Annotated in this window: 205 protein-coding genes and 2 pseudogenes (2 of these 207 only partly in view); 100 read left to right on the top strand and 107 right to left on the bottom strand. The window is 65.4% G+C overall.

Going from position 1 to position 230686, the window contains the following annotated elements:
- On the bottom strand, positions 1-1111 hold the 5' portion of the coding sequence (locus tag DV707_RS15880) for a cbb3-type cytochrome c oxidase subunit I (protein ID WP_103992544.1). 758 nt of this gene lie to the left of the window's left edge; the window shows 1111 of its 1869 coding nt (coding positions 1-1111); it begins with the start codon at positions 1109-1111; its stop codon lies beyond the left edge, outside the window.
- A gap of 107 nt (positions 1112-1218) precedes the next feature.
- Complete coding sequence (locus DV707_RS18505; protein WP_160113945.1) at positions 1219-1371, bottom strand: hypothetical protein; 153 nt, start codon at positions 1369-1371, stop codon at positions 1219-1221.
- Positions 1372-1512: 141 nt separating this feature from the next.
- Here DV707_RS18505 and DV707_RS15875 point away from each other — a divergent pair, with 141 nt between their 5' ends.
- Together DV707_RS15875 and DV707_RS15870 are read left to right on the top strand one after the other, a co-directional pair.
- Positions 1513-1746, top strand: a complete 234-nt coding sequence (locus DV707_RS15875) for a DUF2249 domain-containing protein (RefSeq protein ID WP_103992391.1) — start codon at positions 1513-1515, stop codon at positions 1744-1746.
- A gap of 9 nt (positions 1747-1755) precedes the next feature.
- Positions 1756-2187 (top strand): hypothetical protein, encoded by a 432-nt coding sequence (locus DV707_RS15870; RefSeq protein WP_103992390.1) that lies wholly within the window; start codon positions 1756-1758, stop codon positions 2185-2187.
- 304 nt (positions 2188-2491) lie between these two features.
- On the opposite strand, the gene DV707_RS15865 is transcribed toward DV707_RS15870, so the two are convergent.
- The 3 genes from DV707_RS15865 to DV707_RS15855 all read right to left on the bottom strand — a co-directional run bounded on the left by DV707_RS15865 (position 2492) and on the right by DV707_RS15855 (position 4791).
- On the bottom strand, positions 2492-3223 hold the full coding sequence (locus tag DV707_RS15865; protein WP_103992389.1) for an IclR family transcriptional regulator: 732 nt from the start codon (positions 3221-3223) through the stop codon (positions 2492-2494).
- 75 nt (positions 3224-3298) lie between these two features.
- On the bottom strand, positions 3299-3676 hold the full coding sequence (locus tag DV707_RS15860) for a Rieske (2Fe-2S) protein (RefSeq protein WP_103992388.1): 378 nt from the start codon (positions 3674-3676) through the stop codon (positions 3299-3301).
- The gene (locus tag DV707_RS15855) at positions 3673-4791 is read right to left on the bottom strand and encodes an amidohydrolase family protein (protein WP_103992387.1); all 1119 of its coding nucleotides are present in this window, start codon (positions 4789-4791) and stop codon (positions 3673-3675) included. The genes DV707_RS15860 and DV707_RS15855 overlap by 4 nt, the downstream gene beginning before the upstream one ends.
- 664 nt (positions 4792-5455) lie before the next feature.
- Here DV707_RS15855 and DV707_RS15850 point away from each other — a divergent pair.
- The 4 genes from DV707_RS15850 to DV707_RS15835 all read left to right on the top strand — a co-directional run bounded on the left by DV707_RS15850 (position 5456) and on the right by DV707_RS15835 (position 8747).
- A complete protein-coding gene (locus tag DV707_RS15850) occupies positions 5456-5797 on the top strand; it encodes a CGCGG family putative rSAM-modified RiPP protein (RefSeq protein WP_103992386.1) in 342 nt (113 codons plus the stop codon).
- A gap of 80 nt (positions 5798-5877) precedes the next feature.
- Positions 5878-6468 (top strand): hypothetical protein, encoded by a 591-nt coding sequence (locus DV707_RS15845; RefSeq protein WP_103992385.1) that lies wholly within the window; start codon positions 5878-5880, stop codon positions 6466-6468.
- A 186-nt stretch (positions 6469-6654) separates the two neighbouring features.
- Entirely contained in the window at positions 6655-7284 is a 630-nt protein-coding gene (locus DV707_RS15840; RefSeq protein WP_103992384.1) for a TetR/AcrR family transcriptional regulator, read from the top strand.
- Complete coding sequence (locus tag DV707_RS15835) at positions 7281-8747, top strand: MATE family efflux transporter (RefSeq protein ID WP_103992383.1); 1467 nt, start codon at positions 7281-7283, stop codon at positions 8745-8747. Before DV707_RS15840 ends, DV707_RS15835 begins: the two co-directional genes overlap by 4 nt.
- A 186-nt stretch (positions 8748-8933) precedes the next feature.
- Here DV707_RS15835 and DV707_RS15830 read toward each other — a convergent pair whose 3' ends face one another.
- Together DV707_RS15830 and DV707_RS15825 are read right to left on the bottom strand one after the other, a co-directional pair.
- A complete protein-coding gene (locus DV707_RS15830) occupies positions 8934-9173 on the bottom strand; it encodes a DUF7120 family protein (RefSeq protein ID WP_103992382.1) in 240 nt (79 codons plus the stop codon).
- A 55-nt stretch (positions 9174-9228) separates the two neighbouring features.
- The gene (locus tag DV707_RS15825; protein ID WP_103992381.1) at positions 9229-10776 is read right to left on the bottom strand and encodes a TrkH family potassium uptake protein; all 1548 of its coding nucleotides are present in this window, start codon (positions 10774-10776) and stop codon (positions 9229-9231) included.
- A gap of 108 nt (positions 10777-10884) precedes the next feature.
- Between DV707_RS15825 and DV707_RS15820 the strand changes: the two genes are divergently transcribed.
- The 7 genes from DV707_RS15820 (at position 10885) to DV707_RS15790 (ending at position 17419) form a co-directional block, all read left to right on the top strand.
- Complete coding sequence (locus tag DV707_RS15820; RefSeq protein ID WP_103992380.1) at positions 10885-11394, top strand: hypothetical protein; 510 nt, start codon at positions 10885-10887, stop codon at positions 11392-11394.
- 237 nt (positions 11395-11631) lie between these two features.
- A complete protein-coding gene (gene rdfA, locus DV707_RS15815; protein ID WP_103992379.1) occupies positions 11632-12261 on the top strand; it encodes a rod-determining factor RdfA in 630 nt (209 codons plus the stop codon).
- Between the two features lie 658 nt (positions 12262-12919).
- Entirely contained in the window at positions 12920-13243 is a 324-nt protein-coding gene (locus DV707_RS15810) for a Rieske (2Fe-2S) protein (RefSeq protein WP_103992378.1), read from the top strand.
- A gap of 58 nt (positions 13244-13301) precedes the next feature.
- The gene (locus tag DV707_RS15805) at positions 13302-14366 is read left to right on the top strand and encodes an amidohydrolase family protein (RefSeq protein WP_103992377.1); all 1065 of its coding nucleotides are present in this window, start codon (positions 13302-13304) and stop codon (positions 14364-14366) included.
- 134 nt (positions 14367-14500) lie between these two features.
- Complete coding sequence (locus tag DV707_RS15800) at positions 14501-15196, top strand: triose-phosphate isomerase (RefSeq protein WP_103992376.1); 696 nt, start codon at positions 14501-14503, stop codon at positions 15194-15196.
- 163 nt (positions 15197-15359) lie between these two features.
- Positions 15360-16838 carry an AMP phosphorylase gene (locus DV707_RS15795; RefSeq protein ID WP_103992375.1) on the top strand — a complete coding sequence of 493 codons (1479 nt, stop codon included), beginning with the start codon at positions 15360-15362 and terminating at the stop codon, positions 16836-16838.
- Positions 16839-17020: 182 nt separating this feature from the next.
- Positions 17021-17419, top strand: coding sequence for a secondary thiamine-phosphate synthase enzyme YjbQ (locus DV707_RS15790; protein WP_103992374.1), 399 nt, complete (start codon positions 17021-17023; stop codon positions 17417-17419).
- A 96-nt stretch (positions 17420-17515) separates the two neighbouring features.
- Here DV707_RS15790 and DV707_RS15785 read toward each other — a convergent pair whose 3' ends face one another.
- From DV707_RS15785 to DV707_RS15770, 4 genes and pseudogenes are all read right to left on the bottom strand, one after another.
- Positions 17516-18058 carry a hypothetical protein gene (locus DV707_RS15785; RefSeq protein WP_200820921.1) on the bottom strand — a complete coding sequence of 181 codons (543 nt, stop codon included), beginning with the start codon at positions 18056-18058 and terminating at the stop codon, positions 17516-17518.
- A gap of 59 nt (positions 18059-18117) precedes the next feature.
- The gene (locus DV707_RS15780) at positions 18118-19380 is read right to left on the bottom strand and encodes a tyrosine-type recombinase/integrase (RefSeq protein ID WP_103992373.1); all 1263 of its coding nucleotides are present in this window, start codon (positions 19378-19380) and stop codon (positions 18118-18120) included.
- Between the two features lie 320 nt (positions 19381-19700).
- Positions 19701-20665, bottom strand: a pseudogene (locus DV707_RS15775) (alpha-ketoacid dehydrogenase subunit beta).
- 6 nt (positions 20666-20671) lie between these two features.
- Complete coding sequence (locus DV707_RS15770; RefSeq protein ID WP_103992371.1) at positions 20672-21820, bottom strand: thiamine pyrophosphate-dependent enzyme; 1149 nt, start codon at positions 21818-21820, stop codon at positions 20672-20674.
- A gap of 284 nt (positions 21821-22104) precedes the next feature.
- On the opposite strand from DV707_RS15770, the gene DV707_RS15765 reads away from it, so the two are divergent.
- Positions 22105-23193, top strand: coding sequence for an amidohydrolase family protein (locus tag DV707_RS15765; RefSeq protein WP_103992370.1), 1089 nt, complete (start codon positions 22105-22107; stop codon positions 23191-23193).
- A gap of 81 nt (positions 23194-23274) precedes the next feature.
- Here DV707_RS15765 and DV707_RS15760 read toward each other — a convergent pair whose 3' ends face one another.
- The 13 genes from DV707_RS15760 to DV707_RS15700 all read right to left on the bottom strand — a co-directional run bounded on the left by DV707_RS15760 (position 23275) and on the right by DV707_RS15700 (position 38070).
- The gene (locus tag DV707_RS15760) at positions 23275-24300 is read right to left on the bottom strand and encodes an ABC transporter substrate-binding protein (RefSeq protein WP_103992369.1); all 1026 of its coding nucleotides are present in this window, start codon (positions 24298-24300) and stop codon (positions 23275-23277) included.
- Positions 24301-24579: 279 nt separating this feature from the next.
- On the bottom strand, positions 24580-25512 hold the full coding sequence (locus tag DV707_RS15755) for a VOC family protein (RefSeq protein WP_103992368.1): 933 nt from the start codon (positions 25510-25512) through the stop codon (positions 24580-24582).
- A gap of 105 nt (positions 25513-25617) precedes the next feature.
- Positions 25618-26403 (bottom strand): HpcH/HpaI aldolase family protein, encoded by a 786-nt coding sequence (locus DV707_RS15750; protein ID WP_103992367.1) that lies wholly within the window; start codon positions 26401-26403, stop codon positions 25618-25620.
- A 182-nt stretch (positions 26404-26585) separates the two neighbouring features.
- Positions 26586-26951: a VOC family protein gene (locus DV707_RS15745; protein ID WP_103992366.1), complete on the bottom strand. Its 366-nt coding sequence runs from the start codon at positions 26949-26951 to the stop codon at positions 26586-26588.
- 143 nt (positions 26952-27094) lie between these two features.
- Positions 27095-28666, bottom strand: coding sequence for a class I adenylate-forming enzyme family protein (locus DV707_RS15740; protein WP_103992365.1), 1572 nt, complete (start codon positions 28664-28666; stop codon positions 27095-27097).
- A gap of 7 nt (positions 28667-28673) precedes the next feature.
- A complete protein-coding gene (locus tag DV707_RS15735) occupies positions 28674-29756 on the bottom strand; it encodes an amidohydrolase family protein (protein WP_103992364.1) in 1083 nt (360 codons plus the stop codon).
- 513 nt (positions 29757-30269) lie between these two features.
- On the bottom strand, positions 30270-31505 hold the full coding sequence (locus tag DV707_RS15730) for an ABC transporter substrate-binding protein (protein WP_160113944.1): 1236 nt from the start codon (positions 31503-31505) through the stop codon (positions 30270-30272).
- A 226-nt stretch (positions 31506-31731) separates the two neighbouring features.
- A complete protein-coding gene (locus DV707_RS15725; protein ID WP_103992362.1) occupies positions 31732-32694 on the bottom strand; it encodes a branched-chain amino acid ABC transporter permease in 963 nt (320 codons plus the stop codon).
- Positions 32691-33578, bottom strand: coding sequence for a branched-chain amino acid ABC transporter permease (locus DV707_RS15720; protein ID WP_103992361.1), 888 nt, complete (start codon positions 33576-33578; stop codon positions 32691-32693). Before DV707_RS15720 ends, DV707_RS15725 begins: the two co-directional genes overlap by 4 nt.
- 265 nt (positions 33579-33843) lie before the next feature.
- Positions 33844-34554 (bottom strand): ABC transporter ATP-binding protein, encoded by a 711-nt coding sequence (locus DV707_RS15715; protein WP_200820920.1) that lies wholly within the window; start codon positions 34552-34554, stop codon positions 33844-33846.
- Positions 34547-35269, bottom strand: coding sequence for an ABC transporter ATP-binding protein (locus tag DV707_RS15710; protein WP_103992359.1), 723 nt, complete (start codon positions 35267-35269; stop codon positions 34547-34549). Before DV707_RS15710 ends, DV707_RS15715 begins: the two co-directional genes overlap by 8 nt.
- A gap of 288 nt (positions 35270-35557) precedes the next feature.
- On the bottom strand, positions 35558-36415 hold the full coding sequence (locus DV707_RS15705) for a methylenetetrahydrofolate reductase (protein ID WP_103992358.1): 858 nt from the start codon (positions 36413-36415) through the stop codon (positions 35558-35560).
- Positions 36416-36723: 308 nt separating this feature from the next.
- Positions 36724-38070 carry an aminomethyltransferase family protein gene (locus DV707_RS15700; RefSeq protein WP_103992357.1) on the bottom strand — a complete coding sequence of 449 codons (1347 nt, stop codon included), beginning with the start codon at positions 38068-38070 and terminating at the stop codon, positions 36724-36726.
- A gap of 123 nt (positions 38071-38193) precedes the next feature.
- On the opposite strand from DV707_RS15700, the gene DV707_RS15695 reads away from it, so the two are divergent.
- Positions 38194-38589, top strand: a complete 396-nt coding sequence (locus DV707_RS15695) for an acyl-CoA thioesterase (protein WP_200820919.1) — start codon at positions 38194-38196, stop codon at positions 38587-38589.
- A 218-nt stretch (positions 38590-38807) separates the two neighbouring features.
- On the opposite strand, the gene DV707_RS15690 is transcribed toward DV707_RS15695, so the two are convergent.
- The 6 genes from DV707_RS15690 to DV707_RS15665 form a co-directional block, all read right to left on the bottom strand.
- Positions 38808-39569 carry an IclR family transcriptional regulator gene (locus DV707_RS15690; RefSeq protein WP_103992355.1) on the bottom strand — a complete coding sequence of 254 codons (762 nt, stop codon included), beginning with the start codon at positions 39567-39569 and terminating at the stop codon, positions 38808-38810.
- A gap of 649 nt (positions 39570-40218) precedes the next feature.
- Complete coding sequence (locus tag DV707_RS15685; protein ID WP_103992354.1) at positions 40219-41178, bottom strand: NAD(P)-dependent oxidoreductase; 960 nt, start codon at positions 41176-41178, stop codon at positions 40219-40221.
- A 111-nt stretch (positions 41179-41289) separates the two neighbouring features.
- Positions 41290-42642, bottom strand: a complete 1353-nt coding sequence (locus DV707_RS15680) for an aminomethyltransferase family protein (protein WP_200820918.1) — start codon at positions 42640-42642, stop codon at positions 41290-41292.
- Between the two features lie 125 nt (positions 42643-42767).
- Positions 42768-44321, bottom strand: a complete 1554-nt coding sequence (locus DV707_RS15675) for a class I adenylate-forming enzyme family protein (RefSeq protein WP_103992352.1) — start codon at positions 44319-44321, stop codon at positions 42768-42770.
- A 412-nt stretch (positions 44322-44733) separates the two neighbouring features.
- Positions 44734-45345 (bottom strand): ArsR/SmtB family transcription factor, encoded by a 612-nt coding sequence (locus DV707_RS15670; protein WP_103992351.1) that lies wholly within the window; start codon positions 45343-45345, stop codon positions 44734-44736.
- Positions 45346-45513: 168 nt separating this feature from the next.
- Positions 45514-46905 (bottom strand): S8 family serine peptidase, encoded by a 1392-nt coding sequence (locus tag DV707_RS15665; RefSeq protein ID WP_103992350.1) that lies wholly within the window; start codon positions 46903-46905, stop codon positions 45514-45516.
- Between the two features lie 348 nt (positions 46906-47253).
- Between DV707_RS15665 and DV707_RS15660 the strand changes: the two genes are divergently transcribed.
- Entirely contained in the window at positions 47254-48282 is a 1029-nt protein-coding gene (locus DV707_RS15660; RefSeq protein ID WP_136361906.1) for a BGTF surface domain-containing protein, read from the top strand.
- A 274-nt stretch (positions 48283-48556) separates the two neighbouring features.
- Here DV707_RS15660 and DV707_RS15655 read toward each other — a convergent pair whose 3' ends face one another.
- Entirely contained in the window at positions 48557-49132 is a 576-nt protein-coding gene (locus tag DV707_RS15655; protein ID WP_103992348.1) for a DUF1684 domain-containing protein, read from the bottom strand.
- A 262-nt stretch (positions 49133-49394) separates the two neighbouring features.
- Here DV707_RS15655 and epsC point away from each other — a divergent pair, with 262 nt between their 5' ends.
- The 3 genes from epsC to yqeC all read left to right on the top strand — a co-directional run bounded on the left by epsC (position 49395) and on the right by yqeC (position 51630).
- A complete protein-coding gene (epsC, locus tag DV707_RS15650; RefSeq protein WP_103992347.1) occupies positions 49395-50258 on the top strand; it encodes a serine O-acetyltransferase EpsC in 864 nt (287 codons plus the stop codon).
- A gap of 114 nt (positions 50259-50372) precedes the next feature.
- Positions 50373-50744, top strand: a complete 372-nt coding sequence (locus tag DV707_RS15645; protein WP_200820917.1) for a CBS domain-containing protein — start codon at positions 50373-50375, stop codon at positions 50742-50744.
- 127 nt (positions 50745-50871) lie between these two features.
- On the top strand, positions 50872-51630 hold the full coding sequence (gene yqeC, locus DV707_RS15640; protein ID WP_103992346.1) for a selenium cofactor biosynthesis protein YqeC: 759 nt from the start codon (positions 50872-50874) through the stop codon (positions 51628-51630).
- A gap of 205 nt (positions 51631-51835) precedes the next feature.
- Here the strand turns inward: yqeC and DV707_RS15635 are convergent, their stop codons facing one another.
- Positions 51836-52459: a molybdenum cofactor guanylyltransferase gene (locus DV707_RS15635; protein ID WP_103992345.1), complete on the bottom strand. Its 624-nt coding sequence runs from the start codon at positions 52457-52459 to the stop codon at positions 51836-51838.
- 117 nt (positions 52460-52576) lie between these two features.
- Here DV707_RS15635 and DV707_RS15630 point away from each other — a divergent pair, with 117 nt between their 5' ends.
- Complete coding sequence (locus tag DV707_RS15630) at positions 52577-53152, top strand: hypothetical protein (RefSeq protein WP_103992344.1); 576 nt, start codon at positions 52577-52579, stop codon at positions 53150-53152.
- A 111-nt stretch (positions 53153-53263) separates the two neighbouring features.
- Here DV707_RS15630 and DV707_RS15625 read toward each other — a convergent pair whose 3' ends face one another.
- From DV707_RS15625 to DV707_RS15615, 3 genes are all read right to left on the bottom strand, one after another.
- The gene (locus DV707_RS15625; protein WP_103992343.1) at positions 53264-54484 is read right to left on the bottom strand and encodes an iron-containing alcohol dehydrogenase family protein; all 1221 of its coding nucleotides are present in this window, start codon (positions 54482-54484) and stop codon (positions 53264-53266) included.
- A 74-nt stretch (positions 54485-54558) separates the two neighbouring features.
- Positions 54559-55284 (bottom strand): hypothetical protein, encoded by a 726-nt coding sequence (locus DV707_RS15620; protein WP_103992342.1) that lies wholly within the window; start codon positions 55282-55284, stop codon positions 54559-54561.
- Positions 55281-55757, bottom strand: coding sequence for a hypothetical protein (locus DV707_RS15615; RefSeq protein ID WP_103992341.1), 477 nt, complete (start codon positions 55755-55757; stop codon positions 55281-55283). Before DV707_RS15615 ends, DV707_RS15620 begins: the two co-directional genes overlap by 4 nt.
- A gap of 108 nt (positions 55758-55865) precedes the next feature.
- Here DV707_RS15615 and DV707_RS15610 point away from each other — a divergent pair, with 108 nt between their 5' ends.
- Positions 55866-56774 (top strand): AEC family transporter, encoded by a 909-nt coding sequence (locus DV707_RS15610; RefSeq protein ID WP_103992340.1) that lies wholly within the window; start codon positions 55866-55868, stop codon positions 56772-56774.
- Positions 56775-56809: 35 nt separating this feature from the next.
- On the opposite strand, the gene DV707_RS15605 is transcribed toward DV707_RS15610, so the two are convergent.
- Both DV707_RS15605 and DV707_RS15600 read right to left on the bottom strand, forming a co-directional pair.
- Entirely contained in the window at positions 56810-57736 is a 927-nt protein-coding gene (locus DV707_RS15605) for a CDP-alcohol phosphatidyltransferase family protein (RefSeq protein WP_235010806.1), read from the bottom strand.
- Entirely contained in the window at positions 57733-59787 is a 2055-nt protein-coding gene (locus tag DV707_RS15600) for an aldo/keto reductase (protein ID WP_103992339.1), read from the bottom strand. Before DV707_RS15600 ends, DV707_RS15605 begins: the two co-directional genes overlap by 4 nt.
- A gap of 227 nt (positions 59788-60014) precedes the next feature.
- Here DV707_RS15600 and DV707_RS15595 point away from each other — a divergent pair, with 227 nt between their 5' ends.
- Positions 60015-61136 carry a glycosyltransferase gene (locus DV707_RS15595; RefSeq protein ID WP_103992338.1) on the top strand — a complete coding sequence of 374 codons (1122 nt, stop codon included), beginning with the start codon at positions 60015-60017 and terminating at the stop codon, positions 61134-61136.
- A 26-nt stretch (positions 61137-61162) separates the two neighbouring features.
- Complete coding sequence (locus DV707_RS15590) at positions 61163-61531, top strand: DUF7475 family protein (protein ID WP_103992337.1); 369 nt, start codon at positions 61163-61165, stop codon at positions 61529-61531.
- 10 nt (positions 61532-61541) lie between these two features.
- Here DV707_RS15590 and eif1A read toward each other — a convergent pair whose 3' ends face one another.
- From eif1A to DV707_RS15535, 13 genes are all read right to left on the bottom strand, one after another.
- The gene (eif1A, locus tag DV707_RS15585) at positions 61542-61826 is read right to left on the bottom strand and encodes a translation initiation factor eIF-1A (protein ID WP_103992336.1); all 285 of its coding nucleotides are present in this window, start codon (positions 61824-61826) and stop codon (positions 61542-61544) included.
- A gap of 95 nt (positions 61827-61921) precedes the next feature.
- Positions 61922-62077 (bottom strand): hypothetical protein, encoded by a 156-nt coding sequence (locus tag DV707_RS18500; RefSeq protein ID WP_160113943.1) that lies wholly within the window; start codon positions 62075-62077, stop codon positions 61922-61924.
- A 3-nt stretch (positions 62078-62080) separates the two neighbouring features.
- Entirely contained in the window at positions 62081-62872 is a 792-nt protein-coding gene (locus DV707_RS15580; RefSeq protein ID WP_103992335.1) for a DUF7260 family protein, read from the bottom strand.
- Between the two features lies 1 nt (position 62873).
- Complete coding sequence (locus DV707_RS15575; RefSeq protein ID WP_103992334.1) at positions 62874-63791, bottom strand: DUF7551 domain-containing protein; 918 nt, start codon at positions 63789-63791, stop codon at positions 62874-62876.
- A gap of 29 nt (positions 63792-63820) precedes the next feature.
- Positions 63821-64558 (bottom strand): NAD(P)/FAD-dependent oxidoreductase, encoded by a 738-nt coding sequence (locus tag DV707_RS15570; RefSeq protein ID WP_103992333.1) that lies wholly within the window; start codon positions 64556-64558, stop codon positions 63821-63823.
- 3 nt (positions 64559-64561) lie between these two features.
- Positions 64562-65785 (bottom strand): ABC transporter substrate-binding protein, encoded by a 1224-nt coding sequence (locus DV707_RS15565; RefSeq protein ID WP_103992332.1) that lies wholly within the window; start codon positions 65783-65785, stop codon positions 64562-64564.
- A gap of 2 nt (positions 65786-65787) precedes the next feature.
- On the bottom strand, positions 65788-67005 hold the full coding sequence (locus DV707_RS15560) for an ABC transporter substrate-binding protein (protein ID WP_103992331.1): 1218 nt from the start codon (positions 67003-67005) through the stop codon (positions 65788-65790).
- Positions 67006-67306: 301 nt separating this feature from the next.
- On the bottom strand, positions 67307-68230 hold the full coding sequence (locus DV707_RS15555) for an ABC transporter ATP-binding protein (RefSeq protein ID WP_103992329.1): 924 nt from the start codon (positions 68228-68230) through the stop codon (positions 67307-67309).
- Positions 68230-69360 (bottom strand): FecCD family ABC transporter permease, encoded by a 1131-nt coding sequence (locus DV707_RS15550; RefSeq protein ID WP_103992328.1) that lies wholly within the window; start codon positions 69358-69360, stop codon positions 68230-68232. The genes DV707_RS15555 and DV707_RS15550 overlap by 1 nt, the downstream gene beginning before the upstream one ends.
- Complete coding sequence (locus tag DV707_RS15545; RefSeq protein ID WP_103992327.1) at positions 69361-70338, bottom strand: NAD(P)/FAD-dependent oxidoreductase; 978 nt, start codon at positions 70336-70338, stop codon at positions 69361-69363.
- 7 nt (positions 70339-70345) lie between these two features.
- The gene (locus DV707_RS19220; RefSeq protein ID WP_268806880.1) at positions 70346-70474 is read right to left on the bottom strand and encodes a hypothetical protein; all 129 of its coding nucleotides are present in this window, start codon (positions 70472-70474) and stop codon (positions 70346-70348) included.
- 60 nt (positions 70475-70534) lie between these two features.
- Positions 70535-71542, bottom strand: a complete 1008-nt coding sequence (locus DV707_RS15540) for a HEAT repeat domain-containing protein (RefSeq protein ID WP_103992326.1) — start codon at positions 71540-71542, stop codon at positions 70535-70537.
- Positions 71543-71855: 313 nt separating this feature from the next.
- Entirely contained in the window at positions 71856-72509 is a 654-nt protein-coding gene (locus DV707_RS15535; protein ID WP_103992325.1) for an AIM24 family protein, read from the bottom strand.
- A gap of 517 nt (positions 72510-73026) precedes the next feature.
- Here DV707_RS15535 and DV707_RS15530 point away from each other — a divergent pair.
- Together DV707_RS15530 and DV707_RS15525 are read left to right on the top strand one after the other, a co-directional pair.
- Complete coding sequence (locus tag DV707_RS15530; RefSeq protein ID WP_103992324.1) at positions 73027-73902, top strand: ParA family protein; 876 nt, start codon at positions 73027-73029, stop codon at positions 73900-73902.
- Positions 73899-74273 (top strand): hypothetical protein, encoded by a 375-nt coding sequence (locus DV707_RS15525; protein ID WP_103992323.1) that lies wholly within the window; start codon positions 73899-73901, stop codon positions 74271-74273. Before DV707_RS15530 ends, DV707_RS15525 begins: the two co-directional genes overlap by 4 nt.
- A 198-nt stretch (positions 74274-74471) precedes the next feature.
- Here the strand turns inward: DV707_RS15525 and DV707_RS15520 are convergent, their stop codons facing one another.
- Together DV707_RS15520 and katG are read right to left on the bottom strand one after the other, a co-directional pair.
- Positions 74472-75488 carry a mechanosensitive ion channel family protein gene (locus tag DV707_RS15520; protein WP_103992322.1) on the bottom strand — a complete coding sequence of 339 codons (1017 nt, stop codon included), beginning with the start codon at positions 75486-75488 and terminating at the stop codon, positions 74472-74474.
- Between the two features lie 310 nt (positions 75489-75798).
- Complete coding sequence (katG, locus tag DV707_RS15515; protein WP_103992321.1) at positions 75799-77946, bottom strand: catalase/peroxidase HPI; 2148 nt, start codon at positions 77944-77946, stop codon at positions 75799-75801.
- 308 nt (positions 77947-78254) lie between these two features.
- On the opposite strand from katG, the gene DV707_RS15510 reads away from it, so the two are divergent.
- The 10 genes from DV707_RS15510 (at position 78255) to DV707_RS15470 (ending at position 87237) form a co-directional block, all read left to right on the top strand.
- The gene (locus DV707_RS15510; RefSeq protein WP_103992320.1) at positions 78255-79064 is read left to right on the top strand and encodes a M55 family metallopeptidase; all 810 of its coding nucleotides are present in this window, start codon (positions 78255-78257) and stop codon (positions 79062-79064) included.
- Positions 79065-79299: 235 nt separating this feature from the next.
- Complete coding sequence (locus DV707_RS15505) at positions 79300-80388, top strand: metal ABC transporter substrate-binding protein (protein WP_103992319.1); 1089 nt, start codon at positions 79300-79302, stop codon at positions 80386-80388.
- Complete coding sequence (locus DV707_RS15500; RefSeq protein WP_103992318.1) at positions 80385-81218, top strand: metal ABC transporter ATP-binding protein; 834 nt, start codon at positions 80385-80387, stop codon at positions 81216-81218. Before DV707_RS15505 ends, DV707_RS15500 begins: the two co-directional genes overlap by 4 nt.
- On the top strand, positions 81215-82240 hold the full coding sequence (locus DV707_RS15495) for a metal ABC transporter permease (protein ID WP_103992317.1): 1026 nt from the start codon (positions 81215-81217) through the stop codon (positions 82238-82240). Before DV707_RS15500 ends, DV707_RS15495 begins: the two co-directional genes overlap by 4 nt.
- A 284-nt stretch (positions 82241-82524) precedes the next feature.
- Complete coding sequence (locus tag DV707_RS15490) at positions 82525-83718, top strand: MBL fold metallo-hydrolase (protein WP_136361905.1); 1194 nt, start codon at positions 82525-82527, stop codon at positions 83716-83718.
- Complete coding sequence (locus DV707_RS15485) at positions 83711-83902, top strand: hypothetical protein (protein WP_103993246.1); 192 nt, start codon at positions 83711-83713, stop codon at positions 83900-83902. The genes DV707_RS15490 and DV707_RS15485 overlap by 8 nt, the downstream gene beginning before the upstream one ends.
- Before the next feature lie 18 nt (positions 83903-83920).
- Positions 83921-85096, top strand: coding sequence for an inorganic phosphate transporter (locus DV707_RS15480; RefSeq protein WP_103993247.1), 1176 nt, complete (start codon positions 83921-83923; stop codon positions 85094-85096).
- A gap of 441 nt (positions 85097-85537) precedes the next feature.
- The gene (locus tag DV707_RS18690) at positions 85538-85711 is read left to right on the top strand and encodes a DUF7512 family protein (protein WP_170216874.1); all 174 of its coding nucleotides are present in this window, start codon (positions 85538-85540) and stop codon (positions 85709-85711) included.
- A complete protein-coding gene (locus tag DV707_RS15475) occupies positions 85708-86745 on the top strand; it encodes a sulfite exporter TauE/SafE family protein (protein WP_200820980.1) in 1038 nt (345 codons plus the stop codon). Before DV707_RS18690 ends, DV707_RS15475 begins: the two co-directional genes overlap by 4 nt.
- Before the next feature lie 90 nt (positions 86746-86835).
- Complete coding sequence (locus DV707_RS15470) at positions 86836-87237, top strand: helix-turn-helix domain-containing protein (protein WP_103993248.1); 402 nt, start codon at positions 86836-86838, stop codon at positions 87235-87237.
- Positions 87238-87289: 52 nt separating this feature from the next.
- On the opposite strand, the gene DV707_RS15465 is transcribed toward DV707_RS15470, so the two are convergent.
- The 6 genes from DV707_RS15465 to DV707_RS15445 form a co-directional block, all read right to left on the bottom strand.
- Positions 87290-89209 carry a beta-CASP ribonuclease aCPSF1 gene (locus tag DV707_RS15465; protein WP_103993249.1) on the bottom strand — a complete coding sequence of 640 codons (1920 nt, stop codon included), beginning with the start codon at positions 89207-89209 and terminating at the stop codon, positions 87290-87292.
- Between the two features lie 249 nt (positions 89210-89458).
- A complete protein-coding gene (locus DV707_RS15460; protein WP_103993250.1) occupies positions 89459-90571 on the bottom strand; it encodes an NAD(P)-dependent alcohol dehydrogenase in 1113 nt (370 codons plus the stop codon).
- 223 nt (positions 90572-90794) lie between these two features.
- A complete protein-coding gene (locus DV707_RS15455; RefSeq protein ID WP_103993251.1) occupies positions 90795-92303 on the bottom strand; it encodes a phosphohexomutase domain-containing protein in 1509 nt (502 codons plus the stop codon).
- Between the two features lie 556 nt (positions 92304-92859).
- On the bottom strand, positions 92860-94119 hold the full coding sequence (locus tag DV707_RS15450) for an orc1/cdc6 family replication initiation protein (RefSeq protein ID WP_103993252.1): 1260 nt from the start codon (positions 94117-94119) through the stop codon (positions 92860-92862).
- Between the two features lie 1122 nt (positions 94120-95241).
- On the bottom strand, positions 95242-95409 hold the full coding sequence (locus tag DV707_RS18835) for a hypothetical protein (RefSeq protein ID WP_205742825.1): 168 nt from the start codon (positions 95407-95409) through the stop codon (positions 95242-95244).
- A 265-nt stretch (positions 95410-95674) separates the two neighbouring features.
- On the bottom strand, positions 95675-96106 hold the full coding sequence (locus DV707_RS15445) for a VOC family protein (protein WP_103993253.1): 432 nt from the start codon (positions 96104-96106) through the stop codon (positions 95675-95677).
- Positions 96107-96492: 386 nt separating this feature from the next.
- Between DV707_RS15445 and DV707_RS15440 the strand changes: the two genes are divergently transcribed.
- Both DV707_RS15440 and DV707_RS15435 read left to right on the top strand, forming a co-directional pair.
- Positions 96493-98124, top strand: a complete 1632-nt coding sequence (locus tag DV707_RS15440) for an anthranilate synthase component I family protein (RefSeq protein ID WP_103993254.1) — start codon at positions 96493-96495, stop codon at positions 98122-98124.
- Complete coding sequence (locus DV707_RS15435; protein WP_103993255.1) at positions 98121-98714, top strand: anthranilate synthase component II; 594 nt, start codon at positions 98121-98123, stop codon at positions 98712-98714. Before DV707_RS15440 ends, DV707_RS15435 begins: the two co-directional genes overlap by 4 nt.
- Positions 98715-98816: 102 nt before the next feature.
- Here the strand turns inward: DV707_RS15435 and DV707_RS15430 are convergent, their stop codons facing one another.
- Both DV707_RS15430 and DV707_RS15425 read right to left on the bottom strand, forming a co-directional pair.
- Entirely contained in the window at positions 98817-100682 is a 1866-nt protein-coding gene (locus DV707_RS15430; protein WP_103993256.1) for a BCCT family transporter, read from the bottom strand.
- Positions 100683-100748: 66 nt separating this feature from the next.
- Positions 100749-101993, bottom strand: a complete 1245-nt coding sequence (locus tag DV707_RS15425; RefSeq protein WP_200820982.1) for an NAD-binding protein — start codon at positions 101991-101993, stop codon at positions 100749-100751.
- 338 nt (positions 101994-102331) lie between these two features.
- Here DV707_RS15425 and DV707_RS15420 point away from each other — a divergent pair, with 338 nt between their 5' ends.
- From DV707_RS15420 to DV707_RS15410, 3 genes are all read left to right on the top strand, one after another.
- Positions 102332-102742 carry a DMT family transporter gene (locus tag DV707_RS15420; protein WP_103993257.1) on the top strand — a complete coding sequence of 137 codons (411 nt, stop codon included), beginning with the start codon at positions 102332-102334 and terminating at the stop codon, positions 102740-102742.
- A 94-nt stretch (positions 102743-102836) separates the two neighbouring features.
- Positions 102837-103217: a Rid family detoxifying hydrolase gene (locus tag DV707_RS15415; RefSeq protein WP_103993258.1), complete on the top strand. Its 381-nt coding sequence runs from the start codon at positions 102837-102839 to the stop codon at positions 103215-103217.
- Positions 103218-103399: 182 nt separating this feature from the next.
- The gene (locus tag DV707_RS15410; RefSeq protein ID WP_103993259.1) at positions 103400-105235 is read left to right on the top strand and encodes an aldehyde ferredoxin oxidoreductase family protein; all 1836 of its coding nucleotides are present in this window, start codon (positions 103400-103402) and stop codon (positions 105233-105235) included.
- An 84-nt stretch (positions 105236-105319) separates the two neighbouring features.
- On the opposite strand, the gene DV707_RS15405 is transcribed toward DV707_RS15410, so the two are convergent.
- The 4 genes from DV707_RS15405 to DV707_RS15390 form a co-directional block, all read right to left on the bottom strand.
- Positions 105320-106120 carry a CBS domain-containing protein gene (locus DV707_RS15405; RefSeq protein WP_103993260.1) on the bottom strand — a complete coding sequence of 267 codons (801 nt, stop codon included), beginning with the start codon at positions 106118-106120 and terminating at the stop codon, positions 105320-105322.
- A 22-nt stretch (positions 106121-106142) separates the two neighbouring features.
- Positions 106143-106322 carry a hypothetical protein gene (locus tag DV707_RS15400; RefSeq protein ID WP_103993261.1) on the bottom strand — a complete coding sequence of 60 codons (180 nt, stop codon included), beginning with the start codon at positions 106320-106322 and terminating at the stop codon, positions 106143-106145.
- A 70-nt stretch (positions 106323-106392) separates the two neighbouring features.
- Positions 106393-108507: a formate dehydrogenase subunit alpha gene (gene fdhF / locus DV707_RS15395; protein WP_103993262.1), complete on the bottom strand. Its 2115-nt coding sequence runs from the start codon at positions 108505-108507 to the stop codon at positions 106393-106395.
- Positions 108508-108844: 337 nt separating this feature from the next.
- Positions 108845-109786, bottom strand: coding sequence for a VOC family protein (locus tag DV707_RS15390; protein WP_103993263.1), 942 nt, complete (start codon positions 109784-109786; stop codon positions 108845-108847).
- A 280-nt stretch (positions 109787-110066) separates the two neighbouring features.
- On the opposite strand from DV707_RS15390, the gene DV707_RS15385 reads away from it, so the two are divergent.
- Positions 110067-110627, top strand: a complete 561-nt coding sequence (locus tag DV707_RS15385) for a hypothetical protein (RefSeq protein WP_103993264.1) — start codon at positions 110067-110069, stop codon at positions 110625-110627.
- Between the two features lie 111 nt (positions 110628-110738).
- Here the strand turns inward: DV707_RS15385 and DV707_RS15380 are convergent, their stop codons facing one another.
- Positions 110739-112460: a formate--tetrahydrofolate ligase gene (locus tag DV707_RS15380; protein ID WP_103993265.1), complete on the bottom strand. Its 1722-nt coding sequence runs from the start codon at positions 112458-112460 to the stop codon at positions 110739-110741.
- A gap of 364 nt (positions 112461-112824) precedes the next feature.
- Between DV707_RS15380 and folP the strand changes: the two genes are divergently transcribed.
- From folP to DV707_RS15365, 3 genes are all read left to right on the top strand, one after another.
- A complete protein-coding gene (gene folP, locus DV707_RS15375; RefSeq protein ID WP_103993266.1) occupies positions 112825-115299 on the top strand; it encodes a dihydropteroate synthase in 2475 nt (824 codons plus the stop codon).
- Between the two features lie 259 nt (positions 115300-115558).
- Positions 115559-116152 carry a hypothetical protein gene (locus DV707_RS15370; protein ID WP_103993267.1) on the top strand — a complete coding sequence of 198 codons (594 nt, stop codon included), beginning with the start codon at positions 115559-115561 and terminating at the stop codon, positions 116150-116152.
- A gap of 161 nt (positions 116153-116313) precedes the next feature.
- Positions 116314-116571, top strand: a complete 258-nt coding sequence (locus DV707_RS15365) for a hypothetical protein (protein WP_103993268.1) — start codon at positions 116314-116316, stop codon at positions 116569-116571.
- A 176-nt stretch (positions 116572-116747) separates the two neighbouring features.
- On the opposite strand, the gene DV707_RS15360 is transcribed toward DV707_RS15365, so the two are convergent.
- Positions 116748-118496, bottom strand: coding sequence for a BCCT family transporter (locus DV707_RS15360; protein ID WP_103993269.1), 1749 nt, complete (start codon positions 118494-118496; stop codon positions 116748-116750).
- 490 nt (positions 118497-118986) lie between these two features.
- Between DV707_RS15360 and DV707_RS15355 the strand changes: the two genes are divergently transcribed.
- Together DV707_RS15355 and DV707_RS18685 are read left to right on the top strand one after the other, a co-directional pair.
- Positions 118987-119382, top strand: coding sequence for a hypothetical protein (locus tag DV707_RS15355; RefSeq protein WP_200820983.1), 396 nt, complete (start codon positions 118987-118989; stop codon positions 119380-119382).
- A 225-nt stretch (positions 119383-119607) separates the two neighbouring features.
- A complete protein-coding gene (locus DV707_RS18685) occupies positions 119608-119769 on the top strand; it encodes a hypothetical protein (protein ID WP_170216872.1) in 162 nt (53 codons plus the stop codon).
- A gap of 50 nt (positions 119770-119819) precedes the next feature.
- Here DV707_RS18685 and DV707_RS15350 read toward each other — a convergent pair whose 3' ends face one another.
- The gene (locus DV707_RS15350; protein WP_103993270.1) at positions 119820-120263 is read right to left on the bottom strand and encodes a universal stress protein; all 444 of its coding nucleotides are present in this window, start codon (positions 120261-120263) and stop codon (positions 119820-119822) included.
- A gap of 242 nt (positions 120264-120505) precedes the next feature.
- Entirely contained in the window at positions 120506-122689 is a 2184-nt protein-coding gene (locus DV707_RS15345) for a heterodisulfide reductase-related iron-sulfur binding cluster (protein WP_103993271.1), read from the bottom strand.
- A gap of 263 nt (positions 122690-122952) precedes the next feature.
- On the opposite strand from DV707_RS15345, the gene DV707_RS19215 reads away from it, so the two are divergent.
- The 5 genes from DV707_RS19215 to DV707_RS15325 all read left to right on the top strand — a co-directional run bounded on the left by DV707_RS19215 (position 122953) and on the right by DV707_RS15325 (position 129397).
- The gene (locus DV707_RS19215) at positions 122953-123087 is read left to right on the top strand and encodes a hypothetical protein (protein WP_268806892.1); all 135 of its coding nucleotides are present in this window, start codon (positions 122953-122955) and stop codon (positions 123085-123087) included.
- A gap of 270 nt (positions 123088-123357) precedes the next feature.
- Positions 123358-125892: a GcvT family protein gene (locus tag DV707_RS15340; RefSeq protein WP_136361904.1), complete on the top strand. Its 2535-nt coding sequence runs from the start codon at positions 123358-123360 to the stop codon at positions 125890-125892.
- Positions 125893-125916: 24 nt separating this feature from the next.
- The gene (locus DV707_RS15335) at positions 125917-126672 is read left to right on the top strand and encodes an electron transfer flavoprotein subunit beta/FixA family protein (RefSeq protein ID WP_136361903.1); all 756 of its coding nucleotides are present in this window, start codon (positions 125917-125919) and stop codon (positions 126670-126672) included.
- A gap of 1 nt (position 126673) precedes the next feature.
- Entirely contained in the window at positions 126674-127639 is a 966-nt protein-coding gene (locus DV707_RS15330; RefSeq protein WP_136361902.1) for an electron transfer flavoprotein subunit alpha/FixB family protein, read from the top strand.
- 303 nt (positions 127640-127942) lie between these two features.
- Positions 127943-129397, top strand: coding sequence for a DUF5518 domain-containing protein (locus DV707_RS15325; RefSeq protein WP_103993242.1), 1455 nt, complete (start codon positions 127943-127945; stop codon positions 129395-129397).
- Positions 129398-129470: 73 nt separating this feature from the next.
- On the opposite strand, the gene DV707_RS15320 is transcribed toward DV707_RS15325, so the two are convergent.
- The 5 genes from DV707_RS15320 to DV707_RS15300 all read right to left on the bottom strand — a co-directional run bounded on the left by DV707_RS15320 (position 129471) and on the right by DV707_RS15300 (position 136556).
- Positions 129471-130799, bottom strand: a complete 1329-nt coding sequence (locus DV707_RS15320) for an MFS transporter (protein ID WP_235010866.1) — start codon at positions 130797-130799, stop codon at positions 129471-129473.
- A 52-nt stretch (positions 130800-130851) separates the two neighbouring features.
- Positions 130852-132120, bottom strand: a complete 1269-nt coding sequence (gene ilvA / locus DV707_RS15315; protein WP_103993240.1) for a threonine ammonia-lyase — start codon at positions 132118-132120, stop codon at positions 130852-130854.
- Between the two features lie 123 nt (positions 132121-132243).
- Positions 132244-134790 carry a GcvT family protein gene (locus tag DV707_RS15310; protein WP_103993239.1) on the bottom strand — a complete coding sequence of 849 codons (2547 nt, stop codon included), beginning with the start codon at positions 134788-134790 and terminating at the stop codon, positions 132244-132246.
- Between the two features lie 242 nt (positions 134791-135032).
- Positions 135033-135764 (bottom strand): creatininase family protein, encoded by a 732-nt coding sequence (locus tag DV707_RS15305; RefSeq protein WP_103993238.1) that lies wholly within the window; start codon positions 135762-135764, stop codon positions 135033-135035.
- A gap of 123 nt (positions 135765-135887) precedes the next feature.
- Positions 135888-136556 (bottom strand): DUF7509 family protein, encoded by a 669-nt coding sequence (locus DV707_RS15300; protein WP_103993237.1) that lies wholly within the window; start codon positions 136554-136556, stop codon positions 135888-135890.
- Between the two features lie 110 nt (positions 136557-136666).
- Between DV707_RS15300 and DV707_RS15295 the strand changes: the two genes are divergently transcribed.
- From DV707_RS15295 to DV707_RS15270, 6 genes are all read left to right on the top strand, one after another.
- A complete protein-coding gene (locus tag DV707_RS15295) occupies positions 136667-137056 on the top strand; it encodes a winged helix-turn-helix domain-containing protein (RefSeq protein WP_103993236.1) in 390 nt (129 codons plus the stop codon).
- A 48-nt stretch (positions 137057-137104) separates the two neighbouring features.
- A complete protein-coding gene (locus DV707_RS15290) occupies positions 137105-138070 on the top strand; it encodes a succinylglutamate desuccinylase/aspartoacylase family protein (RefSeq protein WP_103993235.1) in 966 nt (321 codons plus the stop codon).
- A gap of 175 nt (positions 138071-138245) precedes the next feature.
- Positions 138246-139538: a hypothetical protein gene (locus tag DV707_RS15285; RefSeq protein WP_146063911.1), complete on the top strand. Its 1293-nt coding sequence runs from the start codon at positions 138246-138248 to the stop codon at positions 139536-139538.
- Between the two features lie 116 nt (positions 139539-139654).
- Positions 139655-140512: a methylenetetrahydrofolate reductase gene (locus DV707_RS15280; RefSeq protein WP_103993233.1), complete on the top strand. Its 858-nt coding sequence runs from the start codon at positions 139655-139657 to the stop codon at positions 140510-140512.
- 265 nt (positions 140513-140777) lie between these two features.
- Positions 140778-142025: a serine hydroxymethyltransferase gene (glyA, locus tag DV707_RS15275; protein ID WP_136361901.1), complete on the top strand. Its 1248-nt coding sequence runs from the start codon at positions 140778-140780 to the stop codon at positions 142023-142025.
- 168 nt (positions 142026-142193) lie between these two features.
- On the top strand, positions 142194-143012 hold the full coding sequence (locus tag DV707_RS15270; RefSeq protein WP_103993231.1) for a universal stress protein: 819 nt from the start codon (positions 142194-142196) through the stop codon (positions 143010-143012).
- Positions 143013-143143: 131 nt separating this feature from the next.
- On the opposite strand, the gene DV707_RS15265 is transcribed toward DV707_RS15270, so the two are convergent.
- Positions 143144-144520, bottom strand: a complete 1377-nt coding sequence (locus DV707_RS15265; RefSeq protein ID WP_103993230.1) for an aminomethyltransferase family protein — start codon at positions 144518-144520, stop codon at positions 143144-143146.
- 150 nt (positions 144521-144670) lie between these two features.
- Between DV707_RS15265 and DV707_RS15260 the strand changes: the two genes are divergently transcribed.
- Together DV707_RS15260 and DV707_RS15255 are read left to right on the top strand one after the other, a co-directional pair.
- Complete coding sequence (locus tag DV707_RS15260; RefSeq protein ID WP_103993229.1) at positions 144671-144928, top strand: hypothetical protein; 258 nt, start codon at positions 144671-144673, stop codon at positions 144926-144928.
- Between the two features lie 216 nt (positions 144929-145144).
- Positions 145145-145924 carry an MOSC domain-containing protein gene (locus DV707_RS15255; RefSeq protein WP_103993228.1) on the top strand — a complete coding sequence of 260 codons (780 nt, stop codon included), beginning with the start codon at positions 145145-145147 and terminating at the stop codon, positions 145922-145924.
- Between the two features lie 292 nt (positions 145925-146216).
- Here the strand turns inward: DV707_RS15255 and DV707_RS18495 are convergent, their stop codons facing one another.
- From DV707_RS18495 to DV707_RS15210, 10 genes are all read right to left on the bottom strand, one after another.
- Positions 146217-146360 (bottom strand): hypothetical protein, encoded by a 144-nt coding sequence (locus tag DV707_RS18495; protein ID WP_160113983.1) that lies wholly within the window; start codon positions 146358-146360, stop codon positions 146217-146219.
- Between the two features lie 99 nt (positions 146361-146459).
- Complete coding sequence (locus DV707_RS15245; protein WP_103993227.1) at positions 146460-147116, bottom strand: helix-turn-helix domain-containing protein; 657 nt, start codon at positions 147114-147116, stop codon at positions 146460-146462.
- Between the two features lie 208 nt (positions 147117-147324).
- Positions 147325-150036 carry a TRAP transporter permease gene (locus DV707_RS15240; RefSeq protein ID WP_103993226.1) on the bottom strand — a complete coding sequence of 904 codons (2712 nt, stop codon included), beginning with the start codon at positions 150034-150036 and terminating at the stop codon, positions 147325-147327.
- Complete coding sequence (locus tag DV707_RS15235) at positions 150033-150545, bottom strand: DUF1850 domain-containing protein (RefSeq protein WP_394348350.1); 513 nt, start codon at positions 150543-150545, stop codon at positions 150033-150035. The genes DV707_RS15240 and DV707_RS15235 overlap by 4 nt, the downstream gene beginning before the upstream one ends.
- 78 nt (positions 150546-150623) lie before the next feature.
- Complete coding sequence (locus DV707_RS15230) at positions 150624-151670, bottom strand: TAXI family TRAP transporter solute-binding subunit (protein WP_103993225.1); 1047 nt, start codon at positions 151668-151670, stop codon at positions 150624-150626.
- Positions 151671-152054: 384 nt separating this feature from the next.
- Positions 152055-152177 (bottom strand): hypothetical protein, encoded by a 123-nt coding sequence (locus DV707_RS19210; protein ID WP_268806891.1) that lies wholly within the window; start codon positions 152175-152177, stop codon positions 152055-152057.
- 99 nt (positions 152178-152276) lie between these two features.
- The gene (locus DV707_RS15225; protein WP_103993224.1) at positions 152277-153848 is read right to left on the bottom strand and encodes a pentapeptide repeat-containing protein; all 1572 of its coding nucleotides are present in this window, start codon (positions 153846-153848) and stop codon (positions 152277-152279) included.
- Positions 153849-153928: 80 nt separating this feature from the next.
- Positions 153929-154777, bottom strand: a complete 849-nt coding sequence (locus DV707_RS15220) for an aldo/keto reductase (protein WP_103993223.1) — start codon at positions 154775-154777, stop codon at positions 153929-153931.
- 84 nt (positions 154778-154861) lie between these two features.
- Positions 154862-155143 (bottom strand): hypothetical protein, encoded by a 282-nt coding sequence (locus tag DV707_RS15215; protein ID WP_103993222.1) that lies wholly within the window; start codon positions 155141-155143, stop codon positions 154862-154864.
- Between the two features lie 63 nt (positions 155144-155206).
- Positions 155207-155485, bottom strand: a complete 279-nt coding sequence (locus DV707_RS15210; RefSeq protein WP_103993221.1) for an ArsR/SmtB family transcription factor — start codon at positions 155483-155485, stop codon at positions 155207-155209.
- Between the two features lie 476 nt (positions 155486-155961).
- Here DV707_RS15210 and DV707_RS15205 point away from each other — a divergent pair.
- Positions 155962-156765 (top strand): annotated as a pseudogene (locus DV707_RS15205) (DUF4397 domain-containing protein); the annotation flags it as partial.
- Between the two features lie 438 nt (positions 156766-157203).
- Positions 157204-157671: an arsenate reductase/protein-tyrosine-phosphatase family protein gene (locus DV707_RS15200; protein WP_103993219.1), complete on the top strand. Its 468-nt coding sequence runs from the start codon at positions 157204-157206 to the stop codon at positions 157669-157671.
- Between the two features lie 34 nt (positions 157672-157705).
- Here DV707_RS15200 and DV707_RS15195 read toward each other — a convergent pair whose 3' ends face one another.
- Positions 157706-158833, bottom strand: coding sequence for an aminotransferase class V-fold PLP-dependent enzyme (locus tag DV707_RS15195; protein WP_103993218.1), 1128 nt, complete (start codon positions 158831-158833; stop codon positions 157706-157708).
- Positions 158834-158976: 143 nt separating this feature from the next.
- On the opposite strand from DV707_RS15195, the gene DV707_RS15190 reads away from it, so the two are divergent.
- Entirely contained in the window at positions 158977-159978 is a 1002-nt protein-coding gene (locus tag DV707_RS15190) for a metal-dependent hydrolase (protein WP_103993217.1), read from the top strand.
- Positions 159979-160365: 387 nt separating this feature from the next.
- Here the strand turns inward: DV707_RS15190 and DV707_RS15185 are convergent, their stop codons facing one another.
- The 3 genes from DV707_RS15185 to DV707_RS15175 form a co-directional block, all read right to left on the bottom strand.
- Positions 160366-162873, bottom strand: a complete 2508-nt coding sequence (locus tag DV707_RS15185) for a tubulin-like doman-containing protein (protein ID WP_103993216.1) — start codon at positions 162871-162873, stop codon at positions 160366-160368.
- Positions 162874-163022: 149 nt separating this feature from the next.
- On the bottom strand, positions 163023-163790 hold the full coding sequence (locus tag DV707_RS15180) for a hypothetical protein (RefSeq protein WP_136361900.1): 768 nt from the start codon (positions 163788-163790) through the stop codon (positions 163023-163025).
- Positions 163791-163931: 141 nt separating this feature from the next.
- Positions 163932-164561 carry a hypothetical protein gene (locus DV707_RS15175; RefSeq protein WP_103993214.1) on the bottom strand — a complete coding sequence of 210 codons (630 nt, stop codon included), beginning with the start codon at positions 164559-164561 and terminating at the stop codon, positions 163932-163934.
- 184 nt (positions 164562-164745) lie between these two features.
- On the opposite strand from DV707_RS15175, the gene DV707_RS15170 reads away from it, so the two are divergent.
- Entirely contained in the window at positions 164746-165783 is a 1038-nt protein-coding gene (locus DV707_RS15170) for a P1 family peptidase (RefSeq protein WP_103993213.1), read from the top strand.
- 43 nt (positions 165784-165826) lie between these two features.
- Here the strand turns inward: DV707_RS15170 and DV707_RS15165 are convergent, their stop codons facing one another.
- The 3 genes from DV707_RS15165 to DV707_RS15155 all read right to left on the bottom strand — a co-directional run bounded on the left by DV707_RS15165 (position 165827) and on the right by DV707_RS15155 (position 169650).
- Positions 165827-166783: a carbohydrate kinase family protein gene (locus tag DV707_RS15165; protein ID WP_103993212.1), complete on the bottom strand. Its 957-nt coding sequence runs from the start codon at positions 166781-166783 to the stop codon at positions 165827-165829.
- A gap of 698 nt (positions 166784-167481) precedes the next feature.
- Positions 167482-168249: an IclR family transcriptional regulator gene (locus DV707_RS15160; RefSeq protein ID WP_103993211.1), complete on the bottom strand. Its 768-nt coding sequence runs from the start codon at positions 168247-168249 to the stop codon at positions 167482-167484.
- Between the two features lie 366 nt (positions 168250-168615).
- Entirely contained in the window at positions 168616-169650 is a 1035-nt protein-coding gene (locus DV707_RS15155; RefSeq protein ID WP_103993210.1) for an alcohol dehydrogenase catalytic domain-containing protein, read from the bottom strand.
- 382 nt (positions 169651-170032) lie between these two features.
- Between DV707_RS15155 and DV707_RS15150 the strand changes: the two genes are divergently transcribed.
- The 6 genes from DV707_RS15150 to DV707_RS15125 all read left to right on the top strand — a co-directional run bounded on the left by DV707_RS15150 (position 170033) and on the right by DV707_RS15125 (position 176855).
- Positions 170033-171499 (top strand): ABC transporter substrate-binding protein, encoded by a 1467-nt coding sequence (locus tag DV707_RS15150; RefSeq protein WP_103993209.1) that lies wholly within the window; start codon positions 170033-170035, stop codon positions 171497-171499.
- A 27-nt stretch (positions 171500-171526) separates the two neighbouring features.
- Positions 171527-172462: a carbohydrate ABC transporter permease gene (locus tag DV707_RS15145; protein WP_103993208.1), complete on the top strand. Its 936-nt coding sequence runs from the start codon at positions 171527-171529 to the stop codon at positions 172460-172462.
- Positions 172462-173337 (top strand): carbohydrate ABC transporter permease, encoded by an 876-nt coding sequence (locus DV707_RS15140; RefSeq protein ID WP_103993207.1) that lies wholly within the window; start codon positions 172462-172464, stop codon positions 173335-173337. Before DV707_RS15145 ends, DV707_RS15140 begins: the two co-directional genes overlap by 1 nt.
- An 85-nt stretch (positions 173338-173422) precedes the next feature.
- Entirely contained in the window at positions 173423-174571 is a 1149-nt protein-coding gene (locus tag DV707_RS15135) for an ABC transporter ATP-binding protein (protein ID WP_103993206.1), read from the top strand.
- Between the two features lie 121 nt (positions 174572-174692).
- Positions 174693-175346: a class II aldolase/adducin family protein gene (locus DV707_RS15130; protein WP_103993205.1), complete on the top strand. Its 654-nt coding sequence runs from the start codon at positions 174693-174695 to the stop codon at positions 175344-175346.
- 15 nt (positions 175347-175361) lie between these two features.
- On the top strand, positions 175362-176855 hold the full coding sequence (locus DV707_RS15125; RefSeq protein WP_103993204.1) for a rhamnulokinase: 1494 nt from the start codon (positions 175362-175364) through the stop codon (positions 176853-176855).
- A gap of 30 nt (positions 176856-176885) precedes the next feature.
- On the opposite strand, the gene DV707_RS15120 is transcribed toward DV707_RS15125, so the two are convergent.
- Entirely contained in the window at positions 176886-177659 is a 774-nt protein-coding gene (locus DV707_RS15120) for an SDR family NAD(P)-dependent oxidoreductase (RefSeq protein WP_103993203.1), read from the bottom strand.
- A gap of 130 nt (positions 177660-177789) precedes the next feature.
- Between DV707_RS15120 and dgoD (DV707_RS15115) the strand changes: the two genes are divergently transcribed.
- From dgoD (DV707_RS15115) to DV707_RS15095, 5 genes are all read left to right on the top strand, one after another.
- Entirely contained in the window at positions 177790-178941 is a 1152-nt protein-coding gene (gene dgoD / locus DV707_RS15115) for a galactonate dehydratase (RefSeq protein WP_103993202.1), read from the top strand.
- Between the two features lie 85 nt (positions 178942-179026).
- Positions 179027-180061, top strand: a complete 1035-nt coding sequence (locus DV707_RS15110) for an NAD(P)-dependent alcohol dehydrogenase (protein ID WP_103993201.1) — start codon at positions 179027-179029, stop codon at positions 180059-180061.
- Between the two features lie 102 nt (positions 180062-180163).
- On the top strand, positions 180164-181189 hold the full coding sequence (locus DV707_RS15105; RefSeq protein ID WP_103993200.1) for an alcohol dehydrogenase catalytic domain-containing protein: 1026 nt from the start codon (positions 180164-180166) through the stop codon (positions 181187-181189).
- Positions 181190-181340: 151 nt separating this feature from the next.
- Positions 181341-182477, top strand: coding sequence for a carbohydrate kinase family protein (locus DV707_RS15100; protein ID WP_103993244.1), 1137 nt, complete (start codon positions 181341-181343; stop codon positions 182475-182477).
- A 128-nt stretch (positions 182478-182605) separates the two neighbouring features.
- Complete coding sequence (locus DV707_RS15095) at positions 182606-183409, top strand: class I fructose-bisphosphate aldolase (RefSeq protein WP_103993199.1); 804 nt, start codon at positions 182606-182608, stop codon at positions 183407-183409.
- A gap of 767 nt (positions 183410-184176) precedes the next feature.
- Here the strand turns inward: DV707_RS15095 and DV707_RS15090 are convergent.
- Positions 184177-184794 (bottom strand): helix-turn-helix domain-containing protein, encoded by a 618-nt coding sequence (locus DV707_RS15090; RefSeq protein WP_205742824.1) that lies wholly within the window; start codon positions 184792-184794, stop codon positions 184177-184179.
- Positions 184795-185065: 271 nt separating this feature from the next.
- On the opposite strand from DV707_RS15090, the gene DV707_RS15085 reads away from it, so the two are divergent.
- On the top strand, positions 185066-186352 hold the full coding sequence (locus DV707_RS15085; RefSeq protein ID WP_103993197.1) for a cytosine deaminase: 1287 nt from the start codon (positions 185066-185068) through the stop codon (positions 186350-186352).
- 114 nt (positions 186353-186466) lie between these two features.
- Positions 186467-187210 carry a creatininase gene (locus DV707_RS15080; protein WP_160113981.1) on the top strand — a complete coding sequence of 248 codons (744 nt, stop codon included), beginning with the start codon at positions 186467-186469 and terminating at the stop codon, positions 187208-187210.
- Positions 187211-187568: 358 nt separating this feature from the next.
- Here the strand turns inward: DV707_RS15080 and DV707_RS15075 are convergent, their stop codons facing one another.
- The 4 genes from DV707_RS15075 to DV707_RS15060 all read right to left on the bottom strand — a co-directional run bounded on the left by DV707_RS15075 (position 187569) and on the right by DV707_RS15060 (position 192106).
- Entirely contained in the window at positions 187569-189077 is a 1509-nt protein-coding gene (locus DV707_RS15075; RefSeq protein WP_103993195.1) for a sodium:solute symporter family protein, read from the bottom strand.
- 2 nt (positions 189078-189079) lie between these two features.
- A complete protein-coding gene (locus DV707_RS15070; RefSeq protein WP_103993194.1) occupies positions 189080-189364 on the bottom strand; it encodes a hypothetical protein in 285 nt (94 codons plus the stop codon).
- Between the two features lie 432 nt (positions 189365-189796).
- Positions 189797-191392: a BCCT family transporter gene (locus DV707_RS15065; protein ID WP_103993193.1), complete on the bottom strand. Its 1596-nt coding sequence runs from the start codon at positions 191390-191392 to the stop codon at positions 189797-189799.
- A gap of 285 nt (positions 191393-191677) precedes the next feature.
- Positions 191678-192106: a universal stress protein gene (locus DV707_RS15060; protein WP_103993192.1), complete on the bottom strand. Its 429-nt coding sequence runs from the start codon at positions 192104-192106 to the stop codon at positions 191678-191680.
- 559 nt (positions 192107-192665) lie between these two features.
- Here DV707_RS15060 and DV707_RS15055 point away from each other — a divergent pair.
- Positions 192666-193436, top strand: coding sequence for an IclR family transcriptional regulator (locus tag DV707_RS15055; protein ID WP_394337419.1), 771 nt, complete (start codon positions 192666-192668; stop codon positions 193434-193436).
- 46 nt (positions 193437-193482) lie between these two features.
- Here DV707_RS15055 and DV707_RS15050 read toward each other — a convergent pair whose 3' ends face one another.
- Together DV707_RS15050 and DV707_RS15045 are read right to left on the bottom strand one after the other, a co-directional pair.
- The gene (locus tag DV707_RS15050) at positions 193483-194673 is read right to left on the bottom strand and encodes an ABC transporter ATP-binding protein (RefSeq protein WP_103993190.1); all 1191 of its coding nucleotides are present in this window, start codon (positions 194671-194673) and stop codon (positions 193483-193485) included.
- A complete protein-coding gene (locus tag DV707_RS15045) occupies positions 194670-195812 on the bottom strand; it encodes an ABC transporter ATP-binding protein (protein ID WP_103993189.1) in 1143 nt (380 codons plus the stop codon). Before DV707_RS15045 ends, DV707_RS15050 begins: the two co-directional genes overlap by 4 nt.
- A 201-nt stretch (positions 195813-196013) precedes the next feature.
- On the opposite strand from DV707_RS15045, the gene DV707_RS15040 reads away from it, so the two are divergent.
- Positions 196014-197387 carry an extracellular solute-binding protein gene (locus DV707_RS15040; protein ID WP_103993188.1) on the top strand — a complete coding sequence of 458 codons (1374 nt, stop codon included), beginning with the start codon at positions 196014-196016 and terminating at the stop codon, positions 197385-197387.
- Between the two features lie 34 nt (positions 197388-197421).
- Positions 197422-198294, top strand: coding sequence for an ABC transporter permease (locus tag DV707_RS15035; protein WP_103993187.1), 873 nt, complete (start codon positions 197422-197424; stop codon positions 198292-198294).
- Positions 198295-198345: 51 nt separating this feature from the next.
- Here the strand turns inward: DV707_RS15035 and DV707_RS15030 are convergent, their stop codons facing one another.
- The 5 genes from DV707_RS15030 to DV707_RS15010 form a co-directional block, all read right to left on the bottom strand.
- Entirely contained in the window at positions 198346-200100 is a 1755-nt protein-coding gene (locus tag DV707_RS15030; protein ID WP_160113980.1) for a TCP-1/cpn60 chaperonin family protein, read from the bottom strand.
- 493 nt (positions 200101-200593) lie between these two features.
- Positions 200594-202675: a hydantoinase/oxoprolinase family protein gene (locus tag DV707_RS15025; protein ID WP_103993184.1), complete on the bottom strand. Its 2082-nt coding sequence runs from the start codon at positions 202673-202675 to the stop codon at positions 200594-200596.
- A 126-nt stretch (positions 202676-202801) separates the two neighbouring features.
- Positions 202802-203665: an ABC transporter permease gene (locus DV707_RS15020; protein ID WP_103993183.1), complete on the bottom strand. Its 864-nt coding sequence runs from the start codon at positions 203663-203665 to the stop codon at positions 202802-202804.
- Positions 203666-203843: 178 nt separating this feature from the next.
- Positions 203844-205016, bottom strand: coding sequence for a metal-dependent hydrolase family protein (locus tag DV707_RS15015; protein WP_103993182.1), 1173 nt, complete (start codon positions 205014-205016; stop codon positions 203844-203846).
- A gap of 360 nt (positions 205017-205376) precedes the next feature.
- A complete protein-coding gene (locus DV707_RS15010; protein WP_103993181.1) occupies positions 205377-207158 on the bottom strand; it encodes a hydantoinase B/oxoprolinase family protein in 1782 nt (593 codons plus the stop codon).
- Between the two features lie 854 nt (positions 207159-208012).
- Here DV707_RS15010 and DV707_RS15005 point away from each other — a divergent pair.
- The 15 genes from DV707_RS15005 (at position 208013) to DV707_RS14945 (ending at position 222268) form a co-directional block, all read left to right on the top strand.
- Entirely contained in the window at positions 208013-210550 is a 2538-nt protein-coding gene (locus DV707_RS15005) for a GcvT family protein (RefSeq protein WP_136361899.1), read from the top strand.
- A gap of 24 nt (positions 210551-210574) precedes the next feature.
- Entirely contained in the window at positions 210575-211330 is a 756-nt protein-coding gene (locus DV707_RS15000) for an electron transfer flavoprotein subunit beta/FixA family protein (protein WP_136361898.1), read from the top strand.
- A gap of 1 nt (position 211331) precedes the next feature.
- Entirely contained in the window at positions 211332-212297 is a 966-nt protein-coding gene (locus tag DV707_RS14995; protein WP_136361897.1) for an electron transfer flavoprotein subunit alpha/FixB family protein, read from the top strand.
- A 202-nt stretch (positions 212298-212499) separates the two neighbouring features.
- The gene (locus DV707_RS14990; protein ID WP_136361896.1) at positions 212500-213150 is read left to right on the top strand and encodes a hypothetical protein; all 651 of its coding nucleotides are present in this window, start codon (positions 212500-212502) and stop codon (positions 213148-213150) included.
- A gap of 921 nt (positions 213151-214071) precedes the next feature.
- Positions 214072-215634, top strand: a complete 1563-nt coding sequence (locus DV707_RS14985) for a methyltransferase (protein WP_103992540.1) — start codon at positions 214072-214074, stop codon at positions 215632-215634.
- 2 nt (positions 215635-215636) lie between these two features.
- A complete protein-coding gene (locus tag DV707_RS14980) occupies positions 215637-216188 on the top strand; it encodes a GNAT family N-acetyltransferase (RefSeq protein WP_103992539.1) in 552 nt (183 codons plus the stop codon).
- Positions 216189-216213: 25 nt separating this feature from the next.
- Entirely contained in the window at positions 216214-216981 is a 768-nt protein-coding gene (locus DV707_RS14975; RefSeq protein WP_103992538.1) for a metallophosphoesterase family protein, read from the top strand.
- Between the two features lie 173 nt (positions 216982-217154).
- Positions 217155-218084: a D-2-hydroxyacid dehydrogenase gene (gene ddh / locus DV707_RS14970; protein WP_103992537.1), complete on the top strand. Its 930-nt coding sequence runs from the start codon at positions 217155-217157 to the stop codon at positions 218082-218084.
- Positions 218085-218562: 478 nt separating this feature from the next.
- On the top strand, positions 218563-218754 hold the full coding sequence (locus tag DV707_RS14965; protein WP_103992536.1) for a hypothetical protein: 192 nt from the start codon (positions 218563-218565) through the stop codon (positions 218752-218754).
- A gap of 2 nt (positions 218755-218756) precedes the next feature.
- Positions 218757-218930 (top strand): hypothetical protein, encoded by a 174-nt coding sequence (locus tag DV707_RS18675; protein ID WP_170216871.1) that lies wholly within the window; start codon positions 218757-218759, stop codon positions 218928-218930.
- 9 nt (positions 218931-218939) lie between these two features.
- Positions 218940-220139: an ABC transporter substrate-binding protein gene (locus DV707_RS14960; protein WP_103992535.1), complete on the top strand. Its 1200-nt coding sequence runs from the start codon at positions 218940-218942 to the stop codon at positions 220137-220139.
- A gap of 142 nt (positions 220140-220281) precedes the next feature.
- Positions 220282-221220, top strand: a complete 939-nt coding sequence (locus tag DV707_RS14955; RefSeq protein ID WP_103992534.1) for a DUF7551 domain-containing protein — start codon at positions 220282-220284, stop codon at positions 221218-221220.
- Positions 221221-221238: 18 nt separating this feature from the next.
- Positions 221239-221646, top strand: a complete 408-nt coding sequence (locus tag DV707_RS14950) for a metal-dependent transcriptional regulator (protein WP_103992533.1) — start codon at positions 221239-221241, stop codon at positions 221644-221646.
- A gap of 65 nt (positions 221647-221711) precedes the next feature.
- Positions 221712-221879, top strand: coding sequence for a hypothetical protein (locus tag DV707_RS18670; RefSeq protein WP_170216870.1), 168 nt, complete (start codon positions 221712-221714; stop codon positions 221877-221879).
- A gap of 134 nt (positions 221880-222013) precedes the next feature.
- Positions 222014-222268 carry an amphi-Trp domain-containing protein gene (locus DV707_RS14945; RefSeq protein WP_235010821.1) on the top strand — a complete coding sequence of 85 codons (255 nt, stop codon included), beginning with the start codon at positions 222014-222016 and terminating at the stop codon, positions 222266-222268.
- 27 nt (positions 222269-222295) lie between these two features.
- Here the strand turns inward: DV707_RS14945 and dpsA are convergent, their stop codons facing one another.
- A complete protein-coding gene (dpsA, locus tag DV707_RS14940; protein ID WP_103992531.1) occupies positions 222296-222841 on the bottom strand; it encodes a DNA starvation/stationary phase protection protein DpsA in 546 nt (181 codons plus the stop codon).
- Between the two features lie 249 nt (positions 222842-223090).
- On the opposite strand from dpsA, the gene DV707_RS14935 reads away from it, so the two are divergent.
- A complete protein-coding gene (locus DV707_RS14935) occupies positions 223091-223324 on the top strand; it encodes a hypothetical protein (protein ID WP_136361895.1) in 234 nt (77 codons plus the stop codon).
- 4 nt (positions 223325-223328) lie between these two features.
- Here DV707_RS14935 and DV707_RS14930 read toward each other — a convergent pair whose 3' ends face one another.
- Together DV707_RS14930 and DV707_RS14925 are read right to left on the bottom strand one after the other, a co-directional pair.
- The gene (locus DV707_RS14930; RefSeq protein ID WP_103992529.1) at positions 223329-223982 is read right to left on the bottom strand and encodes a bifunctional 4-hydroxy-2-oxoglutarate aldolase/2-dehydro-3-deoxy-phosphogluconate aldolase; all 654 of its coding nucleotides are present in this window, start codon (positions 223980-223982) and stop codon (positions 223329-223331) included.
- Positions 223983-224113: 131 nt separating this feature from the next.
- Positions 224114-224869: an IclR family transcriptional regulator gene (locus tag DV707_RS14925; RefSeq protein WP_103992528.1), complete on the bottom strand. Its 756-nt coding sequence runs from the start codon at positions 224867-224869 to the stop codon at positions 224114-224116.
- Between the two features lie 311 nt (positions 224870-225180).
- On the opposite strand from DV707_RS14925, the gene DV707_RS14920 reads away from it, so the two are divergent.
- The 5 genes in view from DV707_RS14920 to dgoD (DV707_RS14900) are tightly spaced (at most 9 nt apart) and all read left to right on the top strand, a layout consistent with a single transcriptional unit that may run on beyond the window.
- Complete coding sequence (locus tag DV707_RS14920) at positions 225181-226551, top strand: ABC transporter substrate-binding protein (protein WP_103992527.1); 1371 nt, start codon at positions 225181-225183, stop codon at positions 226549-226551.
- A 9-nt stretch (positions 226552-226560) separates the two neighbouring features.
- Positions 226561-227574 (top strand): carbohydrate ABC transporter permease, encoded by a 1014-nt coding sequence (locus DV707_RS14915; protein WP_103992526.1) that lies wholly within the window; start codon positions 226561-226563, stop codon positions 227572-227574.
- A complete protein-coding gene (locus DV707_RS14910) occupies positions 227567-228490 on the top strand; it encodes a carbohydrate ABC transporter permease (RefSeq protein WP_103992525.1) in 924 nt (307 codons plus the stop codon). Before DV707_RS14915 ends, DV707_RS14910 begins: the two co-directional genes overlap by 8 nt.
- A 3-nt stretch (positions 228491-228493) precedes the next feature.
- Positions 228494-229684: an ABC transporter ATP-binding protein gene (locus DV707_RS14905; protein WP_103992524.1), complete on the top strand. Its 1191-nt coding sequence runs from the start codon at positions 228494-228496 to the stop codon at positions 229682-229684.
- Positions 229684-230686, top strand: partial view of a galactonate dehydratase gene (gene dgoD, locus DV707_RS14900; RefSeq protein WP_103992523.1) — the 5' portion only. Its footprint extends 146 nt past the window's final position; 1003 of the gene's 1149 nt are visible here — the first part of the coding sequence; the start codon lies at positions 229684-229686; its stop codon lies off the right edge, out of view. Before DV707_RS14905 ends, dgoD (DV707_RS14900) begins: the two co-directional genes overlap by 1 nt.

Below are 230686 nucleotides of genomic sequence, written 5' to 3'. Positions count from 1 at the left end.
CGCCCCACATCGTCGTGATCCAGTTGAACGTCTTCACCGCGCTCGGTATCGCGATCGCGATCGAGACGGCCATGAACGAGGCGCGCAGGCGCGGGTCCATCCCCGTCGCGAACATGTGGTGCGCCCAGACGCCGAAGGAGAGCACGCCGAGTGCGAGCGTCGAGTAGACGACGAACTTGAATCCGAAGAGCCGACGCCCCGAGAACCGCGGGATGATGTAGCTGATGAGCCCCATCGGCGGCAACACGAGGATGTACACCTCGGGGTGGCCGAAGAACCAGAAGAGGTGCTGCCACAGCATCGCGCCGCTCTCGCCCGTGAAGAACGTCGTCCCGAAGTTGCGGTCGAAGAGCAGCATCACGATCGCGCTGCCCAGGAGCGGGAACGCGAACAGGATCTGTCCGGACTGGACGAGGACGGTCCACGAGAAGATGTCGAGGTTCGCCCACGAGACGTCCTCGCCGCGTTCTGTGAAGATTGTCGCGACGAAGTTGATCGCCCCCATCGTCGCGGAGACGCCCGTGAGGTGCAGCCCCAGGAGCATCAGGTCGATCCCGGGGTTGGCCTGCTGGATCGAAAGCGGCGCGTACATCGTCCAGGCGGTCTGTGCGCCCTCGACGCCGACGCCGAGCGGTTGGAGGATCACCCCGGCCCAGATCAGAAGCGCCCCGGGCGGGAGCAGCCAGAACGCGATGGCGTTGATCCGCGGGAACGCCATGTCGTCAGCGCCGATGAGAAGCGGGATGAGGTAGTTCGAGAAGGCCGCGAGGACCGGCGTTCCGAACAGGAACAGCATCGTGATTCCGTGGGTGGTCATAAGCGCGTTGTAGGTCGTGGCGCTGACCAGGTCGACCGGCGGCGTCAGGAGTTCGGTCCGCATGATGACGACCGCGATGCCGCCCCACGCGAACGACAGGACGGCGAAGGCCCCGTACATCAGCCCGATGTCCTTGTGGTCGACGGTCGTCAGCCACCTGAGGAGTCCGCCGGGCTTCTCCTCGTGTCCCGTTCCGGTTCCGGTCTCGCCGGCGCCCCCGCCAGCGGGCGCGTACGACCGCCAGGATTCGAGCCGAGCGATCCAGGCGGCGACGACGAGCAAGAACAGTCCCATTACGACAGTCAGCGCGAGTTGACCCGTCCCGATCGGCATATGGGCCATCTACTGCAGAGCGGGGTATCGTCCTTACCGGGAACATATTCGATCCGGTCGGAGTCACGTCACTGCCCGCCCCGATTGCCGCAACGAGCGCGGATCCGGATCGGGAGGTTCGAGAGCCAGGCGACCGGTCGCTCGCTGCGGCTCTCCGGGACGCGCACGACGTCCCAGCCCAGTTCCGAGCGGCCGTGTTCGTCGACCACGTGGCGACTCATCGCGGCCGAGTGGTCCGTCCGCGCTCCGCAGCGGCGACAGCGAAATCGCATCGGCCGAGCTAGCGGGCGTTCGATAGGGAGCGTTCGGGCGAACATATTCGTCCGAAAAGGTTCATCCGGCGGGCGGGGACGAGAGGACGTATGGCAGCCACGAAACTCGATCTCAGAGAGGTACCCCCGGCGGACCGACACCCGAAGATCCACGACGCCTTCGACTCCCTCGACAGCGGCGAGACGCTCGAACTCGTCAACGACCACGAACCGAAGCCGCTCTTCTACGAGCTGCGGGCGGAGGTCCCGGAGTTCGACGCGGAGGCCTACGAGGTCGAACAGCGCGGCCCCGCCGAGTTCGTCGCGCGCCTGCCGAAGAAATAGGACGAACCGATGACGAACATCTCCGTGACGGAGGTCCTCGACGAGGACGCCGAGACGGTCAGAGAGCGGATGCACGACGTCGAGGCCTTCGTGCGCGCCTCGGGGTTCGACGGGGTGCGACGCGACGGCGACGTCGTCGAGGTCGCGAACGAGGTCGGCCCGGTCACCATCGAACTGGTCTTCGAGCTGTACGAGGAACCCGACGCCGAACTGGCGTACCGACAGCGGGAGGGGCTCTTCGAGGAGATGGTGACCACCTACACCGTGCGGGCCGAAAACGGGGAGACGGCCGGCGACGACGCCACGGCCGTCGAGGCGCTGACCGATTTCTCACTCGACGTCGCCGTCGTCGGCTCGTTTCTGGACGCGACGGTGATCACGCGACAGCGGCGCCGGGAGCTGAACGCCCAACTGGCGTACCTCGAATCCGGGGAGGTCTGACACGGGCGGTCGTCGTCGCTTTCGACGGTCGCGGCGTCGGGCTTCCCCAACGACCGCGACGCCGCGGAACCGATCACCGGTACGACGGGCCGATCGATCGAGAAGGCCCCGGGTCGTTCGACGAGGGCCCGAACTTCTGAACGACAGTGAACGCGATCACCGCGGTCGCGCGCACGGGACCAAATATATCGACAGCCGGTTCTACGCTCGTTACCGCGGCGTACAGTATCTCTTATGAAGTGCGAGATGCGGCGCGTGGAACCGCGGGACCCGAGAGAGTACTATAAAATAGATAGGATATATATTAATCTGATAGCTTCGACCGGACGGTGTCGATCGCCCTCGACAGCGCCTCCAGAACCCGCTCGCGGTCGTCGGTGACCAGGTCTTCGGAGGGACTCGCGACGGAGAGCGATCCGAAGACGTCCCCGTCCACGACCACGGGCATCCCGACGGCGTAGATGCCGGAGATGTCCTCGCCCCGGTTGATCGCGTAGCCGCGGGAGCGGACGTACTCCAGTTCCGTCCGCAGGTCGGCGGCGGCGTACCGCTCGTCCGCGTCGTCGGCGTCGAGGATCGCCGCCACGCGCTCTTCGGGGAGGTGAGCGAGGATCGCCTTCCCCGCGGCGGTCTGGGTGATCGACGACCAGTCGCCGACGAGCAAGTCGGGGTTGTGCGTCGGGTTCGCCCCCGCGCCGTCGACGAACATCAACCGGCCGCGTTCCTCGATGGCGCACCAGGCCGTCTTCCCCGTCCGTTCCGCGAGCGTCTTCAGCGCGCCTCTGGACGCCAGGTAGAACGGTCGTCGGGATTTCACCGTCGTCCCGATGTGGAACCACTGATGCGAGAGGCGGTAGCGCCCGTCCTCGTTGATCGCGTAGCCGTGTGCCGCCAGCGTCTGGAGGTGGCGGTGTGCGGTGCTCTTCGTGAGGCCGAGGCGGTCCGCGACTTCGGTGACTCCGACGGGTCCCGTCTCGGCCATCGCCTCGACGATCCGAAAGAGCGTTTCGTCGGCGCCGACGAGATTACCGGTCATACTCCAGAGACGCGAGGGCGGGCGATAAATCTGCGGTCCGAGTCGGAGCGGGAACACACCGCCCCGCGGTTGGGACTACTTCAGACCGCCGACGTACACGACGCCGTCCTCGACGACGACCTCGTACGTCGGCAGCGAGAGGTCCCCGTTGCCGAGGTGGTCGCCGGTCTCGATGTCGTAGGACCACCCGTGCCAGGGGCAGGAGACGACGCACTCCTCGTCCGTGTACGTCCGCTCGACGCGCTTGCCCGGCTCTTTGAACTCCCCGAGAAGCTTCCGGTGGGTCTTGCCCTCACAGACCGGGCCGCCGTCGTGGAGGCAGTAGTTCTGCAGCGCGTAGTACTCGCCTTCGACCTGCAGGACGCCGACCTCCGTGCCGTTCACCTCCACGAACTCGCGGTCCCCGTCCTCGAACGCGTCTGCGGGTTTCACCTCGACGAGTCCGTCGCTCATAGCCCGAACACCTCGGCGGCGTTCTCAGAGAGGATGCCGCGCTTCTCCTCCTCGGAGAGGAACGGCAGGTCGATGACCGTCGTGGGGCGGTCGTAGTCCCAGTGCGGGTAGTCGGAGGCGTACATCAGTTGCTCCGGCCCGACCATATCCACGCACTTCTCTAAGAACTCCGGGTCGGCGGAGACTTCGAGCGGTTGGGTCCCGTAGTAGAAGTCGGTGATGTACTCGCCGGGTTCTTTCTCCAAGAGCGGGGCCTCCTCGGGGCGCTTGAGGTACTCCTCGTCGAGGCGCGTGATGAGCGAGGGGAGGTACGTCACGCCGGACTCCATGAACGCCACGTCGAGGTCGGGGAACTTCTCGGGGACGCCCTGGACGACGAGGCTGACGATCTGGGACATGTTCGATTCCAGGAAGCCGAGAGTGTGCGTCTCCAGCATCTCCTGGTACCCGCCGCGGACGTACTCGTCGAGTCCGGCACCGCCGGTGTGGAACACGGCCGGCAGCCCCATGTCCTCGCAGCGTTCGTAGAGCGGATCGTACTTCCGGTTCCCGAGCGGCGGCGTGGCCCCGGCGGTGACGAAACACGCCCCGGCGTACGCCTCGGATCCCTCGATGTGGTCGAGGATCTCGAGCGACGCGTCGATGTCGGCGTACGGAATCGGGGCCAGCCCGTAGATGCCGTCGTCGGGGTCGAGCACCTCCTCGCTCATGTACTCGACGTAGGCCTTCGCGAAGGCCGACTGCCGGGTGTCGTCCGCCGTCGTGCCGGCACCGGCGAGGATCAGATGCGAGATGAGAAGCGTCTCGTCGACGCCGATGGAGGACATCCCCTCTCGGATCCGCTCGGGCGTCTCCGGTGAGTCGGGGTACGAGGAGTGCTCGCGCGTGATCTTGCCGTGCGCCTGCCGGTCGCCGGTCGAGAAGGGGAAGAACGAGCTGAGGTTCTGTTTGGCCCCCTTCTCGTCGAAGTTGCTCCCCTCGAACTTGGTCTTCCAGGGTTCGTCCATGTACTCCGCGACGTCGGTGAACGACTCCATATAGTGGCAGTCGCAGTCGATGACGTGATACGAGTCGAGATCGTCCGCTCTCCGCGACTCCGTGTCGGGCTGTGACATACGTCGAGGACGGAGTAGTGATACAAAAAGATTTTGTTTTATTTGCCGGCAGAGGATCGGGTGACGGCGAGAGCGATAAGTCCCAATAAGAGTGATGCAAGGGATTCAGACACTCGTTTTGACCGTAGGTACCGTATCGTATTCTTCCAATCGCTGGTGAACTAGATTGTCTCAAATAGCGGGACGTATGTCGCTGTCGTAACTGTCTGTCCGTGTCGAATTTGTGAGGATATTCCGTCGAACGTGAGAGATTCGCGCCCTCGATCGCGAAACTGGGATCCACGGGCGTGGACCGTCGGATGCGGAGATCACACGGAGAGAGTTCGTCCCGCTATTCGGGACAGAGTTCGCGACAGGTGTGCGGCCCTTAAAATAACACACGTACTTTTGTTATTTTGAGAGCGCCTCCGATTCCGAGCAGCGAGAACTGATCAAATTCTAATAGTACGTCGCATATACCAGATTTTTTATTTTTATTGGAGGGCAGAAGGCCGTCGGAGGCTGGAGGTCGTGTTTCGGCGGCGCCCCGGATATGGGCAGGCCGGCGAGCGAGATCGCGGCAGGAGAGGTGGGAGCGATAGATCCGGCGGCAGAGGGAACAGCAGGCGTCGGGGCGAACATATTCGCAGTGTCGGTTACCCGGCGGGGGAACGAATGCCGGCGTATGACGACAGAAACGACAACGGACGCTGTAACGGACATCGACGGGGAGGCACACGACCTCGACGCGGCGCCGGTGACCGACCGCGTCCACGACAACTCGTGGTCTGCGAACCTGGAGGGTCCCGAACACGCCGAGAGCCGGAGCCTCGTCGTCGAACAGGCCGTCTCGGCCGTCGAACACACCGCGTCGGGGAACCACGTGAACCTCGTCACGCACGGCGATCACGGCCACCCGGAGACGTACCTCTACGACGCGCTCGACGACGCGTACGGCGACGACGTCGAGTGGGAGTACGTCGATCGGTGCGGGTGCGGCGGCCACGTCGTTCGCGTGCGGACCTGAGTCGAGACGCCACCGAGATGGCGTTCCACCCGAACGTATTCGGCACGCACGCTACCGACCTCCGGAACCGAACGTGAGGTATGGTCGGCATCCCATCACCGTTCGGCGACGACGAGGGGCTCTTCGACGAGCGCGACGCGTTCGTCCCCGAACACCTGCCCGAGCCGGGACCGTTCCTGGCCGATGCGTCGCTGCTGACCGGCGACGACCACGTCGCCGTGCACGGCGTGGCCCGAGAGGTGTTCGAAGAGCGGGGCGTCTACGACATGACCTTCGGCTACAACCTCGCGCGGTTGAACGCCGACACGCGACACCCGAACGCGGGCTACCGGTACGCCGAGGAACGCGAGGCGAACGCGTTGCGAGCGGAGTTCACGCCGACGACGCCGTTCTGTCCGCAGAGCCACACGCTCACGGTCGGCTCCTTCCGCGCGTGGAACGGCCTCGAGGAGCGACACGGGTACGATCTGGTCCGAGTCCGGGTGCATCCGATGCACCACGAGTCCGAGGCCATCAATCGGCAGCTGGCCGAGTTGGAGGAGACCTATCGAGAGACGGGGTCGGTCCCGGACCGCGACGGAGACGGGGGCTCGCTGTCCGGGCCGGATCGAACCGGGAGCGACGAGGTCGAGCGGAGTGAGAAGGGGTCCGGAATCGACGCCCCGTTCTGACGCGACCCATCGCTACAGTGGTTCTGCGGACCACGGCGAGAGGGCGTCGTCTCCGGGCGATGGACCGTACCGACGTCGGTCCAGCGGGACGCCCGTCGGATATCAGTCGTGTAAAACGTTGTGGCGGCTGTCGATTCGAACTCTTTTTGACTGACCAGCCAGTCAGTTATCGTAACCACGCACTCGATGACTGACGCACCAACCGAAATCCTCCACGCGACGCAGCGCGCGCTCTGCGAACACGGCTACGCGGACCTGACGATGCAGGACATCGCCGACGAGACGGAATTGAGCAAGGCCTCCATCCACTATCACTACGACTGCAAACACGACCTGCTGTTGGCGTTCCTGGATCACCTCTACGAGCGGTTCGAAGAGCGGATCGACGATCCCGACGGCGAGACGCCCGCCGAACGGCTCTGTGCACTCGTCGATTCGCTCGTGACGGGGCGCTCGGACGCGCCGGCGTTCCAGACGGCGCTGCTGGAAATCAAGGCGCAGTCGCCCTACGACGAGGCGTTCCGCGAGCGACTCCAGCGGTTCGACGACGCCTACGTCGAAGCGGTACGAGAGATCGTCGCGGAGGGCGTCGCCGACGGATCGTTCCGTGAAGACGTCGATCCCGGCGTCGTGGCGTCGTTTCTCGCGACGTTCCTCAACGGGGTCCAGACGCGCCACGTCGGCGTCGGACACCCGCTGGACGAATCGGCGGAGGCGGTCCACACGTACATCGACGAGACGCTCTTGACCGAGGCGAGCGAGCGTCCCGCCGGTGGATCGAACGGCGGTATGGAGATCGGAGGAACCTCCGAATGAGCCTCCTCGATCGGATCGGATCGGCGTTCAAGGGACCGGAAGAGCTGAACCTGACGAGCGGCGGGATCGGCAGACCGCTCTTTTATCTCTCGCTGCCCATCGTCATCACGAACCTCCTCCAGACGGCGTACAACCTCGCCGACACGTTCTGGCTCGGGCAGTTCAGCACCGAGGCGCTGGCGGCGATCAGTTTCGCGTTCCCGATGGTCTTCCTGCTGATCTCGCTCGGGATGGGTCTCTCCGTCGCCGGGAGCGTCCTCGTCGCCCAGCACATCGGGGCCGACGAGGAAGAGGAGGCCGAGTACGCCGCCTCCCAGACGGTCGCCTTCTCGATCATCGGCTCGATTCTTCTGGGTGCGTTCGGGTACGTCGCCGTCGGTCCCTTCATCCGATTCCTGGGCGCATCGCCCGCGGTGCACCCGCTCGCGACGGGCTACATGCAGGTGATCTCCGCCGGGATGCCGTTCATGTTCGGCTTCTTCGTCTTCATCGCGCTGATGCGCGGCTACGGCGACACCGTCACGCCGATGCTCGTGATGTTCGGGTCGGTGGTGCTGAACATCGCGATCGACCCGATTCTCATCTTCGGGTTCGACGGCAACCCGCTGTTCGGGATGCTCGGGATGCGCGGCCTCGAAGCGTCGCTGCTGGCGTCGACCGGATACACGGGGTCCGGGATCACCGGCGCGGCCATCGCGACGGTGTTCTCCCGCGCGCTCGCGTTCGTCGTCGGCATCGCGGTGATGCTGGAGGGCGTCCGCGGCGTGATGATCCACCCGAGTCAGATGCGGCCGGACCTCTCGTACCTCCGCAAGTTGCTCGACATCGGCCTGCCCGCGTCGGTGGAGGTGACCGGCCGGTCGCTCTCGGTGAACCTGCTGCTGCTCGTGGTGGGGATGTTTCCGACCACGGTCGTCGCCGCGTTCGGTATCGGCGTTCGGGTCTTCTCCGTCATCTTCCTCCCGGCCATCGCGGTCGCGCGGGGCGTCGAGACGATGACGGGACAGAACATCGGCGCGGAGAAGCCCGACCGCGCGGGGACGGCGGCGGACTTCGCCGCGAAGACGATGTTCGTCGTCCTCACGGTGCTCGGTGGGATCGCCCTGCTCGCCGCGGAGCCGATTGTGGCCGTATTCACGAACGATCCCGAGGTCGTACGCCAGGGGAGCAACTTCCTGCGCTGGGTCGCCCCGAGTTTCGGTTTCATCGGCGTGATGCGCGCCTACACGGGGAGTTTCCGCGGGGCGGGAAAGACGCTCACCGCCGCCGTTATCTCGGTGATCATGCTGGGGCTCATCCGCATCCCCGTCGCCTACTTCGCCTCGCTCAGTTGGGGCTCCGACGGAATCTGGCTGGCGTTTCCCATCTCCAACGTCGCCGGCGCGGTCATCGCGTTCGCGTGGTACCGCCGGGGATCCTGGCGGACCGGGTCGGTTCGGCGACCGACGCCCGCGGACGACTGAGACGGCCCCGTACGTCGGTTTCCTCCCGAGAGGTCACAGCCCACGAAAACGCGTGTCCGCAAAGCGTAGTTCCGGATAGAGAGTGTCGCCACCGCGTTCGCACGTCGCGAGCGACGCGCGCCGATCGACGACGCGGGCCCGGCGTGCGCTCGGCTCGAAAGGGTCGACGGCGTTCGCGTCGAGAGCCTACAGCGTGTCATCGTCGAGTCCGCCCGGATCGGACGCGGTGTCGAAGAGGTTGTTCTCTGCGCCGTCCATAAAGTCGTCCCCGGGTTCGCTGTCGTCGACGACTTCGACGTTATAGGCATCGATACCCATACTCAACAGTTCCTCGACGGCCTGTTCCTCGGTCACGAACTCCTCGTCGACCAGCTGTTCGAACTCGCTCAGCAGTTCGTCCGGGAGCGTCACTTCGACGATTGGCATTGGAACCCCCTTCGTCCTCAGGGTACTTGAGTGGCAGGCTTCCGAGGGGGGCGCGTCACCGCTGCCAGAACGACGGAGAGAGGATGACCAGCACCGAGAGCACCTCCAGGCGCCCGATCCACATCAGGAAGATCATATACAGTTTCGCGGCGTCGGAGAACGGGAGGAAACTGTCCATCGGCCCCACGACGCCGTAGCCGGGCCCGACGTTTCCCAGAGTGGCGATGGCGACGCTCATCGCCTCGAGTCCCGAGAGCGTGACCGCAGGCGTCCGGAAGCTATCGAGATACAGGAGGATCGTCGAGAGCACGAACAGCGTGACGAACAGTCCCACGAACACGAAGACGTCGAGGATCGTGTCCTCTTCGACGATCTCCTGTTTCAGTCGGATCGGCCGGACAGCGTCGGGGTGGACGGACGTGAACAGCGAGCGGCCGATGGCCTTCTGGACGAGCACCCAGCGGATGATCTTGATAGAGCCGGCGGCCGAGCCGGCCGACCCACCGAGGAAGTACGCGAACAGGAGGATCGTCTGCGCGGACGCGTCCCAGGCGTTGACGTCCATACTCGCGTACCCCGTCGTCGTCACGATGGCGATCACCTGAAACAGTCCCTGCCGGAGGGCGTCCTCGAAGTTCCCCGGTATGAGTCCGACGTTCGCCGGCGTCTCGGCCAGTCCGACGCCGGAGAAGAGTACCGCGGAGATGACGGCTCCGAACCCGGCGATCGCGAGCACGTATCCGCGGACCTCGCTGTTGTCTGTGAGCCGCCGGGGGTCCCCCTTGAGAACGTGCCAGAACAGCGCGAAGTTCGTCCCCGCGATCAGCATGAACGGCATCACCGCCCACTGCACGACCGGTTTGAACGCTTCGACGCTTCTGGCCTGCGGGGAGAAACCGCCGGTGGGCAAGGTGGTGAGCGCGTGTGCGACGGCGTTGTAGAGGTCCATGTTCGGCGCCAGATTGGCCAGGTGAAGCCCGTAGTAGACGAGCGCGGCGAGGACGGTGAAGCCAGCGTAGATCCCCCACAAGGCGCGGGCGGTCTCCTGAATGCGCGGCGTCAGCTTCTCGATCGAGAGTCCCGGAGCCTCCTGGTTCATGATCTGTGCGCCGCCGACCGAGAGCTCCGGCAGGATCGCGACCATCAACACGAGGATTCCCATTCCGCCGAGCCACTGGGTGAGCTGCCGCCACATCAGCATCGCGTGGCCGTGGCGTTCGACCGAGATCTCCCCGAGGACCGTCGCTCCGGTCGTCGTGAACCCGCTCATACTCTCGAAGAGCGCGTTTATCGGAGTGGCGACGGTTCCGGTCCCTGCGAAGAGATACGGGACCGTGCCGGCAAGCGGCACGAGGAGCCACGCGAGACTCACCAAGAGAAACGCCTCGCGGTTGCCGAGGTCGTTGCGCTGATCGAGTCGTTCGAGAAGCGCCCCGAAACCGATCATCACGACACTCGTCGCCACGAAAGGGAGCGGGTCCTCGCCGTAGTACAGCGCGAGCACGAGCGGGAACAGCGGCGTCACGCCGAGGTATTTGAGTACCGTCCCGACGTAGGCGATGCTTACCCTGTAATCGACGTACGTTTCCGGCGTTCGAACCATCGAGTGACTGTAAGACTCAGGGGAAGATACATTGACGTTTCGGCATCACACGACAGACCCACTTCCGAGGCCCCAGTGGCTATACGTGCTCGGCTGTTCCCGTCGGGTATGCTCCGTCAGGCCCGGGAGTTCGGCCCCGTGTTTTTGATTCCCCTCGCGTGGATCGTCGTGATCGCCACCCACCTCGACCTGATCGCTGACGCCACCCTCTTTATCGCGCACGTCGCGATGTCGGTCCTGCTGGCGGTGTTCGTCGTGACCGGGCGGGCGGAGATGCGCACCGGGACGCTCCGCGTGTGGTGGCGGATTATCGCTGTCGGGTTCGTCGTGACCCTGCTGGGTGCTGCAGGCTTCCGGACCGGGACCGTCGGGACGCCGCTACAGGCACTCGCGCTCTTCGGCTGGATGGCGCTTCCGGCGGTCGGCTTCGTCGACGTCGCCCGCCGGAAAACGGAGCCGGCCGGGGTGTACGTCGGGTGCGCGGTCACGTCGCTCCTCGGCGCGGTCGTGTACGCCGGTAGCGTTCTCGTCGGTGCGTCGTGGGTACCGGTCGTCGGCCTCGCCCTCGTGGGCCTGGGACAGACGGTGGCGATCGCCGACGCCGCGTTTCGATACTGACCACGCGTCTCAGCTCTCGATGCGACGAAATCGTGTCACGTTCGTTCGCGGCGCCCCCGGTCGGAACCCGGACGGAGCTCCGCGCCGAGCGACCGACAGACACCACAACCATCAGAAATGGAGATATTGTAGTTAGTAAATATGTTCTGCGGTCACGCGGCACTCCCCAGAGAGACACCCGGGGGTCGCTCCCTGACGAATTGATATCTTTAACAGGGCACGCACGAATTGCGACGTATGACCGAGGATTCCGATCCGACCCGTTCGAAGGTCGGACGACTCATCGAGACCAACGGGCTGTCGGACGTGGGGCAGGAGCTCGAAGACCGGTGGCTCGGTAACGGCTACGAGAGCCAGAGCCTCCGCTCTCTCGCGGACTGGTTCAACGAACGGTTGCTCGCCGCGAAACTGCAAGACGCGGGCGAGAACCCGATCGACGGCGAGGTCGCGAACCTCTATCGGTTGCTCACGGACGACGACGTCACGGCCGGGATGCGCGTCGACGCGGAGGCGACGCTCGAACAGCGCGGCGTCGACCTCGAGAACCTCCGGTCGGAGTTCGTCTCCCACCAGGCGGTGTACACGTACCTCACGGAGTTCAGAGACGTCTCGAAAGGCCGCTCGTCGGGCGATCGGATAGAGAGCGTCCGGACCACGATCCAGCGGCTCCAGAGCCGGCTCATCGCGGTGATCGAGAACAACCTGGGACAGTTGCGAGACGGCGGGAAACTCGTACTCGGGGAGTTCAACGTGCTGGTGGACGTCCAGGTGCTCTGTGAGGACTGCGGGGCCAGCTACCCGGTCACGGAACTGCTCGACCGCGGCGGGTGTGACTGCCAGTCGGCGAACGAGGTCGATGGGAGCTGAGGACGGGGTGGACCCCGTGCAGAACGCCTCTCGTCGATAGCTCTGTCCGGTCGCGCGACCGCCCGGGATCGAGAGCGGACGGACGACCGCAATCGAGAGCGGGGACTGACGACCGTGGCCGTGACGGTGCACGCGACCCGAGTGCTCGTCGGCGAGGTGGAATTCACAGACTGATCCGAGAGTATCGAGTCCGTATCGGAAGACGAAGCGCGGGCGAGCCCCCCACTTTGGAATCAGTCTTCCGTCGGGGCCTGATCGAGTCGATCGCTACGTCCGCATCTCATATCCTATTACAAAGCTACTCGCGTCATAGCTCGGTCCGTCGGACGAGGCGCCGTGGCGTTTTGATCCGACAGTCTCGAATCAATTTCGCGGGCTGTTCTCTACCGTCCATTCGGCGGAGGAGGACGAACGAGTCTCCCGATCCACGAAAACGGTCTCAAAACGCGTTTTCACCGGCGCTCGAACGTCGGTGTGAGTCGATTCGCTCCCACGGTCGAAACCGAACCGAAAAAACCACCGTGATCCGTCGGGAGCTGCGTCCGACTTCTTCGGATAGTGATGGCGGCTGCTCCCGGTGTCGCTTCCGTGGAGCAGTCCTCACAAAGCGGTCCTCACAAGAGAAAGCGTAATATAGGTGGATTCCTTCCCCCTGGGTATGACAGACACCAGCGCGGAGGAATCGTCGCTTCACAGGGTCGCTTCCGTCGGAGAGATCGAAGCGGGGGAGTCCTCCGTCGTCGACGTCGACGGCGAGCAGGTCGCCCTGTTTCGCATAGACGACGAGTACTTCGCGCTCAGTAACGTCTGCCCACACCAGGGCGGCCCGCTGGGGCAGGGCCGAGTCGAGGACGAGTGCGTGTACTGCCCCTGGCACGGGTGGCAGTTCGACGTCGAGTCCGGCGAGCACGTCCAGGGTGACGACACCGTACCGACCTACGACGTCGTCGTCGAGGACGGGGAGATCCACGTCCGGGCGTGAGCGGGTTTTGACACGATAAATCGGGATTGTTAAGTCGCGATACTCCGATAGGATCGCTATGGATCACGCGGTGATTGACGGCGAGTGGCACAGTGCGGAGTCCGGAGCCGACATCCGAGAGTACATCTCGGACGACGAGATGCGCGAGAACGAGAAGGCGGGCTACCTCGCGGGCCCCGAGGAGTGGGGTCCGATCCAGTGGGACGGCTGGGACCGAAGCGCCGGCGGTCGGACCGAGATAAACATCCACTCGCCGGACATCACCGACGCGGAGGACGTCGATCCGGTGCGCGAACAGTTGGGCATCGACACGGTCGTGTTCTCTCCCGGACAGTTCCGGATGACGACGATCCCCGCTCAGGACAAACAGGTGATGTACATGCGGGCGTTCAACGACCTCACCGTCGATCGCTTCGCCCGCGGCGACGGGACGTACTACGCGAAGCTCTACGTCTTCGGCGACCATCCCGAGGAGAGCGCCGAAGAGATCGAACGTCACGGGGACAAAGACGGGGTCGTCGGCGCGATGATCACCGACGTCGGCCCCACGTTCCCGATGGGGCACAAGAGCTACGAACCGATCTACGAGGCCGCCGAGAAGCACGACCTCCCGATCATCCTGCACTCGACGACCGGAATCGTCCCCGGGTTCCCAATCGCCGGGATGCAGCCGAAGAACTTCGCGGAGTTCCACACGCTGGGGCACACGATCCCGAAGATGTGGCACGCCAACAGCCTGATCCTCCGCGGGATCGTCGAGAAGTACGACGTCGACTTCGGCTTCTGGGAGGGCGGCCTCTCCTGGATCCCCGCGCTGGGCGAGCGCCTCGATCGCGAGTACCTCGAACGGTCCAGCGAGTTCGCCGACCTCTCGCAACTCCCGAGCGAGTACCTCTCGGAGTTCTACTACGGCACGCAGCCGCTCCCGGAAGAGGCGACGAAGATGGTCGACGTCGTCGACCTCATCGAACGGGCGGACCTCGAGGATCAGGTCCTCTACTGCTCGGACCGTCCGCACCAGGACTTCGACGCTCCGGCGGCGGTCGACAATGTCGAGGGGTTGACCGACGCGCAGAAACGTAAGATATTCGAGGAAAACGCCCGCGAGCTGTTCGGCATCTGAGCGTCGGCGCGGCGTCTGTTTCCGACCGCGACGGCGCTCTCGGATTGCCGGCCGCGACGGCACTCCCGAACAGACGCCACGAGTACGCACCCGAGGCAACGCTGAAACCGATCGGCCCCCAAGCCGCGGCACCAATGGCGCTCGAGTATCCGACCTTCCTGATCAATTTCAAGCGCTACGAGGGAACGGCCGGCGAAGCCGGTCTCGAACTCGCGAAGACGATAGAGGGTGTACAGGACCGGACAGACACGTCGCTCGCCGTCGCTCCGCAAACGCCGGATCTCTACCGGATCGTCTCGGAGACCGATCTAACCGTCGTCGCACAGGCCGTCGACGCGGTGGAACCGGGACGCGGAACCGGCGAAGTCGGCCTGGCGGCCGTCGACGCGGCGGGAGTCGACGGCGTCCTCGTCAATCACCCGGAGGCTCCGACGACGCTCGCGGACGTCGAAGCGGTCGTGGAGGGCTGTCGGGAGCGCGGCCTCGAATCGATCGTTTGCGTCGACAGCGTCGAGACCGGTCGCGCGGCGCTCGCGTTCGACCCGGACTGTCTCCTGTTCGAGAACCCCGCGGACATCGCCTCGGAGCGTGCACTCGCCGAAACGGCCCCAGAGCGCGTGGAAGCGTTCGTCTCGACGGTACGGGAGGAGAACCCGCGGACGCGCGTCCTCCTCGGCGGCGGGATCACAACCGCGGCGGACGTGAGAGCGAGTCTGGATCTCGGTGCCGACGCGGCCGGCGCGGCGTCGGCGTTCGTGGACGCGGCCGACAGGGAGGCGTGGCTCGTTGACATCGCCGAGAGCCTGGCCGGGAGCAGCGTTCGAGACTGATACCGATTACTCTCGTCTCGTACCGCCGAGCGCCACCCCGTCGACGGCGGTCGACGGCGAAAAGTGAGAATAACATTATGAGACAGTGGGTCACGCGTGGTCGGAGGTTGGACGGCAGGCGCAACACGCACGCTTATGCGAGGTGTGAACAAACTGATCGGATATGCGACTCACGGCCCGCGAGATCGATATCGGCACGCGGACGCCGACGGTGTTGCTCAATTCGACCGACGCGAGCGAACTGGGCGCACACCCGCTCGACCGCGTTCGGATTCGACACGGCCCGGACGTGGCGACCGGCATCGTCGAGATAACCGACGAACTCGTGGATCCGGGACTGCTCGGTGTCACCCGGCAGATCAGCCACATCACGGGCGAGGTCGAGATCACGCTCGCCTCGAAACCGGACTCGGCGGCGCACATCACGAAGAAGCTCGACGACGTCGAGCTCGAACGCGAGGAGATCGACGCCGTCGTGCGCGACATCAATCGCGACCTGTTGAGCGACGTCGAACTCGGTGCGTTCGTCTCCGGCGTCTACGCCCACGGGCTCTCGCGTGCGGAGATAATGAGCCTCACCGACAGCATGGTCGAGATCGGCGAGACGATGCAGTGGGACCGGGAGCCGATCGTCGACAAGCACTCTATCGGCGGCGTCGCCGGCAACCGCGTCACGCCGATCGTCGTCTCGATCGTCGCCGCGGCCGGGGTGACGATTCCGAAGTCCTCCTCCCGGGCGGTGACGTCGGCCGCCGGAACAGCGGACACGATGGAGGTGTTCTGTGACGTCTCGTTCTCCGTGAGCGAGGTGCGAGAGATCGTCACGGAGACGAACGGGTGCGTAGTATGGGGCGGCGCGGTCAACCTCTCTCCCGTCGACGACAAGATCATCCGCGCGGAGACGCCGCTCTCTCTGGATCCACCGGGGCAGGTGATCGCGTCGGTCCTCTCGAAGAAGAAGAGCGCCGGTGCGACTCACGTCGTCATCGACCTGCCGTACGGTGAGGGGGCGAAGGTCGAGAGTCTCCACGACGCCCGCGAGATGGCCGAGGACTTCACTCGCGTCGGCACCAACCTGGGGATGGAGATCGACTGTGCGATCACGCGCGGCGAACAGCCGATCGGACGGGGGATCGGGCCGGTGCTGGAGGCGCGAGACGTCCTCGACGCCCTGGACGGAGACGGACCAGCCGACCTCAGATCCAAGAGCGTTCGCCTCGCGCAGATACTCCTCGATGCCGCCGGGGCAGAAGAGACGGCGGCGGAACTCCTCGGGACCGGCGCGGCGGAGGCGAAGTTCCGCGAGATCGTCGGCGCGCAGAACGGGGATCCCGACGTGTCGTCAGAGGACCTCACGCCCGGGCCCTACGAGGAGACGATCCACACCGACCGGGGGGGCGTCGTCACGCACGTCGACAACAAACTCGTGAACGAACTCGCCCGGCGGGCGGGCGCGCCGAAAGATCACGGGGCGGGCGTCTATCTCCACTGTCGCACGAGGGACGAACTGACCGACGGCGATCCGCTGCTCACGCTGTACGCCGAAAAGCGGGACAAACTGGAGCAGGCGCGGACGTTCTGGACGGCGAACTCACCGATCAGAGTCCACGACTCCGAGGCGGTGCTCATCGAGCAGTGGTGAAAGCGACGTCGGGTGACTCACCGGGAGGGTGCGGAGTCGGACGTCGACGCCACCGATCGGCGTTCGGCTCGACGCCGCGGACGACCGCCAGAGACCGACTTCCGAGCGACGGAACCGGCCCGCAGAGCGACCCGACTTTCGCGACAACCAGACTGATCAGCCTCGCTAGCGTACGTTGACGTATGTCCATTCAGGTGAAAACCGAGGAACGCGTGACCGTGTGCGACGTGACGGCCGAAGTTTCGGAGACGGTCCCGGAGGACGTAGTCGACGGTGTCTGCACGGTGTTCGTGCCACACACGACGGCCGGCGTCGTCGTCAACGAGGCGGAGGGGCGGCTCCTCTCGGACGTCGAGGACGCGCTCGAACGGCTCGTCCCGAGAGAGCGAGAGTACGACCACGACTCGATCGACGACAACGCCGCCGCCCACCTTCGGGCGATGCTTCTCGGAGAGAGCGTCTCGGTACCGATCGCATCCGGGGAGCTCGCCCTGGGCACCTGGCAGTCGATCCTGTTCGTCGAGTGCGACGGACCGCGCACCCGCAGCCTCGAAGTGGTCACCGCTCCGGCCGAAGCGTAGTCCACGCAGCGACAGATTGTATCGCTGTTATTGGTTTATCTCGGAACGGAAGTACAGCCACTGCGTCTCCGGAGCGATACGCGAACGAATCTTCGGTCAGAACTTGCCGAGGAAGCCGTCGCTGTCGGTCGATTCCTCGTCGTCTCCGGACCCCTCATCGGCGGTCGGGGAGTCAGTGCTCGGGTCCTCGTCTTCGGCCTCGGCGGCCGACGGCGTCTCCGCTCGACAGGTGATAGAGACGGGTTCGCCGCTTCGAGTGGCTTCTACGGCCCACATCTGCCCGCATCCGAGGACGGTCCGCCACTCGTCTCCCTCCCGTCGAGCGACGGAGACGAGAATCTCGTCGGTTTCAGCGTCGCGGCCGGCGTACTCGATACGGAAGAGGTCGCCGTATATCTTCAATCCCGAGGGAGTGTCGAGCCTGACCGGCGTGGTGTCGGTCGATCCGCCCGGGCTTTCGACGGTCACTTCGACGACCGGAACGTCCTCCTCGGGCGTCGAAAAGTCGATTTCGAGCGTTTCGCCGTCCAGTGTGACGTCCGTCACGTCGACGAACGAGGCCGACCGTCCCGTCGCTTCCGCCACTCGTTGCCGGAGGGGTTCGAGCGGAAGCCGGACGGTGTCGCGTTCCTGAGTCATCTCTCCGGGCCTACAAGGGGGAGACGTATGACTTCTCCGGCGTCGCTGTGACGCGTATTCTACAGTCGCGGCTCGAATACCTCCGCGAGTTCCTCTCGGACGAGTTCCCGCATCGCTTCGGCGCGGGCCTCCCGACGCGTCCGTTCGTCGAGGTAGTTCCGCTCGGAAACGTCGGCATCGCGGCTGCCCTGTGCGGCCGCGACGGCGGCCGTGCCGGCCTCTATCGACGGACGCTGCCGGCGGTAGAGCCGGTACCAGGTTCGCCGGCCCATCTTCGGAAGCGGATGGCTCCCGTCGATTCGGACGCCCGCCCGGGTCCCGACGTCGCGGAGCCACCGCCGGGCGGTCGCTGTCGATATCGGACGATCGATGGACTGTCCGGGCAACAGATAGCCCGTCCAGCCCGCTCGGTCCGCGAGGTCGTCGACGCGCGATCGGACCGCGTCGACGCCGACGAGGAGTTCGACGGTGTTTCGCGTCCGACGGGCGTTCTTCCGTTCCCCGGCGGCGAACTCGACGTACGGGACCGATCCCTCGTCGGGGTCGAGCACCAGCTGATCGACGTGGAGTTCGCAGGCCTCGACCGGCCGGAGCCCCCAGCCGGCGAGCGCGAGGAGGAGGAAGCGCTCGTCGGCGTCCGCGACGTCGAGCATCGCCGCGAGATCGTCCCGAGAGAGTGCCGGATGGTCGTATGTGGGATCTTCGTCCCAGCCGAACCGGTTCAGGAGGTTCTCCGCCGGGTTGTAGAGCCCGCGGCCCATCTCGACGACGAACGTGTACCAGTTCCGCACGGCGGAGACGTACTTCTTCTTCGAGGCGAGCGTCCCGAGGTGGTCGTCGAGGACGCGGAAAGTGTCGCGAACGCGTGCGATTTCGTCGGGTTTCGCGGTCTCGTCGAGAAGCGGCGAGAGCAGATCGCTCGTGTCGTTGACCGCCCGGTACGTACTCGCGTACGTCTTCAGGCGGGACCTGCGTGGGGCGACCGTCGTCTCGGCCCTGCCTCGATCCCGTTCGAGTTCTTCGAGGTAGTCTTCGAGCGCCCGGACGGTGGGCTCGTGATCGAGTCCCCACCCGTCCTCGTCCGGGTCCGATCCGGGCGGCAGGTCGACGGCGTCGTAGAACTGTCCGGGCGAGAGGTCGTACTCCCGGCGCAGTCGTTCGACGAACCCCGAAAAGTTCGACTTGAGCCACGCGTACGTCGGCGTCTCACGGGCGGGGTCGATCTCGGCGTTCGGATCCGCGCGGATCACCGGGACGATCTCCTCGCGATAGAACCGCTCGAAGTCCCCCAGCTCGTCGAACCGGGCGTACGTCGGCGTCATAATTCGACCGCGAGGGATCGGGGAAACGGTCGACCTTCGTCAGCGGGTGATTCGAAGTCCATCGGTTTCGGGTGATAGAGCGTTCTTGTATTTTTACTTAGTTTTTGTGGTGTGTCGTTGTCCCGGGCAGACAACGAGACAACACGCGAACGCGGTCGATCGCCGGCGAAATCTAATAAATCGTATAGCGCGATATAAAATTCCAAAGTGGGCGGTGTTCCCGAGGGTCCGCCCGGAGAAAAATTCGAACACCCCGAGAGCGAGTAGAGCGAAGCGGTTCCACCGGCGACGGTCCGCTGTACTTGGTGAACAGCGGTCCGTCAGTAGTTCGCGACGCGCTCTATCGCTTCGGCGATGCGAGGCGGATGGGGGATGTAGTAGTCCTCCATCGATAGCAACGGTACGGGGATATCGAAGCCGGTGACCCGCTCGATCGGTGCTTCGAGGTACATCAGCACCTCGTCGTTGATCGTGGCGATGATCTCGCTGGCCCAACCGCCCGACCTGGGTGCCTCGTGGACGACGACACAGCGGCCGGTCTTCTCGACCGAGTCGACGACCGTCTCTCGGTCCATCGGCGAGATGGTCCGGAGGTCGATCACCTCCGCGTCGACGTCGAGTTCCGAGACCGCCTCCAGGGTCTGTTGCATCATCGCCCCCACGAGATGACGGTGACGTCCTCGCCCTCCCGGCGGACGGCGGCCTCGCCGATCGGGACCTCGTAGTCGTCCTCGGGGACGTCCTCGCGGATCGACCGGTAGATGTGTTTCGGCTCCATAAACAGCACCGGGTCCGGATCGCGGATCGACGCTTTCAGGAGTCCTTTGGTGTCGTACGGCGTGCTCGGGATCACGACCTTCAGTCCCGGCACGTGGGCGTAGGCACCTTCGAGGCTCTCGGAGTGGTGTTCTAGGGCACGGATGCCGGCACCGTACGGCGTCCGGACCACGAGCGGTGCGCTCCACTCTCCGCGGGTCCGCCACCGCATCCGACTCGCGTGCGTGACGAGTTGGTCGAACGCCGGCGGGAGGAATCCCGAGAACTGGATCTCCGCCACCGGTCGGAGACCGAAGACCGCCAGGCCGACCGCGCCGCCGGCGATGGCGATTTCGGAGAGCGGCGTGTCGACCACGCGAGTGCTACCGAACCGGTCTTTCAGCCCCTCGGTCGCTCTGAAGACGCCGCCGGTCTCGGCGACGTCCTCGCCGAAGACGACGACTCTCTCGTCCCGCTCCATCTCCTCGGACAGCGCCATATTGATCGCGTTGATGATAGTTTCAGGCATAGGTACTCACCCCTTCGGTCGCCGCACGATGTACTCCTCGAGGTCGTCCAGTTCGCGGAGGCTCCGCTCCAGTTCGTGGAGTTGCGATTCGAGTGCTGGCGGCATCTCCTCGTAGAGGTAGGCGAAGAGCTCCTCGACGTCTCGCGGACCGTAGTCGTTCGCGGCTTCGATGGCCGCGTCGAACTCCGCGTCCACCTCCTCGACCATCGCCTGTTTGTCGACTTCCTCCCAGAGGCCCTCCGATTGGAGGAACGACTCGTACCGCTCGATCGGGTCCCGGTTCTTCCACTGGTCGACCTCCTCGCCGTCGCGGTACCGGGTCGGGTCGTCGCTCGTCGAGTGGCCCTCGGTGCGGTAGGTGAGCGACTCGAAGAGCACCGGATTCCCCTGTCGAGCGAGCTCTCGCGCCTCGCTCATCGCGTGGTACACCGCGAGGACGTCGTTGCCGTCCACGCGGATCCCGTGGACGCCGTACCCGACCGCCCGCTGGGCGATCGAATCGGCGTTCGTCTGCTTCTCGAAGGGGGTCGAGATGGCCCACTGGTTGTTCTGACAGTAGAAGATGGCCGGCGCGTCGAGGACGCCCGCGAAGTTGACCGCCTCGTGGAACGCGCCGGTGCTGGTCGCGCCGTCACCGAAGTGCGCCGTCACGACGGCGTCGGTGTCGGTGATGTTCATCCCCCAGCCGATACCGGTGACCACGGGGAGGTAGCCGCCGACGGAGATGCCGATCATACAGTTCTGCTCGGCGAGGTACTTCTGGGCGTCCTCGATGCCGCGCCAGAAGAGCAGGATGTCCCGAAGCGAGACCCCCTTCATCAGCATCGCGCTGGTCTCGCGGCCCATCGCCAGGAGGTAGTCGTCATCGGCGAGGGCGTAGCCGCTGCCGACGATGCTCGCCTCGTGTCCCCGACTCGACCCGACGGTCCCCATCTCGCCCCGCCGCTGGAGGTTGATCATCCGCTCGGCGTAGCGTTTCTCGACGAGCATCCAGCGGTAGAGATCCAGGAACTGCTGCGTGTCGAGATCCGGGACCGCGTCGGCGTCGTACTCGCCGTTCTCATCTATTATTTGATATTTAGTGACGGGGAGATCGCTCTGGGTGATCCACGGAGCGTCCAGTTCGACAGTCCCCTGTGTGGTGTTTTCTGTCATATGTGGTTCGAGCCGTATCCGTTGACTTATCGGGTCGATAATAAATATACCGAACGGGTGAACGCCGTGCGGCGATCAGCGCCGAGAATCCACTCATAAACCGGTTGGCGGAGTCCCGTGATCGATTCACCACTCGCGTGTGGGCGGCCCGATCTCAAAACATAAATACGATGAATGACATTCGTTCGATATATGGAAGAGAGTCACTGCCACAGTCGGTCCCACCGAAAGCCTCGGGAGACGGCGCCGGAGGGGAGAGATCGGTTCACGCCAGTGACCGGCCGATGATCGACGCGGCCGAAGAGCGGATCGTCGACTGCGACTGGCACTACCAGGACTCGTTCGCGGAGATCGCGGAGTACATGCCCGAACCGTGGCGCACGAAGTACAAGGACAGTTTCTGGGAGGACACAGGCGTCACGCAGGCGCTCAGTTCGTTCTTCCCGACGTCGACGGGCGACAGGCAGAACTACGGGAAAGTCCTGCGCGAGCACTCGAACTACCCCGACGAACCCGAGGAACCCGAGCGCGTCCGCGAGGGGATGGACTTCCTCGACGTCGACGTCTCCCTGCAGATCTCGCATCTCATCCTCGCCACCGGCGGGATCAACGCCGACGACGAGCGGATTCAGGCGTTTACGAAAGGGTACATCGAGTATATGCTGGCGGAGGTGCTCGACCCCGACGAGGGCGTCTACGGCCTCGTGCCGATTCCGTACAACGACGTCAAAGCGTCGTTAGACGTCCTCGACCGGGTGGAAGACGAGGAGGCGTTCGTGGGAGCGTGTTTCGTGACGGCGGGGGCGAGTCCGCCGCTGGGGAACAGAAAGTACGATCCGATCTACGAGCGCTGCGAGAAAATGGACTACCCCGTCGTGTATCATACGGGCGGCTCCGGTCTCGACGAGTACGTTCGCGCGGGCTATCAGGAGATGATCGAGACGCACACGCTCGGATTCCTCGAATCAAATATGTCCCAGATCGTCAGCGTCGCCTGTCAGGGCGTCCCCGAGAAGTACCCCGACCTCGACATCGTCTTCATGGAGTCGGGCGTCACCTACATCCCCGGCCTCGTCAGCCGCCTCGACGAGGAGTACCTCAAGCGCCCCGAGGAAGCGCCGCTGCTCGACACCCGCCCCAGCGAGTACATCACGGACTTCTACTTCGGCACCCAACCGCTGGAGATCTCCGCCCGCAACGACCTGCTGGAACTCTGCTTCGATATGATCGGGACCGACCGACTCCTGTACGCCTCCGATTACCCCCACTGGGACTTCGACAGCCCCTCGGTCATCAACGACCTCCCGATGCTCGACGACGACGACAGGAGAGCGATTCTCGCCGGCAACGCGATGGAGGTGTTCGGCGTCTAGGCAGCCGCAGAGGGTTCTCGGAGGTCGTGGGATCGCGGAAAAGGCGACGGCGACGAGACGGCGGTCGATCAGGCGACGGCGTCAGTTCGAGGGGATGTAGTCGTTGGTGGCGTACTCCGTGACGTCGAAGCTCTCCTCGACGAACCCGAGGTTGACCATCTCGTCCATCGTGAACTGCAGGCGGTCCATATCGATCGTGAGGTCCTGTCGGTAGTAGTCGTTGTTCGTGAGGAAGAACCCGTCGACGAGCGGCTCGGGGAGCTCGAAGTACTCCGCGGCGAGCGAGACGACCTCGCTGCGGTTGTCGTAGGCGTAGTTGACCATCTCCCGGAAGTCCTCGCCCCACGCGGCGATGGCGTCGCCCTTCTCGTCGATGGAACTGTTCGCGGCGACCGTGTACGCGAACGGGTACGCCTGCTCCCACGTCTCCTGGGAGGTGTAGACCTCGTTGAACCCCTCGCCGCGGGCGGAGACGGCGAAGATCGCCGGGAAGACGCCGGCATCGATCCGGCCGTCGTTGATCGCGGAGACGAACGTCGGGAACGGCAGTTCGACGATCTCAGCGTCGTTCTCGGGGTCGAGTCCGATCTGCTGGAACTTCTTGACGATCAGCGCGTGGACGCCGGTCCCCTGGGCGTTGACGCCGATGGTCGCCCCTTCGAGGTCTTCGGGCTCGGTGATATCGGAGTCCGCGCCCGAGAAGATGGAGATCCCGTACCAGTCGGGATGGGCGTCCCAGAAGTCGGTCGCGATCATCGAGATGTTCCCCGGGACCGCTTCCTGACGGACGGCCGACGCGTAACTCACCGTCGAGAGCAGCGCCATGTCGGCGTTTCCGGACGCCATCTTGTTCAGCGAGTCGGGCGTGCTCTGATCCCGCGTCACGTTGAGTTCGTACTCCGATCCGAGGTTCGTGAGCTGGTCTTGGATGTCCTCGATCGCGAACAGCGACGCGATGTTCTCGACGGGGACCGTGAACGCGAGTCCGAGTTCGGGAGTCTCGCCGCCCGTGATACTCGAACAGCCGGCGAGGCCGGTGAGACCGACGGTCCCGACCGCGGCACTGTGCTTCAGAAACGATCGGCGATTCGAGTTTTTGAATGACATCGTAACGTGAGAAACATAACCGAACTAAATAAATGTTTGTGAATGTGTGCCAAAAACCGCCGTAGCGCGGCGACAACCGGCGACGGGGCGGGTAGCGCGAGGAATGAGGGCAGCAATCGAGCGCCGGCGGGAGCGACCGACGGTGTGAGCGGCAACGACGATCGGTCGATTCGTCGGCCACAGGCGACTGCGAACTCGGGGGACGGTTAAGAACACGATAACCGCGACGGTTGTGGACGATACGCGGGTCGTCGACGCCGGGATCGGGAGCCGACCGTATCAGTACTCGACGCGCGCCTTCGATTCGATCTGGCCGATCCACTGACGGTCCTCGAGGTCGCCCTCCTGCCACTCGATCGTCTCCCACTCGGGGTCGAAGACGAGGTAGCCGCCGGCGTTGAACTCGATGCGGTGGCCGCTGACGGGATCGCGCACGTAGAGGAACTTCCCGCGGGAGATGGAGTGCTGTCCGATCCCGTCGGTCGGGATGCCGTGCTCGTTCATCGCGTCGTGGGCGTCGAAGAGGTCGTCCGCGGTGTCCACCTTGTAGGCGATGTGGTGGAGCGCGGGCTCGTTCGCGGCGTCCTCGTCTTCGATGACGGCGGCCTCGATCTTGTTGCCGTTGGCGCTGAGGAACGTGCCCCACCGCGAGCCGTCCTTCCGGTTGTATCGCTCCTGCACGCGGAAGTTGAGCGCCTCCTGGAGCCACGCGCGGAAGTCGTTGGCCGCGGGGTCCCACAGCTGGACGTGGTCGATCCGCTTGGGCGCGATCGGGTTCGTCGTCGTCCGCGAGTACGTCTTGTTCTTGAGCTTCGAACGCCGTTCGGCCGGCGGGTCCGGCTTCTCCATCTCGTAGTAGAACTCGAACTCGTGGCCCGTGGGCGTCGTGAACCGAAAGGCCTCGCCCTGGCCGAGTTCCGCCTCGGCATCGACCCAGGTCACGTCGATGCCCTGCTCGTCGAGGACCGCCTCGAACTCCCCGAGGTACTCCGGCTTCCGCGTCTGCCAGCCGACGTGGTCGACGCCGGGCTCGTCGGCCTCCGAGAGGACGATCGAGTGGTGGTCGAACTCGTCGACGGCGCGCAGATACGACGTGTCGCCGTCGCGTTCGACTTCTTCGAACCCGACCGCGTCTCTGAAGAACTCCAGGGAGCCGTCGAGATCGGGCGTTTCCAGCGCGACGTGACCGAGGCGAGCGAGCTCAGGATCCATTGCAGGTGGATGCACGTCGGTCTACGATAATAAATTATTCTTCCGGCGCCCGTTTCGCGCCTCTGAACGCGGATTTCCGAGAAGAGAACGGACGAACCCCCCGAGCTACCGGAGCGACTCGATCGCGTCCAGCCGCTCGGAGAGCGTCGACTTGATCGACGCCAGGTCGCCGCCGACCCGGATGATCTGGTGGCCGTCGTCGACAGCCGCTTCGATTTCGTCCGGATCCGTCTTGATGACGCCCGTGGGAACGTCCGCCTCGTGACACGCCTCGGTGATCTCCTCGATCGTCTCGACCACCTCGGGGTGCGTCTTCTCTCCGGGGTGGCCCATCTGCACCGAGAGGTCGGAGGGGCCGATGAACACGAAGCCGAGGTCCGGAACCGAGAGGATGTCGTCGAGTTCCTCGACCGCGGTCGTCTTCTCGATCATCACGCCGAGGCACACTTCGCGGTCCTCGGTCTCGATGTAGTCGTCGCCGGAGAGCCCCCACGTCCGGGACCGGCCGCTCGCCATCCCCCGCTCGCCGGGTTCGCCGTCGTGGACGAACCGGGTCGCCTTCACGGCCTCGCGGACCTCCTCGGCGGTGTCGACGCGCGGGATGAAGACGTTTCTGACGCCCGCGTCCAGCACCTTTCGGATCAGGGAGGGGTCGCCGCTCGGCAGCCGGACGAACAGTTCCGTGCCGCCGACCTCCGCCGCGCGGGTCAGCTCCTCGAAGACGGTGCTGTCCCACGGGCTGGGCCCCATATGTTCGAAGTCCAGCCAGACGAAGTCGATCCCGAGTTCACCGTAGATCTCGATCACCGTCGGCGAGAACGTCGACGACCGGGCACCGAAGACGACGTCGCCGTTCTCGATGGCTCGACGAAAACTGTTACGTTGCTCCATCGTGGGAGCGACTGTGAGAGCGAGGAGGTTATACGTTCCGGTCGGATCGCTCGACCGCTCACTGAGAGAGACAGCGAGCAGCCAGCGAGGCGTCCCGAGATCGACGACCCGAGAGTCGGGCAGCGGCTCTTGACGTGTGGCTCAAAAAATCCAAAAAGGGGACAGACGCGAAGTCGATCGCGTTACTCGTCGTCCTGAACGACCTGGAACCGGCGGCCGTCGGGGTCGCGGAAGTTGGTGATCGTGCGGCCGGTCTTCTCGACGTGGTAGGGGCCGACGATGGAGTCGACCTCTTTCTCTTCGAGCTCCTCGGTGAGCTCTTCGATGTTGTCGACGCTGAAGGCGATGTGGTTGATACCGGGGACCTCCTCGCCCTCGACGGTGTGGATCTCGAAGAGCGGGCCGTCGCCGTCGCCGGGGACGAGTTCGTAGGACTGCCCGTGGTGCTCGGTCTGACGGTGCTCCTCGTATCCGAGCTTCTTCAGGAAGTCGGCCATCTCGGTCGCGTCGCTCGCCTCGATTTCGATGTGGTCGATCTCGCCGATCATACGTGAAACGAGCCGAGCAACGATAGTAAGTATTCCGATATAGGTACCCGGACCGGAGAGCGGTTCGACGACGTCTCGGTGGGAACGACGACGCTCGCCGAGTCGCGTCGAAGCGTCGGGTCGCTCCCCGCCGGAACGTCGAGTCACTCCGCCTCGGACACCACTCGCGAACGGATCTCGGCGCGGTCGAGCTTCTCCGTGGCGGTCCGCGGGAACGGCTCCTCGACGAAGTGGTACTCGCGGGGGCGCTCGAAGCGGGCGACCTCGTCGCTCTCGAGGCACCACGCTTCGAGTTCGTCGGAGCCGACGTCGTCGTCGGTGCGGCGAATCACCGCCACGACCTTCTCGCCGTACTCGTCGTCGTCGACGCCGACGACCGCCGCCTGTTCGACCGCCGGGTGTTCCAACAGCCGCTCCTCGATGGGCGTCGGGAAGACCTTGATCCCCTTCGATTTGATCATGAAGTCGGTCCGGCCCTCGACGTACAGGTAGCCCTCCTCGTCCTTGTAGCCGAGGTCGCCGGAGTACCACCAGCCGTCCTCGAACACCTCTTCTGTCTTTTGCGTGTCGTTCCAGGCCCACGACGCGCGGTCGGGGCCCTTGATGATGATCTCGCCCGTCTCTCCCGCCGGTTTCACCGCGTCCGGCCGCCCGCCGGGTTCCACGACGCGGACCCGAGTGCCGGGGATGGGCTTGCCGACGCTGCCGGTGCGGTCGTCGGTCAGCTCCGCCGCGCTGATCTCGGTGCCCAGGACCTCGGTGGCGGCGTAGCTGTTGAACACGTCCTCGCAGATCTCCTCGCGGATCGCCGCGAGCGTGCGCTCGTCGAGGTACTCGCCGCTCGTGACCACCCGGTTCAGCGAACCGAGGTCGTACTCCGAGAGCGAGTCTAACCGGAGCACTTCCTGCCACATCGTGGGGATCAGATCCGCGGTCGTCAGGTCCTGTTCGTCGATCAGGCGAACGTACGCCTCGGGATCCCACTCCGAGAGGTAGTAGGTGGCCGCGTTCGACGACAGCGCCGGAAGGAACAGCGCGTACCACGCGGCGAACGAGGGCGTGAACACGTGCGCCTGGGCGGCGGTGCGATCGAGCGCGAGGAGCTTTTCGAGGTGGAGCGCCTTGTGACAGAGCGCCCGGTGGGTGTGACACCAGCCCTTCGGCCGCCCGGTCGTGCCGGAGGTCCACTGGATGGACGCGACGTCGTCCTCCCGGAGGCGGACGTCGGGGGCGACGGCCTCGTGGGATTCGAGCAGCGGTTCGTGTGATTGCTCGTAGTCGGTACGTTCGGTTCCAGTCGTGATGACCGCGCTGAGGTCCGTCGTGATCTCGTCGCGGAGGTCCGATTCGACGAACTCGGAGAACTGCTCGTCGATGACGAGCACGCGGGGGCGAATCGAGTCGAGACAGTACCGCAGCGTCTCTGCGGAGGCGCGCGTGTGGAGGTTGGACACGACGCAGCCGGCCTTCATCGCCCCGTTGAACAGCGTGGTGTGGGCGATCGAGCAGTCGCAGAGGAACGCCACCCGATCGCCCTGCGCGCAGTGCTCACGGAGGGCGTTCGCGGCGCGGCGACTCCGCTCTTCGAACGTCGACCACGTCACCTCTCTCCCGGTGGCCGCCTCGCCGTACGCGACCCGGTCGGGGTTATTGGTCGCTGCGATCTCCGAGAGTTCGTGTATCGGCGGCAGTCCGGGGGTGGATGTCGTGTGCATCGTGCGTTCAGAGGTCGATGTAGTTTCTGAACATCCGGTTGTCCGGCACGTCGAGGTCGAACAGCCGGACGGCGTTACCGCCGAGGATGAGGTTGAGTTCCTCCTGGGGGAGGTCACGGTCCATCGCGAACTTCTGGAGCTGTCGGAGGCTCGGCCCCCAGAAGTCGACCTGGTGGGCCGGGAGCCCGCGGTCTGCGATCTGGTCCCAGTAGTACGGCGGGTCCTCGTTCGGCTGGCTGATCTGCGGCATCGACGCGCCCCAGTCGGTCCCCCAGAGCAACTGCTCGACGCCGATGTTCGGGTCGTTCATCGGCTTCTTCATCAGGTCGGCCCAGTACAGGCCGATCTCGAGGTAGACGTCGTCGAAGGAGGCGGCGACCTGACAGCACTGATCGACGTGGTGCTCACGCCACGTCGCCTGCATCCCGCCGTGGTCGAAGATTATCGGGACCTCCGGATATTCGGCCTTCATCTGGCTCGCGAGCGTCGGATCGCTCCAGTCCGGGTAGTGATCGAAGATGCCGAGACCGGTGGCGTAACCGGAGACGTAGCCGGTGTGCCAGCGGATCGGGACCTCGTGCTTGGCGGCGACGTCGAAGAACTCCCGGAGTTCGTCCTTCCGCTCGGACCACTCCATCGGCTCCTCGGTCGTGGGGTCGTAGGGCATCCCCTCGCCGATCATCCGGAAGCCGTCCTCCTCGAGCCACTCGTCGACCTCCGCGGCGGCGGCCTCGGCGGTCCACTCCTCCTCGCCGCGCTGGGCCGCCTTCATCGTCTGGACCGGATAGGCGGCGGCGACGAACTTCTCGGGGTGTTCGGCCATCATCTCGGCGTGCATCTCGTTCGTGAACCCGAACGTCCCGGGGAGCAGCACGCACATATCGACGCCGTAGGTGTCCATATCGCGGAGGACGCGATCGGAGTTGTCGTAGACGATCACCTCGTCGTCCTCGGTGGCCTCGTCGCCCGGGACCGCGGTCACCATCTTCTTCGCGAGTTCGCCGTAGTCGGCGTCGCCGTCCATCTGGATGCGGGCGGCGTGACGCTGGGCGTGGCAATGCGTCTCGACCAGGAAGCGACCGAGTTTCATACCTCACTATTCCGCTATCTTTTAATAAATGTATGTGTGGATCCGATCGCTGCACTGCGACCGCCGGACGCGTCGCGGATCGACGCCGTGGTTCGATCGAACGGGGACACACGTCGACCGGTCGTACCGGTAAGCGGTTACAGCATTATAGTAGCGTTTGCAAGTCTTCACTCACTCGATCACACGCAGTCGTGCGATCAGATGAGTAATCAGTTGCAAACGCTACTATACGTATGAGTGCGTGCCCGACCCACGAGAGTGGGCGATCCGGTCGGACGTAAGTTCGGAGGGCATTTCGACACCCCGGAGTGCCGAGAATCTTCACATAGGTAGGTCCGACAGTATAAGCCGTACAAACGCTGGGCGGTCAGTAGCGGAGCGTCGCCGTACGTCGCACGTCGTTCACCGCGAGGCTCGCGGATGCGAGCCTCGCGGCCTTTTTTGGTCCAGATTTTTTGCGGGGGTTCGAGGCCGCGCGCAGCGCGGCCGAGGATCCCCGATAAAAAAGGTGGGTTAGAGGCTACAGCGCGCGTCCGGGATGACGTCCGGGTACTCCGCGAGCACTTCCACCTCGGAGCCGTCGCCGTCGGATTCGACGCGTCGGCCGCCGAAGAAGTTCAGCGCCGCCTGGTGGTCCTCCTCGCGGAACTGGATCGGGCCGAAGACCGAGTCCCACTCCAGGCCCTCGAGTTCGGAGATGATGTCGTCCGAGGCCGTCGAGCCGCCGTTTTCGATCGCGGTCGCGAGCGCCCGCATCAGCTCGAAGGACGCGCCCGCCGTCGAGTTCGGCAGGAGCGAGCTGTCGAGTTCGTTGTAGAGGCTCTGGAACTCGTTGTTGACGTCGGTGTCGAGTCCGGGGTTGTAGAAGTGCGTCCCGAACCAGCCGTCGACGGTGACTTCGTTGGGCATCGTCGAGGCGGCGAACTGGCCGATTGGCTTCCCGGAGTTGAACATCATCACCTTCTCTTCGGGCAGTCCGAAGGAGTTGGCCTGCGGGATCAGCTGTGCGGCCGCGCCCCACGTGAGGACGCCGGTGACGACGTCGGCCTCGCTGTTGGCGATCTCGGAGATGTACGACGACCAGTCGGTCTCTCCGAGCGGGACCAGCGTGCTGCCGGTGACTTCGCCGCCGACCTCGTTCATCGACTCCTCGACCAGTTCGAGGCCGTTCTGTCCGAGCGCGTAGTCCTGTGAGACGTAGTGAACCCGCGAGGGGTCGATGTCGCGGTCGATGTGGTTCGGGAGCTCCTGGATGAACTGCGTCCCCGTCGGCGCGAGGTGCCGGTTGCTGGGCCAGATGAAGAACCCGTACTCGTTGCAGTTCTCGGGGTTCTCGCGGGCCTCGACGGACGAGGCCGTGGTCATCAGGTGCGGCACCTGCCCCTCGTCTTTGATGTACTGCATCACGGAGATGGAGTTACCACTGCTCACCGGGCCGATGATGGCGTCGACGTCCTCGTCTTCGACGAGCGTCCGGGCCGCCTGGATCGACGCGTTCGGATCCGACTCGCCGTCCTCGATGATCAACTCGAACTCGCTGTCGAGGATCTCGCCGCCGAGGTACTCCTGACCGACTTCCAGCCCGCGTCGGTTTTCTTCGCCGGTTCGTGCGAACGGACCGCTCAGTGCCATCACGGCACCGATCTTGACCGAGTCGCTTCCGCCACCGCCGCCGCCTCCGAGACAGCCGGCGGCCGAGGTGAGTCCCGCGACGCCCGCAGCTTTGAGGAACGATCTTCGTTGAATCATCGTATGCCTATACTCCTTGTTACCAGTATTCATAATAAAATTTCGGGTTGAATTGCGGCGAATTTAGCGGCCTTCGTGACCGACGGGCCGTCTGCCGGTGAAACGACCGCGGCGTCGCACGTTTGTGAGTCCGCTTTACGGTCCGCGAAACCGGATGTGAACCGACGGCGTGCGAGCGGGCGTAGACCCGAAGACCAGGCGGAGCCGAACGGAAACGGGAGCGGGGTTATTCATCGCCCCGGAGGAGCCCCACAAGCCCGTCCGGGAGGACGAAGACGAACACGACGAAGAGCACCCCGAGGAGCAGTCGGTAGCCGCCCTGCCAGAGGTTCTGCAGGAGTTCCTGGGTGAAGACCAGTCCGATCGCGGCGGCGAACGGTCCCAGAAGCGTCCCCGTGCCGCCGACGATGATCCAGATGATCACGTCGCCGGTCAGGGCGAAAGAGACGAGAGACGGCGAGGCGATCCCGACGAGGCCGACGTACACCGCGCCCGCGAAGGCGGAGACCGCGGCGGAGACGAGCCACGCGATCATCAGTTCGCGGTTCGTGTCGTAGCCGAGATACCGCATCCGGAGTTCGTTCTGTCGCGTCGCGTGGAGAACGTCACCGTAGTCGCTCTTGATCAGGACGTACAGCCCGTACCCGACGGTCGCGACGGCACCGAGCGTGAGGTAGTAGTACGCGGTGCTACCGCCGAGGTCGATCCCCAGAACCTCCGGCGGGCCGAAGAAGCCGAGCCCGTCGGAGCCACCGGTCAGCCACGTCGTGACGAAGAAGAAGTCGTGGACGATCGCCCCGAACGCGAGGGTGAACAGCACGAAGTAGACGTTGCCGATCCGACGCTTGATCGGGACGTAGCCGACGACGAACGCCAGGATGAGCGCGAGAACGATCGCGAGGGGAAATCCGAGCCAGAACGACTGTCCGTAGTCGACGACGAGCTTGGCGACCGTGTACGCGCCCAGCCCGAAGAAGGCCGCCGGCGCGAGCGAGAGCAGTCCGGCGTAGCCGAGCACGATGTCGACCGAGATGGCGAAGAGGCCGAAGATGAGCGCCTCGGTCGCGAGGTCCGACTGCCCGGGGAACAGGAACGGGACGGCGAGCAGCAGTAGCACGCCGACCGCGAGCAGGGGCCGTCGAGGCAGTCCCCGAGCGACGTCCCGAACGTCCGACAGTCTGTCGCTCATTCGTGCACCTCCGCTTTACCGAAGAAGCCACGCGGCTTGTACAGGATGAACACCATCGCCGCCGCGAAGACGAGGATACGGACGTACGTCGGCGAGAGCACCAGCCAGCCGAAGGCGATGACCTGTCCGACGATCATACTGACGACGAACGACCCCTTGAAACTCCCCATCCCGCCGACGATGATGACGAGAAACGCCATCGTGATGTAGTCGAGGCCGATCGTGGGGTACATCGACGTGATCGGTGCGGTGAGGGCGCCGGCGAGCGCCGCGAGCGCGGTCCCGAGGACGAACGTGATCGTGTAGATCCGCGCGGTGTCGACGCCGAGGATCTCGGCCGTCGATTGCATGTTCGCCGTCGCGTGGATCTCCAGCCCCAGACGCGTTTTCACGAGGACCAGGCCGACCCCGAGGGCGACGGCGGCCCCGACGAGAATCACGAACAGGCGATAGGACGGATAGCTCACGCCGAGCACCTCTACCGACTGAGAAAGCGGCGATTGAACCGTGTACGACCGGCTCCCGAAGTACACGGCGAGCGCCTCTTCGATGACCAGCCCGATGCCGAACGTCGAGAGGAACCCGAGCAGCGGCTCGTCGTAGATCCAGTAGAGGACCTTCCGTTCCAGGGCGAGCCCCAGAAGCGAGACGAGCAGGACGGAGACCACGAGTCCGAGCCAGAAGTTCCCCGTCGCCTGGATCACGACGTACGTGCCGTATCCACCCAGCGCTAACATCGCCCCGTGAGCGAAGTTGATGAGGCCGATCAATCCGAAGATCAGCGAGAGTCCGCTGGCCACCAGAAAGATGATCATCCCCCGACTCAGGCCGTTCAGTGCGTAGGTAATGAAGTTCTCAGTGGTTATGAGAGGAATTTCTAACATAGCCGTTACACGAGATGGGCGTCCGGGCGGTAGTAGTTGGGCACTCGACTACTGTGCGAGGTATTGTTCGTCATCGATAACACACTATACGGGATAATCCACATCATAATATAATTTTTGTAAGCCGAACGACGGTACGCGGCCACGCAGCGCCGAAATGGGCCGGTTTTCAGATCGGGAAGGTGTACCGCCGAACGCGGTCCTTCCGGTCGCGTGAGAATCCTTCGGCCCGGTTGGGAGACGCCGTGAGTGCGGGCGGAGACCGTTACACCGTCAGGTACTTGTCGTGGATCTCCTCGTCGCTGAGGTGCTCGGAATCGCCCTCCTCGACGATCCGGCCGGTCTGGATCATATAGCCGCGGTCGATGAGCGGGAGCATCCGATTGATGTTCTGTTCGACGATCAGCACCGCCCGGTCGCCCGTCACCAGCGACTCGAGGATCTCGACGACGTCGTCGATGATCGTCGGTGCCAGCCCCTCCGTCGGCTCGTCGAGGAGGAGCAGGTCCGGATCGGTGACCAGCGCGCGTCCGATCGCGAGCATCTGCTGTTCGCCGCCGCTCAACGTCCCGCCGCGCTGGTTCCGTCGTTCGCCGAGCCGTTCGAACTGCGTGAAGACGTTCTGAATCCGTTCCTCACGGGTGTCGTCGTCGATGTCCGACGTCATCGCCAGTTCGAGGTTCTCGCGAACCGAGAGCGCGGGGTAGATCTCACGCTCTTCGGGCACGTACGCGATGCCCTCTCGGATGATCTCGTGGGGAGACCACGCGGAGACGTCCTGCCCGCGGTACGTGACGGTGCCGGTCTTCCGGTCGATCCGGTTCACGAGGCTGTTCAAGAGCGTCGTCTTGCCCATGCCGTTCCGGCCGAAGATGCCGACGACGTCGTTCGTCCCGAGTCCGATCGAGACGTCGAAGAGGACCTGGCTGTCGCCGTAGAACGCGTTGAGGTCCTCGACGGAGAGCAGTTCACTCACCGAGATACACCTCCTTGACCTGCGGGTTCTCGACGACGTTTTCTGGCGTGTCAGTGGTGAGAACCGCTCCGTTGTGCAGGACGGTGATCCGGTCGGAGATCGAGCGCACGAGGTCGACGTCGTGCTCGACGATCAGGACCGTGTACTCGCCGCGGAGGCTCTCCAGTATCTCTTTGACCTCGTCGGTCTCGGACTGGTTGAGCCCGGCGGCGGGTTCGTCGAAGAGGATGACCCGAGAGTCCATCCCGAGGACCATCGCGATGTCCAGGAAGCGCTTTTTTCCGTGCGCGAGGTTCTTCGCGACCGTGTCGAGGTCGTCTTCGAGGTGGACTCGCTCGGCGACCGCCCGAATCTGTGGCTCGTAGTCCTCCTCTCGGTTGAAGACGCTCCTGACGGTCTCCGTCGAGTCGCGGACGGCGAGACGCAGATGCTCCCTGACGGTCATTTCGGGGAAGTACTGGACGACCTGAAACGACCGGCCGATCCCCTGTCGGGCGATCGCGGAGGGCGAGCGGCCGACGAGGTCGGTCCCGTCGAACTCGATCGTTCCGCTCGTCGGGGTCAACTCGCCCGTGATGAGGTTGACCGTCGTCGTCTTCCCCGCGCCGTTCGGCCCGATGAGCCCGTGGATCTCGCCGGAGCGGAGCTCCATATCTACGTCGTCGACGGCGACGACCGAGTCGAACTTCTTCGTGAGTCCCTCGACCGACAGCATATTACCTCCCTCCCGTCCGACGGGCGTCTGGCTTCCGATCCGAACCCGACCCGTTCGGAAGGTGTGAGATGTTCTCACTCATTCTGGTTCCTTACCGTGACGTCTTCCCCGACCAGTATAACCCTTTTGTCTACTCGGTGACCGCTGTCGATCCGGGCCGGAGACGTCGCCCCGGCCCACGGACCGCATCCAGCGGGTCGGTGCCAGCGTCAGGCCGGTGGATCCGGGCTTCACGGAACGCGAGGTGCCATCCGGAGGAGCGGACCCCCGAAACGGATCCGACGGAGGCTACTGTAGCCGCCCCGTCCGCCACTCCTCGGTGTCGGGGACCTGATTGAACGTGTAGACGTGGAGGCCGCGGATGTTGCAGGTCGGATCGTCGGCGTACGGTGCCAGTCCGTCGACCAGCTCGTCGGGGCGGTACCGACCCCTCGAGCCGATGAACTGCTTGACGAACCCAACGAGTCCGGTCGTCTTCTTCAGGAACCGGACCGAGTCGCCGACGCCGACCTTCTGGGAGATACTCAGGAGCTTCTCGTACTTCATCACGCCCGGGATGCCGACTTCGATGGGGAGGTCGACGCCCCGGTCGCGGACCGTCTCGATCCACTCGAGGATGGTGTCGGGATCGTAGCACAGTTGCGTGGCGATGTACGTCGCGTAGGGGGCCTTCTCTTTCATCGCCTCCGCGAGCGTCTCGTCGTCGATGAACTCGTGTCCCTCGGGGTAGCCCGTGATCCCGATCTCCTCGAACTCGTACTCGAGGTCGTCGAGTGCGACGAGCATGTCGTAGGCGGACGCGAACTCGCCGATCGGCTCCTCGCGGTCGCCTCCCGGCACGAAAAGGTCCTCGATGCCGGCGGCCTTCAGCCGCTCGCAGATCTCCGCGAGGTGCTCCGAATCGCGGACGTACCGCGCCGACACGTGGGGCACGACCTCGTATCCCCGCTCTGCGGCGCGCTCTGCGGCGTCGATCGTCGCCCCGAGTTCCAGCTGCGGCGAGGCGGTGATCGTGATCGTCGCCCCGTCCGGGAGGTGCTCGATCTCGTCGTCGAAGCTGTCGAACGGCATCAGCTCGAACCGCGGCGATTCGAGGAGCGCGGCCGCCGTGCCGGCCGCCGCCGAGGAGCGCTGACTGGTCGTCATCGACGGACCTCCGGGCTAGAGGCCCCGTTCGTCGTCCCGGTGCGATCGATAGTGGTGGTTCCGCCGGACGGACCGTCCGCTGTGAATCCGCTCATTGGTTCTAATAACTGGCGAGTGGGTGATAAAAGTTGTCTTGCGCTTCGGGGTCCGAGGACGAGGCGCACCCTGAACGAAGCTCGTCGGGGCCGGCCGTTCGACGGCATCAGCGGTTGTCTGCCGTGATATCGACTGCTGCTCGTCGTATGTCGACTGGTATCCATGGTGTGTCAACTGGTGTCTAGGACGTGTTAACCGGTATTCAGGGTGTGTTAACGGTTGTCCGTGGTGTAGGGCACGGGTGCGACGGTGGTCGAAATCTCCGTGCGTGAGTGGCGTTCGACGGCGGGGTTCCGACGGCCGTCGGGTTCGCCCCAGACGAGCGTGAGTTCGGTGCCCGGATCGGCGACCGCGCGGTCGACGACCGCGAGCGAGATCACCGTCCGCTCGTTGTAGGTGTAGGCCGCCCACATCGACGTGCCGACGGGGTCGTCGCCGTCGCGGACTGCGTCGTGGTGCGACGTCGAGCGCCACGGGACCGGCAGGTCGAGGAACTTCGCGGGTTCGTCCTCGAAGAGCGACGCGAAGACGTCGACGACGTCCTCGTCGGCCCACTCCAACGTGACGAGCGTTCGGGAGGGCGCTTCGGCCTCGGCCGCCAGCGCCTCCCGCCCGACGAAGTCGTGATCGAAATCGATCAGGCGTTCGTAGCCCAGTTCGATCGGCGTCACGTAGTAGTCTGTGACGTCGTCGGCGTCGAGGCTCCCGGCGATCGAGTAGTGCGCTTCGAGGCTGCGTGCGCTGAGCCACTCGCGGTAGCCGGCCATCGCGTCGCTGTCGTAGACGGCGGGCAGCGGCATCCCGACCCACCCGGAGACGACGGCGGAACTCCCGTAGCTCCTCGCGCCCAGGCGTCGGATACCCCGCTCTTCGCCTGCCTCGAGGATCGTCGAGCGTATCGCCTCCGAGTCCTCCCAGGGGCCCCAGAACTCGAAGCCGGCCTCGCCGGCCATCCCGTGACGCAGGAGCGTCACCTCGCGGCCGTCGATGCTGACGTCGTCGAAGTGGAAGAAGTCGAGGTCCGGGAGGGGGTGGTCGGTCACTTCCGCCATCAGGTCGACGGCGTTCGGACCCTGTAACTGATACCGGTAGTTCGCGGGCGGCCCGTCACGGACGCCCGACGTCTCGTCGCGCTCGGTCCGAACGTCGTAGTCGCCGGTCTCGACGTGGTACTGGACCCAGTTGGACGTCTGCGGCGGGCCGACGAGCGCCAACCGCTCGCGGTCGAGATAAAGCAGGATGCCGTCGCCGATGAAGTAGCCGTCGGGGTTCGCGACGACGAACTGTTTGGCCGTCCCGGGCTCGAAGCCGTCGAAAGCGTTGACCCCGAGGTCGGCGAACAGGTCGATCGCGTCGGGACCCTCGACCCAGTAGTCGACCATGTGGTGGGACTGGTCCGCGAGGGAGCACGTCTCGGCCCAGGCCCGCTGCTCCTCGATCCAGTGGGTGTGCTCGTCAGGGACGTTCGGAAAGCCGGCCCAACCGCCCCCGCGACTCCGGAGCAGGTCCACGGCCGAGCCGCTAGACCGGAGGACGTCAGCGAGAGTTGATTCGCTCATCTCTGAACGTGAGACGCGCTCCCTCGCTGATAACTGTTGTGTCGCGTCCGACGTGTCGTTCGAATCGACTGGTTCGAGACGGGCTAAGTAAAATATTTATACGGGTAATGAGATGCCGAAGTGATGTTCGAGTACGAATGGAAGTGCGCCTGGGGAGACGCCGATCCCCACGGTATCGCCTACTATCCGAACCTCGTCGACGCGATGCACCGCGCCGGCGAGGAGCTCATGGACGACCGCGGCGTGGCCTACTGGGACATCCCCGAGGAGTACGGCGTCCACCTGCCGATCGTGTCGATGGACACCGACTTCGACCGTCCCGTGACCGTCGGCGACGTGGTCACGGTGAGCGTGGAACCGGACCTCGGTACCAAGAGCCTCGGAATGGAGTTGACGGGGCGCGACGCCGACGGCAACGCGCTCTTCACCGGCGACGAACGGCACGTCTGCGTCTCGAAGGCGGACAACGAGCCGCAGGAACTGCCCGAAGCGGTGAGAACGGCCCTCGGCGACGACTGACGAAAGACACCGGGCACACCGAGCGACCGTGGAAACAGCAGCCGGGAACCCACCCGAGTCCGGGAACCAGAATCAGGCACCCCAACGACCGTCGTCGCGGACCCGCGTGACGGCGACGGTCGCCCGGACTCGGATCCGACGCCGCGAAGACGGGCGAGCGCCACCACCGTTGCCGGCGCTCGGCGGGAAGAGACGAGAGTAATCAGTATGAGAGGGCGTCAGTTTCCGTACTGGTAGTTGATCGTGACCTTGTTCGTCATCTCCTGGAGCTTCTGGACGATCTCCTCCTGGTAGGTCGAGTCCCGGATCCGACCGGTCGGGACGACGATCCCGAACGACCCGAGGATCTCCTCGTCGATGATGATCGGGACCGCCGCCATCCCCATTCCGATGACCTGCTCGTCCCAGTCGATGGCGTACCCGTCCTCGCGGATCTGTTCGAGTTCCGCCTTCAGAACCTCGGGGTCGGTGATCGTCTGGTCGGTCCGCTTCTCGAGTCCCCGCTGCTCGATGATCTCGTCGATCCGCGCGTCGGGGAGGTACGCGAGGATGGCTTTCCCGGTGGCCACGGTGTGAAGCGGGGTGGTCGCCCCGGAGTACGTGCCCAGGTTCAGAGCCTGCCGACCCTCCTCCTGGTGATACACCAGGGCACGTCCCTCGCTCTCGATCGTCAGTCCGACGAGTTCGTCGGTCTCGGAGACGACCCGTTTCATCTCCGGCTTCGCGACCTGGTAGAGGCGGTTGCGGTACTTCATCTTCCCGCCGATGGTGATGAAGTACGAACTGAGGTGGTACTCCCCGTCGTCGCGGGAGACGTACGGCGTGTCGTTCAGCGAGCGGAGGTAGTCGTACACGGTGCTGTCCGGGAGGTCCAACCGCGCGGCGACCTCGGAGGGGCCGGCGCCGTCCAGTTCCCAGAGCAGGCTCAGGATCTCGAACGCCCGCGCGACGGTGGTGAGCGGCGTGCGGTCAGTGGGCATACCGACGAGAGGCCACGAGAACAGTTGAACATTCCGGTTTTTCCGGACGGAGATCGGCGTACGACCGGAGAATCGCCCCATCGGATCACCGGTCGGTTCGACGCGTCGGCCGCGCGCTCCGAGCGGGGCGACACGGCTTCACACCGATAAAAGACCCAGAGAGAGCCGGGAATCTGCTCTCGGTGTGTTGCGCGCATATCGGACCGAGTGAAATGATAGATCGTTATCGTCCGCGGGACCGTCGGGAACGGTGTCAAAATATCGAGCGACCGCCGAAAAGGCGGTACAGGAGTATGCCGGGCGAGTCGACGGGACCGGTCGTGGCGGAGCGAGCCGCCCCGCGAGACTAGCCGTTGGTCGAGCGCGTCGCCGGAGTTCGTGGTAACTCGAAATCGCAGCGGCTCAGAATCACAGGCGTACTTGTGTTATTTTATCCGGGTCACCCCGTCTCGCAAGCCAGACCGCGGGCGAGCGCCCCAAGATCTAATCACGGTCATTTCGGATTTGGCACTTTTATTATATTTATGCCGCGGCGCAGTTCATCAGGAACGACCGTTATGTTAGAGCAGTCGATCGACGGATTCGGTCAGAAATTGCGAGTATATCGGATGGTGGAAATCGGATCACAGCGGAATCCGACCGCGTAGGCTCACTCCACTCTGACCGGGACGTACCGATCGAGGACCGAGTCGCCGGCGGACAGGCGAGTCACGTTTTCGGCGAGTTGATCGATGTTGCCGCGGCGGCACTCTCCCGTCATCGCGGCGATGTGTGGCGTCGTCACGACGTTGTCGAAGGCGTGGAGCGGCGAGTCGGCGGGAAGGGGTTCGGTCTCGAAGACGTCGAGGCCCGCGCCGGCGATCTGCTCGGCGCGAAGCGCGTCGACCAGCGCCGCTTCGTCGACGACGGGTCCCCGCGAGACGTTGACGAGTATCGCGTCGTCTCGCATCCGGTCCAGTTCCGACCGACCGACGAGATGTCGCGTCTCGTCGGTCAGTTCCGGCGTGAGGATCACGAAGTCGCTCCGTTCGAGCAGGTCGTCGAGCGAGCGGGCGTCGGCGTCTGCGAGTTCCGCGTCGATGGTCGGCACGTACGGGTCAGAGACCAGCACGTCGACGTCGAATCCGGAGAGGAGTTTGCCGACCCGTTTGCCGACGTTGCCGAAGCCGACGATACCGACGGTCGCTCCGGACACCCGCGTTCCCAGGGGATACTCGTCGCGCCACCGGCCCTCCGAGAGGAGGGCTTCGGCCGTCGGGAGCCGCCGAGCGCACGCGAGCGTGAGACAGAGGGCGTGTTCAGCGACCGACAGCGCGTTGTGGCCGGGCGTGTGCGTGACCGTGACGCCGTACTCCCGCGCGGCGTCGAGGTCGACGGAGTCGATGCCGGTCCCGAGCTTCCCGATCAGTTTCAGTCGGTCGGCCGCCGCGATGACGTCGCGGGTGAGCGGGACGCGGGAAGTCACCAAGAGCGCGTCGTACTCGTCGACGACCTCCAGAAGCGCGTCTTCGTCCCCGTCGATGCCGACGGTCGTCTCCCAGTCGTCGTCGAGACGGTCGAGCAGTCGGTCGGTGGGCGTGATGTCCTGATCGATCAGTACGCGCGTCATACCTCAGTCGACGGGCCTGGGGTACTTTGCAGTTACCAACCGGAGGAGAAAGCGAGAAAGACGTCCGTCGAACCGGACGACGAGGTAAGGAGTGGTCAGTCGGGAGCCGAGTTACCGGCTGTCTTCGGTGTAGGGTGCCGTCGCGACGGTCGCGCGGATCTCGGTCTTCTCGTGGCGTTCGACCCGCTTGTTCGTGTTGTCCTCGGGTTCGCCCCAGACGAGCGAGACCTCGGTGCCGGGTTCGGCGTACTCGCTGTCGACGACGGCCAGCGAGATCAGCTCACGCTGGTTGTAGATGTAGGACTTGTCCGTGGAGACGCCGACCTGTTCGCCGTCGTCGAGGACCGTGTCGTAGTGACACGCCGACGAGCGCGGGTGCGGGAGCCGCATGAACTTCTTCGTCGGGCCGTCGCTGAACAGCGACGCGAAGACGTCGACGACGTCCTCGTCGTTCCAGACGAGCGTGACCTTCTCGCGGTCGGGGTCGCCCGCTTCCGCCGCGAGGGCCTCGCTGCCGCAGTAGTCGCCGTTCGTGTCGATGATGTGGCCGTAGCCGAGTTCGGTGGGCGTGAAGTAGTAGTCGGTGATGTCGTCGGACTCGAAGCTGCCGCCGATCGAGAGCAGGCCGTCGCCGACGTCGAGCCACTCGAGGTAGTCTTCCATCCCCTCGTCGAAGATGGCGGGGACGACGAGCGGGATCCAGCCGAGGATCGCGTTCGGCGTCTGGTAGCTCTCGGCGCCGAGGTGCTTGATGTCGTACTCCTCGCCGGCGTCCATGAAGAGCTCCTTGATCTCCTCGCCCTCCCCGTAGGGGCCCCAGAACTCGTATCCGGCCTCGCCGGCCATTCCGTGGCGGAGGATGTTGACGTCGTGTCCCTGGATGGAGATGGTGGTGTGGTTGAAGAAGCCGAGGTCCGGCAGCGGCTCGTCGGCGACCTCTTCCATCAGGTCGTAGGCGTTGGGGCCCTGTACCTGGAACCGGTAGTAGGTGGGGTCCTCGTCCATCGTGACGGGACGGGGCTGCATCTCGGCCTCGAGGTCGTAGTCGCCGGTCTCGGCCTGGTACTGGAGCCAGTTGTGCGCGGCCGCGCCGCCGACGCTCAGGAACTTGTCCTCCTCGAGGTGGAACCAGATCGCGTCGCCGATGAACTTGCCGTTGGGGTTGGCGACGACGAGCTGTTTGGCCTTGCCGGGCTCGGTGTTGTCGAACTTGTTGACGGCGTAGTCGCGGTAGAAGTCAAGCGCGTCAGGGCCCTCGACGTAGTGATCCGTCATATGGTACGACTGGTCGGCGAAGGCGACCGACTCCCGCCAGGAGCGCTGCTCTTCGATCCAGTTGGTGATCTCGTCGGGGACCTTGGTGAACTTCCCGACGCCGAGATCGCGCATAAGTTCGACCGGACTGCCCGCCTTGTCGGCGGCCTCTGCCATACTGTCGCTGAAAGACCACGATCGTTCGCTCATAGTAGTGCAGCCTAATGGAGAGACGTATTGTACTTAAGGTTTAGGTAAAATAGGCGTGTTATCCGGGAAATGTTTCCGCCAGTTGCGCGTCGCAAGCGCCGTCGGAAAGTGGTATATAAAAGCTTCTACTCGTCTTTCGCGCTCAGCCGGTCCAGTTTGCCCGTCGAGGTGCGCGGGAGCGACTCGTCGACGAAGCGGTACTCCCGGGGACGCTCCATCCGGGCGAGTTCGTCGCTCTCGAGACACCACTCGTCTAACTCCTCGGCCGTCAGATCGGGGTCGGACGGGTAGACGTACGCGACGACCTTCTCGCCGTACTCGTCGTCCTCGACGCCGACGACCGCCGATTCGTTGACGTCGGGGTGCGCGTTGAGCCGCTCCTCGACGGGAGCGGGGTAGACCTTGATCCCCTTCGAGAGGATCATCAGGTCCGTCCGGCCCTCGAGGTAGATGAATCCCTCTTCGTCCTTGTACCCGAGGTCGCCGGAGTACCACCAGCCGTCCTCGAACACCTCCTCGGTCTTTCGGGTGCGCTCCCAGGCCCACACCGGACAGTCCGGAGCTCTGACGGCGAGCTCTCCGACCTCGCCGGTCGGCTTGACGTCCTCGTAGGTGCCGTCCTCGTCGACGATTCGGATCTCGACGCCGGGGACCGGTTTGCCGACGCTCTCGACGCGGTCTTCGGTGAGTTCGGGGTTCTCCATCACCGTGGCGTAGGCCTCGGTCGCCGCGTAGGAGTTCTTCACCACGTCGCAGACGTTCTCGCGAAGCCGTCTGAGCGTCGTCGCGTTCAGGACCTCGCCCGCGGACATCACCCCCGACAGCGAACTCAGGTCGTACTCGTCGAACGAGTCGAGGTTGAGGATCTCCCGCCACATCGTGGGCACCAAGAGCGCGCTGGTCAGGTCGTGCTCGTCGATCATCTCCAGGTACGTCTCGGGGTCCCAGGAACTGAGGAAGTACGTCGTCGCGCCCGAGACGAGCGCCGGGAGCACCACGGAGTACCAGGCGGCGAAGGAGGGCGTGAACACGTGCGGCTGGCGGGCGGGCCGGTTGAGTTCGTAGACGCTCACGAGGGTGTTGGCGCGGAAGTACAGGCCGCGGTTCGTGTGACACCACCCCTTCGGTTCGCCGGTGGTCCCGGAGGTCCACATCACGACGGCCGTGTCCTCCTCTCGGACGCGGACGTCGGGGTCGGCGGTGGACTGTCCCTCCAGAAACGGCTCGAAGGACTCCTCGTAGTCGGTCTGTGCCTCGCCGACGTTGACGATCACGTCGAGGTCGGTGTCGATCTTCTCGCGGAGGCGCTCCTCGAAGAACTCGGAGGTCTCCTCGTCGACGACGAGCGCGCGGGGTCGAAAGGAGTCGATGACACCCTTGAGCGTGTTCGGTGACGCCCGGACGTGCAGGTTCGAGACGGTGCAGCCGGTTTTCAGACCGCCGTTCCAGAGCACGGTGTGTTCGAGGGAGTTCTCACAGAGCAGCGCGATCCGGTCGCCCTGGCCGACGTGCTCTCTGAACGCGTTCGCGGCCTGATTGCTCCGGCGATCGAACTCCGACCAGGTCATCGTCTCCCCGTCGACGCCGTTGCCGAACGCGACCTTGTCCGGGTTGTTCTCCGCGGCGATTCGAGACAGATCTTTGATAGGAGGCACCTCTACCGTCGACGTGTGATGCATACTAACGGGGACGAGATGATCTAACTTATAATTTGAGAAAGACCTGTAGTGGTGGTTCGTCTCCGGACGTTAGCGACGCGGCCGACGAGTTAGATATATCATATTTCGTTGTATATTGATTTATTTATTATATTTTTAGTATACAGATTCGTATCCGAAATTCATCTATAATAGTCGGTTTTTTCTGTTATATTATATTATGTTTCTGGAATATTTTGATAATCAAATAATATTTCTGTCATTAAATTCGGTCGCGAAGGGCAACCGTCATCGAGCGAGACGTACCGACCGGTGAGGGATCGTCGACCGGGTCACTCTCGTAGTGGGGTTGCAAGCCCCTACACGTTCGATCGGACGCAGTCGTGCAACCGGATGCGAGACCAGGTGCGAACGCCGCCATACCCGCGTGGCGTCAGTGATCTGGTTTGCCCGAGAGGCCGACCGCGACGAAGACGAGGAGCCCGCCGAGGAAGAAGAGCAGTCCGGGCTCCGAGAGGAGGAGGACGCCCCGCAGGAGCGAGTTGCCGTCTGCGACGCCGAGGCTCGCCGGTTCGAAGAGCGACGCCGCCGAGCCGCCCAGGAACCGCTCGGCGGTGACCTGAACGGCGAGACTCGACAGCGCGAGGACGGTCACGCCGGTGGCCCAATCGGAGAGGGACCGGCGGAGGGTGTCTCGCTGCGTCGACGAGGACGATCCGACGAGGACGATCGGGTCGGCCGCCGGGCCGTAGACGGTCATCTCGTTGCCCTTCTCGGAGAGGCGCGTGCCCACCGATTCGACGACGCCGGCCGTCCGGAGCTTCGAGAGGTGGTAGTGGACGTTCTGGACCGACGTGTCGAGGTCGCGGGCCAGTTCCGACGGTGGGGCCGGATCGTCGTGGAGCGCGCTGAACAGCTCGCGGGCCGTCTCGGAGCTCAGCGCGTCGACCAGTTCACCGGCGTCGTCGGCGGCGACGTCGACGACCGCCGGTTCGGCGTCCGGCGACCGCGTTCGGTCTCCCAGCCGGGCGATCGGGGAGGACATACTCGCCCCGAGACTACGGATACGGCGGGTATCAATGTGGGTGTAACTTAAGCGATCGTTTGACCGCCCGACAGAGGGCGGTCGGCGGTCGGTCGCGGAGCGACGGCCCGGCCGACAGCGCAGAACGACCAGTAGGTCCCGACGAGCACGGCTCGGGGGTCCCGACAGTCACCTGGCGCGCGCACGCTGCACCGCGGCGACGACGTCGAGTCGCCCCGACCCCGCGGCGAGATCGCGCCCGCGACGACCGGTATCGCCGGCGGACGCACGGAGGATACCGGCCACGTCGCGCGGGGCCAGCCCCGAGGCGGCGTCGAGAACGAGAGCGGCAGCGCCGGCGGTCCGCGACGCGGCGGCCGAGGTGCCGGGGTCGCCGGCACCGACCCACGGGACCGGGGGTGCGACGACGTCGACGCCGACGGCACCGCTCGCGGTCGGTCCGCGGCCGCTGTGTGGCGAGACCTCACCGGTCGTCGGCCCGTCCGAGGCGTCCGCGCGCGGCCCCTCGTCCGTCCCCCCGGGTGCGCTGATACCGCCGACGCCGACGACGCCGGGGACGCTCGCGGGGACGGCGATGCTGCCGAGGGGGCGAGGCGACGAGAGCGTGTGCGTCGGCGTCGTCACCTCGACGCGGCCCGTCGGCTCTACTTCCCGCCCGGCCCCGCCGTTCGTCGGTCCCTCAGTCGGACTCGCCGGCCGGACGACGAGGGCGTACTCACCGTCGGCGAGGTCCGCGGTCAGGCGTTGCCCGATCCGCGACGCCGTCGGTTGCGAGAGGGACACGAGGTTCCAGCGCTCGCCGTCGTCGACCGAGCGCAGGAGCGCGAGCGTGAGGTCGATCTCGATCGTCGGCCCGACGACGAGCCAGGCGACGAAGCGGCCGGCGACGGTGTCGTCGTCCGATCCCGACCGGCCCCGGATCCGGAGCCGCCGGTGGCCTCCGGAGCCGCCGGGTGAGAGCGTCCCGTACGGCCCCTGCCAGTGGCCGAGCGCCGCGTTCCCGGTGGGAGCGACGAACGTGCAGCCGGCCTCGACCGCGCGGCGGGCGGCACGGAACACGTCGGATCGCGGTGTCGCCACCGTTCCGTGCGCCGCGACCGGCGTCAGTATCACGTCCGCCGACCGGCGGCGCGCCCAGTCGATCGCCTCGAGGAACTCGTCGGTGCGGCGAAACGACGCGAGCGAGAGGCTCACCGACGGTGCGAGCCGCGTCACCGACGCCGCCGCGGCGGTCCCGTGGCTGGTTCCGTCGACGATGGCGCGTTCGGGGCCGAACTGCCGGATCTCCTCGACGGTGCCCGTCAGATCCGCGTGGGTCGGATCGAACCCGGTGGGATCGAGGACCGCGACCCCGACGCCGTCGCCCGTGATCCCCGCGTCGTGAATCCGGTCGATCGACTCGGGGTCCCCCTCGCGAGGGGCGGAGTCCGCGCGTCGGCCGATCCCGCCGGGGATCGGCACGCCCCCGGCGAGGACGCTCGCGGCCGCCGCCCCGCCGATCGCGACCGCTCGTCGGCGGCTGACCCGGAATCCGGCCCCGTCGGATCGATCGCTCCTCACGTCGTCGTCTCTCCGTCCCGGTGGGTGTTCATACTGTCGGACGATCGGTGTCGTCTGGAACGACCGCGTCGCCGCGCGGGGTAGCGTAAGTGACTCTTGAAGCAACCGAGCGTTCTTAATCGGACGGCGTCGTTCGTCGAGATATGCCCTCCAGGCACGCACCGACGACGGTTCACGCACCGACGGCGACGCAAACGCAGACAGCCGCACCCGTACCGGCAATAGCTCACGTGCAGGCAGGACTATACGTGCCGGCAGAACCACACGTGTCCGTACTGCACGCGCCGGAGACGAACGGCAGCGTCGGTTCCGGGCGACGGCGGGCGAATCTGCGATCGGAGGGGCGAGATGCGTAGCCGTCACCGCGGCGCGGTGCTGGCGCTCGTCGTCGTGGCGTCCGCGCTCGCACCGGCGGCGCTGGCGGCTCCCGTCGCGGCTGATCCGAGCGTGAGCGTCGACCACGACGGGGACCGCGTGACGGTCGCGAACGGGACCGCACAGGTCGTGAACGGGACGGCCGACGCGCCGGTCGGGACCGAGATCCTCGTCCGCGTCCGCTCTTCGGGCGACACCGAACCGGCGTTCCTCAAGACGGCGACCGGCGTCGTGACCGAGAACGGGACCTGGGCCGTGGCGTTCGACTTCGAGAGACAGCGGGCCGGTGACACGTTCGACCTGACGGCGCGGTTCGAGAACGGCTCCGCCGAGGCGAACGTCGAGGGTGAGATCGTCGCCTGCGGCGGGGGCTGTGCGGAGGCGACGCCCAGCGGTACGCCGACGCCGATCCCCGAACAGACGCGGACGCAGACGCGGACCGCGAGCCCGTCCGCGCCGGTCGCGTTCGGCGAGAACGTCTTCCTCGTCGACGCCGGCGGCGTGGCGGCGATCCCGGTGTCGTTCGACGGGCAGGGCGCGAACGGGGAGACCGACGAGGCGGTCGTCGTCCTCGGAAACGAGAGCGAGTCGAACTACGAACTCGAAGCCGTCGTCAGCGACGACGACGGCGACGGCGGGGCCGTCCTCTACGTCGACACCGCCCTGGCCGGTCGCGGCGACGGGACGCTGAGCACCTCCGGCGGCGACAGCGTCCGGGTCGAGTCGGAGACGTCGCTCGACTCGATGTTGGATCCCGCAGACTACGACGTCTCGCTGTACGCGGGCAGCGAGCGGACGGGCGAACCGGACGACGTCGGCAGCCTCGTGGTGCAGACGGCGACGACCCGGACGGCGACGGGGACGGCGGAACCGGCGACGGCCGGCGGAGGCGAGACCGGGACGAACGGCCTCGGTCTCGGACCGCTCGCGGTCAGCGGCGTCGTCAGCGGCGCCTTCCTCGTCGGCGGCGCGGTCCTGGCGGCGGTGCTCCTCAGGGGGTGACGCCCCTCGGACGTGAGGGATCGATCGGCGTCGCAGTGGCGAACAGTCGGCACACGTGGGGTCGATGTCGGTTCCCGGTTCGCTCGCGACGACGTCCTCGCCACCGTCGTCGGCTGCGGGTTCCCGTGGACCGGCATTTTCCCCGGTGGATCCGCGCCGGCGTGCCGAGCAACCGCGGCCCGACGCGGAGCAGGTGTCACGTCACACCCCCGCTGGCCGCCCGTTCGTATATAAACGTACGTCGTCTCCGGATGCTCGGACCGGGTCGGATCAGTTACTCGGGGTCGTGGACATCGACCGGGAAGTCGCGTTCGCCGGCCTCGACGGGGACGTCCAGCCAGTTCGACGCCGGGACGAGCGGACACTCGTACGCGGGGTTGTACGCGCAGGTCGGGTTGTACGCGCGGTTGAGATCGAGGATCCAGGTCCCGTCCTCGCGGCGGTCCTCGGCGGGTTCGAGGTCGATGTATCGCCCGGCGCCGTACGTCTCGTCGCCGCTGGTCGCGTCGCGGAACGGGACCCACAGCCGATCGCTCCCGTCGGTCGGCTCGAACGCGTCCAGGGTGACCTCGGTACCGTCGACCTCGAACCGGAACTGGCCCACGCGACGGTACGTCTGTTCGCCGTCGGCCGTCGTCTCGACGGTGACCGTCTCGGGGTCGTCGTACCGGTGGAGTTCGAGTTCGAACCGGTAGTCCGGATCGACGTCGTAGTACGCGAGGCCGGGGAAGGCCTCGCCCCGCAGGTCGGGCGGGATCGGCGAGCGCTGGTTCTCGCGGAAGTACCGTTCCTTCCGTTCGCGGTTCCGTTCGATCGCCGTCTGCCAGTCGCCGTCGTCGTGTGTGCTCATGGGTTGGGATCCGGTGGACCGACGCGGTCAGTCGTCCAGACGAGTCGATATTGTGTGCACTGAACAATAACACTTGTGCGGTCGTCGGCCTCGACCGCACGGGCGTGCGCGCCGGTATCGGCGAACGCCGTCCGCCGGAACGACGGGTGCCGAGAGGTCTCGCGTCCCGCCACCGTCGGCGGAGCGTCGCTTCACGTCGACGAGAGGGCGAGAGAATCCCTGCAAACGCTACTCTAATACGGGGTTGGCGCAAACGCGACGTATGGACTATCGATACGCCGGCGACGCCCACGAACGACTGTTCGCCTCGTATCAGGAGGACTCCGACCCGTTTCCGACGAGCGTGACGGCGTGCTTCCCGGATCGGGATCACCGCCGCGAGGAGGTCGCGATCCTCCAGGAGCTGTTCTTCCCGACGTGCTGGAACGCGCCGGAACTCGTCCGCGACGAACTGGCGGTGCTGGATCGCCTCGACGAGCTCGGGAGCCTGTTCAAGGCCGGCATCTGCCCGTACACGGACAGCCGACCGGACGAGACGGTGGCCGCGGTGCTCGACAGCCTGCCCCGAATCCGCGAGCTCCTCAAGCTCGACGTCGAGGCCGCGTATAAGGGCGATCCGGCGGCGAAGACGTACATGGAGATCATCCGGTCGTACCCGGGGTTCCTGGCGATCGCGGTCCAGCGCGTCGCGCACGTGCTCTACGGCCTCGATGCAGCCGAGTACGCGCGGGAGCTCACCGAGTACGCGAAGACCCAGACCGGCATCGACATCCACCCGGGCGCGGAGATCGGCGAGCACTTCTTCATCGACCACGGGACGAGCGTCGTCATCGGCGAGACGGCGACCGTCGGCGAGTGGGTGCGGCTGTACCAGGACGTGACGCTCGGCGCGCTCCACTTCGAGGAGGAGGAGGGCGACGAGCACGCGCTGAAGAAGGGGTACAAGCGCCACCCCGACATCGGCGATCACGTCGTCATCGGCGCCGGCACCAAAGTGCTCGGAGCGGTGACCGTCGGCGACCACGTGAGCATCGGCGCGAACTCCTGGATCACGGAGGACGTCGACGACCACACGAAGGTGTTCATCAAGGACCACCCGACGCAGGAGCGCAAGCGGTACGATTGAGCGGCGTCGCGAAAACCGGGAGCGTCACGAGGGCGGGAAAACGACCGTCGGCCCGCGGACGACGGCGACAGCGATGACGAAAAGCCGAAGCCCCTCGACCGCGTCGGTCGGGGTATGTCAACCACGCAGACGCTGGTGCGAGACGTGATGTCGACGCCGCTCGTGACGATCAGCCCCAAGGCGACGCTCGTGGAGGCGGCGGCGCGGATGCGCGAGGAGAACGTCAGCGCCCTGCTCGTCCCGACGACCGAACTCGCGATCGTCACCAGCACGGACGTGCTCGACGCGGTCGCCGCCGAGCGCGACCCGGCGGCGGTGACGGTCGCCGACGTGATGACCGAATCGGTCGAGACGGTGCCGCCGGACCTCCGACTCACCGAGGCGGCCGCGATGATGGAGAACTTCGGGATCAGTCACCTGCCGGTCGTCGACGACGACCTCGTCGGGATGGTCTCCTCGACCGACATCACCGCACAGCACACCTGAGTGGGAGTTCGGCTGGCCACGGGACGAACCCGATCGAGTCCCGGCGACCGGGACGGAGGCGCTCTCGTGGCGACCCCGGCGCCGTCGGAAGCGCACGATTCAACTGCCCGGGCCGCCTTCGACGTCTATGGATCTCGTTGCTGCGCTGAACGCCGACGCCGGGACGACCTGCGTGGTCGGTGCCGGCGGCAAGAAGACGACCCTCGAAGCGCTCGCCACGCGGCTCGATCGGGCGATCGTCACCGCGACGGTTCGGATTCCGATCTTCGACGAGTGGGTGGACGGAGTCGTCGTCACCGACGAGCCGGTCGACATAGCCCGCGAGCGACTGGCGGCCCCCGCGACCCGGCCGGACGGAACGGCGGCCGGCGGGTGGCCGCTCGGTCTCGTCCCCGAGCGGGAGCGCGAGGATCGGTATCGGGGGTACGAGCCGGACGTCGTCGACGCGCTCGGCGAGTTGGACGTGCCCGTCCTCGTGAAGGCCGACGGCGCCCGGATGCGGCGCTTCAAAGCGCCCGACAAGTGGGAGCCGCGGCTCCCCAGAACAGCGGACACGGTGGTGTCGATCGCGAGCGTCCACGTGGTCGGCGAACCGCTCTCGGAGTCGCTCGTGCACCGGGTCGACGAGGTGTCGAAACTCACGGGGCTGGAGCCCGGCGAAACGATCGGAGCGGCGGACGTCGCCGAGGTGCTCGCGAGCGACCGCGGCGGTCTCAAGGACGTCCCCCGGGACGCGACGCCGATCCCGTTGCTCAACATGGTCGACGACGCCGACCTCGAAGCGACGGCCCGGGAGGTCGCAGGCGAGATCCACGAGCGCGCGGACGTCCCGCGGGTCGTCCTCGCGGAGATGCGCGCGGACGATCCCGTCGTCGACGTCGTCTGAGCGATTCAGAAACCCGTCGTCGACGTCGTCTGAGCGATTCAGAAACCCGTCGTCGACGTCGTCTGAGCGATTCAGAAACCCGTCGTCGACGTCGTCTGAGCGATTCAGAAACCCGTCGTCGACGTCGTCGGAGCGATGCAGAACCCCGTCGTCGACGTCGTCGGAGCGATGCAGAACCCCGTCGTCGACGTCTGACCGTTCCGGCCTACTCGCGGTTCGCCGTCCGAATCCGCTCGACCGCGGCCTCGAACTCCTCCGGCGTGTTGACGTTCTCGAAGGTGTCCAGCGAGCCGACCGATCGGATCTCGTCGGCGTCGACGACGACCTCCTCGAGGTCGTCGAGCGGCGCGACGATGCGGTCGTCCCCCCGGTCGAGCGCCCGCCGACAGGCCGCCGCCATCGCGTCGGTCCGGTAGACCGCCTGCGTCGTCTGGTACCACTCGTCGGGGCGGGGGACCGCGGCGTCGGCGCCCGCCGCGCGCTCGAAGAGGTACTCGACGACGTCGGGGTCGACGAACGGCATGTCGCAGGCGACGACGACGGTGTACTCGGCGGCGACGGCCTCCAGTCCGCGGGCGATGCCCGCCATCGGGCCCGCGTCGGGGTCGCGATCGACCGCGAACGCCGGGTCGAACGGGGCGTCGGAGAACGCGTCGGCGACGGCGTCGACCTGGTCCGCTCGGCAGTTGAGTACCACCTCGTCGACGACGGGCGCGAGGCGGTCGACGACGCGGCGGATCATCGGCGTGCCGTCGAGGTCCGCGACGGCCTTGTCGCGGTCGCCGAAGCGGGTCGAGCGCCCGCCGGCGAGGACGAGTGCTGCGCGCATACCCCGCCTAGGGGAACGGGGACCAAGAACGTGGCGAGGGACGGCCAGGGTCCGGGGGGTGCAGAGCGACCGCGCGGAGCGGAGCACATATATCCCGCCGAGCAGTCACTCGAACCGATGCGGGAGGACGAACTGGCGACGGCCGCGGTCGAGCACTTCGAGGCGGCGTTCGACGACCCCGAGATCGGCCTCGAAGAGCCCTACGACCACTACGGCAACCGGGGGTCCGTCGACCTCTACGTCCGGACGGACCCGCCCGAGCGGGTCGAGTACCTCGTCGAACTGAAGGCGGACCCGGCCGTCCGGATGGCCGGCGGGGCCAACGAGATCCTCAGACAGTACCGACGGATGGAGCGGTACTTCTACGAGGACGACGCCCACGACCTCCGGAAGCGACTCGGGCGGGAGGGTCCGGGCCTGTACCTCCTCCTGCTCTTCGCACCCACGGCACGCTGCGTGGAGCACGTCCACGAGCACCGACGGCTGTACGGCTCGATCGACGAGGGGCTGACGATCGACGGCGTCCCCGCGACCCGGAAGGTCGCGTTCCTCGCCAACCTCGACGACGCCGCGGGCGGGGGACTGGGCTTCCTCTCGGTCAACGGCGGGGTCGAGATCGGATCCGCGGCGTTCGAAGACGCCGTCCCGGACGGCTCGCGGCTGGCGGAGGCGCTCCGCGAGGCGGAGATCTGATCCGACGCATCGAACGCCACGGCCGTCGCCTGCGACCGTTCGCCACGTCCGGTCGTTCCCCTCGCCCTCGACAGTTCGCCACGCCCGATCGTCGCCCTCGCCTGTGACCGTTCACCACGCCCGTTCGAGGATCCCGACGATCTCCTCGACCGAGGGATCGACGCCCTCGGGCGCGACAGAGAGCAGGTCGTCGTCGGCCACGGCCGCCGCGATCTCGGGGAACCGCGCCTGTTCGACCCCCTCGACGTCGCGGAGTCGGTTCGGAAGACCGAGGTCGTCGCGGACGGCCGCGACGGCGTCGATGACGCCCGCCGCGACGGCGTCGGGCGGTCGGTTCGCGGCGTCGACGCCGAGCGCCTCCGCGAGCAGGTCGCGCCTGCCGTCGACGGAGTCGAAGACGTAGCGCAGCACGTACGGGGCGAGGACGCCGTGGATCGTGCCCTGGTGGACGTCGGAGCCGTGCGAGAAGCCGTGGCCGAACGCGTGGATGATCGAGGCGCGGTATCCATCGGCCCCGGCGAGGCCGTACTGGACGTTCACGACGCCGGCCAGGACGTCGCCGAGTCGCTCGGCGTCCATCGGCTCCTCGCGGATCGTCCCGAGTCCCGACTGGAGGAGACGCAGCCCCCGCGCGGCGGTGCCGTCGGTGATCGGCGTCGCGTGCGGCGAGTACAGCATCTCGATCCCCTTGTCGAAGCCGTTCATCGCCGACGCGGCCAGCACCGACGCGGGCGTCGTCCGGTATAGGTCCGGATCGTAGTACAGCGCCTCGGGCATCAGTCGGGGGTCGCCGACGCCCCCGCTCTCGTGGGCCTCCTCGACCAAGGCGTCGCGGTCGAGTGTGAGCGTCACGCCCGCGATGTCAGAGAGGTCCGCCCCGGCGAGCGTCGTCGGCACGGCGACGATCGGGAGCGGGTCTCCCCCGTCGGCGACGGACAGCGCGCCGGTGTCGAGGGCGCGCTCGGCGACCGCCTCCCCGTCGGCGTGCGAGGAGAGCGCGGCGAGGACCTTCGCCGTGTCGAGCGTGCTCCCGCCGCCGACGGCGACGACCGCGTCGACGTCGCGGTCGCGGGCCAGTCGGAGACCCGCGAGCGCGGTGCCGAGCGTCTTCGCCGGCGTCGTCTCCGGGAACTCCGCGACGAGTCGGTCGCCAAGCCCCTCCCGGATCGGATCGACGACCGCCGCCGTCGTTCCCACGGTCCGGCCGCTCACGAGCACCGCGCGCTCCAGCCCGCGTCGGTCGAGTCCGTCGCCGAGCCGGCCGACGCAGCCGGCGCCGACGACGATCGTTCCGGGGTGGAAGTCGAACGTGAAGCCCTGGGTCGGTGTCATACTCGGGGGCAGGACGCGACAGGGGAAAGGTCTACCCCGGCCGGCGGGGCGCCGGCCGACGCGTCCGGCCGTCGCTACGCCGGTCCGTCGCCGTCGACCGCTTCGAGCGTCTCGATCGCGTCGTCGAACGCCCTCCGTGTCGGATCGTCGCCGTCTTCGCCGGGGTGGGACTCGCGGAGCGCCGGCAGGACGTCTGGATCGCCGAGCGCGCCGAGCGTATCGGCGGCCCACGAGGGGAAACCGTTGCCGCGACCGCGGTCCAGCAGGTCGCACAGTTCGGATTTCAGCCAGTCTCTCGGGACCGTTCCGGGGTCGGCCGCCTCCGCGTATCCGAGGACGAACAGGAGCGAGCGAGGGTGGTTCTCCTCGCTCCGGAGCCGCTCGGCCAACGCCTCGGCGTACGGGACGAAGGCGTCCGGCCGGTCCTGGGCGACGCGCGCCAGCGAGTCGGCGGCGTAGACGAGCGTTCTGATCGCGGCAGACCCCATCCACTCGACCGGCCCCGGGATCCCGTCGACGTCGTCGGGGTACGGACCGACGGCGGCGAGCACCTCGTCGACGAACGGCGCGAACAGCTCCGGGCGGTCGTGGAGGTGCTGGAGCGTCTCCGCGGCGGCGACACGGTCGTCTCCGTCGTCGGTGGCCAGGAGCGAGACGACGGTCTTCATCTCCTCGCGGGAGATCGAATCCGGCGTTTCGTCCGCCCGATCGAGCAGTCGCTCCGCGAGCGCTCGCCGTTCGCCCGGGTCGGCGGGGAGCGACGCCGGGCCGGCCGACGGTGTCGGCTCCTCGCCCGTCATCGGCCGAGGTCCAAGTCGAGTTCGAGCGACCCGAGCACGCAGTGGTAGACCGCCCGCTTGTCCATCCCGGTGTCCTCACAGAGCGCGTCGATCTCGTCGGCGGTGAACGAGGGTCCGGCGTCGACGAGGACGTCGTGAAACGACGCCGAGTACCGCGGGAGGTCGTCGTCGGTGCGGGCGATCAGCCCCGCTTCGACGAGTCGATCGAGCGCGATCTCGAAGTCCGGCTCCGTCGCCGGCGCGTCCGGTCTGGACCCGTAGTCGGGGTGGTCCTCGAACCGGTAGAAGTGATCGGCAGCCGTGCGGAGCGACGGTCCGTTCTCCCGGATGAACTCGTACACCCGTTCGCGGGCCCCGTCGAGCGACTCCGGATCGGGGGTCTCGACGTCCGCCCCGTACCGCCACAGCAGCGCCTCGATCAGTTCCGGATCGACGTCGTGGTCGTCGATCAGGTCGTGGGCTCGTTCGGACACAGGCGGCCTTCGGAACGGTCCTAAATAAATCATCACACGGAACGAAAGCGGCGGAGCGCACGACGGCGAGTCGAACGACGTAAGTCGCCATGTCGACTCGGAGCACCCATGGAGGTCCTCGGCCGACTCCTCGGACTGCTCGCGCTCCTCTTCGTGGGGGCCGGCCTCCGGTTCTCGGGCGTGCTCGACGAGGCCAGGACCCAGCGGCTCAACGCGCTCGCGTACTACGTCGCGCTCCCGGCGCTCATCTTCGTCTCGACGTACGACCAGGCCGTCGGCGAACTGCTCACGGCCGACCTGTTCGTCGGGTTGCTGTCGGTGCTCTTCGCGACGGCGGCCATCGCGTGGCTGCTCCACCGGAGACAGGAGCGCCGCGGGAGACAGAGCGTCGCGATCATCCAGTCGTACCACTCGAACCTGGGATATCTCGGGCTCCCGCTCGTGGCGGCAACGTTCGACGACCACGTGACCGCGATCGCGAGCGTCGTCCTCGGCGTGGTCTCGCTGACGCAGGTCCCGCTCACGATCGTCGTCCTCACGGCGATCAACGAGGCGGAGGCGTCGATCCGGGAGGAACTGCGCCGACTCGCCCGAAACCCCGTGCTCGCGACGCTCGTCCTCGGGCTGACCGTCGGTTCGCTCGGCCTGTCGGTGCCCGGACCGCTCACCGCCGGCCTCGACGTCCTCGGAGCGCTGGCGCTGCCGATCGCGCTGCTGTGCGTCGGCGCATCGCTCCAGATCGATCTTCCGAACGTCGACGTCGGCGCGACCGGCGCGGTGGTCGCGACGAAGATCGCGGTCATGCCGGCGCTCGCGTGGGCGACCTTCTCGGTACTCTCGGTCGGCGCCGCGACCTTCACGGCCGTCATCGTGATGCTCGGGATGCCGACGGCGGTGTCGACGTACGTGTTCGCGAACGAACTCGGCGGCGACGAGGAGTTCGCCTCGCTGAACGTGTTCCTCACCACGCTCGCGTCGGTCGGGACGCTGCTCGTGCTCATTCGAGCGGTCGGCTGAGAACAGAGTCGGGCCCGATCGACCGCGGTCACGGATTATGCGCGTTCTGTCTCGCCGTACCAGCCCGCAACGACGGCGTAATCGCGAGCGAAGACGGCGAGGGAGGGCGCGAGCACGATCACGGCGAGCGGACGGGTCGCCAGCGGCGAGAGCAGCGGCGAGAGCGCGGCCGTGATGAACGCCATCTGGACGCCCGCGAGCGGCCGGCGGACGACGCTGTCCGGTATGTCGTAAACGGGCTTGCCGCGACGGCGACGCAGCCCGCGGCCGAGTTTGAACAGGTACCGCGCCGCCGACAGCGACAGGTACCAGACGGGGAGCTGCCCCCAGAGCACCGCGACGATCGGCGCGACGAGGAACCCGGTCGTATCGAACGCGAGGTCCAGTTTCGCCCCGAGGACGGTCCGGCGGTCGGTCCGTCGCGCCAGGAAGCCGTCGACGGCGTCCAGCACACACCCCGTCCCGTAGAGAACGGCGGGTAACCACGCGATTCCGGGGCGGGGCGCGAGCGCGCCGAACCCGGCCAGCGCGGCGAAGAGCGCCCCCCGGGTCAGCGTCACGAGGTTCGGCGCGCCGAGCGATTCGTAGACCGCTGTCTGGCTGTCAGCGCGGTCCACCGCGCGCCCGTCGTCGACGGCGTCCAAGACGTCCCCGCCGCCGGCATCGTCCGCCGCCGCGCCTCCGTCGGCATCGACTCTCTCCCCGTCGTCGTTCTCCGGACGGTTCGCGCCGAGGTACCGGAGGCAGAACCACAACTCGAAGGCCGCGACCGTCGCGGCGGGCAGCAGCCACCGGAGGCCCACTGCAGACACCGCCGACGCGCCGGGGCCGAGGACGGAGTCGGTGCCGGCGACTGCGACCGGGAGCAGCGCCGCGCCGCCGAGCAGGAGGATCGAAACGGTCGTTGCCACGGCGGCCCACTCGCGCCGGAGGGTCGAGGGGACCGCACGGACCACCGTCACCGCTCGAACTCCGCGTCTTCGAGCGTCGCGAGGCGCTCGCGGTCGTCGTCGGTCAGCCGGACGCGCGCGGCCGCGAGGTTCGCCACGACGTGGTCGGAGTCGTTGCTGGCGGGGATGGGGACGACGCCGCGGTCGACGTGGAACGCCAGGGCGACGGTGGCCGGCGCGACGCCGTGCTCCTCGGCGACGTCGCGGAGAACCGGCTCGTCGAGCAGTCCCGGCGCCGACAGCGGCGAGTGCGCGACGACCCGGATCCCGCGCGCGTGACACCACTCGACCAGTTCCGACCGGGGCCGGTACGGGTGCGACTCGACCTGGACGATCGCCGGGGGCACGCGCGCGACCTCGACGATCCGTTCGAGTTGCGGGAGCGAGACGTTGCAGACGCCGAGCGTCCGGGTGAACCCCCGGTCGTGGAGCCGTTCGAGCCGCCGCCAGGTCGCTTCGAGGGAGACGTCGACGGTCTCGGGGTCACCCTCCGAGTCGGTGGGAAACGTCAGCGCCTCCTGCTCGGCCACGGGCTTCGACGCCAGGTCCGAGAGCGGCCCCTGGTAGGCCCACGCCTCGGGCCAGTGCAGCAGATACGAATCGAAGGCGTCGATCCCGAGTTCCGCCAGGCTGCCGCGACACGCCTCCGCGACGTGCTCGTGGTTGGTGTTCCAGACCTTGCCGACGAGAAAGAGCCCCTCCCTGTCGGGCGACCCCGGCGAGTCGAGCAATTCCCCGATCCGCGTCTCGTTGCCGTACAGTTCGGCCGAGTCGAACAGGCGGTAGCCGGCGTCCAGCGCCGTCGCGATAGCGTCGATCCGGTCGACGTACTCGCCGTCGCGGTACCGCGAGCAGCCGAACCCGACCGGCGGCAGGCGTATCGCGGCGTCGCGGACGAGAGGAGCGGTCGAACCCGCACCGCGGTCCGGATCGCGTCGAGCGGTCGAATCCGCATCGGTTTCGGGGTCGTGTCGAGTGGTCGCGCCCCGCGGAGGGGGACGGATCGGCGGCGGTCGGGGGGCGTCCGGGTCGACCCCTTCCGACGCCGCCTCCGGAAGCCGAACGCGCGAGCCTTCCGACGCAGCGCGCTCGATGGCGTTGCAGACGGCGACGACGTGCGCGGCGCGGCGGGCGCCGCGGGTCGGAGCGCGGCCGTCCCGGACCGCGTCGGCGAGTCGCTCCGGACCGCCGAGATACCGCCGCTCCCGGCGGGGCTGCGGGTGCGGCGCCGAGACGTACGGTCGCCCCGCGCCGCCGACGGAGACCGCGTCGCGCTCGGCCGCGAGCGCGCCGCTGTCGGCGAGGTACAGGGACCCGTCGTCGCCGTGGAGTTCGAGGCTGTTGAACTCCCGCGACCGGTGGGGCGCGTAGAGGCTCGCGGTGAGGCGGACGACCGGCCCCGACGCGAACTGGATCGTCGCCTCGACGTGCGGGGGCCGCTCGGGCGTCTGCGCCTCCCGGTCGGGCCAGACGTCGAGCGCGTCCGCGCTCCTGATCGCCTCCGCGGGGCCGAACCAGGAGACCAGAAGCGAAAGCGGGTACACCGCGCCGTCGTAGAGGGGCCCGACGTCGAGGAACGAGTCGGGGCGGTCGTGCCACTCCGTCACACGACCGACGTGGGCGTGGGCGTAACCCAGCCGGATCGGCCCGAGGCGGCCGTCGCCGAGGAGCGAGCGGGCGTGCCGCTGCGCGTCACAGCGGTGGTTGATCGGCGCACAGCCGAGCGCAAGGCCGCGGCGGTCGGCGGTCTCGACGAGACCGAGCGCGCGGTCGGCGTCGAGCGCCAGCGGCTTCTCCCCGAAGACGTGGCGGTCCGCTTCGAGACAGGTCCTCGTGACGTCGGCGTGGGCGGCGTGGCTCGCGAGGTTCACGATCAGCGGTACGGACTCCGCGGCGAGCAGGTCGTCGAGGTCCGCGTACGGCGTCGCGCCGTGGGCCGCCGCCAGGCGCTCTGCGCGGTCGGCGTCGAGGTCGCAGACGGCCGCCAGTTCGAGAGGCGAGTCTCCGAACCCCGAGGCGTACTTTCCGGCGACGGCGCCCGCGCCGACGAACGCGCACTTCATCGGTGGCGGTTCGCCCGCGGGGGTCAAAAACGCGCTGGCAGGACGGGGCTCCGAGGCCGACCGAGGCGAGTAGCGTTTGCGGGTCCTCGCCGAGTCGGTCACGCGATCGCGTGTGGTCGGCTGCGCCACTGTACTGACGGACAGACGCCACTGGAATGTGACGGACAAACATCGCCGTGAGGACGGGCAAACGCTACTATAATGACGAGGCGCTCTGACCGTCGGGTATGGCACGGGTCGCCGTCGTCCACAACACGCTCGACTTCCAGGGCGGCGCCGACATCGTCTGTCTCACCACCTGTGCGGCGCTTCAAGAGGCACACGACGTCACGCTGTACACGCTCTCTGAGACGGCGCCACGAGCCCTCGCCGGGCGGTTCGACATCGACCTCGACGCCGAGGCGCTGACCGTCCGAACGCCGGCCGGGGCGGTCACCGCAGCGCGGGCGCTCTCGTCGGTCGCGCCGATGCTCGGGCCGCAGTTGCCGCTGCGGAGCGTCCTGATCCACCGCATCTTCGAACGCGACGCGGACGCGTTCGACCTCGCGGTGAGCACCGCCAACGAGTTCGCGTTCTCGATCCCGTCGGTCCAGTACGTCCACTACCCGCAGTTTCACACGCGACGGCTCGCCGACGGTTCGTCGGGACCGTTGAACCGTCTCTGGAGTCGACTGGGCGGTCCGAAGCGGGCGACGCTCCAAAGCGATCGGGTCACGGTACTCGCGAACTCGGCGTGGACGGCCGGTGTCGTCGGAGAGATCTACGGGGTCACACCGGCGGTGCTCCACCCGCCGGTCGATCCGATCGACGGGCGAGAACGCTGGGACGAGCGGGAGGAGGGAATCGTCGTCGTGGGGCGGATCGCGCCCGACAAGCGGACGCTCGACGCCGTTCGGGTGGTCGACGGCGTCCGCGAGCGGGGGTACGACGTGCACCTCCACGTAGTCGGCGCGGCGCCGAGAGCGTACCGGCAGTACGTCGAACGCGTCGAGGCGGCCGCCGCCGAGCGGTCGTACGTCACCGTCGAACGCGACGTTCCGCGGTCGCGGATCGAGGCGCTGCTCCGGACGCACAGGTACGGACTGAACCTGAAGCGCGAGGAACACTTCGGGATGTCCGTCGCGGAGTACGTCGCCGCCGGAATGATCGCGTTCGCTCCGGACGGCGGCGGACAACGCGAGATCCTCGACCGGCGCGACGATCGACTGTTCGAGTCGGTCGATGAGGCCGTCGACCTGCTGGCCGCGGCGATCGACGAGGCCGAGCCCCCCGATCTGTCGTCGGAACGGTTCAGCAGCGCGCGGTTTCGCGAGGCGATCCGCCGGGCCGTCGCCCGGACCCTACATTAAAGACGATATACGGCGATTGTCATCGTATGGCAACCCAGACCTCAGACGGGATCGGTCTCCGAACGGAGACGCTGACCGGCCTCCACTGGGCCGGAGTCGCGTTGTCGGCGATAACCGGCGTCATCCACCTGTGGCTCGGGGTGAGCTTCGCGCCGGATCCGCTCGGAATCGCCTTCCTCGTGGCCGCCGTGGGGTTCTTCGGCGGGGTCGCCGCCGTGCTGGTGGACTACCGCCGACGGCTGATGTATCTGCTCGGAATTCCGTTCACGGCCGGACAGATCGTCGTCTGGTACGTCGTCAACGCCCCCGACTTCGGGCCACCCGGGATCGCGGACAAAATCGTTCAGGTGCTCTTGATCGCCGTCCTGATCGCGCTGTATCGGCAGTCGGCGTGACGGATGAGAACTACTCGATGTGGCCTTCTTCGCGCAGCTGCTCGGCGTCCTGCTCGGAGTAGCGCCACTCGATGTTCGCCTTCTCGTCCTGCCAGTCCCACGGCTCGACGAGGACGACGTCGCCCTCGTTGATCCAGGTTCGGTACTTCATCCGGCCGGGGATCCGGCCCATCCGATTCTTGCCGTCTGCGCAGCGAACGCGTACGTGGTTGCCGCCGTTGTGTTCCGTCACAACAGCGAACAGCTCGTCACCGTGGGGCATCCGTAGGTTCCGACGCCCTGATTCTTCAGTCACAACCGGAGTAGGTCGGCAGGGCTCATAAATGGCCGGTTCCCCGAGCGAGGCACCGCGTAGTCAGGCACGCAGTCGTCGGTGCCGGTCTGCGCCGCTCATTTCGTCTCGGGCCCCTCGGAGAGTTCGCGTGTCGTATCGCAACCCGCCCCGGTCGAGTCCGCCTCGGTGTCGGCCTCCTCGCCGGCCCCGAAGAGCGCGAGGTACGCCCACGCCCACGCGTTCGTTCGTCGTCGACGAGGTCCATCGCTCATCGATTACGCCCTCCGGACCAGGGAGTCTCGCACGCTTCGTTGACACGCTCGACAGGTCGCATCGAGCGTGGCGACCGTCGCCAGCACTGGATGGTCGACCGGGAACGTCTGATACAGGTACGGCACGAGCCCCCGGTGGCGAACGCCGGCGTCGACACCGTTGTTCGTCGTCCTCCCGAGGAACGCCTGCCGGTCGCGGACCACGTCCTCACAGCGATCGCGATGATCGGCAAGCCTCCGGTGTCGCCGCTTCAGCGCGTCGAAGCCGAGATCGGTCAACGGCGTCTCGTTCGCGTCGGCGATCCAGTCGGTGACGTCGTCGACTACCCCAGCCGCATCGTCGAGCTGTGATTCTTCGCGACCGAGCGCCTTCTGTACCGCCGCAGCCTCTGACCGCCGGGACCGCGCTTCGGTGAGAACCGTCCGTTTGAGCTCGAGGGTGAACGAGGCCTCCGTCGTCGGCGCGAGCGCCACGGCGAGCGCGTCTCGGAACTCCTCGCGGATCGTATCGAGCAGGGATTCGGTTTCGTCGATGTCTGCGACGCTGTGGGGCCGAACCGTCTCGTCGAAGGCCGTTCGCACAGTCCGGCAGCGATCAGTACCGGACGCGTCGGCGGAGCGGTGCGCAGCCCCGGCGGTCGTCGTGAGGCCAGCGACCGACGAGGGTGTCTGCTCGGTCTGTAGGTCCCGTACCCGGCGGATGAACGCCTCGTAGGCGTCCAGTTTCTCGTCGACGGCCTCCCGTTCGGCTCGAACGCGCGTTCGCGCCTGCTCGGTGTAGGTGTCGACGGGCATTTCACGCCTCCCCGTCGATCGGTGCCCTCACGAGTCCGTTCTGGTCTCTCGCGTCCGCGAGGACGAACGTGAATTGCCACCCCCCGTCGATGGCGGCCGCCCGAACGGACCGTGGCGGCCGCTCGGTGCGGTGCCGGCAGAGTTCGAGGAGCAGCGGCAGCACGGGGAGTCGGCCGTCCCGTGCGGAGAGCGCGTACCCCGAGATCTCCGCCACGACGGCTCCTGCGCCGCCGTCGAGGCCGACCGAGTACGGCGAGCGCGTGTAGCTCTCGATGACTCCGCGCTGTTCGAGCGCGGCAAGCGTCGCATCGAGGGGACTGTCGTCGTCGGTGGGCGAATCCAACCGAGCCGCGGCGTCGGCGAGGAGTTCGGCCTGACTTCCGGGGGACAGGCGATCGTCGAGTTCGCTGGCCATACTCTCGAGCAGGCACAAACAGAGCCTGTCGGTGTCGCCGACGGTCTCTGCGAGTTCGAAGTACGCGTCCATAACGGCGGTTTCGACGCCGTCGTAGCCCGCTTCGGAGAGCGTCTCGAAGACGGCCCCCGCCACACGGTGACAGAACTCGACCAGGTCGCGCCGATCCGCCGTCGTCTCGTCGGTTGCGACGGGGTCAGGGATCCGGCGTTGGGGTGTGTCGGCCTCCGGCTTCCGCGGGTGGGCCACCGTCGGATCTCGAACCGTCTCCTCACAGACGATCAGGTCGTGGTAGGGGACCTGCGGGTCGTAGCGTCGCAGCGCCGAGCGGTACTGCTCGGTGGCGCGGGCGGCGGCTCGCGCGGTCGCTCGATCCGGGAACCGATGGCCCGCCGCGGGCACCGGCCGATCGCCCGTACGACCACAGACGACGTAGTACTGGCCGTCTTCGGTCGCAAGGCCTTCGATGCGTTCCCTGACGTCGATGAGCGTGGGGCCGACCATACTGGACTCGGCTGCACTCTCCGAGGGGGCTACTCCTCCCCGAGACTGGGGTGGGTGACCTGTTCGTCCGGGTGGGGTTCGGCGAAGCGCTCGGCCATCGCGTCGAGCGACCGCGCTTCGCGGTCCGCGCGTTCGGCCTCGTCGATCTCCTCACAGCCGGGAGGGACCTCGCGCCCGCGGTCGGTGAAGTAGCCCTCCGGCGCGGTCCAGTCGTGGTAGAACGGCCGGTCGTCGTCTTCGAGGATCGTCACGCCGACCTCGGCGCCGTGGCCGGCACAGACGGCCGCTTGATGAGGCTTTTCGGCGAGCCGGCCGGCGGCGTACAGCCCGTCGACGCCGGTGCGCCCGCGCTCGTCGGTGTCGACGTACGCCTTCCCGCGGTCGATGACGCCGACGCCGTCGACGTCCTCTAGATAGCCGACCGCGTTCTTCGTCGCCGCGACGACGTACTCCGTGCGGTATCGGTCGCCGGCGTCGGTCTCGACGGCGAACTCGTCCTCGGCCTCCGCGACGGTCGCGACGGTCGCGGTCACCTGCTCGCAGCCCGCTTCGGCCGCCTGCTCTTCCAGCAGGTCGAGCAGCTGACGGGCGTTGACGCCAGCGGGGAAGCCGGGAAAGTTTTCGAGGTGCGCGTTCCGCCGGAGGATCGACTCGTCCGAATCAAGGACGAGCGTGTCCAGCCCGTGGCGAGCCGTGAAGACGGCCGCCGAGAGGCCGGCGACGCCGCCGCCGACGACGACGACTTCCGATCGGCCGGTCGTGCGCATCGGTCAGAGGTCTCCGTCGATGACGTCCGCGACGCGCCGGCGGTCGAACAGCCGTTCGTTCTCGGGGATTTCCGGGTACGGTCCCGCCTCGTAGGTCGGCCACTCGCCGAAGACGTCGGGGTACAGTTGCTTGGCGGTCATCTCCAGCTGGAACAGGTTCAGGATCGGGCCCTGGTACCGAGCGCCCTGCGCGTAGACGCGGTCGTTCTTCACGGCCGAGATCTCCGAGGCGACCGGGTCCTCTTCGAACGCGGTTCGGCGTCTGGCGATGTCCGTGTTCGGTTCCATCCCGCCGAGGTGGAGGATGACGTCGGGGTCTGCCTCTAGGAGGGTCTCGAAGTCGACGACGGAGTTGCTCTCGACGCCTCCCTCGAAGGCGTCTCGCGGGCCGAGCGGGCGAGTGTGCGACGTCAGGAACCCCGGCGTGTTCATCGTGTAGGTGTAGATCTCCTCGATGTCGGCGGCGGCGATCATAACCGCGGTCGGTCGGTCGGACTCGGGTGGGAGGCCGGCTTCGATCGTCGAGAGGAGCGACTCGTGCTCGGCGGCGAGTGCCTCGTAACGGTCCCGCTCGCGGAACATATCGGCGACGAGTGCGAACTGCTCCCACAGGCCGTAGTACTCGTAGTCGTCGGCCCACTCGCCGGTCGGTTCGCGGTGAATGTCGCTGAGCGAGTTCCCGAACCACGGGGAAACGTTCTCGGCGACCTCCTTGATGTCGGCCCGGTCCCAGCTCTCCTGTTGGGTGATCCACGCGGGGTCGGCGAGGTGGACGTCGCTGTCGAGTTCGTACAGCTTCTCCTTCTCTGGCTTCCACGAGGAGTACAGGCCCGTCCAGTCGAGCGAGACGCCTGGGAGCCGTTCGACGTACTGGTTCCACAGCCCGTGGTAGTAGTCCGGGGCGTGCATCGCGGTGACGCCGTCGCCGCGGCCGAGCGCGAACGCCATATCCGCGTGGTGGGTGAGCCGCGTGAACACCGTCTCCGGTGGTGACTCGAACGTGACCGTTCCGACCGGTGACATCGTCACCGAGTACGAGTCGTCCTCGGTGGCGGTCCCCGTGCGTGACGGGGTGTCGCTCGCAGTTTCGTCGGTAGTGGGCGTCGACTCGGGACCGGCGTCGCCGGTACAGCCGGCGAGTAGCGTCCCGCCGATGACCGCGCCGCCGTACTTCATATAGTCACGTCGCGTCGGTCCGTCCGTCTCGTCGGTGTCTTTTCCGTGCATATTTAGAAATCTCCGGTGACGATGTCAGAGACGCGCTGGTAGTCGAACAGGCGGTCGTCCGGGTTCGACAGCGTCTCGATCCCGTTCCACTCCCCGAAGGCGTCCGGGTAGAACTGCTTGGCGGCCGCCTCCGTCTGGAAGAGGTTGATCAGGGGCCCCTGATACGACGTCCCACCGCGGTAGAGGCGGTCGTTCCGAACCGCGGTCAGCTGCTGGCCGACCGGGTCCGAACGCATAGCGTCCATTCGCCGCTCGAACTCCTCGGTCGAGACGTGCGAGAAACCGTACTGGAACAGCAGCGCGTCGGGGTCGACGTCGAGTATCTGCTCGTAGTCCCACCGAGCGTAGCCGCCCTCGATGGCGTCGTCGAACGCTCCGCGCATTTCGACGTCCCTGTACTGTTTGTGGCCGTTTCCGTCGTTGACGGGGTACGCGTAGAACGAGCCGTTCTCGAAGTCCGAGTTGATCGACAGGAGCCCGACGGTCGGCCGGTCCTCCTCATCGGGGAGGTTCGACCGTACGTCCGAGATCAGGCCGTCGTGAACCGCTTTGAGCGCCTCGTATCGCTCGCGTTCGTCGAAGACGTCGGCGATCCGCCCGAAGGCCTCATACAGCGAGTAGTAGGAGTAGTCGTGCCAGTCCTCGCCGCGGCGACGGATGGAGTTGCCGATGACGGGTCCGACGTTGGTCGCGATCTCCTCGTAATCGTCCTCCCCCCAGTTGTCGTCGAGGAGACTGATGAAATTCGGGTCCATCAGGTGCACGTCGGCGTCCAGTTCGTAGAACGACTCCTTGTCGATCCCGCCGTCGCCCATAAGCTGGGCGACGTCCTCGAAGGAGACCTCGACGTCCGGGAGGTGCTCGAAGAACGCGAGCGGCCAGTTCTCGGTGAATATCAGCCCCCGGAGGCCGTCGAGTTGGCCGAGCGCGACGCCTATATCGCCGTACGTGCTGAAATACGCCATCCACTCCTCGGGGACGGACTCGAACTCGACCTCGCCCATCGGTGCCATCGTCACCGAGTAACTGGTGTCCCCGGTCGCGGTCTCCGTCTTCGTCTCGTTTGCCGCCCCCGTCCCTGTCGGGGTGCCTTCGGGCGTCGAACTCCCGTCCGAACTCCCGGTACACCCGGCGAGCAGTCCCCCGCCGACGACTGCCCCGCCGTACTTCAGATAGTCGCGCCGCGTCGGTGCCTCGTGGTCGCTGGAATCGCCCGCCATATTTTTAGGCTAGCCTAAAAATAAATAACCGTTCCGGTTTCCAGAGCCGTCAAAATCGGGGTTCGTTCGAGAGCGACTCGATTTCGGCGGCCTGGCCACCCAGAGGCTCGCGTAGAACCCGTCCGCGGCCAGTGGCTCCTCGTAACTGCCACACTCGACCACCCCGTCGAGCAGCAGTATCTCGGAATCCTGCAACACGGGACGAGCGATGGCGATGCGCTGACGCCGTTCATCCGAGAGCTTCACGCCCCGCGCGCCGACGCGGAGATCGTGCTCCCTCGAAGGGGCGATAAAGAGGCCATCAGCCGTCCCCGCCGTCGGCGCGGGCGACGCGGTCGGTCGGCCGCTGGCAGTCGTCGTCGTGACGGGGGCGGATCGGCTCGATCCGCGGGCCGCGTGGCGTCAACTCCACCTCGGCGTCGATCTCGAACACCTCCGCGAGCAACTCCTCGGTGACGACGTCCTCGGGCGTGCCACGGGCCTGGATCGCGCCGTCCTTGAGCGCGACCATCTCGTCGGCGAGCCGCGCCGCCTGCTGGATGTCGTGCAGGACGACGACCACCGTGATGTCGCTCTCCTCGCGCAGGGTCTCGACGATCTCCATCACCTCCAGCTGGTGGTGCAGATCGAGGAACGTCGTCGGCTCGTCTAAGAGGAGAACGTCGGTGTCCTGCGCGAGCACCATCGCGATCCACGCGAGCTGTTTCTGCCCGCCGCTGAGGCTGCCGACTTCCCGGTCGCGCAGGTGGCCACAGCCGGCCAGCTCGACTGCGCGGTCGACGGCCCGCTCGTCTTCCTCGGTCGTACTCTCGAAGAACCCGCGATGCGGGTAGCGGCCGTGGTAGACGAGGTCCTCGACGGTGATGCTGTCGGGCGAGGTGCTCTCCTGAGAGAGCAGCCCCATCTTTCGGGCGAGTTCCTTCTTATCGAACGACTGGATCGCCCGGCCGTCGACGAGTACCGAGCCGGCGTCGGGTTCCAGCTGGTCGGCGAGCCCCTTCAAGAGCGTACTCTTGCCCGAGCCGTTCGGCCCGACCAGCGCCGTCACCGCGCCGGAGGTGGCCGTGATCGACTCACCGTCGACGACCGGCCCGTCGCTGCCGGGGTACGAGAGGACGAGGTCCTCGCCGTCGAGGGCCCCGTCGGTTTCGCCGGCTGGACGCCCGTCGTCTGCGCGCTGCGGGCTCCCGCCGTTCGTCCGTGGATCGGTCGTTTGCTCCGACATCAGATCTCACCCATCCGTTCCTGCTTGCGCATCAGATAGAGGAAGTACGGGCCGCCGACGAGTCCGGTGACGATGCCGACCGGGATCTGGGCGTCCGAGCCGGCGATCACGGTCATACCGAGGCGCGCGCCAACGTCGGCGACGACCATCAGCGCCGGGCCGGCGAACACGCAGCCGACGACGAGTTTCTTGTAGTCGCTGCCGACGATGTTGCGGACCACGTGCGGGACGATGAGCCCGACGAAGCCGACGATACCGGCGACGGCGATGCTCGCGGCCGCCGCGAGCACCGCGACGCCCGAGAGAGCGAATCGGACCTTCTCGACGTCCATCCCGAGCGAACTGGCCGTCCGTTCGCCGAGCAGCAGGACGTTCAGCTGTCGGGAACCGACGAGGGCGAGAAGCATCGCCACGGCGGTCCACGGCAGCGCCATCCGGACCTGTTCCCAGTCCGTGCCGGTCAGCGAGCCGGTGGTCCACGCGATGGCGGACTGCACGACGCCGATGTCGTCGGCGAAAAAGAAAAGCGCCGTCTGCAGGCTGCTGAAGACCGTCCCGACGATGACGCCTGCCAGCACCAGCCGGACGGGCGAGGTCCCGTTCTTCCACGCGATGGCGTAGACGATCAGGAACGCGATGGCACCACCGACGGAGGCGATGATCGGCAGGAACGCCGACAGCCCCGAGAGCACGACGAGCGTCAGCAGGATCATCAATCCCGCGCCCGAGGAGACGCCGAGGATGAACGGACTGGCGAGCTCGTTCCGGGTGACCGCCTGGAAGATCGACCCCGAGACGGCGAGGTTCATCCCGACGAGCATCCCGACGAACACCCGCGGCAGGCGGATGTTCCAGACGATGAGACTCCGCTTGTTCATCTCGGGGACTTCCCCGCCGAGGAGCCACGCTTCCCACGCCCGGGCGTTGAAAACGACTTCCGGGTTGAAGACGGCCTGCCACGCCTCGATGATGCTCATCGAGAACGCGCCGAAGCTCACCTGGACGAGCCCGCCGCCGACGATGACGGCGAGGCTGCCGACACAGAGGGTGAACAGCGATCCGTCGAACCAGCCGAACCACTGCTCGCGCCGGCCGGTCGGCTCGGTATCGGAGGACGTGCCAGTCGCCATTTATTCGCTCGCCTCCACGGTGTCGAGTTCGCGGGCGCGTTCGCGGATCAACTCGTCTTCGACGTGGTCGAGCAGTGTCTCGGCGTCTACGGCGGCGACGATCCGGTCGACGTCGAGGTGTGCGGCAAGCGCTTCCTGTCCGGCCGCGGCCCGCTCGTCGATCGTCTCGGGCGAGACGTACGACGACAGCGAGTCGTCGACAGCCGCTGCGCGGATTCGCCGGAATCGGTCGGAGTCCGGATCGACCGGCGCGTCGCCGCCGTAGTAGTCGTCGAACCACTCGACCCACCTGTCGCGGTCGGCCCACTCGTCGTCGAGTTCGGCCTCGCGCCGCACCCAGTCCACGCCGTCGGCGACGTCCTCCCACCAGCCGTCGTCGATCCGGGCGTCGGCGACGACGCGGTGGGCGACTCGCGCGCCCCGGCCGGCGACCATAATCGCCTGCGTGTCGGCTTCATCCGACGGCGAAGCGACGTACAGCCCCTCCACCGGCGTCCTCCCGTCGTGGCCGGCGTACTCGCTGTCGAAGCGTTCGCGTTCCTCGCCGTCGCGTTCGCGGGTTTCGAACATCGCCGCGTCGTCGTCGAGACCGCGCATATACTCGCCGTCGTAGCGCGTGGCGGCGACGACTCGCCGGGCAGTGACGGGCTCACCCTCCTGTGGCGTGACGCGGAATCCCTCCTCGTCGTCGGTGCGTTCGACTGATTCGACGAGGTCCGGGAGGACCTCACAGCCCGCGGTCTCGGCGTGCTCGTGCATCAGGTCGTAGAACGTCTCGACGTCGATGCCCGCCGGGAAGCCGAGGTAGTTCTCGAGGTGGGCACACCGCCGGATCGACGAACGTCCGCGGTCGAAGACGACCGTTTCGAGGCCTCCGCGGGCGCAAAATACGCCCGCCGAGCAGCCCGCCGGCCCGCCGCCGACGATGACCACGTCGTGAGTGTGCTCGCGCGTCGGGTCGGGTTCTGTGTCGGTCATAGTCGGCTCACGCAGGTGACTCCGCCGTCCGAGTCGCCCGTACAGACCGCGAGCGTCCGGCGCCCCCGAATGCCCCGCCGTACTTCAGATAGCCGCGCCGCGTCGGCGCCTCGTTCGCGTTGGAATCGTCCGTCATACGAATTAGGCTCGCCTAAATATACAAAACGGTTCCGGACTTTAGGCCAGCCAAAATCCTTCAGCGAGGGACACCACAGCGCGGACACATCGGCGGGCTACTCGCCGGCAATTCGAGCCCGCAGTGGGGACACTCGCCGTCATCCGGCGACGTCATCTCCTCGACTACGGCCTCGATTCCGTCTCGAAGGGACGCAGTCGTGCCGACGCCCGCTGGCTCCGCTCCGGGCTGCGTCCCGTCCAGCCGTCGCCGGAGATACCGCGTGCGGTCGATCAGGAACGAGGGCTGCTCGTCGGTCGTGCCGGTGACGTCGATATCGGGAGCCACATCGATTTCCGCGTCAGACTCCGCGGCCAGTCCGAGCGCCTCCGCCGCCCGGCCGCGGACGTACGGGTTCTCGTCGGTCAATCGTTCCCGGAGCGCGTCCGTCGCGTCGGCCAGCCTCCCGGGGTGGTCACACCCGACGGTCACCAGCGCCGTACAGAGGTGATACCGGACGAGTTCGTTGCCGTCGTCGAGGTGCTCGGCCAGCGAGGTCATCTGATGGCGAAGTCGACTCGGATCTCCGAGCGCGACGCACGCCAGCGCCTTCGCTAGTTTCTCTTTGACTTCGGGTTCGTCGAACTCGAGTCCGACGCGGAGGTCCGCAAGCGTCTCCGGGTCGGTGACTGCCTCGGGGGCTTCGACAGCGACGTATCCGAGTGCCTCCGCACACCGCGCCCGGACGTAGTAGAACTCCTCGTCGTCGGCGAGGCGCTCGGCAAGCACGTCGACGGCGGGCAGGACGGCCGCCGGTTCCGACTCGGCCAGCGTGACGAACAGTTTCGCGGTCGTCAGCCTGACCGCGCGGGCCTCGTCGGTCAGAAACGCCGACAGCGGGGCAGCGAGTTCCCCGAGGGCGCCCGGGCGCTCGGCTGCGACGCTTCGGAGTGCCCGCAAGGCACGCTTGCGGGCGTCGGTGTCGGCCGTGCCGAGTCGGTCCAGACACGCCGCAGTCTCCTCGTGGGCCCCCTTGTCGAGGAGATCGATCAGGTGATCCGGTGACGGCGGCTGGTCGGGGGTGGTCATCGATGCGGTCGACGTGTGATCGGTTCCGCGACTAGTCGCTTCAATCCGGTGGTTCGGTGCCAGCGCGGGGAGCGGAGGCGCAGAGGAATTCGATGCGGCCCTCGATACGACGACACGGCTCTTGGCCAGTTGGTTCCCTGGACCAGCCGGGTCGGTTCGTCACCACTCATAGGGCTCACGTGCCACTCGACCGCCCCGGAATCGAGGTCGCCGTATCTGCGTGGCTGATGGCGGCGGCGTCTCGGCAGCGGCCGTCGGGCCGTCGCCCTCGACGACGGTGACCTCCCCGTCGAAGGCGGGGCGTCGTGACGTGCTACAGTTCCTCGTAGGGTTGCACGACGACGAAGCCCTCCGTTCCCTCGAAGTTCATCTGGTAGCGCTCGCCCGACTCCTGGCCGACCATATCCGAGAGGCTGCGGTTCACGCTGACGTTCGGGCTCGTCCCGCTCCAGGCGACGGTCGCGCTCGGATCGGTCGCGACCGGCGGTTCCAACACGAGCGGGTCGCCGTGGGTCGTGAGCGCCACGTAGCCGGGGCCCTGCAGGAAGACGTTCGTGAACCCGCCCGCGAACGAGCCCGCGAGGCTGTCGATCGTGCTGATCTCGTAGGAGACGTCCGACTCGAAGGCCAGGACGTCCTCGCCGTTGACCGTGATCGAGTCCTCGGGAGCGAGTTCGAGCACCTGGACCTTCTTCTGATGATCGGCGAGGTACACGTGTCCGCTGCCCTCGACCTCCATTACGGGCGTCCCTTCGCCGGTGGCCGCTTCCTTGATGAAGCCGGTGATACCGCCCTCCGCGGAGGATCGCCCGGTGAACGACAGATCGCCGGTGTACGCGATCATCGATCCGGCCTTCGCCGTCACCGACCCGTCGACCGCGACGTCGAGAGTGTAGCTGTTTTCCAGTTGGAACGGTTCGTCGGACGTCGTGGGGACGTGCTCGGATTTGAACTGTTGGACGTTCATCGTGGGACTGAGTCGATTCAGGGCGACTCACCGGGAACGTCGCATCGCGGGAAAAAGAAACTACGGGTCGGCTCCTGCCGACAGAACGACGCGGTGACAGTTGAAACACCGACGCCAACGAGAGCGGATTCGCGGGTGTGAACCAGCGGCGTTCAGCATCATCTGCCGCGGTGTACATTGATTAGTTGTGTTCACTAATTGTGTTCATTAATGAAACTAATCGTGTTCATTCATTAGGCCAAAAGCCGTCGTTCGGCGAGTTCGACCGCTAGTAGTGGAATATCGCCGACCACATCGGACTCCCCCAGCAGCTGCGTCCATTGAGTGTTCTCATCCATTACGATCATCCACTGTCTCTATTCATTACTTGTGTTCATTCACAACATTCATTTACAATGTTCATTCAGATCGTTAATTGACTGTGTTTATTGAGTGATCGGATCGTGATCACTCGTTTCGTGAATCCGAGAACTGAATCGGCGAACATTCAAGATGAGGGGATCCGTTGAACACGGCAATGCTCGCGTACTCCACCTACAGCGAGGCCGGCGGGGTCGGCAAGACCACGACAGCCGCGAACCTCGCGGTCGCACACGCACGAGCGGGACTGAAGCCACTGGTCGTCCCGCTCGACCCCCAGGACGGCGACCTCTCGCGTCTGTTCGGGGTCGACGACCGACGAACCGAATCGGTCGACAACCTCGTCCGCCACATGATTCGACGGCCGAAAGGTGACTTCGAGGACCTGATTCGGACTGTCGAGGGCGTGGACCTCATCCCCGAACACAACATGCTCTCGGATCTCGCGGAGTACCTCCAGCGGGAGAAAGAGCAGGCCGAAGCGATGGGGGAGGCCTTCGGCGTCCACGCACAGCTCCTGCGCGTCCTCCGGGAGGCGGGCGTCCCCGATCGGTACGACGTGTTGATCTGTGACCCGCCGGCGACGGAAGGCCCGCACCTGTACAACGCGATCAACGCGACGCGCTCGCTCGTCATCCCGATCGAACCGAGCGCGAAGGGACAGGCGGCCGTCGAGGGCCTCGAAGAACTGGTCGCGGGGTTCGAAGACCAACTCGACGTCGAGGTCGGCGTCCTCGCCGCGATTCCGATGGGGTTCAAGAACACGCGCGATCAGCGCTCGATCCTCGAAGCGATCGACTATCCGATCCCGGAAGTTATCGGCGAGCGAGCGTCGCTGATGGAGGGCTGTTGGATGCAACAGTGCTCGGCGTTCGAGTACGTGCGCGAACACCGAGAGCGCCGACGCGACTACGAACTGGAGACGCTGGCGCAGTTCGATCGATTGGCCAGACACCTGGAGCGAGAGGTCGGGTTGGAGGCCCCGAATCCCCCCGAACCGGGCGACGTCGACCACGAGGTGATGACCGCATGACGGGGATGAAGCAGGGCGCCGGCGAGAACCCCTTCGCGGACGACGGCGACGAAGCGGACGTCGAAGAAACGCCGGGAGGCGAAGCGGCCTCGGAGCCGACGGACGAAGGGTCGGAATCGGGACAGTCGATGCAGATCCCGTACAAGTTCCGACGCGACGGCGTCCAGGACGGGCGGAATCGGGTTCCGCTCTTCCTCCAACCGGAGACGAAGACCGCGGAGCGAGAGACGCTCCGGGACCTCGAAGACCACTTCGACGACGACGTCTCCCTGACCGACCTTCGGGAGGCGCTCGTGATGGTCGGGCTCGAACACCGCGAGGAAGTTGAAGCGCAGTTGGAGAAGTGGGGATACGGGATGACGTTCGAGTGACCGGGATCAGTGAGGCGTCCGAGAGTAAATCCGATACCGGTATATCAACGTTCGAGGACCGGCCCACAGGTAGAGAGTCGGATAGAGAGCAGTCTCTGCTGATTCGTGGTTCCTGCACTGATCGGACACCGACATCGAACAGTGATCGGAAACTCCTGTCGACGGGTGAACGGGAGGGAATATCCGTCGAACGGGGGGTTATTCGCTCCCGGACGGTTCCTCCTCCGAGGTCGAATCGGTCGGTTCGATAGCAGCACGCGAGGATTCGACCCATCCGTCGATGTTCTCGGCGACGTAGTCCTGTCCGCCGAGGCCGACGGCGAGGCCGATGCCGATCGCCAATGCGATGGCGAGTGCGCCGAAGAAGGCGACGACGAAGGCGGTGAACAGGTTGGTGAGGACGGCGATCTCGAACCCGATCGTCGCGACGGCTATCGTGATCGTGATGTAGTAGATGAGGACCTTGACGACGAGGCTCGTGGCGTGAACCAGCCGTCCCTCGCCGGTCTCGTCGACGATGTCGGCAGCGCGCTCGGCGATCCAGATGCCGACCAGGAGCACCAGCAGTCCGCCCACGAGCGCCGGGAGGTACCCGGCGAAGGTGTCCAGAAGCGACGAGAGCGCGTCGATAGCGAGAATGTCCGCGACAGCCACCAGCGTCAAGAGGTACACGTAGTACGTGACGAGGAGTCCGACGATCCGGCCGAACTCGCCTTCGGTGTCACCGAACTTCTCCAGGGGCGTCCCCGCCAGGTACGGTCCGATACCGAATCCGCCGACGACCCCCGCGACGATGTCGCCGATGATCCGCCCGACGATGAACCCGATGACAAGCACGACGATCGCCCCGAGGACGACGGGGAGGAACGCCCCGAGTTCGGAGAGCAACTGCGTGAGTTGCGGGATGTTTAAGACGTCCGCGGCCGCGAGGATCGCGACGAAGTAGACGTAGTAGGCGACGATCTTCCCCAGCACGCGGGCCAGACTGTCCCCCTCGCCGAGTTCCTCCATCGCGGTTCCTTCCGTGTATCGACCGATGCCGATCCGGCGCACGATCCGTGTGACGATTCCCCCGAGGAGGCGACCGATGACGTACCCGACGAGCAGCACGGCGAGCGCCGCGACGACCGTCGGGAGGTAGCCGATCGCGTCCGCCAGCGCCTGGTCGATCGCACCGCTGATCTGTAACACCGAGGTTGGATGGTATTCGAACATACCAATAAGGGTACCAGGTTCAAATTGTTAGTTATCTGTACAATATCCGGGAGGAAAGCCGTTACTGGAGGCTTATCAGTCCCACCGCGGACTGGTTCGCCCAGCCCGTCTGACGAGGGCGTTCGAGACGACGTCGACGCCCGTTACGCGGTTGATCACGGGGACGGCTAGCGCCGAAGACAGCCCGGAGCCAACACCGAGTAAGAATAGCCCGCGGCCGCGCGTGTCGGCCCCCGGGGCGGAGACCGTGCCCGCGTGTCGCCGGCGGCCGTCCGCGACGAGTCGGCGGTTCGGAACCGCCCGACTCAGATCACTCGAGGTCGAAGCGGTCGAGCTTCATCACTTTGCTCCACGTGTCCACGAAGTCCTCGACGAACTTCTCCTCGCCGTCGTCGGCGCCGTAGACCTCCGCGGTGGTGCGGAGCCGGGAGTTCGAGCCGAAGACGAGGTCGACGCGCGACGCTTCCCACTCGACCTCGCCCGTCTCGCGGTCGCGCAGCTCGAACACGTCTCTGTCCTCTGTGACCGGCTCCCACTCGTAGTCCATGTCGAGCAGGTTCACGAAGAAGTCGTTCGTCAGCGTCCCCGGGCGGTCGGTGAAGACGCCGAGGTCCGATCCGTCGTAGTTCGCGCCCAGCGCCCGCATACCGCCGACCAGGACGGTCATCTCGGGAACCGTCAGGTCCAGCAGTTCGGCCTTGTCTACCAGCAGCTCCTCGGCGGACTGGTCGGCCTCGTCGCCGAGGTAGTTACGGAACCCGTCCGCGTCCGGTTTGAGCGCCTCGAACGACTCGACGTCGGTCTGCTCTTGGGTGGCGTCCGTCCGTCCGGGCTCGAACGGGACCTCCACGTCGTAGCCGGCCTCGGCCGCCGCCTGCTCGACGGCCGCGTTGCCGCCAAGCACGATCAGGTCCGCGAGCGAGACCCGCGTGTCGTCGGATCGGGAGCCGTTGAACTCCTCTTGGATCTCCTCGTAGGTCTCGAGGACGGAACTCAGCTCCGCCGGCTCGTTGACCTCCCAGCTCCGCTGGGGTTCGAGTCGGATGCGGGCGCCGTTCGCGCCGCCGCGCTTGTCGCTGTCGCGATACGTCGACGCCGACGCCCAGGCGGTCTTGACCAGCTGGGCGGTCGACAGGTCCGAGGCGAGGATCTCCTCTTTGAGCTCGTCGATCTCGGCGTCGCCGACGAGGTCGTAGTCGGCGTCGGGGAGGGGGTCCTGCCAGATCAGCGTCTCCTCGGGGACTTCCGGACCGAGGAAGCGGGTCGGCGGGCCCATGTCGCGGTGGATCAGCTTGTACCACGCCTTCGCGAAGGCCTCCTGGAAGGCCCGGGGGTCGTCACGGAACCGTTCGAGCACCTCGCGGTAGTCCGGATCCCGCTTCAGCGCGACGTCCGTCGTCAGCATCATAACGTCCTCTTTGTCCGACGGGTCCGCGACGCCCGGGGCGGCGTCGTCGAGCTCGCCTCCTTCCGTGGTCCACTGCCACGCGCCGCCGGGGCCCTTCTCGGGCTCCCAGTCGTAGGAGAGCAGGTTGTTGACGTAGCTCATGTCCCACTGGGTCGGCGTGGTGTTCCACGGGCCTTCGATACCGCTGGTGATGGTGTCGGGGCCCTTGCCCTCGCCGAAGTCGTTCTCCCAGCCGAAGCCCTGCTCCTCGATGGGAGCGGCCGCGGGTTCGGGACCGATGTGCTCCTCGGGGTCGTCGGCGCCGTGGACCTTCCCGAAGGTGTGGCCGCCGGCGATGAGCGCGACCGTCTCCTCGTCGTTCATCGCCATCCGACCGAACGACTCACGGATGTTCTTCGCGGAGCCCTCGAGGTCCGGTTCGCCGTTCGGACCCTCGGGGTTGACGTAGATGAGGCCCATCACGGTGTTCCCGAGTGGGGCCTTGAGGTTGCCCTCCCCGTCGAAGCGCTCCTCGGACGTCACTTCCCACTCGTCTTCGGGGCCCCAGTCGACGGCCTCGTCGGGCGTGTACTCGTCCTCGCGGCCGCCGGCGAAGCCGAACGTCTCGAATCCCATCGATTCGAGCGCGACGTTGCCGGCGAGGACGATCAGGTCGGCCCACGAGAGTTTCTTGCCGTACTTCTGCTTGACCGGCCAGAGAAGTCGGCGCGCCTTGTCGAGGTTGACGTTGTCCGGCCAGCTGTCGACGGGCGGCAGGCGCTGGTGACCGCCGGAGGCGCCCCCGCGGCCGTCGGTCGTGCGGTACGTGCCGGCGCTGTGCCACGCCATCCGAATGAACAGCGGCCCGTAGTGTCCGTAGTCGGCGGGCCACCAGTCTTTCGAGTCCGTCATCAGCGCTTCGAGGTCGGACTTCACCTCCTCGAAGTCGAGTTTCTCGAACTCCTCGGAGTAATCGAAGTCCTCGCCCATCGGCCCGTCGTCACGGGCGTTCTGGTCGAGGATCTCTAGGTTCAACTGGTTCGGCCACCAATCTCGGTTGGACCTTTTCATCAGTAGCAGGTTGTTGCGTTAGCATATTAATGCTGTCCTATTCGATAAGGAAATCTTCGCTGCACCACAAGCAGTTTATCGGATCCGTGAACTTTTTTCAGTGATCGCCGACCCGGGCGGGGTGGTTACCACGCGGCGTCGGCGGCGTCTTTATAGTAACGTTTGCAACCGATTGCTCAGCCGATCGCACGACAGCGTGCGATCGAGTGAGTGAAGACTTGCAAACGCTACTATAGGTGAGCGAGAGCGTGCCACGGCCGGACTGCCGGGAAGTAGATTTATCGGGTGTCGGGAGAGACCGCCGAACGATGACAGCGCCGACCGTATTCATCTGTGCCGACATCGAGGGCGTCTCGGGATTCGTCGACTGGGCTCAGGAGGACGAGGAGACAGAGCGCGTCCGCCGCGCGATGACCGAGGACGTCAACGCCGCGATCGAGGGCGTGCTGAGCGAACGCGACGCCGACGTGATCGTCAACGACTCCCACGGCGGCAAGCGGAACATCGTCATCGAGGAACTGCACCCCGACGCGAAACTGGTCCGCGGGGGACCGCGCCCGTACGGGATGATCTCCGGCGTCGACGAGGACACCGACGTCGGCTTCCAGATCGGCGCGCACACCCGCCCGGGGTTCGGTGGCGTGCTCGAACACACGTTCTCCTCCTCTTCGATGGCCGACGTCACGCTCGACGGCGACCCCGTCGGCGAGGTCGAACTCAACGCGATGGGGATGGCGGCCTTCGGGACGCCGACCGCGCTGGTGACGGGCGACGACCGCCTCCGTGAGGAACTCGCTTCCGTCCTGCCGGAGACGGAGTACGTCGTCACCAAGGAGGCCCGGAGCATGCGAGCGGCGACCTGTTATCACCCCGAACGGGTGAGAGAGGAGATCGCGGCGGCCGCGGCGAGCGCGGTCTCGGAACCGATCGGTGAGTACCCGCTGGAACTGGACACCGACGGCGCGATCGCGGCGACGGTCCGGTACCACCAAGCGGACACCGCGGAGAAGGCGGCGCTGTGGCCGGGGATCGAACGCGAGACGAGTCGAACGATCCGATACGAGAGCGACGATCCGCTGGAAGTGTACTCGTTCCTGCGCGCCGCGAGCAAGGTGTGAGCGGGTCGGGTAACAGAGTGTAAGCGGTCTGGAGCAACGAAGTGTAAGCGGGTCGGAGTAACGAAGTGTAAGCGGTCTGGAGCAACGGGATGTAAGCAGTCTCGACGACGTTTTCGAGCGTAAAACCGCGATACGATCGATGATCGATCGGCCTCTCGAAATAAGTTAGACTAGTCTAAACTTTGATTTAGAGAAGAAAGAATAATGTATTAGCCGCTCCCATCTACGGGAGAGTATGAACGAAACGGTGCAGGCAGGGACTCGTCGAAACCTCTCTCGGCGACGGGCGATACTCGCGGGAGCGAGCGCCGTCGCCACCGCAGTCGCCGGGTGTGCGGGAAGCGCGACCGGCGGTTCGGGCGGGACCGCGACGGCGGCAGGGGAAGAGAGCGGGTCGGATCACCCGGTCGTCGTCGCGTCGTTCTTCAGTTTCTACGACTTCGCCCGGATCGTCGCCGCGGACACCCCGATCGAGGTGCGCAACCTCGTGCCGACCGGCCTCCACGGCCACGGCTGGGAACCGAACGCCAGGATCACCCAGGAGATCGTCGACGCGGACGCCTTCGTGCACGTCGGGGCGGACTTCCAGCCGTGGGCGGACCGGGCGATCGCGACGCTCGAAGCCGACGGCGTCGACACCGAACTGATCAACGCGCGCGAGGGCATCGAACTGGTCGACCTGGCCGCGAGCCTCGATCCCGAGGAGGAGGGAATCGGCGAGAACCGCGGGAAGGATCCCCACTTCTGGCTCGATCCCCAGCGGGCCAAGCAGTCCGTCGACAACATCGCGGACGGGCTCGTCGCCCTCGCACCCGACCACGAGGAGACGCTCCGGGACAACGCGGCGTCGTACAAGCGGGAGGTCCTAGACCGGATCGACGCCGACTACCGCGACATCTTCGAGTCCGCCGAGCGCGACGTCGTCCAGTTGGCCGCCCACAACGCGTTTCAGTACGTCGGCGTCGCCTACGACGTCGAGATGCGGCCGCTCGTCACGAACCTGGCCGCCAGCGACGACATCAAGCCGTCCGACATCACCGAGGCGAAGGAGACGATCGACGAGTACGGGATCGAGTACGTCGGCGCGGCGGTCTTCGAGACCCGTCGACCGGCGCAGCAGTTGGTCAGAGAGACCGCCGTGAAGGCGTACTTCCCTGTCACGCCCTACGCGGGCGTCCGCGAGGAGTGGGTCGAGGAGGACTGGGGCTACGAGGAGATCGCCTACAACATCAACATGCCCACGTTCGAGGTCGTACTCGGGAACGAGCGCCCCGAGGACGCGGGCCCCGAGGGCTGGGCGGCGGAGTGGAGGAACTTCGAATGACCGCCACGGAGAACGGGTCGCCGCGTCGGTCGGGTGCCGAATCCGGTCCTGCAAAGGCGGAGCCCACGTCCGAATCCGTGGAAGCCGAGCCGGGAGAGCCGGTCGCGGAGTTCCGCGACGTCGAGTTCGGATACGCGGCCACGCCGGTCCTCGAAGACGTCTCGCTCCGGATCGATCCGGGGGAGTACGTCGCCGTCGTCGGCCCGAACGGCTCGGGGAAGTCGACGTTGATGAAGCTGCTCCTCGGACTGCTCCGACCGGACAGGGGCGAAGTCCGGCTGTTCGGCGAGCCCGCACACGGTTTCGACGACGGCTCTCGGATCGGATACGTCGCCCAGCACGCGAGCGCGTCGAAGGAGATGCCGATCACCGTCCGCGAGGTGGTGAAGATGGGGCGGTTCCCGCACGTCGGGTTCCGTCGGCTCTCCGACGACGACTGGGCCGTCGTCGACGACGCGCTCGAAACGGTCGGGATGAGCGCGTTCGCCGACAGGCGCATCACGCAGCTCTCCGGCGGCCAGCGACAGCGCGCGTTCATCGCGCGGGCGCTGGCGGGCGAGGCCGACCTGCTCGTTCTCGACGAGCCGACCGTCGGAGTCGACGCCGAATCGGTCGAGGCGTTCTACGAACTGCTCGAAGCGTTGAACGACGACGGGATCACCGTCCTCCTCATCGAGCACGACCTGAGCGCCGTCACCGATCACGCCGAGCGCGTGATCTGTCTCAACCGGGAGGTCTACTTCGACGGGGCGGTCGGAGAGTTCGTCGCGGGGGACGCCCTCGCCAGGGCGTTCGGCACCGCGGCGACGCCGCCGGGTGAGGAACGATGATCGACGGGCTCGTCGTGCCGTTGCAGACGGGGGTTCTCGAAACCCTGCTCGCGCCGCTGTACTGGGTGCTCGAAGGCTGGTACTGGGTGATGATCCAGGTGTACCACCTGACCGGCCTCGAACTACTCAGCCCCGACTACAGGTTTATGTATCGGGCGATACTGGTCGGTCTCTGCATCGGGATCGTCGCCCCGCTCATCGGGACGTTCCTCGTGCACCGTCAACTCGCGCTCATCGGCGACGCGCTCGCGCACACCGCCTTCGCCGGCGTCGCCGTCGGACTGTTCCTCAACGCGGTTATCGACCTCGGCGTCTCGCCGTACCTGACCGCCGTCGTCGTCGCCGTGATCGCCGCGCTGGCGATCGAACTCATCTCCGAGGTGACCGACGCGTACAACGACGTGTCGATGGCGATCGTCCTCTCGACCGGCTTCGCGCTCGGGTCGACGCTCATCAGCATCAACGCCGGCGGGCTCTCGGTGGGGATCGACCAGTACCTGTTCGGGAACCTGTCGACGGTGTCGCCGACGAACGCGGCCATCCTTCTGGCGCTGTTCGTCGCCATCGTCGCGACGGTCGCCCTCACGCGAAACCAGCTCCTCTACGTGACCTTCGACGAGACGGCCGCCGCCGTCTCGGGGATCTCGGTGAACTGGTACAACCGGATCCTGGTGATGCTCACCGCCCTCGTCGTCGTCGGCGCGATGCAGATCATGGGCGTCATCCTCGTCGCTGCGATGCTCGTCGTTCCCGTCGCCGGGGCGACGCAGCTCTCGCGGAGTTTCACGGAATCGATATTCGTGTCCGTGGTCCTCGCCGAACTCGCGGTGCTCCTCGGGATCGGCATCGCCTTCTACGGGCGGGCGACCGGCGGACCCGTCATCGTCCTCGTCGCCGTCGCCGTCTACGTCGTCGCGGTCGTCCTCGGGAAGATCCAGACCGGCCTGGGCACGCGAGCGACGCCGGAACTCGAAACGATCGAGACGGACGACGCCGGAGCGGTCGGTTCACGCGAGTCGTGAGGTCCGTGCTGAGACCCAGGGACGCATCCCTCTCGATAGTAGTTGCACAGATAGTACAATACAATATCGCGGATTAGCCTCGGTATACAGATCGTTCGTGACGCTTCGGACCCGCTCAAAATCGGTGTTTGGCGCTAAATTCTCGTTTTTTGGCCGTTTAACGTGCACTCAGTATACCGCCGGGAGAGGGGACCGAATCCTCCCGGGGTAGGTTGTATTGTGTGCTAGTTGAATTACTTTGCAAACTTTTTTGTGTTCCCACCCAGTACGAGGGAGTGCACAAGATGAATCCCGAAGACCTGCCGACGCCCGGGGCGGAGGTCGACTCCGTCTCCCCCGAAGCGCTGAAGGAGCAGATCGACGCCGGCGAGGACGTCACCCTCCTCGACACCCGGATGCAGTCCGATTACGAGGAGTGGCACATCGACGGCGACAACGTCACCTCGATCAACCTCCCGTACTTCCACTTCCTCGAAGACGACATCGACGACGACGTCCTCGAGCAAGTGCCCGCCGACCGCGAGGTCACCGTCCTCTGTGCGAAGGGCGGCGCCAGCGAGTTCGTCGCCGGCGCCCTCAAAGCCCGCGGCTACGACGTCGACCACCTCGAAAACGGCATGAACGGCTGGGCCGAGATCTACGAGCGCTACGAGGTCACCGATTACGACGGTACCGGCACGCTCTATCAGTACCAGCGGCCCTCCTCGGGCTGTCTCGGCTACCTGCTCGTCGACGGCGGCGAGGCCGCCGTCGTCGACCCCCTGCGAGCGTTCACCGACCGCTACCTCGACGACGCTGCCGAGTTAGACGCCGAACTCACCTACGCGTTCGACACCCACATCCACGCCGACCACATCTCCGGCGTGCGCAATCTCGACGCCGAAGGCGTCGAGGGCGTCATCCCCGCCGCGGCCGTCGACCGCGGCGTCACCTACGCCGACGAACTCACGACCGCCGAAGACGGCGACACGTTCAGTGTCGGCGACGCGACCGTCGAGACCGTGGCCACGCCCGGACACACGACGGGCATGACGTCGTACCTGCTGGACGAGAGCCTGCTGGCGACGGGCGACGGCCTGTTCGTCGAGAGCGTCGCCCGGCCGGACCTCGAAGAGGGCGACGAGGGCGCCCCCGACGCCGCGCGGATGCTCTACGAGTCCCTCCAGGAGCGCGTGCTCTCACTGCCCGAGGAGACGCTCGTCGGCGGCGCACACTTCAGCGACGCGGCGGAACCCGCCGAAGACGGGACGTACACGGCGCCGATCGGGGAGCTGAAAGCGGACATGGACGCACTGACGATGGAGGAAGAGGAGTTCGTGGAGTTGATCCTCTCGGACATGCCGCCGCGACCGGCGAACTACGAGGAGATCATCGCGACGAACCTCGGACAGAACGCCGTCGACGACGAGGAGGCGTTCACCCTCGAACTCGGCCCGAACAACTGCGCCGCCAGCCAGGAGTCTCTCGCCGGTGACTGAGGCCGTCGGACGTGGGTTCGTGAACGGTATCGACACCGCCGGTGCCGGATACCGACACAGGGTCACGTCTGACAGAGAGAACCGGGATGCGCCCGCCGTGCGATCGGCGGAGGCTCCCCGCGTCGCCGACAGCTCCGGAGGCACCCCGTCGGCGACCGGCTCGAACCACGTCGTCCGTCCCTGATCCCCTCCCCGCATTCAGATGGATACCACAGTCATCGCGTTGTTCGTCGTCGCCAGCCTCGCGAGCCTGTTCATGGCGTGGGTCGTCGGCGCGGGTTCGAGCGGGGCGACCCCGTTCGCACCCGCAGTCGGCGCCAACGCCATCTCGACGATGCGCGCCGCGTTCATCGTCGGAATCTTCGGCTTCCTCGGCGCCGTCCTGCAGGGGGCGAACGTCTCGGAGGCCGTCGGGCGGGGGCTCGTCGAGGGCGTCTCGCTCCCCGCGACGGGAGTGATTTTGGTCCTGCTCATCGGCGCCGGCCTGATGGCGATCGGAATCTACACGGGCTATCCGATCGCGACGGCGTTCACCGTCACCGGGTCCGTCGTCGGCGTGGGTCTCGCGCTCGGTGGCGCGCCCGCGTGGGCGAAGTACCAACAGATCGGCCTCGTGTGGGTCGCGACGCCGTTCGTGGGCGGGGGGATCGCTTATCTCATCGCCAGCGTGCTCCCGCGCGCGGACGTCCCTGAGCGCTTCAGCGTCCCCGTACTCGCCGGACTCGTCGGAGCGGTAGTCACGACCCTCGACTTCCCGAAGCTCGGAGCCGACGGCGGCCCCGGCTCCGTCTCGGGCGCCGCGGCGCGCTGGGTGTCGTTCGAACCGGCCGTCGCGGCGAGCGGGACGACGCTCTTCGTCGGGCTCCTCGTCGCGGCCCTGGTCCACTGGGACGTCGCTCGCGACCGCGAGGGGGGACTCCGGCGGGTACTGCTCGCGCTCGGGTCGCTCGTCGCGTTTTCGGCCGGTGGGAGCCAGGTCGGACTGGCCGTGGGACCGTTGCTCCCGTTGGCGGACCAGATCGACGCCGTCTCGACGTTCGCCGTGCTGTTCGGCGGCGGGCTGGGGATCCTCGTCGGCTCCTGGACCGGTGCACCGCGGATGATCAAATCGCTCTCGCAGGACTACTCGTCGCTCGGGCCGCGTCGCTCGATCGCGACCCTGGTGCCGTCGTTCCTGATCGCACAGACGGCGGTGTTGCTCGGCGTGCCCGTCTCGTTCAACGAGGTGATCGTCAGCGGGATCGTCGGAAGCGGTGCGGCCGTCGGCGGGAGCGACGTCGTCGACACACGGAAGATTCTCCTCACCGTGGGCGCGTGGATCGGCTCGCTCCTCCTCGCGTTCGCCGTGGCGTACGTCACGGCGACGGCGCTGATGTGACCGTTCGACAACACTGATACGGTCGAAAGTCCGTGCAGACGGACGCTACCGGCCCGAAACGGAACTTCTAGCCGGTATCTACGACACTCGCGTGTCGACTCCATCCACAGTCGGCATAGAGCGCGCAGCCGGGTAACGATGCGTAGAGAGCGTCGTCTCTCGATCGGTCCCACGTCGTTCGGTGCGGTATCAACCCGCGTCCAGAACGCGCGTTCGGCGTCGCGGCGTCGAGTTGGGGTGCGATCGGAAGCGGATCGGGCAGCGACGTCCCGATTGCAGCGGTCGTGTCCCGGTCGATTCGTTCTCCGTAACTTATCGATGTGCGCCGAATATAGTATTGTACTATCGTCCCAAAAGCGTTATTACGTACAAGCGGATACCTGGAGTCGAGTAGAATAGTATGGAAAGTACACAACCACACAACTCGAAAGGAGAACACAGATGGCAGATATCGGAGCAGTGTTAGGAGCATCGGGAGCGGGAACGACGCAAGCGCTCAGTCTCGTCGGAGCCGTACTCGTGGAGGCGATACTCCTCTACGTCGGCTACGGCGCGCTCACGAACGCGCTCGAACCGACAGTCCGCCGGCTAATCGGGGTGGAATCCAGCGAATGATGGAGGTCATGGGAGTCGGGATCGGCATCCTGGCCCTGTTCGTCGGGTTCGGCCTCCTCATCGGCATCCTGTTCGGGTTCTTCGGGATGGGTGGTTCGTTCCTCGTCACGCCGGCGCTCTTGGTGATGGGGTACCCGTCCCGCGTCGCCGTCGGGAGCGGCCTGGCGTTCGTCTTCGGGACGTCCGTCATCGCGACGCTGAAACACCGCGATATGGGACAGGTGGACTACAAACTCGGCGTGCTGATGATCGCCGGAACCACGGCGGGCCTCGAGGTCGGGAAGGAGATCGTCCTGCACCTCGAAAGCCTCGGGCTCGCCGGGAGCATCATCAGCGTCACGTACGTGGTTCTGCTCGGCGGGATCGGCCTGTTCGTGACGTACGAGGCGGTGAAGGGCGACGGCGGAGGCGGCGTCGAGCACGAGGCCGACGCCGACGCCGAAATCGATGCCGACGACATCCCGGACATCGCGAAGAAGATCCAGTCGTACAACGTGCCGCCGATGATCAAACTCCGCGGCGGGATCCGCGTCTCGCTGTGGATGATCCTCGGCGTCGCGTTCGCGACCGGCCTCCTGTCGGGGTTCCTGGGCGTGGGCGGCGGGTTCATCCGGATGCCCGCGCTGTTCTACCTGATCGGCGTGCCCGTTCCGATCGCGGTCGGGACCGACCTGTTCGAGATCGTCTTCTCGGGCGGGATCGGGAGCTTCATTTACGCGATGGACGGCGGCGTCGACCTCTCGATCGTCCTGCCGCTCTTAGCCGGGAGCGCGCTCGGCGCCCGTCTCGGATCGGCGGCGACGAGCATCGTCGACGAGAGCGAGATCAAGGTCTACTTCGGGCTGATGCTCCTGGGCGGATCGGTCGCCGTCGCGGTGCGTGAGGTCGGCAGCTACCTGGATATGCCCATCCTCGATACGGTCAGTCTGGTGCTGATCCTCGGATCGGCACTGCTGGTCAGCGGGATGGTCGTCTACAGCAGCCTCGTCGAACTGCGGAGCGACTCCGCACGGCAGTCGCCGACCGCCGACTGACCCGCCTTTCCCCCCGGATCGCGGTGGCGCAAGATTGTACGAACTCCACACAAGCCTTTTAATCGTACGGTTCCTACCGTCGGATAACAGATGCCAGATTCGATGTCCGAACAACTGAAGCAGGATATGGAGTGCGAGGGGCTACTGGAGTGCTTCCACGGCCTCAAGCAACTCGACAAGCAGTGCTTCCAGGTCCTGGTGCGGGCCGGAGAGCCGCTCACCGTCGACGAGGTCGCCGAGATCGTCGAACGGGAACGGTCGACGGCGTACCGTTCGATCCAGCGGCTGCTGCAGTCCGGATTCATCCAGAAAGAGCAGGTCAACTACGAGCAGGGCGGCTACTACCACGTCTACTCGCCGACGGACCCGGAGAAGATCTCCGACAGTATGCAACGGATGCTCAACGACTGGTACGCGAAGATGGGGCAGCTGATCCAAGAGTTCGAGGACAAATACGAGCGACCGGACGCAGAACTGACCGTCGAAGGCTGACGCGCGTATTTTTTTGCGAGAGTGACGACCGGCAGCGACCGCAACGGGCGGGTCAGTCGAACCGGAACGTCTCGAGGTTGCGCGGCGCGTACGTCCGGACGTCGTACTTCTGATAGAGCCCCGAAGAGAGCTGGTCCGTCGAGGCCTCGTCGCCGTGGACGCAGATGATCTCCTCGGGCCGGGGGTTCATCGTCCCGACGAAGTTTTCGAGGCCGTTGCGGTCGGCGTGCCCCGAGAAGCCGCTCACGGACTCGACGTCGAAACGGAGCGTCAGCTGCTCCGAACGGCCGCCGCGGTCGCTGAACGGAATCTCACGTCGACCGCTCTGGATACGTCTCCCCAGCGTCCCCTGGGCCTGGTAGCCGACGAAGATGAGCTGGTTCTCCTCGTCGCTGCCGAGGAGTTCGAGCCACGACATAATCGGCCCGCCGGTGACCATCCCCGAGGTCGAGAGGATGATACAGGGCTCGCCGCCGGCGACCTCCTCGCGCATCTCCTGGCCGCCGTCGACCTGCTGGAACTGCTCGGCGAGGAATGGGTTCTGGTCCTCGTGGAGGATGCGGTCTCTGAGTCCGTCACGGAGGAACTCGGGGTAGGCGGTGTGGATCGCGGTCGCCTCGCGGATCATCCCGTCGAGGTAGATCGGCATCGTCGGGAGCTTGCCCTCCCGCATCGCCTCCTCGAGGACGAGCATCAGCTCCTGGGAGCGGCCGACCGCGAAGGCGGGGATGACGACCTTCCCGTCGCGGTCGTAGGTCTCCTGAATGAGTTCGATCAGCTTCCGCTCGGAGTCCGCCTGGTCGGTCTGGTAGTCGTCGCGACGTCCGTACGTCGATTCCATCACGAGCGATTCGACCCGCGGGAAGTCGTTCGACGCGCCGTTGAACAGGCGCGTGTCGTCGTAGTGGATGTCGCCGGAGAAGACGACGTTGTGGAAGCCGTCGCCGATGTGGAAGTGCGCGACGGCGCTGCCGAGGATGTGCCCGGCGTTGTGGAAGGTGAGCTTGATGTCGGGCGCGATGTCGGTGACGTCGCCGTAGTCCAGCGTGATCGTGTGTTTGAGCTCCTCGCGGACCATCTCGGACTCGTAGGGCGGCGTCCGACCCTCCTTGGCGGCGACGTCGAGGTAGTCGAGTTGGAGCAGCCCCATCAGGTCGCGGGTGGGCTCGGTCGTGTAGACCGGGCCGTCGTAGCCGTACTTGAAGAGCAGCGGCAGGAGCGCGCTGTGGTCCAGGTGCGCGTGCGTCAACACGACGGCGTCGAGGTCGGCGATCGGGTTCGCTTCCGGGACCTGGAGGTACGGGACCTCGCCCTCGGCGCCGGGTTTGTCGCCGCAGTCGATGAGCACCCGCGTCTCGGGCGTGCTGAGAACGAAGCTCGCGCGCCCGACCTCCCGACAGCAACCCAGCGTGGTCACGCGGACCCAGTCGGTCTCGCCGGTCTGTTCGCGGTGGATCCGCTGGCCGACGCGTTCGAGGAAGTCCCGTCGGTCGTCCCGCTCCTGCATCAGGAAGTTCCGCACGTTGTCGACGGTCGAAGATTCCATCGGCGGGGTCCGGAGGACGTCCGGGGTCCACCCCACCTCCTGGGTGATCTCCCGGAGAGTGCTCGCGCGACGGCCGATGACGAGGCCGGGTTTCTCGGCCTCGATGAGGACTTCGCCGGTCGCCGGGTAGAACTGGAGGTTCGTGATGCCGGCCTCCTCGGGGATCAGATCGAGGATTTTCGGCTTCGCCTCGGCGGGGTTCAGTTGGGTGCCCGACGCCGGACGGACCGTGATCCGCTTGCGGAGCGTGCTCGCGAGGCGGCGGATCAGGCCGTCGCGCTCGGCGAACTCCCGCGGCGTCTCGGTGTAGATGACCAGTTCGGGGCCCTCGTAGGCGACCCGGGAGACGACGAGGTCGTCGGGGATCTCGTCTTCGAGTTTCGCTCTGACCGCTTCGATCGGATCCGTCGTGTCGTTAGTGCTCATACATGTGTTGAAAGCCGTTGGGAGGGGCCACAAAATCCGTGACCCGCACCACCGGAGTCGTGGTTGATGGGTCGGCGTCGAAGGAGCGACCCGACCGAACGGACGAAATCGTTCGTCTGTGTCTAACCCGTAGTGTATATAAACGTTTTTCGCTGTCAGAGCGGAGAACGGGTCAGTTCGCCTCCCTCTTCACTGCTCACTGACGCTTTTCACAGCCCGCTGACGCTTTTTACGGTTCACTGACGCTATTCACGGCTCGCTGACGCGCAGAATCGGCTTGATCGCGTCCCCGCTCTCGGAGTCGGCCACGGCCCGTTCGATCTCCTCGAAGTCGTAGTAGGTGACGAACTCGTCGAACGGGAACTTCCCCTGGCGGTACAGCTCGATCAGGTCCGGAATGAACTCCTTCGGGTTGCTGTCTCCCTCGACGACGCCCGTGATCGACCGCCCGTTGAGGATGAGGTCGTTGACGTCGTAACTGGCCCGCGTGCCGAGCGCGGGCGCGCCGACGACGGCGAGCGTGCCCCGCTGGGTGAGCGTCTCGACCGCCTGCTCTGCGACGTCTGCGACACCCGTCGACTCGACCGCGTAGTCGACGCCGCCGCCGGTGGCCTCCCGGACGGCCTCGACCACGTCGTCGACGTCGCCGGGGTTGACGGTCGCCGTCGCGCCGAGTTCGTCGGCTTTCTCCAACCTGTTCTCTTTCAGGTCCACCGAGACGACGTCCGTGCAGCCCTTGACGTCCGCCCCGAGCACGGCCGAGAGCCCGACCGAACCGGCACCGAAGACGGCGATCGACGAACCGGCCTGCGGGTCGAGCGTGTTGATCACCGCGCCCGCGCCGGTCTGGACGCCGCAGCCGAGCGGACCGAGCAGTTCGAGCGGGACGTCGTCGTCGACGGCCACGACGTTTCGTTCGGTGGCGAGGGCGTGCGTCGCGAAGGAGGACTGACCGAAGAAGCGCCCGCTGAGGTCCTCGTCGCCGCGCGAGAGCGGCGACGTGCCGTCCTCGGGGCGGCGCCCGCCGAAGTTGTGCGCGAAGAAGTCCTCGCAGTAGGCCGGGTGTCCGGCGTGGCAGCTGTGACAGTCGTCGTCGTAATCGAAACTGAGGACCACTCTGTCCCCCGGTTCGACGTCGGAGACGTTGTCGCCGACTGATTCGACGACGCCGGAGCCCTCGTGGCCGAGTACCGCCGGGAGCGGGGTCGGGTACAGCTGATCGCGGACGATCATATCGGTGTGGCAGACGCCGGCGCCGACGACGCGGACCAAAACTTCGTTCGCTTGGGGGTCGTCCAGTTCCACGGTCTCGATCGTGAACGGTCCGCCCTCTTCGTCGACGACGGCAGCATCGATCTCCATTACGACGGTGCATACGGCGGGAGCCGTGGTAAAGATTAGTGGCCGATCGTCGTTGCCGTCGCGAACTGGAGTCCCGCCCCGGACACACCACTGTGTCCGCTGTAATACGCAGGAGAGCGGTTCAGAGTGCGGATGTTCGGAGTTGCGTTGGCGTTCACGACAATTCAGGTGCGGTCGGCATTCACAACAATTCAGGTGCGAGTTCGGTTCGGCGTCGGCGACGTCACGAAGCGCCCTCAGCGTTCACGACGTCGAGTGCGGAGTCGAGGAGGTCGTCAGCGTGGGTCTCTTCACGCGCTTCGGCGGTCACCCGAACGAGCGGTTCGGTTCCGCTGGGCCGGACGAGGAACCAGCCGTCGCCGGTGTCGACCCGGAGGCCGTCGATCGTGTCGATGTCGTCGTAGCGCTCGCGGAGGGCCCGCTCGATTGCGGTCATCGCCTCGGATTTGTCCTCGACTTCGACGTTCGCGCGCCGGGTGACGTACGCTCCCGCAGGGACGGAATCGAGGAGTGCTCCGAGCGAGCCGTTTCGCGCCACGAGGGCCGCGAGGTGGAGTGCCGCATACTGCCCGTCGGGGGCGAGCGTCTCCGCCGGCCAGATCCACGCTCCGGAGGGTTCACCACCGAAGACGAACCCCTCCTGTGACGCGGCATCCGCGACGTGGACGTCTCCGACGGGCGTGTACTCCACCGACCCGCCCGCGTCGGAGACCGTATCGGCGACGACCAGACTCGTATCGACCGGAACGGCGATTCGGGGAGACGAGGAGGGGGAACTGGAACCGCCATCGTCCCGGTCATCGAGGGCGTTCGATTCGACCGCGTCGCGAGCGAATACGGCGAGCAGGAGGTCGCCGGGAACGTACTCGCCCGCGCCGGAGACGGCGACCATCCGATCGGCGTCGCCGTCGTGGGCGATCCCGAAGTCGGCGTCGAGTGCGGGAACCGCAGACTGGAGGGCAGTGAGGGTTTCGGCGTTCGGTTCGCTCTTTCGCGCCGGGAACCGTCCGTCGCGCTGGGCGTCGAGCGTGTGCACCGTCGCCCCGAGTTCGTAGAGTGCATCGACGGTGACGCGGCCGGTTCCGTTGCCCAGGTCGACGACGACCGACAGGTCCTCGAACGGTGACGCCCCGCCGTCCGAGAAGGATTCGACGAGACCATCGAGATGTCGAGAGGCGATGGTTTCTTCGACCCGTTCGGTTCCGAACGCGTCCCAGGGGGCGCTCTCGACGCCGTCGGTCGATGCGGCACCGTGGGCGTCGGTAGAGGGTCTGCCGTCGGCGTCGTTGGATCGTCTCCCGTCGGCGCCTCTCGAAGGGTCATCGACGTCGGCGTCTCTCGCGGTATCGTCGACGTCGCCGCCCGAGAGTCGTCGTTCGATCGTATCGGTCTGTGTCGGAGTGAACGCCTGTCCCGACGGGTTCCAGAGTTTGATCCCGTTGTCCGGAGCCGGGTTGTGGGAGGCAGTGATCCCGACGCCGGCGTCGGCCCCGAGCCACTGGACGCTCCTCGCCAGCGTGGGTGTCGAGACGACGCCGAGTCGTATCACGTCGGTCCCGGCCTCGCGCAGACCGACCGAGGCGGCGTCGGCGAGAACGTCGCCAGTGTTCCGAGCGTCGCGCCCGACGACCACCGTCTCGGTGTCCACACCGACTGCCCGTCCGACGTCGAGAGCGAGTCGAGCAGTGACGACGTCTCCGACCGGTCCGCGAATGCCGCTCGTCCCAAACATATGAATAGAACAACCGTGGAGGTATTTCGTTATAAGAGACCTGATCGTGGCCACCGACACACCGAGGTAGTGAGGATAGACGTGAAGTGAGAACGGGCGTGAAGTGAAGACGAATGTGGAAGTGAGGACGGACGTGCGGATACTGTGGACGGACGAACTCCAGCGGACGACGTGGACGGAACACAAAACAGCGGACGTAGTGGTGTCAGGAAGTCTATCGGACACCACTATGTCCGGAGCAATCGTGGGGTTCGACGTCGAACAGCGGACACGGTGGTGTGTCGGGGCAGGATCGTGGCGGCAGAGTGGAAAATAGCGACGAGTGGATGAGAAGAGCACCGTAGAAGGCGACTCCGTGCGGGGAGCAGCGGACACGATGGTGTGGTGCAGGTGAGTGGAGTGAGGCAGGTTGTTGGAGTATTCCAAGTGGGTGGTGTAGTGCAGGTTGTTAGAGGGGTCTAGGTTGTTGTAAGCGTGAACTGGGTAGTTGCGAGGGTATGTCGAGTGGGGATGAATCGAGCGGTCGCGACGACCGTGGTGCGTTCAGTAGTCGCGGTCAGACGTTGGAGAAGTCCTGGAGCGTCGGGGCCGCATCGTCGTCTTCGGCGTCGACGTACGGGGCGATAGAGTCGTGGACACCGACGAGTTCGACCGTTTCGACCATCGCAGAGAGGATGAGTTCGACGTCCATATCGAGCGCGTACTCCCGGTAGGTCCCGCCGCGACGGCCCTCGTTGCGCTCGGTGACGGAGACGATGCCGAGCATCGCGAGTTCGCTCAGGTGATCGCGCATCCGTCGCGGCACGAGCGGATCGCGGTTGGCGAGTTCGGCGAACCGCGTGTAGCGCGGACGGACGTCGCGGGAGCGGACCGGCGCTTCGCCCTCGAGATCGAGAGTCAACAACGCGTACAGGACGAGGTGGCCGTGTTCGGTGAGACCGTTGATTCCCTCCTTGATGCGGCCCCGCTCCAGTGCGCGTCGACCGCGACGGACGTGTTCTTCGGTCACGGTGTCGGTCTCCTCGTCGCGAGCGAGGTCGCCGGCCTTCATCAACAGGTCGATCGACTGTCTCGCGTCGCCGGCGTCCTTCGCACCGTAGGCCGCACAGAGCGGGATCACCTCGTCGCTGAGAACGTCGTCGTGGAACGCGACTTCGCCGCGCTGTTCGAGGATCGCACGGAGATTCTCGGCGTTGTACGCGGGAAAGTGGATCTCCTGTTCACAGAGTGAACTCTTCACCTTCGGCGAGAGGTCGTCTCGGAACGAGAAGTCGTTGGAAATGCCGATCAGGCCGATCTTCGCCTCCTGCAGGTCGTCGTTCGCACGCGCTCGCGGGAGTTGATAGAGGATGCTGTCGTCGTTCACGTGGTCGATCTCGTCGAGGACGACGAGCACGGTCCCCCCACACGCGTCGAGGTCCTCCCACAGCATCTCGTAGACCGAAGCCAGCGGATACCCGGTGGTCGAGATCTGGTTGGCCTCCGAGCGGAGATCGTTGACGAGACGGGTCGCGATCTGGTACGAGCTCGTCAGACCGTCGCAGTTGAGGAAGATCACCGTGAGATCGATGTCGTCGTACTGTGCGGCGTCTTCACGGAGGTGAGCGAGCAGGTACTTCGTCGCGGCCGTCTTTCCCACGCCCGTCTTGCCGTACAGGAAGATGTTGTTCGGCTGCTCTCCGTTTATCACGGGTTGGAGCGCTGCCTGATACGTCTGGAGTTCTTCATCGCGGCCGACGAGCTCCTCGGGCTGGTAGTCCTCCCGCAAGGCGTCGCGATCACGATAGATCTCGTTGTCCCGCTCGAAGAGGACCATACGACTGTCGTATAGAACAGCTGATTAATAAAACCACCGTGTCCGCAGTGTCCGCTGTTCTGGTCTATTATAAGTAGCCCGGATCACACCCCCCCTCCACTATGTCCGCTGTTGTCGGTATATTACGGTGGGGCCTGTGAGTTGGTCGTGGACCTATTGAAACAGAAAAGTTTATATCTAATACAGTTTTATTGGTCCGTAGCACAAACTAAAATTAAAATATGACTGGTTTAAATTAACAAACCAGTCTCGTGTATCGTAGTCTCGTCGGTCATTCGAATCAGTCATTCGAACCAGTCATCTAGCCGAGGGTTTGATCGCTTCCGAAACGAGCTTCAGCGAGTAGTGGGAGGAACGCCGAAACAGCGGACATTGTGGTGACCGTTCCGAGCGTCGTCATTCCCCGGATGTTTTTCCAAAACGGTTCCGAGTGATGCACGAGAAATTAACAGTAGCTCCACTTCCATATTCTCTATTCTGCACTATCAGGCCCTGAAACGGCTACTTTGACCAGGTATTCTTGACTTCTCACTTCGTGCTTTCTAATCATTCGCGGAGATGAGGCCCTCCGTTCTCCCCAGGAACTGCGGACATAGTGGAGGGGGGGAGGGGGAACTGCTCTCCCATCGCTAGTACTGTCCTCTCGTCGCTAGTATTATTCGAATAGTGACTTGCCGACGAGGACGGTAACAGCGGACATCGTGGAGTGATACAGATCCGACTTCACGGAACCGCTAGTGGGAGAGCGGCTACAGAGGCCGTATTCGACGGTTTGTGTGTGAACAGCGGACGAGGTGGTGTGGGAGTCGCGTCCGACGGAGTGCGAGTTCCTTCCGAGGTCGTAACTCGCGATCGAGGTGAGCCGCCACAATTTCGGACTGATCGAATCGGTGGTTCCGGCCACGACGTATCCGCGCAACCACGACGTATCCCGGGTGTGACACCGTGGACCCTAGAACAGCGGACATAGTGGAGGGGGAGGGGTCATCGGTACATCCGTGGACCTCTCGTCGCATACTCTCGCAGCTATTTCGACGAACTTCGACGAAGAACGAAAGTCCCGCCGACGAAAACAGTGATCCCGAGATCGGCGTCCTCGATGCGCCCGTTCGACGGGTGCGCTTATTTGTTGTACGTGTCGGGGATCAGCACGCGTCCGTGTCTTCCGACGGTCCGCCCGACGATCGACCCGATCCGGTCGAGAGTCGCAGAAATGGACGCGGCGGGAAGATAGAAATCGGTCTCTTTGGATTCAGTGCGGTTGAGTTTGCGGTTGTCGACTGTAGCCATCGTAGTTACGTATACGAGAGGGGGTCGTATGAGGGTTTGTTAGTACTCGTCCTGGTATTTTTATTCTATCCTTCTAGCTACTGCCTATATCCTGAAATCAGTTCAGGTAACGGGTGACATCTCGAATTATATTGTGTTCTTTTGTGAACGATGTCTCTCTCGCTTTCGCGGACCGGACGCCACAGATCGGTCTCCACGGCGAAAAACGGGCGTTGGACCGGAGTCCGACGCAAGCAACCCGATCAGGAAAGCACCTCACCCACGATCAGGGTGAAAGCACCTCGACCAGATTCCCTTCGGGATCACGTACGAAAAATATCGTCGTGCCGCTCTCGGTCGTCTGTGGTTCGCTCAGCGTTTCGACGTCGTCGGGGAGCTCGGCGTGGCAGTCTTCGACGTCCTCGACGGCGAGACCGACGTGTGTCGTCCCCGGCGTGTCGAGTCGTGATTCCGATCCGACCTCCGATGCCGACCGTGATGTCGAATCGTACGTGACCAATTCGAGGCGTGTTCCCCCGGCGTCGAGATGGGCGAATTCAGCGTGCGCCTCCGGAAGGTCAACTCCGGTCGAGAACGCCTCACCGCCTACCTCGAACCGAGTCAGGAGATCCAGTCCCAGTTTGTCGCGGTAGAACGAAACGGTTCGATCGAGATCAGAGACCGTTATGCCGACGTGGTGGGCTGTAAACTCGGACACGTCCTGTGGTGGACGTGGCGTTCTCAAAGAGCCATCGAACCCACGAGCCACGAGTACCTCCACTCGTTCAGTCACACGGCCGCACTCGCTCGGCATACGGCCGCTTTCGACCGGGCGGAGAAATCCCCGATCACGATCGGTGGATCCAGTATCGTCACACAGATTTCATATACACTCACCCGTATTATCACACGACTATCACAAATAGTATTACTCACCTCGTGTCGTCTCCGACCGTCACCGAAGATCTGTAATTGGAGTAAAGCTGTCCCCCCTCGAAGCGGCAGCATTCCCCACTTCGCGCAAGGTTTTTGCCCGCTCCCGACCCAGATGCGATCGATAGCGCTGAGCCACAGAGTGGTTTCGGCGGGAGCAAATCGTATCAGATGAGCGAAATAACGGTCATAACCCAGCGAGACGAATTCGTTGAGACTGCGGCGTCGGAACCGGTGGGGGTACGAATCCCCGTCGAGGTTAGAACCGTCGTTCAGGACCCTTTCGAGGCGTATCGACGCGTACGAACGGAAGACGAAGACGGCGTGTATCTCGAAACGACAGGCGGGCAGTCCGGCTGGGGGTACTTCGCCGTCGACCCGGTCGAACACGTATCTGTTCCGAATTCGGCAGTAGATCCGGACGTATCCGCGGGAGACGCGTCGGCAGGGAGATCCGAGAGTGCCACACCGACGCTGGAGGCCATCGACTCGTTGCTCGACCGCGAGCGCCTCGTCCGCGGCGACTGCGACGTTCCGTACCCCTGCGGCGCGTTCGGGTGGCTCTCCTACGACGTCGCGCGCGAACTCGAATCGCTCCCCGATACGACGGAGAACGACGGTCTCCCCCAGCTCCAACTCGGCGTGTTCGACGCCGTGGTCGCGTGGCAGGAACCCCGAGCGGCACGGAACGAGCCCACTTCCGGAACCGACGGTCGTACTCCGAAATCCGACGGAATCGAACTCCGCATTACGGTCTGCCCAGTCGTGGACGAGTCTCCCGAAGAAACCTACCGCACGGCCCTCGACCGCGCAACGTCGCTGGCGGAATCCGCCGCTTCCGGTCCGGTCTCGACGCCGTCCCCAGCGGTCGACGCCGACCGGGCCACGTTCGAGAGCGAGTGTGGCGAAGACGAGTTCGCCGAGCGCGTTCGAACGATCAAGCGGTACATCCGAGACGGCGACACCTTCCAGACGAACGTCTCTCACAGACTCGTCGCCCCGGCGGCCGTCCACCCGATCCAGGCGTTCGACGCGGTTCGACGCGTCAACCCCGCGCCGTACTCCGGACTCTTGGAGTTCCCGGGCATCGACCTGGTGAGCGCGAGCCCGGAACTGCTCTTGGAGGTCGACGGCGACCGCCTGCTCACCGAACCCATCGCGGGGACGCGCCCGCGCGGCGACACGCCCGAGGCCGACGCAGAACTCGAGGCGGACCTGCTCGCAGACGAGAAGGAACGTGCCGAACACGCGATGCTCGTGGACCTCGAACGCAACGATCTGGGGAAAGTCAGCGAGTACGGGACGGTCGACGTCTCGGAGTACCGTCGCGTCGACCGCTACTCGGAGGTGATGCACCTGGTCTCGCTCGTCGAGGGGACTCGACGCGCGGGGACGACGGTCGCCGACGCGGTCGCCGCCGTGTTCCCGGGCGGGACGATCACCGGCGCGCCGAAGCCGCGCACGATGGAAATCATCGACGAAGTCGAGCGGACGCGACGGGGCCCGTACACGGGGAGTATCGGGATCTTCGGCTTCGACGACCGGGCGACGCTCAACATCGTCATCCGGACGCTGGTCCGCCGCGGCGACGAGTACCGACTCCGCGTCGGTGCCGGTATCGTCCACGACTCGGTCCCGTCCGAGGAGTACCAGGAGACGCTCGATAAGGCCCGTGCACTCATCAACGCGGTCGACGAGGCGCTCGGCGAACGGGCGTCGTTCGCGGTCGAAACCGGGACCGAGGTGGGTCCCGACGGCGCTCAGGAGGACCCACGGGCCGTCGAAGCGGAGGACCAGCCTTGATCCTCATCGTCGACAACTACGACTCCTTCGCGTACAACCTCGTCCAGTACGTCGGCGAGTTCGACGACGTGATCGTTCGACGGAACGACGCGGTCGACGTCGACGACGTCCGCGATCTCGACCCCGACGGCATCGTGGTCTCGCCCGGACCGGGAACCCCCCAGGACGCCGGTGTCTCGATGGACATCTTCGCCGAGACCGACCTCCCCGCTCTCGGGGTCTGTCTCGGGCACCAGGCGCTTTGCGCCGCCCACGGCGCGCCCGTGGGTCACGCTCCGGAGGTCGTCCACGGGAAGCCCTCCGTCGTCCGACACGACGGCAGCCGACTGTACGACGGCGTCGAGAACCCCTTCGAGGTCGGCCGGTACCACTCGCTGGCGGTCGAACCGGGGCACATCCCGGACGTGCTCGTCGAGACGGCCGTGACCGACGACGAGCAGGGCGTCGTGATGGGCGTCGAACACGTCGAGAAGCCCCACTACGGCGTCCAGTTCCACCCCGAGAGCATCCTCACCGACGCCGGCAAGCGGATCGTCGAGAACTTCTGCCGATCGATCGCGGATTCGGAAGCGCCCGCTGCGGACGCGTGAGTCTCCGACAGGCGCGACGTCGAACCGCCGGATCAATCGATCCGCGTTGCTGAGGCGCGACAACGGCATTGACTCCCTTCACCGTCACCGCCCGAACGTCCGCTACTTCTCCCGATCCGGCGGTTCGACGTCGTGGTGGGTCTGGATATCGGGCAGTCGATCGAGCACGAGACGGACGAGCGACGTGTGCCCCCGCCCGCGTTCCTCGCGATAGAGCGCCAGCGAGAGGCCGACCATCGCGACGAGGGCCAGCACGGCGAACGGCGCACCGGTGAGCACCGCGAGCGCCTGCAGGGTCTCGCCGCCCCCGACGAGGATCACCGCCAGCGCGACGCTCGCCTGCACGGCCCCCCAGAGCGCGATCGTCCCGCGAGAGGGGGCGATACCGCGCCGGGAGGCGAGGATCGCCGCGATCAGCGTGGACGTGTCTGCCGAGGTGACGATAAACACGACGATGAGCGCCAGAAAGAGGAACAACAGGAGATCACCAAGCGGGAGCGCCGACAGGATCGGAAACCCGGCGACGGCTTCGCTACCGCCGCGGGCCTCGATCGAGGCCAGGACGTCCGCGGCACCGGACCGCTGGATCGAGAGGGAGGTCCCGCCGAATACGAGGAACCAGACGCCCGTCGCGGCGGAGGTCGCCCCGACGCTCGTCAGCACGACCGTCCTGATCCGACGCCCGCGCGAGAGCGCCGCGAGGAAGAGGCCGGCGAACGGTGCCCACGAGAACCACCACGCCCAGTTCCAGACGGTCCACTCGGTCACCCACGATCCCGACGAGAAGAGGCTCATCGGGACGAAGTGTACGAGGTACGCCCCGACGGCGTCTGGCCCTCGTTCCACGACGAACTGCCGCGGACCGACGGCCAAGAGCAGGACCCCGAACAGCGCGAACAGGACGACGTTGAGCCCCGCGATCCGGCGGATCCCCCGGTGTAAGCCCGACACCGCCGAGAGGACGAATACGGCCGTCAGTCCGCCCACGAAGAGGACGGGCCCGGTATCGCCCGGCGGCACGCCCCACTGAAACTCCACGCCGGTCAGGAACTGCTGTGAGACGAGCGCTATCGACGTCGCGACGCCGCCGATGGTCGCGAAGACGGCCAGCGTGTCGACGAGTCGGCTCCACGGGGAGTCCAGTCCGTCGGCGCCCAAGAACGGGGTCAGGATCGAGGAAACGCGGAGCGGTGCTCTCCGTTCGAAGACGAAGTACGCGATGGGGACCCCGAGGACGGCGTAGGCGCTCCACGCCGAGAGCCCCCAGTGAAAGAGCGCGTACACGAGTGCCGCACCGACCGCCGCGTCCGATCGGGCCGGGACGTCGAAGTACGGCGGCGGTTGCCGGTAGTGAAAGAGCGCCTCTGCGGGTCCCCAGAACACGATGCCGGCGGCGATGCCGGCGGTGAAGACGAGCGAGAAGTACGTCGGGTAGGTGTAGGTGGGCTCGACGTCGTCGCCGCCGAGTTTGACGTCGCCCCAGGAACTCAGGAGCAACACTGCGCAGTAGACGACGGCCAGCAACACCGTTCCGAGCAGAAACGGCCCCATCCCGCGCAACACGCCGCCGCTGAGGCGGTTGATCGACCCCGTCGTGGTCGCGGGAAAGAGGAGGTGCAGAAGAAAGTAGACCGCGAACACGAGTACCGGTAGTCCCAGCGTGATCGGATTCTGATGCGAGACGAGGTTCCACAGGTGCGTCCGCAGCGAACCACGGCGAACGCGGAGCAGCGTCGCCGCGTACGTCTTCTCGGCGTCGACGCCCTCGTACGGAAGCGCCGCGAGGTAGCCCAGGCCGGAGCCGAAAAACAGCAGTGAGAGGCCGAGCCACGCCCGCCCGCCGAGGGCGTCGCCGACGAACGACGGGAAGAAGAACCCGACGAGCACGACGGCCCCCGATCCGACGAACGCCACGAGGAGCGCGTCCGAGAGCGTCTGCCCCGGTTCGGATTCTCCGCTCTCGCTCATACGATACCTGTTAGCACGGGACGGTATTACTCTGTTGACGACGCCGCTCCGCCGCCCTCCCCGGGTTCATTCGGTCGAGGGGTCCGCTCCGCCGTCGTTCTCGGACCGACGGCGCCCGGAACCGGTCTCGTTCTCCCCGAGCACGGACTCCCCGAGCAGACGCCCGCCGATGGCGCGCAGGTCGATGATCTCGTCCGCACCGACCGCGTCCAGTTTCTCGACGTGGGTCTCCTCGTTGGCGACGGCGACGATCCGGACGTCGGGGTTCACGTTTCGAGCGGCGAGGACGGCGAGGACGTTCTCCGCGTCGTCGTCGCCGGCGACCGCGACGCCGCTGGCGACGTTCACCCGGGCGTCTCGCAGCGCCGACTCGTCCGTGGGGTCGTCGGTCAGTACCTCGACCCCTTCGCCGGACAACCGGGAGGCCGCGTCCGCGTTCTCGGTCACCACCACGAGGTCTGTCTCCTCGTCGATCCGTTCGAGGAACGATTCGGTCACGTCGCCGTACCCGAGGACCACCACGTGGTCCTCGAGGAGCGAGAGTTCTGATGCAGTCATGGTTCCGAACGCCGCCGCCATCCGCGATTCGATCGCCGGGCCGATCAGCGCGCCCACGGCGACGGTGAACGCACCGGTCCCCAGGAGGATCACCGACAGCGAGAACAGTTTCGCCTCGACCGTCACCGGGGTGATGTCGCCGTAGCCGACCGTCGCGATGGTGACGATCACGTAGTAGAACGCGTCGCCCCACCCGTCGAGTTCCAGGAACTGGTCTCTGAGGCCGTAGGCCCCTACCGTTCCGTACAGGCCGACCCCGAGGATCGACGTCAGCGCCGCGATCTGCAGCGAGGACAGGTCGAGCGTCTGACTGAACGCGTCCCGGTTCGCCACGAGAAGGGGAACGGCCGCGAAGACGAGCAGGAGCAGCGGGATCTCGGTCGTCCGGCCCGTGGTCAGCGGGAGGAGCGCCAGTCCGGGGAGCGACCCCACCGCGGCCAGCCAGGCGATCCGCTTTCGACGTTGCAGTCCGACGGTCACGAGTCCGAGGGGAAACGCGAACAGCACGCCCGCGAACCGTACGAACGTCCGCGAGAGCGGGAGAACCGCCGCGAGCGGACCTTCGACGACCGGCTGCGGTTGGCTCAGGTTCGAGAGCCCGGTCACGAACGCGAGGACGGTGATCGCGGCCATCACCGCGACGGTCGACTTCGCGCCGGAGAACTCCCGCCACTCGACGAACGGGACGCGGTCCGTCGGATAGAAGACCTCCTCGAACGGCCGCTCCTCCGACTGCCCCTGTGAGTCAACCACTACCGAAGGTAACCGCGGCCGAGATAAAAACTGTACTGTTGGATAGTTGTCCCTTTGAGTAACGCCGGCAGTCTCAACACCCGGCTCGTTCTAGCGTCGAATATGGCCGTGCATCGCACCACGAACGACTCGTTGCCCTCACACACCACCACCGAACGACTCCGGAGTACATCGGGACGGTCGAGTCCGACTACCGGAAACCCGCAGATAGGTGTCGTCCGATCGCACACCGCTGCCGAACGCTCGCGGAACGTAACCGGAGACGCGGGTCGATTCCGGAGCGACCTCTCGAATCCGCGCCGCTCTCGTGGAGATACGGTGAGATCGGGTGTTCGCCGATGAACCCGGCGATCCTCTTCGGCCTCGGGACGATGCTCGCGTGGGGCTTTTGGATCACGTTCGGGAACGTGGCCTCGAACAGCATCGATCCGGAAACGGCGGCGTTCGTCTCCTACCTGACCGCGACGGTCGTGACCGGGCTCTACGTCGTCGTCTCCGACGCCTCTCTCGCGGTAACGAACCGGGGACTGCTCTACTCGGCCGTCGCCGGCGTCGCGGCCGCCATCGGCGTCGTCTCGACGTTCGTCGGCGTCACCGTCGGCTCTACGGCGATCGTCTCGACCATCGGCGGGATGTACTTCGTGACGGCGGCCGTAATCAGCGTCGCCGCGCTCGGCGAACCGCTCTCGATCCAGAAGGCCGCGGGGATCGGCCTGGCGCTCGTCGCCATCGTCATCATCAACCAGTGACCGACGCGACACAACCACTCGACACGCGGACACGTTGAGTCGGCGACTCCGAGCTACCGACTTTTAAGACGCCCACCGAAGTATCCACTGCCGTATGAAGCGAACCATCAGCACCGACGACGCACCCGCGGCGGTCGGCGCGTACAGCCAGGCGACGACGAACGGCAGCCTCCTGATCACGGCGGGCCAGCTCCCGCTGACGACCGACGGCGAACTCCTCGACGACGAGTCCGTCGCCGATCAGACGCGACAGTGTCTCCGGAACGTCGAGGCGATCCTCGAATCCGAGGGCCTCTCGCTGTCTGACGTCCTGAAGACGACGGTCTTCCTCGACGACATCGACGACTTCGACGAGTTCAACGAGGCCTACAGCGAGTTCTTCGAGGAGGAACCGCCCGCCCGGAGCGCCGTCGGGGCCGGAGCTGTCCCGAAGGGCGCCGCCGTCGAGATCGAAGCCATCGCGACGACCGAGTAGTCCGGTTCGACACTCGTTCCGGACGCCGCTTCGACAGACGTTCCAAATCCGCTTAACAGACGTTCCAAACCCGCTTCGACACCTCGCCCGAGGAAACCGGGCGAATCGAGATTCCGTCCGATAGGGCCGGTATCGTTGCGGAACAAACCCTTAATGATTCTCGGGACGCTACCTTGATTCGTATGACCGACGGGGCCCCCACGGACCTGCTTCACGTCGATCTGAGCGCCGGCTCCGTCGAACGCGAGCGGCTTCCCGACCGGTGGCTCGCCGAGTACGTCGGGGGCAAAGGACTCGGGGCACGGTACCTGTACGACCGCCTCGAACCGGGGACGGATCCGCTCGGTCCGGCCAACTACCTCCTGTTCACGTTGGGCCCGCTCAGCGGCCTGCTCCCGGGTGAACCCCAGTTCGCGGCGATCACCCGCTCGCCGCTGACGGGCACGTTCCTCGACTCCTACAGCGGCGGCGAGTTCGCCTCCTCCCTCGTCGGCGCGCTCGGCGGCGCGCTCGGCGTGGCGATCACGGGCCAGGCCGACGAACCCACCGTCCTCGAAATCGCCGACGGGACAGCGACGCTCTCTCCCGCGGACGACCTCTGGGGTCGGGACGTCGTCGAGACGTGTGACGCCTTCGAGGGCGCCGTCGCGTGTGCCGGTCCCGCGGGCGAGAACCGGGTGCGTTATGCGACCATCGCGTCCGACGGCGGCGACCACCACGCCGGCCGCGGCGGTGCGGGCGCGGTGATGGGGGCGAAACGGCTGAAGGCGGTCGTCGCCCGCGGATCGCAACCCGAACCGTCCCGGGAGGTCGCGGCGCTCCGCGACGAGTACGAGCGCCGGTACCGCGAACACGACGTCGGCCGCTGGCACGCCGCGAGCGCGACGCTCGAGACCGTCGACTTCGCCGACGAGGTGGGCGTCCTCTCGACCCGCGGCTGGCAGGAGGGCTCCTTCGACGGCGCGGCGGACATCGGTATCGACGCGGTTCGAGAGGCGGCAGTCGCGCGGGAGGCCGACGGCGACTCCGAGATTCCCGGCGGGTTCCGCGTCGAAACCGAGGCCGGCGAGTCGGTGCCGCGCGGGGCAACGCCGATGTCGCTCGGCGCGGGCCTCGGCATCGACGACTTCGACGCGGTCGCCGCCCTCGGTCAGGACTGCGACCGGCTCGGGATCGACGTCATCAGCGCCGGTAACGCCGTCGCCTGGACCGTCCGCGCCGTCGAGGCCGGCATCGTCGACGTCCCCGACGCCCCCGACGCACTCGGGTCGACCCCCGACTTCGGCGACGAGGAGGCCGCACGGGGGCTCATCGACGCGATCGCCCACCGGGAGGACGGCGTCCCGGACGCCCTCGCAGACGGGGTCGAGGCCGCCGCCGAGCGACTCGGCGGGGCCGACCTCGTGCCGACGATCAAGTCGATGGAACTCCCGGCCTACGACCCGCGGGGGTCGCCGACGATGGCGCTGGCGTACGCGACGAGCGACCGCGGGGCGTGTCACCGGCGTTCGCTCCCGGCAGAGACGGAGGTGTTCGAGGGCGACTCCTGGGACGACACCGACCGCGTCCGCCTCGTGATCCGCGAGCAGACGATCACCTCCGTCCTCTGGAGCCTGATCGCCGACGACTTCGCGGGCGCGGTGCTGGAGGACGACCTCGGGGCCGAGTGGCTGTCGACGGTCGACGCCACCGCACCGACGGACCCGGCCGAGCTGCTCCGCGTCGGCGAACGCACCTGGACGCTGACCCGACTGTTCAACGTCCGCGAGGGCTTCGACGCGTCCGACGAGACGCTCCCCTCTGTGTTCGAGCGACCGCTCGCGGGCGGCCCCGCCTCCGGCGACGCCATCGACACCGACTGGTTCGACGGCCTTCGCCGCCGCTACTACGCGGCCCGCGGGTGGAACGAGGAGGGGATTCCGACCCGCGACCTCCTCGACCGATTGGACCTCCTCGACGTCGTCGACGACGACACCCCGGTCGCCGGGCGCGACTCGATCGCGCGCCGTAGCGACTGACTTCCGTCCGGTCCACGCGAGCGTCGCCGCGACTGATCACTCCCGGTTCACCCGGGCGCGCGGAGGCTCGCGCGATCGGGCGGATCAACCCTCCTGGGTCGGATCGGTCTTCTCGATGAGCGGGTGCTGGAGGTAGTCGTTGACGTCGATGTCGGCCAGCGACTCCAGGCCCGCCACTCGCGCCACCTTCCGGAATCCGAGTTCGCCGACGTCGCCCTCCGGAACCGTGAGGACGTACGCGAGCGTTCGTTCGATGCCCAGCTGCCGGGCGGCCATCGCGCGGTGGTGGCCGTCGACGAGGAACCGTTCGGACCCGGAGGAGACGACGATCAACGGCTCCGCGAGTTCGTGCTGGAGTTCGTACTTCCGCCCCTCGAGTTCGTCGGCGTACACCTCCCGCTGAGTCGGGACGAGCGCGTCGACCGACACCCCGCGCTCGGACACGTCGACGGTGGCGTCGTGGCTCCGTTCGAGCATCTCTCTGGTGCTCTGGACCTTCGTCGGCGTCGTCCGCTCGATCCCGCTTCTGACCGCGTCCCCGTTCGAGAACGTCCCGAGCAGTGTCCGCTCGCCGTCGACGACCGGGAGGAACTGATGGCCGGTCCGGAGGATCACGCGCGCCGCGTTCTTCACCGTCATCTCGGGTCTCACCACGACCGGGTCGCGGCTCATCACGGTCGCCACCGACTCGTCGCCGGGCCGCTCCAGGAGGTCGATCGCACCGACGTACCCGAGCAGGGTCCGGTCGTCGTCGACGACCGGGAAGCCGCTGTACTGCGATCCCTCCTTCAGGCGGTCGACCACGTCGGTCACCCAGGCGTCGGGCGCGACGGTGTCGACGTCCGTCGTCATGTACTCCTCGACGGTGACCTCGTCGAACTCCAAAAGCGATCCATCGGGATCCGAATCACGCTGTGGTGGCATCTGTCTCTCCTCGTGTGCGAAAAGCGAACGGCGATACCGACCCGCTGTAGGCATCGACGACCTCGCTGTGGGGGTGGACGTCCACGCTGTAGGCGTCGGCGACTATGCAGTTCGCGTGGACGTCGATTGCGACGTCGACGTCGACCGCGGTCTCGATTCTCACGTGCCGGTCCGACGCCGAAACACGAAACGGTGTCGTCCGCGCGGGTCGGCGGGGGTCGCTACTTCCGCGATCAGTCGTCGGCCGGCGCGTCGCTCGTCTCCGAGGGCTCGACGCCGACTTCGATCTCCGCGGCGGCGGCCTTGTACTCGGGGATGTTCGCTCGCTCGTCGAGGACGTCGTTCGTCAGCCGGTTCGCCGAGGCCGCAGCGAAGTGCGGCGTCGTCCAGACGACGCCCTCCTTGATGTCCTCGGTGACGTGCGCTTCGACCTCGATCTCGCCGCGGCGGGACTTCAGCGTGATCTTCTCGCCGTCCTCGATGCCGTAGCGCTCGGCGTCGTTCGGGTGGACGTCGACGAAGTTCTCGGGGTACTGCTTGTTGAGCCGCGGCGAGCGTCGGCTCATCGTCCCGGTGTTGTAGTGCTCTTCGAGCCGCGCGGTCGTGAGGATGAGCGGGTACTCCTCGTCGGGCACCTCCTTCGGCGGCTGGTGGGTGACGCCCTCGATCTGCCCGAGGCCGCTCTCGGTGTCGAAGCCGTCCTCATAGAGGTACTGATCGCCCTCGTCGCCCGGTTCGTAGCAGGGCCAGTGGATGCCCTCCTCGCCGAGCGCGTCGTAGGTCATCCCGTGGTAGCTCGGGCAGACCTGGCGGAGCTCCTCGAACACTTCCTCGGGCGTGTCGAAGTCGAAGCCCTCGCCGAACAGTCGCGTTCCGACCTCACACAGGATGTCGAGGTCGTGCTTGGTGTTCTCGTGGACCTTCTGGACGCCGCGCATCCGCTGGACGCGGCGGTCGGTGTTGGTGACGGTGCCGCCGCGCTCGGCCCACGTCGTCGCCGGCAGCACGACGTCGGCGTACTCGGCGGTCTCGGTCATGAAGATGTCCTGGACCACCAGGAAGCCGAGCTCGTCGAGGAGGTCGGAGACGTGGTTGGCGTTGGGTTCGGACATGACGGGGTTCTCGCCCATCACGTACATCCCCTGGATCTGCTCGCCGATGCTCTGGGTGATCTCGACGTTCGTCAGGCCGGGCTCGTCGGGGATCTCGAACCCCCAGACGTCCTCGACGCTCTCGCGAGCCTCGTCGTCGTCGACGAGCTGGTAGCCGGGCAGGACGTTCGGCATCGCGCCGACGTCGGAGGTCCCCTGGACGTTGTTCTGTCCGCGGAGCGGGTTGACGCCCGTGCCGGGGCGACCGAGGTTACCGGTGGCCAGCGCGAGGTTGATCTCGTTCTGGACGTTGTCGACGCCGCAGGTGTGCTGGCTCATCCCCATCCCGGTGAAGATGGCGGCGTTGTCGGCCGTCGCGTACTTCTCGGCGGCGAGTTCGATGTCCTCGAGCGGGACGCCGCACTCCTCGGCGGCGGCCTCCTTGTCGAAGTCCTCCAGCGTCTCGCGGAGGTCCTCGATGCCCTCGGTGCGCTCTTCGACGAACTCCTCGTCGACCCAGTCGTTCTCCAGCACCGTCTTCAGGACGATGTTGAGAAGCGGGATGTCCGTGCCCGGCTCCAGCTGGAGGTGCTGGTGACGTTCGGTCTCCTCGATGTCGAAGGAGGTCGTCGTCTTGTTGGCGTGGGGGTCGACCTGGATGACCGTCGCGCCGTCGAGGACGGCCTGTCGGAAGTAGTTGCTGTTGGCGATGGGGTGCTGCTCGGCGGGGTTCGCGCCCTGGATCCACAGCACGTCGGCCTCGTTCATCAGGTCCTCCATGCTGTTGGTCATCGCGCCCGCGCCGAGGCTCGTCCGCAGCGCGTACACCGTCGAGGCGTGGCACATCCGCGTGCAGTTGTCGACGTTGTTCGTGCCGTAGCGGCGCGCGAGCTTCTGGAGGAGGTAGTTCTCCTCGTTCATCGTCTTCGAGGAGCCGAAGAAGCCCATCGCGTCGGGGCCGAACTCCTCGCGGATCTCCTCCATCTCGGAGACGATCCGCTCGTAGGCCTCCTCCCAGGAGGCCTCGCGGAACTCGCCGTCCTCCTTGATCAGCGGGTCGGTGAGCCGGTCCTCGTGGTCGACGACCTGCGTCGCCGCGCCGCCCTTGATGCAGACGCGCCCGTCGTTCACCGGCGCGTCGCCCCACGGCATAAACCGCATATCGCCGGGGTCCTCTCCGGGCTGTACCTGGATCCCGCAGCCGACGCCGCAGTACGGACAGATCGTCTTCACGGGGTCTTGTTCGTCACTCGACATAACGTGCTCCCTCCGCGTGATTATTCATCTCGTTTGTATTCCTGCCCGGCCACGAGTATGAATCTTTCTCACACACTCGCACCGAGATACCCGGACGAAAGCCCAGTATGGCCGTTTTGTCCGGATGAGGCGGTGTAATAGGTGATCTCCGAGGCGGACGGGAACGATCGGATAGGACGCGTCCCCGGCGCCACAACGTATCAGATCACGCCCACGATCTGGGACGTCCGCCCGGAGCGTTTGCGCTCCACCGGCTGGACGGACACGTGCGTGTCCGTCACCGGTTTCGACCCGACCCAACCCGAGATCCGATCGGCGCGCCCCGTCGACGCCTCCTTCAGTACCTCACGCGCTCCAGCGAGTCGATACCGCCGATCCACTGGTGGTCGTCGCCGTCGCTGATGTCGTTTTCCTCCCAGGCGACCGGCTCCCAGTGGGGATCCAGCGTGAGGTAACTCCCGGTGTTGAACTCGATCCTGTGCCCGCTGGTGGGGTCGCGGGCGTACATGAACTCCCCGCGGGAGATGCCGTGTTGACCGATCCCGTCGACCGGAACCCGGTTCTCGTTCATCACGTTGTGGGCCTCGAAGAGGTCGTTCGCCGAGTCGACCTCGTAGGCGACGTGGTGGACCGCGGCGTCGTCGTCGTCGTTCTCCGACTGGACGATCGCGAGGTCGATCTTGACGCCGCAGGCGCTCAGGAACGTCCCCCAGCGCGACCCGTCCTCGAGGTCGTAGTACTCCTGGACCTGGTAGCCCAGTTCCTCCCGGATCCACTCGGCGCACTCCTTCGCGTCCTGGTCCCAGATCTGGAGGTGGTCGATGCGGTTCGGGGCGATCGGATCGTTGTCGGTGGGATCGTACTGGCGATTCTTCAGCCGCGAACGCCGTTCCTCGGGGGCGTCGGGCTTCGCCATCTCGCCGTAGAGCTCGAAGCGGTGGCCGTTCGGCACCTCGAAGCGGATCGCCTCGCCCTGGCCCGCCTCCGCGCCCTCCTCGATCCAGGTGACGTCCATTCCCTGCGCTTCGAACTGCTCGGCGAACGCCGCCACGTGCTCCGGTTCCTCGGTCTGCCACCCGACGTGGTCGATCCCGGACTCGTCGGCCTCGGTCAGGCTGAGCGAGTGGTGATCCCACTCCTCGACGGCGCGGAGGTACGCCGTCCCCCCGCTCCGTTCGACGACCTCCAGGCCCACCGTGTCGCCGAAGAAGGCTAGCGATTCCTCCAGATCCGGCGTCTCCAGTGCGACGTGTCCCAGCCGTGCGACTTCCGGTGACATCGACAGAACGTTCCTCAGTAACGATAGTAAAGAACCCGTGGGTTCTCAGAATCTGGGATTCCCCGCGAAGACGTTTGAGAGAACCGAAAAACGGCGGTGTCGCATTCAGAGCCGCCGTCGAGAAAATGCGTGGACCTCCGGCGCGCGACGGCGACGGACGAACGCGGCCGCCGACAGCGGTGCCGGCCCGCTCGGTCGACGAGCGTCCGGATCGCGAACCCCGGGAGGGACGGGGAGTCGCCTCCGACAGTATGAGGGTCCTGGCACGGCAACGGCCCGTATGGAACTCACTGCGGATCTCGTCGAGGAGAAGGCCAAAAAATACCCGGAGATTCAGCCGCTCGCACACGCCGAGGAGGAGCACTTGGAGATGCTGCCGGATATGCTCGCGAGCGGGGACTACGGCTGGCGGGACCCCGAGTGGATCGTCCAGTGGTACGGCCGCCGGTTCCTCGGCGGGATGCCGAACGCCGAGCGCCGGGCGCTGGAAGACGCCTACGACGACAACGACTACGAGGACGTCCACGCGGCCATCGAGGCGGCCGTCGACGCCGACTCCCCCGAAGCGAAGCTCTCGCACCTGAGGGACCTCGCCGGCGTCGACGTCCCGATCGCTTCGGCGTTCTGCCAGTTCCTCCACCCCGAGGAGTACGTCGTCGTCGACGAACGGCAGTGGGCGACCCTCCGCGAGTACGGCGAACTCGACTCGGCGTACCCGTCGCCGCCGACTGCGGCCGACTACGAGCGGTATCTCGACACGTACCGTGCGGTCGCCGAGCGGTGTGAGTGCTCGCTGTGGGACCTCTACCGGGCGCTGTGGGTGCTGGCCGAGGAGTCGTAAGCCGACCTGACCGAGGAGTCGTAGGCCGGCGACGGGACTGCCGGTCGTTCTCGATCCCGCTATTCTCGCAAAAAATAAGCCGCTATCGGACTCGAAGCCGGTTCAGCGAGCCTAGAACAGGCCGCTGATGTTGCCGTCCTCGTCGATGTCCATTCCGGCCGCGGCGGGGGTCGCCGGCAGGCCCGGCATGTCGAGCACGTCGCCCGTCAGCGCGACGATGAAGCCCGCGCCCGCGGAGGGGTACAGCTCGCGGACTTCGAGTTCCCAGCCCTCGGGCGCGCCCTTCTTCGAGGGGTCGTCGCTGAGCGAGTGGAACGTCTTCGAGAGGCAGACCGGCGCGTCGTCGAAGCCGAGGTCGTTCAGCCGTTCGATGTCGTCCTCGGCGCCGCCGGTGAAGTTGACGCCGTCTGCGCCGTAGACCTCGGTCGCGACGGTCTCGATCTTCTCTTTGATCGGCGCGTCGTCGGGGTAGAGGTGGTCGAACTCGTCCTCATCGCCCTCGTCGACGGCCTCGACGACGTTCTCGGCGAGGTCGACGCCGCCCTCGCTGCCCTCGGCGAAGACGTTCGACTCGGCGATGCGGACGCCGAGGTCCTCGCGACAGTGATCGAGGACGGCCTGGACCTCCTCGTCGGTGTCGTCGGGGAAGCGGTTGAGCGCGACGACGACCGGGACGCCGAACTTCTGGAGGTTGCGGACGTGCTTGTCGAGGTTCGCGAAGCCGGCTTCGAGTTCGTCGACGCCGGCCTCTTTGACCTCTTCGAGGTCGGCGGGCCACATCCCCATCCCGTGGTACTTCAGCGCGCGCACGGTCGAGACGAGCACGACCGCGTTCGGCGTCATGTCGCCGAGACGGCAGACGATGTTCATGAACTTCTCGGCGCCGAGGTCCGAGCCGAAGCCGGCCTCGGTGACGAGGTAATCGCCCATCCCGAACGCCGTCTTGTCGGCGATCAGGGAGTTGGTGCCGTGAGCGATGTTCGCGAAGGGGCCGCCGTGGACGAACGCGGGCGTGCCCTCGATGGTCTGGACGAGGTTCGGCTTGATCGCGTCCTTCAGGAGCATCGCGGCCGGGCCGGTGGCGTCGACGTCGTCGACGGTGATCGGCTCGCCGTCCGTGTCGTAGGCGACGATGATGCGCGCGATGCGCTCTTTGAGGTCCGCGAGGTCCTCGGCGAGACAGAGGACGGCCATCAGTTCGGAGGCCGCCGTCAGGAGGAACCGGCTCTCCCGCGGCGTCCCGCCGGACTTGCCGCCGAGACCGACGACGATGTCGCGGAGCGCCCGCTCGTTCATGTCCATCGCGCGCGGCCACGCGACGTCGTTGATGTCGACGTCGAACTCGTCGTCCTGGGAGATCTTCGCGTCGAGCATCGCCGCGATGAGGTTGTGCGCGGAGGTGAGCGCGTGGAGGTCACCGGTGAAGTGGAGGTTGATGTCCTCCATCGGGAGCACCTGCGAGTAGCCGCCGCCGGCCGCGCCGCCCTTGACGCCGAAGACCGGCCCGAGCGACGGCTCGCGGATCGCGATCATCGCGTCCTCGCCGACGTGGTTGAGCGTCTGGCCGAGGCCGACGGTCGTGACCGTCTTGCCCTCGCCCATCGGCGTCGGCGTCATCCCCGTCACGAGTACGAGGTTGCCCTCCTTGTTCTCGGCGTTGTCGCGGAGGCGGTCGACGCCCTCGTGGGACAGTTTCGCCTTGTAGTCGCCGTACAGTTCGATGTCGTCGTTGTCGATGCCCCACGGCTCGAGAACGTCTTTGATCGGTTCTTTCTCCGCGTCCTTTGCGATCTCGTAATCTGTGGGGAAACCGCCGTCGTCTTCGGACGTCATACTCGTGGTGTCCCGCGCACCTCACGTAAGGGTATCGGAAAAAAGTTACAGAAATCGGAGAAGACGTGTTTCAGTCGGCGAGAGACGGTCAAAATACGCGCCCGGTATGCTCGGACCGCAACGAGGCCCACGGTACTAAAATACCTTCACAAACACTGGCCCAACGCCTCTGACGGGCGGATAAAACCGGGTCTTCCCGATCCGTCTCCGGAATTGATCGGATGGCCCGGAACCCGCCTTTCGAGAAAATATCCGATATGCTCGGTGTATTCGGTCTCACGCCCGAACTATCACATTTCGTAAAATTACCGCGGTCGTCTCCGCTGCGATAAGTTAATCAGGCGACCGGCGACGATACGTTGGTATGAAATACCACGAGGCGGCGGACTACCTCACCTCGTTTCAGCGGCGCCGGCCGAAACTCGGCATCGAGACGACCGCCAGGATGCTCTCGCACTTCGGCGATCCGCAGGACGACGTCGATTGCGTCCAGATCGCCGGATCGAACGGGAAGGGGAGCACGGCGCGGATGCTCGAGAGCGTGCTCCGTCGCGCGGGCCTGAACGTCGGGCTCTTCACGTCGCCCGGGCTGAACGACTTCCGCGAACAGGTACGCGTCGACGGACGCAAGGTCCCGAAGTCGCTGATCTCGACGTACGCCGAGGAACTCACGCCCTGCATTGACCGCCTTCGAGCGGACGACGACGAACCGACCCACTTCGAGGTCCTCACGGCCGTCGCGCTCCGGCACTTCAGCGAGATGGACGTCGACGTGGCGATCCTGGAGGTGGGCATCGGCGGCCGGTACGACGCGACGAGCGCCGTCGACCCGGTCGCCAGCGCCGTCACCAGCGTCAGCCTCGAACACACCGAACTCCTGGGCGAGACCGTCGAGGAGATCGCTCGCGACAAAGCCCAGGTCGCGCCGAAGACCGGTCCGCTCGTGACCGGCGCGGACGGGTCGGCGCTCGAAGCCATCCGGGAGGTGACCGACGTCGTCTCCGTGGGTCCCGAACGCGGCGACGGAGCGGACGCGCCCGACGTCGTCGCCGTCGAGTCCGGGATGCGTTCGGCGGTCGAGAGCGTGGTGTCGATCGCGGGCCCCGACTGGTCGCTCGAGACGAACCTGCCGCTCCTCGGCTCGCATCAGGCCTGCAACGCGGGCGTGGCCGCGACGCTGGCGCGTCAGATCGCCGACGTGGACACCGACGCGATCGCCGACGGGCTCCGGTCGGTGGTCTGGCCCGGCCGGTTCGAGATCATGTCGACCGAACCGATGGTCGTCCTCGACGGTTCGCACAACCCGGGGGCGGCGGCGACGCTCGCGGACCTGCTCGGCCGCTACGACTACGACGACCTCCACCTGGTGTTCGGCGCGATGGCCGACAAGGCCTACGGGGAGATGGTGGACTCTCTGCCCGAGGTCGAGACGGCGTACGCGACGCGTCCCGACCTCGACCGCGCCGAGCACCCGGGCGCGCTCGCGGAGACGCTCTCGGCGCACGCCGGATCGGTCGAGACGGTCGCGTCCGTCCCGGAAGCGACCGAGCGGGCCATCGAGGCGGCCGACCCCGACGACTTCGTTCTGGTGTCGGGATCGCTGTACACCGTCGCGGAGGCCCGAGACCGGTGGACCCGCCGACTCGTCCCGACCGCGCGCACGCGCGGATCACACGTCGCGTCGTCGTTCGTGGGCGCGTCCTTCGACCGCGCCGCCGACGCGGCGGCGACCGGGACCGCCGCCGGCGGGAACGCGCCGGTCGGCGAAATGGATCGCCGGGTGTTCAGAACGTACCTCCGGAAAGCGCAGGCCGAGCGAGTCGCCGAACTCGTCTCCGACGTCGGCGGCGGCTGCCGTCGATCGACGGCGGGGAGCCCGGAGAAACTGGTCGCCACGGTGATCGCGGGGACGTCCGATCAGTTGCGAACGCTCGTGACGGCGCTCTCGAACGAGGGCCTCGGACTCAGGCGCGTCGCGACACAACTCGACGAGCAGCTGGGGCCGATCGAGCCCTCTCGCGAGTCCGGGCTCGGACCGCTCGCCGGCGAGGAAACGGCCGTGATGGGCATCCTCAACGTGACTCCGGACAGCTTCCACGACGGCGGCGAGTACGAGGCGCTCGAAGCGGCCGTCGAGCGCGCCGAGGCGATGGTGGAAGCCGGCGCAGACATCGTCGACGTCGGCGGAGAGAGCACCCGCCCCGGTGCGGATCCGGTGCCTGCCGAGGAGGAGATCGATCGCGTCGTCCCGGTGATCGAGGCCCTCTCCGAACTCGACGTCCCGGTCTCCGTCGACACGTGGAAGGCGTCGGTCGCCGACGCCGCGCTTGACGCGGGCGCGGACATCGTCAACGATGTCTCCGGGCTCGCCGACCCCGAGATGCCGTTCGTCGTCGCCGATCACGACGCCGCGCTCGTCCTGATGCACAGCCTCTCGATCCCGGTCGATCCGGACAGTTCGCCCATCTACGACGACGTCGTCGAGGACGTCATCGACGAACTCGGAGAGCAACTCCTCCGGGCCCAGCGGGCGGGGATCGACCGCGACCGGATCGTCATCGACCCGGGCTGTGGGTTCGGCAAATCGCCAACCGAGTCGTACGCGCTCGTCGACCGCGCCGCGGAGTTCAGCGCGCTCGGCTGTCCCGTGCTCATCGGCCACTCCCGGAAGTCGATGTACGAGGCGATCGACTACGCTGACGACGGTCGACTCACGCCCACGGTCGCCGGAACCGCGCTCGCCGCGGACCGCGGCGCGGACGTGGTCCGCGTCCACGACGTCCGAGAGAACGCCGCGGCCATCCGCGCTGTCGACGGCCGCCTCGATCCCGACTCCTGATCCGTCCGGCGCTCGACGGCCGCGCTGCGTCGGTCTCGCCGAACGCCCGGTTCTGAGACTTGGTCGTGCACTCGATCCCGAGGTCCCCCGAGCGCCGGGGCGCGGTGGGCCCTTGGTGAGCCGATTGCGGTGGGATCCTGGTGGGTCGGTCGCGGTGGATTCTTGATGGGCCGATCACGGGCTCTTGGTGAGCCGATCGCGGTGGGATCTCCCGGGTCGTACCGACACACTTTCACCACGCGTCGTGCTACACCGTAGCGTGATTTCGCAGGTCGCCGCCGTGGTCGGTGCAGGGTCTCCCGTCGGAGCCCCGGTTCAGCTCCCGCTGCAGACGCTCGACCCGGCGGTCGTCACCGAGACACCGGCGACCGTCAGGGCGATGGTCGCGTTTCTCGCAAGCACGTTCTTCGGCGGGTTCGTCCTCTACCGCTGGGGCGACCGCGTCTCCGCCGCCGTCGAGGCGTCGGCGTCGAACCTCCCGCTTTCGGCGGTCTACGGGGTATTCGCGTACGGGCTGCTCTCCTTCGTCGTCGCGTACGCCTACACGCAACTCGCGAGCCTCGGCGTCGGACTGGCGGCGCTCACGGTCGCCGGGGGCGCCGTGCTCGGCGGGGGACTCCTCGCCCTCGGCGGAATCGGATTCGCCGTCGCCGGGAGCTACCTCGCCGATATGGCCGCACTCGGCGATCCGTGGTTGGGCCTGGTCGGTGTCGGACTGGTGGCCGCCGTGGCCGTGCTCGTCCTCCCGCTCCTCCTCGGCGTGGCCGTCTGGTTCGGTATCGCCGCCGTCGGCATCGGCGGTACGGTCCGGCAGTGGGTCCACGCCGACGCGGCGGAACGGCAGGCCCAGTAGGGCCATCCCCTCGGTTCCGCTCTTCTTTTTTCGGCTCCTCTCTCCTCCGGTTCTGTTCTCTCTTCGCGAAACCCGCTCCGCTCTCGTGCAACGCCCGGAGCACGCCGCCAGCGACCCGTCCCCACGGGACGTATTAAGCGACTGGAGTCCGTAGGTGGCGTATGATCGTGATCTCACCGAGGGCTGCGGGCGTCAGTCCCTTGCAGCTCCCGTTCGAGTCGCTCGGGGACCTCGTGACGATCGCGGGATCGCTGTTCCTGCTCGTGATGCTCGTCGCCCTCGGCGGCTTCCTCTATCAGAGCCTCAGCGGCGACGGGATCCGCTGGCCCGACGAGATCGACGAGGACGACGAGGACGCTGAGGGAGTGACCCGGCGGCCGCCGAGCGACGACGACGAGGACGACTGGAAGTACTACTGATCGGGCGTCTCGTCACCGTGCCGCGCACTCGCGGAACGCGCCCGTCACGGTACGGTGTGCCGGCGCGAGACTCCGGATGTCTCTGTCTCTCCGGTGGTTCTCGGTCCGCGAACAAAATGGAGTGAGGAACGTCGTCGGTCGTGAACGGTTCGGGTGGTCTCGAACGGGAGTCGCGATCAGTCGCCGCCTTCGGTGTCTGCACCTCCTCTGACTCCGGTCACGGTCTCGCTGCCGGAGGTGACGACGTCGACTTCGTCCTGTTCGGTGAGATCCTTGATGCGCTCTGCGAACTGCTCGGAGGACAGGATCTCGTGTTCGTTCTGGAGGCCCTGATAGACGGTGTAACACATCAGGACGAGGATGATCGCGAACGGGAACCCGGTCGCGATCGCGGCCGTCTGCAGGGCACCGAGGCCGCCTCCGATGAGCAGCACGGCGGCGACGGCACCTTCCGTCACGGCCCAGAAGATCCGCTGGGCCTTCGGGACGTCGTGTTTCCCTCCGGACGTCAGGTGGTCGATGACCAGAGAGCCCGAGTCCGAAGACGTCACGAAGAAGGTGATCACGAGCAGGGTCGCGAGCAGCCCCGAGATGGCCCCGAGCGGGAACTGCTCTAACATCGCGAACATCGCGACGGTCTGTCCGAACTCGTTGTAGGTCGCGAGCACCTGCCCGTTACCGACGATCGTGTTCTGGAGTGCGGCGCCACCGAAGGCGGCGAGCCAGATCGTCGAGAACAGCGACGGCAGGAACAGCACGCCCATCACGAACTCGCGGACGGTGCGGCCCTTCGAGATCCGCGCGATGAACATCCCCACGAAGGGCGACCACGCGATCCACCAGGCCCAGTAGAACACCGTCCAGGCGCCGACAGTACCGCCGCCCTGACCCAGCGTGCCCGTGAAGAAGGCGAGCTCGACGATGCTACCGAAGTACGCGCCGAGGCCTTCGACCCACGCGCCGAAGATGTAGAGCGTCGGGCCGACGATGATGAGGAAGCCGAGCAGGATGAACATCAGGTAGAGGTTGATCGTGCTCAGCCGCTTGACGCCGCCTTCGAGACCGGCGGCGACCGAGAGCGTCGCGATGGCGGTGATCCCGGCGATCAGGAGCACCTGCGGCATCGTACCGGTCGGGATACTCACGAGTCCGAGCATATCACCGAGGACGTACGAGAGCCCGGTGTTCACCTGCGCGACGCCGAGGCCCAGCGAGGTCGCCAGCCCGAACAGCGTCGCGAACACCGTCACCAGGTCGATCACGTGGCCGGGCCACCCGTAGATCCGCTCGCCGAGCAGCGGCCAGAAGATCGACCGGAAGGTCAGCGGCAGTCCGCGGTTGAACGAGAAGAAGGCGAGGCCGAGGCCGACCAGTCCGTAGATCGCCCACGGGTGGAAGCCCCAGTGGAAGAACGTCTGCGTCAGCGCGGCCACGCCCGCTGCGCCGGTTCCCGCCTCGGCGCCGTAGAACCCCGGCACGTTCGAGACGTAGTACAGCGGTTCGGAGACGCTGAAGAACATCAGGCCGATTCCCATCCCGGCGCTGAACAGCATCGCCATCCACGAGAAGTCGCTGAACTCCTTTTCGGCTTCGACGCCGCCGATCCGGATCGTTCCGAACTTACCGAGCGCGAAGTACAGTATCGTGACGATGAAGATGTTCACCGCCAGGAGGTAGAACCAGCCGAAGTTCCCCTCGAAGAAGCTGCGCACCGCTGAATACGCCTGCGCGGCCTGATCGCCGAGCAGGATCGTGACGGCGATGAACACCGCGATGAGAAGCAGTGCGACCGGGAACACGACCGGATGGATGTCGAATCCGAACTTCTGGATGTTGGTGTCGCCCGGCTCGCGGTCGGACTCCGGGTGGAACAGTTCCACCTGGAGGCCGTCGGACATCTCTCCGGTCTTGTCGCTATCTGACATACGCTACCTCCGTTGCGCCGCACGTCCGTCGTATTTCGGTCATGATTGTCGTGTGTTGGCTCGTCTGCGTTTCAATCTGTTCCGTCCCCCCGTGCCGTTCGCTTCTCTGGCTATGCCGTTGACGACGGGAGTGTCCCCACCGTCGCGTATCGTCGGTTGGGCCACTCTTACGTGGAGTGTTACACAACCTCACCCATTAACAATCGTTGAGGTATATTAAACCTTGGGCAATATTCGCCGTGGAGCGACTGAGGCGGGCGTTCCTCGTCGGTATGCAGAGATTTTTTATCCCACGAACGTCGGATTTAGCCGGCCGACGCGTTTATTGTTTTCACCTGTGTGATACTCGGTACCGTGAGAATTCTGTGCAATCATCAACTGGAGGTGGTCTCCCCCGATATCACCGACTCTCGCGGCCATCCGGACGCAGCGGTGGCAACGGACGACTCTCCCGTTCAGGCTCCACATCGTGATAGATAATTTACGAGTTGTGGTTCGGTGGCTCCGCCGTGTCGCGGTCCGCATCGTAGAACCGCTGCGTGCCGACCCGGAGAAATCCGGCTTCCGGCTGTCGAGTCCCGAAACGAGCACGACGACGCTCGACGGCGACGTCGGATGGGCCTCTCGGCCCCCCGCGTTGCTGAGTTGCGCCCGGTGCGGCAGCGACGTCAACCAGCACCACCCACACGACGACATCGACTGCAGGCGCTGCGTCGCGACGTTCGACTACGACGAGTTCCCGAAACTCGAACTTCAGCACTTCATCTGCCCCGTCTGCGGATCAGAGATGGAACACGGACGCCGCCATCCGAGGGTCATCGACGTCCCCGAGTGGGCGACGTGTCACAGCTGTCGGTACCACTGGGAGTTCAAACACGACTACTGATAGGGGGTATCGTGGACGACCGGTGGTCAGGCTCTCGGCTGGCCGCGGTATCCGATTCGGCTGAAACCGAACGATGGATTTCCACCACAGTCCCTATGGGATTCGCCATCACCTGGAATCGACTCGTGTTCCCCGGTCGAGACCCGACGGGTCGCAGGCGACGCCCGTTCGATTCTCCCACGTCGACGACAGTGTTTTAATCGCTCCCGTTACCTGATGGAACGTATGGTAAACGTGCTCGCGACCGTCGCCGCCGTCTTCGTCGTGGTGCTCTTCGCAGTCGCGCTGCTCGCCCTGGCGGCCGGCGAATTCGCCGTTGCCGGCGTCGTGTTTCTGTCGGCGAGCATCGTCATCTACTTCCGAGAAAAACGGTTGGTTGATTCCTGAGCGCGAACCGCCGCCGCCGCGTGGCAGTCGTTCGCATTCGACTCGGGCTCTCAGAGTTCGTCCATCTGCATCCGCTGAGTGATCACGGGGACCGTCGCGGTTCTGACCACTTTGTCCATCGTTCCCCCGAGGATGCCGCCGATCGTGCCTCGGTAGGCCGACCCCATCACGATGGCGTCCATCCCCTCGTCTTCGGCGTAGCCGACGATCTCCTCGTTCGGCGTCCCGGTTCGCATCGCGGTCGTGCACTCGACGCCGTGTTCGTCGGCGACGTCCGCGAGGTTGCCCAGAACTTCGTTGCCGTACTCCTCGTACTCCTCTCGCATCCTGTCCTCGTCGTCCCGAAGCGCCAGCGCCCGCGGTGCGCCGGGGAGATCGATGACGTACAGTGCGTGCACCTCCGCGCCGAGCGCGGCGGCGAGTTCGATCCCGTGTTTTGCGCCCTTTATCGCCTCGTCGCTCCCGTCGTATGGTATCAGTATCTGGTCGTACATCGCGCGGAACCACTCTCACCGACACGACCCGTTTACAAATAACTTTCCGCGATTCGGGAAGAGAGACTCGGAAGATCGCCTTGCCAGAGGATAGGCCGCCGTTCCGGAAGTTATCCGACCCCTCACGTGCCAGACGTGTTTCGCGAGCGGTCAGTTCCGAAACCGATTCGCCCGCCGCGAACGATCCGGGACGGGGGCTCGACCCGGTACCGATAATCGGGAAGCGACGACGGTCGTCCGCGTCAGTCGGCCTGACCGGTGGCTCCGGAGGTCGACGTCGCTTCGATTCCGGGTCCGCTCTCGATCGCGTCGACGAGGAGCTCCGCCACGTCGACGATCTCGATGTCGTCCTCGTAGCCGCCGGTCTTCATCCCGTCCTCGTACATCGTCATACACATCGGACAGGCGACGACGAACTTCTCGACGGCGTCGCCGGCTTCGGTGTCTTCGAGCGCCTCGCGCATCCGTTCCTCGCTCGGCTTCGACTCCTCGTCGATGTCCATCCAGAGGCCGCCGCCGCCGCCGCCGCAACAGAACGACTCGTTGCGGTTGCGCGGCATCTCCGCGAGCGTCGCTCCGGTCGCCCGGATGAGCTCACGCGGCGCCTCGTACTCGTCGTTGTACCGGCCGAGGTGACACGGATCGTGGTACGTGACGGTGACGTCGAGCTCGTTGCCGCGGAGTCCCAGCCGACCGTCTTCGACCATCTCCTCGACGGCCTGCGTCCAGTGCAGCACGTCGATCTCTCCATCCTGGTTCCACTCGCCGTCGAACTCGAACTGCATCAGGGGCTCGTCGGCGAAGTCCTCGTACTCGACCTCCGGGTACTCGTTCTTGAACGTGTTGTAGGAGTGGGGGTCCGTACAGATGATCTTCTCCGGATCGACCTCCTCGAACTTCTCGACGTGATAGCCCGCGAGGTCGACGTAGAGGAACTCCTCGCCGAGCCTGCGGATGTCGTTGCCGTCGTACTTCTCGTCCTCGAAGAGGATGCCGTACTCGACGTCTGCGTGTTCGAGGATCTTCGCGAGCGAGCGGGCGACCTGCTTGTTCCGCTCGTCGTAACTCGGGTAGTCGCCGACGTACCAGAGGTACTCGACGTCCTCCTCGCGGGCGTCGGTGACGTCGAAGTCGAGTTCCTCAGACCACGCGGCGCGTTCCTCCGGCGGGTCGCCGAACGTGTTGCCCATCCCCATGATGTTGTCGAAGGTGTCCTGGACGTTCGAGTCGACGTCGCCCTGGTCGGTGAGCTGTCGGTTCATCCGCGTGAACGACTTCAGGTGCTCGATGTCGACCGGGCAGGCGTCCATACAGGCCATACAGGCCATACACGACTCCATCGTCTCGGCGGCGACGACGCTCTCGCCGCCGTCGGCGACGATGTCGACCTCCTCGGTCTCGCCGGCGTCGAGGTCCTCGCGGTACCGCTTCAGATCGAGGATCACGTCCCGCGGATCGAGCGGCCGACCCGAGGTCTCCGCCGGACACGCCGAGGAACAGCGCCCGCACTTGGTACAGGCGTCCTGATCGAGGATCTCCTTCCAGGAGAAGTCGTCGATGCTCTCGGCGCCGGTGTCGGCGTCGAGGTCGGCCGGGATACCCGGGAGCCGAGCGCCGGCCTTCTCGTCTCGCGTGACGATGTTCGCGTACGAGGAGAGCATGTGGAACGGTTTCCCGAACGGGATCGCGGCGATGAACGCGAACGCGAGAAGCGAGTGCGACCACCAGACCGCCGGGTAGATGGCCTCGGCGGTCATCTGCGTCATCCCCGCGATGGCGAGCACCTCGGCGACGAACCAGCCGACGAAGCTCACGGTCTCGAACTCCGGGAAGCCGGTGCCGAGGATGCGCAGGCCCTCGGTGAGGTAGCCGCCGACGCCGAGGAGGAAGAGCGCCCAGATGAACAGGTCGTCCTCCAGGCTCGTGTGTTTGCCGTGGAGGCGCCACTTCCGTGCGGCGTACCGGCGGTACAGCGCGACGCCGACGCCGACGACGAACAGCAGCCCCATCGTGTCCATCACGAAGGAGTACGAGAGGTAGAAGTCCCCCACGAAGAACGACTGCTCGGTGCCGACCAGTCCGGTGATCGGCTGATAGACGTCCATATCGATCGCGAGGATCGTCGTCCCGATGAGGAGCGTGAGAAAGCCCCACAGGATGAACGCGTGCATCAGCCCGCCCGCGGTATCCCGGTCGAAGAGCTTCTTGTTCGAGAGCACGATTCGCGCGCTACTGACGATTCGATGGGGGAGGTCGTCGAGCCTGTCGAACCAGTCCGCCTGTCCGGCCGTGTAGCGGTCGACCCGCCGGTAGACGCCGTAGGCGAACACCAGGATCGTCACGACGGCAAGGAGGTAAAACGCGATCTTGCCGAGGTGCCCGATACCCCAGAACGTCGGTCTCGTTACGGTTCCTTCAGCAACCATTATTCCGTATAGTTCGCCAATCCGAGTATAAAGGTTGGCACGAACCGCCGGCCCGCCGCGATATCGGATCGATCACTTCGGGACCGGATCGTCTCGCTACCGACTCCAACGCGTCCGTGCCTGTCGCGTGGACGGGTTTCGGACGCGTCGGCGGAGGCCAGTGGCCCGGCCGCGTCGACCACGTCGTATATCGTTACTGACTGGTTGTGGAGTCCGCGGCGTCACCACAACTAAGCACCCGCCATCCGAAGCCGTTGACACGTATGAACGCACCCGCTCGATTCGATCATCCCGCCTGGACCGCCGGCCTGGCAACCGTCGTGAGCTACGGGCTCGGACTGCTGGGCCTGTTCGTCCTCCTGTTCGTTCTCCCGTTCGCCCTGTTCCTGTTGCTGTGACCGGACCGTCGCGCGCAAACAGGGTGTGCGGGGCGGAGGAACGACGCCGAGCGCCACCGGGGCGGTGAATCCGTCGGCGGACGGATCTTCTCTCGCGCGGGAGCGGCCGCGCTCCCACGTAAAATGACGTGGAGTATTGAAGGTGTGATTAATTATCGTTAGATACAGACACTGTACACGTAGCGGACACCCAGCGGACAGACGTGTGAAGCTTTGCGACGCGACACCAAAAACCAAGATGACCGAACCCAAAACTGAGTTTGTACACCGATGAGCTCGAACGAATTCCCATCGACGGCAGGTACCGTAGTGATCGGAGCTGGCATCGTCGGCAGCTCCCTCGTAGGCGAACTCGCCGAACGCGGCAGAGACGACATCCTCCTGATCGACAAGGGGCCCCTATCGGACCCCGGCGGCTCGACCGGCCACGCCTCCAACTTCATCTTCCCCGTCGAACACAGCAAAGACATGACCCAGCTGACGTCGGACAGCCGGGACATCTACCGCGAGTTCGGCACCTTCACGAACTCCGGCGGGATCGAGGTCGCTCGAACCGAGGAGCGGATGGAGGAACTCAAGCGCCGCGTCGTCTCCGCGAAGGCATTCGGCGAGGAGGGAAGGCTCCTCACGCCCGAGGAGGTCGAGGAACTCGTCCCCTACGTCAACACCGACATCATCAAGGGCGGCTTCTACAGCACCGGCGCCGGCACCTGTGACCCGCTTCGCGCCGGCGAACTCTACCGCCAGCAGGCCGACGAGAAGGGCGCGCTCCGGACGGCGCCGAACACGGAAGTCACCGACCTCCACGTCGAGGACGGCGAGATCACCGCCGTCGAGACCGAGAAAGGAACCGTCGAGGCCGACGAGGTCGTCATCGCCGCCGGCCTCTGGAGCCCCAAAATCGCGGATATGGCCGGCGTCGACATTCCGCTGACCCCCGCCGTCCACCAGATGGTCTCTGTCGGACCCATCGAACGCTTCGAGGACGGCGAGGGCGAGATCAACTACCCGGTCGTCCGGGACATGGACACCCAGATGTACGAGCGCCAGCACGGCAACGACATCGAGGTCGGCTCCTACGAGCACCGACCCATCCTCTGGGACGTCGAGGACGTCCCCTCCATCGAGGAGTCGCCGCTCTCGCCGACTCAGCCCCCACTCACCGACGACGCCTTCGAGCCCTCGATGGAGCACGCTCTGGAGATCATTCCGGACCTCCTCGACGACCCGGACGCGGGCATTCGACACTCCATCGACGGGCTGCTCTCCGTCACGCCGGACGGCCACCCGCTGCTCGGCCCGATCCCCGAGGTCGACGGGCTCTGGTCGTGTGCGGCCATCTGGATCAAGGAGGCGCCCGCGATCGCCCGGGAAGTCTCGAAGTGGATGACGAAGGGCCACCCCGACATCGACATCGTCGCCCACGACCACGTCGCTCGCTTCGACGAGTACGGCGAGACGAACGAGTTCGTCAAGAGCCGCGCTCACGAGGGCTATCAGAAGATCTACGGCATCGTCCACCCGCGCGAGCAGTGGCAGTCCACCCGCCCGCTCCGGACGAGTGCCTTCTACAACCGTCAAGAGGATCTCGACGCCGAGTTCTTCGAGGCCGGCGGCTGGGAGCGCCCGCGCTGGTTCGAGTCGAACGCGGATCTGGTCGACAAGTACGAAGACCAGATCGAAGACCTCCAGCGCCCCAACGAGTGGGACAGTCGCTGGTGGTCGGACATCATCCTCGGCGAGCACCTGCACTTGCGGAACAACGTGGGGATGATCGGCGACACGGGCTTCGGGATCTTCGACATCATCGGGAGCGACGCCTACGAGAATATGGAGCGGCTCTGCGTCGCGTCGATGGACATCGAGGTGGGTGACGCCTCCTACACGCCGATTCTGGCGCCGAACGCGGGGTTCGTCGCGGACCTGACCGTCGCGCGTCTCGGGAAGAACCACTACCGGGTGATCACCGGCGGTTCCCACGCGGGCCAGGACAAGACGTGGTTCGGCGACCACCTCGAAGGCGACGCCGAACTCATCGGTCGTTCTTCGGAACTGTGCACGCTGGGCGTGTGGGGGCCGAACGCGGAAGCGCTGATGGATTCGATCAGCGAGGAGCCGATGACGGCCGACTCCTTCGACTTCGCGGAGATGAAGGACGTGACGATCAACGGCGTGTCCGCGAAGGCGCTGCGGATCTCCTACGTGGGCGAGTTCGGGTGGGAGATCTACGCGCCGATGGACCGGGGCCAGCGCCTCTGGGACACGGTCTACGAGGCGGGCCAAGAGCACGACATCCGGCCGGTCGGGACGGGCGTCTACGGCGAGACGGGTCGGATGGAGAAGGGCTACCGGCTGATGGGCGCGGAGCTCGAAATCGATTACAACCCCGCGGAAGCGGGGCTGACGTTCCACGGGGTGAAGGACGCGGACTTCATCGGGAAGGACGCGTACGCGGAAGCGATCGACGAGGAGAACGCGGCGACGCTGTGTACGCTGTCCGTCACGGACCACGCGCCGGAGGGCGGCGAGCCGCGGTTTATGACGGGTGGCGAGCCGATCCTCGATCAGGACGGCGAGGTGCTCATCGACGAGGAGGGCCGTCGCTCGTACGTGACGTCGGCGGGGACGGGCCCGTCGGTGGGCAAGCATCTGCTGCTGTCGTACCTGCCCCAGGAGTACGCCGAGGAGGGCCGGGAACTGCAGGTGGAGTACTTCGGCCAGCACTACCCGGTGGAAGTTGAGGTCGCGGGCAACGGCGGGGTCTTCGATCCGGAGAACGACCGGCTGTTCCGCAACGAATACTAACGGGAGGAGACGGAGCACACACTTATGGAGATACTCACAGCAATCAAGCGCGTGCCGGAGACGGGCGCGAAGGTATCGTTGACGGAGGACAACCTCGATATCGACACGACGTCGCTGGGGTTCACGTTCAGCCCCCACGAGGAGTGCGCGGTCGAGGAAGGCGTCCAACTCGTCGAAGAGCACGGGGGGAACGTGACCGTGCTGACGCTGGGCGAGGAGGAAGCGACCGAGCAACTCCGCTCGGCGATCGCGATGGGGGCCGACGACGGGATTCTGCTGGATGGCGGGGACGCCGAGTGGGGTCCCGCGGGGACGGCGGAAGCCATCGCTGAAGCGGTCGAGGAGAGCGACACGGAGTTCGACCTGCTGCTGTTCGGCAACGAATCGGCGGACGCGGCGAACCATCAGGTGGGCGTTCGCGTCGCGGAAGAACTCGGCCTGCCCTGCGTGACGGGCATCAAAGACCTCGACGTCGACGGCGGGACGGCGACGGCCAAACGGGAGATCCCGGGCGGGTCGGAAGTCTACGAGGTGGCCCTGCCCGCGGTGATCACGGTGAAAGAGGGGCTGAACGAGCCGCGGTACCCGTCGATGCGGGCGAAGATGCAGGCGCGCAAAGCGTCCGTCGCACAGAGCGAGCCCGACCCGCGCGAGGACGACCTGGAACTGGTCGAGTTGGAAGTGCCGGAGACGGACGACAGTCCCGCGGAGATCCTCGGGGAGAGCCCGGAGGCGGCCGAGGACGTCGTGGACGTGCTCGAAGAACTGGAGGTGGTCTGAGATGGTACTCACGCTCGTCGAACACGACGAGGAAGGACTGGACGACGTGTCGCTGCAAGCGCTGGCTTTGGCGCGTGACGTCGCCGACCAGGCCGGCGAACCGCTGGAAGCGATCGCGTTCGGGGCTGGTGCCGAAGACGTCGCTGGCGAGGCCGGCGACCACGGGGTCGAGACGCTGCACGCCGTCGACAGCCTCGAGGAGTACGCGCCGGAAGCGTACGGTCGCGCGGTCGTGCAGTGCGCTGAAGAGGTCGGCACGGAAGCGGTGATCGCGCCGGGGACTGATCGAGGCGCGGAGACGCTGGCGCACGCGGCCTCGAAGCTGGACGTGACGATGGCGGCGGAGGTCACGGACGTGGAAGTGGGCGACTCCTACGAGCTGACCCGCCAGCGGTGGGGCGGGACGCTGATCGAGCATTCGAGGCTCACGGCGGAGACGAACCTGCTGACGGTGGCGGCTAACGAGGTATCGGCCTCGGCGACCGGCGGCGACGCGGCCGCTGTCGAGGCGTTCGCGCCGGACCTCGCGGACGGCGACCTGCGGGTGCAACTGACGTCGGTCGAGGAATCCGACGTGGAGGGCGTGCCGCTCGGGGAGGCCCGGGTGGTGGTCTCCGGAGGTCGTGGAACCGACGGGGACTTCTCGGAACTGGAAGCGCTGGTCGAGCGGGTGCCGAACGCGGCGCTGGGGTCCTCGCGCGCGGCGGTCAACGAGGGATGGCGGCCGCACGACGACCAGATCGGGCAGACGGGAGCGAAGATCGCGCCGGAAATCTACATCCCCGCGGGGATCAGCGGTGCGGTCCAGCACATGGTGGGGTGTAAGGGGGCGGAGAACATCCTAGCGATCAACACGGATCCGGAGGCGGCGATCATCCAGAAGGCCGATTGGGCGGTGATCGCGGACCTCCACGAGGTGGCGCCGGCGATCGCAGAGGAACTGGAAGCGCGCGGCCACTCCGAGTAGCGGCCTCGCCGCTTTTCGCCGTCGAATTTTTTCGCGAGTCGCCGATCGCAATTCCCGGACCGTCGTCGCCGGTTCGTCGTAGGAAGCGCGATCGTTCTCGACGTCACTGAGCGATATCTCTCCCCAGAGCGCTTCTCGCAGTAGCCACGGACTGGTCCGGATACGACTCGACTGTACCCACCGTGACCGGGCACTGGCGTTCTTCGGTCACGTCGAGACACGAGGGACGTCCGATTCCGATCCCGCTTCCCGACCCCTCTCCGCGCGGTGACAATTAAGCACCTAGCGTGACAATTAGATGAGATGAGGTCGATACCTCGCCGGACCGTCCGAAACGGGATCGTCGGCGGCGTCGTGGGTGCGGTCCTCGGAGTCGTTCCGCTGGTACTGCTCGTCGCGCCGCTCCTCGGCGGCGGCGTCGCGGGGTATCTCGAACGAGACGACGCGCGGGGCGGCGCGGTTGCGGGCGTCCTCGCCGGGGTCGTCACGGCCCTCTTCGGCGTCGTTCTCACCGCCGTCGTGGTGGCCGTCCGTTTCGGTGACCTCCCGCTCTCGGTCGTCGACGGGCCGCTCGCACGGCTGGGGATCGCGACCGCCCTCTCGCTCGCCGCCGTTGTCGGGCAGGTGCTCGTCGCGGGGATCGGTGGGGCCCTCGGGGGAATCCTCGAGGCGGCGCATCGCCCGTCCGGCAGTGGCGACGCCCGCAGGACGGCGTCTCGAGTCCGACGTCGACGTTCCCCGATCGCCGCTGTCGGAAGCGTTCTCGGCGGCCTGGTCACGTTCGCGGCGGTCGCGTACGCGGTCACCGCCGTTCTCGATCCGCTGATCTGGCCGTCCGCGATCGTGGGACTGCCGGTCGGCTTCGTCGCCGGCGTCGCCGTCGCGGTCGTCGGCTACGCGTTCGCCCGGCGCGAACGGAACGCGGACGGCCGCTGGCGTGCGGTCGGGATCGGCGCCCTCGCGATCGTCGTGGTCTTCGGGCTCCTCCTCGGCGGCCTGTGGGTCGTCGGCCAGGAGCGGGTGGCCGCGAGTCACGAGAGCACCTACGAGTACGAGGTGAGCATCGACGCCGACGGGACGCTGGAGGACCCGACGTTCTACGTCCCCGCTCCGACCGACTCCGACGACGTCCGCCTCTCGGCGGTGTTCGTCGAGGACGCCAGCGAAGAACGCTACGTTCCGGGTGTCGCTTCCGGCGCCGGCGCCGAGCCCGTGAACTTCTCCTCCGAAGTCGTCGAGACCGAGCACGGGCCGATGATCGCCGTCTCCGCGGACCGTATCGAGGTCTCGCGGTACTACTACCGAACCGTCGAGAACGAGACGATGGGGTGGACCGAGCCGATCAGCCCCGAGGAGTACGATCCCGCGGACCCGTCGACCGGCGTCGCTCACGACGGAAGCTTCACGCTCACCGTGACGGCCGTCGCCGAGGACTCCATCGACACGGCCGATCCGTTCGGTACCGAACCGCTTCTGGCTCCCCAGTACGACCGAACTCGCGTCGACTGTCCGTCGGGTCCCTCCGAGACCCGGCGGTGCTACACCTACGAGAGCCGCGTTTACGCCGACTACGACGCCGACGAGGGAACCACGGTGTCGGTGGCCGCGACAGTCGACGGCCGCAACGAGTGGTTCTCGGGCGGCTGGAACGGTAACGAGTACCGGGATCGGACGTCTGTCGAACTGCTCGGTCCCCGGTCGGGGTGGCACGTCGCGTTCGGCGAACTCGACGTCGGCCGCGGGAGTTACCGGCGGTGACCGCGACGGTCTCGCGCTCCTCGGTTCCGAGACCGGGGCCCGTCGACGTTCACGGGAGACGACGAGCCACCGACTACCCGCCCGTGCTCACCGGTCGCAGCGCGAGGGCGGCGACGCCGGCGGCCACGACCAGCGCGGCGCCGACGTAGAAGGCGGTCGACCAGCCCAGCGCGGCGATCAGCGCGCCGGTCACGGTGCCGCCGAACACGCCGCCCGGGACCTTCGCAGTGTAGATGGCCGCGTAGTTCTCCGAGGAGCGGGCCTCGCCGTAGTAGCGGCCGACGAGGCTCGGGAAGATCGCGAACACCGGGCTCCGGAAGAACGCCGCCGCGGCCACGAACGCGACGAACAGCGAGCCGTGGCCCCGACTGCCGCTGGCGACCGCGCCGGCGAGCGTCAGCCCGCACAGCACGAGCGACGCGCCGGCGGTCCGCTCCTCGCCGAGGCGGTCCGACAACCCGGCGAGGACGAGCAGCCCGGCGCCGTCCGCCAGGGCGATGCTCGACGCGACGGTCGTCGCCGTCGCCGCGGAGAGACCGAGCCCGGTCGTGAAGCCCACCGACTGTCCGATCAGCATCAGCCCCACGCCGTTGACGACGACGAGCACGCCGTAGAAGACCCAGAACTGCCAGGTTCGGGCGGCGGTCCGCCAGCCCACCGCGTCGGTGGCGTCGGCGGAAGCGGCTGGCGCAACCGAGCCGTCGGGGTCGTTCGCGTCGGCCGGGTCGTCGAGGCCGTTTGCGTCGGTCGAGTCGTCGGGGTCGCGCTCGCCGGAATCCGCGGCCGTCTCGGCCGCCTCCGACCCTCCGTCGGCGGCCGTCGCCGAGCCGGACACCGACTCCGGATCCCTGAGCAGCCCCGCGGCGAGCAGGCTCACGACGCCGACCGCGACTCCCAGCACGAGCAGGGTCCGCGTGAAGGCGGCGTCGATCGACCCTCTGACGAGCGGGATCACGACGAAGCTCACCCCGCCGTAGGCCATCGAGACGATGCCGGTAGCCAGCCCGCGGTACTCGTCGAACCACTTGACGGGCGTGTTCACCGCCACCGTGTAGGCGATGCCGGCGCCGAGGCCGCCGACGGCGTACGACGCGTACGCCACGGGCAACGTCGGAGCGACCCCCAGACCGACGTAGCCCGCGGCCATCAGCGCCGCCGCGGCCACGAGGAGTTTCCGCGGCCCGTACCGGTCACGGATGCCTCCGGCCGGCAGCTGGACGAGCGTCTGGGCGATCACGAAGAGGGTGAAGACGGTCCCGAGCGCGGTCGGGGAGGCGGAGATGCGCGTCCCGACGGCGGCGCTGAGCGACGACCAGACGAACTGGTAGGTCCCGGCCCCGCCCATAATGGCCGCACCCACCGCCACGAAGGCCCACCGACGCATCGATCGCTGGCGACTCACGTGATCGGTTCGACGGGTCCGGGTAATAGGCGTTAAGAAACCCGACGGCTCGCTACTCGGTCGCTCTGGTGACGTCCTCGACGGTGTAGTCGGCGGCCTCGATGGCGTCGACGATCCCCGCGGCGTGTTCGGCGCCGCTGGTCTCGACGGTGAACACGAGGTAGGCCTCGCCGACCTCTAAGTCCTCGACCGAGCGGTCGTGTCGCACGTCGTGGATGTTCGCCTCCTGGTCGGCGATGATGCCCGACAACTCGTGCATCTTCCCCGGGCGGTCGTCGATCCGGACGCGCAGGCGGATCCGCTGTTTCCGCTGGGTCAGCGCGTGGACCACGACCGTCTGCAACTGCGTCATGTCGAGGTTGCCGCCGCAGAGCAGCGGCATCACGGTTTCCCCGGAGACGTCGAGGTCGTCGCTCAGGAGCGCCGCGACCGACGCCGCCCCCGCGCCCTCGACGACCTGCTTCGCGCGCTCCATCAGGAAGAGGATCGCCTGGGCGATCTCGGTGTCGGAGACGGTGACGACCTCGTCGACGTTCGCCTGGATGATCGACAGCGTCGCCTCGGAGATGCCGCCGGTGGCGATGCCGTCGGCGATGGTGTCCACCTCGTCTAAGGTGACCGGGATCCCCTTGTCGAGGCTCTCGTGGACGGTTTCGGCGCCCGTGGCCTGGACGCCGACGACGCGCGTCTCCGGCGAGAGGTGCTTGAGTGCCGTGGAGACGCCGCTGATGAGCCCGCCGCCGCCGATGGGGACGATCACCGTGTCGGCGTCCGGACAGTCGTGGTACATCTCCGTCCCCAACGTCCCCTGCCCGGCGATGATGTCGACGTCGTCGTAGGCGTGGACGAACTCCGCGTCGCTCTCCTCGACGGCCGCCTGCGCGTGGCTCATCGTCTCCTGGAAGTCCTTGCCCTTCAACTCGACCGTCGCGCCGTAACTCCGGGTGGCGTCGACCTTCGCCTGCGGCGCGTCCTCGGGCATGTAGATCGTCGAGTCGGCGCCGCACTTCGTGGCGGCGAGGGCGACGCCCTGGGCGTGGTTGCCGGCGCTGGCGGCGACGAACTCGGTGACGCCGTCGGCGACGTCCTGGCTGATCTTGTTGTACGCGCCCCGGGTCTTGAACGACCCCGTCCACTGGAGGTGCTCCATCTTCAGGTAGACGTCGGCGTCGACGAGGTTGCCGATCGAGGTGCTCCGTTCGACGGGGGTCTGCTTGACGACGGTGTCGTCGTCGAGGCGCTCGCGCGCGCGCTCGATGTCGACGTACTCCACGGGCAATGCGTCGGTGTCGGTGTCGGACTCGTGTTCTGTTTCGGTCATTGGTTGTGGCGTGCCTGGACGTCCCACGTGGCGGCGGTCGGTCCGCCTCTCTGCGGGTTCGGTGAGACGCTTGGTTCGCGTGCCGATTCGCGTCGGGGGCCCTTCAGTCTCCGGATGGGTCGGCTATCGGAGGATCTTCTCGCGGCCGGGGTCGAACAGCGGTTCGTCCCGGACGGTCGCGTCGTACAGTTCGCCCTCACACCGGACCTGCACGTCGGTCCCCGCCTCGGTGTACTCCGTCGGGAGGTAGGTGTAGGCGATCGACTTCCCGACGCTGTACCCGAAGTCCGCGGCCTGCACGTAGCCCTCGGGCTCGCCGTCGACGAGGACGGGACGGCCGCTCAGGAGGACGTCCTCGGAGTCGTCGAGGGTGATCGGCGTGATCTCGTCGTCGATGCCCTCGGCCTTCGCCGCTTCGAGCGCCTCCTTTCCGACGAAGTCGGTGTCGAGGTCGACGGCGAAGGAGAGACCGGCCTCGTAGGGGTTCGAGTCGGTGTCGATGTCGGTGCCCCACAGGCGGAAGCCCTTCTCTAAGCGCATCGACTCCAGCGCACCGCCGCCCATCGGTCGCACGTCGAGGTCCTGTCCCGCCTCCCAGAGCGTCTCCCAGAGGCGCTGTCCGTACTCGGTCGGCGCCCACAGCTCCCAGCCGAGCTCACCGACGTAGGAGACCCGCATCGCGATCACGGGCACCTCGCCGACGTAGATCTGTTTGGCGGTGAAGTACGGGAAGCCGTCGTCGGAGACGTCGGCGTCGGTGACCCGCTGGAGCAGGAGCCGCGATTTCGGCCCCCAGAGGCCGATCGTGCTCCTTGCGCCCTCCTCGACGGTGACGGAGACGGTCTCGGGGGCGTGTTCCTCCAGCCAGCCGCCGTGGATACCCGGCGAGTTGCCGCCGCCGGTGGTCACGAGGTACTTCTCGTCGTCGAGCCGGACGACCGTCACGTCCGCGAGGATGCCGCCGCCCTCGTTCAGGAGCAGCGAGTAGCGGACCTTGCCGACGTCCATCTCGACGTCGTTGCTGCACATCCGCTGGAGGAACGCCTCCGCCTCGCTCCCCTCGACGACGATGCTGCTGAAGGAGGTCATGTCGAACATCGACACGGCCTCGCGGGTGTGGAGGTGTTCGGCTCCCTCGATCGCCGAGCGGTTGATCCCCCGCCAGCCGTCCTGCTCGGGGATCTCGTCCTCGTACTGCTCGAGGAGGTCGGCGTTCGAGTCGTACCACTGCGCGGACTCCCAGCCGCCCGACTGGTAGAATTCGGCACCCAACTCCTTCTGCTGGTGGTAGAACGGACTCGTCCGGAGACCGCGGTGCTCCTCGGGCTGCCAGCGCGGTTCGACGATGCTGTAGACCTGCTGGTAGCGCTTCGCGCCCTTGTCGACGAAGTAGTCCTTCTCGCCCGCGTGCGGCTCGAAGCGTCGAACGTGCACGCCGCCGGTGTCGACCGGGCCCGAGGGCAGTCTGGGAACGCCGTTTTCCATCCACTCGGCGACGATCCGGCCGTAGCCGCCGGAGTGGGTCCACCAGATCGCCAGCGCGCTCCAGAGCCCCCCGACCCGGGTCGGACCCACCGCGGGCATCCCGTCCGGCGTGAACACGAAGATGCCGTTCTCCGTCATCTCGTACTCCTTCCCCTTCGTTGCCGGCAGCAGTTCGTCGAACGCCTGTTTGGGCGACTTCTCCCGATCGGGATGGGTCGGCTCCTCCCAGTGCTCGCGCGTGAAGCCGCGGACCGACGCCTGCCGGTCGTCGTTCTTGCCCATCGCGTCGGGGTCGACCGAGAGCGACTCGTGGTTGTACGACCCCATCCCCAGGGAACTGCCGTGCGTCCGGAAATACAGGGAGTTGTCCTGGTCGCGGCCGACGGGGCGGTGCGGCCCCTCGCTCATGTACTCCTGCACGTCGCGGTTCCCCGGAACGAGGAGGCCGTCGGTGTTGTCGCCGACGTTCGAGTCGGCGTCGGCGAGTTCCTCCATCGGCTCTGTGACGACGTACTGGTGCTCGACCGGCGCGATCGGCAGGTCGAGATCCGCCATCTCCGCGGTCTGATAGCCCCAGTTGTTCGTCGCGATCACGCAGCGCTCGCAGTCGATCGTTCCCCGGTCGGTCTCCACCGCGCCGATCTCGCCGCCGGCGACGTCGAGGTCTGTCACCTCCGTATTCCCGTAGAAGTCCGCGCCCGAGTTCGCGATGTACCACTGCAGCGCGGCGATGCCGTCGACCCGGCCGTCTGTGGGAGAGTAGTACCCGCCCAGGATCTCCTCTTCGTTCACCAGCGGCAGGTGTTCCGTGACCTCCTCCGGCGAGAGGAGTTGCGGGTCCGGCAGTCCGTACGACTCCGCCCACTCGACCCGTCGTTCGAGGAAGTCCATCCGCTCCTCGCTGCGGGCGAGTTCGATGCCGCCGACCTCGTCGTAGACGCCGGCGTCCGAGAGGAGTCGACTCGTGTAGTGGGCCGCCTTCGTCTGGAGTTTCGACGGCGACGTCTGGAATATGATCCCCGGCGCGTGCACCGACGATCCGCCGGTGACCGGCAGCGGTCCCTGGTCGATCACGACGACGTTCTCCGCACCCAACTCGGTGAGGTGGTAGGCGACGCTACAGCCGACCGCTCCGGCTCCGATGACGACGGTCTCCGCCTGCGACGGCAGTTCCGGCTCGCTCATTAGTGTTCATCTCCCGGTGACGGTGTCACGGGCATAAATAACACGGTACCTCGAATCCAGACGCGGAAAAATACCGCATCCTCGGACGGCTCGCCCCTGTAACCGGAGATTTTCGAATTTCGACGGAGACGAATGCGCTCTGTGACTCGACCCGTCGCGAAACCTCAGACTGACAGCCCGTCGATACGACGTGCGACGGTGGATGCAACGAGCCCGTCGCGGCTCGGGACCCGCCTCGCGGTTCACTCCCGTGGTCCGGGATCCCGCTCGCGCACGGCGTCCAGCAGATCACAGAGTGCCTCGGCGGACCGGTCGAGCAGCTCCTCGCCGAGTTCGGCGCTCGACTCCCGGGGATCGCCCACGACGCCGTTGTCGGTGAACTCGTCGGAGTCGACGGCGAGGTTGACCCGGCCCTGCCAGTCGCCCCAGCGGTCGCTCCCGCCCTCGGCGGCCTCCTCCAGGCGGTCCTCGTGAACCGTCTCCGGGTCCGAGTGGCGGAGCAGCGACGTCTCCAGCGGGCCGGCGTGGCCCATCTCCGAACTGTGCTCGCCCACCTCGTCGAACCAGGTGAACGGGACCGCGTAGGCGTCGTCGTGGCGGACGATCCGCGCCGTCACCTCTCTCAGCGCCGCGATGTTCCCGCCGTGGCCGTTCACGACGACGACCCGGTCCCAGCCGTGCGAGGCGAGGCTTCCGACGACGTCGCGGACGTACGCGCGGAACGTCGACTCCGTCGTCCACAGCGTCCCCGAGAAGCGGCGGTGCTCCTCGGCGATGCCGACCGGGATCGCGGGCGCGACGACCACCGGGTCGTCGTACCGGTCAGCGCCAGCCTCGGCGACGGCCTCAGCGTCCAGCGTGTCGGTGCCGAGCGGAGCGTGCGGGCCGTGCTGTTCCGTGCTGCCGACCGGAAGCAGCGCCACCTCCGCCTCCGACTTCTCGGCGTCGGTCCACGTCTCGCGTTCCAGATGCATGCGCGGCGGTTCACCGAGCGATCGGATAAAAGACGCGACGTGTTCGCGGCCCGTACACGTCGCGATCGTTCGGTTCGCGGCCTCAAGATCGGTACTCTCGCGGCATCGCCTGGCTTCGTGCGGCTACTCCAGTCGATCGAACGTACCGTACAGCTCCTCGTTCTGGACGTGGGTACAGAACTGCGCGCACAGTCGACAGCAGTCCGCCGCGTCGGTGAACGTCCGGACGCTGGCGTCCCAGCGCGCGTTGACCGATCCGAGCATCGCACTCCGAACCGACGGTTCCGTCGCCACCATCACGCGGCGCGCGCGCTCCGGCGGCGTCGCGTCGGCGGCCGGCCCGCGCATCCCCTCGGTCGACAGCAGGTCTTCGAGGACGCTTCCGATCTCGATCCCGACGCCGAGATTGTCGCCCACCTGCGGGGCGACGAACACGACCGCGTTGCTCGCCCGCGCGAAGGCGATGCTCTGCGTCGCCGCGTCCATCTCCTCCAGCGGAATCCCGACGTCGATCGCGAGAAAGGCGTTGAATCCGCGGTCGCGCAGACAGTCTCGCGTCTCCTGGAGGAGGCGCAACACCTCGTCCTCGGCGTACTCGCCGCTGGTTTCCTCCCACGTCGCGAACGACGGAGCGTCGCGTTCGACGGCCGCGTCGTCTGAGAGGAGTGCGTCGACGTCGAACGTCCGATAGGGGCCCATCAGGTAGACCAGAAACCGCTCGCGCCGCGGCGGTGCGAGGGCCTGGGAGTCACCGACCGCCCGGGGGAGGTCGTCGACGATTCGTTGCCGCATTCGAGCGTCCGGTTCGGCGGAACAGTATATAAATACCGGCGATCTCAGGAACTCTCTAGTCGAGAACGACTAAGTACTTCGGGAGTCAACGTTCGACCGAGTCGTTCCAGATGGCAGAAACCGACCGTCCAAGCGACGGAGTCCGACAGCCAGAGCCGCCGCTCCCCGACGACAGCGGGCTCACGCTCGAAGAGTACCTGGCGATGCAGCGGGCGATCAGCCACCGGACGCGCTTTCGAATCTTGCGAACGCTCGTCGCCAACGACGAACTGAGCGCCGCCGACCTCAAGGCCGCGGTCGACGTCGAGGCGCACAACTTCCACTACCACCTCGACGAACTGGTCGACGTCGGCCTCGTCGACAAGCGCCAGCGACGGACCGCCGACAGTCAGGGTTTCTACACGTACTACCGACCGACCGCGATGGGTCGCGGAATCCTCGAACACGGGGTCGAGGAGCTGATGCGCCGCGAACGCGAGTTCGACGACGCCTACGCCTGATCGCGTGCTCTCCCGGGACTTTTTACCGCCCGGCCGCTCCCTCCGGGTATGGATCACGCCCGCGTGACGCATACGGTGTCCGACCGCCAACTCGGACACTTCCCCTCCGGTCGCGACGTCTCCGTCACCGTCCATCGCTACGAGGGCGGCGACGGCCCGACGGTGTTCGTGCAGGCGGCCCAGCACGGAATCGAACTCAACGGGCCGGCGGCGCTGCGCCGCCTCCACGACCGCCTCGTCGACGCCGATATCGCGGGTACGGTCGTCGCCGTCCCGGTCACGAACCCGATCGCCTTCGACCACCGATCGTATCTGACGCCCGAGGCGTACGACGCCTTTCACTCGAACTTCAACCGCATCTGGCCCGGCGACCCCGACGGGAGCTTTCAGGAGCGACTCGTCGCGAACCTCTGGCCGCTCGTCGAGGAGAGCGACGCCGCCGTCGACCTCCACACCGGGATGCCGGAGATGCTCGAACACGTCCGCTTCAGCCGGAGCGACGACGAGGCCCGGGCGCTCGCGGAGGCGTTCGGCACGGCGTTTCTCCTGGCCGACGACGACGCGGTCGAGGGCGACGCGGTCTCCGACGGATTCGCCGGAAAATTCCGGCTCGCGGCCGCACAGGCCGGCGTTCCCGCGATAACCGCGGAACTCTCGAACAGCCGGACCGTCGCCCGCTCGGCGGTCCGATCGGGCGTCGAGGGCGTCTGGAACGTCTTCCGCGAACTGGACGTCGTCGACGAGCGCGTGAACCGGACGACGGACCAGCGACTCCTCCGAGACGACGCGCCGCGGGTCGTCGCCGAGGAGTCCGGCCTCTTCGAGCTCCGATCGGACCTCGGCGTCGGTGACGAGGTGAGCGCGGGCGAGGAACTCGGTGCGGTGTTCGACCCGGCGTCCTTCGAGCGGTTGGAGACGATCACCGCCAGCGCGGCCGGGGTTCTGTACTCCGCGTCCCCCGGCGGCGTCGTCGTCACCGGCGAGCGGATCGTGAGCATCGCCACGGTGCCCTGAACGCACCCGTCCGTTCTCGCCGCCGTTCGACTCGCCACCGTTCGACTTCGCCGCCGTCCCGTCACCATTCTGCTCTCACTGCGGGCCCCCGCGGTCCCACCTTTTGAAGGCCTTCACCATTCCGCACGTACCGTTACCCAACCACAATGTGTTAGATTCTGTCAGTGATATGGCGATGCAGCCGCACTCCTCGTTCGACGCTCTCTCGCGCGTGATCGAGCGCCTCGGGTCTGACGGTCGAACCGTGCGTCGGGTCGAAGCGGCTGCGAGTGCGGACGAAGCCGGTAGCGGATCGCTCCGCGCCACAGTCGAGGTGGCGATCCCGTTCTGCGAGGCGTCGTCGGGCCCCGAAGTGGCGTCGGCGAGCGTCGAGCACGGAACGCTCGATCTCACCGTCCAGTTGCCCCTCTTTCCGGACGCTTCGACGGACGGCGCTCGCGAGACTCCGTTCGACGAGACGGCGGTTTCGGCCCGCTCGACCGACGCCGAGTTCGACGACGGAACCCTCACCGCGACGGTCGACGTCGTCATCGATACCGATCTGGGTACCGGCGTCCGGTCCGAGAACCGAGCGGACGCGTCGGACGCCGCCGCGTCCGGTGACCAGTCGGTCGCCGACGGAAGCGGCGACTCGCCCGGATCGCGCGGCACGCCTCGGGATGCGAACGGCGCCGAGCGGAATCCGGACGGTTCAGAGCGGAACGCGGAAGATTCCGGGCGAGGGAGCTCCCCGGCGGCCTCGACGTTCGGCGACACCTCGGGTACGGGTTCCGACCCGACGGACCGACCGATCGGTTCGGCGGCGTCCGATCCGACGGCGGCCGATCCGACCTCCGGCGTCGGTTCCGACGACGTCGTCTCCCCCGACGCCGATTCCGACGATGCGGACCCGCTCGCGGCCGCCCGCGACGAGTCGGTGCCGCCGTACGACGACACGCCGTACCTCCGGCGGCTCTATGAGGCCTGTGACACCTTCGAGGAGATGAGCCAGCGGATCGAGATGGACGTCTCCGACGAGACCGTCCGTCGGTACATGATCGAAGCGGGAGTCCACTCGCCGACGTCCTACGAGACCCGGTCCGGAGCCGACGGATCGCCCGACGAAGAGCGGTCCGGTTCCGCTAGTGGGGCCGTCTCGGCCGATCGCTCGTCATCGGACGCGCGCAGCGAGGGGGCCCGAGAGCATCCCCGGATCGATCCGCTTCCGGACGACCAACTCGTCGCCGACGGGATCGGGTTCCCGGAGCGACTGACGCTGCACGACGTCGTCGACGCGGTCGTCGACGCCAGAACGGTCCACGAGGTCGGCCGCGATCTCGGATTAGAGCACGACCGGACGCGGCGGCTCCTCCGCCAGCTCAACGTCCTCGATCTGGTCCTGCGGCGCGTCTCCGACGATCCCAAGCGCGAACTGTCCGTCGAAGACGTGGCGGCACGGATTCGACAGTCCGCACCGGACGCGTCCTGACGGCGTCGATCCCTACCCGCGTCGATCCCCGCCCGACTTTTTTCGAGCGTAGATCTCCTCTCCGGCTTCGACGCGCCAATAGACAAAAGTACGTCCCTCCCCATCGTTAGACAAGGATGTCTGTTGGTACACAGCGCGGGGTCGCAGACGGCGTTACGCAGTTGTTGAGTACGGCGCGCTTCGAGTTGATGCCGTTCGACAGTTTCGAGGGGGAGCTCTCGGAGCTGCCGGAGGGGGCGACCGTGGCGATCACGACGTCGCCGCAGCTGGGGATCGACCGAACCGTCGAGAAGTGCGAGGAGGCTGCTGAAGCGGGTTACGAGGTGGTCCCGCACATCGCCGCGCGGTACATCGAGGGCCCCGAGGAACTCGAAGAGATCGCGCGCCGACTGACGGAGGCGGGGATCACAGACATCTTCGTGCCGGGCGGTGACAAAGAGGAGGCGGTCGGCGAGTTCGAGTCGGCCTACGACCTGCTCGTGGCGCTGGAGGACCTAGAGTACGAGTTCGAGGAGGTCGGGATCACGGGTTATCCGGAGGGTCACGACTTCATCTCCGAGGAGGAACTGGCGGAGGCGATGGAGAAGAAAGCGCCCTACGCGACGTATATCGTGACGCAGCTGTGTTACGACCCCGACACCATCTTAGAGTGGATCGAGGAGATCCGCGGCCGCGGAATCGACCTCCCCGTTGAGGTGGGGATCCCGGGCGTCATGAAGTACGAGAAGCTGATCAACATCTCCCGGAAGGTGGGCGTCGGCGACTCCGTGAAGTTCCTGCGGAAGACGACCGGCATCGTGGGGTTCATCAAGCAGTTCATCGGCTCGCGCGGACGCTACAAGCCGGACGAACTGATCGAGGGACTCGCGCCGTACGTCGACGACGAGACGTACAAACTCCAGGGGCTTCACATCTACACGTTCAATCAGACGTCCGACCTCGAATCCTGGCGGCAGAGCCGGCTGAACGGCTGACGGTCCTCCGAACGCGTCGCCTTCTCCGCGGCCGCGATCGTTCTACTCCCCGTTCGAGACTCCTCGTTCCCCTTTTCGACCCGTACTCGCCTCCGTTGCTCTCACCGGCGCTCGCCTCCGTCACCCCGGTCGGTGTTCGTCCCCGCTACTCGGTCCGTCCGCGCGGCGTTTCGCGACCGGCCCGCACCGGCCACAGCCTATCGGACTCCTATCATATTGTGTCAGAAGACAGAATTATCCGCCGTTGGCCCCGAGACGGGAGCGTATGACGTACGAATCCGTCGCGGCGGCCGACCCTGCCGTCGCGGAGGCGCTCGAAGGCGAGCGCAGGCGACAGAACGAGACGCTGGCGATGATCGCGAGCGAGAACCACGCGAGCGAGGCCGTGATGGCCGCCCAGAGCTCCGAACTGACGAACAACTACGCGGAGGGCTACCCGGGCGAGCGGTACTACGCGGGGTGTGAGTACGCCGACGAGGTCGAGGAGTTAGCGATCGAGCGCGCCGAGGAACTGTGGGGCGCCGAGCACGTGAACGTCCAGCCGCACTCGGGGTCGCAGGCGAATATGTCGGTCTACCTGGCGATGCTCGACCCCGGTGACAAGATCCTCTCGCTCGATCTCACTCACGGCGGACACCTCTCGCACGGCCATCCCGCGAACTTCGCGGGTCAGACCTACGAGGTCGAACAGTACGAGGTCGACGAGGAGACGGGCTACGTCGACTACGAGGGGCTGGCGGAGACGGCCGAGTCGTTCGACCCCGACATCATCGTGTCGGGATACTCCGCCTACCCCCGAGAAGTCGAGTGGGAGCGCATTCAGGCGGTCGCCGACGACGTCGACGCGTACCACCTGGCGGACATCGCCCACATCACGGGACTGGTCGCCGCGGGCGTACACTCCTCGCCGGTCGGCGTGGCCGACTTCGTGACGGGGTCGACGCACAAGACGATCCGGGCGGGCCGCGGCGGGATCGTGATGTGCGACGAGGAACACGCCGACGCCATCGACGCCGCGGTCTTCCCCGGGGCGCAGGGGGGGCCGGCGATGCACAACGTCGCGGGGAAGGCCGTCGGCTTCGGCGAGGCGCTCTCCTCTGACTTCCGGGCCTACGCCGAACAGACGGTGAAAAACGCGCAGGCGCTCGGCGAGCGGTTGCAGGAGCACGGCTTCAGCCTGGTTTCGGGCGGCACCGACAACCACCTCCTCCTGGTGGACCTCCGTCCGTCGCACCCCGACACGACCGGCAAGACGGTCGAGTCGGCCTTAGAGTCCGTCGGGATCGTCCTGAACGCGAACACGGTCCCCGGCGAGACGCGCTCGGCGTTCGACCCCAGCGGCGTCCGGATCGGCACGCCCGGGGTCACGACGCGCGGGTTCACCGAATCGACGTGTCGGGAGGTCGCAGACCTCATCGCGCGCGTCGTCGAGGACCCCGAGAGCGAGGAGACGCGCGCGACGGTCGCCTCGCGCGTCGACGAACTAACCGACGAGTATCCGCTGTACGACTGATACCGATCACTCTCACTTTTCGCCGCCGAGCGTCACCCCTGTTGCCGGCGCTCGGCGGTACGAGACGAGAGTAACCATTATGAGGCGACCCGACGGTCCTCCCGCTTTCCTGTCAGGTAAGAACGATGACCTGGTTATAATTGTAACTACGACGAACGTTCATACGGTATGTACCAGGTACTCCTCCCCGTCGACGACGACGAGAATCGAGCGCTCAATCAGGCGCGGTACGCCGCGAGCCTCCCGAACGCCGAGTCCGAGGTCGAGGTGACGGTGCTGACGGTCGTCCCGCCGAGCAGCCTCGACACCGTAGACGACGTCGAGTTCGAGGAGTTCGATCCGGCGGTGGGTGCGGCCGAGCACCTCGAGTCCCACGGGATCGCCGTCGATCGCCGCGTCGGCGACGGCGGCGTCGCGGCCGAGATCGTCCGGATCGCCGACGACCTCGACTGCGACGAGATCGTGATGGGCGGCCGGAAGCGGTCCGGAGTGGTACCGATCCTGCTCGGGAGCACCGTCCGCGAGGTCTTCGTCTCGACGGACCGCCCGGTCACGATCACGGGCACCGAGATGGTGATCGACGACGGTCCCAGAGAGCTGCTGCTCCCGATCGACCGCAGCGTCGAACGGGCGCGCCACCAGGCGCGGTACGCCGCGAGCCTCCCGGACGCCGCAGCGAACGTCGCCGTGACGGTCCTGTACGTCTTCCCGCATCAGGACTACGCCGGCGCGCCGCCGCACGACTTCGAGGAGATCGGCTCGGCGGTCGCGGCGGCTGATATGCTCGAAGAACGCGGTCTCTCCGTCGAGCGCGTCGCCGTCGGTGGCGAGGTGACCCGGAAGATCCTGGCGGCGGCCGACGACCGAGACGTCGACGGGATCGTGATGGGCGGCCGACGGCGTTCGGGGGTCCAGAAAGCGATCCTGGGCAGCATCGCCGAAGACGTGATGCTCTCGGCGGACCGTCCGGTGACGCTCACCGGATAGGCCCGTCGATCGTCCCCGTGCGGTCGCCGTCGTTCTCGCGGATCGAGCACTTGCCCCGCCGACGGTGCATCCGACCGTCCCGGTTGCGACAATAAAAAGAAAACCCTGATCGGTCGGCGGTGTCGACAGCCTCAGTTGTTCTGTTCGGCTTCCTTGCGCGCGTTGAGCTTGGCCTGCTCGCGGGCGCTCGGGTTGACCGACTCCTTGAACGGAACCTTGGCGAAGGTGGCGAAGGTCGGCTCGCCGGGCTCCTCGGAGTACTCGTCGGGAAGGTGGACCTGGAACTCCAGATCGAGGTCCTCGTCGTAGATCTCGTCGTTGAGCGGCGTGTCCGTCACTTCCTCGATCTTCTCGGCGGGCACGTAGCCCATCGCGATGTTGGTCTCGAGGTCCGGGTTCCACCACGGCGAGGTGATGTACCCGCACTCTTCGCCCGTCTCGGGGTCGGAGATGAGCCAGAAGTCCGGCGCGTAGTCACGGATGGGCTCACCGGCCAGCTTGAGGCCGACGAGCTTGTGCGTGAACGGGTAGTTGCCGTTCTCGATCTGCTCTTTCTGCTTCTCGAGCTCTTCCTTGCCGATGTAGTCCGCCTCCTTGTCGTCGGGCACGTGGTAGCCGAGGTTGACCTGGAACGGGGAGGTCTCGAAGTCGAGGTCCTGGCCCCAGGACATGATCCCGGCCGCGATGCGGCGGTGGTGACCGGGCGCGATCTGACGACCGCCGTGGTCCTTGACGCTCTCGTGGACCGGGTCCCACACGTTGTCGGCCTTCTTGTGGGCGTCCTTGACGTAGATCTCGAAGCCGGCCTCGCCGGAGAAGCCGGTCTGGCTGATGAGCACGTCGGCGCCGTTGATCTCGGCCTCCATCAGGCCGTAGTAGGGGATATCCTTGACCTCGTCGCCGACGACGTCGACCATGACGTCCTCGGCCTTGGGGCCCTGAATCTGCATCGGGGCGACGTCGATCTCGTCGATCTCGACGTCGAAGTCGTTGTCGACGTTGACGCCCTGGAGCCACTGCATCAGGTTCGAGTCCGAGATGGAGAACCAGAACTCGTCCTCCTCGGGGCGCAGCAGGACCGGGTCGTTGAGCACGCCGCCCTCCTCGTTACAGAGGATGACGTACTTCCCGTCCATCGGGTCCATCCCGGTCACGTCGCGGGTGACAACGTAGTTCGTCAGCGCCTCGGCGTCGGGGCCCTTCACGCGGATCTGTCGCTCGACCGCGACGTCCCACAGCGTGACGTCGTTCGTGAGCGCGTCGTACTCGGCCATCGCACCGCCGTCCTCGGGCTCGACGAGCCCGCGGGGGTGGTAGAGTCGGTTGTAGACGGTACAGCGCCACGCGCCGTTTTCGTTGAACGATTTGTGGAAGAACGGGGACTTACGGACGCGGGTCGAGACGAGCATCTGGATGCCCGGATCGCCCGTCTGGCGGAGATTCCGTGGAACGGATCGATCGGACTGGTCGACACTCGGGAAGTTCGGGTGGTCGGCGTCTCCTGACATCCTATGAATGATGTTATCATACCCAAATAAAATGTAACCCTGATAGTACCGTGCTTTTATCCCGGTGTTCGGAAAAGGTGGGTCGGAAACTGCGTGCTAGATCACTCCATACCTCGCATCGTTTATTTTGTTCCGGCCGAAAACAGGCGTATGCATCCGTCTCGACCCGCGCCCGGTCCGGACGCCGCTCGCGCGTTCCGGCTCGGAGTCGTCGCGGGCGCGATCGTCGGCCTCGCGGCCGCGCTGCTGTTGTACTGGTACGGAACCCTCACGGCGTTCGCCTTCGGGTACGTCCTCCTGCTCCTGTACCCGGTGTATCTGGTGCTGGTCGCGACGGCCCTCAGCGTGTGGCTGGGTTACGACAAGGACGTCACGTCGCTTCGGCCGGTGTATCGGACCGAACGGTAGTCGTCTAGCCCACCCGTCCACTCTGCGTCTCCCGTCGCTCCCTCTCCGTAATCGCCGTCGGTCCACGTCTTCTCGCTCCGCCGACCGCCGCTCCGTCGCTCTCTATCGCGTTCGGGGTTCGTCGCGATCGCGGGTCGACGAACCCTCTCGACGAACCCGGCCTCTCCTCCGCGCGAACGGTAACCGTAATCACGCTCCGTCGCCTCACTGCGGGTGATGGCACGACTCGAACGGCTCCGCGTGTACCCCCTGAAGGGCCTCGGCGGGACCGACGTCCGCGCCGCCGAGGTCCTCGACGGCGGGACGCTGGAGGGGGATCGGGAGTTCGCGCTCTTCGACGCCGGGGGCGACGTGGTCAACGGGAAGCGGACGGAGCGAGTGCACGAACTCGCGACGGACTACGACCCGGAGACGGGCGCGTTCGCCGTCGAGACGCGGGCGGGCGAGACCGCGGAGTTCGACCTCACCCGGGAGTCCGAACGCGGACGCGCCGCGGCGTGGTTCGGCGACTTCTTCGATCTGGACCTCGCGCTCGAACGCGACGCTCGACGCGGGTTCGTCGACCGCCGCGAGATGGGACCGTCGGTCGTCAGCACGGCCACGCTCGAAACGGTCTCCTCCTGGTTCGAGGACGTCTCCGTCCAGGGGGCGCGCCGACGCCTGCGCGCCAACGTCGAGGTCTCCGGGGTCCCCGCCTTCTGGGAGGACCGGTTCGTCGGCGACGACGCGCCGGCGTTCGAGATCGGGGACGTCCGCTTCGAGGGCGTCACGCCCTGCGGTCGCTGCGTGGTTCCCGGTCGCGACCCCGACACCGGGGCGGTCACGCCGGACTTCCGCGAGCGCTTCGTCGAGAAGCGTCGCGAGACCTTCCCCGAGTGGGCCGACCCGGACGCCTTCGAGCACTTCTTCACCGCGATGCTCATCGCCGACGTTCCCGAGGCGGACCGCGGACGCCGACTCCGCGTCGGCGATTCCGTGACCGTCCTTGACGGGTAGCCCGGGTGGCAGATCGGCGAGCACCGTCCCCTCGATCGATTCCGCGGCGGCCTCGAACACTCGGCACGGACCACCGAAAACTTAGGCCGACTTGTCGCCGGGGTCGTCACTCTCCGCGAGAATGCCTTCAGCTACGTCTCTCACGCGTTTCCGATGTGTGACCGACGTCGGTGCGGCCTGCGCGGCATCGAGCTGGTCGTCGACGATCGCGTTCTGCTGTGGGCCCCACGTCTCCGGGGGCTCTGATCTGATCTATTCGACCCACCGTTTGACGACCTCGATACGCCGTGGTCTACTCTTCCGGCGCGACCCAGACGTTGTCGCCGTTGTCCAGCACCTCGTACGTCGACGCCAGCGGCATTGCCGGACCCCAGAACCCCGAATCCTCCAGCGTGGCGGCGAGTTCGTCGGCGGTGCACCCGCAGGATGGGGGCATCGAGAGGCGGTTACCGCGTGTCGCGTGCGGCTCCCACTCACACGCGGTGGTCTTTCGGGCCCGTGACCGGGAGGCTCGCGCGTCGGCTGTGGGGGGACGTCAATCGCGGTCCCGGTCGGCGATCGTCGCCGCGATGAGGTTCCGCATCCCGCGCCGGAGCCGCCCGCTCATCGCCGTCGAGGAGAGACTCATCTCCTCGGCGACCTCGCTGAGCGAGATGTCCCGCGGCTCGTTGAAATACCCCTCCGAAAAGGCGAGTTGCAGCGCCGCCCGCTGTTCGTCGGTGAGGCCGTAGGAGGACTCGCCGCCGGCGTCCTCGTTGCTGTAGATCTCGATGATGTCCAGTTCGATGTCGTTCTCGATCGCGTACTCCCAGATGGCGTTGAGCGCCGCCCGATCCGGCAGCAACAGGTGGACCAGCCACCCGCCGTCTTTCGTCTCCGTGTGGACGAGAAACCCGTTCTGTTCGGTCACGACGCTGCTGATGAGGATCGTTTCGGGCGTGTGCTCGATGTAGTAGATGGCGGTGTCGCCCGTCCGGTCGATCAACTCGAACTGCTCGACGGTGACGTCGTCTTCGAGCATCGATTCGAGCTTCTCGTGGTCGTCGTACTCGATCAGGAACGGGAAGTACGTCGACCCCGGGTCGGTCGTCCCCTGGGTGATCACGCGGATGCTGACACCGTCGAGGTTCTGTAGCGTCGGAACGAGCGCGAGGTGTTCGTGTCGGATGTGTACCTTTGCTGTGATCGACATAGTTCGTGACTCTCCTTTCGGCCGCCGACTCCTCGGTGGCGCCGCCGATCCGGACGCGATCGTCCCGCCCCGCGGTCCCTACCGAGTCGAGCGATACGCACCGATTTCCAGCCGGCCAATAGTGTCTATCGGTTTACTCCGACCCGAGTGTATCTTAGCCTGTCGATTGTCCGGCAGACGCCGCGCGAACGGGGTGGCCTCCCGCTCGCTACGCCGACGCGGCTTCGACCTCGGTTCGCCCGCCGGCGGATTCCGATTCGCGCCGGTTCTTCGTGACGAGCGCGACGAAGAGGACGAAGCCGACACCGCGGAGCGCGAGGTCGAGCAGCAGCGCATCGACCGAGACCGTCACGCCGGCCAGACCCAGGACGCCGAAGACCGACTCCGAGAGCAGTCGTGGGGCCATAAGCAGGAGCGAACTGAACGCGAACGCGGTCCGCTCGGCCCGGTTCACGGATCCGTACAGCGTCCCGATGACGGTCGCCCCGAGCGCGACGACGCCGAGGAACACACCGATGATGGGGATCAGGATCTCCGGGATCGAGTAGGACAGCTCCGCCAGATCGGTGAAGTTGACGACGCGGTACTGGTCGCGGATGGGCAGTTCGGCGGCGTTCTCCTTCTGTCGGAGCAGCACGATCCCGGGCGCGAGCACGAACGCGAAGGGAACGATCGCCTTGTTCAGCGACAGCGAGAAGGCCTTCACGCCGGTCTCGAAGGGATCGGACTTCGCGACCCCGCTGGCCGCGTAGGCGGCCACGGCGACGGGGGGCGTGATGTCGGCGATGACGCCGAAGTAGAGGATGAACAGGTGCGCGGCCAGGAGCGGGATGCCGAACTCGACCAGCGGCGTCGCGAGCATCGAGATGAGGATGATGTACGTGACCGTCGTGGGCATCCCCATCCCGAGGATGATGCTCGCGACGGCGGTCACGAGAAGCATCACTACGATCGACCCGCCCGAGAGCGCCAAGAGCAGCGACGTGAGGTTCGGCCCCAGCCCCGAGACGCTGATGACGCCGGGGATGATGCCGGCCGCGGCGACGGCGACGACGACGGGGACGGCCGTGCGCGCGCCCTCCTCCATCGACTTCACGACGAAGGTGCCGACGCGGAACAGCTGGTTCTCACCGAGGTCGCGTCCGCCTCGGCGTCCGGCCGACTCGGCGGCCTCCTGCACCGTGGGGTTGAGATCGAGGACCTTCGACTGCACGTCCGAGTACACGAGCATCGTCACCGCGCCGGCGAGCATCGCGTACCAGCCGATCCGGGGGAGGACGACCGACGCGGCCTCCGCGAGCGGAACCCCCGACCCGCCGCTCCCGGCGAGGAGTCCGGTGACGGCGACGCCGGCGACGACGTAGCTCGCCAGTTCGACGCCGACGATGACGGCGAGAGAGCCGAGCAGGAACGCGCGCGTCTTCTCGCTGTAGGCCGCGATGAACGTGATGAGCGCGACGAGCGCGACGAGCGTGAACCACGCGGATCGAGAGACCGACAGCCGCTCGATGATGAGGTAATACAGCAACAGGAAGATGGGCACGAGGTAGAACCAGCCCTTCTTCATGTGTTCGACCACGGGCGTGGTCTCCTCGAGGCCGCCGATTCCCTCCTGGACCGCCTTGAAGTGGACCATCACCCAGACGCCGAAGAAGAACACGACCGCCGGCACCGTCGCGAGGATGATGATCTCGCGGAACGGGGTCGCCGTGTACTGCACCATCAGGAACGCGGCTGCGCCCATCACGGGCGGGAGGATCTGCCCGCCCGACGACGCCGAGGACTCGACCGCGCCGGAGAACTCCGGGGAGTACCCCGAGCGCTTCATGAGCGGGATCGTGAACGCGCCGGTGGTGACCGTGTTCGCGATCGACGACCCCGAGATCGTCCCCATAAACCCGCTCGCGAGGATGCTCGCCTTCGCGGGGCCGCCCTTGCGCTTGCCCGTGGCCGCGTACGCGAGGTCGATGAACCACTGGCCCGCGCCGCTCATCTCCAGGAACGAGCCGAAGAGGATGAAGATGTAGATGAAGCTGACTGACACGGTGACCGGGATCCCGAACACGCCGTTCTCGGTGTTGTACCAGAGGTTCTGGACGATGTCGGGCCAGGTGAGTTCGGGGATCGCGAGCAGGCCGAGGAACGGCGTGCCGGTGCTGATGAGATAGCCCCAGCGCGCGTAGACGATGAACGTGGCGACGATGAGCATGAGCGGGAGGCCGAGCGTCCGGCGGGTGGCTTCGAGCACCAGGAGGACGCCGACGACGCCGAGGATCATCGCGTAGGAGTACTCGCTGATGAACGGGACGCCGCCCAGGACCGGTTCGAGGAACGTGTAGATCTCCGTGACCGGTCGGCCCGATTCGAGGCCGAACACGCGCATATCTTGGATCTCGGGGAACTCCATCAGGAAGTAGAGCGCAGAGAGCGCGGCGGCGACCATACAGAGCACGTCGAAGGGGGTGACCCGGCTCCGATCGGGATCGAGGAACGCCCAGCGGAACGCGCCCCGGAGTCGATCGAACGCGGTCGCGAGCGGGTTGTCGGCGCCGAACGCGTCCTCGACGGCGTCGACGAGACGGCCCAGGCTCCGCGAGACGAACCCGTCGCCCATACTGGCGGGGAACATCAGGAACGTGAGCACGAGCGCGAACGCGACGTGGATCGCGTTGGCCTGCAGGAGCTGTAACGACACCTGAAAGTTCTCGACGAACGGGAGCGGGATCGTGAAGGTGAAGCTCCGCGCCGCAAGCGCCAGTTGAAACAGCGAGAAGGAGATCCCGATTACGGCGACCGCGAGGGCGGCCAACCCTTTCAACGCGCGGCGGCGTTCGATCTCCTCGATGAGCTCTTCGGCCTCCTCTCTGGATATCTCCTCTTGGGCACCGTCTGCGCCGTCTGTTTCGTTGTTCGTACTCATAGGAATATGTCTCCTATCGTTCGCCGCTCGACGTGGATCCGGACGTCACTGGCGTTCGTCTCCGCGACCAGGTCATACTCTCGGTCGTCGATGATCAACGTATGGTTTGCGATCCGTCCCGGCGACACCGAGAGCGATTCGGTCCTCATAATGGGCTCCGGCGGCTCGTAGACGAACGTCCCGTTGACGTTCGTCACGTTCACTCTCGACGGCAGCCCCCAGCCGTAAGACTCGAACTCCATCCGCGTGTTCACGAGCGTCTCCCCCTCGATCCGGTACTCGTCGTACACGCGGGTCTTCTCGACGCTGTGTGTGTACTCCAGCCCGACGGTGCTTCCGTTCTCGACGGGCTGGGTGACGTAGTGTTCCCCCGTGTCGACGTCCTCGACCACGAGCACCTGTCCGGTCGGAACGGCCGCGGCCGCGCCGGCGAGAACCACCGCTGCGGCGATCGCTACGACCCCCAGCACCACGAGCGCGCGTTTTCGTGTGATTGCTGTTCGGTTCACCGCTTGGGAATAAACAGAAGTTCGCTTTTGACAGCTACGGTACGGACGGACCCTCGAAGAGGTGGCTCTCCGACGGAGTTACGCGTCGAAGTACGCCGCCGCGCCCTCGTGGAGCTCGATCGACATCCCGTCCTGTGCGCTGTCGACGGTGATGAAGTCCGTCTTGATCGACAGCTCGTCGAGGTTGTCGAAGATGGCCGCGGTGACCGTCTCGACCGTCTCGGCGGGGACGCCGGCGTTGGTCGCGATCATCGCCTGCACGGCGACGGTCTCGACGGCCTCGTCGACGCCGGTGTACGTCCCGGCGGGGATCGTGTCGTCGGCGAACCAGGAGGCGGCGTCCTTGACGGCATCGCGGTTGTCGCCCTCGATCGGGACGATGTGGATGTCGTTCGTGTTCGCGAGGTCCTCGATGGCGCCGACCGGCCAGCCGCCGACGACGAAGGCGGCGTCGATGTCGCCGTTCGCGAGCTGTTCGGACGCCTGCGAGAAGCCGGCGTTCTGCTCGTTGTAGTCGGTGATGCCGACGGCTTCGAGGATCTGGTTCGCGTTGACCTGGGTCCCGGACCCGAGGTCGCCGGTGTTGATCGTCGCGCCGCTGAGATCGCTCAGCGTCTCGATTCCGGTGTCCTGGAGCGTGACGACCGTGATCGTCTCGGGGTACAGCGTCGCGACGCCCTGGAGGTTCTCGATGGGGTTGCCCTCGAACGTCTCGATGCCCGTCCCGTTCTTCGCGAAGTACGCGATGTCGTTCTGGATCAGCGCGAAGTCGGCGGATCCGTCCGCGAGGCTCCCGACGTTCTCGACGCTCGCGCCCGTCGACTGGACGTTCAGCGAGAAGTCCGTGTTCGCCTCGACGATGGTCTTGAACTCGTTCGACAGCGGGTAGTAGGTGCCGCCGGTGCCGCCGGCGTGCCAGCTCAGGCGGGTCTCGGTGTCCCCTCCGTCGCCGCCCGTCTCGGTCTCGGTTTCGGTCGCGGTGTCCCCACCGCTGTCGCCGTCACCGTCACCGTCGCCGCCGCCGTCACCGTCGCCGCCGCCGTTGCCGCTACATCCAGCGAGGGCTGCAACGCCTGCGACACCGGCCGCTTCGAGGAATCTCCGTCGACTTCTTTCGGATGACATACCATCTCACAGTAACGCTACAGAGGTTTATATCTCTGGTCATTTATGATCGAAACCCGAAGATGTGCGGGATATCCCCCCTGTCAACTTGCAACATTACCCAATAATGGGCCAACATCGGTACGGTCAGATGAAGTATATGTCAGTTTCGATGGGAGAAACGGACCGCCGATCCCGCCCTCGAAAATAAAGGTCCGGAAAGTTCCTCCCGAACCTATTAATACGAACTCCCGACGGTGGCTAACACCACCCTGTCCGCTGTAACACTCCGCTAGAGGCACCGAAAGCGCGACATATCGGATTCTGAAGTCGACGGCGATCGTCCCGTCGACGCGCTGGTCCGCCACCCGAAAAAATGCGGTATCGCACCCCGCCCCGTCGGGATCACCCGACGACCGGTTGCGGGTCGTCGCCGTTCCCGAGAATGTCGTCGACGATCTCGTCGATGTCCGGGACGCGGCGATCGCGCTTCGGTTCGTCGGTCGGATAGTGCGGTACCAGGGGCATCGTCTCACCCCGGTGGTGCGTACGCGTTTCTCGCACAAATATTGCCGGGGACTCGTCCCGGACTGCGCTCGTGGTGGACACTCGAACCCGCCGCGACCGCTATCGGTGGATCGAACGCGTCAACGTGAACACGAACAGCGCGATGAGGAACGCGCCGACGAACCCCTCGATCTGAGCGAGCAGGCGGATCCAGGGACTTCCGACGTCCTCCGCGCCGCCCAGCACGAGCGTGATGAACGACTCGAGGCTGAGGATGAGGTAACCGATCGACGTCTCGTAGGGCGGAACCGGCTGAACGGCGGCGAAGAGCCCGCTGAAAAGGAGGATCGTTCCGACGGAGACGCCGACCACCCGCGAGGGACGCTCCCCGTATCCGGCCGTGACGTTCAGAAGCGAGTTCGCCGCCCACCTGCCCGCGGCGGCGACGCGCTCTCGGGGACCGGCGTCGCCGTCCAGCGCCGTCGGCACGTACTGGTCGCGTCTGTTGAGCATCTCCCGCCGGAAGAACTCCGCGGCCGCCTTGGTGTCGCCGATCTCGTTCGCGCCGTTCTTCGCCTTGAGGTACGTGCTCTCGAGGTCTCCGGCCGAGGGGGACCCGGCACCGTCGTCGAGTCCGGGGACGTCGACCACCGTATGGACGTTCCAGTCCCGCTCGTGGAGCAACTTCCGGTAGCGTCCGAAGTCGAACCCGTCGAACGTCGTGTTGCGTACGCGGAAGCGATCGATGTGCCGCTCGACCGCCTCCGCGCCGGCGATTTCGACGTCGCCGAGCGTCGCGTCGGCCAGGTCGTACACGAGAGTCCCCGACTCGGGCACGTGCAGTCGCCCGGACGGTATCGTCGCCTCTCCCAGGTCGACACAGCAGTGTCCGACGTCGAGTTCGAGGTCCTCGAACGACGCCGACGCCTCGAACGCCGTCTTTCCCAGATTCACGCGCTCGGGTACCGTCGCTCCGTCGAAGTAGAGGCGGCCACCGAACCGACTCCCGGAGAACGTCACCTCCTCGAACGTGGCGAGTTCGAACCGGACCACCGACGCGAATTCGTTCTCCCGAAACTGCGCCGACTCGAACGCCGCCTCGCTGAAGTCGACCGGTCCGCCGAACTCCGCCATGTGGAAGTCGGCGTCGGCGAACTCGGCCTTGTACCCCCAGACGCCGGCGGCGAACTCGGCCTCGATGAACCGGGCGGACGCCTCGAACGCGGCCTTGGTCAGGTACACCTCGCCCTCGAATGCGGTCTCGGTGAATATCGGTCGGGCCTGGAACGACGCGCCCTCCAGTGCGAGCGGTTGTCGAACGATCGCGTACCGAAAACTGGCCTCGCCCTCGAACCGGGCGTGCCGCAGGTCGATCCGGTGGTTGTCCCGGCACTCGACGATCCGGTGGTCGAGCGCGAGCGAACCGAACCGCGCTCCGATGAACTGCTTCGGCTCTCGTCCGATCTCGTCGATCTTTTCGAGAAACGCCTTTCTGACCGCCCGGTCGTCCTTCTCCGCCACGGGGCGGTGAAAGAGGCACCTGTCGGCGTCGCCCTCGGCCTCGTGCGGACAGCGCCAGACCTCCCCCTCGTCGAGGAGGTCCCCGTACAGCGGACTTCTCGTCCCCGCCTGCTCGCTCCAGGCCGCGGGATCGAACGTGAACGTGCACCGCGTTCCCGAGGGATCGTCCATCTGTGTTCCGGAGGACCTGTCGGCCGCGATCTATTGATACTATCGTCGTAGTCGCCGTCTCGACTCGGTGGCGGGCGTCGCTACTCGTCCAGCCGTCGCATCTCCTCGTCGGTCAGTTCGAGGTGCGACGCCGCCACGTTCTCCTTGAGGTGAGAGATCGAGGAGGTGCCCGGAATCGGCAGGGTCACCGGCGAGTGCTGGAGCAACCACGCGAGGGCGACCTGGTACTCCGAGGCGTCGTGCGCGTCGGCGACGGCTTCGAGCACCGACGCCTTCTCGCCGAGGTCGCCCGCGCCCAGCGGGAACCACGGGACGAACCCGATGTCGTTCGACTCGCAGACGTCGAGGACGGCCTCCGACTCACGGTTCCCGAGGTTGTACCGGTTCTGGACCGTCGCGACGTCGACGATCTCCCGGGCGGTCTCCAGCTGCTCGACGCTCACGTTGCTGAGGCCGACGTGTCCGATCACGCCGTCGTCTTTCAACTCCGCGAGCGCGGTCACCGAGTCTTCGAGGTCGACGTCCGGGTCCACGCGGTGGTACTGATACAGGTCGATGCTGTCGGTTCGGAGCCGATCGAGACTGGCCAAAAGCGCGTTCCGGAGGCTGTCGGGGCTCCCCGACCGCAGCCACTCGCCCTCGCGGTTCCGCAGGAGTCCGCCCTTCGTCGCGATCACGAGGTCGTCGGCGTAGGGCGCGAGCGTCTCGCCGATCAGCCGCTCGCTGACGCCGGGGCCGTAGGAGTCCGCGGTGTCGATGAAGTCGACGCCGAGGCTCACCGCGGTCTGGAGCACCCTCTTCGCGTTCTCGACGTCGTCGGGTTCCCCGATGATGTCCTCGCCGGTCAGCCGCATCGCGCCGTATCCCAGCCGGTGAACGGTCAGTTCGCCGCCGATGTCGAACGTGTCGCTCGCGTTTCTGCGTGTCACACCGGACCGTCGCGGGCGAGGTAAGTAAGTGGTCCGGCGGCGCTCTCGACACGCCGGTGAGAGCCGTCCCGTCGACCGAGCCGACTACTGCAGCGTCACGTACGTCAACACGCCGATCCCGGCGGTTTCGAGGATCTGCAGGATCATCATCACCTGGACGGCGACCGTCGGCATCGCGGGGGCGGTGAAGTAGAAGTACAGCGCGACCGCGTTCTCGGCGAGGAGAAACGCCGCGAAGACGATCGACGCCAGCGTGAACGGCGCGCGGACCTCGCGGTAGGTGTCGGCCCACACGCCGATCATCACCAGCAGCAGCAGCACGTTCAGTCCCGCGGCGATGCGGGCAGCGTCGAGCATCAGCGACATACTGCCACCTCCCCTCCGCTCGTGAGCGGATTCGAGCGTCGATTGGTCCGTTCGTGAGTCATGTTACTCCTCTATCTGTGTGATGATCGTCTCGACGGTGTCCCAGTGGGTCCGCGCGCGCTCGCTCGGCAGATACACCGTCCCGTAGTCGGCCTCGCTGCTCTCGACGACACCGTTGTCTTCGAGGACGTCGAGGTGGTGTCTGATCGTGTTGTACGCCAGGTCGAACTCCTCGGCCAACTGGTTGGCGTTCCGCGGTCGCTCGTCCAGCGCGCGCAGGATACGGGCGCGGTTCGGTCCTCCGCGTGTGCCCGCGAGCGTCTGCCAGAGGACCGTATCCATCCCTCCGACGGTTCTCCGTGTGCCGTTAAGAAACCTCCGGCGGGCGGCCTCGCGGTTCCGAGGTCGGCACTGCCGCGGCGCAACCGACGACGGCCCCGTCGATGTGCCCGCTGGTAACGGTCCGATCCCCGTCGTCCCCCCCGGGACGCCACCGCGACGTCCACGAAGAGAGGTGTCACCTTGTCGTCCTCGAACGGAGGCGTCACCGCGACGTCCACGAACGGAGACGCCGCTCGGGCGGCCCGACGGCCGACTGGCGGCGGCGTCTCGACCCGGCGTTCTCCCCCCTGGAATCGACGCGACGATACTGTTTCCTCCGTATTTCACATATCCGAGAATACAGCATAAAATCCTTTCGTCCGTGGATCTATACCTGCTAATAGAGAGCCTGTGTATGGATTTTAGCGGGATTTGAGTGAGATTTTAGTCTGATCTGCGAAAGCTATTATATTTCTGTCAAACGTCGTCGAAACCGGATGTCATCAGACACATCGGACACGACTCGACGACGGGTGCTCGTCGGCATCGGCACCGGCACGATAGCGGGGCTCGCGGGCTGCGGCGGCTCCGGCGGGGGCGACACCGCGACGGACACCGCCACCGACACTCCCACGTCGACGCCGACGGCCACGGAGACGGAGACGGCCACTGAGACGCCGGCGGGGACCGCGATGGTTCGCGTCGCGCACATGTCGCCGAACGCGCCGAACGTAGACGTGTACGTCGACGGCGACGCGGTACTCGAAGACGTGGCGTTCGGGGCCGTCAGCCCGTATCTGGAGGTTCCGGCGGGGGAACGCGAGGTCGAGATCACGGCCGCCGGGGACGCGGACACCTCCGTCTTCTCGGGACCGGTCCCGGTCGAGGCCGACTCGGCGTACACCGTCGCTGCAACCGGCGAGATCGGCGAGGACGGCGACCAGCCGTTCGAACCGCTCGTGCTCGAAGACGACAACTCCGACCCGGGCGGCGACACCGCGCGGGTCAGAGTGGTTCACGCCTCGCCGGACGCCCCGGCGGTCGACGTGACGGTCGAATCGAGCGGCGACGCCCTCTACGACGGCGTCGCCTACGGGGAGGCCGGATACGTCGAGGTTCCCGCCGGCGACTATACCCTCCAGATCCGCGGGGACACCGAGAGCAACGACGGCGACGTGGTCGCCGACTTTGACGTGAGCCTCGGCGGCGGCCAGGTGTACACCGCCTTCGCCGCGGGCTACCTCTCGCCGGACGACGAACCCGCTGACACGCCCTTCGACCTGGTCGTCGCGCAGGACACCGCGTAGGCGACGGGTCGAACCCACGGCCCTCCGAGGCACCTCACTTCATCGATCCGGCCGTTCCGCACGGTTCCAGGCGGGGGCAGACGATCGAATCCTCCTCGAACCCCGATCACTTTAGTTTACTATCTGTGCAACTTCACAACGCCTATTCACGGTGGTGTTGAGCCATCGACGACGACATCGCGATCTCTGCAGACTGTGAAACGTCACTTCTGGCCATTAATTGTATATTTTCACAACCTGCTTTCGAATCGATCACAGCCCCGTCGATACCGCCCCGAACCTCGAAACACTTAATTGAAATTCTTTTCAACTCTATCCCGTGGAATACGCGACGAGACGCCTCCGGATTGCCCGGGAACGATCGCCGGTTTCGGGTCCGGTCGGTCTGTCTCGGCGTCCGCGGACGACCGCTCGCGTTCCGCTCCGCCGCTCATGACTGACCACTCAGACTCTCCGGATCGATCCGACCCCACGTGTATCGCTTTCGTCTGCGTCCAGAACGCCGGCCGGTCACAGATGGCCTACGCGTTCGCTCGACGGGAACTCGAACGACGCGGACTGGAAGACCGCATCGAACTGCTCACTGGGGGGACGCGGCCGGCAGCGCGCGTCCACGAGGAGGTCGTCACGGCGATGGACGCGGTCGGGGTCGACCTCTCGGCGCGCACGCCGCGGGAGATCGCGTTCGCGGAGGTCCGAGACAGCGACTACGTCGTCACGATGGGCTGTTCGGCCGCGGACGTCTGTCCCGCCGGGTGGGCGGGCGAGAACAGGGACTGGGACCTCGAGGACCCCGACGGCCGCCCGCCCGCCGAGGTCGCGGCGATCCGCGACGAGATCGAGCGGCGCGTCGGCGACCTCCTCGACGAGGTCGTGCCGGGCGGAGCTGGCTCAGCGTAGCAATAAAAACCGAAACGGCGGTCGTGAACCTCGATCACCACCCGATCTCGTTCAGTCCGTCCAGAAGTCGATCGACGTCCTCGGCCGTGTTGTACACGTGCAGCGAGGCGCGCACGGCGTCCTCGGGGTCCGGCAGCGAACGAACGACGATCCCGTACTCCTCCCGCAGCCGGTCGACCGTCGACTCCGGATCGTCGACGGTGACGGTCACGAGTCCCGACTCCGGGTCGCGCGGACTGACGAGTCTCCCCTCGGGGACGCCGTCGACGAACCGGGTCGCGAGGTCGTCGATGTGGCGCTCGATCGCGTCGAGGCCGACGGATTCGAGCAGGTCGATCGACTCCGAGAGGGCGGCGTACGGCGCGGGGTTCGTCGTCCCGATCTCGAAGCGGGGTGCGCCCTCCTTCAGTTCGTACTCGTCTGCGCCCGACTCCTCGACGCTCCGGTAGCCGATCTGTCCGGGGTGGAAGTCGTCGACGACGTCGTCGTCCACGTAGAGGAACCCGCCGCCCCAGAGCCCGAGCATCCACTTGTGGCTCGCCATCGCGACGGCGTCCGCGCCCCACTCGTGGACGTCCAGCCGGCACTGCCCGGGCACCTGGACGGCGTCGACGAGGACGCGCGCGCCGGCGTCGTGGGCGTCGGCCACCAGTTCCGCGACCGGAAGGTGCGTCCCGTAGTTCCACGTCAGCGCGCTCAGACAGACGAGTTTCGCGTCCGCGACGGCGTCGCGGTAGGCGTCGCGGTCGATCCGGCCGTCGGTCGTCGGCGCCACGCGGACCTCACACCCCTGCCGTTCGAGTCGCTGCCAGGGGAGGACCCCCGCGGGGTGTTCGAGGTCCGTCCTGACGACGACGTCGCCCGGTTCCCACGCCATCGCACAGGCGATGCGGTTGATTCCGTCGGTCGTGCTCTGCGTCAGCGCCACCTCGTCGCGCTCGGCCCCGATGAAGCCCGCGACGTCCGCTCTCACGTCCTCGAAGAGCCCGAAGGCGTAGGGGTACGGTCCCGGATCCGCGGCGGCCCCCCACTCGTGTTCTTCGACGGTCCGCTGCGCCCGTTCGACGATCGGCCGGGGACTCGGCCCGCTCGCGCCGGTGTTCAGATACCTCGTCTCCTCGAACACGGGGACGGCGTCACGGACGCCGGCTGGCGTCGTCATTACCCCGTCTTCTCGCTCTCCACACTTAGTGACTGCTGGACGCGGCGACGGTGCGGAGCGCGCGGCCGGCGGTCTCCGACCCCGCGGTACGTTACCATGGCTGACGAGACGCTTATGTTCCGCGAGCGCGGGGTTACGATGACGTGTTTCTCGGTCACGCGATGCTGGCGTTCGCCCTCGCGGTGCTGTTCGCGGAGTGGCGAGGCTGGCGGCCGCGGCGCGCGCTGGCGCTCGGTGCCGTCGCGGGCGCGTTCGCGGCACTCCCCGACGTCGACGTCGTCTACGCCGTCGCCGCGATCGACGGCGGCCGGTTCCTCGGCGGGGGAGCGGTCAACCCCGAGGCGTTCTGGGACGCCGCCAACACCGTCCACCGGTCGATGACGCACTCGCTCGTCGTGGCGGTCGTGGCGGCCCCGGCGTTCGGACTCTGGAGTTCTGCCGTCCGCCGATCCGACCGACGGCGCCGGCTCGCGTACGCGGGTGCGCTCTCGGGGGTCGCGGGCCTCGTGGCGGTCGCGGTCGCGGTCAGCGGCCCGCTCGGCGGCGTCGTGATGGGCGCGTTCGGGCTCGTTGGACTCGCAATCGCGACCCTGACCGCCCGCCGGACCGACCTCTCTCTGCGGGCCGTCACGGCGGCCGCCGCGGTGGGCCTCTTCACGCACCCGTGGGGCGACCTGGTGACCGGTTCGCCGCCGCAGCTTCTGTACCCGTTCGAGGTCGGCCTCGTCGACGCCCGCGTCGTCCTGCACCCGGATCCGACGATCCACCTCCTGGGCGCGTTCGCGCTCGAACTGGCGGTCGTCTGGCTCGCGGTGCTGGCCGTCGTGCGCGTGACCGACCGCTCGGTCCGACTGTTCTCCGACCGGAGCGCGGCGCTCGGCGCGACGTACGGCGCCGCCGCGCTCGTCCTCGTGCCGCCGACGCTCGACGTCTCGTATCACTTCGTGTTCTCGATCCTCGCGGTCGGCTCGGTCTGTGGCGCGCTCTCGTGGTACCGGTCGGCCTCGCCGGTCAGGCCGGCCCTCCGGCAGGACGTGGTGGTCTCGGAACGACTCCGGCCGAACTTCGGGGTCGTCGCCATCGCACTGGCCGGGACCACGGTCGCGCTCGTGGGCTACGTGTTCGTCTACGTGGCACTCGCGTAGGGAGGGTCGCGACCTGCCATCCGGCGTACCGACACCCTGGACTGACGATACTTTCCGGACCTCACCGATACTTTCCGAATCCCACCGACACTTGCGGCTCCGCTCCCGAGTTGGTCTCGAAAAATGTCCATCGGACGACGCCCGACGTTCGCTCGCGTACCCCTACCCGTGCGCCCGCCGGGGGCGTTCGCCCGTGACCGTGTCTGATGATTCGGCGAATCGAGTAAAAGTCTTGTGTATACTGGCGGTCCCCGTCCGAACTGGACGGCGATTTCCGCCTCGTATCGGGTCGCCAACGCGTTCGAGGCGCTGCTATAGGCCTCAACCGGAACCCGCCGGGGATCGGTGAAAAGACGAAAGCGCCGACTCGAAGCCCCGCTCCGGTTCTCAGTCGGTTTTCACGAGATCGGTGTCCTCGGAGTCCGTCGACTCGCCTTCGATACCGAAGTAGGCCGGAATTCGCTCGTCGTCCGGGAACAGCTCCGGGTACGCGAACTTCGCGGTGATGAACTCGTCGTCGTCGATATCGACGCCGAACTGTCGGCCGACGTTCTCGTCCGGGTCGCGGTACAGCTCGTGGATGGTACCGAACTCGCTCGTGTTCTCTAAGAGGATCTGCGCGTACAGCCCGACCATCCGGAGGGAGAACTCGTCGTCCAGACTGACCGTGCTGTCGTCCTTGAAGTTGTTGTACGCCTGTTTCACGCCGTTGCCGGCGACTTCGGCGTCGTAGGTCCCGTCGACGATCGCCTCGTTCGCCTCGCTCGAGAGCAGGCCGATGAACTCTCGGATCTGCGGGTCGATCCGGTTCACGGCGACGTCTTCGAGGTTCTCATCCAGCGACTCGATCGCGTGGCGGGTGGCGTCGACGACTTCCGACTTCTCGATGACCTGGCCGGAGACGAGATCGACGATGCTGGCCGACGATTCGATCACGCCCGGCGAGACGTCCTCGAAGCTCGTGAACGGGATGTCGGTGAAGCGCTCCCGCGGCGGGTCTTCGAGCTTCGTCTCCAGCGCGTCCTTCCGGTTCGACAGCGAGCGGTACGTGCTCTTGATGTCGCTTTCCTTCGGTTCGAGGTCGTTCTGGAGTTGGCTGTCGTACTCCTGGTAGAAGTTCCGGATCGTGACCTTCGCGTCGCTGGCGCGGGCACTCGTCATCTCGCGCCCGCTGACGATCTGCTTGTACGTTCTGGCCTTCGGCTGGAGGTTGCTCCGCTTGGCTTCCCACTCCTCTTTCATGTTCTGGAGCTTCTTCCGCTTCTCACGCCCGCGGATGAGGCCCGTGTCGTCGATCGCCTTGTCGATGGCTCTGAGCTTGTAATCGATGAAATCGGCGACGGCCTCGTCCCAGCGCTCGACCGCTCCCGCGCTGTTGAGTTGCGTCACGTCGACCGAGATCGGCGACTCCGGTATGTCGTCCTTGATGTTCTCCCACTCCCGTTCGAGCTTCTCGGGGAAGGAGTGTTCGTTCTCCAGTTCTCGGTACGCCTCGGCGAGCTGCTGGTAGTAGAAGAACTCGACGACGGGATCGGGATCGAACTCGATCTGATCGGTCAGGGCCGGCGTCCCGTTGAGCATCGTCTCGGCCCGATCGTCCAGCAGCTGCTCGCTGAACTTCTCCATCTCGAACCGATCGACGTGCTCTGCGGCGTGCTCCTGCAGCTTCGAGACGTGTTCGAGGATCTCGTCCAGGTCCGTCTGACCCGCGTCGTCGTCCGTTGGGGTCAACTCCGACGTCGGCAACAGTTCGACGTCGACGTTCGTGTCCGAGTCGAACTCGGTTTCGGCGTCGAGGTCGACGATTCGCCTGAGGACGTCGCGGTTCGCACGCTTCTGATTCACGTCGAACCGAACGTCTCGGAGCCGCCGCGCCACGCCGTTGAGTTCGTTCAGGAGGTCTGTGTACTCCTTCAGTCCGTCCACCGGGACCTGGACGCCGGCGCTGCTGATGGAGTACAGGATCGGCGGATCGTCGTTGCGGACGAGGTCGTCGCCGAAGTCCTCCAGTCCGCTCTCCTCGGAGAAGAAGAGCACCGTGTTCGCCGCGATTCGGTTCATCATCCGCTTGTGGCTCTTGCCCTCGCTCTCGTCGAGCCCCATCAGCCCGTAGAAATCGTACGGGCTCTCCGTGATCTCGAACGTCGAACTCGCCTTGATTCCCGGGTCCGACTCCAGTTCGATCTCGAAGGGATAGCTCGCCCCGCCGGCGTCGTCGAACACCGTGTCGTCGGCGAAGTCGTAGTCGATGAGGACGCCGAGTTCGCGCAGCGCCGAGTACGCGTTCGCGTAGAGGTTCTTGCTCTCGGCCGGAATCATATCGTCGCTGGCCAGTTCGTCGAGCCGAGGCAGCGACCCGATGCCGCCGAACCAGAAGGGCTTGTCGTGGCGGCCGGCGATTTCGTCTAAGATCGCCGTCAGAAGCGGGAACGCACCGCTCCCCGTCCCGCCCCCGTAGGAGTTCATAATCCAGAGGTTCGGGTTGCCGGCGACGTTGTCCGCGAAGGTGTGTATGACCGTCTGCAGCTCCGAGTAGAGGTCGTCGAAGTTCCTGGCGTTGTCGATGTAGAACCGCGCCGTCGGACGCTGGCGCGAGGCGCCCCCCGCGGGGTCGAGGTCGTCGATTCCGTCGTGGATGTAACTGAATTCCTTTTTGTTCTTCTCCCAGACGCTGCTTTGCGGCTCTAAGAGAATGTCGTGAAACTCTTCTCTCGCGAACCGGTCGAGGTCCTGTTCGCGAGTGTCGATCGTGATGAACAGGAAGTCGTCGAGGAAGTCGGGCGAAGACGTCGTCTCGTCGACGTCGTGCATCTCCAGTAACTCCTCGTAGACCTGGGAAGTCATCTTGACACCTGCTTCCCCTACCCCCACGACGACCGTCGGATTCAGTGTCATATTAACATATCCCTAACCCCGTCGACATAGTGATTTCGGATACCCACACTCTCTGCAAAAAGCCGCGTGAGCCTCCGACTGTCGGACGCAACCCGACACTCAATGTCAGGCGCGGCCGTTTCCAGCAACCGCACACCGGTACGCCGGCGTCAGAGGTCGTCCAGGTCGTCGTCCGACGCCAGAATACCCTCGGATTCGTATTTATTCTTGATTCGTTCTATTTCGTCGGCGAGGATCGGATCCTGGACGTCGTCGAGGAGGTTGTCCAGATCGCTGGCGATCTCCTCTTCCTTCTCGTCGATTTCGCTCGGCAGTCTCATCCGCCACGTGTACCCGGCCGTCACGAGGCCGAGCAGCCCGATCAGGGCCGCCCCGACGACGCCCCCGATCCCGACCGTTCGGAGCAACTCGAACTGATCGAGCTGATCTTGTGCACTCTGATACGCCAAGAGCGGCGAGGAAGACGTATCGGCCGTGACGACGGCCGAGTCCTCGAACGTTCTTGGGTTCTCGGCGGTCATTCCGATGACGGCGGCGCGAAGTTCTTCCTGGTCGAGGGTTCGCGGATACGCCGTGAAGGAGATCGTCACCGTTTCACCCGCCGGCAGTTCCTCGATGAGGAACGTCCGCCGGTTCGTCCGTTCGGACTCGACGTTCGAACTCGTCGTTATGTTGAACGAATCCTGATAGTCGATAAAGGAGTTCTCGGTCTCTCGGAACTGGATCTCGAGCCCCGTCACGTCGCTGGACGCCGAGAACGTGGCCTCGACGTCGATCGCCTGTCTGCCGTCCGCCACGCCGTCGTACGACGTCGAGATGTCTGTACTGACAGGCCCCGACTGGGCCATTACCGGCGCGACCATTCCGGCGGCCAGAACCACAGCGAGAATAATCGTGAGCAGCCGTGCGCTTCGCATACGTGTTTGCATCCGGGGATGCGGCTTAATACTTTTTCAATCAGTGATTATTCTAATCGTAACCGGCGGCGCGGTCTGTCGGTGAGGCGGATCGCTTCGCTCACCGGCTCTGAGCGCCGCGACGCGGTCAGGGGGTCGCTCTCAGAAGACGCCGCCGAGCATCCCGACGGTGATGACGAGTCCCAGACAGACGACCGCGAGGCGGAGGAACGCCATTCCGTACGCCGTGTTCCGCGCCTTGTGACGCGCCACTAGTTTGTAGTTCAACAGCCGGGAGTACTGGAAGGCCTCCTCGGAGTCGATTCTCGTGTCCTCGTCGTACCCCTCGATCCACTCCTCGACCGCCCGCTCCAGGTCCGCGGGCGAGTCGATCTCGGTCCGGCTGAACCGATCGAGGTCCGTGGGATCGTCGTTCAGCCAGGGGAACCACTTGTGATCTAAGAACCGGTCGCCGACGCCGTCGCCGTAGAACCGGCGGGGGGCGAGCGAGTCGACGAGGTAGTACATACTCGCAAGCGTGGCGGAGACCGACGCCAGCGCCAGGAGTACGAACACGCTCCGGATCACCGGCGTCGAGGCCAGTCGCGGGTAGGCGAACGTCACCCACGTGCCGAGCGCGGCCAGGAGGAACGTGATTCCGACGATGGCGGTGTCCCCGATATTGTCGAGGTTCGCGATCGATCGGGATGTCTCGTTGCCCTCGATTCGCGCGACCGCGAGCGTGGTCGACTCGCCGCGCGCTCCCGTGCTCCCGTCGGTGTCGTCCGCCATTGTCGTCTCTCGCCTCACGTCGTATCTATAAATATTCTGTTGGATCGACGGCACGATTCGACGGGTGGTTCCTGTGCGCGCCCGTGCGTGCCCCCTCAAAGCCCGGTACGCGTTCAGGCCAGGTTCACGTTCCCGTGTCGACCGCCGCGACAACATTAATTGAACGGCCCCGGTACGGCGGTGTGTGAGTGGAACCCGAGCACGCGTGCGAGACCTCGGAATCGACCCCGGACGACTGCCGACCGGCGGGGAAAACGCGCTGACGGACGTCCCCGGCGTCGCCGTCGGACACCGGACCGTCCGTCGCGGCGGTCCCGACGACGAACCCTGTCTCCGCACCGGCGTGACGGTGATCGATCCCGCGATCGACCGGAACGTGTACGACGCGCCGGTCACGGGCGCGACGCACGTCCTGAACGGGTACGGCAAGTCCGTCGGCCTCCCGCAGGTCGACGAACTCGGCCGGATCGAGACGCCGATCGGGCTGACCAACACGCTCGACGTGTGGGGCGTCGCCGACGAGATCGCGGGCCGTGTGCTGGATAGTGAGGCGTCCGCCACGTCCGTCAACCCCGTCGTCGGGGAGTGCAACGACGGCGTCCTCAACGACATCAGGGGGCGCCACGTCACGTCGGTGCACGTCGATGACGCCTTCGAGGCGGCGTCGACGTCGAACACCCGGGAGGGGTGTGTTGGTGCCGGGACCGGAACGACCGGCTTCGGGTGGAAGGCCGGAATCGGGACCGCCTCACGCCGCGTCGACGGACACGTCGTCGGGGCGCTCGTCCTGACGAACACGGGGAAACCAGCGGATCTGCGGATCGACGGGCTCCACGTCGATCGGTACGTCGACGGGTCGACCGAGGCCTCCTCGGCGGGTGGCTCGATCATGATGCTCGTCGGTACCGACGCCGCGCTGTCGTCGCGCCAACTGGGCCGGTTGGTGCAGCGGACGGGACTCGGACTCGGCCGCGTCGGGGGCATCGCCCACCACGGCAGCGGCGACTTCGCGATCGGGTTCGCCAACGACCGCGGCGAGGAGTTCGCCGACGGGGAGCTCACGCCGCTTTTCAGGGCGGCCGTCGAAGCCACCGAGGAGGCGATCTACAACTCGCTCACCCGAGCGGAGACGACTGTGAGCGGAGACGGGACCGCCGTCGAAGCGCTCCCGCTCGACGCCGTCAGGCGGGCGGTCGACGCCCGGGAGTCCGGGAGTTCGTAGCCGGTCCTCGAACGATCCGCCGCAGGTCCGTGCTCGTTGGCGGTCACCCGCGCTGTCGCGTTCGGAACTCCTCGACGGCCTCGCGGTTCGGCACGGCGGCCATCGCGCCGCTCTCAGTGGTCGAGACCGCAGCCACGGCGTTCGCGAACGCGAGCGTTTCCTCGGGGCCGCTCCCGTCGACCAGTGCCGACAGCGCGCCGGCGAGGAACGCGTCCCCCGCGCCGGTCGCGTCGACGACGGCGTCGAGTTCGTACCCCCCGTGGGACCACTCGCCGGCACCCCACGGGGCGTCCGGTCCGGCCACCGCTCTCGCGCCCGCTGCGCCCCGGGTGACGAGGACCGTGTCGGGCCCCGTTTCGAGCAGTCGGCGGCCGAACGTCTCCCCGTCGACCGGGACGTTCGTCGGCTCGAAATCGGCCGGTGTCGCTTTCAGTACGTCGGTCAACGAGAGCATCCGTTCGAGCGTCCGCGTGGAGTCCTCAGACCAGAGGTCGGGACGCGTGTTCGGGTCGAACACGATCCGGCAGCCGGCGTCCCGAGCACGCTCGGCGAGGTCGATCACCGCCGAGCGCGAGGGGTCGTCCGTGAGCGACACGCCCCCGACGACGAGCCATTCGGCGTCCGCGAGCGCCGTCTCGTCGACGCCGCCGGTCCGGATGTGCATATCGGCCGTGTCCTCGCGAAAGAAGGTGAAGCTCCGGTCGCCGTTCCGATCGTGGCTCACGAACGCCAGCGCCGTCGGGTGAGCGCTCCGCGTCACGAACCGGTCGGGAACGCCCTCCGCTTCGAGCGTCGCCGCGAGGAAGTCGCCGAACCCGTCGGTCGAGAGGTTCGTACACAGCCACGGCCGCTCGTCGAGACGCTCCAGTGCGACGGCCACGTTCGCCGGTGCCCCGCCTGCCCGCCGGTCGAACGACTCGACCTCCCCCAGCGGTCCGGCCGTCGCCGGGATGAAATCGACCAGCATCTCTCCGGCGACGAGTATCGAACGCTCGGTCATTCTTCGCTCTGTGACCTGCGGCCGGAGGGCCGACGGCGACCGCGACACCGGCGGTCAGACCTCGCTCGTGTCGTCACCCATCCCCGTCGGCGATCTCCCGACAGTACCTCGCCCCGCGCTGCGAGTGATTCCATATTGCGTACCGGTTCCGGACAGACGTTATTAGCTCTTGTCGTCGTCTCGTTCGTCGTTCGATGATCCGCTTCGGCATCCGTTCCTCGCAGCCAGAGACGATTTCTCACGAGTTATAAATATATAAACTAAACTGATAAATATCCGTTCAAGACAGTCAGAAGATCGCCTTCTCGTTTCAAGTACCGAAAATATATTTTATACAGAATGTTACCGGTCTGATTGCATTCGAAAACCAACTATAAAATACGTCTAAACAGTAAAAATCTGGTCTACAAACCAAACGCCACCGGCCAATACCGAACCGATTATATTTGAGATCTCCGTTAATAAACAATAGTCTTAGAAATATAGTATATCAAGAAAGAAGTCTTTCCAAATTACTATACGGAAGATTATATTTTCAATCATCATCCGATCGCGACGGTGTGCCTCCGCCGATGCCATCGTTCGTCCCGTCCCTGGGAGGTCGCGCCCGCCTCGACCGTCCGTTAGGATAACAAACGTACGCTAGTTATTTATTTGCGTCTAGCGCAGTGATTCGAAGACGAGGCTGCGGACTACGATCACCCGGAAGCCAGTTCGACCTGGACCGACTTCGTCGTGCTCAGTACCTGTCCAGTGACGTCTTCCTCCAGATATCGACCGTTGAGCCGATCAACCGGTCCACAGACGCCGAGTGCGGCGGTCCGATACGACCCCGTCGACGTGATCGGAGCGGCCACGCCGACGACTCCCTCGAAGTGTTCACCTCTGCAGAACGCGATGCCGTCGTCCCGGACCCGTCTCAGCTCCGCCGTGAGTTCGTCTCGGTCGGTGATCGTCGCGTCCGTGAACGCCTCACGCTCCTCCCCGTCGAGAACCGCCTCGAGGGCCTCGTCGGAGAGAGACGCCAGGAGGCACTTCCCCGGTGCGTTGACGTGAAGCGGGATCCTGTCGCCGACGCCGAACGGCGGCGTCCACTCCGCGTCCCCCGCCGCGATGTGGATCGGAATCGCGTCCCCCTCCTCTCGGACGTACAGCGTCGCCGTTTCGCCGGTCGCCGCCGCCAGATTGTCCACCGCCTCCCTGGCGTCCCGGTAGATCGGCACGTCACGGCGGACTCGCGCCCCGAGTCGCAGGAGCCCCAGTGACGGTTCGTATCGACCGTCCCGCTTCGCAACGTAGCCGTGCGCGCGGAGCGTCGAAAGGTGGTTGTGCACGACGCTCTTGGCGACGCCCACCTCCCGCGAGAGGGCGGTGACTCCCGTCGGTTCCGACGCCTCGACCAGCGTCTCCAGTATCCGTAGCGACGTCCCGGTCGCCTCGACAGCGTACCGCGGTTTCTCGTCCATCTCCCCGCAGTCTACGATCGCGGCCCACTAATATCTGTTCACTAGAGCAGAACAACCGTCATCACCGACGATATGTGGGGCGTGCTGTAGTATATAATGATTGTTAACACAACACCAAATATCGACGAAGGTTCGCGTGTATTTTATTCGTTCTTCTTTACAGAACGATTCCGGGGAGCCGCGGTACCTCTCCGTATCCGTCGAAGACGATCTCGCACGCCCTCTTCGAGGTACGCTCCGCGACCGCCGCTGATCGGCTCAGGTTGTCGGTTGCTCTCAGGGTACACAGAACAGAGCACTCGCGTTCGCTTCTCGCTGAGGCCTCCCCGGTGCGCCCCGTCGAATCGGTGGCCGGGGACGCGTCGCTCACTCGGAGTCCGGCACGACGACGTGCTTCAGCCCGTCGGCGTTCGCCATCCGGTCGAACGCCGAGGGGAGGTCTCCCAGGCCGATCCGATCGGTCACGAGCCGATCCGCCTCGATACGGTCGTGTTTCAGTAGCGTCACCGCACGCTCGAAGTCCTCGGTCGTCAGCGAGTAGGATCCGCGGTAGTCCACCTCGTCGTAGTACACGTCGAAGGGACTGATCTCCATCGTCTCCTCTTGCGCCGGAACGCCGAACACGAGCGTGGACCCGCCCTTCGCCGTCACCGCGTTGGCCTGCCTGATCGTCGGAACGAGTCCGATCGCCTCGACCCCGACGTCGACCGGCCCGCCGGCCGCGTCCGCGATTGCGGCGACCGGATCGTCGACGGCGTCCGGGTCGACGACCTCGTCGGCCCCCATCTCGGCTGCCAGCGCCCGCCGGGTCTCGTCGAGTTCGGAGACGACGATCGGCGCGGCACCGACGTTGCGGAACGCCTGCAGCAACAGGAGGCCGATCGGTCCCGCGCCGATTATCGCCACGCTGTCGCCGGGCCTACACTCGACCTGCGAGACGCCGTGGAGCGCGCAGGCGAGGGGTTCGGCCAGGGACGCCCGCGTGAACGACAGTTGGCCGATGTCCTCCACGTTCGTCTCGGGCACCCGAACGTACTCGGCGAAGGCCCCGTCGATGACGTTGTCCGCCGCCCCGCCGATACTGGTGTTGTTCTCGCAGAGGTGCGTCTCCCCCCGCTTACAGTACGTGCAGGTGTTGCACGGGACCGTCGGGTTGATCGCGACCCGGTCGCCGGCCGCGTAGCCGGTGACGTCGGCGCCGACCTCCGTGACGGTCCCCGCGGTCTCGTGGCCCGGAACCATCGGGGTTTCGACGTCGAACGACCCGCGGTACATGTGGTAGTCGGTCATACAGACGCCGCAGGCGCCGACGCGGACCAGCAACTCGTCGTCGCCCGGAGTCGGGCGGTCGCGTTCCCGCACCTCGACCGCTCCGACGTCTGTTAGCGTTGCGGCGCGCATCAGCGATCCGCGCTCCGCTGCTGTTCGGGTGTGGCTGTGCTTCGATTCGTGTTGCGTGTACGGTCTCTTGGCATACTGTTGAAATCGACGCACCGGTTCCGTCAGTTCCGATCGGTACCTTCGGACGAGGGGCGCTCCGCCCGCGTCTGCCGCTGGCCCAACGTATTCGCACCTCCTATTAAAATATTTCTCCGACTGTCGCCGAAGCCGCCCGAGCTGAACCGCTGGGACCGCCAACCGCCGGTACCGACTGCTCACCGGTACCGACCGCGCTCTATTCCAGCGTGTGGCAAACCGCTCTATACCACTATATGTAGCACAGTTGATTAATGATTAGTTTTATTATTAATGGATAATTCGATACGGGATGAGGTCGACGACTATGACAAGCAAACGCAACAGGCAGAGACGGCGTAATTTCCTCAAAGCGACGGGCGTCGGACTTCTCGGTGGTCTCGCGGGTTGTACGCGGGGTGGCGACAGCGGCGGCGGCTCCGGTGACGGGACCTCGGGGGATTCCGGCGGGGACAGCGGCGGTGACGGCGACGGTGGATCGGGCGACGGCGGATCGGACGAGCTCGCGATCCCCCTGAGCGAGTACGAGAGCGCCGACATCGACTGGCGGCAGTTCGAGGGATCCGAGATCAACATCGGCGCCGTCCAGCACCCCTGGGTCGACGCGATCGACCCCGCGATCCCGGTCTTCGAGGAACTGACCGGCATCGACGTCGTCTGGAACGTGCTGCCCGAACAGGAGTTCCGGACGAAGCGGCTGACCGACGTGAGCACCGGCGCGGGCGAGTGGGACGTGTTCTTCCTCGATCAGGTCGTCAACCAGTTCCGGGAGTCCGGATGGCTCCAGGCGCTCGATCCGTACTTCGAGGACGACAGTATGTACGACGAGGACTGGTATCAGATGGACGACCTCTTCGAGGCCACGCGCTGGCAGGGCCACGGTGGGGGCTACAGCGATACCTGGACGGGCATTCCGATCACGGTGGAGGTCCAGACCCAGTTCTACCGGACCGACCTCTACGAGAAACACGACCTGGAAGTCGCCGAGACGCTGGAGGAATTCGTCGCGAACGCGCAGGCCATCCACGAGAACGAATCGGACGTCGTCGGGACGGTCGGTCGCGGCCAGCAGGGCTACGGGATGAACATCTACATCCTCAACACGTTCATCCGTCAGTTCGGTGCCGAACTCTGGGACAGCTACCCGGGCAACTCCGGGCTGGACTCCGAGGGTGCCATCTCCGCGGCCGAGTGGTACGTGAACCTCCTCCAGGACTACGGTCCGGAGGGGGCGTCCAGTCAGACGTGGTCGGACGTCCTCTCGACGATGCAGTCCGGGCGCGCCGGTCACATCGTCTCGGACGCGAACCTGTTCTGGCCCGGCCTGACCGACCCCGAGGCCTCCGACGTCGCCGACAACGTCGGCATCGCGAAGGCGCCGGCCCCGGCGGACGGCCAGTTCTCACCGAACGCCTACGCCTGGCAGATCTCCACCTCGAAGAACGCCGAGAACTCCGAGGAGGCGTTCCTGTTCATGCTGTGGGCCTCCTCGCAGCCGACCAACACCTGGATGCACCTCAACAGCAGCGCGGCGTTCTCGGTGCGGCAGTCCGTCTGGGAGAACGACGAGTTCCGCTCCCGCGTCGGCGACAACTTCGCGGACGTCACGCTGGAGTCGCTGCAGGAGGCCGCGCCCGACCCGTTCGACAGCCAGTACCCCGAGTGGGGCCAGACCTACTCCGAGGAACTGCAGACCGCCATCGGCGGCTCGCAGAGCGCGGAGGAAGCGATGACGAGCGCCGCGTCGGCGGCCGAAGACATCGCCGGCGAATAACCCGATGGGACACCCTCAAGACACCCAATGAGCACACCGACCCAAACCACATCACAGGGGCCGTCCGGACTGGCCAGGCTGCGGGAGCTGTGGAACGCCTACCTCCCCTACTGGTTCATCACGCCGATGGTGCTCGTGATGCTCCTGATCACCATCTTCCCCGGGGCCTACGACCTGTATCTGAGCCTCGTGAAGTACCAGCTCACGGACCCGAACACGATCGGCCAGTTCAACGGCCTGGCGAACTACGAGCGGGTGTTCACGAGCGGCGGGGCGATCAACTCGTTCGTGATCACGATCACGTTCGTCGCCGGCGCGCTGGCGCTGGAGACCGGTATCGGGTTCGTCCTCGCGGCGCTCGTGACGGGCGTCAAATCGGACCGTATGAAGGCGTTCTACCGGATCATCTTCATCATCCCGATGGCCGTCGCGCCCGTCTCGCTCGCGACCATCGGACGGATTATGCTGAACACCGAGATCGGGATCGTCCCCTATCTCGTTCGGGAACTCACGCCGTTCGTGGCCCCGAACTTCCTCAGCGACGTGCCGCTGCTGACGGTGATTCTGGTCGACACCTGGAACTGGACGCCGTTCATGTTCATCATCTTCTACGCGGGGATGTCCTCCGTCCCGACGACGCTCCTCGAGGCGTCGAAGGTCGACGGCGCGCCGCTGTGGCGGCGGTACGTCCACGTCATCATCCCGTACATGAAGCCGGTGCTGTTCGTCGCGATCCTGATCCGGCTGATCGACCTCTTCCGGACGTTCGGCCTGGTGTTCAGCCTCACCAGCGGGGGCCCCGGGACGGCGACGGAGCTCGTGAGCATCAACATCTTCCAGACGGGGTTCACGTTCGTCGACCTCGGCGGGGCGGCCGCCATCGCCATCGTCTACCTCGTCGGCATCATCGCGCTGTGTAACATCCTGATCATCAAGGTCGGGTTCGAGGGGGTGTGGGACTGATGGCGACCGCTGACGGCCCACAGCAGCCCGACAGCCGACTGTCGAAGACGACTCGGGAGCGACTCGTCTCCGTCGGCCGACACGCCGCGCTCTTGGTGTGGTCTTTCGTCGTCCTCTTCCCGCTGTACTGGATCGTCTCGATGTCGCTGAAGCCGCCCAGCGCGGCCATCTCGCTGCCGCCGGACTGGATCTTCCTGCCGACGGTGTACAACTACCTCCAGCTGCTCCAGCAGTCCAGTTTCGTCTACGCGTTCTTCAACAGCGTGTTCATGGTCAGCGCGTCGGTGATTCTCGTCCTCCTGATCGGGGTCCCGGCGGCGTACGTGCTCTCACGGTACGACATCCCGAAACAGCGGGACGTCCTCGTGTGGATCCTCTCCTCGCGGATGCTCCCGCCCGTCGCCGTCATCATCCCGTTCTTCGTGATCTTCAGGGCGCTGAACCTCTACGACACGCGGGTCGGGATGATCTTCATGTACATCACGATCAACATCTCGCTGGTCGTGTGGGTGATGAAGGCCTTCTTCGACGGGATTCCCGAGACGCTGGAGGAGGCCGCGCGCGTCGACGGCGCGACGCGGTTCCAGGCGTTCCGAAAGGTGATCCTGCCGGCGGCGAAACCCGGGATCTTCTCGGTCGCGATCATCAGCTTCATCTTCGCCTGGATCGAACTGCTGTTCTCGCTGGTGCTGACGAACAACAACGCGGTGACGGTGACGATGCAGGTGTACCAGTTCATCGGGGTGCGCCAGATCGAGTGGGGGATGCTCGCCGCGGCGACCACCGCGACGATCATCCCCGTCGTCATCTTCGTCATCGCGGTCAACAAGTATCTCGCTGCCGGACTCAGCTTCGGCGTGGTGATCAAAGAATGAACGCTCCACACAGACGATCGGCCGAATCGCCTCCGAACCACCGTCCCGCAGCGGCGGGAACCGACCGACGGACGGGAGGGAACCGATGGCGAAAGTAGATCTCGACGACGTCACGAAGCGGTTCGGCTCCGGCGGCGACGGGGTCGTCGCCGTCGACGACGTCTCCCTCGAGATCGAGGACGGCGAGTTCGTCGTGTTCGTCGGGCCCTCCGGCAGCGGGAAGTCGACGCTGCTTCGCATCGTCGCCGGCCTCGAAAAGCAGACCGAGGGCGACGTCGTCATCGGCGACACCGTCGTCAACGAGCTTGGACCGCGGGCCCGGGACATCGCGATGGTGTTCCAGAACTACGCGCTGTACCCCAACATGACCGTCGAGGAGAACATGGCGTTCGGTCTCAAGATGTCGACCGACATGTCCGACGACGAGATCGAGACCCGCGTCACCGAGACGGCCGAGAAGATGGGGATCGGTCGGCTGCTGGACAACACGCCCGGCGAGATGTCCGGCGGCCAGCAGCAGCGCGTCGCGCTCGGGCGGGCGATCGTCCGCAACCCGGACGTCTTCCTGATGGACGAGCCGCTCTCGAACCTCGACGCGAAGCTCCGAACGGAGATGCGGACCGAGATCAACCGCCTCCAGAACGAACTGGACGTGACGACGCTGTACGTCACCCACGACCAGACCGAGGCGATGACGATGGGCGACCGGCTCGTCGTCCTCAACTACGGCGAACTCCAGCAGGTCGGTACGCCGCTTGAGTGCTTCTACCGCCCGGCCAACCGGTTCGTCGCCGGCTTCCTCGGCTCGCCGTCGATGAACTTCTTCGAGGGCCAGACGGAGGGCGGGACGCTCCGCCTCGACGGGTTCGACTTCGATCTGACCCAGGAGATGCAGTCGGCGGTCGGCAGCCGCAACGAATTCGTGTTGGGGATCCGTCCGGAGGACGCGAAGATCCACGAGACGACCCGGCCCAGCCACGAACTGGAGGCCGAGGTCGACGTCGTCGAACCGATGGGCAGCATCTCCTACGTCTACCTCCGTGCGACGGAGCAGGAGGGCGACCGGACGTTCATCGTCGAAACGGACGGCCAGCGCGCGATCGACGAGGGCCAGACGGTGTACGTCGAGATCCCCGACGACGACGTCCACCTGTTCGACGCCGAGGACGGCGAGACGATCCACCAGCGCAGACTCGGCGAGGACGCCGAGGTCGAACTCGAAGGCCAACTGTAAGCCGCGGCTGACTCGGAGACCGAGAGCCGGTCTCCGACCGCTCCCGACGCCGAGGGTGCGGCGCGGCCTCGACGCACCGAACGACTTACTAACTCACGATAACACTTCCACGCTACGAACCATGTCAGACACGGACATCACCCACTACGAGACGCGAAAGGCCATCTGCGAGTACGGCCGCAGTCTGCTGGAGGACGACCTGACGACCGGCACCGGCGGTAACCTCAGTGCCCGACTCGACGAGGATCACATCGCGATCAGTCCCTCGGGGATCCCCTACGAGGAGATTGATCCCGTCGACGTCCCGATCGTCGACACCGACGGGAACGTCGTCGAGGGCGACGTCGAGCCCTCGACTGAGGTCCCGATGCACCTGGCGGTCTACCGCGAGCGCCCCGACGTCGGCGGCGTGGTCCACACCCACTCGCCGTACGCGACGACGTTCGCCTCCCTCGGGGAGTCGATCCCGGCCTCCCACTACCTCATCGCGTTCACCGGTTCGGCGGTTCCGGTCGCGGAGTATCGGACGCACGCGACGGCGGAACTGGGCGAGGCGGCCGTCGACGCCCTCGGTGACGAGTACAACGCGGCGCTGCTCCGCAACCACGGCGTGTTGACCGCGGACGAGTCTCTGGGAGACGCCTACGACGTCGCGCTGATGGTCGAGTACTGCGCCCGCATCCACTACCAGGCCCGCGCCATCGGCGATCCGGAGATCCTCCCGGACGACGAGATCGACCGCCTGAGCGGGAAACTCGACAGCTACGGGCAGTGACCGGGAACTGATCCGATGAACCACGTTGCCATCGACCTCGGCGCCAGCGGCGGAACGGTGTATCTCGGTCGCGTCACGCCGACGACGTTCGACGTGCGTGAGGTCTACCGGTTCGACAACCGGCCGGTCGAGCGCGACGGGCGGTACGTCTGGGACGTCGACGCGCTCGTCGCCGAGATCGAGTCCGGACTGGCGGCCGCCGCCGGCCACGCGGACCGACTGGGGGCCGGCGCCGAACGGACCGCCCGAGTGGACACCGTCGGCATCGACACCTGGGGGCTGGATTTCGGCCTCCTGGCGGACGGCGAACTGCTTCGCGCGCCGACGTCGTACCGCGATCCCGAGGCGACGGCCACCCGCGAGGACCTGTTCGAGGCGGTCGGGAAGCGACGGCTGTTCGAGGCCACCGGCCTCACGAACTGGAACACGCCGAACACGCTGTGGCAGCTCCACACGATCGCCGAGCGGGAGCCCGAACTGCTCGACCGGGCCGATCGACTGCTGCTGATGCCGCAGTTGCTCTCGTTCCTCCTGGGTGGTCGACCGGCGGGCGAGGTGACGATCGCGTCCACGACGCAGATGGTCGACGCCGGCCGCCGCGAGTGGGCGACGGACCTCCTCGACGAACTGGGGCTGCCGACCGACCTCCTCCCGGCGCTCGCCGAACCCGGCGAACGGCTCGGCCCGGTCGACGACCGGTTCGCGCCAGACGCCGACTCCCCGCCCGAACTCCTCACGCCCGCCAGCCACGACACCGCCGCCGCCGTGGCGGGGCTCCCGCTCGCCGAGGACGCCGCGTTCCTCAACACCGGCTCCTGGTTCATCCTCGGGGTCGAGCGCGACGATCCGGTCCGGACGGACGCGGCCTTCGAGCGCGCGTTCTCGAACGAGCTCGGGGCCGACGGGACGGTCCGACTCCTGAAGAACGTCAACGGGTTCTTCCTGCTCGAAGAGTGCCGCGCGGCCTGGCGAGAGGCGGGCGAGCCGGTCGGTTACGACTGCCTCCTCTCGGCGGCCCGGGAGGCCGAGCCGCGGGTCGCACTCGTGGACCCTGACGCCGAGGCGTTCTCGATCGAGGGGTCGATGCCGGAACGGGTCCGCTCGTACTGCCGGCGGACGGACCAGCCGGTTCCGACTTCCCGGGGCGAGGTCGTCCGCTGTCTGCTGGACAGCGTGGTGACGAAGACGGCGCTCGCGTTCGACGCGTTGACCGCGGCGGTCGGCGGGTCGCCCGAGCGGATCGCGCTCGGCGGCGGCGGCGTCCGCAACGACCTGTTCTGTCGGCTCTTGGCGGACGCCACCGACCGGCCGGTGACGGCCGGGCCGGTGGAGGCGACGGCCGTCGGCAACGTCCTGACGCAGGCCGTCGCGGTCGGGACTCTCCCCGACGTCGAGGCGGGGCGTCGACTGGTCGCCGATTCCTTCGAACTCACGACGTACGAGCCCTCGGAGGCGGCCGACTGGCGGCGCGCGAAAGAACGGATGCGGAACCTCCCGAGCGGGGGGTAACCCGCCGGGCGGTTCGGGGGTCGAGGGGCGTTACCGCGACGTGTAGCCGCCGTCCATCACGACCGTCGAGCCGGTCATGTACGAGGAGGCGTCGGAGGCGAGGTAGACGACCAGCTCCTGCAGCTCCTCGGGTCGCCCGAGTCGACCCATCGGCGTGTTCTCGAGCCACGTCTCCTCCATCTCGGGGTTCTCTTCGAGCACCTCGTCGACGAGGTCGGTCCGCATGTAGCCGGGCGCGATGGCGTTGACCCGGACGCCGCGGTCGGCCCACTCGACGGCCAGCGACTTCGTGAGCATCGACACCCCGGCCTTCGTCGCGTTGTAACTGGCCTGCTTCTGCGGGACGTTGACGTCGAAGCCCGACATCGAGGAGATGTTGACGATCCGGCCCTCCCCGCGATCGAGCATCTGCTGACCGACGTGCTTGGCGCAGAGGAAGACGCCGTCGAGGTTGACCGCGAGCACGCGCCGCCAGGACTCGATCGGCGTCTCCTCGGCCGGCGAGTTCTCGACGATGCCGGCGTTGTTGACCAGCACGTCGATCGGCCCCAGTCGGTCGGTCACCGCCTCGACCATCGCCTCGACGGAGGCCTCGTCGGTGACGTCCACTTCCACGGCGATGGCCTCCGTCTCCCCGCCGAGACCGGCCGCGGTCTCGGACGCTTTCGAGTGGTTCACGTCGGCGATCGCGACGTCGGCGCCCATCTCCGCGAGCGCCGCCGCCATCTGCTTGCCGAGTCCCTGTGCGGCACCGGTAACGACGGCCACGTCTCCCTCGAGGGAGAAGCTCTCCAGTACGCTCATACTGACGTTCGTACACGCGTTCCCCCGATAATTAAATCTATGCGACCGCGGCCTCTCTCCTCCCGGACCCTCCGCGCTCGACCGGGCGGTAGCCCGCCCATTCAAGTGGCTGCTCGGAGTTGAAACGGCTATGCAAATCACGGACTACGAACTGTTCGCCGTGCCCCCGCGGTGGTTACTCCTGAAACTGGAGACCGACGAGGGCGTCGTCGGGTGGGGCGAACCGATCATCCAGGGCCGGCTCGACACCGTCCGGACGGCGGTCGGCGAACTGGTCGAGGGGTACCTCCTCGGAACCGACCCGCTCCGCACCGAGTACCAGTGGCGAAAGCTCTATCAGAGCGGCTACTTCCGCGGCGGGCCGATCCTGATGAGCGCACTGGCGGGCATCGATCACGCCCTCTGGGACATCAAGGGGAGACACTACGGCGCTCCCGTGCACGAACTGCTCGGAGGCCACGTCCGCGAGCGGATGCTCGTCTACCAGTGGCTCGGCGGCGAGAGCCCCGAGAACATCGCTAGGTCGGCCCGCGAGGACTACGAGAAGGGGTACCGGGCGTTCAAGCTCAACTTCGCCCGCGAGTTCCGGCCGATCGAGACGCCCGCCGTCGTCGACCGGGCGGTCGACCGGGTCGCGGCGGTCAGAGAGGCCGTCGGCGACGACGCCTTCCTCGGCGTCGACTTCCACGGCCGGGTCTCGAAGCCGATGGCCGCCGAACTCGTCCGCCGACTCGAACCGTACGACCTGATGTTCGTCGACCAGCCGCTCCTCCCCGAGCACAGCGACGGGTTCGCCGCGATCAGCGACCGGACGACCATCCCGATCGCCACCGGCGAGCGGTTCTACTCCCGGTACGACTTCAAGCGGCTGTTCGTCGACGACGCGGTCTCGGTCATCCAGCCCGACGTCACCCACGTCGGCGGCATCAGCGAACTCAGGAAGGTGGCCTCGCTCGCGGAGTCGTTCGACGTCGCCGTCATCCCCCACTGCCCGCTGGGACCGATCGCCTTCGCCGCCAGCCTCCAGGTCGGCTTCTGCTCGCAGAACGTCGTGATGCAGGAGCAGGACCTCGGGCTGGACGCGCCCGAGGAGAGCCAGCGCCTGGCGTTCCTCGAAGACCCGGCGACGTTCGAGTTCGCGGACGGCTACGTCGAGCGCCCGACCGGCCCGGGCCTCGGGATCGAGATCGACGAGGAGCGCGTCCGCGAGCAGGCCGAGGCCGAGGTCAACTGGTACAACCCGGTCTGGCACCACGAGGACAGCAGCGTCGCCGAGTGGTGACCGGCCCGGTCGGCGCGCCTGGTCGCAGCCGTCGCCACCCGCTGTGACCCGTACATTTTTGTAGTCGATTGCCGTGATTTCCCGTATGCGAACCGCTGTGTTAGTCGAACCGACGGAGTTCGAACTGCAGGATCGGGAACGTCCGACGCCCGGACCGGACGACGTGCTCGTCGCGATACGCGACGTCGGCATCTGTGGCTCCGATATCCACTACTACGAACACGGCCGGATCGGCGACTACGTCGTCGAAGAGCCCCTCGTCCTCGGCCACGAGAGCGCCGGCGAGGTGGTCGAAGTCGGCGAGAACGTCTCCGGACTGGAGGCGGGCGACCGCGTCGCCCTCGAACCCGGCGTGCCGTGTCGGCGATGTGGCCACTGCAAGCGGGGGGAGTACCACCTCTGCGAGTCGGTCGAGTTCATGGCGACGCCCCCGCACGACGGGGCGTTCGCCGAGTACGTCTCCTGGCCGGCGGACTTCGCGTACAGACTCCCCGAGACCGTTTCGACGGTCGAGGGAGCGCTCTGTGAACCGCTTTCGGTGGGCCTCCACGCCGCGCAGCGCGGGAACGTCGGCACCGGCGACACCGTCCTCGTGACGGGTGCCGGCCCCATCGGACTGACGGTCGCGGAGGCCGTTCGCGCGGCCGGGGCCACCGACGTCCTCATCACCGACGTCGTCCCGGAGAAACTGGCATTCGCTCGCGAACGCGGCGTCGACCGCGCGATCGACGTCAGAGAGACGGATCTCGCGACGGCCGTCGACGAGTACACCGACGGCGTCGGTGCGGACGTCGTCGTCGAGGCCTCGGGGGCAGAGCCGTCGATCCGGTCGACGCTCGAGGGGGTTCGACGCGGCGGGACCGTGGTGCTCGTCGGCCTCTCGGAGGAGGCGGAGGTGCCCTTCGACGTCCTGGAGGTGATCGACAACGAGATCGACGTCCACGGGTCGTTCCGCTACGCGAACACCTACCCGGCCGCGATCGACCTGCTGGCCGACGGCGTCGTCGACGTCGAGGGGATGGTCGACTTCCGGTCCTCGCTGGAGGACGTCGACGACGCGTTCGACCGCGCGATGGAACCGACCGTGATCAAAGGGATGATCTCGCTCGACGATGCGTGAGACGCCTCGATCCAGCGTTCCACCCGTTGGACACGGTTCGGACGACACGCGACGCGGCGGCGAGTCCGACTACGCGAACGCGCCCTCCCGGCGGGGTCGACGATGAGAGCGGCCGTCATCACCGACCGCGACGAGGTCTCGGTCGAGGAGCGCGAGCGACCCGCGGCCGGCCCCGACGAGGCGGTGGTCCGGGTCGGCGCCTGCGGCGTCTGTATGACCGACTACCACCTGTATCGGGGGACGTTCCCCGCCGAGTTCCCGCTCGTCCCCGGCCACGAGAGCGCCGGCGAGGTCGTCGAGGTCGGCGAGGGGGTCACCGGCGTCGAGGCGGGCGACCGGGTCGCCGTCTATCCCGGACGCCCCTGCGGCGACTGTCGGTTCTGCGATACGGGCCGGCAGAACCTCTGTGAGGACCTCGTCGCCATCGGCGGCGCCGGCGACGAGATCCTCGACGGGGCGTTCGCCGAGTACGTCCGCGTTCCGGCGGCCAGCCTCGAACCGATCGGCGACCTCTCCTACGAGAAGGCGACCTTCGCGGAACCGCTCGGGTGTTGCATCCGCGGGGTGGATCAGGCCGACATCGAGACCGGCGACACCGTCGTCATCGTCGGCGCGGGCCCGATCGGCCTCCTGTTGCTGCAGGCCTTCCGCGCCAGCGGCGCGGGCACGACCGTCGTCTCCGAACCGGTCGATCATCGGCGGGAGACGGCGGCCGACCTCGGCGCGGACCACGTCGTCGACCCCACCGCGACGCCCCTCCCGGAGCGGGTCGGGGATCTCGTCGATCGGGTCGACGTGGCGGTCGAGGCCGTCGGACTCCCCGACACCATCGAGACGGCGCACTCGATCACCTCCGCCGGCGGCACGACGCTCGTCTTCGGCGTGCCACCGCAGAACGAGACGATCGAGATCGACCCGTTCGACGTGTACTACCGGGAACTCGAACTGGTCGGCACGTTCGCGCTCACGCCGAACACGTTCTCCCGGGCGGTGACGTTCCTGCGGGGCGGCCGCGTCGAGGTCGACCCGCTCGTCACCGGCAGGTTCGACCTCTCCGGACTGGAGACCGCATTCGACCGGATGGCCGACAGCGAGGGGCTGAAGAAGATCGTCTCTCCCGGCCGCTGATACTGATTACTCTCGTCTCCTCCCTCCGAGCGCCGGTAACGGGGGTGGTGCTCGGTGGTACAAAGTGAGAGTAATCAGTATGCGTCGACGAACCAGTGAAAAAACGGACCACTGACAAAACTGATTTATGCCGCTCGATTCGACTTCGGGTATGTCAGTCACGCACCCGGACGTCACCACGGAGGCGGCGGTCCGCGCCTGCCAGCGACAGCTGCCGGCGTCCGTCGACGGCGGCGACGTCGTCTTCGGGTTCGACGGAATGATCGACGCCGTCCAGGAGATGGTCGACACCCGCCACGGCCCGGAGTCGTACACGCCGATCCGGACGCTGGACTCGCTCGCGGATCGCTTCCGGGACTCGGCCGACGAGAACAGTTCGCTCGCGGTCGAGTGGGTCCGAAACGGGACCCGAACGGGCGGTCACACGTCTCATCTCGCCCGATTCTTCGGCGGGATCGGCTACGATCCGGCGATGATCGGTACCTTCGGGCGACCGATCAGAGACGTCTTCGCGGAGGAGTTCGGCGCCTACGAGATGGCCTCGCTCGGCGAACCCGGCGAGACCCACGCCGTCGAGTTCGACGACGGGAAGTGTATGTTCATCGAACCGGGCAGCTACCTGCGATTCGACTGGGAGACCGTCGTCGAGACGATTCCGCTGGACGAGCTCGCGGCGCACGTCGACGGTACAGAACTCCTCGGGATCGGCTACTGGACGGTGATGCCCCGGCTCCCGTCGGTCCTCTCGGGGCTCCGCGAGGACCTCTGGCCGAGGCTCTCGGACCCCCCCGAACGAATCCTCTTCGACCCCGGCGACATCCGGCAGCTGACCGCCGAACAGGTCGAGCGCGGGATCGGGCCGCTCGAGGGACTCGCGGCGGTCGCGGACTTCACGCTGAGCGCGAACCGCGTCGAGACGCTCGCGCTGGCGGATCGGTTGACGACGGCGGAGCCGGACCGCTCGTTCGCCGAGGCCGCGGCCGTCGTGTACGACAACCTGGACGTGACGCGCTTCGTCGGCCACAACGTGGACTTCTCACTCGCGCTCTCGGAGGCCGGCACGGCCCGCGTCGACGTTCCGAAGGTGCCCGATCCGGCGCTCACGACCAGCGCGGGCGATCACTTCAACGCGGGCTTCGCGCTCGGGCTCCTCTACGGGCTCGACGACGGGGCCGCTCTGACGCTCGGGAACGCCGTCGCGAACCGGTTCGTCCGGACCGGATCGCCGCCGTCTTTCGAGGAGATCACCGCGACCGTGAACGAGTACGACGACCTGCTCTCGGACTGAGCGAAGTCGTCACGGACGGTCCGGACTCACCGTCGAGCGAAACCTCGTTCCGCTCGCGCTTCGGACGCTGCGATCGCACCCCAAACTCTTTGTCGGCGCTGCGTGTCCTTTCCGTCGAGGAAACCACGATGAGCGACTACGACCTTCTGGAGACTGCATCCGGCAACGCACTCGTCACGGCGATCGATCACGGCCTCGCTCTCGGCGCGACCGAGGGATTTCGCGATCCGGAGGCGACCCTGCGGGCCGTCCTCGACGGCGGTCCCGACGCCGTCCTCGTGGGGCCGCACTTCGCGCGTCGGTACGGCGGCGTGATCGCCGAGGCCGACGCGGACGTCGTCGTCACCGCCGATATCGTGACGAACTCCACGCGCCCCGGCTTCGACGACGGCCAGGACGTGTGGACGCCGGCGTTCGATCCCGAGCTCCTGCTGGACGTGGATCCGGCGGGCGTGAAGATCGTGCTCGTCTTCGGCCGGGACGACCGGGAGATGTTCGTCCGCAACCTCTCGTACGTCGCCGAGATGGCCGAGGCGCTCCGCGGGACCGGCGTTCCGCTCGTCGTCGAACCAGTGATGTGGGGGGGCCGGGTGCCCGCGGAACTGGAGACGCATCCGGAGTACGTCGCGCGGGCGGCGCGGATGGCCTGGGAGTACGGCGCGGACGTCTTGAAACTGCCCTACACCGGCGACGTCGAGACGTTTGAACCGATCGTCGAGCACTCGCCGGTCCCGGTGATGATCCTCGGCGGCCCGAAGTCCGGGAGCACGGCGGCGATGCTCTCGAACGTCGAGGGCGCGATCGCATCGGGTGCCCGCGGGATTATGATCGGCCGGTCGATCTGGAAGACCGAGGACCCCACGAGCGTCGTGCGCGCGCTCGACGGCATCATCCACGAAGGGAAGTCCGTCGACGACGTCTGGGACGCCTGATGCGCCCCGTCGGCGATCCCCGTTTCTAACCAGATCGTCGAGTAAACCCGACATCAACCGGTAGTATTTTTCAGATCACGGACCCGCTCGAAGGGCCTCCCTGTTCCCTTGGACGAACCGACTCGCCGTTCGCCGCCTGCTTCGACCCTGGAACAATTTAAATATATTTAATAAAAACAAATAATTATGAATATTTGAATATAATAGTGGCACAAAAACAACGAATAAAATTAAAATATCCCATATAGAAATTCGATCCAGCACTAAGATAGAAATAATTATGTAAGTTAAAATAATTATAAGTTAGAATATAGTATCGACCGTAGAACGAGATTTCGAGTAGTCGAACAAATTCCGTTAGCGGCTTTTGCGCGGCAAGAGCCCCTTATTGCGGGCCTTTTAGATTCTAGACGGCCTCGAACAGAGTTAAATTGCTTATACTTCATCTGATAATAATATAAAACTAAATTTTCGAATGTATATTATATCTGTCTGGATTCAGTGGGGGATCCCCGCGATCCGAGTTCCCGCTGACCATCCCAACTCGCCGCCACAACTCTCTCGGCCTCCCGAAGCGGTGGAGGCGTCGGCGAAAGCTCGGACTTCGTGTCGTTGCGACCGATCCAGGCGGAGCCTCCGAGCGAGTCCGGCGGTCGTCTCGAGGGGACTTAGACGGGGCCGGAGTCGGGGAACTGCCCCGCCGACTCCCGGCCGGCATTCCGACCGAGGCGACGACGTTGGGGGAGTTCAAAAAATCACTACCGGCGTTACTCTTCGATGTCTGGGCCGATCGAGGCATCGATGTCCGACCGTTCGATGAGCTGTTTTACGCCCCTTCGGAGGCGCCCACTCGCAGCGGACGTCGATATGTCTAGCCTCTCGGCGATCTCTTCGAGCGTCATTCCGCGGGGTTTGTCGAAGTACCCGTTTCGATAGGCTATCGCCAACAGTTCCTGTTGCTTTTCGGTGAGTCCGTGACCGTTGCCTCTGCTGTAGTTTGACACCTGGTGGATCTCGAAGATCTCGAACGTGAACGACCGTTCGTCCGCGAAGTTCCAGATCTTCTGGAGGGACTCGTGGTCCGGTAGCTGCCACCGCTCGATCCAACCGTCGCCGTGTCTGTACGCGTTCAGTGCGAATCCGTTCTCTTCGGTGACGATAGACCCGAGCAACAGCGTATCGGGGGTGAATTCGATGCGGTAGACGGGCTGATCTTCGTAACTCGGAACCCGCTGAGCGGTCGCGACCGTGTGATCGGCTTCGACGCTCTCTTCGAACTGCCGAGTGCTACCTCTGTTCACAATGAAGTAATGCATATTATGTGTTGGGTCCGTGCTCACCTCCTGTAGCGCCCGTATTTCGACGTGTGGCACCGATTCGATCACGTGCGCCAGCGCCATTCTGGGATGAGAAAAGTAGACTCGCGTTATAATCGACATAGTACGGCTTAGCGGGGCGTACACATCAACATTACCTCTTCGGGCGATCCAGAGGTCGCGTTAGTTACGCGATGACTGCGCAGAGAACCGCCGGCGGGCGGGAATGGAAGGGGGCATCCGAAGTCTTCACCCCAGCCGGCCCGACGGTTTCACCCTAACTAAACAGTACCGACGGTCAATCACCAAATATTATATGAACGACACGGGATGGCGTACTATGGGAGAGTTCACCATACTGAACGCCACGACTGTGGCGGATCGACGTGTGGACGTTCGGATCCGAGACGGAGTGATCAGCGACGTGACCGAAGCCGGGACCCTTTCCGGTGGTTCTGCCGAGGAGGAACGCGTCTTCGATGCCGACGGGCGGTTGGTCACCCCCTCGCTCACCGAACCGCACATTCATTTGGACTACGCCCTCGCGGCGGGGGACCCCCGTTGGAACGAGAAAGGAACCCTCTCGGAGGGGATCGACATCTGGGCCGAATACAAGCGGGAACTGACCAAGGACGACGTAAAAGAGCGGGCTCAGCGGACGATACAGTGGTTGGTCGCAAACGGCGTCACGAGGGTCAGAACCCACGCCGATGCGACCGAGAGCACCCTCTCGACGGTCGAGGCGCTCGTCGAGTTGCGTCGGGAACTCCGGGAGTTCATCGACATCGAGGTCGTCGCGTTCCCGCAGGACGGAATCTACACCGCGGACGGAAACGAGGCCGCACTCCGGGAGGCGGTCGAACTGGACGTCGACGTCGTCGGAGCGATCCCTCACGCCGAACCGACCCGGGAGACGGGGGTAGAATCGATCCGAACCGCGTTCGACGTCGCCAGGGAGAAAGACCTGAAAATCGATATGCACATCGACGAAACGGACGACCCCGGGTCCCGGTTCACGGAGGTACTCGCACACGAGGCTCGGCGACACGGCTGGGGGGAGCGAACGACGGCGAGCCACGCCGCCGCGCTCCACTCGTACCCGAATCCGTACGCGAGCAAGGTGATCTCGCTCCTCGCAGAGAGCGGCGTAAGTGTGATCACTAACCCGCCGGACAACAGCGTATTGCAGGGTCGATACGACGATTACCCGCGACGACGGGGACACACCCGTATCGATGAACTCCACGAGGCGGGAGTCACGGTCGGCCTCGGGCACGATTCCGTTATGGACCCCTGGTATCACTACGGGAAGGCCGACCCTCTCGACGCCGCGTACGTCTTGATTCACTACGCGCAGATGAGCGGGTACGACGACGTCCAGACGATCTGGGATATGCTGACGGTGGCGAACTCGAGCATCTTCGGCGCAGAAAACTACGGGCTCGAACCGGGCGACGAAGGATCACTCGTCGTGTATGACAGTTTCAGCGCGTTCGATACGTTGCGAACGCGACCTCCCCGGCGGCTGGTCTTGAAAGACGGGGTCCCGGTCGCACGGACTCAGCCGAGCGAAACGACGGTCCAGTTCGGAGCGGAGAGTACCGATATCGACTTTCACCGCCCCTGATTCGAGCCGAATCCAACCCGCAACCATCGGCGCGCGGTCCGAACTCCACACCAGATTTTATTAGAAAGAACGATACACTTCTGTCGTATGACTACTGGCCACTCAGCGGTCCGTATGAGCGATATGACGTGGGAGGAGTACGATCGAAGGATCGAACGCGTCCCCATTTTCGTCCCCGTGGGGAGTACCGAACAGCACGGTCCGGGACTGCCGATGAACGTTGATTCGATAATCCCGACCGAATTCTCGGAGCGGACGGCCGAGCGCGTAGACGGCATCGTCGCGCCGACGATACAGTACGGTGCGAAGTCCCAGCCCGGAAGCGGCGGTGGATCCGAGTTCGTCGGGACGACGAGCGTTCACGGGGGGACCCTCCGACGACAGATCCAGGACGTCATCGGTGACCTCGAACGCGATGGGGCGAGGAAAATCGTCTTCTTCAACGGGCACTACGAGAACGAGTACCCGATCCGAGAAGCCATCGACCGCCAGATCGAACGCGGCACGCAGGCGACGTTCCTCATCGCGAGCTGGTGGGATCTGCTGTCGCCGTCGCTCCGAGACGAGATATTCGAAGAGGTTCCCGGTGGGTTTCCGGGCTGGGAGAAAGAACACGCCGGGGTCATCGAGACGGCGCTGATGCGTCACTTCCGACCGGAGCTCGTGCGAGAGGACGAAATAGTGGACGACGAGGCGGAGAGGACCCCACCGCACATCGTCAAGCCGGCACCCGCGGAGACGATCCCGGACAGTGGCGTTTTCTACCGAGCCACGTATGGAACCGCCGACGTCGGTCGGCGGGTCGTCGACGACGTCATCGGCGCGCTCATCAACGCGATCGAGACGGAATTCGAGTAGTTGCCGTCGGACAGAAGTCCGTGAAACAGTCCGGGCACCGATCCACCGGGGGCCTCTGCGAAGTTCCAGCGGCAGTATCAGAGCCACTTGGAAGCATCAGCCGAGTCGTTCACTCCACTCGTTGAAATCGGCAGAACCGGCGGGCGTCGATTTGATCATATTGTTCAGACGGATCGCTGTCGCAGGCAAAATTACACTCCCCGCTTACTCCGCCGGGAATCGTGACGCACGGGGTGACTCACAAGGAGTAGCGTAGAATTTCACACCTCGGTTCGTGAGGCGCAATCGTCCTGATGGATCGAGACCCGTCCGATCTCGTTCTGCTCTGTCCTGTCCCGACCGGCTACACGGATCCTTCTCAGTCGTCCGCTGGATCTACTTGCGAAGATAGATCCGGTGAGGTTTCCTGCATCTCGTAGACGAACTCCTGCACGCGGTCTTCAGGCGGTGACGGCGTCGCGAGACTGACGACGATGAGTGCGATCGTCATACTCAATCCGCCCCAGAAACCGATCCACACTTCGAGTGGAGTTTGACCGGTCCATATGAGGTATGACAGAGTACCCAGACCGGCGATCAGCCCCGCGATGACACCGTATTTGTTCGCGCGCGCCCACCAGAACGTCGCGATGGCGACCGGAAGCAGTATGAAGTATCCCGGGAAGGTGAGATCGAGCAGGAAAGTGAAGAACTCACCGAGCGGTCGCGTCGCAAACAGGAGTGCGGCGAACGCGATGAGTCCGGACGTGATTTTCGAGTATTTCGACAACTGTTGTTCGGGCATATCGCCCTGTATGAGCACCTGATAGATGTCACGCGAGATGATGGACCCGAGCATCAGAATGATCGAGTCGGCCGTCGACATCGCGGCGGCGACTGCCGCCGCCATCATAACCCCCAGGAAGGGCCCCGGCATATCCTGAATGAACCGAAGAATGACCGTGTCAGCACTCGAACCTTCGAGCCCGGGGAATATGAGGATCCCCGCGAGCCCGATCAGGCCGGCAAAGAGCGTCAGGAGGAAGGTGTCCCCGATGCCTTCGGCAAACCCGAGCCCCCAGACACCGGATTTCCGACGAGCAGCGTAGTATCGTTCCCACATATGGGGCCACACGGGAATCGAGAGACCGAACCCCGCTGCGGTGGTATAGAGGTTAATCGGGTTCGAGGTTAGCGTAGCCACTTTTTCGGCCTGTTGAGCCGCCTGGATGTAGATGTTGCCCGGGACGGTCATAACGACGTAAGCAGCGATGACAGCCATACCCCCGAAGAGCAATATTGCCTGTAGTGCGTCGGTGTAAGCGACCCCGCGCATCCCGCCGATAGCGATATAAACGCCCATAAAGAGCCCCACGTACGCGATACCCATATTGGTAGAAACGAATCCCTCACTGAGAAGATTAAGCACGAGGCCCATCCCTTTGAACTGAACGGAGATATAAAAGAAGGAAGTGAACACGGCGACGGCGGCCACAATAACGCGAATTGTCGAACTGTCGTCGAATCGATCACACAGCAGATCCGACGGTGTCACGTAGTCCTTCTCGTCTTTCTGGCTCATCTTCCAGAACTTCTCGCCGACGATCACTATCGCCGGAAAGTCGGTCACAACGATTCCACCGAGGATGACGATTCCGGCGATACCGATACTGTACGTGAGACCGCCGCTTCCGAGGAAGGTGAGCGAACTGAGTGCAGTACCGATCCCGGTCAGAAAGACGATGAGCGTACTCAGTGACCCGTCTGCGACGAAGTAGTCACTCACGTCGGCCATCGTCAGTTTCGACCCGTAGTGGGAGAGATACAACAGAAATAGCAGGTAGAATGTCGTTACAACGAGCCCTATCGAAACCCAGAACGAAGGCATACTTAATCACCACTCTCCGGCGAGGTCTGCTGTTCCGATACCGGCGCTTCCGGAGTGAACAGTTCCGACACGGGGGGTTTACCGAGGAAATACCACGCGTACGCCGTGTTGAAAGCGGTCACGCCGAAGACGAACACCACAAACACGACGAACGCCTCCGGGAGGCCGGCAACGAATCGGCCGGTACCCCCTCCGTTCGTGTACGTGTAAACGTACCCAACGAGGAAGGCGTTGAATAAGAGCGACACTCCGATCCAAATCCTGGTGCGTATGCTTTTCGCTAACATACTCCGGGTTATACTGACTGACAAAAACTAATTAAATGCAACGGTGAGTAAAGCAAATTATTAGGATTAATTCAATTTAGAGACAGTAAGAAAATTACTTTTATTTCGGTGACAGTCCGAATTATGCTGGTGTTGGTCGATTCGAATGAGTGGCGGGGATTTCAGGACCGCGTGCTGGTCACATAGGCACTCTGATGGGGTCAGCGTAGTGATCGGGGCGGCAACGATGATACTGTGACCCTCGCCGTCAGCAGCTCATACGTCGGGCCACTCCGTGTCAAAAGCCGATACGGTCTTTCGTGCTGCGTCACTCCGTCATTCAGCCGCCCGTGACAACTCCGAGAAATCAGTGGACTGCTAGTTCAGACGCGCCGCACCGTCCCACGACGCAATCTGCTACCTGACCGTGAATTAGTATGCCGGGAAACCCCCTCAATCGTCTTGTGCGATCGATTCCCTCCGCACAGCGGTCGAACTCGTATCGATCGCCTCGAAGTGACTACTGAACAGTTTCATCATCGAATAGATCGAGACGAGGACGACGATCCCGAACGGACCGCCCGTGATAATCGCTGCGGCCTGCAGCGCGTTCACTCCCCCGGCGACCATCAGCACCGACGCGAGAAGGCCGATGATCCCGCCCCAGATGACCCGGTTGATCAGCGACGGGGACTCCTCTCCGCCCGTCGTCAGCATCCCAAGCGCCAACGTGGAGGAGTCCGCAGAGGTCACGAAGAACGTCGTGACGAGGACCAGAAACATCACCATCAGGACCTCGCCGAACGGCAGCGCATCGAACAGGGGATACCCCGCGGCGGCCTCGTCGCCCCCGTATTGACTGATCGTGCCGAGGATGTCCGCTACGCCCGTGCTCTGGAAGAAGATCGCCGATCCACCCATCGTCGCATACCAGGGGACCGTGATCCCCGTCGACGCGAACACTCCGATAATCGATACTTCACGGATCGTTCGGCCGCGGGAGATCCGGGCGATGAACAGCCCGACGAACGGTGCCCACGAGAACCACCAGGCCCAGAAGAAGATCGTCCAGTTTCCGACCCACGCTCCGGAGTCGGTCCCGGCGCTGGTGTAGAAACTCATCGCGATGAACTGGTCGATGTAATTCCCGAGGGCCTGCGTTCCGGTCAGGAGGATGTAGGACGTCGGTCCCAAAACAAACGCCGCGACGGTGAGAACCGAAAACAGCGTCATGTTGAAGTACGAAATCCGAAGTATCCCCTTCTTGATCCCCGCTGAAACCGAGAGAGTGAACGCGACCGTCAGGCCGGTTATCATGAGCACAGTTCCCGCGTCGCCCAACTGGATTCCTGTGACGTAGTCGAGTCCGACGAGGAACTGGCTTCCCACCAGTCCGAGAGTAGTCGCGACGCCGCCGATAGTGGCAAACACCGCGACGACGTCGATCAGCTTCGCCCACACGTTATCTAGGTTGTCTAAGCCGACCAACGGAGCGATGAGCGTGGAAACGCGCAGCGGGGCGTCGTACCTGTAGGCCAGGTAGGCGATCGGAATCGCGATCACCATGTACGCCGACCAGGCCGAGAGCCCCCAGTGGAAGTAACTGTACTGTATCGCGCCGACGGCCGCTTGCGAACTCCCCGCTGCCACGTCGAAGAACGGCGAGGGGGTTTGATAGTGGAAGATCGCTTCGGCCGGCCCCCAGAACACGACGCCCGCCGCGGTTCCCGCAGAGTACAGCATCACGAAGTACGTCAGGTATCCGAACTCGGGCTCGTCGTCTTCTTTCCCGAGCTTGATGCTTCCCCACGGGCCCAATATGAGAAAGAGGACAAACACCACCGCGCAGAACATGATCAGGAGATACGCCCAACTGAGTTCCGTCCACAGGAACGTGTTGATACTACTCGTCAACGTCGTCGCCGCTTCCTCCCAGAAAACGAAACCGAGCACAGCGAGGGCGGTGACTGTTATTCCGATGCCAAAGATCACCTGATCTAACTCGTCTACGAACTGTTTCAACGATGTTCGAACGGTATCATCAGTCATAATTTGTATTGAGTTCGTCGGATTGGTCTGATTGCTACCGTGTCAACGTCTGACTTGACACAGAACATCGAACAGCTTCATAACATATAAACATACCTAAATATAATTGATGTTAGTTCGACGAGAGTCCCACCCGGCCACAAATTGCTCTCGTGAAAGAACGTGGAGAGCGCGGGCGGGAAGTGCCGTCCGCTCGGATCTCCGGATACCGAGAGGCGTTCTACGTCGTGGACCTCTCTTCTCCCGATGTTCTGTTCGTATCGCTTTCGATCCGAACGCTCGACGTTACTGGTCTAGAGACCGTGCCCGCAGGGAAACCACCGGGCAGTGCGCGTTCAAAAGAACCGACTGGGCGACGCTCCCGAAGAGCACCTTCCCGGTCTTACTGCGTTGCTGTGGGCTCACGACGACGTACCGTGCGTCCTCTGCGTCGGCGTACTCGACGATTTTGTTCGCCGGATCGCCGATACGACCGACGGCGTCCACGTCGGTGCTGAGCCGGTGTTCCTCGATCAGTTCCGATGCGACCGCTGCCGCCCGGTCCTGGAGGTTCGGCAACCTCTCGTTTCCGTCTTCTGCCCCCTGAATCGCCTCCGACCGCTCCATCACGTGCAGGACGTGTACGACGTCGTCGAATCGCTGTGCGAGGGTCTCGGCTTCTTCCAGTACAGCACTGGCTTGATCTGACCGGTCGACTGCAGCCACGATAACCATACGAGGTCTATGAGGTTCATCAGTTATATAATTTTAGTGCCACGCACGCACCTCGGCGCCGGCGGACCCGTCACAAGTGATTCCCGTGAAGACCCGCGAGCGTCCGGGCGAAGAGTCCCTATTCGTAGTTTGACCAGTCGGTCTGGTTTCGTCCCCCGGAGATCGCACTGAAACTTCTCTCTCGGAGACGTTTGGAATAACAAAACAAATTCTGGGTACTGAAGCCAACCGCGTCCGTGGGAGCATTTCTATTACACAAGTAGTGGTGTAATGTCCATCAACGAGAGCGGATGCGGATATCGCCCCTGTACGTCCCTATCCCCGTCATACTGGTACAATAGCACGTGAGACAAATGTTTGGAATACACGAACGATATTGCTCCGTCGTGTAATTCTACCCTGAATCAAATACCACTTGACCGCCGATATCGTGGAGAATACACAATTATCGTTCAGAAAATTGGATCCACGTCGGCCTTTTCGAGTCACAGATAGATAATTTTAAGTATTTCTGGTTGGTACGTGTTTGCAAATGACTAACCAACGCTCCCCTCGAACGATGACGACCGTCGCGACGAGTTGGGAGATAATCCGCACGCTCGAGAAGTTACAGGGTGCCGGCGTTACGGAGTTAGCGGACCACCTGGATATGCCGAAGGGGACGGTTTACACCCACCTCGCGACGCTGAAAGAGCAAAAGTACGTGGTCAAGCGGGACGGGAAATACCACCTCGGGCTGCATTTTCTCAACCTCGGTGAGTTCGTCAAAAAGCACAACGTCCTCTTCAAGGCGGGACGATCAGAGATCGAGCGACTGGCCGAAGAAACCGACGAATACGTTCATCTGGTCACCGAAGAGCACGGCGACCTCATCTACCTGCACGAGGCTCGCGGGCAGAACGCCGTGGGGAAAAACTACTTCGAGAAAAAACTGGAAAAACCGGGGTACTTACACAGTTCAGCGTACGGAAAGGCCATACTGGCATATCTCCCCGAGGACCGTGTCGAGGAGATCATCGCGGAATCGGGACTCCCACAGCGAACTGAAAAGACCATCACCTCCAGAGACGAACTCTTCGAGGAGTTAGCGTCGATCCGCGAACAGGGGTACGCCCTGAACGACGAGGAGGAGATATTCGGTACGCGAGCGGTCGGCGCTCCGATTTTAGACAAAAACGAAACAGTGCTGGGTGCTGTGAGTCTCACCAAGCCGACCAGTCGGATGCAAGGCGACGACTTTCACGAGGCAGTTCCGAACCTCGTCACCAGCGCGGCGAACGTCATAGAAGTCAATATTCAGACGATGCGGAACGAAAATATCGAACACTGAAAGGCCGGGAACGGCCGGATTCCGTCCCCTCCAGACCGACTGTCGGTTAGCTCCCGAGGATGTCCTTCTGGAGATCGATCCCGTCTACGACGCTCGTCCGTTCGAGCAGTATCGTGTGTTCCGGCTTCCAACTCACCTGTACGTTCCCTTCCGGTACCTCGGCCAACTCCCACGACTTCAGACTGAGTTCCTTGTCGACGCCCTCCGCTTGCACTTCCAACAACACCTGCGTACTGGATCCGGGATTCCACAGGACGTCTTTCACCCGGCAGTCGAGGGTGTTCGCGTATTCTCCGGACAGGCTCATATGCTGGGGCCGAACAGAGAACGACATTTCGGATCCGAGCAGCCCGCCGACCGGAGAGTGGAGGTTATCGGGCGAGGCCTCGAACGAGCCGAGGGCGGTACCGATCGTTACGCTGCCATCGAGGTGTTCCTCCTCGAGTGTCCCAGTAAACGTGTTCGAATCTCCCACGAACGCCGAGACGAAGGCGGTGTTCGGCGAGTTGTAGATCTCCGCGACCGACCCGGACTGTTCGACCTGTCCGTCGTTCATCACGATGATCTGATCGGCGAGTCTCATCGCCTGCGTCTGGTCGTGGGTGACGTACACGAACGTGGTGTCGAACTCCCTGTGGACGCGGAGTAGTTCACGCTCCATCCGCTTTTGGAGCTTATAATCCATGTCCCCCAGCGGTTCGTCCAAGAGGAGTAGTTTCGGTTCGAGGACGAGGCTCCGTGCGAGCGCTACCCGCTGTTTTTGTCCGGCGGAGAGTTCCTCCGGCTCGCGGTCTGCGAGACCCTCCAACTGCATCATCTTCAGGAGGCGCTCCGTCCGCCGCCGTTTCTCCCGGTCGTCGATCCCCAGTTGACTCAGTCCGTACTCGACGTTCTCCGACACGGAGAGATGCGGGAAGAGCTGGAAGTCCTGGAAGACGAGACCGATGTCTCTGTTGTGGGTCGGCTGATCGGTGATCTCCACGCCGTCGAGGCTGACTGCCCCGGCAGTCACGTCGAGGTTCCCGACGAGCGAGTGAAGCGTCGTCGATTTACCGCACCCGCTCGGGCCGATGATCACGCAGAAATCACCCGCCTCGACCGTGAAGTCGATATCGTCGACGGCGAGCGTTCCGTCGGGGTATATCTTGGTGAGTCCGGACACCTCCAGCATCGGCCTGCTGGATCCGGACTCTCCCGGCTGCTCGGATCGGGTCAACGGATCGTTCGTGTCACTCATTGTTCTGCCTCTAATAGGTCTCTGACCTGCAGTTGTCCGGTAACGCTCATCTCCTCGAAGAACTTGGCCGCGTCCGGATCGAAGCCGATCTTCGTCTCGTTGTTGTCCCCGACATCGTCCGGCTTGCCGGGCTTGACGACCTGAATCTCGTTGTCGTACCCGGATACCGAGACCGAATACTCCGTCACCTCTCCGGTGTAGGTCTCCCCTTCGAGTACGACGTCGACGCTGTTTCGACACCGGGCCGCGCCCTCTCCGATGACGACGTCCTCGGGACGAACCAGCACAGCGCCCTCGACGGTCGTCGCCGGCTGATCGCCACTACTCGCGACGGAGAGTTCTCCTATCGGGGTTTCGACTCGGATTTCGTCGTCGGTCCGTCGAACGACCTCCCCTATCAGCAGATTGGAATCCCCGACGAACCGACCGACGAACGCGTTCGCCGGGTTCGTGTACACTTCCTCGGGCGTCCCGATCTGTTCTATTTCCCCGTCGTTCATCACGATCAGCCTGTCTGCGAGTTTCAGTGCCTGATCCTGGTTGTGCGTCACGTACAGGAACGTGCTCTCCAGCTCCTCGTGGAGCCTCCTCATCTCGATCTCCATCCGCTTTTGGAGTTTGTAATCCAGATCCGCCAACGGGTCGTCGAACAACGTGATATCGCAGTCGCGAACGAGCTGGCGTGCCAGTTCGACGCGCTGCTGTTGTCCCCCGCTCAGTTCGTCCGGATAACTCGATTTGGTGTGGGAGATGGCGAGGAGGTCGAGAACCTCGTCGATTCGGTCTTCGATTTGTTCCGCTGGTGGAGTGTCGGACTGTTGTCTGAGACCGAACTCGATGTTCTCCTCCACCGTCTTGTGTGGAAAGAGCGTCTCCTCGAACTCCTGAAACACGAGACCGACGTTTCTGTCGCGGGTCGGGACCGATTCGGTGTCCCGTCCTCGGAGGTGGATCTCTCCCCCGTCCGGATCGGAAATCCCGGCAATGCACTTCAATAGCGTGCTCTTTCCACATCCGCTGGGTCCGATGACTACACAGAACTCCCCGTCGGTGACCGAGAGATCGATGTGGTCTAAGACGACCTCGTCGGCGAACGTCTTTCTCAGTGAATCGATGCGTATCGCTGGATGGGCCGCCATAGGTCTCCGTTCGACACTCCAGTACAAAATTGTTCCTAATAATATACTAAAATATACTATTTTTATTTTATGTGATGTGGTGTCTTTCCACAATCTCGGTCGATCGGAGGCTAATTTATACACCTCTTCTGTGTATAAGGGAATTTGGTGAAAATATCCAACACATTTATATATTTGCGGAGAACCTTGTTAGTGAAAGCCATGCGAGAATCACTCAGCAGGCGTAACTTTGTCAAGTACGGTGGTGCCGCGGCTGCGGCGGCTGGAATGAGCGGCTGTCTCGGCGGCGGCGGGCAGGAGAGCACCGGCGACTCCAGTGGCCAAGAGAGCACTGACAGCAGCGGATCCACGCTCCAGTGGATCGGCCCCGCTTACGGGGTGAGAGACGGTCAAGGCGAAAAGTACACCGAAGTGACCGAAAACGAGATAGAACTGACCACGGCCACCGGTTCGACCGTCCAACAACAGGTCCTGAGCGGCGGTCGAGAATCGATGGACGTGTTTTCACTGGACACGTCGACCGCGTCGGCGCTCACGGTGGATAACGACGCCAGTTATCCGGTTGATACGGCCGATCTGGACAACTGGTCCGAGAGCGCCATCTCGGACCTCTTTTTGAACCCCAGCGAGCGGATTCCACAGCTAGAAGAGCAAACGGAGACCATCGATCAGGAGGTGTGGGAGGACAAATCGGACGGGTCGCTCCGGCTGCCTCCGTACGCGTACAACTTCGACGCGATCGGGTACAATCCGAAGTACGTCGACGACGTCTCGAAGTGGAGCGCGCTGTTCGACGACCAATACGAGGGCGAGGTGCTCGTCAACGGTGCCGCCCCGATCCAGATCCCGCAGACGATGATGCACCTCCTCGACAACGACCTGATCGACGGATCGGTCGGCGAGCTGAACAACCCCACGGAAGACCAACTCGACACGGTCATCGATTACCTGGTCGAACAGAAGTCCAACGGGCAGTTCCGGTCCACGTGGACCGCGTACGGGAACTCGGTCAACTTGATGGCCGGCGAGGAGGCGGTGATCGGAGACCTCTGGCAGCCGGCGGCACTCGACGTTCGTCGTTCCGGGACGCCGTGCGAGTACGCGACGATGAGCGAGGGGACGCAGGGCTATCGGTTCTGGTACGTCGGTATGGCCCCGCTCAAGCCCGGTGCGTCCGATCGAAACAACCTCGAGGCCGCCCACTCGCTGTACAACGACGTCCACCTCGGTGCGTGGTTCCCGGGCTACATTCAAAACTGGGGGTACTCGGTTCCGCACTACCCGAACAAGGAGTTAGTTCGTGACGGCTCCGACAGCAGTGGTGAGGGGATGGGTCCGGAGTACTACGACTGGGCCTACGAAGGCAAGAAAACCTACGAGTCGGTCGACAACCCCGCGCTGTTCGATCCACAGTCGTACGACTGGTCGTCCGAAGAGGGGACACCCGCATCCGACGGCCAGAAGCGGGACTGCGGTTCGATCGAAGAGCGGATCGACCGTATCGGGTTCTTCCAGATCTGGCCCGACAACGCGGAGTACATGCTGGACCGCTGGCAGGAGTTCCAGAGCGCGTGAGCGTCGCACGATCGAGACATTCAGACAACACACTATGAGCAAGATATCACGAGATTCCGTATCGATACACGAGTCCTACCTGCTCGCCGGGCCCTCGCTGCTCTGGTTCGGCGTATTCCTGCTGATTCCGCTCGGCGTTATCAGCTACTACAGTGTTCTCACCTACAGTTCGTTCTCGGTGCAGCACACCCTCACGCTGGAGCCCTGGATCAACGTGGCTACGTCCGCTACGATCCGTGAGGTGTTCCTCGAAACGCTTCTCACCGGCGCGGTCGTGACGCTTCTCACCCTCGTCTTCGGGTACCCGCTGGCGTACTACCTTCGTTTTTACACCAGTCAGAACGGCGGCATCATCCTCCTGTTGTTCCTCATCATCCCGTTCTGGACCTCGGGGGTCATTCGGACCCTGGGGTGGATTCCGGTTCTCGGCAAAGAGGGCGTGATCAACCAGGTGCTTCTCCTGGTCGGCATCATCGACCAACCGCTCTCCTGGCTGCTTTTTTCACCCGTCTCGCAGATCCTGGGGTACCTACAGAATTACGTGGTCTTTATGGCTGCTCCGATCTACATCGCGCTCACACAGGTCGACGAGGGGTTGCTCGACGCCTCGGAAACGCTTCGAGGCGGCCCGGTAGCGACGTTCAGAAACGTGACGTGGCCGCTCAGCCTCCCGGGCGTGGTGATCGGCTCGATCTTCGTGTTCGTCCTCTCGATCGGAAACTTCGCCGTCCCGCAGTTTCTCAGTGGCGGGAGCAGCACGATTTCCACGCTGATTTACACGACGGTGAACCAGGGGCTGGACTACCCCGCTGCCGCCGCGCTCTCGCTCACGCTCTTGGTCGTCATATTCGGGATCGTCTACCTCTCTCTTCGCCGAGTGGACATCACCGAACTCGCCCGCGGATAGCCGCCTAATGCGTTTTCGAGTCCCCGCCGCTGACGACCCGCCCTCCGGAGATCACTCCCAGATCGTTCGAGAATCGGCGTCTTCGACGTACTCCCGGTGTCGCTCCGCCGGCTCTCGGTGGATCGCTTCGCCCGTGTCCACCGTTTTCCCCTCGAACGTCGCATCCAACGCGTCGTCGACGCGGAGGATCGACGTCGCGAGGTCGGTGCCGCTCCTGTAGACCTCCTTCTTCGTTGCAGCCGTATCGACGACTCCGGCTTCGAGCGTGTCGGTGATCTCTCCGTCGGGAAGGACGACACCGACGTTCGCGTTCGTTCGGTTCGCTGTCCGAAGGTCCGTGACGGTGGCCAGCGGATCCAGTCCGGCGTTTTCGACGAGCGTTTTGACCAGCCCTTCGAGCGCTGCGGCGTACTCGTTCATCGCGAGCTGGCTTTTCGAGCCCCGTGTTTGTGCTTCCTGCCTAATTCGACGTGCGATCGCCGTCTCCGTAGCTCCGCCGCCCGGAACGACGCCTTCGGACGGTCCGTCCCTCATAGACTGTGCGGCCGCCAGTACGGCCTTCCGGACCTCACGTGGCGCTTGCGATTCGAGCTGTCCGAACGTTCCACACAGCAGCATCGTGACCGAGTCGGGATCGGTACACCCCTCGAACACGACGATACGCCTGTGTTTTCTCCGGTGCTTTCGCTGTTCGATCTCTCGCTCGACGACGGTGCCGCAGCGACCGAGATGCTCCGGCCCGACATCGTCGTTGTGCTTCACGACGGTCGCTCCGGTCGCCAGGGACAACCGCTGGAGGTTGCGGGGATGGACGCGTCGAATCGCCATTATTCCCCGATCGGCCAACAGCTGCTGGTAATGACTGTTTATGCCCATCTGCGTGAGGACGACGTCGGCACCGACCCGGACGATCCGGTCGACGAGTTCCCGCCGCTCGTTCGCCGCCGTTCGTTCGAACGCGCCGAGCGCGTCCGGTGATTCCAGTTGGACCTCGAAGTCGTCCACGACGTCCGGATCCTGTAGTCCGCCCTGGTCGTGGCCGCCCAGCAGTAACACGTTGGCGTCCTCGACGCGTCGAGGCATCTCCCGGTGAACCACGGTATTGCGGTCGAGGACTGTCCCCTCGATCAGACGGCTATCGCGGATCGAGCCGTGCCGCACCGTCGTGACGTCGAACGAACGCTCGTTCGGTTCCCCTATCTCCCGAGCAGCAGTCGCGGCGAGTTCCGCGAGTTCCTCCCGCATCCTTCCGAAGTCGTTCCCCGTAAGCGCCGTCCGGGCCGCGTCGGCGGCAGAAACCCGCCCGTCTGTCTCCGGTGTGACGCTGGCGGAGCGAAGCGTCTCCTCGACCACGGCGAGACCCGAGCGGTATCCGCTGACGATCTCCTGTGGGTGCACTCCCCGTTCCAGCAGGCCGAGGGAGTTCGCGAGCAGTTCGCTCGCAAATACGACCTTCGAGCCGACGCCGTCGAAGACGTCTTTCCCGTCGATGTCCGTGTCACCCGGTCGGTACGGACCGATGGACCGCTCCAGTAGTTCACCGACGGGGTGTTCGACCGAGAGGGACTGCAGGAGGCGTGCCCCGTCTCCGGTCACGGCGTACTCGTCGACGGCTACCCCCGCGTCGTCGCTGTCGCCCGCAGCGGAAGTGTCGAGTACCAACACGTCCATCGACCGGGGGCCGACCGTCGATCTGAACACGTCCGAGATCGCGTCGACCGCCGTTATATTCGCGTGGGGAAACCTGATCGAACTCTCGGCTTCTTCGGGAAAACGCCGCGACTGGGCTGACGGGTTCGGCTCCATCGATACGGGTTCTATCCCTCGGTACATCGTAATAAATGTTTGGCCCAACGACGTATTCGCAGTCAGCCACGGACGGTTACATGGCCGAGCGCAGAAACGCGTGCGAACGGCGGAGTACCGATCAGCTATCGCCGTGATCGGTCAGTGATCCCGTACGGCGCTTATCTCGTGTGCGCCACACTCGGGGCAACGCGGGAGGTCGATCGTCTCTCCGTCTCGTTCGCGACGATCGCTGATCCAGTACAGGCCCTGAAAGGGCGGAATGACGGCGCCACAGTCCTCACACCGGAACGTATACTCGGGTGCGTCGTCGGGGTATCTGGGCATATGTATCGTCGCCGTGTGATCGAACTACAGTAGCGTTTGCAACTGATTACTCATCCGATCGTATGCCGTCGAACGGTCGAGTGAGTGAAGACTTGCAAACGCTACTGTATCGGAGCCGATCCCGGAGTGACGGGACCGCGGTCTCGACCGGACGGCGGTTCGTCCCTCAGCGGGTGATCCGGAGCGTTCCGCTCGGGAGCACCTCCGCCTCCCACTCGGGGTTGATGACGACGGTGCTGTCGAACTCGTCGACGATAGCGGGGCCGTCGATCACGTTCCCCGCCCGGAGTTCCTCGCGTGCGTACCTCGGCGTCTCGTATTCCTCGGGCTCGAGCGACGTCCCGAAGTAGACGGGATGCGACTTCGTTTCGGCGTGCGAGGGGTCTTCGGACCCGCTCTCGATCTCGACGGGATCGTACTCCACGCTGTCGGCCGACGCGGCGACGCGGAGGTTCAAGACCTCGACGGGATCGTTCTCGAAGTAGTGCCCGTACTCCTGTTCGTGCTTCTCTTCGAACTGCTCTCGAATTCGGGAGCGCCAGTCGCCGTCGGTCCCCGTGTATTCGATGTTGAGCTCGTAGCCCTGTCCCTCGTACAGGCAGTCGATCGACTTCCGGAAGACCGCGTCCTCCTCGACGTCGATTCCGTCGGAGCGCAACTGATCGGCTCCGCGCTGCGTCAGCGATTCGATACGGTCTTCGAGCTCGTCCGCCTCGACGTTCTCCAGCCGCTTGCTCAGCGTGACCTGGTTGTCGTACTGAATGTCCCCGGTCATGAGCCCCCGCGCGGAGCCGATCCCGGGAGACGGCGGAATCAGGACCTTGGAACTCTCGAGCGATTCGGCGAGGTCGACCGAGTGCATCGGGCCCGCTCCACCGAACCCGACGAGCGAGTAGTCGCGGGGGTCGTACCCCCGCTGCATCGTCTGCTCGCGAACCGACTGGTACATGTTGCTGTTCGCGACGTCGAGCACGGCGAGCGCCGCTTTCTCGACGGTGCTGAACCGCTCCTGATCGACCGCATCGACCAGCTTCTCCTCGATCGCCTGCTCGGAGAGGCTGGGGTCGATGTCGAGTTCGCCACCCAGGAAGGTCTCCGGATCGATGCGCCCGAGCACGACCTGCGCATCGGCGATGGTCGGTTCGTCGTTCCCCCGCCCGTAACACGCGGGCCCCGGGTTGGCTCCGGCGCTCTTCGGTCCGACGTTGAACCCCTGCGCCTGATCGAACCACGCGATGGAGCCGCCCCCGCTACCGATGGCTTCGATGTCCAGCATCGGTGTGATGGCGGGGTACTCGCCGATCTCGCTATCGCGCGGATCCCGCTCTAAGAGACGTCCGGGCAAGACCGAAATGTCCGCACTCGTCCCGCCCATATCGAACGTGATGATCTTCTCTTCGTCGGTCGATTTCCCCGTGTACTGCCCGGAGAGTACACCGGCTGCGGGCCCGGAGAGGAGGGTCGTCACCGGCCGCTGACTGGCTTCTCTGATACTGGCCACGCCGCCGTTGGACTGCATGATGAGCACGTCCGCGTCCTCGAACCCGTAGTCGTCGAGCCGCTCCTGTAACCGGTTCAGGTAACTCGACATCACGGGCGCGATGCGTGCGTTTATCGCCGTCGTCGAGAAGCGTTCGTATTCGCGGAACTGCGCCACGACTTCGTTCGACGTCGAGACGAAGACGTCGGGGAACTCCTCCTGGATGATTTCTTTTGTGCGATCCTCGTGTGTCGTGTTCAGATACGAGTGGAGGTAGCAGACGGCGATGGACTCGACGCCCTCCTCGACCAGTTCCGCGGCCGCTTCGCGTACTTCGGACTCGTCTAACGGCTCGACGACCTTCCCCGGCGGGTAGATCCGCTCGTCGACCGTTTTCCGGTAGCGACGTTCCACCAGCGGCTCCTTTTGGTGTTTTATTTCGTGTTGTACCGAGAACGTGTGGGACTTCCGGTGTCGTCCGATGTGGACCGTGTCTCGGAACCCCTCCGTGGTTATCATCCCGGTCTTCGCACCCTCGTGCTCGATCACGGCGTTCGTCCCGACAGTGGTCCCGTGCAGGACGGTGTCGACCTCCCCGGGGGCGATGCCGGCCCGCTCGCAGACTTCGAGAACCCCGTCCGCAGTCGACTTCGAGGGATCGTCAGTCGTCGGAAGCTTGTACGTGTGCTCTTTCGTGCCGTCGACGAGGATAATGTCGGTATTCGTTCCACCGACGTCTGCGCCAATGCGAATAGTACTCTCTGTCATAGTCTCTCAATATGTTCGACATTCTATCCCACAAAGACCTACATAATAAATGTGTCGGAGAAATGGACCGGGTGGTCCGATCGCACACGACGGTGAATCGACCGCACCGAGACGCTTACCCGACGGTCACTTCTGACCGCCGTAGAATATCAAGAGACTCGCACCGACGAGCAACAGCGTCGACATCACGGTCGTGAAGCTCCCGAGTGCGAAGAGTTCCGGGGTCGCTCTCTTCGATGCCGCGATGCTGAATATCTGGATCGGCATCGTGTTCGCCTGTCCGACGACGAGGAGGCTCCGGGTCGCCTCGTTGTAGGAGAGCGTGAACGCGAAGACGGCTGCCCCGAGCACAGTCGGTCCGATCTGTGGGAGAATCACCTCACGGAACACCGTCCAGTTCGACGCCCCCATCACCCGCGCCGCCTGCTCGTTGCGGGCCAGATGGGGCGGGATACCCGCCAGCAGTACGATGACGGCGAACGGGAGCGCCCAGACCACGTGCACCGGAATCGCGAGCCACAGGCTCTTGTCCAATCCGAGTAGTTCGTTGAAGAACAACGTCGCGCCGACGCCGTACGTGATACCGGGGGTAATGATTCCCAGAAGCAGTATGTAGAGAATCGTCTTCCGCCCCCGGAACTCGTAGCGGTACGCGAGGGCGGCCGCCGTACTCAACGCGGTCGTGATTACCGTCACGACGAGTGCCACTTTGAGCGATCGCACGATCGAGGACACTACCGCCTCGTTAGCGAACAGTTCGGCGTACCACGAGGTCGTGACGGCTACGAACGGGAACGTCAGACCACCCTCGTTGAACGAGAACGCGATGAGCGAGACGATCGGGACGTAAATATACGCCGCGATCAGTACCGCGTAGGCGATCAGAACGGTTCGCAACGATACTGCTGCCGAGACCTTCTCGAAGCCGTTCCGGAGTGCCCCTCCTGTGGACGAATCACTGGCCGTCTCCGCGTAGGATGCGCTCGCCATCTTGTGATGACAACACACATCAAGGGTAATAAGTCTATGCCTCTCGTCGGCGCGTCGTCGGGGGAGACGTCACGACGACTACCCAGTCTCTCCGCTCCGTGGACGGATCTGACTCGACGCGTCCGGGCCACGACGACAAAAAACCGCGATGCCCCGTTCGGAGGTCTCTCGACGTACCCTACTCCGTCACTACGTCGCCGTCTGCGACGACCACCGAGGGCGACCCGGTGACGTCGATGTCGGCGAGGGGGTCGTCGGCGAATCCGACGATGTCCGCCGGCGTTCCTTCCTCCAGGACGCCCAGTTCGGGGCGGCCGAGTTCCTCCGCGGGCGTGCTCGTCGCAGCGGTGAGCGCCTCTTCCTCCGTCATCCCGCCGTCGACCAGACACCGCAGTTCGTGGTGCAGCGCCGGATGCGGAATGTTGGGCGAGCCGGCGTCGCTCCCCGCCAGGATGCGAACGTCGCTTTCGATCGCCTCCTCGAACACTTCCCAGTGACGGTCGGACACCCTCTGCGCGTTCTCGTAGGCGTACTGAGGGATGTCGCCCTCGCCCTCGGCCACGGTCTTGTAGATGTAGAGGGTCGGTTCGTAGGCGATGTCCTTCTCGACCATCTTCTCCAGACTCTCGCTCGTCATCAGATTCCCGTGTTCGAGGGTGTCCACGCCCGCCTCGATGGAGTTCTCGATCCCTTCGGTCCCGACGGCGTGGACGGCGACGGGGATATCGAACCGGTGAGCCTCCTCGACGGCAGCGATGACCTCCTCGCGTGAGAGTTCCGACATCCCGGGATCCTCGCCGACGGCCTGCCCGTACACGCCCCCGGTCGCGCTGATCTTGATCACACGCGCGCCCTTGTCACGCTGCTTTCGGACGCTGGAGCGAACGGCGTCGACCCCGTCGCTTTCCATTCCCCAGAACGGATCGTGGCCGCCGCTGATGATGATCGTCTGGCCGCTCGCGTAGATCCTCGGTCCCGTGATGTCCCCTCGGCGGGAGGCGTCGGCGACGCTGATGGCGATGTCGTGCGTGCTTCCGATGTCCCTGACGGTCGTCACGCCGCCTTCGACCTGTTCGCGGGCCATCGCGACCGCGTGAATCGTCTGTTCCTGTTCGGACTGCCGCCTGAGGGTTTCGACGGGATCGCCGGTGCCGTCCCACACGAGGTGGACGTGAAGGTCGATGAGGCCCGGTGTGACGAGTTCAACCTCCTTGACCTCCGCCGCGGGACCGGGCTTTTCGTCGTACACGCCCTCGATCTCGTCACCTTCGACGGCGACCCACTTGCCACGCTGTCGACCACGCTTTGCGTCCCACACGTCACCGTACAGCAACAACTCGTACTCGCTCATTATTTTGCTCCGTGAATCGTCGTTTCTCTGGCACCGACCATCCGACATACGCAGCTATACACTGGCATACGGTGTGATATAATTTAACTAATTATATTAATTTTTCGCTGAAAAAGGGGAAATGCGCTCGTCCGCCATCTACGGTGGAGACAGAGCGCTGACGGCCGACACCCCGGCCCAACAGCGGTTCGTCGTTGGCTCGACACCCCGCTCACTCGCTGGCACGCCGTCACGATCTCTCTGGCAACTCGGAAACGAGTCGCCTCGGCCGTCGGGAGGACCGCCACCCGCGAACTCGATATCCGGCCGCCCGACTTGCTGACCGGCCGCCGATCGATCAGGACCTCCGATCTGAACCGTTCAGGCGTTTCGGAGGCGCCGCGTCGCTTCGGAGTCCACCTCACCGTCCTCGATCACGACACCGTACTCCTCGCGTGCGGACTCTTTCGTGATGTACCCGTCACGGTAGTCCTCGTAGACCTTCTGTTCGGGCCGATCGTACGGATCGCCGTAGCCCCCGCCGCTAATGCTCTTGATGGAGAACTTGTCGCCGGACTCGAACTTGTACCCGGAGACCTTCGACGGCAAGGTGATCTCTTCTCCGTCGGGTTTGATGTGTTTGAGCTCGCCGGACGGGGCGCCCTTCCCGCCGTCGAATCCCCAGGAGCCGTATTTGTTCCCGTCTCCCTCGATCGTGATCGTCGAGTCGCTCAGGAACTTCACCATCCGCTCGTGACCGTGACCGCCGCGGTGTTCGCCGGCGCCGGCCGTTTCCTCGCGGAGGCGGTAATGTTCGATCCGGAGGGGATGTGAGAGCTCTATGTCCTCGACCGGCCGATTTTGGGTGTTGTGTACCAGCGCGTCGACGGCGTCGAGTCCGTCGGATTCGGGGCGTCCACCGTACGCGCTCTCGTTGACCTCGATGTACACCCAGTACTCGTCGTTCTCGTCCACGCCCGAGTAACTGATGAAGTAGCAGTGCGGTCCCGACCCGGCGGCGGTCTTCTCTGGAACCGCGTTGCTGAACGCCTTCAGAATGAGATCGCCTAACAGATCCACCTGATTGATTCGGGCGAACGCCGACCGAGGCATACTCGGGTTGAACAGACTGCCCTCTCTCGCTTCTACGTGTATCGGTGCGAACGTCCCCGAGTTCTGTGGGATGTACTCGTCGTGAGTGGCCGTATCTGTCAGGATCGCTCGAACGATGAAGTACGAGGCCGGTTCGGCGGATCCCCTGAACGGGACGTTGTACCCCGTCATGACCTCGTCTTCGGATCCGCTGAGGTCTATCGTGAGGTCACCGCCGTCGACGGTGAGTTCTACGTCCACCTTCAGACGCTCGTCTCGGTTTCGACCGTCGTCGTCGAGGTACCCCGTCTCGTGGTACGTTCCGTCGGGGACCTTCTCGATCTCTTTGCGCATCAGCGATTCGCCGTAATGCATCAGGTCCTCGCTGGCCTGGAGAATGTGCTCGTAGCCGTGCTCTTCGACCAGCCCGAGGAACCGCTCTTTACCGACCTCACACGAGGAGATCTGCGCCTGGAGGTCGCCCAAAACCACGCGGGGCGTCCGCACGTTCTCTTCGATCAGGTTCCAGATCTCGTCGACTCGCTCGCCCTGATCGTAGACCTTCGTCGCCTTGAACAGTGTCCCCTCGGCGTAGACGTCCTCGAGGTCGACCGCCAGACCGGGCGTCGCCGCCCCGATATCGAGGTGGTGTGCGTTCGTCGCCGTCCACGCAATGTGCTCTCCCTCGTAGAAAACCGGCGTAATGACCGCGATGTCGGGCGAGTGGGCCGCACCGTAGTGAGGGTGGTTGTGAATGAACACGTCGCCCTCGTTGATGACCTCGTCGGGATCCTGACCGCGTTCCTCGAAGGTCTCGAACATCCCCTCGACGGACGCGATGAGCGTTCCCACCTGCATCGGCGTGAAATCGCCCTCCGCGATCTGCTTTCCCTCGGCGGTCAGGATCCCGGATCCAATGTCCTCGCTCTCCCGGATGATCGACGAGTACGCTGACCGAATCAGTTTGTGTCCCATCTCCTGGGCGATCGTATCGAGTTCGCCACCGATGACCTGCAGCGTCACCGGGTCGATCTGTCGTTCCTGTATTACTTCTTCGGCATCCATTGTCATACACGGGCTTGTTACTCTCTAACCATATTTAAATGTATGGTGTGGCACAGATCCAATGCACACCGGGTTGGACGGTTTTCCGCTCGTATTACCGATGGGAACCACGGATCACGAACAAAATACAGGCAGCTACATTCGTTTGTGTTATCAAAACGCACGATCTCAACTTATGCCTCATCGCCTCCCGGGACCGTCGATTTTCGTTCGCTGTTCGTCTCCAGAACTATACAAAAACGAATATTACCTGTATTATGAGTTTGTAGACTCTTGAGCATCTACGATCCAGAGAGCCCTTCGGTTCTTCGGTTAGTGTTTGGAATATCCGAATCAGAACGCACCACCATTCGAGCAGTGCCCGTACGCAATCGACCGGGTCGCGGTCGTTCGTGACAGATTTGACTCGATACGTCACCCTCACTCAAGAAATTACAAGAATAGGTTTGTAATGGGACTAACAGACCGCCTCAACGGTGATTATGCTATCGTCTTCGTCACAATTCACCCTCGTGGCCGCCGTTCTTCAAATACTGTTTGGAATATACGAACACTATCCGGTGCTAGCCGGACGGACCGTGCGCTCGGGCTATGCCCACGGATCATCAACCCCCCAGATCGCGGTCGGTCTCGAATTTCACTGCCCCCATCTCGGTAGCCGATCCGATTGCCGTTCGTCGTCACCGCCAGAGTATATATACTCCTTCAGCATTGAGGGTGATGTTAGTTACTAATGGACACGGTACTCATCGGCGTATGGCACTCGATACATCGGACGGCCGGTCCTCGGCCGGCAATAGCGGTTTCCTGTCGGATAGCAACGGTTCTCACAGACAAACTCTCCGAAGCGATACATCCAAATGAGTCGTAGCGACTTTCCTTCGACGGCAGGTACCGTAGTGATCGGAGCCGGCATCGTCGGCAGCTCCCTCGTAGGCGAACTCGCCGAACGCGGCAGAGACGACATCCTCCTGATCGACAAGGGGCCCCTATCGGACCCCGGCGGCTCGACCGGCCACGCCTCCAACTTCATCTTCCCCGTCGAACACAGCAAGGATATGACCAAGATCACCTCCGACAGCCGGGACATCTACCGCGAGTTCGGGGTGTTTACCAACTCCGGCGGGATCGAGGTCGCTCGAACCGAGGAGCGGATGGAGGAACTCAAGCGCCGCGTCGTCTCCGCGAAGGCCTTCGGTGAAGACGCCGAACTCCTCACGCCCGAGGAGGTCGAGGAACTCGTCCCCTACGTCAACACCGACATCATCAAGGGCGGCTTCTACAGCACGGATGCCGGCACCTGTGACCCGCTCCGCGCCGGCGAACTCTACCGCCAGCAGGCGAAGGACGCCGGTGCGCTCCGTACCGCACCCAACACGGAAGTGACGGACCTCCGCGTCGAGGACGGCGAGATCACCGCCGTCGAGACCGAGAAAGGAACCGTCGAGGCCGACGAGGTCGTCATCGCCGCCGGCCTCTGGAGCCCCAAAATCGCAGATATGGCCGGCGTCGACATTCCCCTGACTCCCGCCGTCCACCAGATGGTCTCTGTCGGACCCATCGAACGCTTCGAAGAGGGTCCGGAAGGCGAGATCAACTACCCGGTCGTCCGGGACATGGACACCCAGATGTACGAGCGCCAGCACGGCAACGACATCGAGGTCGGCTCCTACGAGCACCGGCCCATCCTCTGGGACGTTGAGGACGTCCCCTCCATCGAGGAGTCGCCGCTCTCGCCCACCCAACCGCCCCTGACCGAGGATGCCTTCGAGAAGTCTATGGAGCACGCTCTGGAGATCATTCCGGACCTTCTCGATGATCCGGACGCGGGTATCCGACACTCCATCGACGGGCTGCTCTCCGTCACGCCGGACGGCCACCCGCTCTTGGGTCCGATTCCCGAGGTCGACGGGTTGTGGTCGTGTGCGGCCATCTGGATCAAGGAAGCGCCCGCGATCGCGCGGGAGGTCTCGAAGTGGATGACGAAGGGCCACCCCGACATCGACATCGTCGCCCACGACCACGTCGCCCGCTTCGACGAGTACGGCGAGACCGACCAGTTCGTCGAGAGCCGCGCTCACGAGGGGTTCCAGAAGATCTACGACATCGTCCACCCCCGCGAGCAGTGGCAGTCCACTCGCCCGCTCCGGACGAGCGCCTTCTACAACCGTCAAGAGGATCTCGACGCCGAGTTCTTCGAGGCTGGCGGTTGGGAGCGCCCGCGCTGGTTCGAGTCGAACGCGGATCTGGTCGACAAATACGAAGATCAGATCGAGGATCTTCAACGTCCGAACGAGTGGGACAATCGGTGGTGGTCGGACATCATCCTCGGTGAGCACCTGCACTTGCGGAACAACGTCGGGATGATCGGCGATACCGGCTTCGGGATCTTCGACATCATCGGGAGCGACGCCTACGAGAATATGGAGCGGCTCTGCGTCGCGTCGATGGACATCGAGGTCGGGGATGCGTCGTACACGCCGATTCTGGCGCCGAACGCGGGGTTCGTCGCGGACCTGACCGTCGCGCGTCTCGGGAAGAATCACTACCGGGTGATCACCGGCGGTTCGCACGCGGGCCAGGACAAGACGTGGTTCGGCGACCACTTGGAAGGCGACGCCGAACTCATCGGTCGCTCCTCGGAACTGTGCACGCTGGGCGTGTGGGGGCCGAACGCGGAAGCGCTGATGGACTCCATCAGTGAGGAGCCGATGACGGCCGACTCCTTCGACTTCGCGGAGATGAAGGACGTCACGATCAACGGCGTGTCCGCGAAAGCGCTGCGGATCTCCTACGTGGGCGAGTTCGGGTGGGAGATCTACGCGCCGATGGACCGGGGCCAGCGCCTCTGGGACACGGTCTACGAGGCGGGCCAAGAGCACGACATCCGGCCGGTCGGGACGGGCGTCTACGGCGAGACGGGTCGGATGGAGAAGGGCTACCGGCTGATGGGCGCGGAGCTCGAAATCGATTACAACCCCGCGGAAGCGGGGCTGACGTTCCACGGGGTGAAGGACGCGGACTTCATCGGGAAGGACGCGTACGCGGAAGCGATCGACGAGGAGAACGCGGCGACGCTGTGTACGCTGTCCGTCACGGACCACGCGCCGGAGGGCGGCGAGCCGCGGTTTATGACGGGCGGCGAGCCGATCCTCGATCAGGACGGCGAGGTGCTCATCGACGAGGAGGGCCGTCGCTCGTACGTGACGTCGGCGGGGACGGGCCCGTCGGTGGGCAAGCACCTGCTGCTGTCGTACCTGCCTCAGGAGTACGCCGAAGAGGGCCGGGAACTGCAGGTGGAGTACTTCGGCCAGCACTACCCGGTGGAAGTCGAGGTCGCGGGCAACGGCGGGGTCTTCGATCCGGAGAACGACCGGCTGTTCCGCAACGAGTACTAACGGGAGGAGACGGAGCACACACTTATGGAGATACTCACAGCAATCAAGCGCGTACCGGAGACGGGCGCGAAGGTATCGCTCACTGACGATAACCTCGACATCGACACGACGTCGCTGGGGTTCACGTTCAGCCCCCACGAGGAGTGCGCGGTCGAGGAGGGCGTCCAACTCGTCGAAGAGCACGGGGGGAACGTGACCGTGCTGACGCTGGGCGAGGAGGAAGCGACCGAGCAACTCCGCTCGGCGATCGCGATGGGGGCCGACGACGGGATTCTGCTGGATGGCGGGGACGCCGAGTGGGGTCCCGCGGGGACGGCGGAAGCCATCGCTGAAGCGGTCGAGGAGAGCGACACGGAGTTCGACCTGCTGCTGTTCGGCAACGAGTCGGCGGACGCGGCGAACCACCAGGTGGGCGTTCGCGTCGCGGAAGAACTCGGCCTGCCCTGCGTGACGGGCATCAAAGACCTCGACGTCGACGGCGGGACGGCGACGGCCAAACGGGAGATTCCGGGCGGGTCGGAAGTCTACGAGGTGGACCTGCCCGCGGTGATCACGGTGAAAGAGGGCCTGAACGAGCCGCGGTATCCGTCGATGCGGGCGAAGATGCAGGCGCGGAAGGCCTCCGTCGCACAGAGCGAGCCCGACCCGCGCGAGGACGATCTGGAACTGGTCGAGTTGGAAGTGCCGGAGACGGACGACAGTCCGGCGGAGATCCTCGGGGAGAGCCCGGAGGCGGCCGAGGACGTCGTGGACGTGCTCGAAGAACTGGAGGTGGTCTGAGATGGTACTCACGCTCGTCGAACACGACGAGGAAGGACTGGACGACGTGTCGTTGCAGGCGCTGGCTTTGGCGCGTGACGTCGCCGACCAGGCCGGCGAACCGCTGGAAGCGATCGCGTTCGGGGCTGGTGCCGAAGACGTCGCTGGCGAGGCCGGCGACCACGGGGTCGAGACGCTGCACGCCGTCGACAGCCTCGAGGAGTACGCGCCGGAAGCGTACGGTCGCGCGGTCGTGCAGTGCGCTGAAGAGGTCGGCACGGAAGCGGTGATCGCGCCGGGGACTGATCGAGGCGCGGAGAAGCTGGCGCACGCGGCCTCGAAGCTGGACGTGACGATGGCGGCGGAGGTCACGGACGTGGAAGTGGGCGACTCCTACGAGCTGACCCGCCAGCGGTGGGGCGGGACGCTGATCGAGCATTCGAGGCTCACGGCGGAGACGAACCTGCTGACGGTGGCGGCTAACGAGGTATCGGCCTCGGCGACCGGCGGCGACGCGGCCGCTGTCGAGGCGTTCGCGCCGGACCTCGCGGACGGCGACCTGCGGGTGCAACTGACGTCGGTCGAGGAATCCGACGTGGAGGGCGTGCCGCTCGGGGAGGCCCGGGTGGTGGTCTCCGGAGGTCGTGGAACCGACGGGGACTTCTCGGAACTGGAAGCGCTGGTCGAGCGGGTGCCGAACGCGGCGCTGGGGTCCTCGCGCGCGGCGGTCAACGAGGGATGGCGGCCGCACGACGACCAGATCGGGCAGACGGGAGCGAAGATCGCGCCGGAAATCTACATCCCCGCGGGGATCAGCGGTGCGGTCCAGCACATGGTGGGGTGTAAGGGGGCGGAGAACATCCTAGCGATCAACACGGACCCGGAGGCGGCGATCATCCAGAAGGCCGATTGGGCGGTGATCGCGGACCTCCACGAGGTGGCGCCGGCGATCGCAGAGGAACTGGAAGCGCGCGGCCACTCCGAGTAGCTGGACGACCTCCGGTCTCGGTTTCTCTATCGACGTGGGGATAGTTCGGTTGTACTGAGAGGATTACTGAGGGGGATATCGGACGCAGACTGGATCGAACGCGTGGATAAGGCCGCGATCCTTATTTAAACAACTTCACTATTGGGTACGTATGGGTAACTGATCCTGCTGATTGAGTGGAATCGAGGAGATGTCGACACAGATGTCTTCGTGGTTCGGGGCGCTTGCGGATGTCGTCGAGCAGTTGGATTCGGATGGGTGGGCAGTCCACCACGTCGACGTCGTCGCCGAAAGGAGGGGTTCTGATCCGCTCGCGGGTACCATAGAGATCTCGACGCCGTTTCACAATCTCCCCTCGATGGGCGGCGAATCGACTCTCGAACTCAGTTCGTCTTCGATCGACGACCAGGGGCTGTCGCTCACGTTCCGATCGTCGATATGTTCGGAGTTCACCCCGGCGGAGTGCGGCAGTGACCGTCGACCCAGTGATCAGAATCCGGGGGTAGTGCCCACCGAGACGCGTTTTGAAAACGGGGTGTTGCGGGTCACGCTAAAGATAGTGAACCGCGGGCAGAGCCTGACGGACGCTCGTTACGGTGGCGCAACGTCTCGTGAGTCGGACGCACCCGCGTCGGATGGCGGGCCGAGCGATCTCACAGATCCCGAAGCCGTTCGGGACGAATCGGTGCCTCCGTTCGAAGACAGCGGTTACCTTCGGTGTTTGTACAACTCTTGTGAGACGTTCGCCGAGATGAGCGAGAAAATCGATATGGAGGTTTCGAGCGAGACCGTACGCCGATATATGATCGATGCAAACATTCACTCCCCGTCTGCGAGCAAGATCATCGGCTAATAGCGAGGTACGCTTCTAAAGGGGGGAGAGGGATCGGCACGACAATCATGGGATTGGGAACTTTCCGACCCCTCGTTCCGGATTCACACGACAACAACATATATATTCTTTGAATACGGACCGGCGCACATACGAGCGGAGACGCTGTAGCGACGCCTGCCTCCCTCCGATCGTCGACGGGAGCGTCTTGAAGCGATGGCGGCGAGTCCGCGTGGTGCTCTCAGGAGTTCATACCCTGCTTGCGTTCTTTCGTCCCCGCCCAAACGATGTCCCGGAGTCGTTCGAATTATAGTAGTGTTTGCAAGTCTTCACTCACTCAATCGCACGACAGCGTGCGATCGGATGAGCAATTAGTTGCAAACGCTACTATAGCTGACCCTGTGTGAAGGCGAACGACTGCATCCACTCGTCAGTTGTAACTCGCTCGGGGCGGCAGAACAATACGATAGTTGAAAAATATAGATACATACTTTTTAATCAATATTATTGGCGTCCTTTGTGATCTTGGTGGCGTTCGTATCTAAAAACGGGTGCTATCAGCGTCTAAAAGCAGTGTAGAGGTATCAACGAGAAATACGGCCTCATCGATGTCGTGTTTCTCGAGGCAGATAGAGAATACGCAATAAAGAGGTCTTGTCGCCGGATACCGCTTCTTAGAAGTGATTCGTTCGAATCGCGACTAACCGTTCTGTGCACCAACAAATCAAAAATCGAAATAGTATACAAAATTTATCAATTAGGCATTGCGGCTGCTGATATCTATCGCAGGGACGCCACGAGCGAGGTGCCCATCCGTTCCGACACATCGACACGGAGCTGATAGAGACCCGCTTGTTCCTCATCAGCGGTTTCGCTTCGGACCACACGGTACTCGCGACGCATCCCGATGACTTTTGCTTCCCCCGGGAGAACCGAGTGCGTATGACTGCCGACTCGCCGCCCGACGACGGGGGAGATCCCGTCTCGGTGCTCTTTCTCGACGTGCGGAACTTCACGCTTCTCTTGGACAACTACGGCGACGACGAGATCAGCGAGATGCTCGACGAGCTCTTCGGGCACGTCCGCACCGTGGTCGAGAAACACAGCGGGGTGATCGACAAGGTCGTCGGCGACGGGATTATGGCCGTCTTTCGGGGCGATTCCCCCGGTCAGAGCGCGCTGAACGCGGCGACGGAGATCCACCGGCACACGAACGACCAGAACGGTATGGACCGTCGGTTCGGATCCGTCAACGTCGGTATCGGCATCGCGACGGGCCCGGTCAACGAGACCACGCTCGCCGACATCGATTCGACCGTCATCGGCCGCAGCGTGAACATCGCGGCCAGACTCGAAGGGCTGTGCAAGGAGTACGACGCCTCGATCCTGGCCGACGAGACCACGTACAACTCGACGTCGGTCCACGAACTCCCCGACGGCTACGTCGGGCGGCGGATCCCCGATCAGAGCCTCCGGGGAATCCGCCGGAACCTCGACGTCTTCCACCTCTGCGATACGACGAAGTTCAGCGAGAAGTACATCCACCTGTTCAACGAGGGGACGCGCGAGTTCGCCAACCAGAACTACGAGGAGGCGCTCAACGCGTTCACGCAGGCGTACACGCAGGACGAGCGCTACATGGACGGGGCGCTTCTCAACCACTTCACGAACGCCTGTCTGGAGCGGATCAACGACGACCGGGCGCTGTTCCGCAACCCCGACCGCTACGAGGAGCACTCGACGATCCAGGAACAGCAGTCGGTCCAACTCCTCGGATTCATCGAGTCGGCGACGGTGACTCGGGAGTTCGACCCCGAGCACATCCTCGACGTCGGCTGCGGCACCGGCAAGGTGACCGAGCGACTGGCCGAGCGGTACCCCGACGCGTCGGTCGTCGGGATCGACTCCTCCCGATCGGCGATCGCGAAGGCCCGGACCGAACACAGCCCCGAGCACCTCGACATCGAGTACAGCTACGAGAAGATCGAGAAGTACTGCCCGGACGAGGAGATCGGCCGCTACGACCTGATCTTCTCGAACGCGGCGATGCACTGGGTCGAGGGCCAACACGAGGCGTACGCCAACCTCCGGAAGCTTATCGACTCCGACGGGCTCTTGGCCGTCCACCAGGGTCACGAGGGCACCTACAAGGAACTCCACCAGGTCGCGGTCGAGGTGCTCGACGACTTCGACTACGACGCCTACTTCGAGAACCTCAATCCGCCGCTGGATCTCATCTACTACAACACCGACGAGATGGGGGACTTACTGGAGGGGCACGGGTTCGATCCCATCCGGATGAAAGACGACAACGACACCGCCCCCGACACCATCGTCGACGACTTCGCGGAGGCGAGTCTGAACGCCTACTGCGAACGCCTGCAGAGCGAGTCCCAGCGGGAGATCTTCCGCGAGCAGTTCAAGCAGCGCGCGCGAAAGCAACTCGACCCCACCGACGTCACAGTCCACCGGATATACGTGATCGCGGCTCCAACCGAGGCGTAACGATGACGACTGTCGAATACGTGGCCGATCCGCGCGAGTACGCCGACGAGATCCGGCGGCTGCTCGCGGCCGCCGAGGACGAGTTCGTGCCGCCGCTCTCGGCCCGCCAGGGAACGACCCAGACCGACGGCCTCGACGAACAGCGGAACGACGCGCTCGACGAGTACTTCGAGCAGTGCATCGACCAGTCGTTCGTCCTCGCGTACGACGGCGAGGACGTCCTGGGATTCCTCTCGTTCCGTCCCGGCTACGCCATCGACGAACTCGGCGCGTACACGCCCTCCGACTACGTCTCGACGATCATCGTCGACCCCGCACACCGACGTGAGGGCTACGCTCGGAGACTGTACCACGAACTGTTGACCGACGTCCCCGAGGACGCTCGGGAACCGTACGTGACGACCCGCACGTGGGACTCGAACGACCGCCACCTCGACCTCCTCGAGGACCTCGGGTTCGAGCTCCTCACCCGCATCGAGGACGACAGGGGCGAGGGCGTCGACACGGTGTACTACGGGATCGCCGTCGACGACTACGACGGCTCGGACCGATGACCTCCCGCCTCTTTGCCTCGGGCCGATGACCGGCGACACCGTCGCTGTCGTCTCGGATCTCCACCTCGCTCCCGAGAGCGCAGGTCCGCTGTTCGACGCCTTCGAGGCGGCCACAGAGCGGTTTCTCGCGCACGACCCCGACGAACTCGTCATCCTCGGCGACGTCGTCGCGGGGGCCGGCCCGGACGCCGACCGCCGTCTGCTCGCCCGCTTCGTCGACCGCCTCGACGACCTCCCGGTCCCCTACCGCGTCGTCCCGGGTAACCACGACGTCGACCACCTCGACCTCGAGACGTTCGAGGAACTCGTGGGGAACGACCGCTGGCGGATCGGCTCCGACGACGACCGCGTCTTCCTCGACTCCTCGGCCCCGCGACTCTCCGGGAGCCGCGGCGAGGTCGACGCCGTCCAACTCGACGCCCTGGCGGACGCCGCGGCGCGCCTCCGCGACGCCGTCGTCTTCGTCCACCACCCCGTCCACTACCGGCCCGTGGGGGACAACTACTGGTTCGGCGAACACCCCGAAGAGGCCTTCTGCGGCAACAAGCGAGACGTTCGAGCGCTTCTCGACCCCGCCTCGGACCGGATCGACGCCGTCGTGAACGGACACCTCCACGCTTGGCACTACGACGACGTCGACGGCCTCCCACACTTCACCGTCGACTCGTTCAACAAGCGCCGTAACCCGCGCGGCGAAACGGGCGCGTTCGCCGTGCTTCGAACCGGCGAGACGACCGTCTGCGAGCACCACGCGGGCGACGGGACGGAGCATCGGGTCAGACTCTCCGACTGAGCGGCGCCGCATCGGGAGTCCGCACCGAACCCCGGTTCCCGATCAACCCGACGAGTCGGACGCCGGCGGCGTGAGCGCCGACAGGTTTCGCCCCGCGGTTGAGGACTCACACACGCTCCGATCGCGCCCTTCGAAGGGAAACTGTTAGCTGGTGTCTCGACTCACTGGGGGGTATGCAACTCGACGCGCTCGCAATCGACGAGTCGGTCTCGGCGCTGTTCCCGCCGGAGCGACTGCTCGACGCCCTCCGAGACTCGCCGGTCGAAACGACCGTGATCGACGGCTCGACCGATCCGGTCGTCGACTGCGACGCGGTCGTGACGTTCCAGTACCGGGAGCGGTTTCTCGACGTCGAGTGGATCCACTCCGTTCTGGCGGGTGTCGATCGCTTTCCGCGGGACCGGCTCCGCGAGGAGGGGGTCGTCCTGACGAACAGCACCGGAATCCACGGGGACGCGATCGGCGAGACCGTCGCGGGGTACGTCCTCTCCTTCGCACGGCGCCTCCACGAACACGCGGCGAACCAACGGCGGAACCGCTGGTCACAGCCGGCCTGGGACGAGGCCTGGACGGTCGCGGGCGAACGGGCCTGCGTCGTCGGTCTCGGGAGCCTCGGACGGGGCATCGTCGACCGACTGACGGGACTCGGGCTCGACGTCGACGGTGTCCGCCGGACGCCGGTGCCCGAACCGGGCGTCGGACGGGTTTACACGCCGTCAGAGCTGGAACGAGCGGTCTCCGACGCGAAGTTCGTCGCGCTGGCGGTTCCGCTCACCGACGAGACCCGGGGGCTGATCGATGGTGACGTCCTGGCGGCGATGCGCGAGGACGCGTATCTCCTGAACGTCGCCCGCGGGGACGTCGTCGATCAGGACGCGCTGGTGACGGCGCTCGAGGAGGGTACGATCGCCGGGGCAGCGCTGGACGTTTTCGAGACGGAGCCGCTCCCCGAGTCGTCGCCGCTGTGGGAGATGGACGAGGTGATCCTCACGCCGCACGCGGGTTCGATCACGAGGGACTACTACCGGAACGTCGCCGACGTCGTTCGGGAGGGCGTCCGACGGATCCGAGCGGGTTCGGACCCCGTCAACAGGGTCCTGTGATCGCGCGCGTCGGCGCCGAGATGGACGTCGCCGGCCTTCCCGTCGCCGTTCCGATGGCAACCGAGACGCGCAGTGGACCCGACCGCCGGTCTTCGGTCCCACTGTTCTCACGACTGCACGGCGAGCGGTACGTGCACCCCGGGTGTTAGGTAAGCCTAAAAAATCGACACTCTTTTGAACGGTTACGTGGCTCTACTGGGTACGACTGCGGGCCGCACCGCCTCGGACGCGGAGCCGGGAGAGAGCCGCTGAACAGGGAGTGGTCGACTGCGACGCGAGACCGACCGCAGGTTCCCCGCGCCACGATGCGCCTGGCTGTCCGATCGGAGGTTCGATTGGAGGTTCGACCGGAATTCGACCGAATCGACGGGTTCGTGGCCGTTGTCGACGGGTAACTTACTCTGCTGACTACCGGCCAAATTATTTTGGCTAGCCTAAAAACCGGAACGGTTATGAACTTTTAGGCTAGCCTAAAATTATGGCGAGTACAGACAGAACGCGCGGTGCACCGATCGCGAAACCGGCGGGACCCGGGTCGACCGCCCTCGTCACCGACGTCGACGCGAGCCCCACGATGAGGGCGGGAACCCGGAAGCTGAACTCCGCTTCCGGGGACGAACGGCTGTCCGACCGTCGGCGGACCGTTGCCGCCACCGGCGGAGATGCCTGACTATGCGGGCGCGCACGTGGCTGATCGCCGCCCGCTACGGGGCCCCCGAGGAGTACGGGATACCGCGACTGCCCGCCTGGCGGGTGTGTCGACCCGACTGCGGCGGACTGGCGCTCGCGGACGACGACGCGGAACCGTTCATCGCCGCCGAGCGGCCGATGAAAGTACGACGGTAACCGAGACATATGGACAACGACAAAACCGAGACGACACGCGATGTATCGACCCGGAGAGACGTCGTCCGATACGGCGGCGCGATCGCCACCGGCGGGCTCTTGAGCGGCTGTGCGGGTCGGGGCGGCTCGCGGTCGGACGCCACGACCACCCGATCGACGGTGACCGGCGAGCCGACGGGGACCCAGCGCGGTACCGAACCGTACGCCGTCTCGATGGAACCGGTCGGCGAGGTGACGTTCGAGACCGCTCCAGAGCGGTGGGTCGCCTACGACGGCGGCTACGCCGATATGGCGGTCGCGCTGGGACGGGCCGACGGCCTGACCGGCATCGGCGGGGCCGACCGCTACTACACGTACGTCTACGACGAGCTCCCGGGCGTCGAGTTCGATCGGAGCGCGGTGGAGGCGCACCCGAAGGTCCGAACGAAAGAGGAGTTCTACGAACTCGACGGCGACGTCCACCTTTATGACCCACAGATGCTGATCAACTGGTTCGACTGGGACGAGGCGGACGTCGCGGAGATCTCCGAGGAGGTCGCTCCGTTCTTCGGGAACCTGATCTTCCGTCGGTCCGACGGCTGGCACGACTACCGGTACTACACGCTGTACGAAGCCTTCGAGAGGGTCGCAGCGGTGTTCCGTGAACGCGACCGCTTCGAGGCGTTCGCCGAACTCCACGACGAGTTCATCGCCGGCCTCCAGAGGCGGCTCCCCCCGGCGGACGAACGACCGAGCGTGTTCCTCACCTTCGAGGGGACCGACGAGCCGTCGACGTTCTCGCCGTACCGACTGGTCGACGGGGGGACGAGCAAGAAACAGTGGCTCGATCTCGGCATGACCGACGCCCTCGCGGGAACGGACGTCGAGAATCTCAGCACCACGAACCGCGGCGAACTCGACTACGAAAACCTGCTCGAAATCGACCCCGAAGTGATCCTCGTCCGCGGTCACGAACGGAAGACCGCTGAGGAGTTCCGAGAGACCGTGCTCGCGTATATGAGAGACCACCCCGTCGGCGGCGAACTCCGGGCGGTACGGAACGGTCGGGTCTACCGCGGTGGCTACCTCTATCAGGGGCCGATCCACAACCTCTTCTTGACCGAGCGCGCGGCGAAACAGCTCTACCCCGCCGAGTTCGGTGACGTGACCGGTGACCGGGAGCTGTTCGACCGTCAGCGGGTGGCGGACATCGTGAAGGGAGAGATCTGACCGTGCTCGACGCACCACAGTCGATACCGTGCTCGGCGGTGCGAACAGCCGCCGACGGTGCCGTCTCGGCGGACGACACCGCGTCCGTCGACGTCGTCCGCCGACGCCGTCGACCGATTCGCCACGCGGGCAGTGGCCGCCGATGATCGGCACGACGCTGCAGGACATCCGCGACCGACTCGCCGACCTCGCGAGCGAGACCGGTGAGTACTACCTCGTCTGCGCGCGCTACGGTGACCGGCCCGTACCCGCGTCCGGCCTCAGGTTCGACAGTCGCCGGACCGCCCGCGTGGCCGCTCGGATGACCGAGCAGTACCGCGCCGCGCTCCGCCGCTACGACCCGCGGCTCCCCTACCACGAGGTGGTCGTCTATCAGGACTGCCCGCCGGGGGAGACCGCTCGGCCGCGGGAACGCGGTCACTCCCGCTGTCGGGCCGATCACCCGGGAACGTGGACGCTCTCGGAGCCGGCCGTCCCTCGGCAGACCGCGAGCGACCGTCGGCTCGTCGAGTTCTGCCACCGGGTGGCGGCGTCGGTATTCGAGGCGCTCTCTGTGCGCGGTCACGAGCGGGTGGAATCGGCCGTGATGGACGCCTACCTCGAGTTCGCCGAGCGCCGTTCGACCCCCGACGGCCTCTGTCTCTGTCTGCTGGAATGTATGGCGGGCGAGATAGCCACCGGACTCCCGCCCACCGATCAGGCGGCCGTCCTTTCGGAGGCGGCGGCGCGATTGGACAGTGATGCGGACGCTCGGTGGGGCTCGGAACTGGACCCTGCCGACGCCGCGCTCTCGAGACTGCGGGCGGTCGGGATCGTCGAGAACACCCGTCACGTCGGCCCGGACGACCCCGACGCCACGGCCCATCGGATCGAACTCGCCGACTACGCGCTGTCCCGTCACGCCGACCGCCTCCCGCTGCTCCCGGTTCTCGTCGAACTCCACCGGTATGGTCGGGAGTGGCTTCCCGTCTCGGCCGCCGCGACCGGTCCGAAGCGCGAGTGGCGCATCGAACTCGTCCCCGCTGCGGAGGCGATCGCGACGGGGGATCGAGAGGCCTCGATCGCACCGGCGGTGACCTGATCCCGCGAGCCACGTCCAGTGACACGGAAGTCCCAGTACCTCCTCGCGCTGTACATCGAAGAACAGCGGTCGCCGCCGCCGGTCTCTTCGGGTCGGATCGCGGAGCGTCTCGACCGCTCGGCGTCGACGGCGACGGAGATGTTCGGGCGGCTCGAGGCGGACGGTCTCCTCACGCACGAACCGTACGCCGGCGCCACGCTCACCGAGGACGGGCGGGCACGAGCCGAAGAGCTACACGAGTCGTACGTCGCACTGTCGTGGTTCTTTCGCGTCGTCCTCGAACTGGACGACCACGAGCGGGAGGCGATGGAGATCGCCGGTCTGCTCCGCCCCGCCGTGGCCGAGCGGCTCTGCGGACTGGTGTTCGAGGACTTAGACGGCGTCGAGGCCGAGGACGTCTCCCTCCCGCGGGACGATCACCGATAGTGCTCGCCGACGCGAGTGGGCGCGGACCGGTCCCTTTTTATTTTAGGTTTGCCTAAACGAAGCTAATGTCCGTAGGCGCTCAGTCGCGTACCGACCAGGAATCGGCGGGCGAACCCGACCACTCTCCGACGATAACCGTCTGTGCAAGCGGCCCGAGTCGTTCCGTGTTCATCGAGGCCGACAACACGGACGGCTGGATCGCGAGCGATCTCACCGTCGACGTGCGTCGATAAGCGATATGACTGACACTAACACCTCAGAGACCGAACCGGCGGAGACGACCGAATCGGACGCCGACCCGGAGCCGGCGGTCGAGTCCGAACCGGACTCCGGTGCTGAATCGGCTCCGGAATCGGACCGGACGACGATCCGTCCCGGTCGGAACTTCGAGGAGGAGTACCGCCTCGACGCGAGCGAAGCGGGGGCGTTCCTGATCGCTCTCGGCGAGCAACTCCGCGACGGTGACGACCTCAGTCTCGTCACCGACGAGTGGGAACTGCCGTTCGCGTTCGGCGAACCGGCCGGTCTGGAGATCGACTACGAGGGGACGGGCGAACCAGAACTCGAAATCGAACTGGAGCTTCCCGGGCGCACCGACGAAACCGCGCCCGACGTCCGTTAGTCGATCGCTCGATCGAGGCCGAGGACGTTACTTCGTCGCCGACTCGAGGACGAGCGTGTCGTCTTCGAGGTAGTGTTCGACGTGGTGGGCGTGTTCCTCGATCGTTTCCAGCTGTTCGCGGAGCATCTGGGCGGTCGCGTGGTCACCGAGCCCGTCGGCCAGTTCGATGTGCTGGCGGTAGCTCTCGATGATGTCGCCCATCATCTCGAGGTCGTTCGAGAGCGACGTCCGGATGTCGTAGACGTCCTCGTCCTCTGGTTCGACTGTCGCGTTCTCCGCGAGCGTCGTCATACTGGCGTGCGGGACGCCGCCGAGCGCCTGCAGGCGCTCGGCCAGTTCGTCGGCGGCGTCCTCGACGTCCTCGTAGACCTCCTGGAGGAACACGTGGATGTCGAGGAACTCCGCGCCCTCGACGTTCCAGTGGTGCTTGTGGAGCTGGTGGTATAGGACGTACGCGTCCGCGAGGTCGCTGTTCAGTGCGTCGACGATCTGCTCGGCCTTCTCCGTCTCGAGGCGGAGTGCGTTCTCTTCGACCGTTCCGGCCTGCTGCTGGATCTGCTTTTCTGTGTTCATCTCGTCTCCCCCTACGTGCGCCACACACTTATAATTTATCAATAGTGGGACAACTTTTCGCACCACCTAAAAATCCGATCCATTCCGGCTGGCTTAGCTCCCGAAGAAGCTACTACACGTATTCTCCGGCGACTCCTGGTACTCCTATCTCGCACGGATTGACGAGAATACCTCAGAAAACAAACTATTGTTTTCGACGTACGACTCGACCGCGCTACTCCGCCGGCTCACTCGGATGGGGACCCCCCAGTGACCGCTGTGACGGTCTCCGCCGTGGACGTTTCCACCACGGGCGGTCACCCGCACCGCGCCACCGCCTGTGCCCGTCGCAGCGCCGACAGCGCCGACGGCGACGGTGCTGTCGGGACTGATCCGCCGGGACTGGGGTCCGCCCGTCCGGAGGCCGCGGTTCGCCGCGCGGGCGGTGAGCGGACCGCCGTCGTCGGCCACGCCGCCCGCGCTTTCCCGGGGACGATGTTGTAGCGGTCTATTTTCGGGCGTTCTCGACGCTCTCGCGGAACGCCTCCGCGCGTTCGGTCAGGACGCCGTAGTCGCCGGCTGCGACGGCCTCGCTGTCGACGAGCGAGCTCCCCACGCCGACGCCGTCGGCCCCCGCCTCGACGAACGCCTCGACGTTGTCGAGCGAGACCCCTCCGGTCGGGAGCAGCGGGAGGTGTTCGAGCGGTCCCTTCAGGCTGCCGACGTGCCCGGGGCCGAGCGTCGACGCGGGAAAGACCTTCAGGAGGTCCGCGCCCGCCTCGTACGCGTCGACCGCCTCCGTCGGCGTCATCACACCCGGCGCGACCACGGCCCCGTAGCGGTTGCAGGTGCGCACCACTTCGGCGTCGAAACTGGGCGTGACCACGAACTCCGCGCCCGCCCGCAGCGCCGCGCCCGCGGTCTCGCCGTCGAGGACGGTCCCCGCGCCGACGAGCACCTCCGAGCGATCGAAGGCCGAAGAGAGGCGGTCGATGGTGTTGAGCGCGCCGTCCGTGTCGGCCGTCACTTCGATCACGTCGACGCCGCCGTCGGCGAGGGCCGCGGCGACGTCTATCGTCTTCTCTGCCGGGACTCCGCGGAGGATCCCGACGATTCCGGTCTCGAACAGGCGATCGAGGTCTGCGTTCCGCTGTCGGCTCATACCCGGGGCTCTCGTGAGACGCTGATAAATGACCCGACGAACGACGCTTCGGTTCGCCGTCCCGTTCAGTTATGAAAAACGAGTTCGCGAAACGCACTCGCGTTCACCGATACCAAACGAACCTGCCGAAGTCACTCGGCGAGGTCGAGTTCGATCCGCTTGGCCGCGCTGAGAACCAGTCCCGGGAGGTCCTCCTCCAGGCGCTTTCCCGAGAGGCGCTCCGCGGGACCGAGCACGGCGAGCACGCCCGCGAGCTCCTCCGTCCGGTCCTCGCGCCTGATCGGTGCGGCCACCGACCGCATATCCTCGGCCAGTTCGCCCCGATCGAACGCCAACCCGCGGTCGGTGATCGACCGCAGTTCGTCCCGGAGATCGGCCCGAGACCGGATCGTCCGGTCGGTGTGGCGGTCCAGCCCGTACGCCTCGACGTACTCTTCGACGGCCTCTCGGGACCGGTAGGCGAGGATCAACTTCCCCGCGGCCGTCGCGTGCAGCGGGAGACGGTCCCCGAGCCGGACCCGCCGACCGTTCCGATCGGGGTCCTCGACCGCCGCGTGGACGGCCCGCCCGTCCTCGGCTACCACCAGCGCCGTCGATTCGCCGGTCGATTCCGCGAGTCCCCTGAGTTCGGACCGGGCCACCTCGTACAGCGGCATTCCGTCGCGGACCGACATCCCGAGGTCGAGGAACCGCAGACCGAGGCGGTACCGTCCGTCGGCGGAGATGACGACACCCAGCCGTTCGAGCGTCACGAGGTGGTTGTGCACGGACGCCTTCGACAGGTCCAACTCGTCGGCCAGTTCGGTGACGCCGGCCTCTCTGCCACCTTCCAGCGCGCGAACGATGCGACCGGACGTCCGGGTCGCACCGACTGGATACTCGGTCACGGCCGAAGGTACGTTCCGGAATCACTTAAATACTGTTCAGCATCGACAAACGATCTTTGTAAATAGTGATAAATGATGACGATTTCCGGGAAAGGCCCAAATCGGGATTAAAGCTGCGTTAGAACGTCTCTAACCGCAGTTGAGGTACTTTTCTACAGTCCGAATTTGTTCACTATGAATAAACGATTTTGTTATGAATACTCACCCACTATTCAACGAAAACACGTCTAGACGGCTTCTAACGTCGTTTTAGATACAATCATTCCAAAGATTTAAGTTAATTATTTCCTATGTTGAACGTGAGCCTCGATATGACAAATAATGATGGACGCTCGGTCGGACGGCGAACTGTTCTCAAAGGTGCTGGAATCGCGGGTCTCGCGGGACTCGCCGGGTGTGTCGGAACGGGTGACCCCGAGCCGACGGACACGACGCAATCGAGCGGTGGCAGTACCGACTCCGGCGACGCGACGTCGACGCCGCAGTCACAGCTCGCGGGGTCGGCAGAGGTCTGGGGCTGGGACGTGGCCGCGCGGGCGATGGACCTCATCGACGACCCCTACGAGGAGGCCAACGGCGGCGACGTCTCGATCAACCAGATCGGTCGCTCGGACCTGAAAGACCGGTTCAAATCGCGGCTGCTCTCGGGGACGGGCGCGCCGGCCGCCTCGATGATGGAGAGCGTCGACGCCGCTTCCTGGGTGGACACGGGCGGACTCCGCGACATTTCGGGGTGGCTCGAAGACTCGGGAATCAAGGGTGACTTCGTCGAGGGCAAGTGGGGGCCGCTCGAGAAGGACGGCGGCACGTACGCGCTCCCGTGGGACATCGGCCCCGTCGTGACCTTCTACCGCCGCAGCGTCCTGGAGGAGCACGACATCGACGTGAGCACCGTCGAAACCTGGGACCAGTACATCGAGGAGGGACAGAAACTCCCCGACGGTCAGTACCTCCTGAACCTCCCGTCGAACGACTACGACGGCCTCTGGCGGATGATGCTCCGACAGATCGGCGGGCAGCCGTTCACCGCGAACGGCGCGGTCAACGTCGCCTCGGACAAGAGCCTGCAGGTCGCCCGCATCCTCAAGGAGATCCGCGACTCGGGGATCGCCAACGACCTCGCCTCGTGGTCCTCCGGCTGGTTCACCGCGTTCGGCGACGGGACCACAGCGAGCCTCACCGCGGGCGCGTGGATGGAGGGGACGCTGAAGGCCGAACTCGGCGATACGTCCGGCGACTGGGGCGTGTTCAAGCCCCCGGCGGTCGAATCCGGGGGATCGCGAGCGACCAACTGGGGCGGCTCGAACCTGACGATCCCGGCACAGATCTCCGACGAGAAGGCGAAGCGCGCGTGGGACTTCATGAAGTACGCCCTCGGCCGCGAGGAGAGTCAGCTCACGATGTACCGCGAGTACGGCCTGTTCCCGGCGCTGGAGACGACCTACGAGTCCGAGGCCTTCGACCAACCGAACGAGTTCCTGGGCGGGCAGGAGGCGGGCCGCATCTACGCGGAGATCGCGCCCGAGATCGCGCCGTACCGGTACACGATCGACACGCCGGAGGTCACGCAGGCCATCAACTCGCACTTCCGCGACATGATGGCCGGCGACAAGACGCCCAAGGAGGCCGTCGACGCGGCCGCACAGCAGGTGGCCGACCGGACCGATCGCGACCTCGCCTGAGGACGATCGATGGCCACTCGAGATTCGCTTTCGGGATCGAACCCGTCGGTACGCGATCGCCTGCGGTTCGCGCGACAGTCGGTCGGCGAGCGGATGCCGACGCCCGGCGAGGGCGTCGTCGGCTACGTGTTCTTACTGCCGGCGTTTCTCCTCTTCGGCCTCTTCCTCGCGTTCCCGATCGTCTACACGTTCTACCTCTCGTTCTTCAGGTTCGAGGGGGTCGGCGACGAGACGCTGCTGTGGATCGACACCGGCTTCTTCAGCTACCGGCTGACGAGCATCGCGGACCTCAGCTTCGTGGGGCTCCAGAACTACACGCGGATGTTCACCGACACGCTGTTCCACCAGGCGATGTTCAACACGACGTTCATCCTCGTCGTGCAGGTGCCGCTGATGGTGGCGCTCGCTCTGCTCTTCGCCGTCGCGCTCGACGCGTCGTTCGTGAAACTGCGCGGCGTCTTCCGCACGGTGCTCGCGCTTCCAGTCTCGGCGAACCTCGTCGCCTACTCGACGGTGTTCCTCCTGATGATGCAGGACGCCGGGCTGATCAACTACGTGTTGACCTCGCTGGGACTGCCCGCGATCCCCTGGCTGACCAGTTCCTTCTGGTCGCGGATGACCATCGTCGGGGCGGTGACCTGGCGGTGGACGGGCTACAACATGATCATCCTGCTCGCGGGGCTCCAGAACATCCCCCAGCAGCTCTACGAGGCCGCCGAGATCGACGGCGCGAACCGGATCGAGAAGTTCCGGTACGTCACGGTCCCGCAGCTCCGCCCCGTGCTGCTCTTCGTGTTCGTCACCTCGACGATCGGGACGTTCAAGCTGTTCAGCGAGCCCGTCATCATCAACGGCGGCGGCGCGCCGCTGGACTCGACGATCACCATCGTCCAGTACATCTACCAGACGGCGTTCATCGACTTCCGACTCGGGTACGCCAGCGCGCTCACGTACGTCCTCATCGGCATCGTGAGCGTCTTCTCGGCGATCCAGCTCAACGTCGGAGGTGAGAGCGATGCGTGAGGAGACCCGCCGCGAGGCCGTCTGGCAGTTCCTCACCTACGGGTTCATCCTGCTCGGCGCCGTGGTGACGCTCGTCCCCCTCTACTGGATCTTCGTCGCCTCGACGCTGAAGGAGTCGGAGTTCCTCTCCTCGACCGACCCGACGCTGATCCCTGGCGACAGCTTCCTCGGCAACTTCCAGGCGCTGCGGGCCCGCGACAACGTCCAGTTCGTCGGACACGTCGGCGAGATGACGCAGTACATCGAACTCGGTCCCATCTACATTGCCTACGACTTCTGGAACCTCTGGAATATGGGCGCGATCGAGAGCAGCATCTTCGTCGCCGGCGTCTACACTATCCTGTCGCTGCTTCTGTGCTCGATGGCCGGCTTCGCCTTCGCGAAGTACGAGTTCCGGTTCAAGAAACCCATCTTCTACGCCATCCTCGCGACGCTGATCCTGCCGATCCAGCTGCTGGTCATCCCGCTGTTCCTCCTGATGAGCCAGATCGGGCTGACGAACAGCTACTGGGCGATCATCCTCCCGTGGCTGGCGAACCCGCTCGGGATCTTCCTGATGCGACAGAACATGCGGTCGATCCCGGACGCGCTCTTGGAGTCCGCGCGGATGGACGGCGCGACGGAGTTCCAGCTGTACTACAAGATCGCGCTGCCGACGATGAAGTCGTCGCTGGCGGCGCTTTCGATCATCCTCTTTCTCTTCCAGTGGAACCTCTTTTTGTTCCCGCTTGTCATCCTCGATCAGGGCAAGTACACGATCCCCGTCGCGATCAACCAGCTCGTCGGTGCACAGCGCGTCTACTACGACCAGATCATGGTCGCCGCAACGCTCTCGATCATCCCGATCTTCGTGCTGTTCCTGTTCTTGCAGAAGCAGTTCGTCAGCGGGATTCTCGCGGGCTCTGTCAAGGAGTAAACTATGTCAGGAATCACACTCGATACGGTACGAAAGGAGTTCGGAGACGGCGAGGGGACGGTCGTCGCGGTCGAAGACGTCGACCTGGAGATCGAAGACGGCGAGTTCCTCGTTCTGGTCGGCCCCTCCGGCTGCGGGAAGACGACCACGCTGCGCTGCATCGCCGGGTTGGAGGACGTCACGAGCGGCACGATCACGTTCGGCGACCGCGACGTGACGGACCGCCGCGCCCGCGACCGCGACGTGGCGATGGTCTTCCAGAACTACGCGCTCTACCCGCACATGAACGTGCGGAAGAACATCGGCTTCGGCCTGAAGCTCTCGACGCAGCAGACGGCGGCCGAGATCGACCGACAGGTAGAAGATGTCGCCGAGATGCTCGGCATCGAGGACCTGCTTGACCAGAAGCCGAAGGAGCTCTCCGGCGGCCAGCAGCAGCGGGTCGCGCTCGGGCGCGCGATCGTCCGCGACCCCGAGGTGTTCCTGATGGACGAACCGCTCTCGAACCTCGACGCGAAGCTCCGATCGCAGATGCGGACGGAACTGCAGACGCTGCAACACGACCTCGACGTGACTACCGTGTACGTGACGCACGACCAGACGGAGGCGATGGCGATGGGCGACAGGATCGCCGTGATGAACGAGGGCACGCTCCAGCAGGTCGGCAGCGCCGAGGAGGTCTACCGCACGCCGGTCAACGAGTTCGTCGCCGACTTCATCGGCTCGCCGAGTATCAACGTCTTCGACGCGACGGTCGACGGCGCGCGGCTCGACGGCCCCGGCGCGTTCACCTACCACCTCTCGGACGCCTCCCCCGTCGAGGGCCTCGACACCGTGCGCGTCGGGATCCGCCCCGAGGACATCACGCTCGTCGACGACGGGATCGAGATGACGGCGAACGTCCTCGAACCGATGGGCAACGAGAACTTCCTGTACGCCACGCTCGGCGGCCGAGAGGTAACGGCCCGCATCGACCCGACGAAGCGGCCCGGAACCGACGAGACGGTGTCGTTCTCCTTCCCGGAGTCGGCGCTGTACCTCTTCGACCCCGACACGGGCGAGTCGCTGAAGACGAAACGCGAGGGCGACGTTCCGGACCGCGACGACGCCATCCCGAACCGCGAGGGCGCGAAATCCCGATCGGACTCGGGATCGGACGCCGACGGTGACCAGATCGAGGAGGTGGTCGAGTGATGCGGATCGTCGACTACGACCTCTATCAGGTCCCGCCGCGGTGGCTGTTCCTCCGGATCGAGACGAGCGACGGCCGCGTCGGCTGGGGCGAACCCGTCGTCGAGGGCCGCGCCCGGACGGTCGAGACGGCCGTCGAGGAACTGCTCGACACCTACCTCCTCGGCGAGGACCCGACGCCGATCGAGGACCACTGGCAGACGATGTACCGCGGCGGGTTCTACCGCGGCGGGCCGGTCCTGATGTCCGCCATCGCCGGCATCGATCAGGCGCTGTGGGACCTCAAGGGCAAGCAGTTCGGCGCGCCGATCTACGAACTGCTCGGCGGCCGCGCGCGGAACCGCGTGCGCGTGTACCAGTGGGTCGGCGGCGACCGCCCCGAGGGGGTCGCCCAGGCCGCCCAGGAGAAGGTCGACGAGGGGTTCAGCGCCCTGAAGATGAACGCGACGGCCGAACTCCGGCGGATCGACAACCCCGGGGCGATCGACGACGCGCGCGAGCGGATCGCGACGGTCAGAGAGACCGTGGGCCCGGAGGTCGACATCGGCGTCGACTTCCACGGCCGCGTCTCGAAGTCGATGGCCAAACGCCTCGCGAAGGCGCTGGAGCCGTACGACCCGATGTTCATCGAAGAGCCCGTCCTCCCCGAGCACAACGACTGCCTCCCGGAACTGGCGGAACACACCACGACGCCGATCGCGACGGGCGAGCGGATGTACTCCCGGTGGGACTTCAAGGAGATCTTCGAGGACGGCGCGGTCGACGTCATCCAACCGGACCTCTCTCACGCCGGCGGCATCACCGAGGTGAAGAAGATCGTCGGGATGGCGGAGGCCTACGACGTCGCGATGGCTCCCCACTGCCCGCTCGGGCCGATCGCTCTGGCCTCGTGCGTGCAGGTCGACGCCTGCTCGCCGAACGTGCTCATCCAGGAGCAGAGCCTCGACATCCACTACAACGAGGGGAGCGACGTGCTCGACTACCTCGCGGACCCCTCGGTCTTCG

It is taken from the genome of Halobellus limi (genome assembly GCF_004799685.1).
In the GTDB taxonomy this organism is placed as follows: Archaea; Halobacteriota; Halobacteria; order Halobacteriales; family Haloferacaceae; genus Haloquadratum; species Haloquadratum limi.
This window is presented reverse-complemented; position numbering and strand designations above follow the sequence as displayed.

Excerpts from the sequence above, each read along its gene's own strand:
- DV707_RS18505 (WP_160113945.1), bottom strand. The coding sequence starts at position 1,371 with ATGAGTCGCCACGTGGTCGACGAACACGGCCGCTCGGAACTGGGCTGG.
- DV707_RS15875 (WP_103992391.1), top strand. The coding sequence starts at position 1,513 with ATGGCAGCCACGAAACTCGATCTCAGAGAGGTACCCCCGGCGGACCGA.
- DV707_RS15870 (WP_103992390.1), top strand. The coding sequence starts at position 1,756 with ATGACGAACATCTCCGTGACGGAGGTCCTCGACGAGGACGCCGAGACG.
- DV707_RS15865 (WP_103992389.1), bottom strand. The coding sequence starts at position 3,223 with ATGACCGGTAATCTCGTCGGCGCCGACGAAACGCTCTTTCGGATCGTC.
- DV707_RS15860 (WP_103992388.1), bottom strand. The coding sequence starts at position 3,676 with ATGAGCGACGGACTCGTCGAGGTGAAACCCGCAGACGCGTTCGAGGAC.
- DV707_RS15855 (WP_103992387.1), bottom strand. The coding sequence starts at position 4,791 with ATGTCACAGCCCGACACGGAGTCGCGGAGAGCGGACGATCTCGACTCG.
- DV707_RS15850 (WP_103992386.1), top strand. The coding sequence starts at position 5,456 with ATGACGACAGAAACGACAACGGACGCTGTAACGGACATCGACGGGGAG.
- DV707_RS15845 (WP_103992385.1), top strand. The coding sequence starts at position 5,878 with ATGGTCGGCATCCCATCACCGTTCGGCGACGACGAGGGGCTCTTCGAC.
- DV707_RS15840 (WP_103992384.1), top strand. The coding sequence starts at position 6,655 with ATGACTGACGCACCAACCGAAATCCTCCACGCGACGCAGCGCGCGCTC.
- DV707_RS15835 (WP_103992383.1), top strand. The coding sequence starts at position 7,281 with ATGAGCCTCCTCGATCGGATCGGATCGGCGTTCAAGGGACCGGAAGAG.
- DV707_RS15830 (WP_103992382.1), bottom strand. The coding sequence starts at position 9,173 with ATGCCAATCGTCGAAGTGACGCTCCCGGACGAACTGCTGAGCGAGTTC.
- DV707_RS15825 (WP_103992381.1), bottom strand. The coding sequence starts at position 10,776 with ATGGTTCGAACGCCGGAAACGTACGTCGATTACAGGGTAAGCATCGCC.
- DV707_RS15820 (WP_103992380.1), top strand. The coding sequence starts at position 10,885 with ATGCTCCGTCAGGCCCGGGAGTTCGGCCCCGTGTTTTTGATTCCCCTC.
- rdfA (WP_103992379.1), top strand. The coding sequence starts at position 11,632 with ATGACCGAGGATTCCGATCCGACCCGTTCGAAGGTCGGACGACTCATC.
- DV707_RS15810 (WP_103992378.1), top strand. The coding sequence starts at position 12,920 with ATGACAGACACCAGCGCGGAGGAATCGTCGCTTCACAGGGTCGCTTCC.
- DV707_RS15805 (WP_103992377.1), top strand. The coding sequence starts at position 13,302 with ATGGATCACGCGGTGATTGACGGCGAGTGGCACAGTGCGGAGTCCGGA.
- DV707_RS15800 (WP_103992376.1), top strand. The coding sequence starts at position 14,501 with ATGGCGCTCGAGTATCCGACCTTCCTGATCAATTTCAAGCGCTACGAG.
- DV707_RS15795 (WP_103992375.1), top strand. The coding sequence starts at position 15,360 with ATGCGACTCACGGCCCGCGAGATCGATATCGGCACGCGGACGCCGACG.
- DV707_RS15790 (WP_103992374.1), top strand. The coding sequence starts at position 17,021 with ATGTCCATTCAGGTGAAAACCGAGGAACGCGTGACCGTGTGCGACGTG.
- DV707_RS15785 (WP_200820921.1), bottom strand. The coding sequence starts at position 18,058 with ATGACTCAGGAACGCGACACCGTCCGGCTTCCGCTCGAACCCCTCCGG.
- DV707_RS15780 (WP_103992373.1), bottom strand. The coding sequence starts at position 19,380 with ATGACGCCGACGTACGCCCGGTTCGACGAGCTGGGGGACTTCGAGCGG.
- DV707_RS15770 (WP_103992371.1), bottom strand. The coding sequence starts at position 21,820 with ATGACAGAAAACACCACACAGGGGACTGTCGAACTGGACGCTCCGTGG.
- DV707_RS15765 (WP_103992370.1), top strand. The coding sequence starts at position 22,105 with ATGATCGACGCGGCCGAAGAGCGGATCGTCGACTGCGACTGGCACTAC.
- DV707_RS15760 (WP_103992369.1), bottom strand. The coding sequence starts at position 24,300 with ATGTCATTCAAAAACTCGAATCGCCGATCGTTTCTGAAGCACAGTGCC.
- DV707_RS15755 (WP_103992368.1), bottom strand. The coding sequence starts at position 25,512 with ATGGATCCTGAGCTCGCTCGCCTCGGTCACGTCGCGCTGGAAACGCCC.
- DV707_RS15750 (WP_103992367.1), bottom strand. The coding sequence starts at position 26,403 with ATGGAGCAACGTAACAGTTTTCGTCGAGCCATCGAGAACGGCGACGTC.
- DV707_RS15745 (WP_103992366.1), bottom strand. The coding sequence starts at position 26,951 with ATGATCGGCGAGATCGACCACATCGAAATCGAGGCGAGCGACGCGACC.
- DV707_RS15740 (WP_103992365.1), bottom strand. The coding sequence starts at position 28,666 with ATGCACACGACATCCACCCCCGGACTGCCGCCGATACACGAACTCTCG.
- DV707_RS15735 (WP_103992364.1), bottom strand. The coding sequence starts at position 29,756 with ATGAAACTCGGTCGCTTCCTGGTCGAGACGCATTGCCACGCCCAGCGT.
- DV707_RS15730 (WP_160113944.1), bottom strand. The coding sequence starts at position 31,505 with ATGATTCAACGAAGATCGTTCCTCAAAGCTGCGGGCGTCGCGGGACTC.
- DV707_RS15725 (WP_103992362.1), bottom strand. The coding sequence starts at position 32,694 with ATGAGCGACAGACTGTCGGACGTTCGGGACGTCGCTCGGGGACTGCCT.
- DV707_RS15720 (WP_103992361.1), bottom strand. The coding sequence starts at position 33,578 with ATGTTAGAAATTCCTCTCATAACCACTGAGAACTTCATTACCTACGCA.
- DV707_RS15710 (WP_103992359.1), bottom strand. The coding sequence starts at position 35,269 with ATGCTGTCGGTCGAGGGACTCACGAAGAAGTTCGACTCGGTCGTCGCC.
- DV707_RS15705 (WP_103992358.1), bottom strand. The coding sequence starts at position 36,415 with ATGACGACCAGTCAGCGCTCCTCGGCGGCGGCCGGCACGGCGGCCGCG.
- DV707_RS15700 (WP_103992357.1), bottom strand. The coding sequence starts at position 38,070 with ATGAGCGAATCAACTCTCGCTGACGTCCTCCGGTCTAGCGGCTCGGCC.
- DV707_RS15695 (WP_200820919.1), top strand. The coding sequence starts at position 38,194 with ATGTTCGAGTACGAATGGAAGTGCGCCTGGGGAGACGCCGATCCCCAC.
- DV707_RS15690 (WP_103992355.1), bottom strand. The coding sequence starts at position 39,569 with ATGCCCACTGACCGCACGCCGCTCACCACCGTCGCGCGGGCGTTCGAG.
- DV707_RS15685 (WP_103992354.1), bottom strand. The coding sequence starts at position 41,178 with ATGACGCGCGTACTGATCGATCAGGACATCACGCCCACCGACCGACTG.
- DV707_RS15680 (WP_200820918.1), bottom strand. The coding sequence starts at position 42,642 with ATGAGCGAACGATCGTGGTCTTTCAGCGACAGTATGGCAGAGGCCGCC.
- DV707_RS15675 (WP_103992352.1), bottom strand. The coding sequence starts at position 44,321 with ATGCATCACACGTCGACGGTAGAGGTGCCTCCTATCAAAGATCTGTCT.
- DV707_RS15670 (WP_103992351.1), bottom strand. The coding sequence starts at position 45,345 with ATGTCCTCCCCGATCGCCCGGCTGGGAGACCGAACGCGGTCGCCGGAC.
- DV707_RS15660 (WP_136361906.1), top strand. The coding sequence starts at position 47,254 with ATGCGTAGCCGTCACCGCGGCGCGGTGCTGGCGCTCGTCGTCGTGGCG.
- DV707_RS15655 (WP_103992348.1), bottom strand. The coding sequence starts at position 49,132 with ATGAGCACACACGACGACGGCGACTGGCAGACGGCGATCGAACGGAAC.
- epsC (WP_103992347.1), top strand. The coding sequence starts at position 49,395 with ATGGACTATCGATACGCCGGCGACGCCCACGAACGACTGTTCGCCTCG.
- DV707_RS15645 (WP_200820917.1), top strand. The coding sequence starts at position 50,373 with ATGTCAACCACGCAGACGCTGGTGCGAGACGTGATGTCGACGCCGCTC.
- yqeC (WP_103992346.1), top strand. The coding sequence starts at position 50,872 with ATGGATCTCGTTGCTGCGCTGAACGCCGACGCCGGGACGACCTGCGTG.
- DV707_RS15635 (WP_103992345.1), bottom strand. The coding sequence starts at position 52,459 with ATGCGCGCAGCACTCGTCCTCGCCGGCGGGCGCTCGACCCGCTTCGGC.
- DV707_RS15630 (WP_103992344.1), top strand. The coding sequence starts at position 52,577 with ATGCGGGAGGACGAACTGGCGACGGCCGCGGTCGAGCACTTCGAGGCG.
- DV707_RS15625 (WP_103992343.1), bottom strand. The coding sequence starts at position 54,484 with ATGACACCGACCCAGGGCTTCACGTTCGACTTCCACCCCGGAACGATC.
- DV707_RS15620 (WP_103992342.1), bottom strand. The coding sequence starts at position 55,284 with ATGACGGGCGAGGAGCCGACACCGTCGGCCGGCCCGGCGTCGCTCCCC.
- DV707_RS15610 (WP_103992340.1), top strand. The coding sequence starts at position 55,866 with ATGGAGGTCCTCGGCCGACTCCTCGGACTGCTCGCGCTCCTCTTCGTG.
- DV707_RS15600 (WP_103992339.1), bottom strand. The coding sequence starts at position 59,787 with ATGAAGTGCGCGTTCGTCGGCGCGGGCGCCGTCGCCGGAAAGTACGCC.
- DV707_RS15595 (WP_103992338.1), top strand. The coding sequence starts at position 60,015 with ATGGCACGGGTCGCCGTCGTCCACAACACGCTCGACTTCCAGGGCGGC.
- DV707_RS15590 (WP_103992337.1), top strand. The coding sequence starts at position 61,163 with ATGGCAACCCAGACCTCAGACGGGATCGGTCTCCGAACGGAGACGCTG.
- DV707_RS18500 (WP_160113943.1), bottom strand. The coding sequence starts at position 62,077 with ATGAGCGATGGACCTCGTCGACGACGAACGAACGCGTGGGCGTGGGCG.
- DV707_RS15580 (WP_103992335.1), bottom strand. The coding sequence starts at position 62,872 with ATGCCCGTCGACACCTACACCGAGCAGGCGCGAACGCGCGTTCGAGCC.
- DV707_RS15575 (WP_103992334.1), bottom strand. The coding sequence starts at position 63,791 with ATGGTCGGCCCCACGCTCATCGACGTCAGGGAACGCATCGAAGGCCTT.
- DV707_RS15570 (WP_103992333.1), bottom strand. The coding sequence starts at position 64,558 with ATGCGCACGACCGGCCGATCGGAAGTCGTCGTCGTCGGCGGCGGCGTC.
- DV707_RS15565 (WP_103992332.1), bottom strand. The coding sequence starts at position 65,785 with ATGCACGGAAAAGACACCGACGAGACGGACGGACCGACGCGACGTGAC.
- DV707_RS15560 (WP_103992331.1), bottom strand. The coding sequence starts at position 67,005 with ATGGCGGGCGATTCCAGCGACCACGAGGCACCGACGCGGCGCGACTAT.
- DV707_RS15555 (WP_103992329.1), bottom strand. The coding sequence starts at position 68,230 with ATGTCGGAGCAAACGACCGATCCACGGACGAACGGCGGGAGCCCGCAG.
- DV707_RS15550 (WP_103992328.1), bottom strand. The coding sequence starts at position 69,360 with ATGGCGACTGGCACGTCCTCCGATACCGAGCCGACCGGCCGGCGCGAG.
- DV707_RS15545 (WP_103992327.1), bottom strand. The coding sequence starts at position 70,338 with ATGACCGACACAGAACCCGACCCGACGCGCGAGCACACTCACGACGTG.
- DV707_RS19220 (WP_268806880.1), bottom strand. The coding sequence starts at position 70,474 with ATGACGGACGATTCCAACGCGAACGAGGCGCCGACGCGGCGCGGCTAT.
- DV707_RS15540 (WP_103992326.1), bottom strand. The coding sequence starts at position 71,542 with ATGACCACCCCCGACCAGCCGCCGTCACCGGATCACCTGATCGATCTC.
- DV707_RS15535 (WP_103992325.1), bottom strand. The coding sequence starts at position 72,509 with ATGAACGTCCAACAGTTCAAATCCGAGCACGTCCCCACGACGTCCGAC.
- DV707_RS15530 (WP_103992324.1), top strand. The coding sequence starts at position 73,027 with ATGCTCGCGTACTCCACCTACAGCGAGGCCGGCGGGGTCGGCAAGACC.
- DV707_RS15525 (WP_103992323.1), top strand. The coding sequence starts at position 73,899 with ATGACGGGGATGAAGCAGGGCGCCGGCGAGAACCCCTTCGCGGACGAC.
- DV707_RS15520 (WP_103992322.1), bottom strand. The coding sequence starts at position 75,488 with ATGTTCGAATACCATCCAACCTCGGTGTTACAGATCAGCGGTGCGATC.
- katG (WP_103992321.1), bottom strand. The coding sequence starts at position 77,946 with ATGAAAAGGTCCAACCGAGATTGGTGGCCGAACCAGTTGAACCTAGAG.
- DV707_RS15510 (WP_103992320.1), top strand. The coding sequence starts at position 78,255 with ATGACAGCGCCGACCGTATTCATCTGTGCCGACATCGAGGGCGTCTCG.
- DV707_RS15505 (WP_103992319.1), top strand. The coding sequence starts at position 79,300 with ATGAACGAAACGGTGCAGGCAGGGACTCGTCGAAACCTCTCTCGGCGA.
- DV707_RS15500 (WP_103992318.1), top strand. The coding sequence starts at position 80,385 with ATGACCGCCACGGAGAACGGGTCGCCGCGTCGGTCGGGTGCCGAATCC.
- DV707_RS15495 (WP_103992317.1), top strand. The coding sequence starts at position 81,215 with ATGATCGACGGGCTCGTCGTGCCGTTGCAGACGGGGGTTCTCGAAACC.
- DV707_RS15490 (WP_136361905.1), top strand. The coding sequence starts at position 82,525 with ATGAATCCCGAAGACCTGCCGACGCCCGGGGCGGAGGTCGACTCCGTC.
- DV707_RS15480 (WP_103993247.1), top strand. The coding sequence starts at position 83,921 with ATGGATACCACAGTCATCGCGTTGTTCGTCGTCGCCAGCCTCGCGAGC.
- DV707_RS18690 (WP_170216874.1), top strand. The coding sequence starts at position 85,538 with ATGGCAGATATCGGAGCAGTGTTAGGAGCATCGGGAGCGGGAACGACG.
- DV707_RS15475 (WP_200820980.1), top strand. The coding sequence starts at position 85,708 with ATGATGGAGGTCATGGGAGTCGGGATCGGCATCCTGGCCCTGTTCGTC.
- DV707_RS15470 (WP_103993248.1), top strand. The coding sequence starts at position 86,836 with ATGCCAGATTCGATGTCCGAACAACTGAAGCAGGATATGGAGTGCGAG.
- DV707_RS15465 (WP_103993249.1), bottom strand. The coding sequence starts at position 89,209 with ATGAGCACTAACGACACGACGGATCCGATCGAAGCGGTCAGAGCGAAA.
- DV707_RS15460 (WP_103993250.1), bottom strand. The coding sequence starts at position 90,571 with ATGGAGATCGATGCTGCCGTCGTCGACGAAGAGGGCGGACCGTTCACG.
- DV707_RS15455 (WP_103993251.1), bottom strand. The coding sequence starts at position 92,303 with ATGTTTGGGACGAGCGGCATTCGCGGACCGGTCGGAGACGTCGTCACT.
- DV707_RS15450 (WP_103993252.1), bottom strand. The coding sequence starts at position 94,119 with ATGGTCCTCTTCGAGCGGGACAACGAGATCTATCGTGATCGCGACGCC.
- DV707_RS18835 (WP_205742825.1), bottom strand. The coding sequence starts at position 95,409 with ATGGCTACAGTCGACAACCGCAAACTCAACCGCACTGAATCCAAAGAG.
- DV707_RS15440 (WP_103993254.1), top strand. The coding sequence starts at position 96,493 with ATGAGCGAAATAACGGTCATAACCCAGCGAGACGAATTCGTTGAGACT.
- DV707_RS15430 (WP_103993256.1), bottom strand. The coding sequence starts at position 100,682 with ATGAGCGAGAGCGGAGAATCCGAACCGGGGCAGACGCTCTCGGACGCG.
- DV707_RS15420 (WP_103993257.1), top strand. The coding sequence starts at position 102,332 with ATGAACCCGGCGATCCTCTTCGGCCTCGGGACGATGCTCGCGTGGGGC.
- DV707_RS15415 (WP_103993258.1), top strand. The coding sequence starts at position 102,837 with ATGAAGCGAACCATCAGCACCGACGACGCACCCGCGGCGGTCGGCGCG.
- DV707_RS15410 (WP_103993259.1), top strand. The coding sequence starts at position 103,400 with ATGACCGACGGGGCCCCCACGGACCTGCTTCACGTCGATCTGAGCGCC.
- fdhF (WP_103993262.1), bottom strand. The coding sequence starts at position 108,507 with ATGTCGAGTGACGAACAAGACCCCGTGAAGACGATCTGTCCGTACTGC.
- DV707_RS15390 (WP_103993263.1), bottom strand. The coding sequence starts at position 109,786 with ATGTCACCGGAAGTCGCACGGCTGGGACACGTCGCACTGGAGACGCCG.
- DV707_RS15385 (WP_103993264.1), top strand. The coding sequence starts at position 110,067 with ATGGAACTCACTGCGGATCTCGTCGAGGAGAAGGCCAAAAAATACCCG.
- DV707_RS15380 (WP_103993265.1), bottom strand. The coding sequence starts at position 112,460 with ATGACGTCCGAAGACGACGGCGGTTTCCCCACAGATTACGAGATCGCA.
- folP (WP_103993266.1), top strand. The coding sequence starts at position 112,825 with ATGAAATACCACGAGGCGGCGGACTACCTCACCTCGTTTCAGCGGCGC.
- DV707_RS15365 (WP_103993268.1), top strand. The coding sequence starts at position 116,314 with ATGATCGTGATCTCACCGAGGGCTGCGGGCGTCAGTCCCTTGCAGCTC.
- DV707_RS15360 (WP_103993269.1), bottom strand. The coding sequence starts at position 118,496 with ATGTCAGATAGCGACAAGACCGGAGAGATGTCCGACGGCCTCCAGGTG.
- DV707_RS18685 (WP_170216872.1), top strand. The coding sequence starts at position 119,608 with ATGGTAAACGTGCTCGCGACCGTCGCCGCCGTCTTCGTCGTGGTGCTC.
- DV707_RS15350 (WP_103993270.1), bottom strand. The coding sequence starts at position 120,263 with ATGTACGACCAGATACTGATACCATACGACGGGAGCGACGAGGCGATA.
- DV707_RS15345 (WP_103993271.1), bottom strand. The coding sequence starts at position 122,689 with ATGGTTGCTGAAGGAACCGTAACGAGACCGACGTTCTGGGGTATCGGG.
- DV707_RS19215 (WP_268806892.1), top strand. The coding sequence starts at position 122,953 with ATGAACGCACCCGCTCGATTCGATCATCCCGCCTGGACCGCCGGCCTG.
- DV707_RS15340 (WP_136361904.1), top strand. The coding sequence starts at position 123,358 with ATGAGCTCGAACGAATTCCCATCGACGGCAGGTACCGTAGTGATCGGA.
- DV707_RS15335 (WP_136361903.1), top strand. The coding sequence starts at position 125,917 with ATGGAGATACTCACAGCAATCAAGCGCGTGCCGGAGACGGGCGCGAAG.
- DV707_RS15330 (WP_136361902.1), top strand. The coding sequence starts at position 126,674 with ATGGTACTCACGCTCGTCGAACACGACGAGGAAGGACTGGACGACGTG.
- DV707_RS15325 (WP_103993242.1), top strand. The coding sequence starts at position 127,943 with ATGAGGTCGATACCTCGCCGGACCGTCCGAAACGGGATCGTCGGCGGC.
- ilvA (WP_103993240.1), bottom strand. The coding sequence starts at position 132,120 with ATGACCGAAACAGAACACGAGTCCGACACCGACACCGACGCATTGCCC.
- DV707_RS15310 (WP_103993239.1), bottom strand. The coding sequence starts at position 134,790 with ATGAGCGAGCCGGAACTGCCGTCGCAGGCGGAGACCGTCGTCATCGGA.
- DV707_RS15305 (WP_103993238.1), bottom strand. The coding sequence starts at position 135,764 with ATGCATCTGGAACGCGAGACGTGGACCGACGCCGAGAAGTCGGAGGCG.
- DV707_RS15300 (WP_103993237.1), bottom strand. The coding sequence starts at position 136,556 with ATGCGGCAACGAATCGTCGACGACCTCCCCCGGGCGGTCGGTGACTCC.
- DV707_RS15295 (WP_103993236.1), top strand. The coding sequence starts at position 136,667 with ATGGCAGAAACCGACCGTCCAAGCGACGGAGTCCGACAGCCAGAGCCG.
- DV707_RS15290 (WP_103993235.1), top strand. The coding sequence starts at position 137,105 with ATGGATCACGCCCGCGTGACGCATACGGTGTCCGACCGCCAACTCGGA.
- DV707_RS15285 (WP_146063911.1), top strand. The coding sequence starts at position 138,246 with ATGCAGCCGCACTCCTCGTTCGACGCTCTCTCGCGCGTGATCGAGCGC.
- DV707_RS15280 (WP_103993233.1), top strand. The coding sequence starts at position 139,655 with ATGTCTGTTGGTACACAGCGCGGGGTCGCAGACGGCGTTACGCAGTTG.
- glyA (WP_136361901.1), top strand. The coding sequence starts at position 140,778 with ATGACGTACGAATCCGTCGCGGCGGCCGACCCTGCCGTCGCGGAGGCG.
- DV707_RS15270 (WP_103993231.1), top strand. The coding sequence starts at position 142,194 with ATGTACCAGGTACTCCTCCCCGTCGACGACGACGAGAATCGAGCGCTC.
- DV707_RS15265 (WP_103993230.1), bottom strand. The coding sequence starts at position 144,520 with ATGTCAGGAGACGCCGACCACCCGAACTTCCCGAGTGTCGACCAGTCC.
- DV707_RS15260 (WP_103993229.1), top strand. The coding sequence starts at position 144,671 with ATGCATCCGTCTCGACCCGCGCCCGGTCCGGACGCCGCTCGCGCGTTC.
- DV707_RS15255 (WP_103993228.1), top strand. The coding sequence starts at position 145,145 with ATGGCACGACTCGAACGGCTCCGCGTGTACCCCCTGAAGGGCCTCGGC.
- DV707_RS18495 (WP_160113983.1), bottom strand. The coding sequence starts at position 146,360 with ATGCCCCCATCCTGCGGGTGCACCGCCGACGAACTCGCCGCCACGCTG.
- DV707_RS15245 (WP_103993227.1), bottom strand. The coding sequence starts at position 147,116 with ATGTCGATCACAGCAAAGGTACACATCCGACACGAACACCTCGCGCTC.
- DV707_RS15240 (WP_103993226.1), bottom strand. The coding sequence starts at position 150,036 with ATGAGTACGAACAACGAAACAGACGGCGCAGACGGTGCCCAAGAGGAG.
- DV707_RS15230 (WP_103993225.1), bottom strand. The coding sequence starts at position 151,670 with ATGTCATCCGAAAGAAGTCGACGGAGATTCCTCGAAGCGGCCGGTGTC.
- DV707_RS19210 (WP_268806891.1), bottom strand. The coding sequence starts at position 152,177 with ATGCCCCTGGTACCGCACTATCCGACCGACGAACCGAAGCGCGATCGC.
- DV707_RS15225 (WP_103993224.1), bottom strand. The coding sequence starts at position 153,848 with ATGGACGATCCCTCGGGAACGCGGTGCACGTTCACGTTCGATCCCGCG.
- DV707_RS15215 (WP_103993222.1), bottom strand. The coding sequence starts at position 155,143 with ATGTCGCTGATGCTCGACGCTGCCCGCATCGCCGCGGGACTGAACGTG.
- DV707_RS15210 (WP_103993221.1), bottom strand. The coding sequence starts at position 155,485 with ATGGATACGGTCCTCTGGCAGACGCTCGCGGGCACACGCGGAGGACCG.
- DV707_RS15200 (WP_103993219.1), top strand. The coding sequence starts at position 157,204 with ATGACTGACCACTCAGACTCTCCGGATCGATCCGACCCCACGTGTATC.
- DV707_RS15195 (WP_103993218.1), bottom strand. The coding sequence starts at position 158,833 with ATGACGACGCCAGCCGGCGTCCGTGACGCCGTCCCCGTGTTCGAGGAG.
- DV707_RS15185 (WP_103993216.1), bottom strand. The coding sequence starts at position 162,873 with ATGACACTGAATCCGACGGTCGTCGTGGGGGTAGGGGAAGCAGGTGTC.
- DV707_RS15180 (WP_136361900.1), bottom strand. The coding sequence starts at position 163,790 with ATGCGAAGCGCACGGCTGCTCACGATTATTCTCGCTGTGGTTCTGGCC.
- DV707_RS15175 (WP_103993214.1), bottom strand. The coding sequence starts at position 164,561 with ATGGCGGACGACACCGACGGGAGCACGGGAGCGCGCGGCGAGTCGACC.
- DV707_RS15165 (WP_103993212.1), bottom strand. The coding sequence starts at position 166,783 with ATGACCGAGCGTTCGATACTCGTCGCCGGAGAGATGCTGGTCGATTTC.
- DV707_RS15160 (WP_103993211.1), bottom strand. The coding sequence starts at position 168,249 with ATGGACGAGAAACCGCGGTACGCTGTCGAGGCGACCGGGACGTCGCTA.
- DV707_RS15155 (WP_103993210.1), bottom strand. The coding sequence starts at position 169,650 with ATGCGCGCCGCAACGCTAACAGACGTCGGAGCGGTCGAGGTGCGGGAA.
- DV707_RS15150 (WP_103993209.1), top strand. The coding sequence starts at position 170,033 with ATGACAAGCAAACGCAACAGGCAGAGACGGCGTAATTTCCTCAAAGCG.
- DV707_RS15145 (WP_103993208.1), top strand. The coding sequence starts at position 171,527 with ATGAGCACACCGACCCAAACCACATCACAGGGGCCGTCCGGACTGGCC.
- DV707_RS15140 (WP_103993207.1), top strand. The coding sequence starts at position 172,462 with ATGGCGACCGCTGACGGCCCACAGCAGCCCGACAGCCGACTGTCGAAG.
- DV707_RS15135 (WP_103993206.1), top strand. The coding sequence starts at position 173,423 with ATGGCGAAAGTAGATCTCGACGACGTCACGAAGCGGTTCGGCTCCGGC.
- DV707_RS15130 (WP_103993205.1), top strand. The coding sequence starts at position 174,693 with ATGTCAGACACGGACATCACCCACTACGAGACGCGAAAGGCCATCTGC.
- DV707_RS15125 (WP_103993204.1), top strand. The coding sequence starts at position 175,362 with ATGAACCACGTTGCCATCGACCTCGGCGCCAGCGGCGGAACGGTGTAT.
- DV707_RS15120 (WP_103993203.1), bottom strand. The coding sequence starts at position 177,659 with ATGAGCGTACTGGAGAGCTTCTCCCTCGAGGGAGACGTGGCCGTCGTT.
- dgoD (WP_103993202.1), top strand. The coding sequence starts at position 177,790 with ATGCAAATCACGGACTACGAACTGTTCGCCGTGCCCCCGCGGTGGTTA.
- DV707_RS15110 (WP_103993201.1), top strand. The coding sequence starts at position 179,027 with ATGCGAACCGCTGTGTTAGTCGAACCGACGGAGTTCGAACTGCAGGAT.
- DV707_RS15105 (WP_103993200.1), top strand. The coding sequence starts at position 180,164 with ATGAGAGCGGCCGTCATCACCGACCGCGACGAGGTCTCGGTCGAGGAG.
- DV707_RS15100 (WP_103993244.1), top strand. The coding sequence starts at position 181,341 with ATGTCAGTCACGCACCCGGACGTCACCACGGAGGCGGCGGTCCGCGCC.
- DV707_RS15095 (WP_103993199.1), top strand. The coding sequence starts at position 182,606 with ATGAGCGACTACGACCTTCTGGAGACTGCATCCGGCAACGCACTCGTC.
- DV707_RS15085 (WP_103993197.1), top strand. The coding sequence starts at position 185,066 with ATGGGAGAGTTCACCATACTGAACGCCACGACTGTGGCGGATCGACGT.
- DV707_RS15080 (WP_160113981.1), top strand. The coding sequence starts at position 186,467 with ATGAGCGATATGACGTGGGAGGAGTACGATCGAAGGATCGAACGCGTC.
- DV707_RS15075 (WP_103993195.1), bottom strand. The coding sequence starts at position 189,077 with ATGCCTTCGTTCTGGGTTTCGATAGGGCTCGTTGTAACGACATTCTAC.
- DV707_RS15070 (WP_103993194.1), bottom strand. The coding sequence starts at position 189,364 with ATGTTAGCGAAAAGCATACGCACCAGGATTTGGATCGGAGTGTCGCTC.
- DV707_RS15065 (WP_103993193.1), bottom strand. The coding sequence starts at position 191,392 with ATGACTGATGATACCGTTCGAACATCGTTGAAACAGTTCGTAGACGAG.
- DV707_RS15060 (WP_103993192.1), bottom strand. The coding sequence starts at position 192,106 with ATGGTTATCGTGGCTGCAGTCGACCGGTCAGATCAAGCCAGTGCTGTA.
- DV707_RS15055 (WP_394337419.1), top strand. The coding sequence starts at position 192,666 with ATGACGACCGTCGCGACGAGTTGGGAGATAATCCGCACGCTCGAGAAG.
- DV707_RS15050 (WP_103993190.1), bottom strand. The coding sequence starts at position 194,673 with ATGAGTGACACGAACGATCCGTTGACCCGATCCGAGCAGCCGGGAGAG.
- DV707_RS15045 (WP_103993189.1), bottom strand. The coding sequence starts at position 195,812 with ATGGCGGCCCATCCAGCGATACGCATCGATTCACTGAGAAAGACGTTC.
- DV707_RS15040 (WP_103993188.1), top strand. The coding sequence starts at position 196,014 with ATGCGAGAATCACTCAGCAGGCGTAACTTTGTCAAGTACGGTGGTGCC.
- DV707_RS15035 (WP_103993187.1), top strand. The coding sequence starts at position 197,422 with ATGAGCAAGATATCACGAGATTCCGTATCGATACACGAGTCCTACCTG.
- DV707_RS15030 (WP_160113980.1), bottom strand. The coding sequence starts at position 200,100 with ATGGAGCCGAACCCGTCAGCCCAGTCGCGGCGTTTTCCCGAAGAAGCC.
- DV707_RS15025 (WP_103993184.1), bottom strand. The coding sequence starts at position 202,675 with ATGACAGAGAGTACTATTCGCATTGGCGCAGACGTCGGTGGAACGAAT.
- DV707_RS15020 (WP_103993183.1), bottom strand. The coding sequence starts at position 203,665 with ATGGCGAGCGCATCCTACGCGGAGACGGCCAGTGATTCGTCCACAGGA.
- DV707_RS15015 (WP_103993182.1), bottom strand. The coding sequence starts at position 205,016 with ATGAGCGAGTACGAGTTGTTGCTGTACGGTGACGTGTGGGACGCAAAG.
- DV707_RS15010 (WP_103993181.1), bottom strand. The coding sequence starts at position 207,158 with ATGACAATGGATGCCGAAGAAGTAATACAGGAACGACAGATCGACCCG.
- DV707_RS15005 (WP_136361899.1), top strand. The coding sequence starts at position 208,013 with ATGAGTCGTAGCGACTTTCCTTCGACGGCAGGTACCGTAGTGATCGGA.
- DV707_RS15000 (WP_136361898.1), top strand. The coding sequence starts at position 210,575 with ATGGAGATACTCACAGCAATCAAGCGCGTACCGGAGACGGGCGCGAAG.
- DV707_RS14995 (WP_136361897.1), top strand. The coding sequence starts at position 211,332 with ATGGTACTCACGCTCGTCGAACACGACGAGGAAGGACTGGACGACGTG.
- DV707_RS14990 (WP_136361896.1), top strand. The coding sequence starts at position 212,500 with ATGTCTTCGTGGTTCGGGGCGCTTGCGGATGTCGTCGAGCAGTTGGAT.
- DV707_RS14985 (WP_103992540.1), top strand. The coding sequence starts at position 214,072 with ATGACTGCCGACTCGCCGCCCGACGACGGGGGAGATCCCGTCTCGGTG.
- DV707_RS14980 (WP_103992539.1), top strand. The coding sequence starts at position 215,637 with ATGACGACTGTCGAATACGTGGCCGATCCGCGCGAGTACGCCGACGAG.
- DV707_RS14975 (WP_103992538.1), top strand. The coding sequence starts at position 216,214 with ATGACCGGCGACACCGTCGCTGTCGTCTCGGATCTCCACCTCGCTCCC.
- ddh (WP_103992537.1), top strand. The coding sequence starts at position 217,155 with ATGCAACTCGACGCGCTCGCAATCGACGAGTCGGTCTCGGCGCTGTTC.
- DV707_RS14965 (WP_103992536.1), top strand. The coding sequence starts at position 218,563 with ATGGCGAGTACAGACAGAACGCGCGGTGCACCGATCGCGAAACCGGCG.
- DV707_RS18675 (WP_170216871.1), top strand. The coding sequence starts at position 218,757 with ATGCGGGCGCGCACGTGGCTGATCGCCGCCCGCTACGGGGCCCCCGAG.
- DV707_RS14960 (WP_103992535.1), top strand. The coding sequence starts at position 218,940 with ATGGACAACGACAAAACCGAGACGACACGCGATGTATCGACCCGGAGA.
- DV707_RS14955 (WP_103992534.1), top strand. The coding sequence starts at position 220,282 with ATGATCGGCACGACGCTGCAGGACATCCGCGACCGACTCGCCGACCTC.
- DV707_RS18670 (WP_170216870.1), top strand. The coding sequence starts at position 221,712 with ATGTCCGTAGGCGCTCAGTCGCGTACCGACCAGGAATCGGCGGGCGAA.
- dpsA (WP_103992531.1), bottom strand. The coding sequence starts at position 222,841 with ATGAACACAGAAAAGCAGATCCAGCAGCAGGCCGGAACGGTCGAAGAG.
- DV707_RS14930 (WP_103992529.1), bottom strand. The coding sequence starts at position 223,982 with ATGAGCCGACAGCGGAACGCAGACCTCGATCGCCTGTTCGAGACCGGA.
- DV707_RS14920 (WP_103992527.1), top strand. The coding sequence starts at position 225,181 with ATGACAAATAATGATGGACGCTCGGTCGGACGGCGAACTGTTCTCAAA.
- DV707_RS14915 (WP_103992526.1), top strand. The coding sequence starts at position 226,561 with ATGGCCACTCGAGATTCGCTTTCGGGATCGAACCCGTCGGTACGCGAT.
- DV707_RS14910 (WP_103992525.1), top strand. The coding sequence starts at position 227,567 with ATGCGTGAGGAGACCCGCCGCGAGGCCGTCTGGCAGTTCCTCACCTAC.
- DV707_RS14905 (WP_103992524.1), top strand. The coding sequence starts at position 228,494 with ATGTCAGGAATCACACTCGATACGGTACGAAAGGAGTTCGGAGACGGC.